This is a genomic window from Streptomyces graminofaciens (assembly GCF_030294945.1).
In the GTDB taxonomy this organism is placed as follows: domain Bacteria; phylum Actinomycetota; class Actinomycetes; order Streptomycetales; family Streptomycetaceae; genus Streptomyces; species Streptomyces graminofaciens.
In genome coordinates this window covers 3,670,985-3,901,670 of the sequence record NZ_AP018448.1, presented here as the reverse complement: position 1 = coordinate 3,901,670, position 230,686 = coordinate 3,670,985, and the positions used below count along the sequence as shown (strand labels likewise).

The following is a 230,686-nucleotide window of genomic DNA, read 5'->3' as shown; positions in this document are numbered from 1 at the left end:
GCTGTTCTTCCCGTACCTGATCAACGGGGTGGCGATCGGCTTCGTCTTCCTCTATTTCTTCCAGGACGGCGGCACCCTGGACTCGGTCCTCGCCCTCTTCGGCCACGAGTCGGACCGCGCCTGGCTGGGCACGTCGAACTCGGCGAACATCTCCCTCGCCGGGGTGTCGGTCTGGCGCTACACGGGCCTGAACTTCGTCCTGTTCCTGGGCGCGATCCAGTCGATCCCGGGGGAGTTGTACGAGGCCGCCGAACTCGACGGCGCGAACCGCTGGCACCAGTTCCGCTACATCATCGCGCCCGGCATCCGACCGGTCCTGAGTCTGAGCGTGATCCTCTCGATCTCGGGCTCCCTCTCGGTCTTCGAGATCCCGTACATCATGACCGGCGGCGCCACCGGCACCGAGACCTTCGTGATCCAGACGGTGAAGCTGGCGTTCCAGTTCAACAAGATGGGCCTCGCCTCGGCCGCCGCGGTCGTCCTGCTGCTGATCATCCTGGCAGTGACCTGGGTACAGCGCCGACTGGTCCCGGACGACAGGGTGGACCTCGTATGACACCGACGTCCCCGACTCCGGTCGTACGCCGCCGAGTCGCCCGCACGCTGACGTACGCCTCCCTGGTCGGCGCGTCGGTCGTCGTCCTGCTCCCGCTCCTGGTGGTCTTTCTGACGTCGCTCAAGACGGAAGAACAGATGGCGGACGACAGCGGAGCCCTGTCCCTCCCCGACAACCTCTTCAACTTCGAGAACTACGTGACGGCCTTCCGCGACGGCGAGATGCTCACCGCCTTCGCCAACACGGCCTTCATCCTCGTCTTCGCCATCGCCGGAACGGTCCTGATCGGCTCGATGGCGGCCTACGCCATCGACCGCTTCACGTTCCGCTTCCGGAAACTCGTGGTGGCTCTCTTCCTGGTCGCCACCCTGGTCCCCGGCGTGACGACCCAGGTGGCGACCTTCCAGATCGTCGACAGCTTCGGCATGTTCGACAGCCTCTGGGCCCCGATCGCGCTCTACATGGGCACCGACATCGTCTCGATCTACATCTTCCTGCAGTTCGTGAGGTCGATTCCGGTCTCCCTGGACGAGTCGGCCCGCCTGGACGGCGCCAACGCCCTCACCATCTACCGGAAGATCATCTTCCCGCTGCTGAAGCCCGCGATCGCGACGGTCGTCATCGTGAAGGGGATCACCGTCTACAACGACTTCTACATCCCCTTCCTCTACATGCCCTCCGACGACCTTGGCGTGATCTCGACATCCCTGTTCCGCTTCAAGGGCCCCTTCGGCGCCCACTGGGAGACGATCTCGGCAGGAGCGGTCCTGGTCATCCTGCCGACCCTGATCGTCTTCCTCCTCCTGCAGAGGTTCATCTACAACGGCTTCATGAGGGGGGCGACGAAGTAGCCAAGGGGCGCGGGGGCGCCCCCCAAGGTCAGGCACCTCTACGGCGACTGGGCACCCTTGGCCTTGGTGGACAGCGCCCCCACCAACACCGGAGTCACCTGCTCCACCTGCCAGGGCCGAGCACCGTACCCGGCCAGCGCGCCGGAGATCGACTCGGCGTCAGCCGTGACCGGCGGCTCCCAGCAGAGCCGCCGCACGGTATCGGGGGTGATCAGGTTCTCCTGAGGCATGTTGAGCTGCTCGGCGAGCGCGCTCACGGCGGCCCGCGCCGCGGACAGCCGAGCAGCCGCAGCCGGATCCTTGTCGGCCCAAGCCTTCGGCGGCGGAGGCCCCGTGACGGGCTGCCCCTGCGCGGGAAGCGCGGAGTCGGGCAACGCCTTGGCCCGATCGACGGCCGCCTGCCACTGCTCCAGCTGCCGCCGCCCCATCCGATGCCCGAACCCGTTCAGCGCGGCGAGGGCATGCACATTGGCCGGCAGAGCCAACGACGCCTCGACGATCGCCGTGTCACTGAGCACCTTGCCCGGCGAGACGTCCCGCCGCCGAGCGATCCGGTCCCGGGCCTCCCACAGCTCCCGTACGACGCCCATCTGCCGACGCCGCCGTACCTTGTGCATCCCGGACGTACGACGCCAGGGATCCTTACGGGGCTCCGGCGGCGGCGCCGAGGCGATCGCGTCGAACTCCTGCCGGGCCCACTCCAGCTTGCCCTGCCGCTCCAGCTCCTTCTCCAGGGCGTCCCGCAGATCGACGAGAAGCTCCACGTCGAGGGCGGCGTAGCGCAGCCACGGCTCGGGGAGCGGGCGGGTGGACCAGTCGACGGCGGAGTGGCCCTTCTCGAGGACGTAGCCGAGGACGCTCTCGACCATCGCGCCGAGGCCGACGCGGGGGAACCCGGCGAGCCGGCCGGCCAGCTCGGTGTCGAAGATGACGGTCGGGACCATGTCTATCTCGCGCAGACAGGGCAGGTCCTGGGTGGCCGCGTGGAGCACCCACTCCGCTCCGGAGAGCGCCTCTCCGAGGCCGGAGAGATCCGGGCAGGCGACGGGGTCGATGAGCGCGGTGCCCGCGCCCTCGCGGCGCAGCTGCACCAGATAGGCGCGCTGGCCGTAGCGGTATCCGGACGCGCGTTCGGCGTCGACGGCGACGGGGCCGGAGCCGGCGGCGAAGGCGGCGATCACCTCGGCGAGCGCGGCCTCGTCGGCGATCACGGGCGGAATACCGTCTCGCGGCTCCAGCAAAGGGATCGGCGCCCCCGCTTCAGAAGATCCGCCGTCGTCCGGAGGGGCGCCTCCGGTGGTTCGCAGGGTGCTGTCTGCTGCGGTCTCTTGGGCGTCGGTCACCTGTCAAGGGTATCTGTGTATGGACATGGCCCGCCGACGGAACGTTCCGCCGGGAGGCCTTGCAGGGGCGTAAACCGGTCACGTGTCACACGTGTCAGTGAATGTTTCCGGCGAAACGGGAAAAGCCGGGCATCGGCGAACGATCCCGGCCTTTCCCGAACCCGGTGTCACGGTTGTCACCCGTGCCGGGCGCCACGACTGGTCGCGGCTCTCAGTGGATGATCGGTCAGTGGATGATCCCCGTCCGCAGGGCCACCGCGACCATTCCGGCGCGGTCGCCGGTGCCGAGCTTGCGGGCGATCCGGGCGAGGTGGCTCTTGACGGTCAGGGCGGACAGGCCCATCGAGACACCGATCGCCTTGTTGGACTGCCCTTCGGCGACCAGTCGCAGTACCTCGACCTCACGGCCCGACAGTTCCCGGTAGCCGCCCGGGTGGCTCGGGGCACCCGGGGGGCGGCGGTGCATACGGGCGGCGCCGAGGGGAGCGGCGCCGGGACGGCTCGGCAGGCCGATGTTGGTGCGGGTGCCGGTGACGACGTAACCCTTCACACCGCCCGCGAGGGCGTTGCGTACGGCGCCGATGTCGTCGGCTGCGGACAGGGCGAGCCCGTTGGGCCAGCCGGCGGCGCGGGTCTCGGAGAGCAGGGTGAGGCCGGAGCCGTCGGGGAGGTGGACGTCGGCGACGCAGATGTCACGGGGGTTGCCGACACGGGGACGGGCCTCCGCGATGGACGAGGCTTCGATGACGTCACGGACACCGAGAACCCATAGATGGCGGGTGACGGTGGATCGGACGCGTGGATCGGCCACGACCACCATCGCCGTCGGTTTGTTCGGACGGTAGGCGACCAGGCTTGCGGGCTGCTCGAGGAGAACGGACACCAGGCCTCCTGGGTGCGGGGCGGCTTTCTAGGACACAGTCGTCTTCGGCATCAAACCCCTGCTCCTTTAGAGAATGATCACGATTTGGTGAGTAACAATACGTGCAATTCGGACACGCCTTCGATCATCCGATGACCGAACGGTGTCGATTCGCGTCAATACGCGGCCGAAAGTGGCCGTATCGACAAAGAGATGGTGATGACCGGCGCGCCCTCCATGGGCGCGGGGCTGTGTCGATCGTGCGGCTCCGCCGCGTGGGCGCGAGCAACCGCGGCGGACCGGCACACGAAGAAGGACCGCGGCCCCAACGGCGCGCGGTCCTTCGAGAAAGAACGAACTCAGCGGGACTGAGGCCCCCGACGCTGCGGCAACGTCACCACGGACGCGTCCCCACCCGCCCCGGCGGCCGGCGGCAGCCCCGCCACCTGCGCCAACAGATCGCACCACGCCGCCAGATGCGCGGCGGTGTCCGGCACCCCGCCCAAAGCCTCGCGCGGGGTCCAGGACGCGCGGATCTCGATCTGGGAGGCGGCCGGCCGCGTACTGAGCCCGCCGAAGTAGTGCGAACTCGCGCGCGTGACCGTGCCGCTCGGCTCCCCGTACGACAGACCCCGGGCCTGCAGCGCGCCGGTCAGCCAGGACCAGCACACCTCGGGCAGCAGCGGATCCGCGGCCATCTCGGGCTCCAGCTCGGCCCGTACGAGGGTCACCAGGCGGAACGAGCCCTGCCAGGCGTCGTGCCCATCCGGATCGTGCAGAAGGACGAGCCGGCCGTCGGCCAGATCCTCGTCGCCCTCGACGACCGCCGCCTCCAGGGCGTACGCGTAGGGCGCCAGACGCTGCGGCGGCCTGGTCGGCTCGATCTCGATCTCCGGCCGCAGCCGCGTGACCCTCAACGCGTCGACGGCTGTCCGGAAGGGCAGTGGAGCCGTCTCCATCGCATCGCGCTCCCCCTCCTTCGCGTCGTCCTTTTCGCCAGCGCCGTCCGACAGTCGTCCCTGAGCCGCAGCCATGCGGGGAAGATTAAGGGGAACGGAGCCTTCGCGCAGGGAGGGACACCCGTGCGCTCGGTCACGGTCGCATCGCGCTGAGCGAACGTACGGCCCCCTCGGGCGAGCTGTCCGGAGTTGTCCACAACCCGGGCCGTCGCTGTCAGGCAGGCGTGCGAGACTTTGCGTCGTGAGTGCCATCGCCAGCCCCTCGGGCCACCAGCCGACCGCCACGTACGACTCCGCGTTCCTGAAGGCGTGCCGGCGCGAACCCGTGCCGCACACGCCGGTGTGGTTCATGCGGCAGGCCGGACGGTCGCTGCCCGAGTACCTCAAGGTGCGCGAGGGCATCCCGATGCTGGAGTCGTGCATGCGGCCCGAGCTGGTCACGGAGATCACCCTCCAGCCGGTCCGGCGGCACAACGTGGACGCGGCGATCTACTTCAGCGACATCGTGGTCCCGCTCAAGGCCATCGGCATCGACCTGGACATCAAGCCCGGCGTCGGCCCGGTCGTCGAGAACCCGATCCGCAGCCGCGCCGACCTGGCCCAGCTGCGCGATCTGACCCCCGAGGACGTCTCCTACGTCACCGAGGCGATCAGGCTGCTCACCGCCGAGCTCGGCGGGACCCCGCTCATCGGCTTCGCCGGCGCCCCCTTCACCCTCGCGAGCTACCTCGTCGAGGGCGGCCCGTCCCGTACGTACGAGAACGCCAAGGCGATGATGTACGGCGACCCCGAGCTCTGGGCCGACCTGCTCGACCGCCTCGCCGAGATCACGGCCGCGTTCCTGAAGGTGCAGATCGAGGCGGGCGCGAGCGCCGTCCAGCTCTTCGACTCCTGGGCCGGCGCGCTGGCCCCGGCGGACTACCGCCGCTCGGTGCTGCCCGCCTCCGCGAAGGTCTTCCGGGCGGTCGAGTCGTACGGCGTCCCGCGCATCCACTTCGGCGTCGGCACCGGTGAGCTGCTGGGCCTCATGGGCGAGGCGGGCGCGGACGTCGTCGGCGTCGACTGGCGCGTCCCCCTCGACGAGGCCGCCCGACGCGTCGGCCCCGGCAAGGCGCTCCAGGGCAACCTCGACCCGACCGTCCTGTTCGCCGGCACGGCGGCCGTCGAGGCCAAGACCCGCGAGGTGCTGGACTCGGCCACCGGCCTGGAGGGCCATGTCTTCAACCTCGGCCACGGCGTCATGCCGTCCACGAACCCGGACGCGCTGACCCGCCTCGTGGAGTACGTGCACACGCAGACCGCGCGCTAGGGCGTGTTTCGAAAGTCCCGTCTGCCCCGCGACGCCTGGCACGGCGCCTCGCCGCGTTGTCGGGGTCGTCCGCGTACGCCCAGTACGCGGACGACCCTCCGCCTTGCGACGCACCGCACCGGACGCCGCGGGCCCCGCCCTCCGGGCGGACGACGCTACTTTCGAAACACGCCCTAGGGCCTGTCCGGGTCCGGGGGCCCGTCCGGCGGATCACGCCGCGGGTCTGGTACGCACATCTGCCGCGTCGTCGGTGGATCCGGCCGGTCCTGTGAACGCTCGTGTGCGGGCGTCCGTATGTCTCCTCAACCGCGGATCTACGTGAGGAACAGGCGATGAACGACCGAGTTACTCCTCCGATGCATGCCACGCCCGACGGTGAGGCGGAGATCGCTCTGGTGATCCGGCTGCCCTGGGAGGACGTCGCGGCGCTCGGCCAGGAGGCCGGGCGGCTGGCGGCACGGATGCAGCGGCCGGTGACGTTGGACGAGGCCGTCAGCCACCGGCTGCGGTCGGCTCGTCCTGCGGCCGCGCACGCGAAGCCGGCCGCGGCGCAGCCGGCCGCGGTCACCTCGGGTGTGACCTCGGCGGCGTCCGTGTCGTCGTTGCCTTCCAGGCCGCCGGCGGAGCAGGCGCGGCAGGTCATCGACCGCATCAACGGGTCAGCCGTCTAGCGGAGTCCCGCCGCAAGGGGTCCGTGATCGGCCGGCCGCGGGTGCTTCGCGGCTGGTCGCGCGGTTCCCCGCGCCCCTTACGGGGGCGCAACCCCTGCTACGAGGCGCTCGACCTCACTGCCGTCGCCGCCTTTCTCGCCGCCACCAGGATCGGGTCCCATACCGGCGAGAAAGGCGGGGCGTAGCCCAGGTCCAGGACGGTCATCTGTTCCACCGTCATGCCCGCGGTGAGGGCCACGGCCGCGATGTCTACACGCTTGCCCGCGCCTTCGCGGCCCACGATCTGGACACCCAGCAACCGGCCCGTGCGGCGTTCGGCGAGCATCTTGACCGTCATGGGCGCGGCGCCGGGGTAGTAACCGGCGCGGCTCGTCGACTCGATGGTGACCGTGACGTACTGCAGGCCCGCACGCCGGGCGTCCTTCTCACGGAGGCCGGTGCGGGCGATCTCCAGGTCGCAGACCTTGCTGACGGCCGTGCCGACGACACCGGGGAAAGTGGCGTAGCCGCCGCCGACGTTGGAGCCGATGACCTGGCCGTGCTTGTTGGCGTGGGTGCCGAGCGGGATGTGGCGTTCGCGGCCGGTGACCAGGTCGAGGACCTCCACGCAGTCGCCGCCCGCCCAGATGTCGTCGTGGCCGCGCACCCGCATGGAGAGGTCGGTGAGCAGGCCGCCGTGGTCGCCGACGGGCAGTCCCGCCGCCTTCGCCAACTCGGTCTCCGGGCGTACGCCGATGCCCAGGACCACCACGTCCGCCGGGTACTCGGCGTCGTCCGTGGCCACCGCGCGGACCCGGCCGTCGTCGCCGGTGAGCACCTTGGTGACCTCGGCGTCGTCGACCATCGTGATGCCCATGCCCGCCATGGCCCGGTGCACCAGGCGGCCCATGTCGGGGTCGAGCGTGGACATGGGCTCCTTGCCGCGGTTGACGACCGTGACCTCGTACCCCCTGTTGATGAGGGCCTCGGCCATCTCCACGCCGATGTAGCCCGCGCCGACGACCACCGCGCGGCGGCCCTTCGTGGTGGACAGTGTGTCGAGGAGGGCCTGGCCGTCGTCGAGGGTCTGCACACCGTGCACGCCCGGCGCGTCGACACCGGGGAGCACGGGGCGGATCGGGCGGGCGCCGGTCGCGATCACCAGCTTGTCGTACGACGTCCAGGACTCGGCCCCGGACTCGACGTCCCGCACGCGTACGCGTGCCCCCTCGACATCGATCTCGACGACCTCGGTACGCATCCGCAGATCGATGTCCCGGGCCCGGTGCTCCTCGGGCGTACGGGCGATGAGCCGGTCCCGCTCGGGGACGTCGCCGCCCACCCAGTAGGGGATGCCGCACGCGGAGAAGGACGAGAAATGGCCGCGCTCGAACGCCACGATCTCCAGCTCGTCGGGCCCCCGCAGCCGGCGTGCCTGCGACGCGGCGGACATGCCCGCCGCGTCGCCGCCTATGACCACCAGGCGTTCCCGTGCACCCTCAGGACGTTCAGTACGGCTCATGTTCATGGGAACACGCTACGGGCGCCTGGAATTTCAGTCCCGCTCCTCCGCGGCCGCCGCCACCTCCGGGCTCGTCCTGCGGGGGCGCACGAAGCGCAGCCACAGGGCCAGCAGGAGCGCCGCTGCCGCCGCGAACGGGAGGATCGCGGCGAGGCCGAGGCCCAGCCAGCGGAACAGAGTGACGAAGGCGCCCCAGCCGCCCTCCAGCGCGTCCACGAAGCCCGGGTCGTCGTCGTGCTTCTCCGCCTTCTTCACCGGGGTCTCGGACAGCGACAGCGTGATGGTGGCGAGGCTCGTGCGGTCCTTCAGGGACTCCTGCTGGGCGAGCAGGGACTCCAGATCCGACTGACGGGTGCTCAACTCGCCCTCCAGGGTGACCACATCACTGAGCTTGGTCGCCCGCTCCATCAGCTCCCGGATCCGTGCCACACTCGCCCGCTGTGTCTTGATGCGGCTGTTCACGTCGACGACCTGGTCGGTGACGTCCTCGGCCTTGGCCTTGCGTTCGATCAGCTTGCCGGTGCCTTCCAGTTCGGCGAGGACCTCGTCGTACTTCTCGGTGGGCACCCGCAGCACGACGCGGGTCCGCTCGCGGCCCTTGCCGTCGCGGGTCGTGGTCTCGCTGCCGACGAAGCCACCCGCGTTCTCGGTGCTGGTGCGGGCCTCGTCCAGCGCCTTCGGCACGTCCTTGACCTGCACGGTCAGGGAAGCGGTGCGGATGATGTGGCTCGGGGTGATCTTGACCGGCGCGTCCTCCCTGACGGTCGAGTCGGCGGCGCCACTGCCCGCGCCGTCCTGCTGCTCGGCAGGGGCGGCCTTGGAGTCGGAGAGCGAGCCGTCCGAGCTGGATTCGTCGCCGCCCGCGCTGCAGCCGGTGATCGTCAGGGCGGCCGCGATGAACAGGGCGGCCAGGGCCCCTGCGGGCCGGCGGGATCGTCGTACGTGGGTTTCGGCCATTGCGGGTCCCCCCGAGGGTCGTCGTGACTGACTGGCTGACTCACTCACTGACTCAGTGATGCTCCTTCGACGCCGGAGCGGGGCCGAACGTTGGCCGATTCCGGTCCCGAAGCGGTCACGGTCAGGACTCGGCGAGGGCACATGCCGCCGAGGTCACTGGCAGTGGTGTCTGAGAAGGTGGACGCATGAGCGGATCACGTACGGACGCGGGGCACGTCGTCGTCATCGGAGCCGGGATCGCGGGGCTGGCCGCGGCCCACCGGGTGCTGGACCGAGGCGCGAGAGTCACCGTCCTGGAGGCCTCGGAGCGGGTCGGCGGCAAGCTGCTGCCCGGTGAGATCGCGGGCGCGCGGGTCGACTTCGGCGCCGAGTCGATGCTGGCCCGCCGCCCCGAGGCGATCGCCCTCGCGAGAGAGGTCGGGCTCACCGACCGCCTCCAGCCGCCCGCGACCGCCGCGGCCTCGCTGTGGACCAGGGGTGCCCTGCGCCCCATGCCCAAGGGCCACGTCATGGGCGTCCCCGGCACCGCCTCCGCCCTCTCCGGCGTCCTCTCCGACGAGGGCCTCGCCCGCATCGAGCGCGACGCCGAACTGCCGCGCACCGAGGTCGGCGACGACGTGGCGGTGGGGGAGTACGTGGCGGCGAGGCTCGGCCGCGAGGTCGTCGACCGCCTGGTGGAGCCCCTGCTGGGCGGGGTCTACGCGGGCGACGCGTACCGCATCTCGATGCGCTCGGCGGTCCCCCAGCTCTTCCAGGCCGCCCAGACCCACACCTCCCTGACGGAGGCCGTGCGCGAGATCCAGGCCCGCGCTGCCGCCGCCCAGCAGACGGGCCCCGTCTTCATGGGCATCGAGGGCGGCGTGGGCCAACTGCCGCTCTCGGTCGCGGAGTCGGTGCGCGGGCGCGGCGCCGAGATCCTCACCCGGACCGCCGTCACGGAGCTGCGCCGCGAGGCGCCCGGCGGCTGGCGGATCACCGCCGGGGACCGGGTGCTGCACGCGGACGCCGTCGTCGTGGCCGCCCCCGCCCCCGTCGCCGCCGGGCTGCTGCGCCCCGAGGCCCCCGAGGCCGCCGCCGAGCTGGCGACCGTCGAGTACGCCTCCATGGCCCTCGTCACCCTGGCCTACCGCCGAGCCGACCTCACCCTCCCCGAGGGCAGCGGCTTCCTGGTGCCGCCGGTGGACGGCCGCACGATCAAGGCGTCCACGTTCTCCTCCCAGAAGTGGGGCTGGATCGCGGACGAGAACCCCGACCTGCTGGTCCTGCGCACCTCGGTCGGCCGGCACGGCGAGACGGAGATCCTCCGGCGCGACGACGCCCACCTCGTGGACGTGTCGCGACACGACCTCCGGGCCGCCACCGGCCTGTCCGCCGAACCCCTCGAAACCCGCGTCACCCGCTGGCACGAGGGCCTGCCCCAGTACCCCGTCGGCCACCACGCGCGCGTGGCCCGTGTCCGCGAGCACATCGCCAAGCTGCCCGGCCTCGCCGTCTGCGGCGCGGCGTACGACGGTGTCGGCATCCCGGCCTGCATCGCGAGCGCGTACGCGGCCGTCGACCAGATCGGCGGCGACCTGAGCGCCGCCCGCGAGCTCACCGCCAACCCGGTGCAAAGTCTGCACGGCGGAGCAGGAGAATAAGAACCATGAGTGACGACGCCCCCACCACCGAGGCCGGCCGGATCCCGAACAAGGGCAAGCTGGCCAAGGACCTCAACGAGGTCATCCGCTACACCCTGTGGTCGGTCTTCAAGCTGAAGGACGTACTGCCGGAGGACCGCACCGGATACGCCGACGAGGTCCAGGAGCTGTTCGACCAGCTCGCCGCCAAGGACGTGACGATCCGCGGCACGTACGACGTGTCGGGTCTGCGCGCCGACGCCGACCTCATGATCTGGTGGCACGCCGAGACCGCCGACCAGCTCCAGGAGGCGTACAACCTGTTCCGCCGTACGAAGCTGGGCCGCGCCCTCACGCCGGTCTGGTCGAACATGGCGCTGCACCGCCCCGCCGAGTTCAACCGCTCGCACATCCCGGCGTTCCTCGCCGACGAGACGCCCCGCGACTACGTCAGCGTCTACCCCTTCGTGCGCTCCTACGACTGGTACCTGCTGCCCGACGAGGACCGCCGCCGCATGCTCGCCGACCACGGCAAGATGGCCCGCGGCTACCCGGACGTGCGCGCCAACACGGTCGCCTCGTTCTCCCTCGGCGACTACGAGTGGATGCTCGCCTTCGAGGCCGACGAGCTGTACCGCATCGTCGACCTCATGCGCCATCTGCGCGCCTCCGAGGCCCGTATGCACGTCCGCGAGGAGGTGCCGTTCTACACGGGCCGCCGGAAGTCGGTCGCGGAGCTGGTGGCGGGCCTGGCGTAGGCCCTACTTCGCGGCGCTCGGTTCGGGGTCCGGGTGCGGAGCACAGCCCACGCTCCGCCCCGGCACCCGCCCTTCCAGCAGGTACGCCTCCAGGTGGGCGTTCACGCACTTGTTGGGCCCGCCCCCGACGCCGTGGTTCCCGGAATCCCGCTCGGTCACGAGCGCCGACCCCCACAGCCGCCGGTGCAGTTCGAGCGCTCCGTCGTACGGGGTCGCCCCGTCCCGCTCGGCGGCGAGGATCAGCGTGGGCGGCAGTTCACCGGGCTCGGTGCGTACGTCCAGCGGCCGCTGGCGCGGCCCCGACCAGTACGCGCACGGCAGGTTCGTCCACACGTTGTCCCAGGTCTCGAAGGGCGCGATGCGCGCCAGCCGCGTGTTGTCGCGGTCCCAGACCCTCCACTCCGTCGGCCAGGGAGCGTCGTTGCACTCGACGGCCGTGTAGACCGCGTTGCTGTTCTCCTGCTCGACGGCGGCCCCCGGGTGCGGACCGGCGAGCTGCACCAGAGGCTTCGCGTCACCCTTCAGATACGCGGACAGGGCCAGCGCGCGCTGCGGCCAGTACTCGTCGTAGTACGCGGCCTGCAGAAACGCGCCCTGCAACTGCCCCGGCCCCACCGTGCCGCCCGCCGGCTCACGGGCCAGCCGCGCCGCCACCCGCTCATAGCTCGCCAGCACCTTCTCCGGTGTGTCCCCCAGCCCGTACACGGCGTCGTGCTTGGAGACCCAGGTCCGGAAGTCCGCCCAGCGCCCCTCGAACGCGGCCGACTGGTCGAGGTTGTTCCGGTACCAGATCTGCTCCGTGTCCGGATTCACCACCGAGTCGAAGACCATGCGCCGCACATGCGACGGGAACAGCGCCGCGTACAGCGCCCCGAAGTACGTGCCGTACGACGCCCCCATGAACGTCAGCCGTCGCTCACCGAGCGCGGCGCGCAGCACGTCGAGGTCGCGGGCGTTGTTGAGCGAGTGGTAGTGCCGCAGCGCGCTGCCGCCCCTCTTGGCACACCCCCGCGCGTACGCCTTGGCCCGCGCGATCCGCTCCTTCTTGTACGACTCCGAGGGGTGCGCGGGTGCCTGTGAGGGCCCCCGGTGGAGGCGCTTCGGGTCCTGGCAGAACAGCGGCGCCGAACGCCCCACCCCACGCGGTTCGTACCCGACGAGGTCGTACGCGGCGGCGATGCGCTTCCACTCCGGCACGAACCCGATGACCGGGAAGTACAGCCCCGAGGCACCGGGTCCGCCGGGGTTGAAGACCAGGGCGCCCTGCCGCGCGACCTTCTGCTTGCCGACGCCCTTGCCGGTGGCCTTGACGCGGCTGACGGTCAGCGAGATCTGCTTCCCGAAGGGCCGGGAGTAGTCGAGCGGCACCTTCACCTTCCCGCACCTGAGATTCCCGGGAAGAACGTCGTCGGCACACTTCCCGAACCGAATCCCCGCGTCAGCAGCCCGCTCGGCGGCGACCACGGCTCCTTGCACCTCGGTGACGACGCCTGTCTCACCCCCGGCGGACCCGGCGGAGAGCCCGGCCAGGAGCACGGCTCCGACAGCTCCGTAGAGAACGACAGCTCGCATCAGGCACCCCTTCGAAGCACGGCGGCGACAAAGGGGATGTTTCGTGCAGAATGGGGTGATGTAAAGAACCCCGGCCCAGTGTCGCGCCTCTTGAGGGGCGCGAGGCTGTATCGATCCGCGGCTCGGCCGCGTGGGCGCGACCAGCCGCGAAGCACCGCAGCCGACCAACGGCCGAGCCCCCCATGGCGCTACCGATACCCGAACGCCGCCCGAAGCTCATCCGACTCGACCGCCCGCACCCCCCGCAGGGCAACCATGGCGAGACATTGATGATCACCACAGCCCCGCCCGACCCCCGCACTCCGCAGCAACCGCTTCCCCGCCGCCGACGCCCACACCGTGCCCGGCACCTCGACCCGTGCCACCAGGAGACAGCTCACCGTGAGTACGAAGGGCAACGCGAACCAGAGGGCCACCAGCCCACCCTGGTCCTGCGCCCCCAAGGGCATCACCAAGGCGAGGGCGCCCAGTACGGACACGGCCACAGAGGCGCCCCCCACCTGCCGAACCGCATCCGAAACGCCCGCCCGCGCCCCGTCCGGCACGGCCAGCCCCGCCGCCACGAGCCGATCGGCGAGCCGCCGTACGGCCTCGGCGGCGGCCGCCGTCTGCCGCACCGGCGCTATCAAGGACTGCCCGTCGGGCCCTATCGCGCCGATCACCGAGCGTTCCATCTCGTCCCGCCCGTCCGGGTCCACGACGGTCGCCCAGCCGGTGTGCGCGAGGAGGAGGCGCCGCTGGCGGGCCATGGAGACGAGGGTCAGATCGGCGACGCGCGCGGGCCCGCCGGAGAGGAACGCGGCCTCGTACAGGGTCAGTTGACGACCGGAGGACGGGACACCGTCGGTGTCGGCCTCGGCGGAGGCCGCACGCATCGAGGCCAGACACAGCCGGATGCAGGAGACACCCGCGACGGCCCAGGCGAGGAGCAGGAAGAGGACCCAGAGCATGGTCGTGTTCTATGCGACGGGTGTGCCGTTCCCCACCGGATGTTCGCCATCCGGACGGAAAGTGATCGGTAGATTCCGTTCCGGTACGGAAGATGGTCGGAAACGACGTGCCGGGGAACAGTCGGCGCCTAATTCTCCTCCGGCCCCCGAGCCGCCGGCGGCAGCGAGAACGACGGCGACGGTGTCACCGGCATCGGCGAGCCCGGGTCGTCCGACGGGCCGGGCGGGGCCGGGGAGTTGGTGATGGGCGGCGCGCTCGCCGACGCGGCGTCGCGGGCGATCGCGTCGTAGTCGACGAGCCCGGTGGCCTCCAGGACCTTGATGTGGTCGAGGACGGTGGTGTTGGCGTCGTCGGCGAGATCCCGGACCAGTGAGTTGCGGGTGGTGGCGCGGACCTGGGCGACGACGGAGAAGACCTTGCCGTGGGCCAGGCGCAGGATGTTGGCGAACTGGCGGTCGTACTCCTCGCCCTGAGCCGTGTTCAGGGTCTGCAGCCAGGCCTTCTGCTGGTCGCTCGGCTGGTTGGGCAGGGGCAGGTTGAGGCGCGCGGCGACATTCCGGACGCGGGCGTCGAGGAAGGTGTGGCCCTCGATGAGATGCTCCCCGGCCGTACGGACGGCCTCGGTGGTGCCCTTCACCTCGGCCTGCTGGCCGGCGGGCAGCTCCCACAGCCCCGCGAGCCGCACCTTGGTGATGAACTCCCGGTCCAGGCCGGACAGCGCGCCGTACTGCGTCGTCACCGTGGACGCGTTGAGCGTGTCGACGCCGGTGCCGGACCGGTCCGCGTACGACCAGATCGGGAAGATGAGCGCGATGAGCGTCGCCGTCAGCCCGGCGACGATGAGCCCTGTCCCGCTGAACAGTCCTCTGCTGCGGTTGTCGGATCGCATGGTGCCTCCTGCTTGCGGCACCGCACGCCGATGTGCTTCGGGTGCGGACTCGCCTTCAGGTTGGCATGTTACTCGCCGGTGTAGGGCAACTGCCGTACACGGAGGAAGGGTTGATGAGGGGACAAAGTGGGCGGGAGGGGGTGCTCGAAGTGCTGGACAGAGGCCGTGAAATGCCTGTGAATCGGGCGTGAAGCTCGTGTGTGGGGAACGGTTCTGTTAATCGCAGCACATCTGGGCGCGTGGACCGCCGTGACGTACGGCGCTCAACGGCGCAGCAGGACCCTGCGGGTGGCGCGGGCCAGGCGGGCCGTCGGGCGCTGGGAGCGCGGGGCCGGACCTGAGCGCTCCAGCCACCACTCGCGCAGCGCCCGCCGCGCGTCGGCGTCGTCCAGGCTCTGCTCCAGCAGCACGTGCTCGGCGAAGGAGAGGGCGTCGCGCCGGTAGCCGCCGGTCATGGGGTGGCCCTGCGCGTACGTTAGGAAGGCCGGGCGGTACGACTTCCCGAGGATCTCCTGCAACTCCGGCGCGATCTTCGCCACGACGTCCGACCGCTTGGCGGCGAGGGCCCGCGCCTGAACGCCCAGCCGGACCCGGTCGAACCCCTCGGGCACCGGTGTCCCGGCGACGAGCGCCGACAGCAGCGAAGCCTGCGCGAGCCCGAGCCGCTGCCGGACGGCGGGCTCGGTGTCGGCCACGACCACCGCCTCCTCGACCGGCCCGGCGCCCGACGAACCCCGTGTCTCCGTCGCTGCTCCGGGCGCCTCCGTCGCCCCCCGTACCTCCGCGCTCTCCAGCACCCCCCGGATCGCCCCCAACTCCCGCTCCAGCTCCTCCGGCTCGGGGAAGTTCTCGTCGCGCTCCAGGAGCACGCCGGGCGGGCTGACCCGGGAGGCGAGGTCGGCGAGCACGTCGAGTACCTGCTGCGGGACGGGGTGGGCGTGGCTGTCGTGCCAGACGCCGTCTCGCTCGAAGCCGCCCGCGACATGGACGTACGCGATGGCCTCGACCGGCAGCTCGTCGAGCGCCTTCGCGGGGTCCTCGCCCCGGTTGACGTGGTTGGTGTGGAGGTTCGCCACGTCGATGAGGAGCCGGACGCCGGTACGGTCGACCAGGTCGTACAGGAACTGGCCCTCCGTCATCTCCTCACCCGGCCAGTTGATGAGCGCGGCGATGTTCTCCAGGGCCAGCGGGACCGGCAGGGCGTCCTGGGCGATGCGGACGTTCTCGCACAGCACGTCCAGCGCGTCCCGGGTGCGCGGGACCGGCAGCAGATGCCCGGCCTCCAGGAGCGGGGACGCGGTGAGCGCGCCCCCCGCCCGTACGAACGCGATGTGCTCGGTGACGAGGGGAGCCCCGAGGGCCTCCGCGCGCTCGGCCAGGGACCGCAGCCGCTCCTCGTCGGGGCGGTCGGCGCCGCCGAGGCCGAGCGAGACGCCGTGCGGGACGACCGTGACACCGCGCTCGCGCAGCCGCGTCAACGACTCGGGGATGTGCCCCGGGCAGACGTTCTCGGCGACGACCTCGACCCAGTCGACACCGGTGCGCCCGGCCGGTCCGGCCCCCGCCGACGCGGCCATGCGCTCGACGGCCTCGGCGATCTCCGGCCGCCAGCCGATCCCCGTGCCCAGCCGCACCATCGACTGCGTGGACTGCTTCGTCTGCTTCGTCTGCATCATCGTCCCCCTCCTCGGTCACGCCGGTCGCGGCTGCACCAGGACCCTGTGCGTCATCTCCTCGCGCGGACCAGTGCCGGCGTGACGGTGTCATGGCCCAGGGATCGGGGGCCGAACCCCGCCGGAGGGACGTTCAGAGCAACATTTGAGGTTCCCGCGCCACCGGCGGCTACTGGATCGTCGGCTCGCCCTGCTCCTTGTTGAGCTCGTCGGGATCCGGGCGGCCGGTGTTGACCACGCCGGGTGCCGTCGGGGACGGCGTCGACTTGGTGTCGGGGTTGGTGCTCGGCTCCACGGGAGGCGCGGAGGGGGCCAGCTGGCCGGGCTGGGGCGGCGGCGGGCCGGTCGGGCTGGCGGTCGCGCCGACGGAGTTGTTGGCGATGTCCTCGAAGTCGATCTCGCCGGTCCCCTCCAGGATCGTGATGTGGTCGAGGACGGTCTGGTTGGCGTCCGAGGCCAGCTGGCGCACCAGTGTGTTGCGCGTGGTGTTCCGGACGGTGGCGATGGCCGGGAAGATCTTGCCGTGCGCTGCCCGCAGGAGGTTCGCCCAGGTCTTGTTGTACTCCGCCTCGGTCTTGGCGGCGGTCATCTCGTTCAGCCAGCCCTGCTGCTGTTCGTTCGGCTGGTTCGGCAGTTCGACGCCGAGCTTCGCCGCGATGATCCGGACCCGCTTGTCGAGGTCGGTGTGGCCGACGATCAGGTGCTCCGCGGCCTCCTTGACGGTGGCGCTGGAAGCCCGCTCCAGGGCCTGCTGACCTGCGGGAAGCTCCCACAGACCGGCCAGCCGCACGCGCACGATCAAGTCTCTGTCGGCGGCGGTCAGCGGTCCCCACTGGGTGGTCACGGTGTCGCCGGTCACCGTGGCCGCGTTCGCCGCGTCATTGCGGTGGGGGTACGAGTAGAAGACGGGGTAGGCGACTGCGGTGATGGTGCCGGCGATCGCCAGGGCGACAAGGATAGAGCCCTTTGAGCGTCGCAAATGAGCCTCCGGGAGGAAACCAACTGGATGTTGGGGACTGACTGGTGCGGGGGTGCGCCGCTACGGGCGCCTCGGATCAGATCGTGCCGTTGGCGATGGCGTCGAAGTCGATCTCGCCGGTCTTCTCCAGCATCGTGATGTGGTCGAGCACGGTCTGGTTGGTGTCCGAGGCGAGCTGGCGGACCAGGGTGTTCTGGGTGCCGTTACGGACCGTCCCGATGGCCGGGAAGATCTTGCCGTGCGCCGAGCGCAGCAGATTGGCCCACGTACGGTCGTACTGGTCGTCCGAGGCGTTCGTCATCTGCTGGAGGAAGCCCTGCTGCTGTTCGTTCGGCTGGTTCGGCAGCTCGACACCCAGCTGGTCGGCCACGGTGCGCACCCGCTGGTCGAGGTCCTTGTGACCGACGATCAGGTGGTCCGCGGCCTCCTTGACGGACGCGCTCTTCGACCGCTGCATGGCCATCTCGGCGGCGGGCAGTTCCCACAGCCCCGCGAGTCGTACGCGGATGATCAGGTCACGGTCGGACGCGGTCAGTGGACCCCACTTGGTGTTCACCGTCCCCGCCGCCATGTTCGCCTGTCCGGTGCCCGACCGGTCGGCGTACGACCATACGGGGAACGACAGCGCCCCGACAGTGACGACGAGTGCCAGACTGGCGATGACCGAACCGTTGATGCGCCGCAAATGTGCCTCCCGGGTGAAGCCAACTGGTCGTTGGGACTGTTGCTTGGCCAGTGCAGGGAAGTACGCAGGGGAAGCCGGGGTTGTTCAACGGCTCGGCACAGCAGTCGAAAAGCTTGGCGAATCCGCGACCATCGCATGGAGGATCCGTGACCGGCCGACGCTGACCGGGCGGGAGGCAGTGCCACAGACTGGTAACCGGTTTAAGCGGTTACGGGGGCGCCCGCCCACCTGTACGGCGGCGAGAAGGTCAGGTTCGCAACAGGCCCTGGAGGGCCTCAGCGGGTGCGGCGCAGCTCCGGGTGGTCCGCGACGACCGTGCAGGAGCCCGGGGCGATCTCCGTGAAGCCCGCGTCGCGTACGACCGGCAGGCCGGAGGTGGTGAGGGCCTGCCAGTGGTCGGGGGCGGCGGTGCGGACGGTGAGAGGGAAACCGGCCTCGCGCCAGGCGGTTCGGGCCTCGTCGGACAGCTCCCACCAGGCCAGCTGGGCGCCGTGGCCCGCCTGGGCCATGGCCTTGCCGGCGGACATGTCGAGGTCGGGGCTCATCCAGATGACGGGGGCGGAGAGGTCCGGGGCGACCGGCGGCTCGGGGTCGTCGAGGTCCGTGCCGGAGACCTGGAGGCGGGCCAGGTCCTTGGGCCAGCCGTCCAGCGGCACGGGCGGGAAGACACGTACCTCCGCCGACTTGCCCGTCACCGTGATGCCCGGCAGCGCCTCGGCCCGCCGCCACTCCGCGCCCCGGGCCCGCCGGACCACCTTGCGGATCCGGGCGTCCTGCCAGTCCCGCATGGCCTCGGCCCACTCGCCCTCACCCAACGACCGCTCGTCGGCCAGCATCACCAGCACCGCGCGCGCCGCCGTCTCCAGCGCGTCCGTACGAGCCGGGGGAGCGGCCTTCTCGATCCTCGCGACCAGCGGCAGCACGAACTGCGGCGCCTCGTCGCGGGCCGTCCGCTCATGCCGGAAAGGGCTGTCCTGGGTGTTCGGGTCGTGGTGGCCACCGGTGCTCATCCGTCCAGTCTGCCAGGCCGAAGATCCCTTCCTTCCCGGGCGCCGGTCACGGACGAGCGGCGGCTGTACGAAGATGGGGCCCATGGAACGCGAGTTACTGCTGAGCCTCGAAGGCGTCGGCCGCCGCTACGGGCTCCGCGGGCCCTGGGTCCTGCGCGGTGTCGACCTGGCGATCGCGCCCGGCGCGCTGATCCGGATCGAGGGCGCGAACGGCACGGGCAAGTCGACACTGTTGCGTCTGCTCGCCGGGATCGACGCCCCGTCGGAGGGCCGGGCCGTGGGCCGCCCCCGCACGGCGTACGTACCCGAACGCTTCCCGGCCGCGCTGCCGTTCACCGCCGCCGAGTACCTCACCCATCTCGGCGCCGTGCACGGCCTGGACCGCGACGCAGCCGCCGACGCAGCCGACGAGTGGCTGGAGCGGTTCGGGGCCGCCGAGTACGCCAATACACCGATGGCCGAGCTGTCCAAGGGCAGCAGCCAGAAGGTCGCGGTGGCCCAAGCGCTGCTGGCGGAACCGGAGTTGCTGGTCCTCGACGAGGCCTGGACCGGCCTGGACGCCGTAGCCCGCGAGGAACTGGAGCGCGTGGTCGTCGAGCGCACGGCCGCCGGGGCCGCCGCCGTGTTCGTCGACCACGACCCCCGCCGTCTGTCCGGGGTGCCGGACGCGACGTACGCGGTGGTCGGGGGCGCGCTCAGACTCCGTACCAACAGGGCGAGTTCGGAAGCGGGGGCCGACGTCCCTTCCGTGGTCGTGGAGGCGCGTGGGCCGTCCGGAGTGGGCCAAGTGCCCGAGGAAACGGAGAAGTTCGCGACGAGCGTCGAGGAAACGGCCTCCGGCACGCATCGGTTCGCCGTCCCGGAGGCGCGGTCCGACGCGCTGCTCAGGGCGCTGCTGGGAGCGAAGCCGCCATGGCACGTGGTGAGCGTGACACCGGAGGGGACAGCGGAAACAGAGACAGCGGAAACAGAGACAGCGGAAACAGAGACAGCGGAAACAGAGACAGCAGCGGCCGAGGCGGCAGTGACCGAGGCGGCAGTGACCGAGACAGAAGAACTGGAGGTCGAAAGCTCCCGATGACCGCTCTCCTCCGCTACCAGGCCTCCCTCCTCCTCCGCTCCCAGCGCTGGCTCCCGCCCGTCATCCTGTACGCCGCCTTCCTGGCTGTCGGCGTACAGAGCGGACAGCCGGTGCTCGACTCGCTCGGTTACTCGGCCGCCGCGCTGCTGCCCGTCTCCGCCTGGCTGGTACGGATCTGTGCCACCAACGAGCCACCGGCGGCACGGAGCTGTACGGGGGCCGCGGCCGGACCTGGCCGGGCACATCTGGCCTGCGTCCTGGTCGCGCTCTCGGCGTCCGCGCTCCTCGGCGCGGGGGCCACCCTGCTCGTCACGATCATCAGCGACTGGACGAGCACGGATCACCAGACCCGGATCTCGGCGGTCCCGGCGGGCCTCGCCGGCCTCCTCGCCGCCCTCGCCTGCGCCCTGCTCGGCACGGCCGTGGGCGCCCTGACGAACTGGCCCCTGCTGCGCTCGCCGGGCAAGGCGGTCCCCGCGCTGCTCCTGGGCGCGCTGCTGGCCCTGGTGGTCGCGGGCTCCCCGGCCAGGGCGGCGATCACCGCCCTGGTGGACGGCTCACAACGCGGAACCGTCCCGGTCCCGGTCCTGCCCCTGGCGGCAGCCGCCCTGCTCACAGCCGCCGCCACCGCGGGAGCCTGTGCCCTCACGACCCGCCGCTCATCCTGAGCAGGCGGACCGCTGGGCCTCCTGCCACTCGCACACCGGGCACAAAGTGATCCCCTTGTACGACTCCGGGTACTCGGTGGGCTTCCGGCACAGCACGCACTCGGCGAAGGGCTGCCCGTCGGCGGCGGGCGGCTCCGCCGAGGCCGAGGCCGAGGCCGACGGTTCGGTGGCGCAGTACTCGCTCATACATCCAGCGTAAATCGCCGCGACAGCTCCCGGCCTACTGCGCCGCCGCCTCCACCAGCTCCGACACCTTCACCAAGCGGAAACCCCGTTTCCGCAGCTCAGGCACGATGATCCGGACCGCCCGCTCGGTGACCGGCGCGGCGCTGCTCGTGCAGTGCATGACGACGACAGACCCCGGCCGCACCCCCTCCACCACCTCCCGGGCCACCGCGTCCGCGTCCGTCGCGAACGTGTCCCCGCTCGCCACGTCCCACTGCACCGCCGTCACCCCGGCCGCGCCCAGCGCCCGCAGCGCACGCCGGTCGTAGCAGCCGCCGGGGAACCGGAAGTACGGCATCGGGTCCCGTACGCCAGCCTTGCGGAACGCGCGGTACGCCCGCTCGACATCGGATGCGATCCGTCCCGCCTTCATGGTCCGCAGGCCGTGGCAGTCGTCGGTGAAGGCGTGGTGGCCGTACGAGTGGTTGGCGACCTCGAAGAGCGGGTCCTTGCCGATGTTCCGGGCCTGGATCGGGTACTCCTCCGCCCACCGCCCCGTCATGAACACGGTGGCCGGAACCCTCAGCCGCCGGAGCGTGGCGATCAGCTCGGGATTGTCGAAACGTTCGCCCGCGGCGGCCCTGGCCCCCTGGTCGGCGGTCATGTCCGCGTCGAAGGTGAGCGCGACGCTCTTGTCCGTGCGGCTACGGGGGCCGTGCTCGAACACCGGGGTGAGCCCGGCCGGGCCGGGGGCGAGCGTGGGCGGTCGCGAAGCGGCGGGGGCCGACGTCGTCGCCGTCGGCCGCGGCCTGGGCTGCTGGGTGCCACAGGCGGCGAGGGTGGCCAGCAGGCAGAGGGTGGTGACTCTTCGGACAGGAGTGATCACCGGACGAACGTAAACGGGCGGGGTGTGCGGATTGTCGGTTCAGCTGCCCGTTTCAGCTGGAGTCCGGCACGAAGTCACCCGCCTGGGCGACACCTGGGCACTGCTGTGGTGACCGCCTTTGCCTCCAGCTCGACCGAGGCGACGGTATGCGTACATACACGCGTCAGGCGAGAACGGCGGCGTCAGGCGAGAACGGCGGCGTCGGGGGAGAACTGCTGGTCGTCGGCGGCCAGGCGATAGCCGATGCCGCGCACGGTGGTGATGAGCGTGCGCTGGGAGTCGGCGAGCTTGCGGCGCAGATTGCAGATGTACGCCTCGACGATGTTGGACTCGCCGTTGAAGTCGTGGTGCCAGACACGGTCGAGGATCTCGCCCTTGGGGACGACCTGCCCCGCGTGCTCGACCAGGACCTGGAGGATGTCGAACTCCGTCGCGGTGAGGGTGACTTCGTGCCCGTGCAGCAGGACGCGACGACTGGCCGCAAGGACATGCAGTCCTGGCGCGGGAGCCTGTCGGGGCGTCGGCGGGGCCGGGTCCGAGGCCGAGCGCCGGGTGAGCAACACCTCTACACGCAGGGTCAGTTCGGCGGCGGAGCAGCCGTCGAGGGTGTAGTCGTCGGCCAGACTCAGATCCGTCGCCCGGCACGGGCCGCCGGTGAGGAAGAGGATGCCGGGCCGCACGGGCTGGGCGCGCAGCGTACGCGCGAGGGCCATGGCGTCCCAGGGGGACCTGGGCGAGGTGACGCCCAGCAGGACGACGTCCGGCCGGTACGCGTGGATCTGCCGCAGCGGCGAGACGCCCGGCCCCAAGCGGGGCGCGATGACATGCAGCCCCTTCGAGCGTAACTGCCGGTACAGCAGCATCGCCCGGGAGAGCTTCTCGTGGGCGACGAAGACCCGGGTGGTCCCGTCGCTGCTGGACACCGAGGTGGGGGGTGTGCCCATGTGGTTCACCGGTTCATGTCGAGCGGGCGTCCACGGACGCCACCGTAAACGCAGACTACGCACAGTGAAGCCCGGACTGATCAAAAGGACGTCGGAGAATTATCCGGAAGCGGACAGAAAAATCTACGCGGGGAGCACGGGCCAGGGCCTTGCGGGCCGGTCACCGGGGCCGCCGCTCACGCCGCTCACGCCGCTCACGCCGCGAACCAAGGCACTCGGCAGGTGTGCGGGGCCATGCCCTCCGGGCAGAGCGTTCTGATCAGCGTCTTGCGTATCGCCCGCCAGGTCCGCAGGGAGCATGCCAAGCGGACGCGCAGTTCCACCAGTTCGCGGGTGCCGGGGTTCCGGCCGGGGTTCTCGTAGCCCCACTGGTCGGCGAGGATGTCGTACATCTCGGTGGTCGGCATGCCGCCGGGGAGGGTGTGGGCGACGGCGGTGTCGATGATCCGGGCGCTTCGGGGAGTCGTCGCGTCGGCGACGAGCTGTCTGACCCAGGTCAGCCCTTCCTCGTCGGCGTACAGGCCGAACGTCAGGGTGCGCGTGTTCATCGTCTCGGGCTTTCTCGGGCTTTCTCGGTCGGCAGGTGGCTGCGGGGCCGACACCGGTCGGCTGGGATCGGTGTCGGCCCCGCACTCGAGGGTGTCGGAGGTCAGGCTGTCGTCAGCGGCGCCAGGGGCCCGTCACCGCGAACGTCGTTCCCGGGGTGTAGCAGTTGACGTACATCGTCCTGCCGTCGGGCGAGAAGGTCACGCCCGCGAACTCGCCCCACTCCGGCTCGGTGTCGGTGCCGATGTTCTGGGCGTTGCGGGCCATGGCGTAGACCTCGCCCTGGCGGGTGACGCCGTAGACGTGCTGGGCGCCGTTGCCGTCCTCGCAGACCATCAGGCCGCCGCTGGGGGCGAGGCAGATGTTGTCGGGGGACTCGCCGGGGAGCTGGATGTCGGTGTCGGGGCCGAACACGATGACCAGGGTGAGGGTGCGCTTCGCGGGGTCGTAGCGCCAGATCTGGCCGTAGTGGTCGGCCGCCGAGCCCTCCGCGCTGTGGGCGAAGGAGGAGACGAAGTACACGCAGCGGCCGCCCCAGTAGCAGCCCTCCAGCTTCTGCGCGTGCGTGATGCCCTTCGGGCCGAAGTCCTGGAGGCGGATGGGGGTCTGGGCGGCGAGCGGGTCCGGGACGTCCACCCATTCGACGCCGCTGAACGAGGCGCCCGTCTCCTGGATGGAGGACAGGTCCGGTACGCCGGGTACGCGCATCGCCTGGAGCCTGCCGCCCGCGCGGAGCGAACCGAGGCCGCCCTTCGGTTTGGCGGGAAGGAAGCGGTAGAAGAGGCCGAATGGCTTGAGGAAGGCGTCCTCGGTCTCGTAGACGATGCCGGTGTGCGGGTCCACCGCGATCGCCTCGTGCTGGAAGCGGCCCATCGCGGTGAGAGGGACGGCGCCCGAGCGGTGCGGGTCGGCAGGGTCGACCTCGAAGATGAAACCGTGGTCCTTGGTGTAGCCGTTGGTGCCGGCCTTGTCCTCGTTCTCCTCGCAGGTCAGCCATGTGCCCCAAGGGGTGGGCCCGCCCGCGCAGTTGACGGCCGTACCGGCGATGGCGACCCGCTCCGAGAGCACGTGGTTGCGGGAGTCCAGCGTCAGGGCCGTACAGCCGCCCTTGCCGGCCGGATCGTACGTCAGGCCCTCGATGGTGGGGACCGGGATACGGGCGCTGTGGCGGTTCTCGTGGTTGCGGACCAGGTGGACGCGGCCGTGTCTACCGGTGAAGGCGGACATGCCGTCGTGGTTGGTGGGGACCTGGCCCTCGCCGGAGCGGAGCTGGTCTCCCTCGCGGGAGAGGACCTTGTAGTGGAAACCTTCCGGCAGGTCGAGCAGGCCGTTCGGGTCGGGGACGAGCGGGCCGTACCCGCAGTGGCCGAGGGCGCTCTGTGCGGCGGCCGTGCCCTCGAAGAGTTCGGAGAGGGCTCCGGTGAAGGCGATGCCCGCTCCCAGGGCACCGGAACGGGCGATGACTTGACGACGTGTCACTGACACGGGGCAACCTTCCTGTTGGCGGACAGGATGTGATTCGCCTGTGTGTATCACGCGGTCACGGCGCCGGGAACCACGCGCGTAGAAGGTGATGGGGGCATCACTCGGTCGGCCTTGGTGGGGCGGGTGGGGTGTCGGGTGGCTGAAGGGGTGCCTTTTCGGGCTGCTGGTGGGGGGTGGAGGGCTGTTGGTGGGGAGCGAGGGGCTGGTGGTGGGGAGCAGCGGGGGGCTGGTCGCCTTGGGCCCGTTCCAGGAACCTCAGCAGCTCCACCGGGAAGGGCAGCACGAGCGTGGAGTTCTTCTCGGCGGCGACCGCCACCACGGTCTGCAGCAGGCGCAGTTGGAGCGCGGCGGGCTGCTCGGACATCTCCTTCGCCGCCTCGGCGAGCTTCTTCGAGGCCTGCAACTCGGCGTCGGCGTTGATGATCCGGGCCCGGCGCTCCCGGTCGGCCTCGGCCTGCCGGGCCATGGACCGCTTCATCGTCTCCGGCAGGGACACGTCCTTGATCTCGACCCGGTCGACCTGGACGCCCCAGCCGACGGCCGGGCTGTCGATCATCAGCTCCAGGCCCTGGTTGAGCTTCTCGCGGTTGGACAGCAGGTCGTCCAGGTCGCTCTTGCCGATGATCGAGCGGAGGGAGGTCTGGGCCATCTGGGAGACCGCGAACTTGTAGTCCTCGACCGTGACGAGCGCGTTCGCCGCGTCGACGACCTTGAAGTACACGACCGCGTCGACACGCACGGTCACGTTGTCCCGGGTGATGCCCTCCTGCGCGGGCACCGGCATCGTCACGATCTGCATGTTCACCTTGCGGAGACGATCGACGCCCGGCACGACCAGGGTGAAGCCGGGGGTGCGCGGCTCGCCCAGCAGGCGCCCGAGTCGGAACACGACTCCGCGCTCGTACTGCTTGACGACCCGTGCCGCCGCGGCGACGTACACGGCCCCGGCGGCACCGACCGCCACAGCCGCCGCCAGCAGTTCCTGGATCATGACGACCACCTTTCGAGCCGCCCCGTATCACCGCGAATACCACGATATGTCGGGGGTGGGGGCTGAGGCGACCGTCGATTCCGTAGGGGTAGGCCATGGGGCCACGCCTAGCCGCCCAGCGGCCGGTCCGGTGCCAGGGCGGCCGGGACGCGGTTGGTGATCGTCTCCGCCGTGTTGTTCTGGAACACCCAGCCGTAGATGTCGCCGGTGAGCACCGCGCCGGGGGCGGTGGACCAGGACGGGTTCCCGTACGGGGACTCCTCGTGGAGGCCGCGTTCGGCGTCGTAGGCGTGCAGCACGGGCTGCGGGATCTCGGGGGTGAAGCCGTTGCGGGGCTCGCGCAGATCCAGCGGGTCCATGACGTGTTCGCGCAGGAACTGCTCCAGCGGGGTGCCGGTGATCTTCTCCAACAAGGCGATGCCGAGGAGGACGAAGTCGGCGTGCGAACAGCTCCAGTTGATGCCCGGCCGGTACCGCAGGGCGTGACGGAGGGGGTGGCGGAGGGGGTGGGCGACGAGTTCGCGCGGGGTCCACTGCCGGAACGGGTGGGCGTACAGCTCCGTCAGGAAGGCCGCCCCGGTCACCGCCTTCCGGCCGCCGGTCGTGACCCGGACCAGGACTTCCTTGAGGTCGAGCCCCCGGCGGGCCTCGCGCACGACGTCCATGACCTGGTGCGCCTCGCCCCGCGGCTTGCCCGGGATGCTCGTACAGCGCTGTTCGTGGCGCGGGACGGAGGTGGGCGCGGGCATGGCCGTGGCCGTGGCCGTCGTCTGGAGGCTCGCGATGAGGAGGGCGGCGGCGCACAGGGAGGCCGTACGGGTACGCGTCATGACGGCACCATCCGGGGAGCCGTCGGTACGGGTGCGGGCAACACTCCGCCGGGCGGCGGCACGAGACCCGTACGGGCCTACGCGTGTACGCCGCCGCGTCTGGGCGCTGGCGCCCGCGGCTGTTGCTGGGCGGGGGTAGGTCGCGCGCGGCCCGGCGCCTACGGGGTGCCGCTCTTTGCGGGTCGGGTGCCCGCAGTCAGGGGCGGACGGGGTGCCGCCCCAGCGGCATGGCCGGCTGCGGCTGCGGCTGAGGCGGACCGTGCGTCGCCCCAGCCGCAGCCGCTTGGCCGGCCTGCGGCTGGGGCGGTGGTGGGCTCAGATCTCGGTCAGAGCGTTCCCGACGTCACCTTCACCGGTTCCGTTCCCGTCGCGCTGTGTCGTTCCGCCCAGGATTCGAGGGCGGTGCGGCAGGCGTGGTCGAGGTGGTGGAGGCCGGAGAGGTGGAGTTCGACGGGGCGGTCCTGGGGGAGCGACTCCAGACTGTCCAGGATCTTCGGCAGGCGGAGGAACGTGGCGTTCCCGGAGAGGTACGCCTGCACCGGGCCCGCGCCCTTGTCGATGACCTCCAGCTTGATGTGCGAGGCCTCCCACGCCGTCTTGGCGACGGAGAGGGCCAGACCGATCAGCACGCCCTCGAACATGTTGACCACGACGATCGCCACGGCCGTGGCGACGAGGATCAGCGCCTCGCCCCGGTGCGCCCGCCACAGCGAGACGACCTCACGGAACGGGATCAGCTTCCAGCCCGCGTGGACGAGGATGCCGGCCAGGGCGGGCAGCGGGATGAGGGCGAGAGCGCCGGGCAGCAGCGCCGCGAAGAGCAGCAGCCAGACGCCGTGCAGGACCCGGGACGCCTTCGTCTTCGCGCCCGCCTGGAGGTTCGCCGAGCTGCGTACGATCACCGCGGTCATCGGCAGCGCGCCCAGCAGCCCGCACACCGTGTTGCCCGCGCCCTGCGCCATCAGCTCCTTGTCGTACTCGGTACGCGGACCGTCGTGCAGCCGGTCCACCGCCGCCGCGCTGAACAGGCTCTCGGCGGAGGCGATGAGGGTGAAGGCGAGGATCGTGCCCAGCATGGCGGGGCTAGCCAGCTCGCCGAAGGCGTCCAGGCCCGGCGGCTGGATCGCGTCCAGCAGGCCCTTCACCTCCACATCGGCCACCGGCAGGCTGAACGCCAGAGAGACGACCGTGGCCAGGACGACCGCGGCGAGCGCGCCCGGCACCGCCTGGACCTTCTTCGGCAGCCGCTTCCACAGCACGAGTACGGCCACCGTGCCCGCGCCGAGCCCGAGGGAGGCGAGGGCGGCCGTGGAGCCCAGGGCGTCGACGAAGGCGCCGGGCAGGCCCGCGATCTTGTCCAGGCCGGAGGCCGGAGCCTTCAGCCCGGCGGCCGCGTACAGCTGGCCCGCGATGATCACGAGCCCGATACCAGCCAGCATGCCCTCGACCACGGACACGGATATCGCCCGGAACCAGCGTCCCAACTTCAGGGCGCCCATGGCGAGTTGCAGCAGACCGGCGGCCAGCACGATCACGCCGAGCGCGGGCAGCCCGAACTCGCGCACCGCCTCGAAGACCAGCACGGTCAGACCCGCCGCCGGGCCCGACACCTGAAGGCTGCTGCCGGGCATCAGGCCGGCGACGATGCCGCCCACTATGCCGGTGACCAGGCCCAGTTCGGCCGGCACCCCGGAGGCGACGGCCACGCCCACGCACAGCGGCAGGGCGACCAGGAACACGACGAGCGAAGCGGCGAAATCCTGCCGCAGATGAGGGAACCTGGTCCGGACGGAGGGGGTGGGGCTCGCGGAAGTCATCTTGGACATCCCGCCGCTCACAGCGTCTCGAACTGGTCGGTCTCCGCGCGGTGTTCGCGCACGGAGCCGGTGTGGACCTCGTAGTACCAGCCGCGCAGGCGCAGTTCACCCGCGGCCAGACGCTTCTCCACGCAGGGGTAGGAGCGCAGGCGCAGGAGCTGGCTGAGGACATGGCTCTGGACGCCCTCGGCCACCGTCGGGTCCTCGACCGTCCCTTGGGGGCGTGGAGTCGAACTGGTCAGCCAGTCCCGTACGGCCGGGACGGCGTCGAGGTCGTCGCCGCGCACCAGCGCGCCCACGGCGCCGCAGTGCGAGTGGCCGCAGACCACGATGTCCTTGACGCCGAGGACCTCCACGGCGTACTCGATGGTCGCCGTCTCGCCGGTGGGGCGGTCGGAGGTGTACGGCGGAACGATGTTGCCCGCGGTGCGCAGCTCGAAGAGCTCGCCGGGGCGGGCGCCCGTGATCAGTGCGGGGACGACCCGGGAATCCGAGCAGGTGATGAACAGGACCTCGGGGGACTGGCCTTCGGCCAGCCTGGCGAACTCCTCAGGGCGCTGTCCGAACGTACGGGCGTTGTCGATGAGGGGCTGCATGATGTGGTGACTCCTCCTGGCGCGCCGCAGCGGCGCGTCGGGTTGCACGACAGTGCACGACAGTGTGTGTGGGGGGGGGAAGGTGCTCCGGTCCGCTCAGCAGCGGAAGACCTGGAGCGCGGCCGGGGTATGGGCCGCGAGGGATCTCGACGTCCGGTGATGCCGGGCCGAGGGCCGTTCCGGTTCGCTCGCGGCCGCTGGGTTCTCCCCCAGCAGCGGGCGCGCGGGCTCGCCGGGAACGGTGTGGGCGACGGCGCGATGGCGGTCGCGGGTGCGCAGGGGACCGGTCGGGTCCTCCGAGTGGTCGCACTTGCGGTACGTGACTACCGTGTCACGCACCGGCTTGGCCTTGAGTGCCTTTCCGGGCTCTGCCTTGGCCATGACATTGCGGAGTGTGTGCGCGGCTGCGAAGGAAGCCGTGGGAGCGAAGAGCTGCAGCGCGAGCAGGACGGCGGCCAGGGCTGAAACGGCCGTTCGGATCGTCGTACGTCGCAACACAAGCCTCCCCCCTGGCGGTTCGCGGCCAATGACATGGAACCGGCAGTTGCTCGGTTTGGTCAACCGATGGTCAACCACTGGTCAAGAAACACGTTAACCCTGCAATGTTGTTTGCAGGGTTAACTTAACGTTTCGAGCTGAAGAGAGCCTGAAAAGCGAGGGCGGCTTGGCTTGAACAAGCCCTTGACCTGTGAGGTTTCGCGGGGTTAGTGCTCCACGAGTTGCTTCGCGTCGCGGGCGAGCGCGGTGAGGCGGGAGATCGCGCGGAAGTACTTCTTGCGGTAGCCGCCGTTCAGCATCTCCTCGCTGAACAGCTTGTCGAAGGGCAGCCCGGCGGCGAGCACGGGCACCTCGCGGTCGTACAGCCGGTCGGCGAGCACGACGAGCCGCAGCGCGGTCGACTGGTCCGGGACCGGCTGCACATCGGTCAGGCACACGGCCGTCAGGTCGTCCGTGAGGGCGCCGTACCGGCTGGGGTGGACCCGGGCGAGGTGGTCCAGCAACTGCGGGAAGTCGTCGAGCGAGGCGCCCGGCGTGGCGTACGCGGCCTTCGTGACCCTCTCGTCGGAGTACGGCGCCGGGGCCTCGGGCAGCCCGCGGTGGCGGTAGTCCTCGCCGTCGATGCGCAGGGCGCGGAAGTGGGCGGACAGGCCCTGGATCTCACGCAGGAAGTCGGCCGCCGCGAACCGGCCCTCACCGAGCTTGCCCGGCAGGGTGTTCGAGGTGGCGGCCAGCGCCACGCCCGCGTCGACGAGCTTGCCGAGCAGGGTGGAGACGAGGACGGTGTCGCCCGGGTCGTCCAGCTCGAACTCGTCGATGCACAGCAGCCGGTGACCGGACAGCGTCTGGACCGTCTTCTGGAAGCCGAGCGCGCCGACCAGGTTGGTCAGCTCCACGAAGGTGCCGAAGGCCTTGAGCGCGGGCTCGGCCGGGGTCGCGTGCCAGAGGGAGGCCAGCAGATGGGTCTTGCCGACGCCGTAACCGCCGTCCAGATAGACACCGCGCGGGCCTGCCGGGGTCTGCCGGGAGGCCTTGCCGAAGCCGAAGAACCGGCGCCTTCTGGCCGCCGAGGCGGCGTGCGCCCCGCCGAGCCCCGCGGCGAAACCGCTCAGGACGCGGACGGCCTCGGTCTGGCTGGGCTGGTTCGGGTCCGGTATGTACGTATCGAAGCGGACCGAGTCGAAACGCGGCGGCGGCACCATCTCGGCGACGAGCCGGTCGGCGGGCACATGCGGCTCACGGGCGCAGAGGGAGAGCGGGGCCGCATGAGGTATGGGGCCGATTCCGGACATGGTGGCTGAGGACGATGACACGGTTACCCAGTCTAAAGGTCGTGCCACACTGCACGACATGCGACGCCTGTTCCCTGTGACCGATCGAACACCGTCCGGCGGAGGCATGGAGGCCGTCCCCGACCTCGCGGACCGTGAGTGGAGCCTCGCCGAGCTGGCGTCGGCGTACGCCTATCCCGAGCCCCGGGCCGCCTCCGACGGCCCCATTCCCTGGCTGCGCGCCAACATGGTGTCCACGCTCGACGGGGCCGCCCAGCACGACGGGCGTTCCCAGCCCATCTCCGGCGCCGCCGACATGCGGATCTTCGGCACGCTGCGGGGGCTCGCGGATGTGATCGTGGTCGGTGCGGAAACGGTACGGCAGGAGGGGTACCGCCCGGCGCGCGCGCGTGAGGCCTTCGCCGAGGCGCGCGAGGCGGCCGGGCAGGCCCCCGTGCCCGCCGTCGCGGTGGTGACCGCGAGCCTGGACCTGGACTTCTCGGCACCCCTCTTCACCGAGCCCCTCGTCCCCACCCTCGTCCTGACCGGCGCCGCCGCGCTCCCCGCCCGGCTCGCCGCCGCCGAGAAGGCCGGTGCCCAGGTGCTGATCGCCGGAGAGGGTGCCGCCGTGGATCCCGCCCGGGCCGTACGCGCCCTCGCCGACCGGGGCCTGACCCGGCTGCTCAGCGAGGGCGGGCCACGGCTGCTCGGTCAGCTGGTGGCGGCCGGGGTGCTGGACGAGCTGTGTCTGACGGTGTCGCCGATGCTCACGGCCGGGGACGCGCAACGGATCGCGGGAGGGCCCTCGGTGGCCGTGCCCCGGCGGTTCGAGCTGGTGTCGCTCCTGGAGGAGGCCGGCTTTCTGTTCAGTCGCTACCGTCGTACCTGAAGTCGTACAGACGTACAGACGTACGGGCTGTCGGGGCAGGCGTACCGGCCGCCGCGCACGGGCGGCCAAACGGCCTCCGCACACGCGTACCGGCCGTCGTGCGTGCATACCGTCGTACGTGTAAACGGGCGGAATCTACCGTTCCGTTTCGCTTTCGCTGGGCACACTAGAACCCTGAGGAGTGAGGGCCCGATCGGTCCTCCGAGGAGAAGGGCGCCTGAGGTGTCGTTCACGAGCGTGTTGATGATCGAGAAGGCCCTGACGTCCGCGGACGTGGAGTTCGTCACCACCCTGCACGGCGACGAGCCGGTCTCCTTCCATGTGCTGCTCCAGCCCCGCGGTGACCAGGCGGACCGCCTGCTGCGGGCCATCGACGACCTCGCTCTCGGCGAGCCGGCCGCGGCGGCGCGCGAGGGGGAGACACCGGAGGGGGAGCAGGCGAGGGACGCCGGGGCGCAGGCTCTGGAGGTGTCCCTCCAGGCGCTGCGCGTGGCGGGCGGCGAGGCCGACGGGCGGCTGATCGAGGACCACCCGCTGGACGCGCTCAGGGCCCTGGTCGAGGAGGTCGGGGCGGACGAGGTCCTCGTCCTGACCGACCCGCACTACGTGGAGGAGTTCTTCCACCGGGACTGGGCGTCGAGGGCGCGGCACAAGGTGGGGGTGCCGGTGCTGAAGCTGTTCTCGCACAGCCGGGTGTAGGCACCCGCGCCGACCGTTGCTAATAGGGTGGTGCGCTGAACCTCGCCGTACCAGTACTTGGGAGACGCACATGGCCCCCGGCCTTCCTACCGCCATGGACCGACCGCACTTCATCGGGATCGGCGGCGCCGGGATGTCGGGGATCGCGAAGATCCTCGCCCAGCGCGGGGCCGAGGTCGCGGGAAGCGACGCCAAGGAGTCCGAGACGGCGGGCGCGCTGCGGGCGCTGGGCGCGACCGTGCACATCGGGCACGCGGCGGAGCACCTCGCGGACGACGCCACCTGCGTGGTCGTGTCGTCGGCGATCCGCGCCGACAACCCCGAGCTGGCCCGCGCCGCCGAGCTGGGCATCCCGGTCGTCCACCGTTCGGACGCGCTCGCCCGGCTGATGGACGGTCTGCGTCCGATCGCGGTCGCCGGCACCCACGGCAAGACCACGACGACGTCCATGCTGGCGGTGTCGCTGTCCGAACTGGGCCTGAACCCCTCGTACGCCATCGGCGGCGACCTCGACGCGCCCGGCTCGAACGCGCTGCACGGCGACGGCGAGATCTTCGTCGCCGAGGCGGACGAGAGCGACCGCAGCTTCCACAAGTACGCGCCCGAGGTCGCCATCGTCCTCAACGTCGAGCTGGACCACCACGCCAACTACGCCTCGATCGACGAGATCTACGAGTCCTTCGAGACGTTCGCCGGGAAGATCGTCCCCGGCGGCACGCTGGTCATCAACGCCGACCACGAGGGCGCCCGCGAGCTGACGAGCCGTATCGAGGGCGTGCGGGTGGTCACGTACGGCGATGCCGCCGACGCCGACGTACGCGTCCTGTCCGTCGTCCCCCAGGGCCTGAAGAGCGAGGTCACGGTCCTGCTGGACGGCACGGAACTGACCTTCGCCGTCTCCGTCCCCGGCCGCCACTACGCCCACAACGCGGTAGCCGCGCTCGCGGCGGGCGTCGCGCTCGGCATCCCGGCGGCCGAACTGGCGCCGGCGCTGGCCGCGTACACCGGGGTGAAGCGGCGCCTCCAGCTCAAGGGTGAGACGGCGGGCGTGCAGGTCATCGACTCGTACGCGCACCACCCGACGGAGATGACGGCGGACCTGGAGGCGATGCGGGCGGCGGCCGGCGACGCCCGCATCCTGGTCCTCTTCCAGCCGCACCTCTTCTCCCGCACCCAGGAGCTGGGCAAGGAGATGGGTGAGGCGCTGGCGCTGGCGGACGCGTCGGTGGTCCTGGACATCTACCCGGCCCGCGAGGACCCGATCCCGGGGGTGACGAGCGAGCTGATCATCGGCGCGGCGCGGGGGGCGGGCGCGGACGTCACGGCCGTCCACGACAAGTCCGAGGCGCCCGCGACGATCGCGGGAATGGCGAAGCCCGGTGATCTCGTTCTCACCATGGGCGCGGGTGACGTCACCGACCTGGGCCCGCTGATCCTGGACCGCCTGGCGCAGAGTTGAGGGGCTGAGTTTCATGTCGTACGACGTAGAGAAGCCGGACGAGCAGTGGCGGGCGGAGCTGACGCCGGCCGAGTACGCGGTCCTGCGCCAGGCCGGCACGGAGCCCGCCTTCGTCGGTGAGTACACCGACACCAAGACCAAGGGTGTCTACTCCTGCCGTGCCTGCGGCGCCGAACTCTTCACCTCCACCACGAAGTTCGAGTCCCACTGCGGCTGGCCGTCCTTCTACGACCCCAAGGACAGCGAAGCGGTGGAACTGATCGAGGACCGCTCGCACGGCATGCTCCGCACGGAGGTGCGCTGCGCACGCTGCGGCTCGCATCTCGGGCATGTGTTCGAGGGTGAGGGGTATCCGACGCCGACGGATCAGCGGTACTGCATCAACAGCATTTCGTTGCGGTTGGCGGCGGAGCAGGGCTGAGGCTCAGCGGATGTTCTGGAAGCGGGCCCCTGCGAGCAGCGCCGTCACGCTCAGCAGGGAGACCGCCAGGAGGTAGTACGCCGGGGAGACCTGGGAGCCGGTCGAGGTGACCAGGGCCGCGGCGATCGTCGGGGTGAAGCCGCCGAAGAGGGCGACCGTGGTGTTGTAGCTGAAGGAGAGGCCGGTCGCCCGGGCGGTGGTGGGGAACGCGTCGGACATCACCGAGGGCAGGGCGCCGAAGTACGCCGCCTTGAGCAGGCCGAGGAGCGTCATGCAGAGGGTGAGCGTCAGGAACGAGGGGGACGCCGTGAGCCAGTGGAAGAGGGGGACGGCCGCGGCGCCGATCAGCAGGGCCGACGGGAGCATGATGCGCAGCCGGCCGTAGCGGTCGGCCAGCAGGCCCACGACCGGGGTGCCGAAGGTCAGGATGGCGCCGGTGATGAACAGGGCCACGTAGGACAGGGAGTCGTCCAGGCCCAGTTCCTTGATGCCGAAGGTCGGCAGGTACTGGAGGATGAAGTTCAGTGCCGTCGACACGATCAGGACGCCGCCCGCGATCAGCAGGCCCCGCCAGTGGTCGCGGAAGACCGTGCGGACTGGGGACTTGGGGGCCGGTTCCGTTGTCAGCGCGGGGGACTCCCCCACGTATCTGCGGACGAAGTAGCCCACCGGGCCGATCAGCAGGCCGAACACGAACGGCACCCGCCAGCCCCATGACGTCATCTGGTCCTCCGACAGCACGGCCGTGAGGCCGGCCGCGAAGCCCGCCGCCAGCAGTGTGGACAGGCCCTGGCTCGCGAACTGGAAGCTGCCGAAGAAGCCCTTGCGGCCCGCGTTCTGCTCGACCAGGAACGACGTGGCCGCGCCGAACTCACCGCCTGCCGCGAAGCCCTGGAGGAGGCGGGCGATGACGATGCCGAGCGGCGCGGCCAGGCCGAGGGTGGTGTAGCCCGGCATGAACGCCATCAGCAGGGTGCCCACCACCATCAGGCGGATGGAGAGCATGAGGGCCTTCTTGCGGCCCTGGCGGTCCGCGTACGCGCCGAGCAGCAGGCCGCCGATGGGGCGGATCAGGTACGTCACGCCGAACACCGCGTATGTCTGGACCAGTTGGACGCCCGGGTCGTCGGCCGGGAAGAAGGTGCGGCCGATGTAGGTGGCGAGGAGGGCGTAGAGGAGGAGATCGAACCATTCGAGGGCGTTGCCGATGGTGGCTGCGGCGATGGCTCGTCTGGTGGCGGGGGGTGTGGGGGGTGTGGCGTGTGCGAGGGGTTCGGTGGGGAGGAGGGGGACGAGGGCGGGTGGGGGTGCTGGACCGTCATGGGGGCTTCCCTTCGCGGTGTGACGAGCGGGGCTCGGAGCGGGGACGGGGGAGGTCGCGAGTCCCGGCGCTCACGGGGTGCCGCTGCGCCCCTCCGTGCCGCCCTCAGCGGCACGATTGCCCGGCGCGGAGTCAGTGGTGCGGGAGTCGGTGGCCATCACACGGTGGCCCGAGAGGTCGCTCGGATTGGTAACCGCTTTAAGCGGTTACCAATCCGAGCGACCGGCGGCGACTCAGGCCACCCCGACCGGTGCGGGAGTCAGAGGCGTCGGGCTCGGCGGGGGAGTGGGACTCGGCCCAGTTGGGGGCGGCCGGGGAGGGGATGGGTCGGGGTGGGGTTGCCCAGGGTGTGGAAGAGGGTGGTCGCCAGGGTCAGGCCCTCTCGGGCTGTTGCCGCGAGGAGGTGTTCGTCGGGGGCGTGTTGCAGACAGCCCGGGTAGGAGTGGGGGAGCCAGAGGGCCGGTAGGGCGAGGGTGTCCGTGAAGACGGCGTGGGGGAGTGAGCCGCCGATGTTGGGCAGGACGGTCACCGGGCCCGGGGACACCTGTTCCAGCGCGGACTTCGCCCAGGTCACCCAGGGGTCGTCGAGCGGTGTGCGGGCGGCGGGGAAGTGGCCGACGACGGTCGCCTCGACCATGGGGTAGCCGTGGCGGACGAGGTGCTCGGTGAGGATCTCGCCGGCCCGGCTCACGTCCGTGCCCGCCACGTACCGGAGTTGGAGGACCGCCCGGGCCCGGCCGGGGATCGCGTTGACCGGACGGTCGACGTCGGCCGCGCCCAGCGAGAGCACCTCCAGCGTGTTCCAGGCGTAGAGGCGTTCGGCGGCGGTGAGCGTGAGGTCGCCCCAGTCCTCGTCCGGGGTCGGGTCGCCTGGGCTCGCGGCGACCGTGATGCCGGTGAGCGACTGCCGTACGGCGTCCGGGATCTCGGGCGGCAACAGCTCCGGTACGCGGATCCGGCCCTGGCCGTCGACGAGGGTGGTGATCGCCCCGGCCAGGGTGGTCGCCGGGTTGCGCAGGATGCCGCCCCAGTTGCCCGAGTGGTAGGAGTCGGGGCGCAGGTTCACGTCCAGGGCGAGCTGGACGCCGCCGCGGGCACCGAGGAAGAGCGTCGGGGTGGCCGCGTCGACGCGCGGGCCGTCCGAGGCGATCAGTACATCCGCCCGCAGTTCGGCGCGGTGTGCGGCGGCGAACTCCGCGAGGCCCGGGGAGCCGATCTCCTCGCCCGTCTCGAACAGGAAGGTCAGGTTGAAGCCGAGCCTGCCCTGCTCGGCGAGGAGCAGCCGCAGGGCGGCGAGATTGACCAGGTGCTGGCCCTTGTTGTCGGCCGCGCCGCGCCCGTACCAGCGCTCACCGTCGGCGGTCGTGTCGGCGGTCAGCGTCCACGGGTCGCGGCCCTCGCTCCACCGGCCCGCCTGCCCGTCGACGACATCGGCGTGGCCGTAGCAGAGGAGGGTGGGCAGGGCCGGGGACTCGACGCGGCGGCCCACGAGGAAGGGGCCGCCGCGCGGGTCGGGGTTGTCGTACGTCCGTACCGAGCAGCCGAGGCCGACGAGGGCAGGGGTCAGAATCTCGTCGAGGTATGCCTTGACGGCAACGCCGCCCTCGGGGCGGGTGCTCTCGGTGGGATACGCCACCATGGCGGCCAGCTCGGCGAAGAAGGCGCCCGAGTCGACGAACTCCTCGGCCTTGCGGCGCAGTTGCGCGGGGATCACGGCGGAGTCTCTCCAGGGTGTCGCAACGGATCAGGGCGTGGGCGAAGCGTGATCGGACACGGCGAGGGGAGGGGGCGGAGGAGGGAGAAAGGGTGTTGGCTCAGCAGCGTAGGGGTGATTCCGGACGGCGACCATTGCCGTTTTCGGGCCCCGGTGTTCTCATTTCGGCAAACCTGGACGTGGTGGTGGGAGGGGGACTTGTGCAGCTCGTGCCGGTGAGCCTCGCGTACTTCCTGGAGGTCGCGCGGACCGGGTCGGTGAGTGAGGCGGCCCAGGTGCTGAACGTCGCCCCGTCCGCGATCAGCCGACAGATCGCCAAGCTGGAGGCGGGCATCGGTGTACCGCTCTTCGTCCGGCATCCGCGCGGGATGACCGTGACGGACGCGGGTTCACGGCTGCTCGGGCACGCCCGCCGCAGCGAGGTCGAAACGGCCGCGCTCGTCGAGGAGTTGCGTACGGGGCGGGGCGCCGATGTGCGCACTGTCGCCGTCGCCTGCTCGGAGGGGTTCGCGCGGCGGGTCGTACCGGGTGCGATGGCCGCGTTCCGGCGGGCGTACCCGGACGTCACGTTCCGGCTCGACATCGTGCCCCGGCAGGAGGCGACCCGGCGGGTGGCCGAGGGGATCGTCGATGTGGCCGCCACCTATGCGATGGGCCCGCAGCACGACGTACGGGTCGAGTGCGCGGTCGTCATCCCGGTCGCCGCGATCGTGCCCGTGGGCCACGAACTGGCGGACCGACGACGGATCACACTGGCGGAGCTGTGCGCCCACCCGCTGGCGCTCGGCTCGGCCGGCACCAGCCAGCGGGAACTCTTCGACATCGGCGCGCAGTTGGAGGGCCTCACGGTCCGCCCGGCCCTGGTGTGCGACGCGCTCGCCCCGCAGTACGAGTTCGTACGGTCCGGGGGTGGCATCGCCCTGGTCGGCGATCTCGGAGACCTGGACGAGGGCGCGGCCACGGAGGGCGTCGCCTACGTCCACGTCGACCATCCGGTGTTCCGGCAGCGCGAGGCCCAGGTGCAGACGATGCTCGGGCGACGGCTGCCGTGGGCGGCGGCGCAGTTCACGGAGTTGTTGGTGGGGAGGTTGCGACCGCCGCACACTGCCGTGGGGCAGTAGAGGCGGGTCGGGTTGTCCCCGTCTCCGGCTCCGTCGGCGTGGAGAAGCATGTACACGGCGGCCCAGCCCATGGGGCACTCGTCGAGCAGTTCGTTCAGGACTGGGCGTCACCTTAGGGGGAGGCACTGACATCGGTACCCGCCGTCCAAATGTGATCGTCTCGACCCGCCATGGGTGAATACTGATGTTGGTCGAACCAATCTCCGACACGGGGGGATGTGCTCAGTGAACTCGGTGCGAGGGACGAGCCGTTGGGATGAGGGCGGCGCCGGTGGCCCGGAGAGCTCGCGCGGGCGGCACGTGGTGGTCGTCGGGGGCAGTCTCGCGGGGCTGCTCGCGGCGCATGTCCTCGCCGGGCACGCCGACCGGGTGACCGTCGTCGAACGGGATCGATACCCGGAGGGTGCCGGACCGGCACCCCGGCCGGGCGTACCGCAGAGCCGCCACCCGCACGTACTGCTGGAGGGCGGGCAACTCGCCCTCGAAGCACTGCTGCCCGGGTTCATGGAGGAGCTGCGGGAGGCGGGCGCGCCGCGTGTCGGCATGCCGGAGGACATGGTGCAGTGGCAGAGCGGACGCTGGTTCCGGCGGCTGCCCGCGTCGACGTACCTACACACCGGGTCGCGTGCGCAGATGGAGAGCCTGATACGGGGGCGGGTGCTCGCCAACCCCGCCGTCACCGTGATCGAGGGGACCGACGTCGTCGGCCTGCTCGGCGACGCCACGCGCGTACGGGGCGTACTGCTGCGGGAGCGCGGAGCCGGAGCCGGAGCCGGAGCCGGAGCCGGCGGGGACGGCATCCGGGCCGAGCAGCGTGAACTCGTCGCCGATCTCGTCGTCGACGCCTCCGGACGCGGCACGAAGGCCCCGCGCTGGCTCGCCGCGATCGGCGCGGACGCCCCGCACGAGGAGACCATCGACACCGGCCTCGCCTACGCCTCCCGCGTCTACCGCGACACGAACGGCACCCTCGGCAGCGAGCGCTCCGCCGCCGACACCCTCGGCTTCTACGTCGTCCCCAACCCCGACCAGCCCTACGGCGTCGTCGTCCTGCCCCTGGAGGACGGCACCCATCTCGCCACCTTCTCGGGGCTGCGGGGCGAGGAACCGCCCACGAACGAGGCGGAGTTCGAGGCGTACGCCAAGCGGATGCCGCACCCGCTCGTGCACCAGTGGCTGCGCGCTGCCGAACCCCTCTCGCCGGTCTCCGGCTTCCGGCGGACCGCGAACGTACGGCGCCGCTACGACCTGCCCGGCCGCCGCCCCGCCGGGTTCCTGGCGACCGGCGACGCCCTGTGCACCTTCAACCCGATCTACGGGCAGGGCATGGCCGTCGCCGCGATGAGCGCCGTCGCCCTGCGTGACGCCCTCGCCGACCCGCGCCGTACGCCCACCACCCGCAGGGTGCAGTCCGCGCTGCTCGCCGCTTCCCGCCAGGCGTGGGACATCTCGGCCGGGGCGGACAAGAAGATGCCGGGCGCGATCGGCAACGCGGTCGAGGCAAAGGCCGCGGACCGGGTCGCCGGGTGGTATCTGCGCCGGGTACAGGAGCGCACCCCGGGCGACCCCGTCGTGGGCCGGGCCTTCCGCTCCGCCCTGACCCTCACCGCACCGATCGGCGTCCTGTTCGCCCCGGCCGTGGCCCGCGCGGTCCTCTTCGCCCCGGTCAGGCCGACGCCTGCGGAGCCGCCGATGACGCGGGAGGCGGTCGGCGACTGAAAAGAGGCGTCAGGCGTCGGCCGCCGTCCCCCTTGACGCTGATGGAAAGCGCTTGCCACACTCGCGGCCCACCCTCCCCCCACAGGAGAAACCACCATGGGACGCATTGCCCCAACTCCCCCCACAAGCAAGCCGATCATCCCTGGAGCCCACCGGAGGTCCCTCGCGGCCGCCATCGGCGCCACCGCCCTGCTGGCCGGCGCCCTCTCGCTGGGCGCCCCCGCGCCCGCGAGCGCCGCGGCCTGCGGTGAGGGCTCGTACCAGGCCGAGGCCGTACTGAACGGCAGCACCTGGACCGCCCGGCGCGGCGGCACCGTCACCTACACCGGCACCGATATGCGCACCGCGATGCAGACGGCCGTCAACAGCCTGACGTCGGGCCGGACTTCGAAGGAACGGGTCGTCGTGCGCGGCTCGGGCTCCATCGCGGCCGGGGCCCGGGTCTCGCTGCCCAGTTACACCGTGCTCGACGCCTGCGGCACGATCAATGTCACCGGCACGGGCAGTGGCGACCAGGCCCCGGTCTACTCCCGCGGCACCCGTGACATAGAGGTCCAGCACCTCAACCTCACCGGCACCCCGCTCTACGGGATCTTCCTGCGCAACGTCCAGAACGTCGTCCTCGGCCAGCTCGACATGCGGCTCTCGCGCGGCCTCGGCGTCCGCGTCGACAACCGGGGCGACACCAGCCAGTGGACGCGGAACGTCCGTATCGACAACGTGTACGTCTCCGGCGCGAGCAGTCACGCGGTCGAGACGTACGGCGTCGACGGCCTCACCATCGGGACGGTCACGGCCCGTAACGTCGGCGAGTCGGGGCTGCTGCTCAACCAGACCGTCAACGCCACCGTCACCAAGGTCGACGCGGACGGCGCGGGCGCCGGCACCGGATACGCGGCCTTCCGCATGGCCAACCGCAACGGCCGGGTCGGCAGCTCCTACCCGACCAACATCCGCGTGGGCGAGGTCGTCGCGCGCGGCGGCGGACGCGGCGTCTTCTGTGTCTCCGAGAGCGGTGGCGCGGTCATCGACAGGATCACCCTCTCCAACACGGGCAACAACGCGATCCTGATCGAGAACTGCTACAACGTGAACCTCGCCGCCCAGAGCGGCACGGTCACCGGCGGTGGCGAGATCCGTCTCGCGGCCCGCTCCGAATTCCCGAACAACCGGGACATCACCGTCCAGAACCTCACGGTGACCAACTCGGCCATCCGGGAGAGCCCGTGCGGAGAGAACACCACCTTCCGCGGCAACCGGTTGGTCAACAGCACCGAGAACGTGTGTTGAGCCGTAGTCGTACCTGATCCAAGAGCCCAAGAGCCCAAGAGCCCAAGAGCCCAAGAGCCCAAGAGCCCAAGAGCCCAAGAGCCCAAGAGCGCAAGAGCGCATGAGTACGTAAGTGCATAGGTACGTGAGTGCATGAGGACACCCGGTAGCTGAAAAGCCGCCGGGTGCCCTCTGCGGTCGCGCGCCCGAGGGCGGCCGTAGCGCCCGTTCCGGGCGGTCGTGACGCCTCTCCCGTCCCACCCTCACCAACCCGCGCGGGGGATCTTGACGACGGTGATGTTACCGGTAACACTTCCATGGTCCCAGCCATGACGAGGTGGAGTCCGGGTGTCCGACATACCGACCGCGCAACAGGCGAACCAGGCTCAACTGGTCGCGGAGGCAAGGGTGTTCAGCCCCACCGCCGTGGTCGCCTCATGCGCGGGCTTCGTCCTCATCGGCGCGCTGCAGGCGTTGTACGGACCCGCGATCCCGGCGTTCCGCGAGGAGTACGCCCTGTCGCCGTCGGCCGCCGGGCTGGGGCTGAGCGCGCACTTCGTCGGCGGTGTCGCCGGAGTGCTGCTCTTCGACCGGCTGTACGGCCGCCTCGGCAACCGGCAGATCCTCGGCACCTCGTATCTGCTGATGGCCGTCGGCGCGGCGGGCTTCGCCCTCGCCCCGAACTGGCCCGTCGGCCTCGCCGCCGCGCTGCTCGCCGGGCTCGGCTTCGGCGGTATCGACTACGGCCTCAACCAGCTCTTCGCCGTCGGCTTCGGCCACCGCTCCACCGCGATGCTCAACATCCTCAACGCGCACTTCGGCATCGGCGCGATCCTCGGCCCCGCCCTGGTCGCGGCGGTCGGCGCCGAGCACTACCCGGCGCTCTTCCTGGCCTTCGCCGCCGCCAACCTGCCCCTGCTGCTGTGCCTGCGTGGCGTACGCGACCGGGCACCCCGGCCGGCCGGCGGCGCGGCCTCCGTGGAGACCGGCGGGACGGCGCTGTCCCGCAGCCTCGGCTCGGTGCTCGCCGTGTTCGTCACGCTCTACGTCCTGCACGTCGGCATCGAGGCCGGCGTCGGCGGCTGGGAGCCGACGCACCTGGAGACGGTCGGGTACGGCGCCGGGGCCGCCGCCACCGCCACGTCCGTGTACTGGCTGATGATGACCGTCGGCCGCTTCCTGGCCGCCCCGATCGCCCTGCGCTTCTCGCCGCAGACGATCATCACCGTCTCGTGCGCGGGCATGACGGTCTGCCTGCTGCTCGCCTCGGTGCCCTGGCTCGCCCCGTACGCCTACGCCGGTGTCGGCCTGTTCATCGCACCGATCTTCCCCACCGGCCTGCCCTGGCTGAACGCCGCCGCGCCCCGGGCCCGCCGGGCCGGAGCGCTCGTCATCGCCGCGTCCATGGTCGGGGGAGTGGCGGCGGGCCCGGCGCTCGGCAAAGCCATCGAGTGGTCCGGCGTCCGCGCCGTACCGCTGCTGCTCTGCGCGATCTCCGCACTGTGCCTGCTCGCCACCCTGTGGCTGACCAGGGCGACGCGCACCGCCCCCGACTTCCCGTCCGCATGAACCAGTTGTCCTGTCCCCTCCAGTCCCCCCTCTCCCCCCGAGCCGAAGGGAAGCACCCTTGCGTACGCCTGCTCTGACCACGTCGTCCGACGGTTTCCTGCTCCACGACGAGCCGTTCCGGATCATCTCCGGTGCCATGCACTACTTCCGCATCCACCCCGATCTGTGGGCCGACCGGTTGCGCAAGGCCCGCCTGATGGGTCTGAACACCGTGGAGACCTACGTCCCCTGGAACCTCCACCAGCCCGACCCCGAGGGCCCCCTCGTCCTTGACGGCCTCCTCGACCTGCCCCGCTACCTGGACCTCGCCAAGGCCGAGGGCCTGCACGTCCTGCTGCGCCCCGGCCCGTACATCTGCGCCGAGTGGGACGGCGGCGGCCTGCCAGCCTGGCTCACCTCGGACCCGGACATCCGGCTGCGCACCAGCGACCCCCGCTTCACGGACGCCTTCGACCGCTACCTCGACATCCTCCTGCCCCCGCTGCTGCCGCACATGGCGGCCGCCGGCGGGTCGATCATCGCCGTACAGGTGGAGAACGAGTACGGGGCGTACGGCGACGACACCGCGTACCTCAAGCATGTGGAGCAGGCGCTGCGCTCGCGCGGTGTCGAGGAGCTGCTGTTCACCTGCGACCAGGCGGCGTCGCCGAAGCACCTGGCCGCCGGAAGCCTGCCCGGGGTGCTGTCCACCGCGACCTTCGGCGGGAAGGTCGAGGAGTCGCTGCGGAAGTTGCGGGAGCATCAGCCGGAAGGGCCGCTGATGTGCTCGGAGTTCTGGATCGGCTGGTTCGACCACTGGGGCGGGCCGCACCACGCGCGCAGCGCCGAGGACGCCGCCGCCGACCTCGACCGGCTGCTCTCCGCAGGTGCCTCCGTCAACATCTACATGTTCCACGGCGGCACCAACTTCGCCTTCACCAACGGCGCCAACCACCACCACACCTACGCCCCGACCATCACCTCCTACGACTACGACGCCGCGCTCACCGAGTCCGGCGACCCCGGCCCGAAGTACCACGCCTTCCGCGAGGTCATCGCTCGCCACGCGGCCGTGCCGGAGGAGGCGGCCCCGGCACCCTCGCCCAAACTCCCGCTCACCACGGTCGAGTTGGACCGACGGGCGCCCTTGTTGCCGCACGCCGAAACCCTCGGTGAACCGGTCGTGAAGGCCGAGAACCCGCTCACCATGGACGAGTTGGGCCAGCACTCCGGCTACGCCCTCTACCGCACCACCCTCCCCGAGGCCGGCGACGGGCTGCTGCACTTCTCCGGCGGTGTCGGCGACCGCGCCCAGGTCTTCGTGGACGGCGCCCCCGTCGGCGTACTGGAACGCGAACGCCGCGAGGAGTCACTGCCGGTCCGCGTCCCGCACGCCGGGGCCACGCTGGACGTCCTCGTCGAGAACATGGGCGGCGTCAACTACGGGCCCCGCATCGGCTCCCCCAAGGGCCTGCTCGGCCCGGTCACCTTCAACGGCACCGCCCTGCACGGCTGGGACTGCCACCGGCTGCCGCTGGCCGGCGACCTCGACGCCGTGCCCTTCGCCCCGGCGGACACGACCCCGATCACCGTGCCGGCCTTCCACCACGGCACCTTCGAGGTCGAGACCCCCGCCGACACCTTCCTGGCCCTGCCCGGCTGGACCAAGGGCCAGGCCTGGATCAACGGTTTCCACCTCGGCCGCTACTGGAGCCGGGGTCCACAGCAGACCCTGTACGTGCCCGGCCCCGTGCTGCGCCCCGGCACCAACGAGCTGGTCCTCCTTGAGCTGCACGCGACCACCGCGCCCCGCGCCCGGCTCACCGACACACCGGACCTCGGCCCGGTGAACCCCTGATGCCCGGCCTCCACCTCCGCGTGCCCCCGCCCGCCGCGCCACCCCTGCGCGGTCGTCTCCCCTTCGCCGACGCACCCGGGGCGAAGGACCCCATCGAGGTCAACAGCCGTTGGCTCACACGCGGCGGGCGGCCGTGGTTCCCGGTCTCCGGCGAGTTCCACTACTCCCGCTACCCCGCCGGGGAGTGGGAGGAGGAGCTGCTGAAGATGAAGGCGGGCGGGGTGACGGTCGTCGCCGCGTACGTCATCTGGATCCACCACGAGGAGGTGGAGGGCCGCCTCCGCTTCGACGGCGACCGCGACCTGCGCCGCTTCGCCTCGCTGTGCGCCCGCCACGGCCTGGACTTCATCCCCCGCATCGGCCCCTGGGTGCACGCCGAGGTCCGTAACGGCGGCCTGCCCGACTGGGTCCTCGCCCGCACGGCCGCGACCCGCACGGATGATCCGGCCTATCTGGAGCCCGTACGTGCCTGGTACGCGGCGATCGCCGAGCAGCTGCGCGGTCTCGACCGGGCGAACGGCGGCCCGATCGTCGCGATCCAGATCGAGAACGAGCTGTACGACGGTCCGGGCCACCTCCTGACCCTGAAGCGGATGGCACAGGAGGTCGGACTGTCCGCGCCGCTGTGGACGTCGACGGCCTGGGGCGGCGTCCGGCTCCCGCCCGACGAACTGCTTCCGCTGTACGGCGGCTACCCGGAGGCCTTCTGGACCGAGGCGGACGGCGGCTGGCCCGACACCTGCCGCAAACACTTCTTCTTCACCCACCAGCGCGACGACGAGGGCATCGGCGCGGACCTCCGCCCGACGGCCGTGGGCGGCGGCGAGCCCGGGACGCCGACGGGCCGATTCCCTTGGCTGACTTGCGAGTTGGGGGGTGGCATGGCGGTCGCTTACCACCGTCGGCCGCGTGTCGAGGCGGCCGACATCGGGGCGCTCGGCCTCACGAAGATCGGCTGCGGGTCGGTCTGGCAGGGCTTCTACATGTTCCACGGCGGGACGAACCCGGAAGGGGAGACGACGACCCTTCAGGAGTCCCATGCCACCGGCTACCCGAACGACCTGCCCGTCCTCACCTACGACTTCCAGGCCCCGCTCGGCGAGTACGGCCAGTACCGGCCCTCGTACGACGAACTCCGCCTCCAGCACCTGATGCTGGCGGACTTCGGCGAGCGGATCGCGCCCATGGATTCGGTGCTGCCGGCGCGGCGGCCGACGGGGCAGGACGACCGGGAGACGCTGCGGTGGGCGGTACGCGGGGACGGTACCTCGGGATTTCTCTTCGTCAACAACCACCAGCCGCACGAGGCGTTGCCGTCCCACGAGGACGTGTCGTTCGAGGTGGAGTTCGCGGCGGCCCCGACCCTGACGCTGCCGAGTGCGCCCGTGACCGTACCCCAAGATGCCTATTTCTGTTGGCCGTTGCGGCTGGACATGGGTGGGCTGCGGGTGGACTGGGCGACCGCGCAGCCCATGTGTGTGATCGAGGACGACGGTGGTGACGGTCGTCGTACGGTGCTGGTGCTGGCGGCGACGGAGGGGGTCGAGCCTGAACTCGCCCTGGACGCCGGGACGGTGAGCGCGGTGCGTGCCCCCACGGGGGTGGACGTCTCCGCCGGGGACCGTGTCCTGGTCACGGGGCTGAGGCCCGGCACGGACGCGCTCGTGGAGGTGGACACCGTCGACGGGGGCCGTGTGGCCGTGCTGGTCCTGGACGCGGCGACCGCCCGTACCGCCTATCGGGGACGGGCGTGGGGAGCGGAGCGGTTGGTGCTCTGCGGGGGTGGGGTCGTCTTCGACGAGCCCACGGAGGAGATGCGGGTACGGGGCTCGGCGACCGGGGTGTCGTTCGCGGTGCTGCCCGCGCCGGAGGTGGTGCCGGTGGTGGCCGGGGGGACGGTGAAGGAGACGGCGGACGGGGTGTTCGCCCGGTACACGGTTGTGGACCAGGAGGGCGGGGAGGGCGGCGGCGCGCTTCCGGTCGAGCTGGTGCGGGGGCCCGGTGAGGCGCCGCCGACGGTGACCGGTGTGCTGGGGCGGGCGAGTGTTCCGGCGGATTCGTCCTTCGACAGGGCGGCCGCGGAGTATCGCGTGGACGTACCGGAGGGGCTGCCGCCCGGGGCTCTGCTGCGGGTGCGGTGGAGCGGCGATGTGGCGCGGGCGTATGTGGGGGAGCGGCTTGTCGCGGATCAGTTCTACTCGGGGCGGGTGTGGGAGATCGGGGTGGATCGGTTGCCCGTCGGGGGGTTGCGGATCCGGGTGCTGCCGTTGGCCGCCGGGGCGGCGGTGTATGTGCCGGGGTGGACGGGGGAGGGGGAGATTTCGGCGGAGGTGGTGGGGGTGGAGTGGCAGGTGGATCGTTGGTGGGGGGTTCGGTCGGGCGGCCGATGACCAAGGGGGGCGCAGCCCCCGGCTGGAGATGGGGCGGGTAGGGGCGGCGGGGGCGAGACACAACACACACCCGGAGCCGCCCCCACCCCTCCCCCTATCCTGTGGGCCAACCACGCCGCACACGCCCCCCCGCACGACCTCGAAGGAAGCAGACGACATGCCCCGACGTGCCCCGGACGGCACCGCGGCCGACAGAGCCGGTGCGGCCACCGGCGCGACCGGCACCGGCACCCGCAGCCGGCGCAACTTCGCGGGATCACGCCCGGTGATGGACGACGTCGCCCGCCTGGCCGGAGTCTCCAAGCAGACCGTCTCCCGGGTGCTCAACGACAATCCGGCGGTCCGGGCCGAGACCCGCGCGGCCGTGCTGGAGGCGATGCGGACCCTCGGCTACCGCCCCAGCCGCAGCGCCCGCTCCCTGGCCAGCGGCCGTACCCGGATGCTGGGGGTCATCTCCTTCGACGCGGCCAGATATGGTCCCGCCTCCACCCTGACCGCCATCAACACCGCCGCCCAGGAGGCCGGCTACCTCGTCAGCTCCATCGCCCTCGACACCGCCGACCGGGACACCGTCGTCCAGGCCGTCGACCGGCTGTCGGCCGAGGGCGCGGACGGCGTGATCGCCATCGCCCCGCAGCGCCCGGTGGCCACCGCCCTCGCCCAGGCCCACCTCGACACCCCACTGGTCATGCTGGACAACGGGCTGGGGGACGACACCCCCGTCGTCTCGTCGGACTTCCACGCCGGGGCCCGGCTGGCCACCGGGCATCTGCTCCGGCACGGCCACGCGACCGTCTGGCACATCGCCGGTCCGGGCGGCTGGACCTCGGCCGACCGGCGGGCCGCCAGTTGGCGGGAGACCCTGGAAGAGGCGGGAGCGGTGGTCCATGAGCCGCTCGTCGGGGACTGGAGTGCCGACTCCGGATACGCCCTCGGCCGGGAGCTGGCCGCGAACGCCGACGTCACGGCCGTGTTCGTCTCCAACGACCAGATGGCCCTCGGGCTGCTGCGCGCCCTGCACGAGGCGGGTCGCAGGGTCCCCGACGATGTCAGCGTGGTCGGCTACGACGACATCCCGGAGGCCGCCCATCTGCTGCCGCCGCTGACCACCATCCGTACCGACTTCTCCGAGATCGGCATCCGGTCCCTGCGGCTGCTCCTCACCCAGCTCGATGGTGATGACACGAACGGCGCCACGGAGATCGAGCCCGTCGTCCCCGTCGAGCTCATCGTCCGCGACAGCACAGGCCCGGCACCGGGACGCTGAACGCGCCGCGGCACCGGGCCGGCACCCTCACCCGGTCCCCGGGAGACCGTCACGGCTTGCGGGCCACCGCCCCGTACATCGCGATGTCCTCGTCGCGGATGCCCTGCTCGCCCGTGCCGTCCGGGAGCCACTTGTGGACCTGGACGATGCCGGGCTCGATCAGCTCCAGGCCCTCGAAGAACTCGTGGGCCTCGTCGATCGTGCGCAGCCGCATCGGCATGTCCCGGGCCGCGTACTCGCGGGCGACCCGGCCGACCTCCGTCGGCGCGAACTCGGCGGTGCCGATGGTCATCGCCAGATAGCTGCCGGACGGGAGCGGTTCGAGGAGGCGGCGGACGATACCGACCGCGTCGTCCTCGTCCAGGACGAAATGGACGATCGCGATCACCGTGAGCGCGACCGGCTTGCTCAGGTCGAGGGTCTCCAGGAATTCGGCCGAGCCGAGGACCGTCTCCGGGTCCTGGAAGTCGGCCTCGATGTACGCCGTGCGCCCCTCGGGGGTGCTCGACAGCAGCCCCTGGGAGAGCGTGAGGACGATCGGGTCGTTGTCCACGTAGACGACCCGGGACTCGGGCGCCACAGACTGGGCGATCTCGTGGAGGTTGGGGGAGGTGGGGATACCGGTGCCGATGTCGAGGAACTGGCGCATGCCCGCCTCCTCGGCGAGCCAGCGCACGGCCCGGTTCATCCAGTCGCGGTTGGCACGCATGTGGATCGGCAGCGCCGGCCACTCGTGCGCCATCGCGTCACCGGCCTCCTTGTCGGCCGGGTAGTAGTCCTTGCCGCCGAGGATGTAGTCGTAGATGCGCGCGGAATGCGCGTGCTCGGTGTCGATCCGGTCGGCCGGCCATCCGTTGTCGGGCAACGTCGCCCCTCCCATCAAGTCGTCTGTTCCAGGTGTCCAGGTGCACGGTCGGGCATAACAGGGGATTCGCAGAAGTCACAGCAGCAGCAGGGTCGTTCACGGCAGGGGCGTTCAGAGGAGGAAGTCGGCCTCGCCCGCCTTCACACCCGTCAGGAAGCTCGTCATCTCGCGCGGGGTGAAGACCAGCGCCGGGCCGTCGGGGTCCGTCGACTGGCGTACGGCGACCCGGCCGTCGGCGAGCCGCATCACCTCCACGCAGGCCCCGCCCGCGTCGTCGCTCCACGGCCGCAGCCAGTTCTGCGTACCGAGGTCGCGGGCCGGCATGCCGTTGCGGATGTCCGGTGTGCCTGTCCGGAAGTCCGGGGTGCTTGTGCGGAAGTCCGGTGTTCCCTTTGATCCCTTGGGTATGTGGTGGTGCACTTCAGAGCTCCTTGCGTATCGCACCGAGCAGAGCCTCGGTCTTTCCGGCGGGCGCCGACTGCGCGCCCAACCGGTCCAGGGCCTCGCGGTAGACGACGACGTCGTCGCCCTTGTCGAGGTACACGGCGCCCACCAGACCGTTGAGATACACGATGTCCGGCAACTCGCGTGCCCTGAACCGGAAGAGATGGAACGCGCCGGCCCGCATCGCGGGATGCGGCCCGTTGCGGAACGGCATCAGCTGGACCGTCACATGCGGCAGCCGGTTCAGCGCGATCAGATGGTCGATCTGGGCGCGCATCACGTCCGGCCCGCCGACCGGCCATCTGAGCACCGTCTCGTCCATCACCACCCACAGCCGCGGCGGCTGCTCACGGGTCAGCAGCTCCTGGCGCCGCATGCGCAGCGCCACCATCCGCCCGGTCGCCTCGGCGGAGGCATGTGGATTGCCCGCGCTCAGCAGGGCGCGCGCGTACTCCTCGGTCTGCATCAGTCCGTGCACGAACTGCGGCTCGTACGCCCGGATCTGCAGCGCCGCCTGCTCCAGACTGAGATACGCGGCGAACCAGTCCGGCAGTACGTCGCGGTAGGTGTGCCACCAGCCGCGCTTGTTGGCCTCCCGGACGGACTTCAGGAAGGTCTCGATCTCCTGCTGGTCCTGTACGCCGTAGATCTGGAGCAGTTTCTCGACGTCCGGGAGGCGGAGCCGGGCGACCTTGGCGGCCTCCATCCGGCGGATCGTGGAGTGGCTCACCCCGATCGCCTCGCCCGCCTGCTCGAAGGTCAGCCCGGCGCCGGTGCGCAGTTCCTCCAGCTGTCTGCCGAGGATCATGCGCAGCACGGAGGGCGCGCCGCCCCAGTCGGTCTCCGCGGTCACGCCCACACCTCCAACCGCTCACCTGTTCGGCCGTGTTGAGATCGCAGTCTCGCACGATCTTCGGGGGACGGGAGAAAGCATGGGCCCGATGAATTGCAAATTTCAACTTGCTGGTTGCGAGGTGTTGTTCGCGGGTGCCACAGTGGACGTACCGTCACGGCTTCGGTGAACGCTGGGGCTGCGCGGCCAGGTTGGGGGAGATCGTGGCCGCAACTCAGCGCTGTGCGCCGCGAATTGCTCAAGACTCGCGGCGGATGGCGCGACGGCCGTGGCACCGGCACCACCTGGTGCGAAGAGCCCACGAAAGGCATACGGCGATGGCGCCGCCAACCCCCCTCCCCCATACATCGGACCGATCCACACCTGACCCGTACCAACCGCACAGAGCCGGTGTGTTCGGACTGCCCGCGGCACCCGCCTCGGTCGGCGAGGCGCGCCGGACGGCGCGCGAGCTGCTCGACGAGTGGGGTGTCCACCCCGAGACCTGCGAGGACGCCGTCCTGGTGATCTCCGAACTCGTCACCAACGCGCTCACCCATACGGCGAGCGAGTGGATCGTGTGCCGGCTGCGCGTCACCGGGGAGGGACTTCACATCGAGGTCGAGGACCAGAACAGCGGGCGAGTCCTGCCCGCACGGCGTCGACCGGGACCCGACGACCAGAACGGGCGTGGGCTCATGCTGGTCGGCGTGCTCAGCAGCGACTGGGGGGTCAGAGACACCCCACAACGGTCCGGTCGCGTCGTCTGGGCAGAACTGCCGTCGGAGGGCCGGGAAACCGCCGAGACCGACCCTCCGACGGCTCCGTACGCCCTGCCCACCCCGACGAACGGGGCGGGCGTACGCCTGGTGGACCCCTCCTGGACCTGATCGCCGACCTACGCTCGCCTCCCGCGGGCGGCCCGTGCCGGCGATTCGCACCGCACTCCGAGAGCACGCACCGGACGCCTTGACCGATCCGTACGACTGGGACGGCGTCAACCCGTACCACGAGCCCTTCGCGTACGCCGCCGACCCGCTCTTCCGTCCGCCGCTCGGCTGACGGGCCCGTAGGGGACCATGCGCGGGCCCGCCGCGCGGGGCCGCGTCGAGGCGGTCGTCGCCACCGCCGGGGACGCCCTCGCATCGGGCCATCTCTTCGGCCGGCCGACCGGCGAACCGCCGCACAGATGCGGTCTGTGCGACGCGATCGCCGGCGCGTACGCCCGCACCGTGCCCTCGGCGCGCGCCGACCACGCCGTCAGCCGCACCGAACTTCTCATCCACGCGGCGTAGTTGGCGTCCTGAGAGGCGTCAGAAGGATCCGCCCGCCGAGGCCAGCCGCTGCTGGGCCTGATCGCGTGCCGCCTCCAGCACGGCCAGGAGCACGTTCTTGCTGGAGTGCCGCTCGCGCACATCGCAGAGGACCACCGGCGTCGACGGGTCAAGGTCGAGGGCCTGGCGGACCTGCTCTGCGCTGGCCTCCCGGCGGCCGTCGAAGCAGTTCACGCCCACGGCGAAGGGGATGTCACGGGACTCGAAGAAGTCGATCGAGGCGAACGACGCGTCCAGCCGCCGGGTGTCCGCGAGGACGACCGCCCCCAGGGCACCGGTGGACAGGTCGTCCCACATGAACCAGAAGCGGTCCTGGCCCGGCGTACCGAAGAGATAGAGCACCAGTTCGGGGGAGATGGTGATACGCCCGAAGTCCATGGCGACCGTGGTCGAGGTCTTCTTCTCGACACCCGCCAGGTCGTCCACGCCCACGCTCGCCGTGGTGATGCGTTCCTCGGTCTCCAGGGGGTCGACTTCGCTCACCGAGCCCACCATCGTGGTCTTGCCGACGCCGAAACCGCCCGCGATGAGGATCTTCAAGGCGGTGGGAAGGATCGGCTCAGAGCTGACGGATACCATCCATCACCCTTTCGATGAGATCCACGCTCGGCTGCTCGGTCAGTGCGGGCGGGGACTGGACAATGATCAGCTCGGCGTTGAGGAGGTCACCACAGAGCACCTTCACCACACTCACAGGCAGATCCAGAGTCCCGGCGATCTCGGCCACCGCGACGGCGCGGTCGCGGCAGAGCGCGAGGATCGCCATGGCCTCCGGCTCTAAATGGTCCTGGTCGGACTCGTGGATGAACCGCGAGACGACCAGGGTGATCAGCGTGAAGTGATGCTGACTGTGGCGGGTGCGGCCACCTGTGATGGCGTACGGCCGGACATGGCGTCCGGCCTGCTCATCGTCGAGCCACCGCGGTTCACGCATCCTGCGAGTAACCGGACGGGGCCTCCACGCGAGGTGCGGCACTCAGGTACTTGCCGACCTGCTTGACCAGGGTCCCCATCTCGAACGCCATCATGCCGACGTCGACCTCCTCGGAGGCGATGGCGGCGAGCCGCGCGCCCCGGCCGGCGGCGGTGACGAAGAGGAACGCCCGTTCCATCTGGATGACGGTCTGCTGGACCTCGCCGCCGTGGAAGTGGCGTGCCACGCCCCGGGCAAGGCTGTGCATGCCCGAGCCGACCGCGGACAGGTGCTCCGCGTCGTCCCGGCGGATGTCCCGCGACTTGCCGATGAGGAGGCCGTCCCCGGACAGCACGACGGCGCAGCGGATCTCCGGTATCCGCTCCACGAGTCCGTCCAGGAGCCAGTCCAGTTGGGGACCGGGTTGTACCTGCTCAGTCATTCCTGATTGTTCCTCACAGTAAGTCGGCGCCAGGGGAGTGCGCCGGGCAGATGGCGCCCATGGGGGGTTGCGTCGAAGCATTGGGCGCTGGGAGAGCGCTCCTCAGAGGGCGCCCGGGTCGTGCGGTGGTGCCGGCCGGTGGTCGGTTCCGTTCGGCTCGCCCGACTCGTCGAGACGGGCCCGCTTCAGCCCCTGCTGGATGGCCATCATGGCGCGGGCGGACGCGTCCGGGGAGAGACCGCCCTCCCCGGGGCCTTCGCCCACGCCGTCCGCGGCCTCCTTGCGGAGCTGCTGTGCGAGGCTCGCCCCCCGGGTCCGCTGGGGCAGGACCTGCGGCGTGGCCAGGGATTCGGAGGCCTCCCGGCCCGCCGACGGGGGCCGTGGCGAGGCGGGCGCCGGACGCCCGTTCCCACCAGCCGAGTCGGGACGGGCCCCGTACCCCCCTCCCGCACCGGGCACGGCGCCACCGCCGAACCCGTCCCGGGCACCGCGCGCGTCCCCGGCGGAGAACCCGTCACCGGCACGCGTCGTGCCGGCGCCACCGTCGTACCCGGCACGCGTCGTGCCGGCGCCACCGTCGTACCCGGCACGCGTCGTACCGGCTCCGCCGCCGTACCCGCCGCCCGTCGTCGTACCGCCCGCGTCGCCGTACCCGCCGACCGTGCCACCGGCACCCGGCTCCGCGTGGCCGCGCACACCACCGGTCATGTGGTGTGCGGGGTGCTCCTGGGAGGGCGGGGGCGACGAAGCGGGTGACGGCGTCCAGGAGGCCGAACCGGAGGCACCGGCGGCCGGGTTGTCCACCGGGGGCAACAGGCCCGCGCCCCCGTAGTCCGGGAACCCGCTGTAGTCCGGCACCCGGGTGTGCGTCAGCACGTCCCCGGCGGCACCGCCGAGCGTGTGGTCGGCCGCGCCGGAGGAGACCGTGGCGCCGACGCCCGCGAGAACGCCGGAGATCTCGGGCTCGGACACCTCGGAGACGCTCCGGCCCGGCGCCGTGCCGAGCCCGGGGCGCTCGCCCGAACCCGTGGAGACCATCAGGTTGGACGCGGCGGCGGCCGCGGTCAGCTGGTCGAGGACCGGGGAGTCGATCTCTTCCAGCAGGTCGCCCGGCAGCAGCACCACGACGAGCGTGCCGCCGTACACCGACTCGCGCAGCTCCACCTTGATGTTGTTGCGCTCGGCGAGCCGCGCCACCACGAAGTGGCCGAGGCGCGGGTCCTCGCCGAGGGCCGTCATGTCGACCTTCGGCGGATGGGCGAGCAGGTGGTTCGCCTTGTGCCGCAGCTCCTCCGGGACACCGAGGCCGTGGTCCTCGACATGGATGGCGAGACCCTTGGCGACCTTGGTGGCGCTGACGGTCACCTGGGTGTCCGGCGGCGAGAAGCTCGTGCCGTTCTCGATCAGCTCGGCGAGCAGATGGGTCACGTCCGAGACGGCCCGGCCGGTCAGCGCGAGCCGCCGGTCGGCGGGCTGGTTCTTGATCTTGACCCGGGTGTACGCCTCGGTCTCCGCGACCGCGCTGCGCATCACGTCGGTGATGGAGACCGGCGCGGTCATCCGGCGGGTGGGCGGCGAACCGGAGAGGATCACCAGGTTCTCCGCGTGCCGGCGCACACGGGTGGCGAGGTGGTCGACCTTGAAGATGTCCTTCAGCAGGTCGGAGTCCTCGTGCTTGCGCTCCAGGTCGTCCAGGAGCGAGATGAGGCGGTGGATCAGGATCTGCGTACGCCGGATGAGCTGCGCGAAGACCTTCTCCGAACCTTCACGGCCGAGGCTCTGCCGTACGGCCGTCTCGGCGGCCACCCGGCCCAGGGTGTCGATGGCCGTGGCGAGCCGCTCCATCTCGTCGGCCGCGGAGTGCCGCTGCGGGGCGAGCGGCTGTGGGTCGATCCGCTCGCCGCGCTCTATTCGGGACAGCAGCTGCGGCAGCCAGACACCGGACAACTCCTCGGCACGCTGCTGGAGTTCGGCGATCCGGCCCAGTGCCGAGCGTCGGCCGCGCACGGCGAGCAGTGCCCCGGTCAGCAGCGCGACGAGCGTGGCGGCCGAGCCGAGCAGGGTGGCCACCAGCAGATCGTCGGCGCGCTCCGAACCGGCGTCGGCGTGCCCCCGGACGACCTCCGCGCCCAGCGCCTGCAGATCGCCCACGACCAGCGCGCTCGCGGCCGGCCATGACGGGGCCTGCCGGGGCAGGTCGGTGCCCTCGCCGTTGGCCATGGCGTCCTCGACGACGCCGATGGAGGTCCACTGCGCGCTGTCGGTGATCTCCCCGTAGGAGGCGGCACCGCCCGCGGGCAGGTCACGCACGCCCAGCGCGGCCCGGATCGACTGCTGGACCGCCAGGTACTGGGCGAACTGGGTGCGGGCCTGCGCGGTGATCCTGCGCGAGGGCAGTGCGCCGGAGATCAGCGCGTCCTCGCGGGAGAGCATCTCGGTGAGCCGGACGACCGCCGAGGTGGCCTCCGCACCGTGGACCAGGTCGGCGTCGTCGCTGCGGACGGCCGTGGTGAACAGGTCCATCCCGCTGGAGACGGCCCCGGTGAAGTACTGGAACGCGTCGGCGGCGTTCAGTTCGCGGTCGTCGATCGCCTTGCGTCGCTCCGCGAGGTTGTCCAGCGCCTCGTCGAGCTTCTCGGCGCGGCTCTGAAGCGTGCCGGTGTCCAGCGCGGACATGGACGCCTTGCGATACGACGTGACGGCGGAGTCCGTCTTCTCGCGGGCCGCCTCCAGCTTCGTACGGTCGGAGTCCGTACGGCTCGTCTGCCAGACGGCGGTGAGCCGACGCTCCTCCTGGAGCCGGGACAGCAGGGTCTGCGTGGGGGCGGCGACGGAGGTGGCGCGGTCCGTCTCGGCCCCCAGCCGGATCTGCTCGTCCACGAGCCCGGCCGCCGTGTAACCCCAGATCCCTGTGGCGAGGACCGCGGGCACGACGAACGGCACGACGAACGAGTACCGGAGGGATGTGCGCGAGGCGGACCTGTGTCGTGTCCGCCGGTCGCGGGAGCCTGGCATCTGATTCCTCGTACGACAGCGAAAATCTGATGGCGATTAGGGGTGGAGCGGTTTGCCCGACATCTCCCCCTGTGCGCCGACTTGACACGCCGTCGGCAAATGTCAGCGGCCGAATGGAACCGTATCAGGCCCATCGGCAGACCGTCAGCATCCGCTTGACCACAACTACCTGCACAAGCTCTGCAATTGACGAAGATCACAAAAGGGCCAGCAACTTGGGGGTGTACAGGGCGCTGGCTGTGCCTATTCCGGCGACCGTGTCGAAATAGATCGAGGTGAGTTCGGAGTCCTGCCGTACCGCCCGCAACAGGGACAATCGCTGTTCGTGCGGATCCAGTCGGGCCACCGAGAGTGTCGCCTCGTAGCCCGGGACCAGGGTCGCGTCCCGCTCCTCGCCGTAGGACGTAAGGGCCTTGTCCAGGTCCGCGGGATCGCCGCCCAGCCGCTCGCCCGCATGTTTCACAAGGCATTCCGCTTGCAGGAAGGCGTCGCTGATTCCACGGGCGGTGATCGAGTCCTTGTGGTGCCCCGCGTCGCCGACGAGCGCCCACCCGGGGCCCGCCGCCCGCCGGAAGAAGTTCTGCTGGTCGCCCGTCCCGCGCAGCCGCTCCACCGGCTCCCGGCCGTCGATCCGCCCGTACAGGCTCGGCGCGGTGGTGCGGATCTGCTCCAGGTACGCGGCGTGCGCGTCGGCGCGGATCTCGTCGAAGCGGGACTGCGGGAAGTACGCGAGCACGAGCGTCGCCTCGTCGTTGGTGGCCACGGCGGCGACCCAGGACCCCGCCCGCTCGTACAGCTCAAGGGTCGCCGGTACGCCCGTGTAGTAGGCGTAGTACGCGCAGGTCAGCCGCTCGTTCAGGATCGTGTACGGCGCCTCGGCCAGCTCGGCGACGGTGGAGCGCATCCCGTCCGCGCCGATCACCAGACGCGCCCGCTCCGTGAACCCGCCACCCCCGCTGTACTTGCCCCTGACCCCGACGACCCGCCCCTCCTCGTCGTACAGCAACCCCGTGACCTGGCATTTCTCCCGGTACTCGACACCGGCCGCGATCGCCGCCTCGACCAGGACCGGGTCCAGGACCCGGCGCCGGGGCGCGTACCCGGCGCGCTGGCCCTCCACGCCCCGGGCGAGCCCCTCCAGCCGGATGTCGGCGACCTCGTACGACACCGGGTCCAGCGGTGGGCAGCCGGTGGCGAGCACGGTGTCGAGCAGGCCCCAGCGGGCGAGGGCGGCCACGCCCGGCTGGTGGATGAGGTGGGTGGACAGGACGTCAGAACCGAAGGCCCCCTTGTCGAGCAGGAGGACGCGATGGCCGGCGCGGGCCAGCAGCATGGCGGTCGGGGCTCCGGCGCAGCGCGCCCCTACCACTATGGCGTCGAACATGTGGGTGCCTCACTACGGATATGGGTGTCGGGCGGGCGAGCGGCGTGCGGCGCCCCGTGCGGTGGGTGCCGTAGGGCATGGGAAAACCCCCGAGGGGCGCGTGGGGTCGCCCACAGGGTGCGCGCTCGTGCTCCGCCGGGCGGCGGGCTTCGCGGCAGCGTGTGGGGGGATCCAACGGCTTCGGGGGTTCATTTCGGGGGAGGGTGGTGGAGGGTGTCGGGGCGCGCGGCGGTGGGGAGCGCCGGAGCGCGGGGCGGACGGGGCGGGGCGGGGTCGAGGGATGGACGGACCGGGGAGCGAGAAACGTCGGTTTCATCGCTCCCCATGAGGGACAGGATGGGGATCCTAGGCGGACGTGAAGGTTCCGGGGAGAGCGAGGAGATGTCTATCGCATCGGGGAGGGCTCAGCGCGGGCGGGTGAGTTCGGTGAGCAGAGCCCGCCGGTCGATCTTTCCGTTGGCGCCGAGCGGCAGTTGACCGAGTGCGGTGATGCGGCGCGGCAGCATGTACGGCGGCAGCCGGTCGCCGAGCCCCGCGAACAGCCGGTCGGGGTCGCAGTCGGTGCCGCTGACGACGGCCTCCAGCTCCGGTTCGCCGTCTTCGGCGGGTACCGCGAGCACGACGGCCTCGCGGACCCCGTCCTGCTCGCGCAGCCGGGCCTCGATCTCCCCGAGTTCGATCCGGTGGCCGCGGATCTTCACCTGGTGGTCGGTGCGCCCCAGATGGACCAGACAGCCGTCCAGGAGGGCGACGCGGTCGCCGGTGCGGTACCAGTGCGCGTCGGTGGGCCGGGTGGCACTGTCGTCGATCCCCACGAACCGGCCGGCGTTGTTGTCCGGATCCAGATAGCCGGGGAAGCGCTGCGGGCCGCGTACGCACAGCTCTCCGGTGTCGGCCTCCCCGCCCTCCTCGTCGAGCAGCAGGAAGTCCAGCGTGGGGAAGCAACTGCCGATCGGGGCCGTGCCGTTGGGGGTCTCGGGCCAGTCGGCGGGGTTCGCCGGGAAGCGGTAGCCGGTGCAGGAGATGGTCAACTCGGTCGGCCCGTACAGCACTTCGAGGTCGCTGTTCGGGGCCGCCTCCTGCCACTCGCGGGCCGCCGCCAGGGTCAGTGGTTCGCCGCCGAAGACCGTCCATCTCAGCGTGGGCATGCTGCCGGGCTTCAGGGTGCCCAGGCGCGAGGCGAAGCTGATCAGCGAGGGCACCGAGAACCAGTGGGTGAGCCCGAGCTTGTTGACGGTCTTCACCGGCGACAGCAGCTGGCTGCGGGCCGGTACGACCAGCGTGGCCCCGCCCGCCCAGGCGACGAACAGATCGTGCACCGAGGCGTCGAAGGTCAGCTCGAAGGTCTGGGACATCCGGCTGCCGGGCCCGATGCCGTACCGGGGCGTGATGTACGCGAGGTTGGCGGAGACGTTCCGGTGCGTGATCGGCACGCCCTTGGGGGCGCCGGTCGAGCCGGAGGTGAAGATGATGTACGCCAGATCGTCGGCGTCGGCCCGGGGCCACTCGGCGTCGGGCCGGGGTTCGGCGGCGATCTCCGCCAACTCCGCCTCTCCGAGGATGAGCCGAGGCACCCCGAGATCCGCCCCCGGGGCGTCGGCCAGCACCAGCTCCAGCCCCGCCGTCCGAACGATCTCCGCCGTGCGGGCGGCCGGATGCTCCGGGTTGAGGGTGACGACGGTCGCCCCGGCCCGCAGGATCGCCAGATACCCGGCGTACGCGGCCACCGACCGGCTCGCCAGCAGCCCCACCCTCTTCGGCGGGGCTCCCCCACCCGCCGCAGAGAGCAGCCGTACCGCGATCCCCTCGGCCAGCCCCCGCAACTCCCCGTAGGCGAGCCGCTCCTCCCCGACCTCCAACGCCACGCAGTCCCCGAACTCCTCGGCGGCTCGGGCGAACCAGGCGTAGAGGGTTTGGGGGGTGGGTGCATGGCCTGGCGGCTCGGTCGTACCCGGGGCCGAGGTCCGGTCGGGTGGCTCCCCATGGGCCGCTTCCTCGGTTCCGGGTCCGGCCGATGCCGGGCGGCCGGGTGGCTCCGGGTGGGCTGCTCGTGCGGTTCCGGGTCTGGTCGGTGGCCGACGGGGCGGTGTCCGGTCGAGCTGCTGGGCCCCGGTTGCCGGGTCGGTCGCGTCGTCGGTGCCGTGTGCGGGCGGTGTCGGGCCGGGCGGTTGTCTGGCCGTCGTCTCCTCGGTCGTGCGCGTGGTCGATGCCGGGCCGGGTGGCTCCCGGTGGCCCGTTCCCTCGGCGTCGGTTGTGGCATGGCCGGGGGTGCTCGGGGCGGCGGCCGCGTCCGGCGCCCGAGGGGCGGGGTCCTCGCCGGTGCCGTACTGCTCTCTCATCGGGTCGCGTCCTCCAACTCCCGCGTCCACGCGCGTAGTTCGCCAACGGTACGAAGGCGGCCGAACTCCTCCGGATCGACCTCCTGGCCCGACCGCTTGGTCAGCTCCACGACGATGCGGAGCCTGGCGAGGGAGTCGATGCCGATCTCGGTGAGCGTGGAGCCGTCGTCGAAGCCGGTGCGGGCGTGCTCGCGCAGCACCCAGGACGACAGGTCCGCCTCGCCGACACCCTCGCCCGAGGCGTTCTCGCCGGGCCAGTACCGCTTCGTCTGCCACGGATAGTGGGGGAGCGGTACGAAGTGGGCCCCACCCCTTCGGAACTCCTTGAACTCCTGCTCCCAGTCCACGTTCTCACCGGCGCGGTAGCGCTCGGCGACCTCGGAGTCCCCGCCCGCGCCCGGCGCCCCGGTGAGCGCGGCGACCAGCTCCTCGTGCGAGGCGCCGACCACGGCCGTCCGGTGCTTGTGGTGCTGGCGGCGCAGGGCCGCGCTGAAGCAGATGTCCCGCACCGAGTACGCGGCCCCCGCGCCCTCGCCGCCCAGGTACTCGGCGTACGAACGGACCAGCGCGTCCAGCGCGGCGGGCGTACGGGCGGAGAGCGGGAGTACGTACGTCGTGCTCGACAGCACCGCCTTCAGCCGCTCCTTGAAGCTCTCCTTGACGACCTCGGCCTGGCGGATCACCACATGGGCGTTGAGGGCGGAGGAACCCTGACCGGAAATGCCCATGACAGCCGGACGGCCGAGGTCGGGGAGGGCCCGGAGCTTGCCGGGTATCTCCAGCGGCAGCTTGTCCCAGGCGACCTCGGGGTTGGGGGTGGCGACATGCAGGCTGGCCGGGACCTGACCGTGCTCCAGGCACAGCACCGTCTTGATCATCCCGGCGAGCCCGCCCGCGGCCTCCGCGTGCCCGATGTTGCTCTTCACCGAGCCGACCAGCAGCGGCCGGTCCGCCGGACGCCCCTCGCCCAGCACCTCGCCGAGCGCGGTGAGCTCCAGGGGGTCCAGCGCGGGGGAGCCGGAGCCGTGCGCCTCGACGTAGTCCACGTCGGCGGGGTCCAGCCCGGCGTCCTCGTACGCCCAGCGCAGTACCTCCAGCTGGCCGGTGAGCGAGGGATTGAGCACCGACTCGCTGGTGCGGCCGTCGTTGCCGACCGCGCTGCCCTGGATGACCGCGCGGATGCGGTCCCCGTCCGCGAGCGCGTCGGTGAGCCGCTTCAGCACGACGACGGCGACGGCGTCGCTGGGCGCGTGTCCGTCGGCGCTCGCGTCACCGAACTTGCTGCGCCCGTCGGAGGCCATGCCGCCGGCCGCGGTCATCACCTGCCCTTCGTCCGGGCGGAGTTTGAGGTTCACCCCGGCGACCACGGCCAGTGGACTCTCCCCGGCACGCAGGCTCTGTACCGCGCTGTGCACGGCCGTCAGCGAGGACGAGCACGCCGTGTCGACGACGACGCTGGGACCACGGAGGTCGAAGAAGTGGGACAGCCGGGCGGAGAGCAGGGAGCGGAAGTTCTGCAACTGCGCGGCCGACGCCCCCTCGGGCCCCTGACGCAGCGCCAGCTCGAGGTAGTCCGCACGCGTGTTGCCCACATAGACCCCGGCGCGGCTGCCGGCCAGCACGTCCGGCCGCTGGCCCGCGTCCTCCAGTGCCTCCCAGGCCGTCATCAGCAACAGTCGCTGCTGCGGGTCGAGTTCGACGGCCTCGGTGGGGGACAGGCCGAAGAACTCGGCGTCGAACTCGGCGACCTCGACATACCCGGCGCGGCGGCTGGCCAGCTTGCCGGGCCCTGGGTGGGGGTCGTGCAGCGCGTCCACGTCGTAACGTTCGGGCGGCGTCTCGCTGGTGGCGTCCACACCGTCGCGCAGCAGGGACCACAGTTCGTCGGTCCCGGAGGCCCCCGGTAGCCGGCAGGCCATGCCGATCACTGCCACGGACCGTGCGTCCATGTCCGACTTCTTCAACGGACCTCTCCTTCGCTGCTTCGTCGATGTGCCTGCGTGATGGCGCGCTTGACGTCCGCGCGGCGCCGGGATCCCCGGGGCGGGCGGATGCTGAACAATTTTCAGGTTCACGAGTGGTGTAAGAGTCTGAAGTGGCCCCCCGGACGTCCTCGTACCGGGGTCCCCCCACTGGATCAACCGGGCAGGGCGCCCTCATCCACGGCCCTGTGATCGCCAGGACCAGGGAGCCCATGGCCGAACCCCGGCCGGGAGCCGGCCACGGACTCGGACACAGGCTCTAACCGGAACGGGGTGATCCCGCACCGGATGCTGTACTTCGGCGCTGTGCGCTCAGTGGATCTTGGCGTGAAAACGTCTCGGGCGGAAGGGTGTTCCAGCCCACATGTGAGACAGGGCGCTCGCAACCCGAACCGCACTCGCCCCACCGCTCTGCACCCTCTCGTTCAGCCGGAATCGCACGCGTGACCGTCGAGAACCGGACCACCGCACGATTGTCGTACGCAAAATCGTTTCCGCTCGATTGTCGTTCAAGGATTGGCGGGAAGTGATCGCCGGAGGTTGAAACCTGGAAATATTTGGACAGTCTCGGAGATTGGGCATCCGGGTGGGGCGTCGGAGGCGGGACTGTCATGCGAGGCCAGGTGAGGTGTCTCTGCCCAAATGAGCCTAGGTGGACACGCGTTGACAGGGGGGTCGGACGAGGCAGAATTTAACGACCGCGGTGAACCGCGGAGTCCGAGATTCTGCTTTGATCTGCCTCATGGATCCCTCGACCTCATCCGACCAGTCACTGCGCGCGGCCGAGCAGCGCAGACTACGGCTGCAGGTGCTCGGCCTCAACAGCGTCGAGGCGGAGGCCACGTTCGACCGGGTCGCCCGGCTCGCGGCCACCTTCACGCGCTCGCCTCTGGCGATGGTGAACTTCATCAACGACGAGCGGCAGATGTTCCGTGGTATGTACGTGCCCACGTCGTCGCCCGACGACAAGGTGGGCCCGGACAGCGGTGCCATCGCCTTCGACCTGAGCGAACTCTCCCGCGAGGCGCCGGCCGACTACGGCTTCTGCCCGCACGCGGTGGCCCAGGGGTCCCAGCTGGCCCTGGACGACGTCTTCGACTACCCGCGCTTCAAGGGAAACCCGCTCGTCAACGACCTGGGAGTGCGCTCGTACCTGGGCACTCCGCTGCGCGACAACACGGGCATGATCCTCGGCACCCTGTGTGTGGCCGACATGAAGCCCCGGACCTGGGACCGTCAGATACGCGAGGGCATGCAGGAGCTCTCCGAGACGCTGCTGGCGGACTTCAAACTGCGCGACAGCCTTCTCGCCCAGCAGCAGGAGCTGTTCGCCGTGTTCGACGGCGCGCCCTTCCCCATCATGCTCACCGAGGGCGCCAGCCATCTGCTGCGCTACGCCAACGGCAAGCAGGGCCAGTCCTTCGGCATGGTCCCGCAGTTCAGCCCGGGCCGCCTCGCTCTGCCGCATCTGGAGGCCATCGGCGTCTTCAACGCCATGGACGAGGCCTTCCACAGCGGTCGCGCGGCCACGCTCGCCCGGGTGCGGCTCGGCACCTACGACTTCCCCCAGCCGCAGGAGTTCGACTTCCTGTGCACGCCCGTGCGCACGTCGCCCGGCGCCCCGATCAGCGGGGTGCTGACCGTGGCCATGAACGTCACCGGCCAGGCCTATGCCGGCGCCGAACAGCAGGCCTTCGCCAGCAACGTCCAGGAGCGCTTCGAGCGGCTGGGCACGAGCGGGTTCCCGGGGCAGCACATGTGAGGTCATAAGGCGGGCAGAGCAGAACTCAGCTGATTCCAGGCCGACACGCGAAGCATCTCGGCCAATTTCGGGATGCCCACAATCGGGGCAATACGGTGCCCGGGCGAGCCGCTCCGTGAGCTTCGTGTCCCCGCTGTGTGTCCGGTCCACGCCGGTCAGCGCATGCTCTGCCGCATCTCCCGGGGGCTCACCCCATAGCGTCGGCGGAAGGCCGTACTGAGGGAGCTCGCGGAGGAGAAGCCGGAGGCGTACGCCAGGTCGGTGATCGTCATGTGCACGCAGTCGGCGCACAGCAGCCGGTCACGCACCAGCCGCAGCCGCTCCTCGCGGATCAGCTCGCGCGGGGTGGTGCCCGCGCGTTGCAGGGCGAGCTGTATCTGGCGCAGCGACCAGCCGAGGGCGCGGGCCATCGTCGTACCCGTGAGGTCCGGGTCGGCCGCGTGCTCGCGCGCGTAGCGGCGCACCATCGTCTCGACCTCGCCGAGCTGCCCGGGGACCTCGGGTCGGTCGTCCCCGACGGCGAGCATGCACACCAGCTCCACGATGCGGTCGGAGACGGCGTTGAACTGGGGGTCGGTGAGGTGCTCCCGCTCCTCGTGCAGATCGTTCAGCATCGAGCCCACGATCCGGCCGAGCCCCCGGGTCAGGTCGAGCCCGGCGGCCACCGGCGACCTCGCGTTCAGCCGCTCGTTCACCTCGCGGGCCGGGATGGTGAGGATGTACGCGTCGATGGCGTCGCTCTGCAGGCACTGGAACGGCGAGGCGAAGGTGACCAGCGCCCCGGTGCCCGGCGTCAGCCGGGCCTCCTCACCGGCCTGGCGCAGCACGATCTCCCCGCCCACCGGCAGGAGTAAGCGGTAGTCCTCGTCCGGGTCCTGGCGCGCATGGTGCGGGGTACGGGTGTACTCGACCTGGTCCGACTCGTACCTGACGAGCTGGTAGGTGTCCGTGCGCTGACGGACCGTCCTGCCGAGGAAGTTCTCCGTGCGCGCGTATCTGTAGCCCATCCGGGACTGGTACGTGCCCATCTGATCACTCCAGAAGTCGGCACGCTCGCGCGGGGCCAACTCCTCGGTGGTCAACGCGTCCACGACATAGCTTCCCGCGGGCAACGACTTCCCTCCCCTGCGACGGACCCCGACGGTTTCCTCACGGTCTCTTACGAACCGTGCGCGAAAACCCCTCAACTCAGGAACGACACAGACCAGTTGCTGCACGGTCGTCGTCGGAGGGCACACCCTAGCGCGGCAAGCGATTGCAGTGCGGGGCGGCCTGTGCGAATGCATATGCCCCGGGCAATCTCGCGAGGCGTGCCCGCGCACAGCGAATGTCCATTGCCGAGTCGGAGCGACGCCAGGGCCCGGCCCGTTCCGCCGCGGACCCTGGCCGCCCTCCCGGTGAGGCCCGGTCCTTCAGGGGCGCGGGGATCTGCGCGACCAGCCCCCCACGCACCCGCGGATCCCTACGACCTCTACCGTCAGCCCCTGCGCACCGGCAGGCGACGATGGCCGTTGGAGATGAACGACTCCACGTACCCCAACTCCTCGCCCGTTGCGGCAAGTTCGAGTGAAGGGAAGCGCGCGAAGAGAGCCGGAAGCGCGATCCGGGCCTCCATACGACCCAGCGGAGCGCCCAGGCAGTGGTGCACCCCGTACCCGAACGCCAGATGTTCCTTGTCCACACGGGTGACGTCGAAGACGTCCGCGTCCTTCCCGTGCCGCTCAGGATCGCGCCCGGCGGCGGCGTACGCGGCCAGGATCGCCTCACCCTCGCCGATCACCACCCCCTCGGGCCCGCCGAACTCGCCGAGGTCGAGGTCCTCCACCGCGTACCGCAGCGGCAGACTCGCCACCGGCGCCTCCACCCGCAGCGTCTCCTCCACCACGTCGTCCCAGCCCGCCCGGCCCTCCCGGACATGCGCGAGCTGCTCGGGGTGGGTCAGCAGGGCGTGCACCGCCTGGTCGAGGAGGTTGACCGTGGTCTCGTGCCCGGCGCTGATCATCAGCACCAGCGTGTCGAGCAGTTCCTGCTCGCGGAGCCGGGTGTCGCCCTCCTCGTCCCGGGCCGAGATCAGCCCGGTGGTGAGGTCGTCACCCGGTGACTCCCGCTTCGCGGCGACGAGTTCGCCCAGCACGCCGTACAACCGCCCGTAGGCGGCCGTCATCTCGCCGGGATCGGCGGACGTGTCGAAGAGCCTGTCCACGAGCTCCCGCAGCTCCGCCCTGCGGTCCTCGGGCACGCCGAACAACTCGCTGATCACCTGGATCGGCAGCGGGTAGCAGAACTCCTCCCGCAGATCGACCGTCTCACCGCGCCCGAAGGCCGCCTCGATCCGGTCGAGCAGCTCCTTGGTGATCTCCTCGATCCGCGGCTGCAGCGCGGCCGTGCGGCGCGCGGTGAACGCCTTGGCGACCAGGGTCCGCAGCCGCTTGTGGTCCGCGCCGTACGCGGTGAACATGTTGCTCACCGCGACCCAGGTGAACAGCGGCCACTCCGGGGTGATCTCCCCGGCGATGAACCGCGGCCAGTGCTGCTTGGCGTCCTTCGACACCCGAGGATCGGTCAGCAGCCGCTTCAGCAGCTCCGGGCTGCTCACCGCCCAGGCCTCCACCGCGCCCGGGCCCGGCAGGACGACACGGGTCGCCGGACCCGCCTCACGGATACGCGCGGCCTCACCGTGGATGTCACGGCCGGTCGCGTCGATGACTAAGGGGTTTGGGTTGCCCATCGGGCCCTCCCTGGCACTCGTAACGGTAAGCAGTCCAACAGCACAACGAACAGCACAACGAACAGCACAACGTGGAAGCCCGGTAACGCTACGTCCCGGTAGTGTCGTTGGGCGAGATCGCGTGCCGCGCGTTGCGTACGAGCGCAACTTCCCTGCGCGTATCCGCAAGTCGGGCGGAGGGGCCCCTTCTAGGATCGGGCCCACCCCCCTCAAGAGCCGGTGAGTGCCATGACAGTCAGCAACAGGGCCCCGCGCTGGATGTGTTCCTACAGCCCCGAAGTGCGTACCGTACCGGCCGGCCGCTGGTGGAACGCCGTACGTGTGCCACTGGCCCTCGGTACCCCGGCGTTGCTGTCCTTGGGGGACGACACCGGTGCCGTGATCAAGGACGGCTACGGCAAGATCCTCTACTGGCTGATACCGCCGGGTGACGCGGGCGACTGGCGACTGCCCGACGTCCAGGTCCTCGGCCCGGGCAGCCATGTGGCGGTCCCGCCCCTGCGCCGTACGTCCGGCCCCGGGCTCTACTGGCGCGTCCCGCTCTCCCGGGACCGCTACTGGACCGACTCCGAACTCCTGCGCCAGGCCCTCAGCGCGGCAGCCGTGGCCTCGGCTCTGTGAACGCCTGACTCCTCCGGACGCCGGACACCTCTGGCCCCGGCACGCTCCGAACCCCTCGGGCCCGGCCTGCGTACTACGACGCGGCACGCACTCCGCCCCGGCCGAGGCTGAGCCCGGCCGGGGCGGTCGTCGTCCACGTGCGTACGGCACGCACGTACCTGCGTACGGCGCGGAACGGTCGTACCCGTGACGGTACGGCCGGCCGTGTGCCCAGCCGCGTACTTCTAGGCGGGCAGTTCGTACGACTGGTGCTTCTGCTCCTGCTGCTGCTCCGCCCGCTCACGGGCGCGGTCCTTGCGGTTGCGCCGGGGTTCCTGGTCCGGGAGCCAGCCGAAGGTCAGCGTGCTGCCGATGGCGCCCATCAGGAGGCCGATGACGAAGCCGCCCAGGTTGGACGTCAGCCAGGTGCCCAGCGAGAGCAGGATGCCGATGACCGAGTAGAACAGCCGCTGGGCGGGGTTGAACAGGATCAGCAGACCGCAGGTCAGCATCAGCGTGGGCAGGAGGTAGCCCGCCAGCCCCTGCATGCCGATGTGCAGGATGACCGGCAGCGGCGCCTTCATGGTCACCAGGATCTCGGCGCCACCCAGGGTGAGCAGCAGCCCGCCCGCGAAGGGCCTGTGACCCCGCCACTCCCGGAAGCGACTCATCGCGGGCAACCGTCGCTGTCGAACCGCATGTGCAGGTCGGGGAGCTTGAAGACGGCGGCCGTGGCGGCGTAGTTGTGCTGGTAGAGATCGGTGATGGTGACCTTTTTCGCCTGCTGGCCGTAGACACCCTCCGGGCCCTGCTGGTCGACCATGTTGAAGGTGCTGGAGTCGCGGCCGATCTCGATGTCGTTGAACGAGGCGTCGCCCTTGATCTCGTCGGAGTCGATCGCCAGGTTCTTCACGCTCACCGGGGTGCCCTCGCCGCCGGCGGTGAGGACGAGCTGGATGCCGCCGAGGTCCACGCTCTGGCAGAGCGAGGTCAGCTCACCCTTCTTCACCACCGAGGTGACGACCAGCACCTGCCCGCCGGTGTCGCCCTCGTTGGGGCTGTTCTCGATCATGTGGTCCAGCGCGCCGAACTGGGCGAAGCCCTCGCCCTCCAGCTTGTCGGCGGTGACCACGAACGGCATGCCGGAGATCGCGAACTGGACGCCCAGGGCGCCCTGCGCGGTCGCGATCATGAGGCCGGCGGCGATCGCCGTGGCCGGCACCGCCATCACGGCGGCGCGCTTGAGACGAACCCGCCCGCGTCTTTCCGACACTTGGGGACCTTCGGGTCTTTCGTTGGTGGACGCCGCGGCGTCCGAGGACGAGGCCATGTGTGCTCCCTGGACTTTCCTGTCATTGCAGATGGGGCTTCTACGGCGCGTTGTCCTGGCGCGGACAGCGGTTGCGACGCAAGGCCGAGCACCCCCGTCGGGTGCGAGGACTGATCGCTACGTCGCAGTAGCCATTCGGAAGTTACCGGGGGTTACATTCAAGGGTCAAGGCACGTGTGGGCAAAGGATGTTGGATGTGGGTCACTTGTGAAACATGAACATCTCTCACCTTTGGTTTTACCGTCCCCAGCCGCTGATTCCGCCTGCTCCCCGGCCCGCACCGGTGTTCCGGTGATCGCTCAACTTCCTTTCAATGCCTTGACGTTGACGCTCACTCAGGTCTACAACTCATCCGGGTTTCACCCGTGGATCCGTGGCGCCGGATCCTTCGCGCAGCGCCCGTCACCGTCCCGAGCTCCCTGACGTCCGACCCGTCCTTCGACCCGTCGTGCGACGCGGAGTGGTGGCATTCCCGAAACGCGCTGCGCGGTACTTCCGCGGTACCGGCACGGTCGCCTTCCCCTCCACTGGGCCGTGCCGGAAGCCCGCGTTGTCGCTGTCGGCCCGTGACGTACGGAGAAGGCGTCACGGTCCGGCGGCGTCCCCGCACGGCATGGCCGTGTCCCCGCACGGCTTTCGCTGTGATCCCGCAGCTCACTTCCTGAGAAGAGGCACCCCCATGCGTACGCGATCCCTGCTTGCCCTGGCCGGAACCACCGCAGCCCTCCTGGTGTCGGCCGTCAGCCCGGCGTCCGCCGCCGACACCGTCCTGACCACCGGCGGCCTCGCCGGTGACGCCGTCGTGCAGGGCGACGTGCTGAGCGCGTCCCTCGCGTCCGGCACCGCCGCCACGTTCCGTTCCAGCGCGACCGGCACGAGCGGTGTCTCCTGTGCCGCGTCGACCTTCGTCGCGTCGGTCGAGGACAACCCGGCGGCGCCCGGCACGGCCACCGAGTCGGTCACGGCCCACACCTTCGGCAACTGCACCAGCAACGTGGTCGGCGTCCTCGGCGTCACCGGCGTCACGGTCAACAACCTGCCGTACACCACCACCGTGACCTCGGAGGGCGTGGTCACCGTCACGCCGGCGGCCGACTCGGTCCTGCAGACCACCGTCGTCCTGCGCACCCTGCTGGGCACCATCAACTGCGTCTACCAGGCGTCCAGCATCTCCGGCACCGCGAGCAACACCGACAACAGCATCAACTTCACCAACCAGGCCTTCACGAAGACCTCCGGCTCGTCCCTGTGCTTCGCCACCGGCTACTTCACGGCGAAGTACGCACCGGTCGCCGACACCACCCAGGGCGGCGCGACGGTCTTCGTCAACTAGGGCCTGCCCGGCGGGGTACGCCGCGGACTCCCGCGCCCACCTCAGTGGGAGCGGGAGCGGCGCCCCCGTCGGCGAAGGGCCAGGGCGGTACCCGCGGTGAGCACCAGGGCCGCGGCGCCGCCCGCCAGCAGAGGTACGGACAGCCCGGTGCCGTCGGACGTCGACGCCACCGGGCTGCCCGGCACGGTCGCCCGGGCGCCGTCGGCTTGGGTGCCGACGGTGGACGCGGTGGCCCCGTCGGCGGACGGGGTCTTCGTGGCCGGTGCCGTCCCGGACGAGCCCTCCGCCGAGGAGGATCCCTCGACGGAGGACTCGCCCGAACTCTTCTTGGCGTCACCGGAGTCGTCCTGCGAGCCGTTCCCCGAACCGGCCTGCGAGTCGCCCTGCGCGTCACCCTGCTTCGCGGCCGGGAACACCACGTCCGAGCACGAGTAGTACGTGTCGACCGTGCTGGTGTTCTGCCAGATCGTGTAGAGCACGTGATGCCCCGACCGGTCCGACGGAAGCTTCGCCGAGAAGTGGTACGAGCCGTTCTCCAGCGGCGGGTCCGTGACCGTCGCGAACGGCTTGTCCGCCAGATCGGACCACTTCAGCGGCTCGGCCGGGTCGTACCCCGGCTTCGTCAGATAGAGCTTGAAGCTCCCGGTGTGCGGGATCGTCGAGCGGTACGTCAGTTCGAGCGTGGCGCCCGGCTTCAGCCGCGTCGAGGGCCAGTCGCCACGGGCCAGGTCCAGCCCCTTGTAGGCCGCGAGCCCGCCGCTGCACAGCTGTCCGTCGGGGACCACCTGCCGGTCGCGGCCGTTCACCCCGGCGACCCGGAGGTTGTCCCACGCGGTGAAGGGGGCGCCGTTCGCGGCGACCGCCGCCTTGCACGCGGCCGACTTCGCCGGGCTCCCGCCCTCGGGCGAGCAGGCCGACACCCGGCTCACCGGATCCGTCGGCGCCCCGTGCGACCACGCCGGGGCGGCGGCCGTCAGCAGCAGAGGGGCCGCGAGGGCGACGGTCGCGACCGTCGCCGCGGCTCGATGCGCGGAGAAGGTGCGGTGTGCGGACAAGCGGTCCATCCGAAACGTCCGATCCATCCGGTGAGACACGGCCTAGCGGTGCACCGAGTCGTACGGGGCGGGGGAGAGCCGCGTTCAATGGCGCAAGGTGCTGTCGTAGGTGGTGGGGAGAGCCGCGTTCAATGGCGCAAGGTGCTGTCGTAGGTGGTGGGGAGAGCCGCGTTCAATGGCGTACGGCGCTGTCGTGCGGGGTGGGGAGCGCCATGCTCTCTGGCGTACGGCGCCGGCGAGGGAGCCCCGGCGGACCCCGGCACACGAACCCCTCTTCCTTCGTTCGACCGGCCGAATCCAGCCACTCGCCCCCCGGTAGCAGCTCCTCCGCAATCCGGGCGAAGGGGAACATGCGGGGCCGACTCCCCTGTGTCGTGGGGGAGTTCCCTCACCGATCGAGGGTTTTCCCCGTATCCCCATGACCAGCGCTTTGCCTAATGTGCTGGCACAGCCGAACCACAGGTAACCCCTGGTGAGCGGCTTGCGCCTGGCCGGCCTTCGCGCCATCCCTTTCTGGACCCCCCCGCCGCTTCGACGACGAAGCGTTTCACCGCCGCTCCTCCCCTGACATGAGCAGGCCACGAAAGGCAAGCCCTTGCGTATCTCCCCTTCTCGTACCGCCGGACGGAAGCTGATATCCGTCGCCGCGGTCTCCGTCGCCCTGGTGGCGGGCATGACCACCTCCGTCGCCGTCGCCGAGACCCCGACCGCCAAGGCCGACACCGCCCCCGCTCTCGCCGGTGTTACCGAGGCCGCCCCCGGCACGCCCGCCGAGCGCCTGATCGTCGGCTACAAGTCCGGCGCCGCCGAGGCCAAGTCGAACAAGGCCGCCTCCGCCGACGCCGAGGCCAAGGGCGAGAAGGCCGGGGAGAACCTGGACTTCCAGCGCAGGCTCGGCACCGGTGCCGCCCTCGTCGACTTGGGCGAGAAGGTCACCAAGACGGACGTCGCCGACGTCATCGCCCAGTACAAGGCCGACCCGCAGGTCGCCTACGTCGTGCCGGACCGCCTGAACAAGCCGAAGGCCGACCCGAACGACACCGAGTACAGCAAGCAGTGGGACCTGTTCGAGTCCACCGCGGGCATGCGCGTGCCGGGTGCCTGGGACGTCGCCACCGGCAGCGGTGTGACGGTCGCCGTCATCGACACCGGCTACGTCACCCACAGCGACCTCGCCGCGAACATCGTCGGTGGCTACGACTTCATCGCCGACACCGCGGTCTCCGTCGACGGCAACGGTCGTGACAGCAACCCGGCCGACCCGGGCGACTGGTACAACGCCAACGACTGCGGTTCCGGCATCCCGGCCAGCGACTCCTCGTGGCACGGCACGCACGTCGCCGGCACCATCGCCGCGGTCACCAACAACAGCAAGGGCATCGCGGGTATCGCGTACGGCGCGAAGATCTCGCCCCTGCGCGTCCTCGGCAAGTGCGGCGGCTACGACTCCGACATCATCGACGCCATCACCTGGGCGTCCGGTGGCAGCGTCTCCGGCGTCCCGGCCAACACCAACGTCGCCAAGGTCATCAACATGAGCCTCGGCGGCGACGGCGCCTGCACCTCCGCGACTCAGAGCGCCATCACCGCCGCCGTGAACCGCGGTACGACCGTCGTCGTGGCCGCGGGCAACGAGAACGACAACGTGGCCAACCACTCGCCGGGCAACTGCAACAACGTCATCTCCGTTGCGGCGACCAACCGCTCCGGCGCCAGGGCCTCGTACTCCAACTTCGGTTCCCTCGTCGACATCGCGGCTCCCGGAGGCCAGACCAGCACCGGCACCGCGAACGGCATCCTGTCCACGCTGAACGCGGGCGCGAAGACGCCGACCTCGGAGTCGTACGACTACTACCAGGGCACCAGCATGGCCACCCCGCACATCGCGGGCCTGGTCGCGCTGATGAAGTCGGCGAACTCCTCGCTGACCCCGGCCCAGATCGAGTCGGCCATCAAGTCCAACGCCCGTGCGCTGCCCGGCTCCTGCTCCGGCGGCTGCGGCGCGGGCCTCGCGGACGCGGCCAAGACGGTGCAGGCGGTGAGCGGCTCCGGCGGCTCCACGGGGGGCACCACCTTCACCAACACCACGGCCGTCTCCATCCCGGACAACGGCTCGGCGATCGAGTCCTCGATCTCCGTCACCGGCCGCTCCGGCAACGCGCCCTCGACCCTCCAGGTCGGCGTGGACATCACCCACACCTACCGCGGTGACCTGGTCCTGGACCTGGTGGCCCCCGACGGCTCGACCTACCGTCTGAAGGCCTCCAGCTCCTCGGACTCCGCCGACAACGTGAACACCACGTACTCGGTGAACGCGTCCAGCGAGACCGCGAACGGCACCTGGAAGCTCCGCGTCCAGGACGTCGCCGCCTCGGACACGGGCACCCTCAACAGCTGGAAGCTGACCTTCTGATCCGGTCCCACCGGTGACGAACTGAAGGCAGTCCCACCGACCGCCACCCCCCACTGCCGGCGGCCGGCCGATGCGAGCGTGCATCGGCCGGCCGTTAGCGTATGCGCATGTCTACACAGAAGGCCGAGGGGCCGGTAGCGGTGATATGCCCGGGTTGCGGCGGCGCGGCGGCTCGAACGGTGGCGGAGACCTGCGCCGACCCGGAGTCCCGGAGCTCGGGGCTGACCGACCGGCTCGCGAGGTCACCGGGCGCGGCGTCACGATCCGACAGCGTGACGCACTTCGTCGAGGGCATGGTGCTGACCTTCATCGGCGCGGCCCTCGCCTACGAGGGCGTCCGCAGCGACAAACCCCTCTACACGATCGGCGGCTCCCTGCTGGCGATCCTGTTGTTCGTCGGCACGATCGTCGTGATCCGCGGCGAGGCACGCGACCGTTCCCTCACCTCGGCGGGCAAGGCCCGCACCGACCGGCTGTGGCGGACGGCGTCCTACTGCCCGTCCTGCGCGTCGGTGTTCTTCCCCGGCGGCAGCCCATGGCAGGGTCTGCTGACGCCGGAGCAGTTCAAGAAGTACATCTGGACCGAGGCCGGCTTCGCCGAGCAGCTGGAGGAGAAGGACAAGGACGTGGCCCTGCCTCCCGGGCTGCCCGCCATCGGTCCCGGAGGAACCCCCGACCATGTCTGACGCACCCGTGATCCGCGGCACCGACCCGCACTCCTTCCCGCACAGCGTGCTCGCCGAACGACACCCCGCCCTCATCCGCAAGGTCCAGGGCGCCTTCCCCTACGGCCCCGAACAGCGCCGCGCGCTGGAGGAGCTGCTGAAGAGCGCGGTCGACGGCGTCGTCGAACCGCCGGACGACGACGAGTGGTGGGACACCTGGGACGTACGGCGGTACGCCGGCCGCTCCTGGTTCGACCTCCCCTTCCTCGCCGCCGAGAGCTGCTTCTACCGCCGACTCCTCCACGCGGTCGGCTACTTCCGCCCCGGCCCCTGGCAGGGCGTCGACCCGTTCCGCCCCTTCAAACTCGCCGAACTCGACACCCCCGAGGCGGCCGCCGAACTGACCGCCCTCGACGCCCTCGCGGAACAGCCGCCGCGCGAGCAGCTGAGGGCCCTGCTGCACGGCTCGCTCTGGGGCAACCGCGCGGACCTCGGCTTCCGCATCCAGTCCGCCGAGGAGACGGAAACCGCCTCCCAACTCGTCGCGGACGACACCGAGCAGCTCACCTCACTGCTCCTCGGCGCCGATGTCCTCTGCCTGGTCGCCGACAACGCGGGCCGCGAACTGATCCCCGACCTCCTCCTCATCGACCACCTCCTCGCCCACGGCCTGATCGACCGCGCCGTACTGCACCTCAAGCCGTACCCGTACTTCGTCTCCGACGCCACGACCGCCGACACCCTCGATGCCGTACGTCACCTGGTCGCGGCCGAGGCCGCCGCCGGGCACCGCCTGTGGTCCGCCCTGTCCGACGGCCGCCTCGCCCTGCGCGCCCACCCCTTCTCCTGCGCCCCCCTGCCCTACGCGGACATGCCGGACGACCTCCGCGAGGAGTTCGCGTCGGCCGACCTGACCGTGCTGAAGGGCGACCTCAACTACCGCCGCCTGGTGGGCGACCGCCTCCGGCCGCCCACCACACCCTTCGCCTCGACGACGGCGTACTTCCCCGGCCCGGTGGCCGCCCTGCGCACCCTCAAGTCCGACGTGATCGTGGGCCTGGCCGAGAAGACCGAGGACGCCCTGGTGAAGGCGGAGGGCCGACGCTGGCGCACGAGTGGAACCCACGCGCTGATCCAGGTGAGGCCCTGACGGGCCGCGCCCCGTGAGGGGCGCGGGGAACCGCGCGAGCAACGACCCGGATTCACGCGATGGTGTGATCATGTGTGCCTCGACGGATGCCCGCCGAAGCCCCCGGGTAGGGCCCGGCCATGACGCAGCCGTTCGAACTCCCGCACTTCTACATGCCATATCCCGCACGCCTCAACCCCCACCTCGAAGAGGCCAGGACCCACTCCACCCGGTGGGCCCGCGAGATGGGCATGCTGGAGGGCTCCGGAGTCTGGGACCAGAAGGACCTGGAGGCGCACGACTACGGCCTGCTGTGCGCCTACACCCACCCCGACTGCGACGGCCCGGCCCTCTCCCTCATCACCGACTGGTACGTGTGGGTCTTCTTCTTCGACGACCACTTCCTGGAGCTGTTCAAGCGAACCCAGGACCGCGCCGCGGGCAAGGCCCACCTCGACCGCCTCCCGCTCTTCATGCCGCTGGACCTCTCGACGCCCGTACCGGAGCCGCAGAACCCGGTGGAGGCGGGCCTCGCCGACCTCTGGGCGCGCACGGTGCCGTCGATGTCGGACGACTGGCGCCGGCGTTTCGCGGTGGCCACCGAGCACCTCCTCAACGAGTCCCTCTGGGAGCTGGCCAACATCAACGAGGGCCGGATCGCCAACCCGGTCGAGTACATCGAGATGCGCAGGAAGGTGGGCGGCGCCCCCTGGTCCGCCGGTCTGGTCGAGTACGCGACCGCGGAGGTCCCGGCGTCCGTCGCCGAGTCGAGGCCGCTGCGCGTACTGATGGAGACGTTCTCGGACGCCGTCCATCTGCGCAACGACCTGTTCTCGTACCAGCGGGAGGTCGAGGACGAGGGCGAGAACAGCAATGGCGTACTCGTCCTGGAGACCTTCTTCGGCTGCGGCACCCAGCAGGCGGCCGAGACGGTCAACGACATCCTGACCTCGCGCCTGCACCAGTTCGAGCACACGGCGCTCACCGAAGTGCCCACGCTGGCCCTGGAGCACGGCCTCAGCCCGGCCGAGCTCGCGGCCGTCGCCGCGTACACGAAGGGGCTCCAGGACTGGCAGTCCGGGGGCCACGAGTGGCACATGCGGTCGAGCCGCTACATGAACGAGGGCGCCGCCTCCGCACGCGGCCCGCTCGACCTCGGCGGCGCGGTACTCTCCGGCCCGGCGCTGGTGGGCAGGCCCGGGTTCGGCACGTCCGCCGCGCACGTGGGGGCCATGTTCGCGGCCGCCGCGGCCGAGCGACTGCGCTCCCACACCCACCGCCCTTACCAGAAGGTCGGCCCCTCGCAACTTCCCGACTTCTACATGCCGTTCGAGGTCCAGCTGAGCCCGCACCTGGACGGCGCCCGCCACCGCCTCACCGGCTGGATGCACACCGTCGGCATGCTCAGCGAGGGCGTCTGGGACGAGGCGAAGCTCGCCGCCGCCGACCTCCCGCTCTGCTCCGCCGGCCTCGACCCGGACGCGACACCCGAGGCCCTCGACCTCAGCTCCCAGTGGCTGGCCTGGGGCACCTACGGCGACGACTACTACCCCCTCGTCTTCGGCCACCGCCGCGACCTGGCCGCCGCCAAACTGATCACGTCACGGCTGTCGGACTGCATGCCGCTCGACGGCGAGGAGGTCCCCGTCCCGCTCAACGCCATGGAGCGCGGACTGATCGATCTCTGGGCGCGCACGACGGCGGGGATGACCCCCGCCGAACGGCGCCCCCTGAAGGACTCGGTCGACAAGATGACCGAGAGCTGGGTGTGGGAGCTGGTCAACCAGCTCCAGCACCGCGTCCCCGACCCGGTCGACTACCTGGAGATGCGCCGCGCCACCTTCGGCTCCGACATGACCCTCAGCATGTGCCGGATGGGCCACGGCCCGAAGATCCCGCCGGAGGTCTACCGCAGCGGCCCGGTCCGCTCACTGGAGAACGCGGCCATCGACTACGCGTGCCTCATCAACGACGTCTTCTCGTACCAGAAGGAGATCGAGTACGAGGGCGAGGTCCACAACGCGATCCTTGTCGTGCAGAACTTCTTCGGCTGCGACTACCCGACCGCGCTCGGCGTGATCCACGACCTGATGACCCAGCGCATGCGCCAGTTCGAGCACGTCATCGCCAATGAACTGCCGGTGGTCTACGACGACTTCGAGTTGTCGGAGGAGGCGCGCGCGATCATGCGGGGGTACGTCCTCGACCTGCAGAACTGGATGGCGGGCATCCTCCACTGGCACCGCACGGTGGACCGCTACAAGGCCGAGTACCTGGCCGGCCGCACCCACGGCTTCCTGCCCGACCGGATCCCCGCCCAGCCCTTCGGCCGCTCCCTGACCCCGATGGGCACCCGGCCATGACCGACACCATCGAGAGGGCCATCGAGAGGGCCGGCTGGACGACCGGCGAGGAGGCCGAACCAGGCCGTGACGGCGCCGCCCCCGACAAGAACGTCGCCGCCCTGCCCGCCTGGTCGCTGACCCATGTCCACGGCGCAGGTCACGGCGCAGGTCACGGGGGTCACACGGGCTGACGTGCCGCCCGGGTCGCGTGCTCGACCGCGGCCCGGGCCAGCGCCCGGACCACGGCGTGCGGGCGGCTGCCGTCGCCGGACAGCTCGGGCTGGAAGAGCGTGGCCAGGAAGAAGGGATGGCCGGGCAGCTCGGCGATCCGCACGTGCCCGTCCTCGTCGTGCCCCGAGAAGCGCAGCCCGTGCGCGCGCAGGGTGTCCAGGTGCCGGGTCGGGCCGTACGCGCAGAAGTACCGCTCGACCGTCCGCTCGGCGCCCGTCACCGACTGTGCCAGCGAACCGGGCTCGATGACGACCGCCGCCTCGTGGCCGACCAGGGAGCAGGCGAGCGGCTCGATCAGGAAGTCCTCGGCGTCGGGGTCGTTCTCGGCGTGCGCGACCTGAGCCAGACCGCACACATGGCGGGCGTATTCCAGGAGCGCGTGCTGGAAACCACCGCACGTGCCGAGGAACGGGATGCCCTCCTCGCGGGCGGTGCGGATCGCGGCGAGGACACCGGCCTCGCTGCGGTACGGGCTGCCGGGCAGCACCCACACCGCGTCGAAGCCGCGCACGGCCGCCGGGTCGGCCGCGGCGTCCTCGGAGGGGATCCAGTAGGCATCCAGCACGAGCCGGTCCCGCTCGGCGAGCGCCTCCAGGAGGAGCGGGACCCGGCTGTGGGAGACGACGTCGGGGGAGCGGTCGCCGACGAGGGCGAGACGGGCGGTCCGGGCCGCCCCGGCGGGCTGGCTTGAGTTCTTCGTCATGCCGTCATCCTGGGCGCGGGCCCAGGTTCACGTCCAACGATGATTTCTGCACTATCGATAAGGGATGCTGATGGAGTGGGGGATGCTGGTCGCCATGGATCCGCATCTGCTGCGTACGTACGTCACCGTGGCCCGGCTCGCGTCCTTCTCGGAGGCGGCGCGCGAGCTGGGCTACACCCAGTCCGCGGTGTCCCAGCACATCGCCGCCCTGGAACAGGACCTGGGCGCCGCACTCCTGACCCGCCGCCCGGTCACGCCCACCACCGCCGGCGAACGGCTGCTGGAGCACGCGGGCCCCCTGCTGCTGCGGCTCGACGCGGCCCGCGCGGACGTCGTACGGATGGCGTCGGCGCCCGAGCACGGGCTGACGCTCGCGGCGACACCGACGGCGCTCGGCCCCCGCGTGCTCGCCGCGCTGCCCGCGGCCGGTGTGACACTGCGGGCGCTGGCCCGCGACGACATCCCCGTGGCCGTCGCCACCGGCGCGGCGGACCTCGGCCTGGTCGACGGTCTGGCCGCGCCCAGCGATCCGCTGCGGCTGCCCGACGTGGCACCGCTGAACACCTGCGGCGTCGGCGAGGAACCCGTCTGCGTCCTGCTCCCCGAAGGCCATCCGCTCGCCCGGCGCCCCGGACTCCGGCTCGCCGATCTCGTCGACGCCCGCTGGCTGGACGCCCCAGGCGCGGGCCTCCCGCTGGACCGTCTACGCGCCACGAGCGGTACCGGCGCCGTCCGCACCGCCCTGCGCTACGAGGGCACCGACCTGCGCACGCTCACCACCCTCGCCGCCGCCGGGCACGGTCTGACCGTACTGCCGCGCGGTTTCGCCACGGGCGTCCCGGGCGTGGCGGCCGTCCCGCTCGTGGAACCACGCGTCGTGCACCGCACCGAGCTGCTGTCCGGCGGCGCGCTGCGCGGAGCGGCGGCGGTGCTGGCACGGCAGCTGACCGCCGCCGGGCCCGAGGGCGCGTGATCCCTTGACGGGGTGTCAGTCTCACTCTTTCGTGGCTCGTCGCGCCGTCGTGCGCCGGGTAGCTGTCCTGCCGGAGGCGAACCGTAGGCCTCCCGGCGGAGGCGAACCATGAAACAGACCGCGTTGCGACCCAAGCCCAAGCCCAAGCCCGGCCAGGATCCCAAGCCCGGCCAGGAGCCGGAGCCCGGCGGTCGCCCGCCCAGCACCTCCCGGCGCCCGCACGCCGCACCTCGCCGGGCCCGGCAGCGGCTGACGGCCCTGCTGTTCGCCCTGTCGGTCGGCGCGATCCTGGTCCTGTCGGGCGTCGGACTCGGCACCATGGGCGCCACCGTGATCGCCATGAGCAAGTCGGCGGAGCTGCGCGCACGGCCCCAGGCCGCGCCGAGCGTCTCCAAGTCGCCGCTGAGTAGGGGGAGTTCGGGCCCGGAGGCCACCAGGCCGTTCCGGGCGGACACCCGGCCGGTCGGCCGGCCCGCCCTCGGCGTCGAGGTCGTCGACGCCCCCGGAGGCGGGGGCGCGCTCGTCGTGGGCGTCCATGTCCCCGGCCCCGGCTACACGGCCGGGTTGGTTCGCGGCGATGCCGTCCTCGCCCTCGACGGCACCCGCGTCGGCTCGGCCGCCGATCTCGCCCGGGTCGTGGCCGCGGCGCGTCCGGGCAGAGCGGTCGCACTCGCCGTACGACACGCGAACGGCTCGCGGCAGCGGCTGACCGCGATCCCGGGCGTCGTCCTCTGAAGCAAGACCTCTGAAGCAAGGCCCCTGAACCAAGACCAGACCTCTGAACCAAGACGCCACCAAGCCCCCTACGGGACCACCCTGAAGTGACTCGTCAGCCGCCCCTCGTCGTCCAGCACATGGAACGCCAGCCCGGGCGGTGCCTCACGGTCCGCGACCTGCTCGCCCTCCCAGGGCAGCCGCAGCGTCCACGTCACCCCGGGCCCGACGGCCAGCGGGCGCCCGGCGAACGTGGTCGCGGCGGGGGTGTGCGCATGCCCGGTGATCAGCCCCGCGATCTCCGGCCTGCGCTCCAGCAGAGCGGCGAGCGCGGCGGGCCGGCCCAGTCGGTAGGCGTCCGGCAGGGGGTGGTGCAGCGCCACCGGCGGGTGGTGGAAGGCGAGCAGCACCGGCAGTTCGCCACCCAGCTCGTCGAGCGTCTCCTCGATCCAGGCGTACGTGCCCGCGTCCAGCTCGCCCTCGTCCCGCCCCGGAACGCTGGAGTCACACATCAGTACGGCCGCGTCGTCGAAGACCTGCGCGCTGTTGACGGGCCCCTCGGCCGCCGGTACCCCGAGCAGCGCCTTGCGGTAGGGCCCCCGGCTGTCGTGGTTGCCCGGGCAGGTGAGCACCGGGAAGGGCGCCCCCGCCCCGCGCAGCCCGAGAAGGCGCGCCGCCTCCTCGTACTCGGCCTCCGTGCCGTGGTCCGCGATGTCCCCGGTCACCAGCAGCGCGTCCACCGGCCCCGGCAGCCCCCACAGCAGATCCCGCACCCGCTCCGCCCGCCGCGTCGCCCGCTCGGTGCCGTCCAGATGCAGATCGCTGATGTGCGCGAGTACGAGCATCGACGTACGCCTCCTCTTCGCCGTTCGCGTGACGGGAATGACCGTGACGCGGATGAATGGATGGAGAGCATCTAACCATTAGTGGTAATGGTTGTGGATGAATGAGCCATTAACCCCGCCGAAAGGCGTTGGCGGTGCACGCACACGCGGGCGACCATGGCCGGATGCTGAGCACCCTCCTCGCCTTCCTCGGCGCCTGCACCCTGATCGCCGCCTCGCCCGGCCCCAGCACCGTGCTGATCATCAAGGAGTCCCTGCGCAGCAGGCGCTCCGGCTTCCTGACGGTCCTCGGCAACGAGACGGGCGTCTTCGTCTGGGGCCTCGTCGCCGCGTTCGGCCTCACCGCGCTGCTCGCCGCGTCGGAGCTGGCGTACGACGTCATGCGGATCGTCGGCGCGGTGGTGCTGGTCGTCTTCGGAGTACAGACTCTGTGGCAGGCGCGCCGTGCCGACGGGCAGCCGGAGGGCATGGACGAGGCGGTCGGGAAGAGCGGCTGGGCCTCGTACCGGGGCGGGCTGCTGCTCAACCTCGCCAACCCCAAGGCGGCGATCTTCGCCATGTCGTTCCTGCCGCAGTTCGTGCCCGAGGGCGCGCCCCATCTGCCCACCATGGTCGGCCTCGCCGCGCTGTGGGCGGTCTTCGAGATCGGCTACTACGGCCTGTACGTGTGGTTCGTCGGCCGGATGAAGGCGGTGCTCTCCCGGGCCGGGGTGCGCCGACGTCTGGAGCAGGTCTCCGGGGGCGTCCTGCTGCTCCTCGGCGCGCGCCTCGCCCTGGAGAGCTGACGTCGCTTCTCCTTTGTCTCTGACGCCACGGCACAATCGGCTCGCGTGCGCTGCGGCGGAGGGGCAGGATGCTCCCCGTGGGGCCGGGCAGGCCTCGACTTCTGGGGAACTCCGAGCACACGGAGGCATGGATGACCGGCACGACCGGCGACGGGACCGCACCCTTCACAGCCGACGACTACCGGGCCCGGATGCTGCGCGCGGCGCGAGCCGCCGCGGAGGCCGGGCTCGACGGGGTCCTGGTGGCGCCCGGCCCCGATCTGGTGTGGCTGACGGGCCACCGGCCCCCGGAGACCGAGCGGCTCACGATGCTGGTGCTGCGCGACGGCGAGGACCCGGTGCTGGTCGTGCCCGCCCTGGAGGCGCCGGACGCCGAGGAGTCGCCCGGCGGCCCCGCCCTCACCCTGCGCGACTGGACCGACGGCAAGGACCCGTACGAGGCGGCCGTCCCCCTCCTCGGCCGGCAGGGTCGCTACGGCGTCAGCGACAACGCCTGGGCGATGCACCTCCTCGGCCTGCAGAAGCGGCTGCCGGACACGGCGTACGTGTCCCTGACCGAGGCCCTGCCCATGCTGCGGGCCGTCAAGGACGCGGCGGAACTGGAGCGGATGGCGGCGGCCGGCGCGGCCGCCGACCGCGCGTACGAGGAGATCCGGCAGGTCCCCTTCGCCGGGCGCAGGGAGACGGAGGTCGCCGCCGATCTCGCCGGGCTGCTGCGGCGGTTCGGGCACTCCCAGGTCGACTTCACCATCGTCGCCTCCGGCCCCAACGGCGCCAACCCGCACCACGAGGCGGGCGAGCGCGTCATCGAGCGCGGCGACATGGTCGTCCTCGACTTCGGCGGCCTCAAGGACGGCTACGGCTCCGACACCTCCCGCACGGTCCACGTCGGCGAACCGGACGCCGAGGAGCGCGAGGTGCACGACATCGTGCGCGCCGCCCAGGAGGCGGGCTTCCGCGCGGTCCGGCCGGGCGCCGCCTGCCAGGACGTCGACCGGGCCGCCCGCGCCGTCATCACCGAGGCCGGGTACGGCGACCGGTTCATCCACCGCACCGGGCACGGCATCGGCGTCACCACGCACGAACCGCCGTACATGGTCGAGGGCGAGGAACTGCCCCTCGTGCCCGGGATGTGCTTCTCCGTCGAGCCCGGCATCTATCTCCCCGGACGCTTCGGCGTACGCATCGAGGACATCGTGACGGTCACCGAGGACGGCGGCCGCCGCCTCAACGACACACCGCGCACCATGGCGATAGTGGACTGACCGACCACACAGGAGCCCACAGCCCGCATTTCGAACTCCGGACGACAACGGCGCGACCATGACCCAGGCACCGACACCCACCGCGGACACCGTCCGCCAACTGGTCCGTTCCCTCCTGAAGAACGGCGACTCGAAACGCGGCGCGGGACCGGAGGTACAGCCCGTCGCCGAGGGCGGCACGCACTCCACCTGGTGGGTCGGCAGCCGTCATGTGCTGCGCCTCGCCCAGGACCGGGACACCGCCGTACGCCGACGGCGCGAGCTGCGGCTGCGCGACCTGGTCCGCCCGCACCTCGGCGTCGCCGTCCCGGTGAGCGTGGCGCAGGGCGACTGGTCGGGCGGCCTCGCCTACACCCTCGACACCAGGCTGTCCGGCGGCACCGCCGAGGAGCACGAAGTGTCGGCGGTGGGCGAGGCCGACCTCGCGGCACTGCTCACCGGCCTGCGCGAGGTGCCGCTGCGGCAGGCCGAGACGCTCGGTGTGCCACGGCTGGCCCCGCGCTCCCTGGAGGCGCTGCGCACGGCCGCCGGGCGGGCCGCCCGGCACCTCGGCGAGGCCGACGAGTTCGTGCCCGCCCGGCTCGGCCAGCTCAGCGCGGCGACAGCGGGCCAACTCGTCGCGTCCCCCCCTGTCCTCGTCCACCACGGCCTCACCGGCGAGCACCTGGTGGTGAGCGCCGACGGCCGGGTACGCGGGGTGCTCGGCTGGACCGACACGGCGATCGGCGACCCGGCCGAGGACATCGCGGGCCTCGCCGCCGCGGTCGGCTCGCCGGCCGCCGTGCGCGCCGCCACCCTCGCCGGGTACGGCGCCCGCCCCTGCCTACGAGGCCTCTGGCTGGCCCGCTGCGACACGGTCGTCCACCTCTCCGAGGGGCTCCAGGGCCGCGGTGACGCTCCGCTTCCGGTGCTGCGGGACCGCCTGCGGCGGAGCTGGGAGCCGATTCTCCTTGAGCGGGTGACGGACATTCGGGACGAAGACGCGTGAGCGCCCTGCGGGGCGGGGTCGCCTCATGGCTCGGAGGCGCGAGTCGTGGGGCGACTGCGGTGGGACGTGGCTGATCGCGCGGTTCCCCGCGCCCCTTACGGGGCGCGACCACGCTGCCTCGCTCCGAGGGCCCAGCCACAGCCAACCGAGTGCTCACCCCACCGTCAGCACCACACAGGACTCCCCGGGCACACTCACCACCCCGTCCACCCCCGGCACCCCCACCGGCTCCCACGCCGCCAGTACCCGCGCCCGTGGCACCCCGAGCGGAATCGAGGCCGGCTCCTTGCCGAGGTTCACGGCCACCCGTACGTCACCCCGCCGGAAGGCGAACCACCGGCCGCCCTCGTCGTACGCGACCTTGATGTCCTCGAGGTCCGGGTCCGTGAGGTCGGGCTGGGTGTGGCGCAGCGCGATGAGGTCGCGGTACCAGGCCAGCACGCGCGCGTGGGGCTCCCGCTCCGGCTCGGACCAGTCCAGGCAGGACCGGTCACGCGTCGCCGGGTCCTGCGGGTCCGGCACGTCCTCCTCCGCCCACCCGTGCGCCGCGAACTCCCGCCGCCTTCCCCGCCGTACCGCCTCCGCCAGTTCCGGATCGGTGTGGTCGGTGAAGAACTGCCAGGGCGTGGACGCCGCCCACTCCTCGCCCATGAAGAGCATCGGCGTGAACGGCCCGGTCAGCACCAGTGCCGCCGCACAGGCCAGCAGCCCGGGGGAGAGGGACGCGGCAAGCCGGTCGCCCTGGGCACGGTTGCCGATCTGGTCGTGGGTCTGGGCGTAGCCCAGCAGCCGGTGCGCCGGGACGCGCGTACGGTCCAGGGGCCGGCCGTGACCGCGGCCCCGGAACGACGAGTACGTACCGTCGTGGAAGAAGCCGCCCGTCAGGGTCTTCGCGAGACCGGACAGCCCGGCCCGCGCGAAGTCCTCGTAGTAGCCATGTGCCTCGCCCGTCAGGGTCGTGCGCAGCGTGTGGTGGAAGTCGTCGTTCCACTGCGCGTGCAGCCCGAGGCCGCCCTCCTCGCGCGCAGTGATGAGACGGGGGTCGTTGAGGTCGGACTCCGCGATCAGGAACAACGGGCGCTCAACCTCGGCCCCGAGCGCGTCCACGGCCGTCGACAGCTCCTCCAGGAAGTGGCACGCGCGCGTGTCCCGCAGCGCGTGCACCGCGTCCAGCCGCAGCCCGTCGAGCCGGTAGTCCCGCAGCCACGCCAGCGCGCTGCCCAGGAAGTACGCCCGCACCTCGTCCGAGCCGGGCGCGTCCAGGTTCACGGCGGCGCCCCAGGGCGTGTGGTGGGTCTCCGTGAAGTACGGGCCGAAGGCAGGGAGGTAGTTGCCGGACGGGCCAAGGTGGTTGTGGACCACGTCGAGCACGACCCCGAGGCCCAGCTCGTGCGCCGCGTCCACGAACCGCTTCAGCGCCTCGGGACCGCCGTACGGCTCGTGCACGGCCCACAGCGAGACACCCTCGTACCCCCAGCCGTGCACGCCCGGGAACGGGCACAGCGGCATCAACTGCACGTGGGTGACGCCCAGTTCGACGAGATGCGCGAGCCGCCCGGCGGCCGCGTCCAGCGTGCCCTCGGGCGTGTACGTGCCCACGTGGAGCTCGTACAGCACCGCGCCCGGCAGCCCGCGCCCCGCCCACGGCACCCGCCACGCGTACCGCTCGTGGTCCACGACCGCGCTCGGCCCGTCCGGGCCGTCCGGCTGGCGGCGCGAGCGCGGATCGGGCAGCACGGAGCCGTCGTCCACCGAGAACCCGTAGCGCGTGCCGTCCGTCGCCTCGGCCTCGCCCGTCCACCAACCCGAACGCGCCGGATCGCGCGCCAGCGCGTACGGGGTGCCCGCGCAATGCAGTGTCACGCGCTCGGCCAGCGGTGCCCATACCTCGAAGTGCATGGAACGGTTCTCCCTCGGCTGCCGATCGTGGTCATGAGATGGCCCGTACCATCGTCCTGCAAAAGGGATCAATTCGCTCTCGGATCGGCGCTTTTGCCGTGCGCGTCGCACCGGCCGACGTCCGGGCCGCCCGTCGTACTGTCCGCAGACGGTCACCGTTTCCGGGTCTTCTGGACACTCCGGCCCGGCTGACCGACAATCACCAGCGTGACGTCGTCTTTCGAGTTCCACACCTACCCCGCGCGGCTGTCCGACGCGGAGCGCGACCGCGCGCTGAAGGCTCTCAGTGACGGCGTCGCGCTGGGCCGGCTGTCGCACGACACGTTCGTCCGGCGCATGGAACTGGCGCTCACCGCCCGCCGCTCCGACGAACTCGCGGCGCTCATCGCCGATCTGCCCACCGAGAAGCGCTGGACCCGGCTGGTGCTCGGCACCGTCGGGGCGGTCTCCGGCTTCGGGGTGAAGCTGCGCCGGGCCTGGCAGGCCGAGCGGCTCCCCAGGCTCCAGCTGCCGCACCCGGCGAGCGGCCACTCCCTGCGCATCGGCCGCGACCCCGCGAGCGGACTCAGACTCACCCACGAGACGGTCTCCCGCGTCCACGCCGAACTCACCCGGCAGGGCGGCATGTGGATCCTGCGCGACCTCGGCTCCACCAACGGCACCACCGTCAACGGTCGGCGCGTGATCGGCGCGGCCGTCGTCCGCGACGGGGACCAGGTGAGTTTCGGCCGCATGGCGTTCCGTCTCGCCTCGGAGTGAGCCGCGGCGAAGCCACCGCAAAGCTCTGGCCTGGGATTTACGCAGCGAGTTTCTCAACTCGCCTTCGGTTCCGAGGTGTTGACGTACCTTCTCGGCCATGACTGACTGTGCGTACACCATGCACACCAGGTGAACCGACGACGCCGCATCGTGGAGGTGTGCCCCCTGCCGCCACTCCTCCGCTACCCGACCGTGGACGAGCTGGCCGCCCGAGCCGCCGCACTCGTCGCCCGACATCCCCACCACGCCCGGCTCCGCCGCGTCGGCACCTCACGGGCCGGCACCCCGATGTGGCTGCTCTCCGTCGGCCACGGCAGCCGCCACGCGCTGATAGTCGCCGGCCCGCACGCCAACGAACCCGTGGGCGGCGCCACCGTCCTCCGCCTCGCCGAACGGGCCCTGGCCGACCCCCGCCACGGCGAGGACGCCGACGCCACCTGGAACCTGCTGCTCTGCCTCGACCCCGACGGCTCCCGCCACAACGAGGGCTGGCTGTCCGGCCCGTACACCCTCGGTCACTACTTCCGGCACTTCTTCCGCCCGGGCTTCCTCGAACAGCCCGAATGGCTGCCCGACGGCGCCGACGGGGCCGCCCTGCCGGAGACCCGCACCCTGCTCGACCTCCAGGACGAACTGCGGCCCTTCTTCCAGTGCTCGCTGCACGGTGTCGACGTCGGCGGTGCCTTCGTCGAGCTCACCCGCGATCTGCCCGGCCTCGCCGACGACGTCGCCCGCACCGCCGCCCGCCTCGGCATACCCCGCGAACTCGGCCCGTACGACACCCTGTACTGGCCCCGCCTCGGCCCCGCCGTCTACCGCATCCCGCCCCCGCGCCCGGGCGACCTGGCCGCCGCCATCACCGAGGCCGCCGTCGAGTCGACCTGGTACCACCCGCACGACTACGGCACGGTGACCGCCGTCGTCGAGGCCCCCATGTGGGGCGTGACGGCCGTGGAGGACGCCTCCCCGCCCGCCGACGCCGACGCCGTACTGCGTGTCGTCAGCCGTACGCTGCGCCGCGACACCCGGCTGCTGGAGTCCATCCTCGCGCGCGTGCGCCCCAGGGCGGGCGGCGACCCGGACGCGGCCCGCCTGCTGGCCCCGGTCGACGACTATTTACTGGTCGGCCCCGGCCTCGCCGACTCCTGGGACCCCGACGTCCACGACGGCGACACCCGCTCCCTGCCCCCGCTCGACATCGCCCGGCTGACCGCCCTCGCCCTCTCGGCCCGCCGCGTCGCACTGCGCACGGCCGGGCTGCTGCACCAACTCGTCACCCACACCGGGCGGGATCCGGCGGACGCGCTGCCCGAGCTCGACCGGCTCATCGACGAGTGGTGCGCCGACTACCGCGACGGCTACCGCGCACGCTGGATCCCCGTCGTGCGCCAGGCGGAGTACCAGTCGCGCGTCGTCCGCACCGCGTTCGAGCTGGCGGCCGGGCGCCACCGCCCGTGCGCGGACTCCCGTTCGAGTGAGCCGGAGTGGAGTTCGGAGGCCGCCGTGCCGTTGCATCGGGAATGACGGTGTCCACGGTGGGTCGTTCGGCCGCGGGACGGTGGGGGCTGGTCGCGCAGTTCCCCAAGCCCTGAAAGGCCAGGGCGCAGCCCGGTCTTTCCAGGGGCGCCGGGAACCGCGCGAGCAACCACGACGACCCCGCACTCGCCAAATCACCCGCACCCCCCGAGCTCTCATGCGCAGTCGGGGTCGAAGGGGCGGCAGCCCCTGGGGGATGGGACGGGTAGGGGCGGCGGGGGCGAGAAAAGCCACCCGGACCGACCGTCACGTCCCCCCGACCCGCTCCAGCAACACCACCGGCAAACCCCCGAAGAGCTCCTCCACCCGCACCCACCCCTCGAACTCCCGCCCCTCCGCGAGCACATCACCCCACCGCCCCACCGGCAGAGCCAACCCCGTATCCCCCCACCCCCCCGCCTCCACCAATCGCAACGACAACCGAGTGACCGCGGTGATCACCTCCCCGGAGCGCACAAAGGCCACACAGTGCCCTGCCCCGACCCCCTCGGCCACCAACGGCGCATACGTCGCCGACTCCCCGAACACATCCGGACGCCGCCGCCGCAGCCCCAGCGCCGCCGCCGTGATCCGCGCCTTCTCCGAGCCCCGCCCGACCGGCACGAAGGGCGCCCGATTGTCCGGGTCCACCAACGCCAGATACTCGTCCTCCGTGCCCTGGTACACATCCGGCACCCCCGGCATCGTCAACTGCACAAGAGCCGCACCGAGCGCATTCGCCCGCACATGCGGCTCCAGAGCGCCCCGCAGCCCCTCCGTCACCCGCACGCCGACCGCCGGCCCCCGCGCGACGAACTCACCCACCGCCTCCTCGTACGCCGGGTTCCGCTCCGTCCAGGAGGTGTGCAGCCCCGCCTCCCGCACATGCTTGAGCAGCGCATCCCGAAGCCGCTCTCCGGCCGCAGGTCCCAGCCCGAACGCCGTCTGCCAGGCGGCCCACGCCACCTGCGCGTCCGGCACCCCCGCATCCGCACCCTCCCGGGTCACCTCGGCCAGAGCGTCCGCCCACCGCTCCGGGCACTGCGCGAGCACCGAGATCGCCGCCCGCACATCGGCGCTGCGCTTGGTGTCGTGCGTCGACAGCACCGTCCCCGTCGCCGGCCAGTCGCGCTGCACGCGCGCGCAGTACGCGTGGAAGTCGTCGGGCGACACGGCCGGGCTCCCTGGGTTCCCGCCCACCTCGTTGGCCGACAGCAGCGGCACATACCGGTAGAACGCGGTGTCCTCCACCGACTTCGCCCGCAGCGCCGACGAGGTCTGGGCGAACCGCGCCCGGAACTCCACCTGCTCCGGCCCGTCCCCGAACCGCCCCAGCACCAGATCCCGCACGGTGTCCACGGCCCGCGCCTCCTCGGGCACCGCGAACGCCGTCCGCGCCTCGGCGGCCGCCTCCTCGGTGACGACGAGGGAGGCGTCCTGGGAGGCGTACGGCCGGTACACCTCCAGGCGTACGAGCAGCTCGCCCAGCGCGGTGCGCAGCGCCCACGGCGCGTGGTCGCGCAGCGCGAGCTCCGGGGAGCCGTCGCACAGCCGGCGCGCGACCCGCGTCAGCCGGTCGACCTCGGTGGCCAGCTCATGCGTGAGCACCCGGTACGCGGCCCGCCGTACCGTCGCCTCCCAGTGGCCGCCCCGGTCGGGCTGCGCGTCCGTGAACCGGCGGTACTGCCCGAGGAGTTCGCCCGCCCCCGCCGGATCGATGAACAGCCCGTCGATGTGCCGCAGCGCGTCGTACCCGGTGGTGCCCGCGACGGGCCAGGCCGCCGGCAGCGGCTCACCCTCCGCCAGGATCTTCTCGACGACCGTCCAGCGCCCCTCGGTCGCCTCGTGCAGCCGCCGCAGGTAGGCGTCGGGATCGGCGAGCCCGTCGGGATGGTCGATGCGCAGCCCCTGCACGACGCCCTCGTCGAGCAGCTGAAGAATCTTGGCGTGCGTCGCGTCGAACACCTCCGGCTCCTCCACGCGTACCCCGATCAGCTCGGAGATGCTGAAGAACCGCCGATAGTTCAACTCGGTACGGGCCAGCCGCCACCAGGTCAGGCGGTACCACTGCGCGTCCAGCAGCTGCGGCAGCGGCAGCTTCTCGGTGCCTTCCCGGAGCGGGAACACATGGTCGTAGTACCGCAGCTCACTCCCCTCGACCACGAACCGCCCGACCTCGTCCCCGAGGGGCCCGCCGAGCACCGGCAGCAGCACCCGCCCGCCCCCCGCGTCCCAGTCGATGTCGAACCACCGCGCGTACGGCGACCCGGGCCCCGCCCGCAGCACCTCCCACAGGGCACGGTTGTGCCGCGGAGCCATCGCCATGTGGTTCGGCACGATGTCCACGACCAGCCCGACCCCCCGCGCCCGCGCCGCCCGCGCCAGCGCACGCAAGCCTTCCTCACCCCCCAGTTCGTCCCGCACCCGCGCGTGATCGACGACGTCGTATCCGTGCGCGGACCCGGGCACGGCCTCCAGCACGGGGGAGAGATGGAGGTGCGAGACCCCGAGGGAGGCGAGGTACGGGACGGCCGCCTCCGCGGCGGAGAAGGGGAAGGAGGGCTGAAGCTGAAGCCGATAGGTGGCGGTAGGCACCGGTTCGGTGGGCTCAGGTGTCATGGAGACGTACGTACCCGCCCAGCGGCGCTCCGAGTGCCTGGACACGCAAGGCGGCGCCATCGCTTTCAGGGGCGCGGGGCCGTGCCGATGTGTGGCTCCGCCGCGGGGGCGCGATCAGCCACGTACCTCCCGCAGTCGGCACATCACCGCAGCCCCCACGGCGAGCAGCTCAGAGCTCACACAGGCCGCTGCAGCACGACCAGACTCCGGTCCACCAAAGTCATCCGCTCCCCGGCCCCCACCTTCGGACCGTCCTCCGGCACCGCGTCCTCCCGGGCCGTATCCACCACCACCTGCCACAACCGCCCATGATTGACCGGCACCACGAACTCCAACTCCTTCGCCGACGCGTTCACCATCAGCAGGAAGGAGTCGTCGGTGATCCGCTCCCCCCGAGGGCCCGGCTCGGAGATCGCGTTCCCGTTGAGAAAGACGGACAGCGCACCGGCCTGCGCCGAATCCCAGTCCCGCTGGGTCATCTCCCGCCCCTGCGGTGTGAACCAGGCGATGTCGGACAGCTCGTCATGCGTCCCCTCCACCGGCCGCCCGTGGAAGAAGCGCCGCCGCCGGAAGACCGGATGGTCCTTCCGCAGCCACACCATCGCCCGCGTGAAGTCCCACAGCTCGTGCCCTTCCTCGCCCTCCTGGGGCCACGGCACCCACGACACCTCGTTGTCCTGGCAGTACGCGTTGTTGTTGCCGCGTTGTGTGCGCGCGAACTCGTCGCCGTGGCTGAGCATCGGCACGCCCTGGGACAGCATCAGCGTGGCGATGAAATTCCGCATCTGGCGGACGCGCAGCGCCCGGATCTCCGGGTCGTCGGTGTCGCCCTCGGCACCGCAGTTCCAGGACCGGTTGTGGCTCTCGCCGTCGCGGTTGTCCTCGCCGTTGGCGTGGTTGTGCTTGTCGTTGTAGGCGACGAGGTCGTGCATCGTGAAGCCGTCGTGGCAGGTCACGAAGTTGATGGAGGCCAGCGGGCGGCGCCCGTCGTCCTGGTAGAGGTCGGAGGAACCGGTCAGCCGGGACGCGAACTCGGCGAGCGTACGCGGCTCACCCCGCCACAGGTCCCGTACCGTGTCGCGGTACATGCCGTTCCACTCGGTCCACAGCGGCGGGAAGTTGCCCACCTGGTAGCCGCCCTCGCCGACGTCCCAGGGCTCGGCGATCAGCTTCACCTGGGAGACCACCGGGTCCTGCTGGACCAGGTCGAAGAACGACGACAGCCGGTCCACCTCGTGGAACTGCCGGGCCAGGGTCGCCGCGAGGTCGAAGCGGAAGCCGTCGACGTGCATCTCCGTGACCCAGTAGCGCAGCGAGTCCATGATCAGCTGGAGCACGTGCGGGGACCGCATGAGCAGGGAGTTGCCGGTGCCGGTCGTGTCCATGTAGTAACGGCGATCGCCCGTGAGCCGGTAGTACGACGGATTGTCGATGCCCCGGAAGGACAGCGTGGGCCCCAGGTGGTTGCCCTCCGCCGTGTGGTTGTAGACGACGTCCAGGATGACCTCGATGCCGGCCTCGTGCAGCGCCCGGACCGCCGACTTGAACTCCAGCACCTGCTGTCCCCGGTCGCCCCAGGAGGCGTACGCGTTGTGCGGGGCGAAGAAGCCGATGGTGTTGTACCCCCAGTAGTTGGCGAGGCCCATGTCCACCAGACGGTGGTCGTTCACGAACTGGTGTACGGGCATCAGCTCCAGCGCGGTGACGCCCAGCGAGGTCAGATGGTCGATGATCGCGGGGTGGGCGAGCGCCGCGTACGTACCGCGCAGCTCCTCGGGAAGCGCCGGGTGGCGCATCGTCAGGCCCTTCACATGGGCCTCGTAGATCACCGTGTGGTGGTACTCGGTGCGCGGCCGCCGGTCGTCGCCCCAGTCGAAGTAGGGGTTCACGACCACCGAGCTCATGGTGTGCGGCGCCGAGTCCAGGTCGTTGCGTCTCTCGGGCGAGCCGAAGTGATAGCCGTACACCTCCTCGCCCCACTTCACCGAGCCGCTGATCGCACGCGCGTACGGATCGAGGAGCAGCTTCGCGGAGTTGCAGCGCAGTCCGCGCTCCGGTGCGTACGGGCCGTGCACGCGGAAGCCGTACCGCTGCCCCGGCATCACCCCGGGCAGATACGCGTGCCGTACGAACGCGTCCGTCTCGCGCAGCTCCACCGCTGTCTCCGAGCCGTCGTCGTGCAGCAGACAGAGCTCGATGCGGTGCGCGGCCTCCGAGAAGACCGCGAAGTTGGTACCGGCGCCGTCGTACGTGGCGCCGAGCGGATACGCCTGTCCAGGCCAGACCTGCATGGATACGACTCTTCCAGTTGTGGTGCGCCGCCGGGGCCGACTCCGAGGGGGAGTCTCCCCCAAAGTGAGGGAACCACCTAGCCCATGGCGATCGGTCGACAGGCCGTTCGAACGGTCTGAGGGGGTCGGCGACGCCCACTGGTTATGAATCCGCTCACGCCCGGCGGCCCCGTTTGGCGGAACCGTCGTGTGCTGCAAGGGGGTTGAGAAACGACCTGTCCATCCGGCTGCACCGCCACCCGCTCGCGGAGTACCCTTCCTTGATCGTTGAGTAGGGCTCGGCTCGGGGGAGCGGAAGGCGGTGCGTGGGTGGGCTCGGGAGGGCTGGAGTTGCCTCCTGGTGACGCGGGTGATGCGGGTCACGAGGGGAACTCCACAGATGTCCCACCCGGCGCGGTGTCCCTGGCACGGCCGATGGAGCGGGGATCCATCGGCCCGGAACTGGACTGGAACGCCGACGCCTGGCTCGAAGTGCGTACGCGCGCCCAGCGGGCCGGCCGGGCCTACATCTGGCTGAACCTCGTGGAGCAGCGGCTGCGCGCCGTGGTGGCCGCCGTACTGCGTCCCATCTACGAACCCGTCCACGGCGACGACTGGGTGGTCGCCGCCGCCGGACCCGCCGGCCAGGAGTGGGTGCAGCGCGCCGTCGCGGTACGCGAGGTCAGCCGCCGCAAGGGCTATCTGCTCGACCCGGCCGACGACAACACCCTCAGCTTCCTCACTCTGCCCCAGCTGCGTGAACTGATGGTGCAGCACTGGCCCTGCTTCGAGCCGTACGTCGACGAGCGGCGCGACGTGGAGCTGGCCCTGGACGAGCTGGAGGTCACCCGGAACGTCGTCTCCCGCAACCGGGCCCTGTCCGAGGCCGTCCTCGCCCAGGCCGAGCGCGCCTCGGCGAAGCTGCTGGAGATCCTCGGCGCGGGCAGCGACGTGCCCTCCGCCCGCCGGCTGCCCGTCGACGCGGTCGAGGACCTGGTCGGCGAACGGTACGCGGACGTCGTGGGCGTCCACCCCGACCGGGTCCGGCTGCTGCGCCAGTTCCCCGCCGAGGACCTCTTCGGTGGGGCCCGCCGCCTGGACGTCATCGGCATAGGACTGAACCTGCTGGTGCAGAACTTCTCGGGGCGACGGCTGGTGCGGCTCGCCGAGTCGGGGTGCCGGGTCCGGCTGCTGTTCCTCAACCCGGCGTCCAGCGCGGTGAAGCGACGTGAGCGCGAACTCGGCATCAAGCGGGGTGAGTTGAGCCGCGCCGTGGAGATGAACATCCTGCATATGCGCCGGGTGCGCGCCCAGCTGCGCGACCCCGGCGCCTTCGAGATCCAGGTCTTCGACGAGACGCCCCGCTTCACGGCCTACCTGGTGGACGGCGACGGCTCGGACGGCATAGCGGTCGTCCAGACCTATCTGCGCCGGACACGCGGCATGGAGGCCCCGGTGCTGGTGCTGCGCGGCGGCAGCCGGGTGCTCAAGGCGGACGAGAACGGCGAAACGGGCCTTTTCGATACGTATCGCGAGGAGTTCGAGGTGGCTTGGGCGGATTCGCGGCCGGTGTCGTGAACCACCTCCGAGCAGACAAGCGGAATGCGGCCCTCGGATTGTCAGTGGTACATGGGATGGTGGAGGCAACTGGGGGAAAGCACCACCAAGAAGGGGGGCCAGCATGGGTTGGCACCGACAGCTGCTGATCGGCTTCGACCTGGAGACGACCGGGACGGACCCGCGCGAGTCGCGCATCGTCACCGGCGCGGTGATAGAGGTCAAGGACGGGGAGCCGCTCGGCCGCAGGGAGTGGCTGGCCGATCCGGGCGTGGAGATCCCGGCCGACGCGGTCGCTGTGCACGGCATCACGAACGCCCGCGCTACCGCCGAGGGCAGTCCGGCCGACCAGGTCGCCGACGAGATCGCGGACGTCCTCGTCTCGTACTGGAAGACCGGCGTCCCGGTGGTGGCGTACAACGCGGCCTTCGACCTCACCCTGCTCTCGGCGGAGTTGCGCCGTCATTCCCTGCCGTCCCTGCGTGAACGCCTCGGCGACCTGGACCCCGCTCCGGTCATCGACCCGTACACGATCGACCGCTCCGTCGACCGCTACCGCCGGGGCAAGCGCAACCTGGAAGCGGTCTGCGCCGAGTACGGCGTCGCCCTCGACTCGGCCCACGACGCCACGGCCGACGCCCTGGCCGCGGCCCGCCTCGCCCGCGCGATAGCCCACCGCCACCCCAAGGTCGCGGCCCTCGGCCCGGCGGACCTGCACCGCCGCCAGATCGAGTGGTACGCCGAGTGGGCGGCGGACTTCCAAAACTTCCTCCGCCGCAAGGGCGACGAAACAGCGGTGGTGGACGGCTCGTGGCCCCTGCGGGAACTGGCGGACAAGACGGTCTGAGCGCTGACCGGGCTCTGGCTCGGCCTGCGGCTGACCCTGCTCTGGCTCGGCTCGCGAGCAGGCGTATCGCGGGGAAGCCGACCGTCGTAGCTGCGGGCTGTCCGTCGCGGAGCGGGGCAGACGGCCTGCCCGTCTCAGCTGCGGGCAGTCGTGCCGCCAGGGCGGCACGGGTGGGCGCGGCGGCACCCCGTGAGCGCCGGGCCACGTGACCCCGCTGTTCAGGGCAGCGAGCGGTGCCTGATCCGGGCCTGGTGCGGAGCGGCAGGGCTCAGAACGGATACCACCGCACCGCCTCGTCCCCGTCCCGCAGCGAAGCCACCCTCCGCTCGAACTCGGCCCGCGCCTTCGGGTTGCTCGGCGCATGCTGTGCCACCCACGCACAACTAGCCGTCTCCCGAGCCCCACGCAGCACCGAGCAACCCTCCCACTCCCGCACGTCCCACCCGTACGCACCCACGAACGCCTCGTACTCCGCACCCGGCAACCCGTACCGGTCACGGGACAGAGCCATCACCACCAGGTCGTGCTCGCGCAGGTCGAAGGAGAAGGTCTCCAGGTCGACCAGCACGGGACCGTCCGGCCCGATGTGCACATTGCGGGGCAGCGCGTCCCCGTGGATCGGCCCCGGCGGCAGCTGCGGGACGAGCGCGGCCGCGGCCGCCGCGAAGCCGTCGCGCCGCTCCCGCAGACAGTCCGCGTCGGCCGGGTCGATCGCGTCACCGGCGAGCCGCAGCCAGCGTTCCACACCGCCCAGCAACTCGCGGGGCGGCAGTTCGAAACCGGGGGAGGGCAGGGCATGGACCAGCCGCAGCAGTTCGGCCAAATCACGGGGCCCGGCGGGGCGTACGGAATCGGGGAGCCGGTGCCACACCGTCACCGGGTGTCCCTCCACCAGCAGCGCCTCGGACTCGGCCGCGCGCACCGCGGGTACGCCCGCCTCGGCCAGCCAGGCGGCGATCCGCAGTTCACGGCGCGCCCGGTCGAGGAGTTCGGCGTCGCGCCCCACCCTGACCACCAGGTCACCGGCGGCGAACACCGCGTTCTCGCCCAACGCGAGCAGCCGCGCGCCCTCGGCCGCACCGGGCAGCACGCCCGCCGCGGCCAGTACGTCCCGCGCCCGTGCCTCGTCCATCCATCGCCTCCGCGTCCGTGCCGCCGACACTCCCCACCGGGACGTCGTGTTCACGCCATACGTCGGCCAGTCTCGCATTCGCACAGGTCGGGGGAGGTGCGCGGTGCCTTGACGGCCCCGCACGCCCTCAGGACCATGACGGAGGCCGCGCGGTCGACCGCACCCGTACAAGAGCCTCCTGATCATCCCTAGCCACTCGAACTTCCACATAAGGAGCCGATGGCATGACATGGGCGACCGGAACCGGAACCGGAACCGGAACCGGGAGCGGGACCGGTACCGCGACGGCGAAGCGTCCGCGGCCGGAGAGGCGGCGTGCCGCGGGGGCGGACCGGGAGCGGCGCCTCGTCGATCACGGCGCCTGGTTCCTGGTGCTGCCGGCGCTCATCCCGATCCTGGCCCTGAGCGTCGGACCCCTGCTGTACGGGATCGCGCTGGCGTTCACCGACGCACAGGCGGGGCGGACGGAGCCCACGCAGTGGATCGGCGCGCTCAACTTCCGGGATCTGCTGCACGACACGCTGTTCTGGGAGTCGTTCCGGATCGGCCTGCTGTGGGCGGTCGGGGTGACCGTGCCCCAGTTCCTGCTCGCGCTGGGCCTCGCCGTCCTCCTCGACCAGCGATTACGGCTGCGCTGGCTGGCACGAGCCCTCGCCATCGTCCCGTGGGCGATGCCCGAGGTGGTCGTCGGCATCATGTGGCGGCTGGTCTACAACCCGGACGCGGGCATCCTCAACGAGAGCCTGCGCGATCTGGGCCTCGGCGACGGCCGGGACTGGCTGAGCGGACTGGCCACCGCCCTGCCCGCGGTCATCGTGGTCGGTGTCTGGGCGGGCATGCCCCAGACCACGGTCGCCCTGCTCGCCGGTCTGCAGAACACCCCGCGCGAGCTGCACGAGGCGGCGGCGATGGACGGCGCCGGCGCCTGGCGCCGCTTCCGTACGGTCACCTGGCCCGCCCTCAGGCCGATCGCCCTCGCGATCACGGCGCTCAACCTGATCTGGAACTTCAACTCCTTCGCCCTGGTCTACGTCCTGACGAACGGAGGCCCGGGCGGCCGTACGCGCCTGCCCATGCTCTTCGCCTACGAGGAGGCCTTCCGCTACGGGCAGTTCGGGTACGCGGCGGCGATGGGGTGTGTGATGGTCGCGCTGATCTCGGTGATCCTCGCGTTCCATCTGGTCGGCCGGCTGAGGCGGGGTGAGGACGCGTGAGGACAAGCGGAGCGGCCCGGATCGGCCAGTACACGGCCCTCCTCGGATATCTCGTCTTCCTTGCCTTCCCCCTCCTCTGGCTGATCTCCATCGCCTTCAAACCGCCCCGTGAGCTGGGCAGTCCGCATCCGACCTGGATCCCTGAGAACCCGACCCTCGACAACTTCCGGCAGGCCTTCGACGAGCAGCCGCTGCTCGACGCCGCGCTCAACTCGCTGGTCGCGGCGCTCGGCGCGGCCGTCGTGGCCGTACTGATCGCCACCCCGATGGCGTACGTCATGGCCAGGCGCCGCACACTGCTCTCCCGGGCGGCGACGGGCTGGGTGGTGGTCAGCCAGGCGTTCCCGTTCGTGCTGGTGATCATCCCGCTGTTCCTGGTGCTGAAGAACCTCCGCCTGATCGACTCCGTGCCCGGCCTGATCATGGTGTACGTGGTGTGGGCGCTGCCGTTCGCGCTGTGGATGCTCGTCGGGTACGTAAGGGCCGTGCCGACCGAGTTGGAAGAGGCGGCGGCGGTCGACGGGGCGGGGAGGGTGCGGACGCTGGTGTCGGTGATCGCGCCGCTGCTGGCGCCGGGCATCGTGGCGACGGCACTGTTCGCGTTCATCACGGCCTGGAACGAGTTCTTCTTCGCGCTCGTGCTGCTCAAGACGCCGGAGAAACAGACGCTGCCGGTCGTCCTCACCCACTTCATCGGCGCGGAGGGCGTGGCGGACCTCGGCCCGCTGGCGGCTGCGGCCTTCCTCGCCACACTCCCCTCGCTGGTCGTCTTCGCGATCATCCAGAAACGGATCACGGGCGGCATGCTCGCCGGGGCGGTGAAAAGCTGATGCGCGCACGCTGGCTGACGGCCTTGGTGCTGTGCCTCCTGATGAGCGCCTGTACGGGCGACGGCGGCGGATCCGACGACGACCGCGGCCGTATCACCCTCCGCTTCCAGTCCCTGGCCTGGCAGGACGAGTCCGTCGCGGTCAACAAGGAGCTGGTGAAGGAGTGGAACGCCACTCACCCGGACGTCGAGGTCGAGTACGTACAGGGGAGTTGGGACAGCGTTCACGACCAGCTGCTCACCTCCTTCGAGGGCGGTGAGGCGCCGGACATCATCCACGACGCCTCGGACGACCTCGCGGACTTCGCGTACGGCGGGTACCTCGCCGATCTGCGCGAGCTGCTGCCCGAGCGGCTGAAGTCGGACATCCCGCAGCGGAGTTGGGAGACGACGACGTTCGGGGACGGGGTGTTCGGGGTGCCGTTCCTCCAGGAGCCGAGGGTCCTGATCGCCAACGCGAAATGGCTGCGGGAGTCCGGTGTGCGCGTCCCGACCACCGAGAAGCCGTGGACCTGGGAGGAGTTCCGGGAGGTCGCCGAGGAGTTGAGCGGCGACGGCACGTACGGGGTCGCCTGGCCGCTGAAGGAGCCGGTGTCGGCGACGCTCAACCTGTCGTTGTCGGCGGGCGGTCAGCTGTTCCACCGGGGTGCGGACGGCAAGGTCGAGGTGCGCTTCGAGGACGCCGACGCGGTGGTGCCGGAGACCGTGCGCGCCGAGGTGAACACCGACCGGAGCGCGCCGGGCACGACGCTCGGCAGCGGGGGCTCGGACACGCTGCCCGGTTTCTTCGGCGGCAAGTACGCGATGGTGCCGCTCGGCTTCTCGTACCGTCAGCAGATAGTCCAGCAGGCGCCCAAGGGTTTCGACTGGCAGGTGCTGCCCGCGCCGGCGGGGGCGGAGGGGCTCACCCAGGGGGTCAGCCCGCAGACGCTCTCCATCGCGGAGGACAGCGCGCACAAGGAGGAGGCCGCCGAGTTCATCGACTTCCTGCTCCGGCCCGCGAACATGGTCCGCCTCGCCCTCGGCGACTGGATGCTGCCGACCGGCACGGAGGCGTTGAAGGACCCCGCGCTGCGTACGGCCGATTACGACTGGGCGACCGGCACGGCCCTCGCCGAACACCTTCGCTCGGCGCCGGCGCAGTCCGTACGCGGCTATCCGGAGTGGAAGGACAAGGTCGCCACGCCCGCCTTTCAGGAGTTCTACAGCGGGGCGATCGGTCTGGCGGAGTTGCGGGAGCGGTTGGTGGGGGACGGGAATCTGGTGTTGGCGCGGTATCAGCGGTGAGAGGTGGGCGCGGCGCAGGGTGTGCGGGGGCGAAATTATTGGACGATACGTATCGTCTCGTTTAGCGTGGGGCGCATGACCACCCACCCTCCCCACATCGCCATGTTCTCCATCGCCGTCCACGGCCATGTGAACCCGAGCCTCGAAGTGATCCGGGAACTGGTCGCCCGGGGGTACCGGGTCAGCTACGCCATCCCGCCGGCCTTCGTCGAGAAGGTCGCCGAGGCCGGCGCCGAGCCGAAGATCTGGCACTCGACGCTGCCCGGCCCCGACGGCGACCCCGAGGCCTGGGGTACCACCCTCCTCGACAACGTCGAGCCCTTCCTCGACGACGCGATCCAGGCCCTGCCGCAGCTGATCAAGGCGTACGAGGGCGACGAGCCGGATCTCGTGATCCACGACATCGCCTCCTACCCGGCCCGCGTCCTCGCCCACCGCTGGGGCGTCAAAGCCATCTCGCTCTCCCCGAACCTCGTCGCCTGGGACGGCTATGAGGAAGAGGTCGGCGAACCGATGTGGGCCGAGCCGAAGAAGACCGAGCGCGGCCAGGCGTACTACGCCCGCTTCCAGGCCTGGCTGGACGAGAACGGGGTGGGCGCGGACCCGGACTCCTTCGTCGGCCGCCCCGCCCGCTCCCTCGTCCTCATCCCCAAGGCGCTCCAGCCGAACGCCGACCGGGTCGACGAGGCCGTGCACACCTTCGTCGGCGCCTGCCAGGGCGACCGCGCGGCGCAGGGGGAGTGGCGGCGGCCCGCCGGCGCCGAGAAGGTGCTGCTCGTGTCGCTCGGCTCGGCCTTCACCAAGCACCCCGCCTTCTACCGCGAGTGCGTCAAGGCCTTCGGCGACCTGCCGGGCTGGCACACCGTGCTCCAGGTCGGCAAGCACGTCGACCCGGCGGAGCTGGGGCCGCTCCCGGACAGCATCGAAGTGCGGGACTGGGTACCGCAGCTGGCGATCCTCAGGCAGGCCGACGCCTTCGTCACGCACGCGGGTGCCGGCGGCAGCCAGGAGGGCCTCGCCACCGCCACCCCGATGGTCGCCGTACCGCAGGCGGTCGACCAGTTCGGCAACGCCGACATGCTCCAATCGCTCGGTGTCGCCCGCCACGTACCCATGGAGGAGGCGGACGCGCGGACACTGCGCGAGGCGGTCCTCGCCCTCGTCGGGGATCCCGAGGTGGCCCGAAGGCTCGATTCGATCCGGCGGGAGATGGCCGGGGAGGGTGGCACCCGACGCGCGGCGGATCTGATCGAGGCGGAGCTCTCTACGGTGAAGCGTGAGGAAAGCGAGTAAACCGAGGCAAGCGGGACGGTTGCACTCTGATCGTGAAGTCCCGGCATATTTTGGGTAACGGCGAGATCACTTAGTAACGCTCGGGTAACGCCCGCCCCTCGGGGCAGAGTCGTCGACTCAGGTACATGGTTCGACCGTTACCCCCTTTCAAAGGTTGTGCTCGGCGCTTCTTGTACCTCGGATGAACGACTTCCAAGCTGGGCCTGAACTCCCATCGAACGCCAGGAAGTTGACCCCATGCGCCGAGACATACCCGACCTCGCAGAGGTGCGCCGCATCACGCAGAAGAAGCGCGATGCCTGGTGGACCGTGCTGCTCGTGGACCCGGTGGCCACACCGCTCGTGCGGCTCACCGCGAAGTACACGAGGATCACGCCCAACCAGCTGACCTGGGGTGCCTTTGTGCTGGGCCTGGTCTCGGCGGCCTTTTTCGCGCTGGGTGACTGGCGCTGGCTGGTCGCCGGAGCCGTCGTCTACCACCTGAGCTTCATCCTCGACTGCATGGACGGCAAGGTCGCCCGGCTCACCGGTCAGGGCTCCGTGTTCGGGGCCTGGCTGGACTTCGTGTTCGACCGCATCCGGGTGGCGGCCTGTGCGGTGGCCCTGATGGCCGGTCAGTACCACCGCACGGGTGACACCCTCTACATCTGGCTCGCCGCCGCCGTCATCGGGCTGGACACCCTCCGGTACATCAACTCCCTGGAGATCTTCAAGATCCGCCACTCCATGCGGAAGCAGATCAAGGCCCGGGTGAGGGCGGCCCGCCGTGCCGAGAACGCGCGCGAACTCGCCTTCATGGAAGACCTGCTGCGCGACAACCCCGAGGCCGACATCGAGCAGGACCTGGAGAAGGCCGCCGCTGTCAGCCCCGATCACCTCGACCGCCCCGGGTACTCCGAGAACTCCGAAGGTCCTGAGAACCCCGACGGAACGGCCACGGAAGACGCCGCCGATACGCCGAAGGCCCAGGTCGTCGACCTGCACCAGGAGTTCCGCCAGAAGTTCCCCGCCTATCTGCGCGCCCGCTCCTTCCTCCTGCGCCACCGCATCCGCCCGCATCTGATCAGCGGCATCGAGTTCCAGATGGGCGTCTTCATGATCGGCCCGTTCCTCGACACGGTGATCGAGGCGACCGTCGTCTCCGGCGCCATGCTCCTCGTCTTCGAACTCGCCATCATCTACAAACTGTTGCTGTCGACCCGGGACTTCACCCGCACCATCGACTCCTTCGACCGCGACGACGTGACCAAGGCGGCCTGAGGGCCGTCCACGCGGGACAGCAGTGTGGCCGGGGTGCGCGCGCACCCCGGCCACCCGCGTGCTCACCAGAGCCCGGCTCAGACCCGTACGGTCTCCTCCGTACGACCCTCATGAGGCAGCGGCTCCGGCTCCGGCGACTCGTCGTGGGTGAGGTCCGGCAGGCGGTTCAGCCACTTCGGCAGGTACCAGTTGCGCTCGCCGAGCAGGGCCATCACCGCCGGGAGGAGTACACCCCGGATGATGGTCGCGTCGATGAGGACCGCGGCCGCGAGGCCCACGCCCATCTGCTTCATGGACTGCATGGACAGCGTCCCGAAGATCGCGAACACGGCGACCATGATGACGGCGGCGCTGGTGACGACCCCGGCCGTGGTGACCACACCGTGCTGGATCGCGTCCTTCGTCGTACGACCCCGCAGCCGCGCCTCACGGATCCGCGAGACCACGAACACGTGGTAGTCCATCGACAGCCCGAACAGGATGACGAAGAGGAACAGCGGCAGCCAGGTGATGATGGCGCCGACGCCCTCCGCGCCCACCAGCGAGGCGCCCCAGCCGTGCTGGAAGACCGCGACGAGGATGCCGTACGCGGCGCCGACCGACAGCAGGTTCAGCACGATCGACGTGACCGCGATGGTCAGGGAGCGGAACGACAGCAGCATCAGCAGGAAGGCGAAGACCACGACGAAGGCGAAGACCGGGGTCACCGAGCCGACGAGCTGGTCGTTGAAGTCCTTCGAGCCCGCGACCTGCCCGGTGATCGGCGCCTCGACGCCCTCGACCCTGCCGAGCGTGGCCGGCCGTACCTCGTCGCGCAGCTTGTCCAGGCTCGCCCCGGCCCTGTCCAGGTCGGAGCCGCCCACCAGCGGCACATACACGAACGCCACGTTCTGCGCGTCGTGCACCTTGATCTCGACCGGGCCGCGCGAGGCGCCCGAACTGATCGCCTCCGCACGGAAGTCGGCGAGGGCGCCCTTGACCTCGGCGGAGTCGATGTCCTTCGCCTTCACGATCACCTCGGCCGGCTCGGAGCCGCCCGGGAAGGCCTCGTTGACCCGGTCGTACGTCTGCACGATCGGCAGCGAGTCGCCGAACTCCTGGTCCAGGGTGAGGTTCTGCGTCTTCATGCCGAGCGCGGGCGCCGCGATCGCCAGCAGCACACCACAGGCGACGACGAGGGAGACCGCGGGCCTGGCGAGCACGACCCGCAGGACACCGGTCCAGAACCGGCTTTCCCCGCCCGCGGTACGGCCGTTGCCGTTCTTGCGGCGCTTGTCGGGGTGCAGGAACGGTATCCGCCCCTTCTCCACGCGCTTGCCCAACAGCGACAGCAGCGCGGGCAGCACGGTCACCGAGCCGACCATCGCGACCGCCACGACCATCAGCGAGGCCAGGCCCATCGCCTCGAACTCGGCGAGCCCGGTGAAGAGCATGCCCGCCATCGCCACGCACACGGTCACACCGGAGACGATGATCGCCCGGCCGCTGGTCGCGGCGGCGATCCGCAGCGCCGTCTCGGCGTCCCGGCCCGCGGCCCGCTCCTCGCGCTCCCGGCGCAGATAGAACAGGCAGTAGTCGACACCGACGGCCAGCCCCACCAGCAGCATCACCGAGTTGGCCGCGTCGGTCATCGGGACCAGATGGCTGACGATGCCCATCAGGCCCATCGTCGCCGCGATCGCGGTGATCGACAGCGCCACCGGCAGCAGCGCCGCCACCACCGCGCCGAACGCGATCAGCAGAATGCCGAGGGCCACCGGTACGGCGGAGAACTCGGCCGTCTGGAAGTCGTCCCCGAAGGCGTCGTCGAACGTCTTGTTCATGCTGGCGCCGCCGATCTCCTCGATCCGCAGCGTCTTGTGGTCGTCCCGCACCCCCTCGACGGCCTTGAGCACCGGCTCGATCCGCTCACCGGCGGTCTCCGCGTCGCCCTTCACATCGAACTGCACAAGAGCGCTGCGACCGTCCTTGGAGATGGTCTTCGTCACGTACGGCGAGGTGACGTCCTTGACCTCGCCGGTGCCGTCGACCGCCTCGACGACCGCGTCCACGGCGGCCCGGAACTCGGGGTCCGTGGCCGTGAGCCCCTTGTTCTTCGCCTGGACGAGGACGGTCTCGCTCGCCGGTTCCTCGATCCCGGCCTCCTCGATGATGTGGGCGGCCGTACTGGTCTCGCCCTTCAGCTGGTCGCTGTCCTTGACGTCGGCCCGGCCCACCGCCGAGCCGATCCCCATGGCGAGGACGACGAACAGCACCCACACGCCGACGGCCGCCCATCGGTGCCGGGCACTCCAGCCGCCGGCCCGGGCGGCGATTCCCCGCACCCGTACGTCTCCGTTCCCCATGACGGGCAAGCCCCCTCGTGAGCGGTGGCGACCCCCTGCCGCCACCTTTCGTTTCGAAGGTATGAGCTGGATAAACTCATCTCATCGTGCTGCCCGGTGAGCCTCGGACCTCCGGAATCATCCCCTCGGAGGCCACGGTCTCGGCATCAGGGAGGACAGCGACCCCCTACACGTATCCGCATCCCTCGGGGCCACGACTCAGGGTGCGCGGCCGCCATCAGCGACGGAGCCGCCTTATCGTGACCCCATGACGACGTACGCGGCGCTCCTGCGCGGCATCAATGTGGGCGGCAAGAAGAAGGTGCCGATGGCCGAACTCCGGGCCCTGCTGGAGGGCCTGGGGTACGCGGGGGTGGCCACGTATCTCCAGAGCGGCAACGCGGTCTTCACCACCGACCCGGGTGACGAGGAGTCCCTCGCCACCGGCATCACCGCCGCCATCGAGAAGCACCTCGGCTTCACGGTGGATGTCCTGGTCCGCGACCACGCCTACCTGGAGGCCGTACGAGAGGCCTGCCCCTTCCCGGCGGTGGAGCTGGAGGGCAAGCAGCTGCACGTCACGTACTTCTCGCACCCGGTGACCGCCGACCGCTTCGAGTCGATCGACCGACAGGCGTTCCTGCCCGAGGAGTTCAGACTCGGCGACCGCGCGCTGTACCTGTACGCCACGGAGGGCCTGGGCCGCTCGAAACTGGCGGAGACACTGTCGAAGCCACGCCTGACGAAGGGCTTGATCGCGACGACGCGCAACTGGAACACGGTGGTCAAGCTGGCGGAGATGACGAGGGCTACCGGATAGGGCCGCCTTCAAGGGCTGTCGCGTTTGTTCAAGAGGACCGGGCGAGCTGTCCCTAGCGTGAGGTGCATGAAGAACCACGACATGCATCCGTACATGGCCGAATGCGCCGCCGAGGCGGCCCGTGTCGCACGGGGCGTCACGGCGGCGCAGCTCCCTCTGCCCACGCACTGCCCAGGCTGGGACATCCGCACCCTGGTCAACCACTGGGTCCTCTACACCTCGCACGGCCTGGAGCACCGCGCCCTGCGCAAGCCCCTCCCCGAGGAGCTGACCGAGCGGGACTTCACCGCCGACCCGGACTGGGCCGAGGCGTACGCCGCCCAGCTGGACCGGGCGGTCGCGGCCTGGGCCGACCCGGCGATGTGGGAGGGCGAGATCGACCTCGGCATGGGTCCGCTGCCGGCCGCCGACCTCGCCGGGATGATCATCAAGGAGACGGCGGTGCACGGCTGGGACGTCGCCACCGTCACCGGCCAGGAGTTCCGCGTCTCCGAGGACGCCGCCCGGCTGATCCTCGACGTGGTCGCGACCCACGGCGACCTCTACCGCCAGTACGACGGCTTCGCCGACCCCGTACCCGTCCCCGCCGACGCGCCCGTCTTCGACCGAGCCCTGGCGTCGAGCGGCCGGAACCCGAGGCAGCAGGCCGTCAGCAAAGTGGACCACTGAAAACTCCAGGATTGGATCAGCCACCTGAACCAATCGGCGACTACGGTCGACACCATGACCAGCACCGCCGCAGCCTCCGCCCCCAACCGCGTCGACTTCTACTTCGACCCCGCCTGCCCCTTCGCCTGGATCACCTCCCGGTGGCTGCTGGAGGTCGAACGCGAGCGCCCGCTCGACCTCCGCTTCCACCCGATGAGCCTGTACCTGCACAACATCGGCAACGAACTCCCCGACTGGTAGCGGGAGTTGGTGGACAGGTCGATCGGCCCGGTGCGGGTCGCGGTGGCCGCCGCCGAGCGGCACGGCGAGAAGGTCCTGCGTGACCTCTACACGGCCTTCGGTACCCGCATCCACGAGCGGAAGGCCGAGTTCGGCGAGGACTTCGACGCGGTGATCGCCGACTCCCTCACCGAACTCGGCCTCCCGGCCGACCTCGCGCCGCCGCGCACGATCCGGCGTACGACGAGGCCGTGCGCCGGACCCACGAGGCCGGGGCCGAACCGGAGTCGGGCGGATACGTGGGCACGCCCACCGTCCACGTCGACGGCACGGTGTGGTTCGGCCCCGTACTGCGGGCCGTTCGCGAGGACCCCGGGCGGCCGAACTCTTCGACAGCTTCCGGGTGCTGGCCGGCCACCCCGACTTCTTCGAGCTCAAGCGGACCAGGACCGGGGCGCTGAGCTTCGACTAGTTGATGCAGGCCATCCAGGCCGGGTAGCTGGCGCTGGGACCCACGTACAGGGCCGCGCAGGCGTGGCCGTTCTTCTTGGTCGCCTTGGTGACCTCGATGTAGGAGTCACGCTTGACCGTGGGGTACTTGTCGTTGTGCCAGGTCTTCTGGTTGGTGACCGTCAGCCGGGCCTTGAAGGAGCTCTTGTTGTAGCTCTTGACCGAGGCGACGAACTGGTTCGTCTTCGCGCCCGCGTTGCCCTTGGTGCGGTAGGTGATGCAGACCTTCACGTTGTGCCGCTCGTCGCACTTCTGCGTCTTGAGCTTCTTCGCCGCGGCGGCCTGCGTGGTGACGGCCGTGGTGGTCGAGGCGCTCGCCGCAGTGGCCGTGCCGGCCAGGACGGGCGTGGCCGAGGCGATCAGGGCCGCCGTGATCAGGCCCGTCGTCGCAGTGGTCTTCAGTCGCACAGTTCTTTCCTCCCGTTGGGTGGTGCACTTGAATGCTTTCGCGTAATCAGGTGCGCTACAAGGGAGTTGAGGTGTATCTGGGGCAAATGTGGCCTAAGATGCAGTGTCCAGAAGGGCAAGTCCGGACGCGGCCGGACGCCACGCGCGCAGCGCGGCCGTGTACCGGTGCAGCAGCAGTGCGGCCAGTTCGGGGGAGGGGCCGAGGACCTCGGCCAGGACGTCCGCGCCGGCCTCGGCCGCGCCCGTGGCGATACGGTCCGGCAGCCGGCCGGGAGCGATGACGTACGGCGCCACGGCCACCCGTTCGCAGCCGAGCGCCCGCAGCTCCCGTACCGCGTCCTCCGTGCGGGGAAGGGACGCGGAGGCGAACGCGGGTCGCACGGCGCACCAACCGGTGTGCCGCCACTCCCGCGCGATTGCTGCGATCACCGCGATCGCCTCCGGGTCCGTGGACCCCGCCGAGGCCAGCACGACCCCGGTCGAGGACTTGTCGGCGGGGCTCAGCCCCGCCTCGTACAGCCGGCGTTCGAGCGCCATCAGCAGCAGCGGCGACGGGCCGAGCACCTCCGTCTGCCGGATGCGCAGCTGCGGCGGCGCGTCACGCAGGACCGCCGGGATGTCCGCCTTGGCGTGGAAGGCCCGGGTCAGGAGCAGGGGGAGGGCCACGACGTCGCGTACGCCCTCCGCCGCCAGCTTTTCCAGCACGCCTTGCACGGACGGGACGTTGAAGTCCAGAAAGCCCGTCTCCACGCGCAGCCCCGGTCGCATCGCCCGCACCCGACGCACCAGGGCGTGCACGGTGGCGGCGTGCCGCGGGTCGCGGCTGCCGTGGGCGATGACGAGGAGTACGGGGCTGCGCATGGGGAGACGGGCTCTTTCGGATCTCTCGGCTCTGTTGCTTGTCAGGTTGTCCCTACTGGGTTTCCGGCCTTCTCTCAGTTCTTCACGAGGAGGCCGCGGCCGCGCAGGATCCGCCGCTCCAGGGGGCTGAAGATCAGCAGGTCGATGGCGACACCGACGAAGAGGATCAGGATGATCGCCTCGAAGACCACGGCCATCGAGTTCGCGTTACGGCCGACCTCCAGCAGGGCGCCGAGGCCCAGACCCAGGTCGGGCGAGGAGGCGATGATCTCCGCCGCCATCAGCGAGCGCCAGGAGAACGCCCAGCCCTGCTTCAGACCCGCCAGATAGCCCGGCAGCGCGGCCGGCATCACGATGTGCCAGGCACCCTTCAGCCCCGTCGCGCCCATCGTGCGGCCCGCCCGCAGGAACAGCGGCGGCACCTGGTCGATGCCGGAGACGAGACCGTTGGCGATGGACGGGACCGCGCCGAGCAGGATCACCGCGTACATCATCGAGTTGTTCAGGCCCAGCCAGAGCACGGCCGGCGGCACCCACGCCACCGACGGCAGCGACTGCAGACCGGACAGGATCGGGCCGATCGCCGCGCGCACGAACTTCACCCGGGCCACCAGCAGACCCAGCGGCGTACCGATGGCGATCGCCAGCAGGAAGCCGAGCAGACCGCGCGAGATGCTCGTCCAGACGTACTCGAGGAGCTTGCCCTCGAGCCAGGCCTCCTTGAACTCGTTGCCCACGTCGGCGGGCGACGGCAGCTTGGTGAGGTCGGTGACGATCTTCAGCGAGATCAGCGCCTGCCAGACCACCAGCACCACGAGGATGGCGATGATCGGCGGCAGGATCTTGGTGCGGGCGGTGACCCGGAACGGAGTGGCGCCCGTGACCCCGATCTCCAGGGCGTCCAGACCGGCCTCGAGACCGACGATCGTGTGGTTGCCCGCGGCCCGCGCCTCGGAGGTGTCCGTGAGGCCCGTCGTCTTCGTGTCACTGCTGGCCATGACGGCGGATCTCCTCACGCAGTTTCTCGGTGATCTCGATGGACAGTTCGGCCACGGGCGCGTCCTCGATACGGCGCGGCTGCGGGATGTCCACCCGCCACTCCTGGGCGATGCGACCCGGACGGGAGGACAGCAGGATGACCCGCTGCGCGAGCCGTACGGCTTCCCGCACGTTGTGCGTGACGAACAGGACCGACAGACCCGTCTCCTCCCAGATCCGGGTCAGCTCGTCGTGCAGTACGTCGCGGGTGATCGCGTCGAGCGCCGCGAACGGCTCGTCCATCAGCAGGAGACGGCTCTCCTGGGCCAGGGCGCGCGCCAGCGCGACACGCTGGCGCATACCACCGGACAGCTCGTGCACACGCTTGCCGTACGAGCCGTTCAGCCGAACGAGTTCGAGCAGTTCCTCGGCGCGGTCGCGCCGGTCGTTCTTCGGTACTCCCCCCAGCTTCAGGGCGAGTTCGATGTTCTTGCCCGCGGTCAGCCACGGGAACAGGGCGTGCTCCTGGAACATCAGAGCGGGGCGCCCGTCGGTCGTGATGCTGCCCTGGGACGGGGCGTCGAGCCCCGCCACCAGGTTCAGCAGCGTCGACTTGCCACAGCCCGAGGCCCCCAGGAGGGTGACGAACTCGCCCGGCGCGACATCGAGGGTGATGTCGTCCAGGACGAGTTGCTGCCCGGTCGGCCCGGCGAAGGACTTCGATACGTGCTCGATACGGGCGGCGTGCTCCACTGCCTCGGCGTTGTCGGCCTTGGCGAGGGTGGTGGCCATGGTCGTCACCTCCTGGGGACTCGTCGGTCTACCGGGTTACTTGACGCCGAGACCGGCGTCGTCGACCTCGGACTCGCCCTCGGACTTGAGGACCTTGTTGAGGATCGTCAGGTCGTAGATGCCGTCGAGCTTCGGGTCCTCCAGCAGACCGGCCTTCACCGCGTGCTCCGCCTCGGTGTTGAGGGTGGCGGCCAGCGGGTCGTTGGTGAACTGGATCGACTTCCACGCCGGGTCGAGGACGTCGGCCGGCAGTTCCTTGCCGGAGTCCACCTTGAGGCGCGCGTTGGCCGCTGCCTTCGCCTTGGCCGGGTCGGAGTTGATGAAGGCGTTCGTCTTGACCGCGCCGCGCAGCACGGCCTCGACGACCTTCGGGTGCTCCTTCAGGAAGTCCTGCCGCACGATGATGTTCGTGATCACGAACTTCTTGTCCGGCCACAGGTCGGCCTCGTCCAGCAGCACCTTGGCGCCCTCGGCGACGAGCTTGGACGCGGTCGGCTCCGGCACCCAGGCGCCGTCGATGGAGCCGGACTTGTAGGCGTCAGGGGTGATCTTGTTGTCCGTACGGACCACGGAGACGTCGCCCTTGCCGCTCTCGGCGTCGACCTTCCAGCCCTGCTCGGCGATCCAGTTGAGGAACGCCACGTCCTGGGTGTTGCCGAGCTGCGGGGTCGCGATCTTCTTGCCCTTGACGTCCTTCAGGGACTTGATCTTGTCCGGGTTGACGACGAGCTTCACACCGCCGGAGGCCGAACCGCCGATGATGCGCAGGTTCTTGCCGGCGGACTTGGTGTAGCCGTTGATCGCGGGGGAGGGGCCGATCCAGCCGATGTCGATCGACTTCGAGTTGAGCGCCTCGATCTCGGAGGGCCCGGCGTTGAAGGTCGTGTACTTGGCCTCGGTGGCGCCGAGTTCCTTCTGGAAGATGCCCTCCTGGTTGCCGACCAGGGCGGTGGCGTGGGTCAGGTTGCCGAAGTAGCCGATCTTGACCGTGTCGAGGCCTTCGATCTTCTTGGCGCCGGCGGCGACCTTGGGGGCGTCGTCGTCCTTGGCCTCGGAACCGTAGCCGCAAGCGGCCAGGGCGAGCAGCGGGAGTGCGGTGATGGCCGCGAGGGAGCGCCGGAAGGCGGCGGAGCGGTTGGCAGGCACGGGAGGTGTTCCTCTCGTTGGCCCGGCGGTCACGGCCTTTCGGGGCGTGGCCGGGGGGTCAGGAAAACGGTCTTCGTCGCAGCCGGGACGTCGGGTGGGGGGACGGGGCGCGCAAGCAGTGCGCGTACGTCATCGCACACATCGCGCGACTCCGCCCTGCCCGCTGCCGAGGGCGCCGCTGCCGACCCGGCCGCCCTCCTTCGCGAACGTCGCGTAGTAATCCACGGGGGTCATGTCAGAAGTCCCACCCGTCGTCCTCGGACTCGTCCTTGACGGGCTCCGGGGAGGCGAACGACTCGCCGACCATGCCGGCGGTCAGCGTCGTGCCGTCCGCCGGGTCGATCAGGATGAACGAGCCGGTGCGGCGGGAGTCGGCGTACGAGTCGACCGGCAGCGCCTCGGCGGTGCGGATCTTGACCCGGCCGATGTCGTTCGCGACGAGCTGTCCCGGGTGCGGGTGCAGGGACAGGTCGTCGAGCGTCAGGCGGGACGGGATGTCCTTGACGATCGCCTTGACCGTGCGGGTGCCGTGCTTGAGGAGCACCCGGTGGCCCACCGTCAGCGGCTGGTCCGCCACATGGCAGACGGTCGCCTCGATGTCCTGCGTGGTCGCCGGCGCGTCCTTGCTGGGCACGATCAGGTCGCCGCGCGAGATGTCGATGTCGTCCTCGAGGAGGAGGGTCACCGACTGCGGGGTGTAGGCCACCTCGACCGGCTTGCCGAGCAGGTCGATGCCCGTGACCTTCGTCGCTCGGCCCGACGGCAGCACGGTCACCGGGTCGCCGACGCGGAACGTACCGGCCGCGATCTGCCCCGCGTACCCCCGGTAGTCCGGGTGTTCGGCGGTCTGCGGACGGACCACGTACTGCACGGGGAGGCGGGCGTGGCAGTGCGCCAGGTCGTGGCTGACCGGCACGGACTCCAGGTGCTCCAGGAAGGTCGGGCCGCCGTACCAGTCCATGTTGGCCGACGGCTCCACCACGTTGTCGCCGGCCAGCGCCGAGATCGGGATGGAGGTGATCTCCGGGACGCCCAGCTCGGACGCGTACGCCGTGAACTCCTCGGCGATCGCGGCGAAGACCTTCTCCTCGTACCCGACGAGGTCCATCTTGTTGACGGCGAGGACCACGTGCGGGACGCGCAGCAGCGCGGCGATCGCGGCGTGCCGGCGGGTCTGCTCGACGACGCCGTTGCGGGCGTCGACCAGGATCACCGTCAGCTCGGCCGTGGAGGCACCCGTCACCATGTTGCGGGTGTACTGCACGTGGCCGGGCGTGTCGGCGAGGATGAACCGGCGCCGGACCGTGGCGAAGTAGCGGTACGCCACGTCGATCGTGATGCCCTGCTCCCGCTCGGCCCGCAGACCGTCCGTCAGCAGCGCGAGGTCGGGACCTTCCTGCCCCCGCGAGGCCGACACGCGCTCCACGGCCTCCAGCTGGTCGGTGAGGACCGACTTGGAGTCGTGCAGCAGCCGCCCGACGAGCGTGGACTTGCCGTCGTCGACGGAACCGGCGGTGGCGAACCGCAGCAGGGTCGTGGCCGAGAGCTCCTCGGCGGTGATCGTGCTCATGCTTAGAAGTACCCCTCGCGCTTACGGTCTTCCATCGCGGCCTCGGACATCTTGTCGTCGGCGCGGGTCGCGCCGCGCTCGGTCAGCCGGGAGGCGGCGATCTCGGCGATCACGGCGTCCAGCGTCGTGGCCTCCGAGTCGACGGCACCGGTGCAGGACATGTCACCCACGGTCCGGTAGCGGATGAGGCGCTTCTCGACGGTCTCGCCGTCCTTCGGCCCGCCCCACTCGCCGGCGGTCAGCCACATCCCGGCCCGCTGGAACACATCACGCTCGTGCGCGAAGTAGATCTCCGGCAGTTCGATGCCCTCGCGGGCGATGTACTGCCACACGTCCAGCTCGGTCCAGTTGGACAGCGGGAAGACGCGGACGTGCTCACCGGGCGCGTGGCGGCCGTTGTACAGGTTCCACAGCTCGGGGCGCTGGCGGCGAGGGTCCCACTGCGAGAACTCGTCCCGCAGCGAGAACACCCGCTCCTTGGCGCGCGCCTTCTCCTCGTCGCGACGGCCACCACCGAAGACGGCGTCGAACTTCTCCGCCTGGATCTTCTCGGTGAGCGGCACGGTCTGCAGGGGGTTGCGGGTGCCGTCCGGACGCTCCTTCAGCACACCCCGGTCGATGTAGTCCTGCACGGAGGCCACATGCAGCCGCAGGTTGTGCTGGGCCACCGTACGGTCGCGGTACTCGATGACCTCGGGGAAGTTGTGCCCGGTGTCCACGTGCAGCAGCGTGAAGGGGACCGCCGCCGGGGCGAACGCCTTCAGGGCCAGGTGCAGCATGACGATGGAGTCCTTGCCACCGGAGAAGAGGATGACCGGCCGCTCGAACTCACCCGCCACCTCGCGGAAGATGTGCACGGCCTCGGACTCGAGGGCGTCCAGGTGGGACAGGGTGTACGGGGTGCCGGTCTCCTCGGAGACGGCCGCGACGGTCGTCGTCATGCCAGACCCCTCTCGGTGAGCAGCTGGTGGACCAGGGCCGCGGACTCCGCCACGGTCTGGTCCTGCGATTCGATGCGAAGGTCCGGCGAGGCGGGCGCCTCGTACGGGTCGTCGACACCGGTCAGCCCCGAGATCTCCCCCGCGGCCTGCTTGGCGTAGAGCCCCTTCACATCGCGTACGGAGCACACCTCGACCGGCGTGGCCACATGCACCTCGACATACGCGGCGCCGCTCGCCTGGTGGCGCTTGCGGACGGCCTCGCGGCTGTCGGCGTAGGGCGCGATGACGGGCACGAGGGCCTTGACGCCGTTACGGGCCAGCAGGTCGGCGAGGAAGCCGATGCGCTGCACGTTGGTGTGCCGGTCGGCGCGGCTGAAGCCGAGGTCCGCGGTGAGGAACTCGCGGATCTCGTCGCCGTCGAGGACCTCGACGAGGTGGCCCTCCGCACGCAGTCGGCCCGCGAGCTCGTAGGCGATGGTGGTCTTGCCGGCACTCGGCAGACCCGTGAGCCAGACGGTGGCTCCGGTGGCTCCGGTCGTCACTTGGTTCTCCTGGTTCTTCACAGGAACGGGGTCGTTGCTCTTCGTGGGCACGGTCGCGGTCACAGGTGCAGCCCGCACTCGGTCTTGCCGCTGCCCGCCCAGCGGCCGGCGCGCGCGTCCTCGCCCTCGGCGACCCGCCGGGTGCAGGGGGCGCAGCCGACGGAGGCATACCCGTCCATGAGCAGCGGGTTGGTGAGCACGCCGTGCTCGGCGACGTACGCGTCCACGTCGTCCTGTGTCCAACGGGCGATCGGTGAGATCTTGACCTTGCCGCGCTTCTCGTCCCAGCCGACGACGGGGGTGTTCGCCCGGGTCGGGGACTCGTCGCGGCGCAGGCCCGTCGCCCACGCGTCGAAGCGGGTCAAACCCTCTTCGAGCGGCTTGACCTTGCGCAGGAAGCAGCACAGGTCCGGGTCGCGGTCGTGCAGCTTGGGACCGTACTCGGCGTCCTGCTCGGCGACCGTCTGACGCGGGGTGATCGTGATGACGTTGACGTCCATCACGGCCTCGACCGCGTCCCGGGTGCCGATGGTCTCCGGGAAGTGGTAGCCGGTGTCGAGGAACACGACGTCCACGCCGGGCCTGGCCCGGGAGGCGAGGTGCGCGACCACGGCGTCCTCCATGGAGGAGGTCACGCAGAAACGCTTGCCGAAGGTGTCCACGGCCCACTGGAGGATCTCCAGGGCCGAGGCGTCTTCGAGGTCACGGCCGGCCTGCTCGGCGAGCGCCTTGAGTTCGGCGCGCTTCACCGCTTCCGGGCCGGTCGCGTCCTCCAAGGACGCGGATGTATCGGAATCCGCCTGAACGGTCGTCATATCTGATCCCCTCCGCTGTCGGCTCGCTGAAGCCCCCGGGCCAGCAGCCCGAGGAACTTCAACTGGAAGGCTCGATTGCAGGCTCCGCATTCCCACGCGCCATGTCCCTCTTCGTTCGGGCGCAGGTCCTCGTCACCGCAGTAGGGGCAGTGGAAGGGGGCGGCTCGCTCGCTCACGAAAGGGCCTCCTCGGTGGCGCGCCCGGCCCAGGTCGCGAACCGCTCGCCGTCCTCGCGCTCCGCCTCGAACCGCTTGAGGACGCGCTCGACGTAGTCGGGCAGCTCCTCGGCGGTCACCTTCAGACCGCGCACCTTGCGGCCGAACCCGGCCTCCAGGCCCAGCGCACCGCCCAGGTGCACCTGGTAGCCCTCGACCTGCTCGCCCTGGTCGTTGAGGACGAGCTGGCCCTTGAGACCGATGTCCGCCACCTGGATACGCGCGCAGGCGTTCGGGCAGCCGTTGATGTTGATGGTGATCGGCTCGTCGAAGTCCGGGATACGGCGCTCCAGCTCGTCGATCAGCGAGGCGCCGCGCGCCTTGGTCTCGACGATGGCGAGCTTGCAGTACTCGATGCCGGTGCAGGCCATGGTGCCGCGCCGGAACGGGGACGGCTTGACCGTGAGGTCCAGCGCCTCCAGGCCGGAGACGAGGGAGTCGATCTGGTCCTCGGTGACATCGAGCACGATCATCTTCTGCTCGGCGGTGGTACGGACCCGCCCGGACCCGTGTGCCTCGGCGAGCTCGGCGATCTTCGTGAGGGTGGTGCCGTCCACGCGGCCGACGCGCGGGGCGAACCCGACGTAGTACCGGCCGTCGTTCTGCTGGTGGACACCCACGTGGTCGCGCCAGCGCTGCACGGGCTGGTCCGGCGCGGGGCCGTCGACGAGCTTCCGCTTCAGGTACTCGTCCTCCAGCACCTGGCGGAACTTCTCGACGCCCCAGTCGGCGAGCAGGAACTTCAGACGGGCGCGGGTGCGCAGCCGCCGGTAGCCGTAGTCACGGAAGATCGAGATGACGCCCTCGTAGACGTCCGGGACCTCGTCCAGCGGGACCCAGGCGCCGAGCCGCTGCCCGATCTTGGGGTTGGTGGACAGACCGCCGCCGACCCAGACGTCGAAGCCGGGGCCGTGCTCGGGGTGGCGGACACCGACGAAGGCGACGTCGTTGATCTCGTGCGCCACGTCGAGCAGCGGCGAGCCGGAGATCGCGGACTTGAACTTGCGGGGCAGGTTCGAGAAGTCCTTGTTGCCCACGATCCGGCGCTGGATCTCCTCGATGGCCGGGGTGCCGTCGATGATCTCGTCCGAGGCGATCCCGGCGACGGGCGAACCGAGGACGACACGGGGCGTGTCACCGCAGGCCTCGGTCGTGGACAGCCCCACGGCCTCGAGCCGGTCCCAGATCTCGGGCACGTCCTCGATGCGGATCCAGTGGTACTGGACGTTCTGCCGGTCGGTCAGGTCGGCCGTGCCCCGGGCGAACTCCTGCGAGATCTCACCGATCACCCGCAACTGCCGCGTGGTCAGTCGGCCGCCGTCGATGCGCACGCGCAGCATGAAGTAGCTGTCGTCCAGCTCCTCCGGCTCCAGGATCGCGGTCTTGCCGCCGTCGATCCCGGGCTTGCGCTGGGTGTACAGCCCCCACCAGCGCATACGTCCACGCAGGTCGTTGGGGTCGATCGAGTCGAAGCCGCGCTTCGAGTAGATCGTCTCAATGCGTGTCCGCACATTGAGACCGTCGTCGTCCTTCTTGAACTGCTCGTTGCCGTTGAGCGGGGTGTGGTGACCCGCGGCCCACTGTCCTTCGCCACGGTGACGGCTCACCTTGCGGCGGGGCGTGGCGGAGTTCTGCGGGGTGGCGGCCATGGTTGTTACGTCCTTCGGGACAGGCGGGAACGCGGCTCAGACCTGCGCTTTTGGGCGCGTTACGGCATGCGTGCCGGGCATGCGCGTCATTGCGCAGGCGAGGCGGTGAGGGGAAAGCGGCGGTGCTGGGGCTGACTCAGCTCGCCGGACAGATGGCGCTGGACATGCGGCCGAGGTCGACGTGCCGCCGACTCACCAAGGCAATTCCAGTTCCAGACATGACGGAAGCGTGTCATGGCTCTTTAGACTCAGTCCACCTTCATCCGCATGATGGACAGGGTTGTCTCGAATGGCGAGACAGTGTGATGTGGGTCATGGTGGTGGGGATGAAGGGGGGAGTGACGGACCGCCTACGCCCCCGGCCAGGGCCCGGGTGCCTGGACGTCGGCCTCCTCCTCCACCTTGGTGTCGAAGAGTTTGTACCCGCGCCGCTGATAGTTGGCCATCGCGTGTTCGCCGTCCCGGCTGCAGGTATGCAGCCAGACCCGCTTGGTGGGCGGCAGTTGCGGCCACCGCTCGGCGAGGTCCCAGGCGCGGGCGGTTCCGTACGACAGCAGGTGCCCGCCGATGCGCCGCCCCCGGAAGGCGGGGATCAGCCCGAAGTAGACGATCTCCACGACCCCGTCGTCCTGTGGCTCCAGCTCCACGTACCCCGCGGGCGTCCCCCGGTCGTATGCGACCCAGGTCTCCACGCCCGGACGGCTCAGGTGCTCCTGCCAACGGGCGTACGACCACGACAGCCGGTCGATCCAGAGGATGTCGCCGCCGACGGAGGCGTACAGGAAGCGGCTGAACTCGGGGGAGGGCACCTCGGCGCGGGCGATCCGGACCTCGTCGCCGTCCGGGGCGGCGGCGGGGAGGAGGTCGCTCGGGGAGGTCTGCTCCAGGGACCAGGTGGTGACAGGGCTGCTGCTCATGGGGCCCAGGGAATCACGGGGGTGGGGCGGGCTCCAAGGTCGGGCCCGCCCCGGGACTGCCGGATCACCGGATCACTGGTTGAGGGTGTCGCCGATCGCGGACCACCGCACCGCGTACAGCACCCGCTCCGGGATCGCGTCGGTGAGTGTCCACAGCTCGCGGGTCTCGGGCCAGTAGGAGAGGGCGGAGGTGTGCAGCCCCCAACAGCTGTACGACTCTTCGTCCGACGCCTCTCCCGGCGCATCGTCCGGGCCGGCGGTGGTGCACTTGGCGGCCTTGGCGCCGTCCTCGTCCTGACGCCAGAGAGTGCCGGGCGCGTCGGGGTCGGCGGGGGCCTGGCCCACGTACCAGTCGCCGTCGTGGGACAGCACGCCCTGCACGCCGCCGGCCTTCGTCCTGTACGCCTCGCTGGGGTCGACGACGCCCCGGGAGTCGGCGGCGAGGGGGCCGGCGCGGTGGTCGGCCCCGGGGGCGAGGTCGTAGCGCCAGATACGGGTGGGTTCCTCACGGTCGGGACCGGACGACTCGCTCGCGACCAGGCTGTGCGGGGTGGAGGTCCGGTCGAGGGACAGGGAGGAGAGACAGGGGACGCCGTCGCCGTCCCGGGAGTCACACGTGCCACCCGAGCCACGCGTGCCGCTGGGCAGGCTGTAGGAGCCGACGGCCGGCAGCACGTACCGGTAGTGATGGGCGGACCAGCCCTCGTCGACCTTCCCGATGGCGTCGCTGTCGGTGACACCGGCGCGGAGGATGAGGTCGAGGTCGAAGACGTAGAGCGCGTTGTCGTGCTGGCCCGCGGCCCGTGCCGTGACGATCAGCTTGTCCTGGTACCAGACCATGCCGCCGAGACCGGACCGGACGGCGCTGAAGTCCTTGCCGCCGTCCTCGGGCGCGACGAGGAGGACGTAGCGGTAGATGAGATTGCCGGGGTCGTCGGCGTCGACGAAGGCGATACGGGCCAGCCCGTCGTCTTCGCTGTTGTGATCCTCGGTGTCGCTGTTGTCATGGGTCCAGCCGGCCAGGACGACCCGGTCGTCGCCCCACTGCCCGTCGCTGTCGGCATCACCGGAAGTGGTGACGGACTGCGGATCCCACTTCTCGTTCACGGCGTCGGCCGCGTCCCAGCAGTACGCCCGGCTCGCCCTCGGCTCGACGGGCAGCGCGGCCGTCTCGGGCGCCTCGCACTCCGTTCGGTTCCGCATGGTGTGGTTCGCGCTCCGCAACACCTCGTGGACGCCGACGCTGCCGCCCATCCGTGTGGTGAGGGTGTCGAGTGTGGCCTGGCCGGTGAGGTTCTCCCGCAGGCGGAGGTCGTGCAGCTCGTCGGTCGAGGTGATGGAGTCCAGCGGGCCCGGGGTGTCGCCCCCCACGGCCTGGGAGGTGCTGATCAGTGTGGCCGCCGCGGTGAGCGCCAGCGCGGTACCCGCCAGGGACGCGCGCAGCGCACGGCCCCTTCTGCGTCGACGGTGCCTGCCGCGGTGCTTCATACCAACCTCCCGTGGACGGCCAACTGCCTCTCATGATCAGAACGTTGACGGAGGAGCAGGTGGGGTGGCCTGGGATGGATGCTACGTCAGTGGACCCCGGGCCGGGCCCCGGACCGGGGAAATGCAGGGAGAACCCTCAATGTGGGGAGTGTCCGTTTCAGCGGGGGATGAGGGGGAGGGCGGCGCGGATGGACTCGGCGGGGTCGCAGGTGGGGACGCCGAGCTGGGTCAGCCAGTCGTGGGCCTGGTGGATCGGGATGTGCATGGACTGTGCTTTCCTGACCAGGGATTGGAAGTCCATCTCCTGCGAAATCGACAGGCGCCGGTTCGGGCTCTCCATGAGCAGTTGTTGTGCGCTTGCGAGAGACAGTCCTTGCGGCAGGTCCGAACACGACGACTCGACTCCGTGGGCGGCGAGCCGGGCCGCGATCTCCCTCGGATGCATCAGCAGGTCCTGCGCGGCATGGATCAGACGGGCGAACGGCATGACGTCGTGTGTGGTTACACCGTCCCAGGACAGCGCGCCGTCCGCGGTGAACAGTTCGTGGTCCAGGTCGGTCATAGGGTCCGGTGCGCGCAGTGGCACACGGATGCCGTACTCCTCCAGTCGTGCGATGAGGTAGGGGAGGGAAAAGGTCCTGGCTGCCTGGAACAGATGTTTGTACGCGACGGGGCGTCCGGGGCGCATCGGAGGAACGGCGGAACCGAACAAGTCTGACTCGTGCCTCTGCCCTGTGAACAGGAGCCGGTCCCTGGCGTCGACCACCTCGGGGATCGGCGTGGTGGTGAAACCGAGACGTACATACACGTCCATGGCCTCGGCCGGGGTGATCAGCCATCGGTGGGACGCCAGCAGAATGTGTCCGGGTGGTACCGGCAGAGCATACGAGAGCCAGGGCGGACGTTCGTCCAGATCTTCGCTCAGCAGTTGGAGGAGCTCTGTCGTGGGCGAAGGCGGCAGGTCGGTCCATTCCGTGCACAATCCGCATCTTGTGAGACGTTCGCGCAAGTCCGCGATGCCGACACCGAGTTGCTCGGCCGTGCTGACCAACTGCCCGGGGTGGACCCGGGCCTCCGGTGAGAACCAATCCGGTTCGAACTGGAACAGATACGAGGACAGCACTTCGTCCCGGGCGACCTTGACGGCGGTCGAGTACACCGCTTCCGGAACCTCCGTACCCGCGCGGCGTAGATCCGAGACCACGGCCGTGACACTCACCCTCGCTTCGGTGGCCTGGGACACCAGGCCCGACACGGTGATGTCCCGGGTGCCACGGAAGCCGGGCGACCGCTCCATTTCGCCGACCACCGCTATCACCTGCGCGGGGCGTACGGGCCTGTCCGGGAAGACGTCGGGCGGCAGGTCGATCAGCCTCAGCCGGGCCGCGCGCAACGCCGTGTCGCGTGGAGTCCTCATGAGGTCCGCGGCGACGGCGACCACATCCAAGGGATCTCCGTCGTAAGCCCCTTTGATGCCCACCCTCGATTCCAGCAGTGCCTCATCGGAAGGAAGAGCCGGAAGCACGGTGTCGAAGGCATCGAGGTCGGGGCACAGAGCGGTGAGCTCGGCCAGCGCTCCGGGCAGCCCATGGGCGAGGAGGCGCCAGAGATAGAGGTAATCGGGGAGCTGGGCTTGAGGGCGGCCGTGTGCTCCTTGGAGGAGTGACCTGTCTGCCGGAAGACAGCCGATTCGTGCGGCATTGGCCTTCACAGGCATGTCGCGGAACCGGGTGCCGCCGCCGATGCACTCGCCCGTGACGAGGTCGGCGAGCACACGACTCTTGCTCGCCACGCCGCACAGCCAGCTGAAGCTGAGCGGTCCGTTACCGGCCGACACCAGGTGACCCACCGCGTCCCGGAGGATATCGTGCACTGTGCCGCGGAGATCGTCGAGCACCTGAGACCGGTCCGCCGACAGTCGCTCCGGTGAGAAGGCGCCGGACAGATTGACTACCACTCCGCTCAATCCCGACCCTTCCGACGAGAACACGCCCCCGCGAACCGTCGGCTGTACGACGAGCCCGTCGACGAGGAGACCGCCGCCGTCACCGCACCAGATCACCTGTGCCCCAGCGGGAGCGTCGGGCCATGGCAGTTGTCCGCCGGTCGCATCGATGCCGAAGCGTTCGCCACGGGGCTGCCTGCGGTCGATCAGCACACGTGGCACCCACTCGGCGGACTCGCTCCCGTGCCGAGCTGTCGTACGGAACTCCGCGATCCCCAAAAGCCGTTGCAGCACATGAGGACTCGACCACGCCGCCCCATCCTCGCCGTCGAGCTCCTCCTTGTGGTCGCGCAGATACAGCCGTACGACAGACCCCGGCTCACTTCCTCGCTCCGCCACCCGCACAATCCGAAACAGATGCCCCGGCCCGAAGATCGACGCCTCCAACACCGGCCCCGGCGTCCCATCCATCCCCATCCGGCACGTAGTAACCCGGATCTCATCCGCCAGCATGAAATAGCTCAGCACGCCGATCCCGAAGCGGCTGTTCGGATAAAGCGTCACCGGCGGATCGAGGCGAGCCCACTGCGCCCGCTCCTCCTTGAAGTCCGGCTGTTCGGCGAAGCGCGCGCCCGCGTTCGAGAACACGCCCCGAAGCTCCGCCTCCCCCATCCCGATGCCGTTGTCGCGGCACTCCACGTACTCGCGGCCGTCCTCGTCCACGGCCTGCTCGAAGACGATCTCGCCCTCGTACGTGTACGACGCCGCCGTGTGCGTCCGGTCCAGGTACTCCGTGCGCGCCCGCCGGTACCGGCACGCGTCCAGCGCGTTCTGGTACAGCTCTCGCACCGCCAGGTCACGGTCCTTGTAGAGCTGGACACCCATCAGCAGGTCCCGGATGCGGCGTTCGTCGAGGCGGAAGCTCGCCCAGCCCATGAAGGCCCCGTCCGACGGGCACACCCCGTCCGCCGAGAGGCGGCTCGGGAGCACCGGCATCGGTTGGTTCACCCGTTCCCGTGCCGTCCGGCTCACCGCGTGCAGCGTCTCGTCGGCCCGCACCACATACGCCCGCAGCCCCTCGATCACCGCCTCGTGCGCGCACTCCGCCCGCAGGACCGGCAGCTCCGCCGAACCACCCCAGCTCGACCCTTCCAGCGCGGACCGCAGCTCGGCCAGGTCCACCGCATGCGGAATCCCCAGGTGCTCCGCCACGATGTCCGGCAGCGCGGTCATCTCCACCGACACCGTGTACGCCAACGCCGTCAGCAGCACCAGCCGCTGGTCACGGACCCGCTGGTGGCCGGGGCCGCGCAGGCGGTCGTCCGCTAGGAGCGTGTCCAGGTACTCCGGGTTGCAGACGTCCGGGCCGCGCCGTAGCCCGTGCAGCAGGCGGCTCAGCCGGCGCGGATCCAGGGCCTCGCCCAGAGCCGTGGCCGGTTCGCCGAGCGCCTCCAGGAGTTCCGCCACGGGGTCCTCACCCGAATAACCTTGCACCAGCCAGCGATGGAACAGCCACCACCCGATCGCCGCCTCCGACTCCCGCCGCAGCAGCGCCCGTTGGACCAGCAGCCCGTATCCGTCCGTGAAAGCCTCGAAGCCCGCCCGCTCCGAACCGTGCGGGGCGGCCTCCTGCGGGTCCAGTTTCCAGGGCTGGACAGCCAGCCGCCGCACGGCCGTCCGCAGCGCGTGCACCCGGTACAGGTACGGCGTCAGGATCAGCAGTGCTGCCTCCGCCGGGTAGAGGTCCAGGCCCGGGGTCTCGCCCGGTTCGCCCAGCAGCCACTCCACCCGGTCCGCGAAGCGGGTCGCGAACTCCGGCTCCTGCCACGGGTCTTCGCGCAGTGAGCCCTCCGCCTCGTCGCGCAGTGATGCCAGCCGCCCCGCCACCGACGCCGCCAGCTCCCGGTACTCGCCGACACCCCGGCTCGACGGCACGTGCTGCCAGACGCTCGACGAGCGCGCCCGCCCGGCCCACGCGTCCTCCTCGCCACGGGCCGCCTCGGCCACCGGCCCCATCACCAACTGACCGATCGAGTGGGCCTGGATGAGAGGACCCGCCACCGACCCACCGCTCACCACATTGCCCGCGCCGGGCCCCTGCTCCATGCCGCTCCCGTTCTCCACCCGTCACTTACCTTTGAGCCCGCTCCACCCACGCCTGCCCGCCCGCCGCCGCCCGCGCCCGTACCACCCCCGGCGCCACCGAGTGCGGCAGCAGGTCCAACGGGGCCTCCGGGAGGAGGACTTCGACCTCCGCGCCCTCGGTGAAACGGTACGGCCGATGATCCAGGAACGCGCCGAGGTAGCGGCGTACGCGGGACATCTCGGCGCGGACCGTGACCGTGCGGGCGGGGTCGCCGAACATGTCGTCGGCCAGGGTCGAGGCGCTGCGGCCGTCGCGGTGGAGGGCGAGGAGGTAGAGCAACTCGGCGTGACGGGGGGTGAGTTCATGGGTCCAGGAACCCGTCTGGCCGGAGACGGTCACGGTCCAGCGGCGTGGGTGGGAGACGTCGAGGAGGATGTGCGGGGCGGTGAGGGGCGGTTCGGGGTCGCCCGTGGGGTGTATCAGCCAGCCGCCGGGGAGCGGCTCGACCGAGCAGAGGCCCAGGGCCGGGAGCCAGCAGCGCCCGGGGGCCAGGGATTTGGGGAGGGCCAGTCGGTTGGTGTACGGCATTCCCGTCACCGCGGCCGTCCAGCCGTTCTTGTCCACCGCGACCGCCCGGCCGTCCATGCGGGCCAGCACCGGCGCCGCCACCGCGCGCAGTTGTTCCAGCGAGGTGAGGTGGAGGTCGCGCAGCCGGGCCTGGGCGAGTTTGGCGACCGAGTCGACGAGCGCGAGCGTGCAGGGGTGAAGGGTCTCCAGGGGGCCGCTGACGTCGACCACGCCGAGGAGGCTGCCGTCGCGCGGGTCGGTGATCGGGGCGCCGGTGCAGGTCCAGGAGTGCAGGGCGCGTACGAAGTGCTCGGAGGAGTACACCTGCACCGGGCGGCGGGAGACCAGCGGGGTGCCTATGCCGTTCGTGCCGACCGTCTCCTCCCGCCAGTCCGCGCCGACGCCCAGGCCCTGCCCGTCGGCCTTGCGGAGCACCGAGGCGCTGCCCTCGCGCCACAGCACCCGGCCGTCGGCGTCCGCGACCAGCATGATGTGCTGCGCCGTGTCCGCCAGGGACAGCAGGCCTTCGCGCAGGACGGGCAGCGTGTGGCGGAGCCTGGACGTCTGGCGGCGGCGCTCGACCTCGTCGCGGCTGAGCAGATCGGTACGGAAGTCGTGGTCGGGGTCGATGCCGTTGTGGAGCATGCGGCCCCAGGACTCGCGGATCGCGGGGCGGGGAGCGAGTTTCGCGCGCCCTCCGCCGAGGGTGGAGGCGCGCATCTCGTCGAGCACCCGCGCCGCCCGGGCGGCGTCCGTGGCGGTGAGCCGCGTGACTTCCATCGGCGAGTGCGGCACTCGTTCCTCCCGGCAGGACCGTCCGTCCCTCGACCCGTGGCCGAGGAAAGTCCGGAACTGCGTGACCGGCGTTGACTGCGGGGTTCATAGTCTGCCGCTCATTCGGCCACGGAGGGACACACTCCGGCCACAGAGCGCTGACGAGTTGCAACCCCCTGCAACTCTGGCGGACCGCTCCACGCTGCTTGAAACTTGTTCAACGTCGCCCTGTGCGACTTGTGCGCTCCCGTACGTCAGGGGCCAGAAATGCGGGGGTGGTGCCGTGTCGGCGCAGCACCACCCCCGCGCGCAGCACCCCGCGCGCCGCACCACCCGCCGCACCACCCGCCGGACCAGCCCCCGCCGGGGCCGGCCCCGGTCAGCTCACCGGTCGCGCCCGTTCCACCACGGCGGCCAGATCCAGACTGTGCGGCAGTGTCCCGAAAGCCGTGCCCCAGTCGCCGCCCAGCCGTGAGGCGCAGAACGCGTCGGCGACCTCCGGCGGCGCGTACCGGACCAGCAGCGCGCCCTGCAGGACGAGGGCGAGGCGCTCCACGAGCCGGCGGGCGCGGGCCTCGACGCCGTCCAGGTCGGCGAGTTCCGTCAGCAGGTCCTTGATGGCCCCGTCGAGGCGGTGGTCGGCGCCGCGCGCCCGGCCCACCTCACGCAAGTACGCGTCCAGCGCCTGCGGTTCACGCTGCAGGGCCCGCAGCACGTCGAGCGCCTGGACGTTCCCGGCGCCCTCCCAGATCGAGTTGAGCGGCGACTCGCGCAGCAGCCGGGGCATGCCCGACTCCTCGACATAGCCGTTGCCGCCGAGGCACTCCAGGGCCTCGGCCACCGTCGGCGTGCAGCGCTTGGTCAGCCAGTACTTGGCGGTAGGCACCGCCAGCCGCAAAAACGAGCGTTCGTTCTCGTTGCCCGCCTCCGCCGCGTCGTACGCCGCCGCCAGCCGCATAGCCAGCGTCGTGGCCGCCTCCGACTCCAGCGCGAGATCGGCGAGCACGTTGCGCATCAGCGGTTTGTCGATCAGCCGCCCGCCGAACGCCTCCCGGTATGTGCAGTGGTGCACGGCCTGCGCCACCGCCTGCCGCATCAGTGAGGCCGCGCCCAGCGCGCAGTCCACCCGCGTCACGGCCACCATCTCGATGATCGTGCGCACGCCCCGGCCCTCGTCCCCGACGCGGCGCGCCCACGTCCCGTCGAACTCCACCTCGGAGGAGGCGTTCGACCGGTTGCCCAGCTTGTCCTTCAGCCGCTGGATCCGGAACACGTTCCGCGTGCCGTCCGCCAGCACCCGCGGCACCAGGAAACAGGTCAGCCCGCCCGGTGCCTGCGCCAGCACCAGGAACCCGTCCGACATGGGCGCCGAACAGAACCACTTGTGCCCCGTCAGCTCGTACGTCCCGTCCTCGGCGAGCGGCCGCGCCACCGTCGCGTTCGCCCGTACGTCGCTGCCGCCCTGCTTCTCCGTCATGCCCATACCGAAGATCACCCCGGCCTTCAGGGCGGCGGGACGCAGCTCGCGGTCGTAGATCGTGGACGTGAGCCGCGGCTCCCACTCGGCGGCGAGCACCGGGTCGGAACGCAGCGCGGGCACGGCCGCATGGGTCATCGACAGGGGGCAGCCGTTGCCCGCCTCCACCTGCGTCCACACGATGAACCCGGCGGCACGCCGCACATGCCCGCCGGGCCGCGCCCAGGCCGCCGTCAGCCCCGCCGAGACGCCCTTGCCGAGCAGCCGGTGCCACGACGGATGGAACTCGACCTCGTCGATCCGGTGGCCGTAGCGGTCGTGCGTCCGCAGCTTCGGCGGGTTCTCGTTGGCGAGGGCGCCCCACTCCTGCACCTGGGAGGAGCCGGCCGAGCGGCCGAGACCCGACAGCTCCCCGCGCGCCTCGTCGAGCAGATCTGGGGCCAGATGCCGGTCAACGGCCTCCGTCAGGACCCGGTCGGCGGTGAACACGTCATAGCCGACCAGGGGCGGAGCCTGGTTGGTCACTTCATGGGTGCTGGCTGCCATGCCAGGAACGTACCCTCCGGTACGGCGGGGGGCACACGCACCGCCGGGCCCCGTCCGGAAAAGGCGCACGGGCATGCCGGGCGGAAGCCGGATCGTGGCCGGGCCGCGGTACCAGGAGGTGAGGGCGGCTCGCCTGGCCGGATACCTTTAGGGCGTGCAGCCAGCAAGCCACTCACCCGAACGACCCGAGAGCCCCCACGGGCGTCTCCACCGCGCGCGTGCCCTCTACCGGAACGTCTCCAAGCGCAGGACCGCCTGGCTGCTGCTGAAGGACACCGTCAACTCCTGCATCGAGTACCGCATCCTGGGTCTCGCCGCGGAAGCCGCGTTCTTCACCCTGCTCTCCGTCCCGCCGCTGCTGCTCAGCCTGATCGGCCTGCTCGGCTACGTCGACGACTGGACCGGCGCGGACACCATCGCCAGCCTGGAGCTCAACCTCCTGGAGGCCTCGCGCACCGTCCTGTCCGACAAGGGCGTCACCGAGATCGCCCAGCCGATCCTGGACGACGTGATGAAGGGCGGCCGCCCCGACGTCATCTCCATAGGCTTCCTGATCGCCCTGTGGTCCGGCTCCCGCGCGGTGAACGTCTTCATCGACACCATCACCGTCATGTACGGCCTCGACGGCGTCCGGGGCATCGTCAGGACCCGTCTGATGGCGTTCCTGCTGTTCGTCGTGGCCCTGCTGATCGGCTCGGTCGCGCTGCCGCTGATGGTCGCCGGGCCCGACGCGGTCGTACGGATCGTGCCGTGGTCGACGACCGTGGTCCAGGTCCTGTACTGGCCGGTGGTGATCGTCCTGTCCATCGTCTTCCTCACGACGCTCTACCACGTGTCGGTCCCGGTCCGCTCCCCGTGGGTCGAGGACGTCCCCGGCTCCCTGGTCGCCCTCGGCATGTGGGTGCTCGGCAGCTTCCTGCTGCGGATCTACCTCAGCAAGACGGTCGAGGGAGCGACGATCTACGGCTCCCTCGCCGCGGCCGTGGCCGTACTGCTCTGGATCGGCGTCTCCGCCTTCGCCGTCCTGGTCGGCGCGGCCGTCAACGCCGCCATCGACCGCGTCTGGCCGGCCGCCGCCACGGCGGCCGCCCGCGCCGCCAACGAACGCCTCCGCGAGGAGCAGGCCGCCGAGTACGTCGCCCGGGCGGCCGCCGCCCGCTCCTACGACCCCGAAGACCCGGACATGCCGTCGGAGTTTCCGGAGCGCTGGTCACGCTTCCTGCCGCCGGAGGATGTCACGTCGAGGCTTCGGTCCCCTGCGAAGAGTACGAACAAGCAGGACGACGCCTGATCCTGGTTGCCGGGTGCGGGGTCGTATGTGGTTGCTCGCGCCCACGCGGCGGAGCCGCCCATCGATACGGCCCCGCGCCCTGAAGAGCTGGTGCGTACCCTGGTTCGCATGTACTCGGAGCGGCCCTCCCGGCTGACCGGCGCGGTCGTGTGGAGCACGACCCCCTCCGCCCCCGGCCCCGAGCGCGTCCTCCCCGACGGGTGCATGGACCTCCTCTGGCACGACGGGCGGCTGCTGGTCGCCGGGCCCGACACCCGGGCGTACGTCACCGGAGGCGGCCGGTGGTACGGCATCCGGTTCTACCCGGGCACCGCGCCCGCCCTCCTCGGCGTTCCCGCGCACGAGCTGCGGGATCGGCGGGTCGAGCTGGGTGATCTGTGGTCGGCCTCGCGTGTACGGCGGCTCACCGCGCAGGTGAACGCGGCCCGTGACCCGGCCGTCGGTCTCGAAGAACTGGCCCTGGCGCGGTTCGCCGATGTCGGTGGCCCCGATCCGTCGCTACGACGTGTCGTGGCCGCCCTCGGCGCCGGGCGCCCGGTGGCCGTGGTCGCCGATGAGCTCGGGATGGGGGCGCGGCAGTTGCACCGCCGGTCGCTCGTCGCGTTCGGGTACGGGCCGAAGACCCTGGCTCGTGTTCTGCGGCTGCAGCGCGCGCTCGCGCTCGCCCGGGCCGCCGTGCCGTTCGCGGAGAGCGCGGCCAGGGCCGGATACGCCGACCAGGCCCATCTCGCACGTGACGTACGGGAGTTGGCGGGGCTGCCGCTCCGCGAGCTACTCGGCCGTGGTGGCTGACGGCAGCGGTGCGAACAGGTCGACCCCGTTGCCGTCCGGGTCGTTGATCACGGCGTATCTCTGCCCCCACACCGCGTCCCACGGCTTCAGTTCGCCGCGGTACCCGGCGGCCACCAGCTCCTCGTACACCGCGTCGACCTCGGCGGGGCTGTCGCAGAGCAGGGCCAGGCCCGCGCCCCCGCCGGTGCCCGGGCGGTACTCGGGGTGGAAGGAGCGGACCGTCTCCTCGGTGTCGAGCAGCAGGCGCAGACCGCCGGGCAGCGGGGCCTCGGCGTGCCGCTGCCGCTCGGAACCCTCGGGAAAAGCGAATCCGAGACGGCGGTAGAAGGCGACGGAGGCGGCCATGTCGGAGGTCACCAGGCCGATGGCGTCGAGTCGTGGAGTCATACGGTCACCGTAGGCGGGCAGCCGTCGGCCGGTCTTGAAGGAATCGGACACCGCTGGCGGACACCACCGTCGTCACCGCCGTCGGCCGTAGCCCTCGCCTCACGGACGTCCCGCCGCCGTAAGTACCGGAACGGTCGCTGAGGCTCACCTGTGGAACAACTGTGCGGCAGGATGAGGGGATGATCCGTTCCGCTCGTACTCTGCTGCCCCTGGCGATCCTGCCGTTGCTGCTGACGGCCTGCGGTACCGAGAGGGTCGTGGTCGCGGAGCGGGAGCCGCCGCCCGTGCTCGACCGGGTCGAACTCGACGCCCGCGCCCGGAGGATGGGTATCGCGCCGGAGCTCATCTACGCCACCGAGTCGCCCGGCTTCGGTCTGGCCCGGCAGTCCGTCGGGGTGTACGGCGGCGACGGCTTCTCCGCCGCCTACTGGTCCCGGGACCGTGGCGCCCAGCTGTTGCTCCTCGTCGACCGGGGCACGATGACGGCCGACAGTTGCCCGGAGCAGCCGATCGGGCAGGGCGCGGGCGGGGCGGCGAAGGTGACCTGCGAGCGGGACGGCGAGCTCTGGTACCGGACCTCGGCGGGGGAGCACGAGTACGCCGTACCGGAGGACGGCCATGTGGTCCGGATCAGCGCGGGCACCGCCCTGGTCGACCGTGACGTCCTGCGGGCCGCCGCCCGTGCCGCGCACCGCCCGGCCGACGCCGAGCTGGCCTTCCTCCTGCCGCACATGCCCCCGCCGCCGCCCGGGGAGCCGATCGAGCGCGGCGATCTGCCGTCGCACGGGGACGGGGCGCCGAACAACGACGTGGGGGCGTCGGGCTGAGGCCCCGGGGCGGCCGTCCGCCCGATTCGCATCGAAATTTTCGGTCCCCGAAGTTCGTCGGGGGCGGCCCGGCACGGAAATAGGCTCGGATCATGTCTTCACCCTCTTCCGCGCGCGTGCTCGTGTACTCCCGCACCACCGGCTACCGCCACGACTCCATACCGGCCGGCGTCGCCGCCGTACGCACCCTCGGCTTCGCCGTGGACGCCACCGAGGACCCGGCGGCCTTCGAGGGCCCCCTCGACGCGTACGCGGCGGTCGTCTTCCTCTCCACCAGCGGCGATGTGCTCACCGACGCGGGGAAGGACCGGCTGAGGGCCTATGTCGAGGACGGCGGCGGGTTCGTCGGCGTGCACGCGGCGGCCTGCACCGAGTACGACTGGCCGTACTACGGCGAACTGCTCGGCGCCCGCTTCTCCCGTCACCCCGCGTACCAGCCGGGCAAGGCGGTGATCGAGGACCGGGATCATCCGGCGACCCGGCATCTGCCGAACGTCTGGGAGTTCACCGACGAGTGGTACGACTTCCGGGCCAACCCGCGCGGCGCGGTGCGCGTGCTCGCCACCGCCGACGAGTCCTCGTACGAGGGCGGGGAGATGGGCGAGGACCATCCGCTGGTGTGGTGCAAGGAGCAGGGCCCGGGCCGGGTCTTCTACACGGCCCTCGGGCACGCGGCAGAGGCCTACGAGGACCCGGAGTTCCTGGAACACCTGCGGGGCGGGATCAGCTGGGCGGCTGCCCGCCCCGAGGGCGTGCGCGGTTAGGGCGTGAGCTGTCAGGGCGTCGGCGTCGAGCCGAACGCCGTCATGAAGCGGTCGCGGAACTTGTCCATCCGCCACTCCGGGGCGTCGGTGGCGGGCTTGAGGCCGTCCGTCCAGCCCCAGTCGGCGATCTTCTCCAGGACCTTCGGGTCCTGGGCGACGATCGACACCGGCACATCGTGGTTGGGCTTCTCGCCGGTGACCGTCTTGTTGGGCTGGTGGTCGCCGAGGAAGATCAGGACGGTGTCCTTGCCGCCGTACTTCTTGACGTAGTCGACGAGGCTCGTCACCGAGTACTGGATGGACTTGCGGTACTCGTCGCGCACGTCCGACGCGTTCTTCCAGACCTCCTTGGGGTCCTTGCCCTCCGCCTTCTGCTGGGCGTGGTAGATCGAGCCGTCACCGATCTGGTCCTCGGGGATCGTGCTCGGGATGGGCGCCCAGGGGTTGTGGCTGGAGGTCAGGATGATCTCCGCCATCATCGGCTTGCGGCCCTTCTTGCCGTGCTCCAGCTGCTCGAACGCCTTCAGCGTGTACTGGTCGGGCATGGTCGACCAGCTGAACTTCGGACCCTTGTAGCCCAGTTCGTCGGAGTCGTAAATGTGGTCCAGGCCGAAGAACTTGCCCTCCGGCCAGGCCATCTGGGTGCCCGGCACGATACCGACCGTGCGCCAGTCGCCGGTGCGGCGGAACGCCTCCGTGAGGGTGAGGCGGTCGCTCACGACGAGGTTGTTGTACCGCGACTGGTTCTTGATCCACAGCCCGGACAGGAACGTGGAGTGGCCGAGCCAGCTGCCGGCGCCCGTGATCGGGGAGCGCAGCCAGCCGCTCTGGGAGGCGAACCCGGCGTCCTTCAGCTCCTGGGTCTTCTGGGCCAGCGTCTCACCCAGCGGCTCGCCCATCTGCGGGTCCTCGATCGCGGAGCGGCCGTAGCTCTCGATGAACGTGATGAAGACGTCCTTGCCGCGCAGATCGGTCAGCAGCTGGTCGGGCGGGGTGTCGGCGAAGGCGTCGACCGCCGACTGCTTCGCGAAGGCCTCACCGTCCCGCAGCCCCTGGCGCACCGACTCGACGCGGTTCTCGACGATGGTCGCGGCGCTGTGCGAGGCGATCGGCACACCGCCGGACTCCAGGGTCAGGGTCGAGCAGGTGATCCACGCCGTGCCGAGGACGAGGAGCGTACGGCTCGCGGTGTGGCGGTTGCGGACCATCAGCCGGCTGATCCGCACCAGCGCCAGGGTCATCAGGACGGGCAGGGCCAGCACGAGCAGGATGACGCCGACGGTGGCCACCATGGCCGTCGTGTTGCCGAGCGAGTCCTTCATGAACGACTGGGCGTTGTCCAGCAGGATCCAGTCGAGCACGAGGTCGAAGGGCCGGTCGAGGGTCCAGCGCGAGCCCATGTCCAGGATTTTGACGACGACCAGCAGCCCGAGCAGCACCCCCATGACCACCGTCGCCGCACGCCGCGCCTTCGGCGGGAGCGCCAGCAGCAGCGCGGCCCCGAGGATGCCCTCGGCGGGGAGCCGCAGGAAACGGTCGAACGTGATCTTGCTGAGGTCGCCCGGGACCAGCAGCGCGAACAACACCAGGGCGACAGCGATCCCGGTGACCGTCCAGGCCAGGGTGCGCGCGGCGGTGGGGTGCTTGGCACGCCAGCCGGAGGGGGTGGTGGGGGTGGGGTCGGGGTCAGGGGCGGGGGAGGGGGCGGATCCGGGTTCGGCCGCGGCTTCGGTCTCTGCTTGGGCCTCAGCCACTGCCTCTGCCTCTGCCTCTGCCTCAGCCCCGGCTTCGGCTTCGGTCTCAACTTCGGTCGCGGCCCTTTCCGAGGCGGAGTCACCAGTGGCAGGGGCATCAGAGGCAGCCTCGTCAGAGGTCGGCTCGGCCTCGGCTTCGGCCTCGTCCTTGTCGGTCGTGACCTGCGCCTGCGCCTGCTCCTGCGCCTGCTCTTGCGCCTCGTCCTTCGGCTCCGGAGGGGAGCCCTCCTCCGGGGTGGCGGCGTCGTCCGATGCCGGAAGCTGCGGAGAGCGTATGTGCGACAACCCGAAGGTCCTTCCCTGTGGAGCATGTGGAGCTCAGTGCCGTTGGAACCGCAGTCTCACCAGCGCGGCCGTCATTATGCGTACGGTCTCGTGTCGCCCGCCGTTCACCCGTTTTCCGGCCCTTGGCAACCACTTGACCGAACCGCGACGCTTCAGCTCCACACCCTCCCACCCCTGGCTCAAGCGGAGCTCGGCGGCCCCGTGCTCGCCCGTTCCACCAGTCGCGTCGACAACTCCGTGCGGATGCCCTCCGGTTGTTCGCCGTCCATCATCCGCACCAGTAAACGCATGGCCGTCGAGGCCATCTCCGACAGCGGCTGGCGGACGGTGGTCAGGCCCGGGGTCGCCCAGCGGGCCTCCGGGAGGTCGTCGAAACCGACCACGCTGATGTCGTCCGGAATCCTCAGCCCTCGCTCGGCCAGCGCCTCGTACACACCGAGCGCCATCTTGTCCGAGCAGACGAAGACCGCGGTCGGCGGCTCCGGCAGGTCGAGCAGTTGGAGCATCCGCCGATGAGCGGTCACCTCGACGAAGTTGCCGTGCCGGACGTACTCGGGGCGGTACGCGACGCCCGCGGCGGTCAGCGCCGAGCGGTACCCGGCGACGCGCGCGCTGCTGCACATCTTGCGCCGGTACCCGGCGATCACCGCGATCCGTTCGTGCCCGAGGGCCAGCAGATGCTCGGTGGCTGCCAGCCCGCCCTGCCAGTTGGCCGCGCCCACCGACACCACGCCCGGCGGCGGTTCGAGCACCGGATCGATCAGTACGAAGGGGATGCGGTGCTGGGCGAGCCAGGTGTACTGGGAGGGGCTCAGCTCGGCCAGGTTGAACAGCGCACCCGCCGAGCCGCGAGCCGTCAGCTTGTCGAACCAGCCGCGCTCGGGCCGCGCGCCCCGTGTCCGGGTCAGCCCCGCCGAGACGACCACCTCCAGGCCCGCGTCGTGCGCCGCCTGCTCCACGCCGTGCAGCACCGCGCCCGACCAGGAGGTGTCCAGCGAGTGCACCACCAGGTCGACCATGCGCGGCGGTTTCGACGCCTCGAACCGGGGCCTGCGCACATAGCCGAGCCGGTCCAACGCCTCGGTGACCCGGCGCCTGGTCTCGGGGGCGACGTCCTCGCGTCCGTTGACGACCTTCGAGGCCGTGGGTACGGAGACCCCGGCCTCGCGCGCCACCACCGCCAGCGTCGGCCCGGCCGTCGCGCTCCCGCCACGCACCATCGCGACTCCACTCCTTGGGCCCCGTCCCGAGGGCCGGCGAAATTTTCGAACTGCTTCGCTTGCGCGACGGAGACACCACCGCATAGCAAGCGCTTCCTAGCAAGCGCTTCCTAAGGTAAACCCCAACTCCACACGGCGTGAAGAAGCGGGAACCGGCCGGACGAGCCGAACGGCACTTGCGACCGCACTTGCGAAATGCCGGGCGGTGGGGCTGGGCATGCCGCTTCGGGCCGGTCGGGGTGCAACGGCCGCCCGCGTACGGCTGGTGACGTACGGCCGGGCCGCGATGGGCGGGCGCACGGCATGTGGGCGGCCCACGACGGGCGCGGTCGTCCCGGACGTACGGCAACCGGCGTTCGTGAAGGCACGGCAACCGGCGTCCGTGAACGCACGGCAACTGCGTACATGGCCGCGTTGCTCGGCGCACGGAACCGCTCCGACGGGGCGCGGGACGCGCTCGGCCGGGCGGCGGTCCTGATCCGAAGGGCAGGCGTACCGCACAGGGGCGGGCGGCGACGGGCGGCGACGGTCGGCGGTACGGCCGGTCGGCGACGGATGGCCACACGGCTGGACCCCCACGAGCGAGCGCACGGTGGCGCGGCCGGCACACGACCGGCCCCGTACGCCACCGGCCCCGTACGCCACCGGCGCCGCGTGACACCAGTGCCCCGCATGTCACCGGCCCCGTACGTCACCGGCCCCGTACGTCACCGGCCCCGCATGTCACCGGTCGTGCGGGCCACGCCGGGCCGGGCCAGTCCGGCGACACCGCGTACGGCCGTACCGCGCCCGACGGTCGTAGGCCACACGGCCCGGCACGTCACCGGCCGTACCCAGCGGCGCCCGGCCACGCAAGTCCCAGCGCCCAGTCACGCAGGTCCCGGACCCGGGCATCCCCGGCCCGGACACCTCACCCGGGCATCCCCAGCCCGGACACCTCACCCGGGCATCCCCAGCCCGGACACCTCAGCCGGGCATGCAACCGAGCCGGAAGCCGCCGAAGTCCGCCGTGAACTCCGCGGCGACCAGGTCCTGTGCGTGGATGCCCGCGAAGGCCCCCGTGAAGCGGAGCTTCGAGCCGTGGTCGTCGGAGAGCCTGCTGAAGTCCAGAGGCGGGCCCACAGGCGTGCGCACCCCCTCGCGGACGTACCAGAAGCGGGCCTCGGCGCCTTCGACGCTCGCTCCGAGGACGACCGGGACCCCTGCCTCGACGTCCACGACCGCCACCTGCCGGGCACCCTCCTCGTCGTGTTCGAGGAGGCTCAGTACCGTCCGGCCCTCGCCCCGCCACTGCTGGCCGCGCTGTGGCTCGCCCTCCGGTTCGGCCCAGGTCAGGTCGAGGCTGAGGTACGACGCGGTGTTGTACCGCAGGGTCAGTCCGGCGGACTCGCCGAAGGTGCGCGGGCGGGCCTCGACCGTGACCTCGACCTCCGCCCGGTGCTCGGTGATCCGCTGGGCCAGCAGGCTCTGGTCCCACAGGGACTCGGGGCCCTGGCGGCCGCGCAGCCGGATCCAGCCGGGGCGGGCGGCGGTGTCGGCCCAGGAGGGGTCGGGCGCCGCGCGCAGGGTGCTCCACGGCCAGGTCAGGGCGCCCTCGGCGTGTACGGCACCCCCGTCCCGTACGGGCGAGGGCCGGTCGGCGGGATCGGCGACCGTCGGTACCTCCACCTCGACCGCAGGGTGCCAGCCGCCCTGGCGCAGTCGGGGCCAGCCGTCCGTGTCCCAGACCACCGCCTGCACGGCCGTCTCCCGGCCCAGTGGGCAGCGCATGCCGTGCTCGGTGTGCAGCGGGCGGGCGGCGAGATGGCTCAGGAACCACTCGCCGGTCGGCGTCTGGACCAGTTCGGCGTGCCCGGCCTTCTGCAGGAGGACCTTCGGGTCGTCCCTCGTCGTCAGCAGGGGCAGTTGGTCCAGCTCGTACGGACCGGTGAGGGAATGGCTGCGGGCCACCCGCGCGCCGTGCTCGAAACCCGTGCCGCCCTCCGCCAGGACCAAGTAGTACCAGCCGTCGCGGACCAGCAGCTTCGGGCCCTCGATGAGGCGGTCGTGCTGGAGGAGGAGATGGGTCTCGCCGAGTGGGCGGAGGGTCTCGCGGTCCAGTTCCGTCAGGACGATCCCGGCGAAGCGGTTGCCGCCGGGGCGGTGGTCGCTCTGCATGTTGAGCAGCCACAGCCGGCCCTTGTGGTGGAAGAGGGCGGGGTCGAAGCCGTGACTCGCGACCCGGCGCGGGGCCGTCCACTCGCCGTCGACATGGGTCGCCGTCGAGATGTACGTGTCCAGGTCGAAGTGGCGGCTGCCGACCGAGCGGACGATCGCGTAGACCACCCAGAAACGTTCCCCGTCCCAGCTCAGGGAGGGGGCCCAGATGCCGCCCGAGTCGGGTGTCCCGGCCAGCGAGTCGCCGGGGGCCGCGCCGCTGACATGGCCGGCGTACTCCCAGTGCGCGAGGTCGCGCGAGCGGTGGACCGGGATCGTCGGGAACCACTCGAACGAACTGGTCGCCACGTAGTACCACTCATCGACCCTGATCAGGGAGGGGTCGGGGGCGAAGCCGCGGATGACGGGGTTGGCGGCCACGGTCACGAGCGCGGGCTCCTGGTGCTGTCGGATCGGTGGCGGTCACTTCAGGGCCCCCATCGTCACGCCCGTCCGCCAGTAGCGGCGCATCGCCGTCATGATGATGGCCAGCGGGACGATGGAGAGCAGGGCGCCGGTCAGGACGAGACTGGTGAGGTCGATGCCGGACTCCGCGCGTTTGCCGGACCAGTTGTACAGGCCCAGGTTGAGCGTCCAGTTCTCCTGGCCGCGCAGGACGGTGAGGGGGAGGAAGAAGGCGTTCCAGGTGTTGACGAAGGCGAGGAGGAAGACCGTGGCGCCGCCCGTCGTCATCATCCGCAGCACGATACTGAAGAAGATCCGCAGCTCACCGGCGCCGTCGATGCGGGCCGCCTCCAGCAGTTCGAAGGGGATCGTCGCCTCGGTGTAGACCTTCGCCAGATACACGCTGAAGGGGTTGATCAGGCAGGGGATCAGCATCGCCCAGGGCGTGTCGACCAGGCCGATCTCCGAGAACATCAGGTACAGCGGGAGCGTGAGCAGGGCGATCGGGATGAGGAACGAGCCCACCACGCACGCGAACACCACACCCCGGCCGGGGAAGTCGAAGCGGGCGAGGCCGTAGCCGGTCGCGAGGGCGATCAGTGTGCTGCCGAGGGACCCGACACCTGCGTACAGGAACGAGTTGGCGGTCCAGCGCAGGAAGACGCCGTCCTCGTAGGTGAACAACTGATGCAGGTTGTCCCAGAGGTGCATGCCGGAGAACCACAGGCCGTTGCTCTGGTAGAGCCCCACCCGGTCCTTGGTGGCGGCGACGATCAGCCACCACACGGGGAACAGGCTGTAGACGCCGGCCAGGATCAGGCCGAGCAGGATGAAGCGCTGGCCGCCGCGCCCGCGTGAGGCGGCGTCCGGGCTGGTGATCCGTCGTACGGGAGGCACGCCGGACCTCCCGGATTTCCGGCTTTTCCCGGACTTCCTGGGGGAGTCGGTGGTCGTGGTGGCCATCAGTCGACCTCCTTCGCGGTCAGCCGGTAGAAGAGGAAGGAGGAGACGCCGAGGATCAGGGCGAGGAGCACCGACAGGGCGGCGGCGTAGTGGTAGTTGCCCGCGTTGAACGCCTGGTTGTAGATGATCATGATCGGTGTGAAGCTGTCGTCGACGGTCTCCGGGGTGATGTTCCGGAACAGCGCCGGCTCGTTGAAGATCTGCAGCATCTGGATGATCGACAGCAGACCGGTCAGGACCAGGGCGCCACGGACGAACGGGATCTTGATGCTCAGCGCGATACGGGCCTCGGAGGCGCCGTCGAGGCGGGCGGCCTCGAACAGCTCGCGCGGGACGCCCTGGAGCGCCGAGTAGATGATCACCATGTTGTAGCCGATGCCGTGCCAGGTCAGCAGGTTGCCGATGGACGGCCACACCATCGAGGGCGAGAAGAAGTTCCAGTCGAACCCGAAGAGGTCGCCGATCGGGGTCAGCGGGCCCACCTCGGGGCTGTAGAGGTTGATCCAGACGATCGCCGCGACGACACCCGGGATCATGTACGGGATCAGCAGCACGATCCGGAAGCGGTTCGCCGCCTTCGAGGTGAGCGCGTCCAGGAACAGCGCCAGGACGAGGCTGACCAGCAGCATGAACGGGATCTGCACGCAGGCGAACAGCACCACCCGCAGGATCGAGCCCATGAACGCCGAGTCGGTCAGCCCGAGCTGGTAGTTGTCGAGCCCGGTGAACTCCCGGGTCGCGCCGCCGAGGCCGAGCCCGGACTGCTTCTCCTGGAACAGCGACTCGTAGACGGCGTACCCGATGGGCACCAGATAGATGAAGACGAAGCCGAGCTGGAAGGGCACCGTGAAGGCGGCACCCTTCCAGCGCTGGGAGCGAACCATGGGGACTCGCCTCAGCCCTTGACGTTGATGCCGCGCGACTTCAGGTCCTTGACCGTCCACTCCTGCATGTGCGCCAGCAGGTCGGTGACCGTCTGCTTCTTGCTGACGACCTTGCCCCACTGGCTCTGCAGCTCGGTGAACATCGCGGTCCAGTTCGGGCCGTAGACCCAGTCGGTGGTGACGGTGCCCAGGCTGTCCGTGACGACCTTCTTGGCCGGCTCGTAGTTGTCGCCGAGCAGCTTCTCGGAAATCGCCTCGGCGACGTAGGACTCGCTGTCGGCCAGGCCCGGCATCACGCCGCTGCCGGTCTCCGGGCTCGCCATGGACTTGACCGCGCCGGAGTCCGTGGACAGCCAGAGCGCCGCCTCGGCCGCCTGCTTCTTGTACTTGCACTGCTCGGTGACCAGGTTCATGCCGCCGCTCTGGTTCGTGCCGGCGGGCGTCTTCGCCGCCTCACCCTTGTACGTCGGCCACGGCGACAGCGCCCACTTGCCGAAGGAGTCGGTGAAGTTCTGCACCATGCCGGACATCTGCCAGGTGGAGATCTGGCGGGTGACCGTGCCGCCCTTGTCGTAGTTGCGCTGCACGGCGGCGTAGTCGGCGAAGGAGAGCTTGGAGTTCAGGTCGTTGTCGATGATCCCCTGGATCACCTTGGCCGCCTTCAGGCTGCCCTCGTCCTGGAAGTCCACCTTCCAGGAGTCGCCGTCGATCGCGTACCAGTGCGCCCCGGCCTGCATCGCGAGCACCTCCAGGGTGCTCGGGTCCTCACCGGCGTAGTTGGTGATGTGGATGCCGTGCTTCTTCAGGACCTTGCCCGCGGCGATGAAGTCGTCCCAGGTCTGCGGCGCCTTCAGGCCGTACTTCTTGAAGACGTCGGTGCGGTAGATGGTGAAGGCGGGCGCCGAGCTGGTGGGTACGCCGTAGACCTTGCCCTGGACCTGGACACCGGCCCACGCGCCGGCGTTGAACTTGTCCTTGCTCGACCCGACGTACTCCGTGATGTCGGCGAGCGCGCCCTGCGAGACCCATGTCGTCACATACTCGGCGGTGTTCTGCACCAGACAGGGAGCGTTGCCCGCCTTCACCGCGTTGCTGAGCTGCTTCTGCATGGTCAGCTGGTCGGTGACCTTGGTGTACTTCAGCTGGACGTCCTTGTGGGCGGAGTTGAACGCCTTGACCAGGTTCTCCTGGCCGTTGGCCCAGCCCCAGAAGGGGAGGGTGACCGGACCGGAGGCCGAGGAGTCGCCGTCGTCGCCGGAGCCGCCGCACGCGGAGAGCAGACCTGTGAGCGCCAGACCCGTGACGGCGATACGGGCGAACCTTCTCCGGGGGCTGAGGGAGTTCATCGTTCGGTCATCCTTCGAGACGTGGAGATCGCGGGAAGAGGGGGAGCGGGGGGCGGCTCGGTGGAGCGACAGCGAGCGAGGCGAAGCCGTCAGCTCGTGTGTCGGAACCTCTGCGGAAGGTGTAGTAAACGGTTGCTGTGAAACGTAGGTTGCCATGAGCGGGTCGCGCAAGGGTGCGGCGGCAAAATGTTTCGGGGGATTGTCTGGGGGATTGCCGGGAGGCGGTGAGCGGCCTGCTGATCAGGTGATTGACGGCGCAGGTCAGGGGTGTGTGGAGTGCGGCGGAGGTCGTCCGGAGGGGGTGGTTCACGCGGAAGCGGGGGAGCGGAAAACGGTTACGCAACGATGATCGTCAGCAGGGTTCGCACCACGCCCCGGGTCCACCCGACAGCCGGTTCCGACATCTGCTCCTGTCGCAGGCCGCAGCTCATCACGTCGTTCACCCTGTAACGCTTTTCGCGCCTCGCGCCAAGAACAAGTGAAACCTTGAAGGGCCCCAAGAACCTCCGGCAACGAGGACCGGCGAGCCCCCGACGAGAAGGAGACGCCTGTGGAGGACGCGGAGCGGTTACAGGGTGGGCCCGCCGAGGCGGTACGCGACCCGCAGCTCTTCGAGGAGTTCTATCGGCGGCACGTGGACGCGGTCATGCGTTTCGTGGCCCGGCGGGTCGACGACCCGCACACCGCGGCCGACCTGACCGCCGAGATCTTCCTCGCCGTCCTCGACTCGGCCCGCTCCTACCGGCCGCGCCTCGGCAGCGAGACGGCCTGGCTGTACGGCATCGCACGCAACATCGTGTCGTCGGAGCGCCGCCGAGTCGCCCGGGAGACGGAACACAATCTGCGGATCTCCGGGCGACGGTTGCTGGAGGCCGACGACATCGCCCGTATCGAGGACCAGATCGACGCGGAGAGCCCCGGGCGGCGCGCCCTGGCCGCGCTGGCGAGGCTTCCCGAAGGCGAGCGGGCCGTCATGGAACTGATCGCGGTGGACCAGCTCACGGTCACCGAGGCGGCGGCCTCGCTGGGCATCCGCCAGGTCACCGCCCGGGTGCGACTGCACCGGGCGCGCAAGACCCTGCGGGAGGAGACGGACGCCAGGGCCGCGGAAAAGAAACCCGCGGCCGTACAGGCCGGTTACACCGGAGCGGGGACGCCGGACGCATCACTGCTGCACGTCGCGAGGGGAGAAGCATGAGCGCGGGGAGGTTCGAGGACCGGTTGCTGGACGGGCTGAAGAGGGAGATCGAGCTGCGCGAGGCGGAGGCCGAGGCGGCCGGCGCCGGATCGGGCGAGGGCCGGGCGAAGGCTTCCGTACGCGGTCTGTCCGCTCTGCTCACTCCACGACGGATCGCCGTCGTCGCGACGGCCTGTGCGGCGGCCTGGCTGGCCGCGGTGGCCGTGCCCGGCGCACCGGCCGACTCGAAGGCGTACGCGGTGGAGCGCAACGGCGACGGCAGCGTCCGGCTCACCGGCAAAGGCCAGGACATCGGTGTGGCGGACCAGCGTGAACTGGCGAAGGAGGTCCGCCCGTGGGGCATTGAGGTGACCATCGACGTGCTCGCTCCCGGCTACGTCTGCGACCGGAGCGAGGTCACCTCCGCGTTACCGGCGGTCGATGAGCAGGGCAACGTCGTACCCATCATCCCGATGGAGGCGCGCTGGGACGTCACCCTGCGCCGGGGCAATGTGCTTGCTTTCGAGAACACCAGGGGCGACTCCCGGCCGCGAGCGGTCGAGTTCTACAAGACCAAGAGCGAGGCCGAGCCCTGCGTTCCGAGGAAGGTCACCCTGCCGGACGACTGAGGGCGCGCCGGAGCCCGGCACGACGACACCTGTATCGCCCGCGGCCTCACCGCAGAGGACTGGACCCACCCGATGAAACCCCCACCCCTCGTACACGCATCCCTGATGTGGTCACTCTCCGCACGTAAGTCATTACCCATGGCATCCGCCCTGGCTGGTCCGTCGCGGATGGGTTGGCTGGACGCGTTGCGCGGCATCGCGGCACTCGTCGTGGTGTTCGACCACTCGTCGTACACCTTCATGGCGGAATTTCGGCGCGAGCTGATGCCGCACTTCAACACCAGCCGGTACGGCATCATGGTGTTCTTCCTGGTGAGCGGCTACATCATCCCCGCGTCACTGGAACGCCGGGGCTGCGTCCGGACGTTCTGGATCGGGCGGATCTTCCGCGTCCACCCGCTGTGGGCGGCCGTCGTCACCATGGTCCTCGCCCTCGATCTGTGGGGTGTCGCGGAGCGTCGTGACTTCGAGGGGCAGAGCGTCGGAGCAGTGGCCGTCGCCCACGTCACCATGCTGCAGGAGCTGCTGGGGACGCCCAGTCTCCTGCTCGTCCTGTGGACGCTCTCGTACGAGATGGCCTTCTACCTGCTGGTCGTCGCTCTCTTCACGGTCCGCCTCCACCAGCGGTCGGCAGCGGTCGCCGTCACCCTCGCCGTGCTCGCCGCCGTGAGCGTGACGATAGGGGTCGTGCTGCCGGCCTCCGCACTCTCGGGCAGGGTCGGGACCGGCACGCTGATCGCATCGGCCTCGGTCGCCATGGTGGTCGCCATCTGCTGTGCGAGCTCCACGTCGCCCGCACTCCGGGTGTTCGGCGGCCTGTCGGGCGGCGTGCTGGCGCTCGTCCTGGTCCCGCTCAACGGCACGGTCCCCATGTGGGAGGGCCTGGTGATCCTCGCCGTGATGTTCCTCGGCACCGCCGTCCACCGGGCCGAACACCGTCAGATCACGTGGTGGCATGCGGCGGGCACAGCCGTCGTCGTGGTCGCCTGCGCCGTGGCTAGCGCGTACCGGTACGGCGACGGGGACCATTTCACACGGCGCGGCTGGATCGTGGCCTTCCTGCTGGCCGTGCTCACCTTCGGTGCCGGGATGGCGGCGCGCCGTCGGCACATGCCTCGCGGACTGACCGGGCTGGGAACGATCAGCTACTCGGTCTACCTGGTGCACCCGGTGCTGCTGACGGTGATCGACGGCTCGATCGGCCGGTGGCGGCGGGACGACCTCGTGCTCGAAGTGGCCTTCTTCGCCGTGCTGCTGCCCTTGTGCCTGCTCACCCACCGTTACATCGAAGCGCCGGGCCATGCGTGGGGCCGCAAGCTGGCCCGCCGTGTTCAGCCACCATGACGCGTGCCCGTACCACGGCCGGCCCTCCCCGCGGCGAACGCCGACTCATCTGTCTCCGGGGGGCGCGCCCGCGGTACAGCTCAGGCCACCCGAGCCAGATCCGTATGACGCACCTCGTGAGCCGGCGCCAGTCCCGCGCCCAGGCGTTCCAGTTCCTCCACGACCGTGGCGCCGAGGCGTTCCAGCTCGTTGCCGAGGGAGCCCGCGATGTGCGGGGTGAGGAAGACGTTGGGCAGGTTGTAGAGGGGGGAACCGATCGGCAGGGGCTCGGGCTCGGTGACGTCCAGGATCGCGGTCAGGCGGCCCGAGAGCAGCTCGTCGGTGAGCGCCCCGGGGTCGACCAGCGCCCCGCGCGAGGTGTTGATCAGTACGCCGCCGTCCTTGATGAGGGCGAGTCGGCCGCGGTCGAGCATGCGGTACGTCTCCGGGATGTCCGGGGCGTGCAGGCTCACGATGTCGCTGCCGCGCAACAGGTCCTCCAGGCCCGTCGACCGGGCGCCCAGCTCGGCGGCTACGGCGGCGTCGACGTACGGGTCGTAGAGGGAAACGTCCAGGTCGAAGGGGCGCAGCAGCTCCAGCAGGCGCCGGCCCACGCGGGAGGCGCCGATGATCCCGACCCGGCGGCCCACGTTGCCGGTGGTCGCGGTCTCGGCGGGGGAGGGGTAGGTGTGCGTCTGCCGGAAACGCTCGCGGTGGGCGAAGACGTCCTTCCCGGCGAGCAGGATCATCGCCAGGGTGTACTCCGCGACCGGCAGCGCGTTGCCGGCCACCGCGCTGGAGACCGTGACCCCCCGCTGCCACAGGGCCTCGCCGACCAGCGTGCGCACGGAACCTGCGGCGTGCAGCACGGTACGCAGCCGGGGTGCCGCCGCCAGCACCTCCGCGTCGAGATGCGGGCAGCCCCAGCCGGTGATCAGGACCTCGGCATCGGCCAGCGCCGAGGCGGCGGCGGGTTCGGCGAAGTCCGTGACGACGAGCGCGGGGTCGAGCTCGGCCACCTGCCGCAGCCGCGCCATCAGCGACGGCGGGAACAACAGGGGCAGATGCACCGGATCCATGGCGAACACGGCTCGCGGCGGCTGGGCGCTGGGCATGACTCTCCTGGAGCGATGAGGGGCAGGGCTGGGGCTGTCGTCGAATTCCCGTCTGCCGCACGGCGCCATGCACGCCCTCTCGCCGCACCGGGCGACGACAGGCCTTGGGGCTCGACGAGGCAAACGATTTAAGAAAACGTCTTCTACCGTAGGGCTGTCGTGGAGGGCTGGTCAATCGTCGGACAAGCGGTTCCCGGGCTGAGCGGCGGCCATCCGCGATCTCCCCGGTCGAAGTGCGTGCCGAGCGGAACCTTCGTGCTCGTACGGGGTCATTCGTCTCCCGTTCCCCTGTGTTCGGCCGCTGAACAGGGAATTTACCGATTCCGCGCCCCCACTGGCCGGCTACCGCCGGGTGTGTTTCCCGCGCAGGGGAAGTTGTGCGGAGTTTTCGAAAACTCGCCGACACCCTTGACGCCGTTTGAGGACAGGAACAAGCTCTGCCCCGTTACGCGATAGAAACCGGTTGTTGCCGCCAGCGGTGGCCGGTTGTCGCTTGTTGCCGCAGAAGGTGAGGCGTCGATGCAGACCCATGCCGGTGCTCCCCCGAGCCGCCGCCGATTCCTCGCCCTCTCCCCGGAGCCGATCGAGCGGGGGCAGCAGGACATCGGCGTCCGGATGTCACGGCCGGGCCGCCGCGCGAGCCGGAGGAGGCCGCGATCGTCGGCTACTGCGGCTACGCGACGATCTTCCGGCGGGTCTTCCTGCCGCGGTCCCGGCCGGTGCTGTCCGCGAGCTTCGTGATCGCCTTCACCTGCACCTGGACCTGACCTGGGGCGACTGCATCGCACCCCGACTTCTGCTCTCCACGAAGCAGCGCCACCCCCGAGTCCCGCCTCCCATAAGGAACGTGCTCATGAACGACGCCCAGGGCTCCGGCCTGTCCCGGCGCACCCTCCTCCAGGCCGCGGGCGCGACCGCCGCCGCGTACTCCCTGATCGGCGCCACGGCCGGCACCGCGAGAGCCGACGGCACCCCCGAAGTCGCCGACAAGCTGGTGGTGTACCCCATCCCGAGCGGGGTCCCGACCAACACGAGCTTCGCCGTCAAGGCCCGTACGCCGGGCGGCGAGTGGCAGACCGTGCCCGTCTACCGAGCCCGGGCGAAGCAGATCAACGCGGACACGGGCAGCGGTCCCGTCTTCAACTCCTCCGTCGCCACCTTCGACTTCAAGGGCACCGTCGAGGTCGCCGTCACCTCGTCCAAGGGCGCCATCGGCACCGCGCGGATACGCCCCCTGTCGTACGACACGGAGTTCACCGTCGACGGCGCCACCGTGAGCTTCACCCTCACCGAGCCGCGCAACCTCTCCCTGGAGATCGACGGCGAGAAGTTCGACAACCTCCAACTGCACGCCAACCCGATCGAGACGAAGTGCCCCGACCCGGACGACCCGGACGTCATCTACTTCGGCCCAGGCCTGCACAAGACCACCGACAACGTGGTGAAGGTGCCCAGCGGCAAGACGGTCTACCTGGCCGGTGGGGCGGTGCTGACGTCCCGGATCGAGTTCCATGACGTGCAGAACGCCCGGCTGATCGGCCGCGGCGTCCTCTACAACTCGCCGAGCGGTGTCCTCGTCGAGTACTCGAAGAACATCGAGATCGACGGCATCCTCGTGCTCAACCCGACCAGCGGCTACTCCGTCACCGTCGGCCAGTCCCAGCAGGTCACCGTACGCAACCTGCACTCCTACAGCCACGGCCAGTGGGGCGACGGCATCGACGTCTTCTCCAGCGAGGACGTGCTGATCGACGGCGTCTGGATGCGCAACTCCGACGACTGCATCGCCATCTACGCCCACCGCTGGGAGTACTACGGCGACTGCCGCAACATCACCGTCCGCGACTCCACCCTCTGGGCGGACGTCGCGCACCCCATCAACGTCGGCACGCACGGCAACACCGACAAGCCGGAGACCATCGAGAACCTCGTCTTCAGCAACATCGACATCCTCGACCACCGCGAACCGCAGATGGACTACCAGGGCTGCATCGCGCTCAACCCGGGCGACAGCAATCTGCTGAAGAACGTCCGAGCCCAGGACATCCGGGTCGAGGACTTCCGCTGGGGCCAGCTGATCAACATGCGGGTCATGTACAACAAGAGCTACAACACCTCCGTCGGACGGGGCATCGACGGGGTCTTCATCCGGAACCTGACGTACACGGGGACGCACGCCAACCCGTCCGTCATGGTCGGCTTCGACGCGGACCACGCCATCCAGAACGTCACGTTCCAGAACCTGGTCATCAACGGCAAGTTCATCGGCAACGGGATGAAGAAGCCCGGCTGGTACAAGTTCACGGACATGATGCCGGCGTATGCCAACGAGCACGTACTGAACACCCGGTTCCTGAACTCGACCGAGGCCACGGCCGACGCGGCGCCCGAGATCACCAGCCCGGACAAGGTCACGGCCACCAAGCACCAGGTCTTCAATCACCTGATCACGGCCAGCGGGCTGCCGACGAGGTTCGACGCCGAGGGGCTGCCGAAGGGCCTGGTCATCGACACCGAAACCGGTCTCGTCTCCGGGTCCGCCAGGGACCACGTCGGCTCCTTCACGGTCACTATCTCGGCCACCAACAGCGTGGGCACCGCGAAGCAGGACGTCACGCTCACCGTCGCGCACGCGTGACCCCTCACCACGGAAACAACCAGGAGACACCCGTGCTTCCCCTCAGCCGACGGTCGTTCCTCGGCGCGGCGGGCTTCACGGCCGTGGCCGGAGCCGGACTGCTGTCCGCCTCCACCACGGCCGCCCGGGCCCAGGCCGCCGCCGAAGCGGCGTTCACCTTCCGACACCCCGGCCTCCTCCACTCCGAAGGGGACCTCGACCGCATGAAGGCCGCGGTCGCCGCCAAGAAGGCGCCGATCCACGACGGCTATCTGGCCCTCGCCGCCCACGCCCGCTCGAAGTCCACGTACACGATCCAGAACACCGGCCAGATCACCTCCTGGGGCCGCGGCCCCACCAACTTCCAGAACCAGGCCGTCGCCGACTCGGCCGCCGCCTACCAGAACGCCCTGATGTGGTGCGCGACGGGCAACCGGGCCCACGCGGACAAGGCCCGGGACATCCTCAACGCCTGGTCGGCGTCCCTGACGACGATCACGGGCGCCGACGGCCCGCTCGGAGCGGGTCTCCAGGCCTTCAAGTTCGTCAACGCCGCCGAGTTGCTCCGCCACACCGGCTACGACGGATGGGCGGACCCGGACATCGCCCGCTGCGAGCGCTCCTTCCTGGACGTCTGGTATCCGGCGGTCTCCGGATACATGCTCTACGCCAACGGCAACTGGGACCTGACGTCCATTCAGACCATCCTGGCCATCGGCGTGTTCGGCGAGGAGCCCACCCTCTTCGAGGACGCCCTGCGCTTCGCGGCGGCCGGCGCCGGCAACGGCAGTGTCCCGGGTCGTGTCGTCACCGCCTCCGGCCAGGGCCAGGAGTCCGGCCGCGACCAGGGCCACGAACAGCTCGCGGTCGGCCTGATGGGCGACGCCGCCCAGGTCGCCTGGAACCAGGGCGTCGACCTCTGGGGCTACGACGACCACCGCGTCCTTGCCAACGCCGAGTACGCCGCCCGCTACAACCTCGGCAACGACGTCCCCTTCACCCCCGACCTCGACCGCACCGGCAAGTACCTCAAGACCACCGTCTCCGACAAGGTCCGCGGCACCCTTCCCCCGGCCTACGAGATGTACTACGCCCACTACGCGGGCGTCCGCGGCCTCGATGCCCCGTACACCGAGGCGGCCGTCTTCCGCGGCACGGGCGGCGCCCGCGTCGTCGAGGGCAGCAACGACGACCTGCCCAGCTGGGGCACCTTCACCTTCGCCGACACCGAGGCACCCGCGCCGACCGCGCCCACGGCACCGGCCGGCGTCACCGCGACGGGCGAGGACAGGACCGTCACCGTGGCCTGGCTGCCGTCCGCGTGGGCCGCTTCGTACACGGTCCGGCGCTCCACCCGCCCCGAGGGCCCGTACGAGGAGGTCGCCACCGGCGTCGAGAAGCCGACGTACACGGACACCGGCGTACGCCCCGGTCGGACGTACTACTACAAGGTCGCGGCCATCAACTCCCTCGGCAGCAGCGCCGATTCGGGGGTCGTCGCAATCGCCGCCGGGCTCCCCGAGCCCTGGTCGAGCCGTGACATCGGGGACGTGCGGCTCCCGGGTTCCGCAGCCTTCGACGGCGAGCGGTTCGTGCTGACGGCGAGCGGTACGGCGGACACGTACCGGACGGCCCATGTGCCGCTGCGCGGAGACGGCACGGTCACGGCACGCATCGTGTGGCCGCTGAGCTCCCAGTACTCCAAGATCGGTGTCACCCTCAGGGCCGCCCTCGACGCCGACGCCGCGCACGCCTCGATGCTGATCCAGGGGCTGCCGCTGCACACATGGAGCGGGGTCTGGACGGTTCGGGAGGAGGCCGGGGCGTCGGTCTCCGCGACCGGCAGCACGCCCGTCCCGCCCGCCCAGCAGCGGGCGATCACCGTCGACGCGGCCTTCCCGATCTCGGACCTGGGCAAGCTGCCGGAGTCGGCGACCCCGCTTGAGGCGCCGTACGTCGAGGGCGCGGGCGACGGCTACCGCCTGCGGGCGCCGTACTGGGTGCGAGTCACCCGCAAGGGCCGCCGCTGCACCGGCGCCATCTCGCCGGACGGCGTCCACTGGACCGAAGTCGGCACCACCGAGGTCGAGTTGGGCCGCACGGCCTACGCCGGGCTCGTCCTCACCTCCTGCCTGGGCGTCGACGAGGAGTACGCCGAGACCGGCACCGGCGCCTTCGACCACGTGAGCGTGGTGTCCGCGTCCCGGGGCGAGGTCTGGTGCGCGCCCCGCCCGACGCGCAGGGCCACCGATCTACGGGCGAGGGCCGGTGCCGACGCGGTCGAGCTGGCCTGGACCGACCCGGACCTCTCCGCCCGCTACAAGGTGCTCCGGTCCACCGACGCCGACGGCCGTTATGAGACGATCGCGACCGGAATCGGCCCGATCGGCTTCGGCACCCGCATCCGGTACGCGGACGCCACCGGCACCCCCGGCACGACGTACCACTACGCCGTCGCGAAGACGAACAGCGGCGGACGCGGCCCGCTGTCGGAGCCGGCCGCCGCCGAGATGCCGACGCCCACCGCACCCCGTCCCACCTCGTCCGAAGCGGTGTTCGCGAACAAGGGCGTGCCGTTGCGGCATCTGCTGCGCGCCTCGCACGAGCCCGTACGGTTCACCGCGACCGGCCTCCCCGACGGCCTGCGCATCGACGAGCGCACCGGCCTGATCTCCGGAACCCCCACCCGGACCGGCGAGTTCACCGTCACCACCACCGCGGGCAACGCGGCGGGCGACACCACCGGCACCCTCACCCTCGCCGTGGGCACACCCCCGCCCACCCCCTGGACGTACGGCGACCTGGGCGACCCCGTCCTCGACGACCGCGTCTTCGGCACCCTGGGCGTGGTCGCGATCCGCACCCCCGGCAGCACCGCGTACGAGGAGGACGGGACCTTCGTCGTCCGGGGCGCCGGAGTCGACCTCACCGTCAACAACCAGGGGATGACAGGGCAGTTCGTACGGCAAACCGTCAACGGCGACTGCGAGATCACCGCCCGTCTCGACTCCCGTACCGGCGCCACCGCCGACCGGGTGGGCCTGCTGATGGCGAAGTCCCTGTCGCCGTTCGACCAGGCCGCCGGGGTGATCGTCACCGGCGGGACCACTGCTCAGCTGATGCTCCGCAAGACGGTGGCGGGAGCATCCGCCTTCTCGGGCACCACGACCGTCCAACCGCCCCTGCTGCTGCGGCTGAAGCGGACCGGGACCGTCTTCGCCGCAGCGGTGTCCACAGACGGTGGTGTCACCTTCACCCCCCTCGCCGAGGGAGAGATCCCCGGCTTCGGTGACGCCCCCTACCACGTGGGCCTGGTGGTCTGCTCCCGCAGCCAACCGGTCCTCGGCACCGCGCGATTCAGCGAGGTGAGCATCACCCCCACATAGATCTCCATTGGATCGGAGACGCACGAATGAGCCGCACCTCCCCCCACGAGACGCCCCAAGATGGCTTCACAAGCGGCAAGTTGAGCCGCCGCGGTCTCCTGCAGACCGCCGGCGGTCTCACCGCCGCGCTCGCCCTGGGCTCAGCCTCCGCCGCCCCCACGGCGGAGGCCGCCCCGGCCACCTTCACCCACCCGGGCATGCTGCACGCCTACGGCGAACTCAACCGCGCCAAGGTGCGGGTCGCCGCCGGCACCGACCCCTGGCTCTCCGGCTGGAACCGGCTGACCGCCAACTCCCACTCCGCGAGCACCTGGACCCCCAACCCGCAGACCACGATCATCCGCGGCGGCACCGGCGAGAACTACGGCATCCTCTACAACGACCTCCACGCCGCCTACCAGAACGCACTCCGCTGGAAGATCGCCGGCACCACCGCCAACGGCGACACGGCGGTCCGAATCCTCAACGCCTGGTCGGCCACCCTGACCGGCGTCACCGGCAACGCCGACCGGTTCCTGGCCGCCGGGATCTACGGCTACCAGTTCGCCAACGCCGCCGAACTCATGCGCGGCTACAGCGGGTTCGACCTCGGCCGGTTCAAGACGATGATGCTCGACGTCTTCTACCCGCTCAACAACCAGTTCCTGAACAACCACAACGACGCCTGCATCACCAACTACTGGGCCAACTGGGACCTGTGCAACATGAACTCGATCCTCGCGATCGGGATCCTGTGCGACGACGGCGCCAAGTACGACCAGGCCGTCAACTACTTCAAGACCGGCGCCGGCAACGGCTCCATCGCCCACGCCGTCCCCTACCTCCACACCGACTCCGCCGGCTACGCCCTCGGCCAGTGGCAGGAGTCCGGCCGCGACCAGGGGCACAGCATGATGGGCATGGGCCAGATGGGAGCCTTCTGCGAGATGGCCTGGTCCCAGGGCGACGACCTGTACGGCTACGACGGCAACCGGTTCATGAAGGCCGCGCAGTACGTCGCCAAGTACAACCTGGGCAACGACGTGCCCTTCACCGCTTACACCTGGGGCAGCGGCCAGAACTGCTCCCGCCAGACCCACACCGCGATCTCCTCCGTGAGCAGGGGCCAGGTCAGGCCCGTCTGGGACCTCATCTACTACCACTACGGCCGCCGCCGGGGCCTGGACGTCCCGTACATCAAGGCCATGGCCGAGCGCGTCCGGCCCGAGGGCGGCGGCGGTGACTACGGCTCCACCAGCGGCGGCTTCGACCAGTTGGGATTCGGCACGCTGCTGTACGCGAAATAGCCGATCCGCGGTGACCTGCGCGGGAATATCCGGAGGTGGTGCCATGCTCTGACGTGAACGACGGTTCACGAGCCGGTGTGAGGAGCTGGTGGGCGGATGACGGCAGACCGAACAGGACCCGTGGTCCGGACGCCCCACGGCGACGTACGCGGCACCTATGAGGACGGGGCCGGATACGGGAAGATCGCGGTCTTCCGCGGCGTTCCGTACGCCGCCCCGCCCTTCGGCCCTCACCGGTTCCGCCCGCCCGTGCCGCCCGAGCCCTGGGCGGGCGTGCGGGACGCCGTCGCCTTCGGGCCCACGCCTCCGAAGCCGCCGTACTCGCAGGCGTTCGCCCGCTATCTGTCGGACCCCGTCGTGCCGGGGGACGACTGCCTCAATCTCAATGTGTGGACGCCGGAGCCGGGCCGAGGGGCCCGGCTCCCGGTGCTGGTCTGGATCCACGGCGGTGCGCTGACCCGGGGTTCGTCGGCGGTCCCCGTCTACGGCGGCGGCGCCTTCGCCCGCGACGGCGTGGTGCTGGTGTCGCTCAACTACCGGCTGGGCGTGGAGGGTTACGGCCTCTTCCCGGACGCCCCGGCCAACAACGGACTGCGCGACCAGCTGGCCGCGCTGGAGTGGGTGCGGGACTCCATCGCCGAGTTCGGCGGCGACCCGGACCGCGTCACGGTGTTCGGGCAGTCCGCGGGCGCCATCAGCATCGGCGCGCTGCTGGCCGCCCCGCGCGCCCGGGGCCTGTTCCGCCGGGCCGTGCTGCAGAGCGGCCCGCCCGAAGCCTTCGACCGTGACAAGGTCCGGCGCATGGTCCGCCGGATGGCCGCCCGACTGAAGGTCCCCGCCACCGCCGAGGCCTTCGCCGCCGTCGACCGCGCCGCGCTCGCGGAGGCCCAGGCCGAGGCCGGCAAGCTCAGCAGCCCGGTCCTGGGCGGCCCCGCCTTCGGCCTGGTCGTCGACGGAGACCTGGTCCCCACCGACCCCCTGGCCGCCCTGACCGGCCAGGGCGCGTCCCGTGACGTCGACCTCCTCCTGGGCTGGACCCGCGACGAACACCGCCTCTGGCTGGTCCCCGGCGGCCTCCTCGAACGCGTCGACCGCCTCGGCTCCGTCGCCCTGGCCGGTGCCCGCGCCCGCTGCCGCTGCGGCCCCGAGGTCCCGCGCGGCTACCGCGACCTCCACCCCGACAAGAGCACCGCCGACCTGGTCGGCCGGCTCGTCACCGACCACCTCCTGCGCGTCCCCCTGCACCGCCTGGCCGACGCCCGCCTCGGCCACGCCCCCTCCTACGTCTACGAGTTCGCCTGGCCCTCCCGCCTCCCCGGCCTCGGCTCCTGCCACGCCCTCGAACTCGGCTTCGTCTTCGACACCGGCGCCACCGAGGCCTCCGCGAAACTCGCGGGCGAGGAGGCACCCCGCGAACTGGCCACCACCATGCACACGGCATGGGTGCGCTTCGCGACGGACGGCGACCCCGGCTGGCAGCCCTGGGACGCCACCCACCCCGTACGGATCTTCGACGAGGGCGAGGACGGGGGTGGGGACGGGGACGGGGACGGGGTCGTCCACGGCCCGTACGACCGCGAGCTGGCCCTGTGGGACGCGGACGCCCGGAGGCCGCCGATCACCCCGGCGTCCTCCGGCGTGCCCAGACGGGGCACGGCAGCACCGCTGGCGGCGGTACGCCGCTTCAGACGAGCTCCCTAGGGCCTGTCGCCCTAGGGCGTGTTTCGAAAGTCCCGTCTGCCCCGCGAGGCCTGGCACGGCACCTCGCCGCGTTGTCGGGGTCGTCCGCGTACGCCCAGTACGCGGACGACCCTCCGCCTTGCGATGCACCGCACCAGACGCCGCGGGCCCCGCCCTCCGGGCGGACGACGCCACTTTCGAAACACGCCTTAGGCCCCCTGACCTCGGCGCGGCACATCCCAGCGGGCCAGTTCCCGCAGCCAGGTCGCCGCCGTGGTGTCGGACGGTGCCCGCCAGTCGCCGCGCGGCGAGAGGGAACCACCGGCCAGGACCTTCGGCCCGTTGGGCATGGCCGAGCGCTTGAACTGCGAGAACCCGAAGAAGCGGCGGCAGAAGTACTCCAGCCAGTGCCAGATCTCCGGCAGGTCGTACGCCGTCCGCTCGGCCTCCGGGAACCCCGGCGGCCAGGCGCCCGCGTCCTGCTCGCGCCAGGCGTGCCAGGCCAGGAAGGCGATCTTCGACGGCCGGAAGCCGTGGCGCAGGATGTGGAAGAGCGTGAAGTCGTGCAGCGCGTACGGGCCGATCTTGGACTCCGTGGACTGCAGCTCCTCGCCCGGCACCAGCTCCGGGCTGATCTCCGTGTCGAGGATCGCGGCCAGTGTCTCGTTGGTCTCGTCACCGAACTGGCCACTGCTGATGACCCAGCGGATCAGATGCTGGATGAGGGTCTTCGGCACGCCGGAGTTCACGTTGTAGTGGCTCATCTGGTCGCCGACGCCGTAGGTGCACCAGCCGAGGGCCAGCTCGGACAGGTCGCCGGTGCCGAGCACGATGCCGCCGCGCTGGTTGGCCAGCCGGAACAGGTAGTCCGTGCGCAGCCCGGCCTGTACGTTCTCGAACGTCACGTCGTACAGCGGCTCGCCGGACGAGAACGGGTGGCCGATCTCCTGGAGCATGAGCCGTGCCGTCGGCGAGATGTCCAGCTCGGCCGCGGTCACGCCGAGCGAGCGCATCAGCGCGTGGGCGTTGCCCTTGGTGTGCTCGCCGGTCGCGAAACCCGGCAGGGTGAAGGCGAGGATGTCGCTGCGGGGGCGGCCCGCGCGGTCCATGGCCCGGGCGGCGACGATCAGCGCGTGCGTGGAGTCGAGGCCGCCGGAGACACCGATGACGATCTTCGGGCCGCCGATCGACGCCAGCCGCTGCTGGAGCCCCGCGACCTGGATGTTGTAGGCCTCGTAGCAGTCCTGGGCGAGGCGCTCGGGGTCGGCCGGCACGAACGGGAACCGCTCGACCCGGCGGCGCAGCCCGAGATCCACGGCCGTCGGCGGGTCCAGCCGGAACGGGATTTCCCGGAAGTCACCGGTACGCCCCGCGTGGGTGCGGCGGTTGTCGTCGAAGGTGCCCATCCGGTGGCGGGCCTGCCGCAGCAGATCGAGGTCGATGTCGGCCACCGCGTACTGCTCGCCCTGCGGGAACCGGTCGGTCTCGGCCAGCAGCACACCGTCCTCGTAGATCATGGTCTGGCCGTCCCAGGACAGGTCGGTGGTCGACTCGCCCAGACCGGCCGCCGCGTAGACGTACGCGGCGAGGCAGCGGGCGGACGACGAGCGGCACAGCAGCTTGCGGTCCTCGGCCCGGCCGACCGTGATCGGGCTGCCCGAGAGGTTGGCGAGGACGGTCGCCCCGGCCAGCGCGGCCTCCGCGCTCGGGGGCACCGGCACCCACATGTCCTCGCAGATCTCGGCGTGCAGCACCAGACCGGGCACGTCCTCGGCGGCGAACAGCAGATCCGTGCCGAACGGGACGCTCTCGCCGCCGACGCGGATCGTGCCGCCGCGCTCGTCGTCGCCCGAGGCGATCTGCCGACGCTCGTAGAACTCGCGGTAGTTCGGCGGATACGACTTGGGCGTGACGCCGAGGATCCGGCCGCGGTGCACGACCACCGCGCAGTTGTAGATCCGGTGGCGGTGGCGCAGCGGGGCGCCCACGACGAGCACCGTCAGCAGATCGGCGGACCCCGCCACCACGGCCTGGAGCGCCGTCTCGACCTCGTCGAGCAGCGCGTCCTGCAGCAGCAGGTCCTCGATCGAGTACCCGGAGAGGCAGAGCTCGGGGAACACGGCGACGGCGACCCCCTCCTCCGCGCAGCGGCGCCCCTGGCTCAGAACCGCCTCGGCGTTGGCCTGCGGCTCGGCGATGGCCGCGTGGCCGGTACACGCGGCGACCCGTGCGAAGCCGTGCTGATAGATCGACGAGAAGTTCACCGTGCGAAGTGCCCCTTTCCGGCAGCTCCTGTGACCGAGCGGCTGAATGCGTCGGCCGGTACCTATGAGTATGAGCCGGTGAGATCAGCGGACGCGGACCGGCCACTCGACTCGAAGCGGCGCACGTGGGGCGGAAAGGGCCCGGTGCTCAGCCCAGCGTCTCCGCGATCCCCGAGATCCCCTCCGGCCCCACCCGGCAGCACCCCCCGATCAACCGAGCCCCGCCCGCCCGCCACCCCTCCACCTGCTCAGCGGCGAACGTCGACCGCCCGGCCCAGACCCGAGCCTCCGCATCCCAGACCTCCCCGCTGTTCGGGTAGACCACGACCGGCTTGCCCGTCACTCGCGCCGCGACCTCGACCGCCCCGTCCACATCCTCCGGCGCGCAGCAGTTCACCCCGACCGCGACGACCTCGTCCACCCCGGTCACCAGCCCGAACGCCTCCTCCAGTGACTGCCCGGCCCGCGTCCGCCCCCCGGCCACCGTGTACGACAGCCACACCGGCACCCCGAGCCCCCGAACCGCCCGCAGCAACGCCTCAGCCTCGTCGGTGTCCGGAATCGTCTCCAGGGCCAGGACATCGGGCCCGGCGGCGGCCAGCACCTCCAGCCGCGGCCGGTGGAACTGCTCCAGTTCCTCGACGCTCAACCCGTACCGCCCCCGGTACTCGGAACCGTCCGCGAGCATCGCCCCGTACGGCCCCACCGAAGCGGCCACCCACATCGGACGCGCGACCCCCTTCGCCCGCGCCCGAGCCGCCGCGTCCCGTGCCAGCTCAACGCTCATGCCGAGGAGTTCGGCAGCCCGGGCGGAGTCGATCCCGCGCTTGGCGAAGCCTTCGAACGTGGCCTGGTAGCTGGAGGTGATCGCCACGTTCGCGCCCGCCTCGAAGTAGGCGAGATGGGCCTCGGTGATCGCCTCGGGCCGTTCCGCGAGCAGCCGCGCGGACCACAGTTCGTCGCTCAGGTCGTGCCCGGCGGACTCCAGCTGGTTGGACATCCCGCCGTCGAGGACGAGCGCACCGGCGGCGAGGGCATCGGCGAGGGAGATGAGGGTGGTGTCGCTGGTCATACCGACGACGGTAGTCGACGTCCGGAGTGGACCCGCCGTCGAGTGTGACCAGTGCATGAACAGATCGCCCACCATGTGAAACACCGGGATACGATCTCGGCCACCTCCCCACCTCCACCTGCCCACCTCCACCTCCCCACCTCCACCTGCCCGCCCCGCCAGCCCCACGGGAACCGCCATGACCGCCACCAGCACCCCCGAGGCCACCGAGCCCGAGCCGACCCCGGCCGCCGAGTCCCCCGGCGAGGGCAAGGACGCCTCTCCCGGCCGCAAGTTCGGCCTCGCCGCCGCCACCGCCCTCGTCATGGGCAACATCATCGGCGGCGGCATCTTCACCCTCCCCGCAGCCGTCGCCCCGTACGGCACGGTGAGCCTGCTCGCCTTCGTCATCCTCTCCGTGGCCGCCGTGCTGCTGGCCCTGCTCTTCGGCAGGCTGGCGAAGCGCAGTCCCGTCACCGGCGGCCTGTACGTCTACCCGCGCGACGCCTTCGGGCCCTTCGCGGGCTTCCTGTCGGCCTGGTCGTACTGGACGATGTGCTGGGTCAGCATCGCCGCGCTCGCCGTCGGTGTCGTCGGCTACGTAGATGTGCTGATACCCCTGGGCGACAGCAAGGCGGTCCTGGCGCTCGTGGCCCTGGCGGCCCTGTGGCTGCCGGCCGCCGCGAACTTCGCGGGCACCCGCTATGTCGGGGCCGTGCAGATCGTCTCCACGGTCCTGAAGTTCGTACCGCTGCTGCTGGTCGCCACCATCGGTCTCTTCTTCATCGACACCGACAACTACGGCGCCTTCAACTCCTCCGGCGAGAGCGTCCCCGGCGCGATCGCCGCCTCCGCCGCGCTCCTCCTCTACAGCTTCCTCGGTGTCGAGTCGGCCGCCGTCAGCGCGGGCGAGGTCCGCGACCCCGAGCGCAATGTGGGCCGCGCCAGCGTCCTCGGCACGCTCGCCTCCGCCGTCGTCTACATCCTCGGCACGGTCGCCGTCTTCGGTCTGGTCCCGCACAAGGAGCTCGTCGAGTCGGGGGCGCCCTTCGCCGACGCCGTGAACTCGATCGCCGGCGGCAGCTGGGGCGGCACGGTGATCTCGCTGGTCGCCGTCGCCTCGATCGTCGGCTGCCTCAACGGCTGGATCCTGCTGAGCGCCCAGATGCCGTACGCCGCCGCCCGCGACGGCCTCTTCCCGAAGCGGTTCGCCCAGGTGGGCAAGGGCGGGGTCCCCGGCTTCGGTGTCCTCGCCACCGCGGTCCTCGGCACGGTCCTCATCGTCGTGAACTACGCCGACAACCCGGACACCGCCTTCCGCGTCCTGGTCCTCGTCACCACGTTCACCGGCTGCGTCCCGTACCTGCTGTCGGCCGCCGCCCAGCTGTACTGGCTGGCTCGCGGCACCCGCGAGCGTGTCCGCCCCGCCGGGCTGGTCCGTGACCTGATCGTCGCCGCCCTCTCCTTCGGCTTCTCCTTCTGGCTGATCGCCGGCGCGGGCTACGCGGCCGTCTACCAGGGCGTGCTGTTCCTCTTCGCCGGCATCCCGGTGTACGTGTGGCTGCGCGGACGGCAGGAGAGCTCCGAGGAGACCCCCGCCCCTGCGGAGACCGCCGCCACCGTCTAGGGCGTGTTTCGAAAGTGGCGTCGTCCGCCCGGAGGGCGGGGCCCGCGGCGTCTGGTGCGGTGCATCGCAAGGCGGAGGGTCGTCCGCGTACTGGGTGTACGCGGACGATCCCGACAACGCGGCGAGGTGCCGTGCCAGGCGTCGCGGGGCAGACGGGACTTTCGAAACACGCCCTAGCCGTACGACACGGGTGGGCGGTCGCCGACCCCCGTACGACGACCGCCCACCCGTTTCCCGCCGACGCTCACCCGGCGGCAGCGTGCCGCCCGCCCCGCCGCCGGCCGCCCCGGCGCCGCCTGGTCACCGGCACCAGCAGTCCTCCGAGCAGCCCGGCCGCCAGCGCGTACGGCCACCAGCCGAGCCGGCTGTCGGCCGAGGCGGCGGTGTTCTGCGTACGGGTGACCTGGTGGTCGGAGCCGGAGCCCGCGGCGGCCTTCGCGGTCGGTGACGCGCTCGCCCCCACCGCCGTCAGCACGACGTCGTTGCCGTCGCCGCCCTTGTAGCTGATCCGGTACGTGGTGTCGGCCAGCTTCGCCTTCGCGCCCTCGCGCAGCCCGCTGAACGCACCGGCGTTCTTGCCCTTGCCCTTGTGGTCGATCACGGTGACCTTCTCGCCGGGCCCGCCGACGGCGGCCAGGGCCGCGAAGTCCAGCTCCCCGGCCAGCTTCACCGCCCCGCTCACCTTCAACGGCTGCTCGCGCAGCACGAGTTCGCCCCGCTCGGTCTGGGTGTAGCCGCCGGTCACCGTGAGCCCGGCCACGATCACGCCCTCGTTGGTCACCGCGCCCTTGACCGTGCCCTTGCCGGACAGCGACTTGGTCACCCGCAGCCCTGCCGTGCCCACATCGAGCTTCGCCCCGGCCGTGGTGAGCCGGATGGTCCTGCTGTGCGCCAGAGTCGCCCCCGAGCGCAGCGCGAGCGTGCCCTTGGTGACGGTCGTCCTGCCCGTGTACGTCACCCCACCGCCCGTCAGTGTCGTCGTCGCGGTGCCCGACTGGGTGAGCGAGCCGCTGCCGCCGATCTTCGACAGTGTCACGGGGGTCGAGACGTTCCGCACGACCAGCGAGCCGTTGTCGACCACCTTGTACAGGTCGCCCTTGGTGTACAGCCCGCCGTCGCCGCCCTTCTTCCCGCTGCCCAGCCGCAGCACGGCGTTCTTCTCGATCGTCGTCGAGCCGTTGTAGAACTGCGTGGCGGCGAAGGTGACGTCGTTGCCCTTCGTCCCCTTGACGACGATGTCCCCGGCGCCGGGCGCGGACAACGTGTCGTGGAACCGGCCGCCGCCGATGGGGGCGCCCAGGGTCACCGGCCCGTTGTAGTCGAAGGTCAACAGGGAGCGGGACCGGGCCGCGAGCAGGTTGATGTAGACCGTCTTGGCGGTCCCCGGCATGAAGATCTTGTTGGTCGTCCCGTCGCCCCACTGGACGTTGGCGCCCTTGATGTTGGTGCCGCGCTTGTTGACGTTCTTCCGTGCGGGCGTCCAGTTCAGGGCGGGGTCGCTGAGCGAGGGGTTGCTGTCGCCGCCCCGGTCCGTCCAGCTGTACTGGCCGGTGAGGATCACCTTGCTGCCCGGCCGCGACTGGACGTTGATGTCGCTGCCGTACTCGCGCTGGTAGAAGTCCATGCCCTGGGTGACGGTCTGGCCCAGCGGGGTGTCCACGGTCCAGGTGCCCTGGTTGAGGACCTTGCGCACGCGCGGCAGCGAGGTCGCGAACTCCGGCCGCCCGGCGTTCACCTGCGTGCCGTTGTCGATGACCCCGGTGAAGGGATGGGTGCCGGACAGGTCCCAGGTGCCCCAGAGGAACCTCGGCTGGGTGACCAGGCCGGAGCCGCTGATCGTGCCCAGGTTGTAGTCGACGTTCTTCAGGGACAGCCGCAGGGTGCCGTCGACCCGGATGTTGTTCTGGTTGAGCCGGAACGCCGGGGTGTTGTACGGGTAGTGGCCGATGACTCCGGTCGAACCGCTGTCGCCGTACTGAAGGGTCGCGCCCTTCGCCACGGTCACGGCCGGCGGGTCCGGGTTGGTCACGGTGACGTACGGGTGGTTGCCGCCCAGGGTCTTCACGCTCTGCCGCTGCCGGGACTTCGGCAGGGTGAAGTCGCTGTTCCTGGTGAGGACCAGCGTGCCGGTGCCGCGCACGGTGAGCGTGCCGGTGCCGCTCAACACGCCGTCGTACGTGGTCGTCCCGGACGGCACGGTCACCACCGTGTCCCCGGCGAGCGTGACGTTCCGGCCCGCCAGTACGTCGGCGGTCACGTCCCGGGTTCCGGCGGCGTGGGCTGTGGGGGAGCCGAGCATGACGGCGACCGCCGTCAGGGCTCCGGCGGCCGCTGCTGTCTTGTGGGTATGGCTGCGCACGTCGTCGGAGACGGTTCGGGGCTCTCCTCGATAACAAAAACTTCGCGTCGTTCCTGTGAGCTTGTGTTCGTCTCGCCCGACCCGTTGACCTCGACGTAACACACCCTTACCTTTCAGCCGTTCGGAATGACTGATCTTGTGCGAAATGTCGAACGATTCTGTTTTCTTTTGTGTCCCCCCACATGCAGCAACCTGCAGAGAGGCAGACCGCATGAGCCGCGAGTACGACCTCCCCGACGCCCCCGATCGACGGCTGCTCCTGAAGGGCGCCCTGGCCGCGGGCGCCCTCACCGCGCTGCCCGCCACCACCGCCCACGCGGCGGCGCGCCCGCCGGCCGTCCCGTACGTCAACCCGCTGGTCCGCAACCGTGCCGACCCGCACATCCACCGCCACCACGACGGCTTCTACTACTTCACGGCGACCGCGCCCGAGTACGACCGGATCATCCTGCGCAGGTCCCGCACCCTGCGCGGGCTCTCGACGGCCGCCGAGTCCGTGCTCTGGCGCAAGCACGAGACCGGTGTCATGGGCGCGCACATCTGGGCGCCGGAGATCCACCACATCGACGGCAAGTGGTACATCTACTTCGCCTCCGCGCCCGCCGAGGACATCTGGGCGATCCGCATCTGGGTCCTGGAGAACTCCCACCCCAACCCGTTCAAGGGCACCTGGGTCGAGCGCGGACAGCTCAAGACCGCCTGGGAGACCTTCTCCCTGGACGCCACCACCTTCACCCACCGCGGCAGCCGCTACCTCGCCTGGGCGCAGCACGAGCCCGGCATGGACAACAACACGGCCGTCTGGCTGTCGAGGATGGCCGATCCGGTGACCCTGACCGGTCCTCAGATCAGGCTCACCACACCGGATCTGGACTGGGAGCGCATCGGCTTCCGGGTCAACGAGGGCCCGTCCGTCATCAAGCGCAACGGCCGGCTCTTCATGTCGTACTCCGCGAGCGCGACCGACTTCAACTACTGCATGGGCCTGCTCACCATCGACGCGGACGCCGACCTGATGGACGCCGCGAACTGGTCGAAGTCCCCGACGCCGGTGTTCACCAGCAACGACACCACCAAGCAGTACGGCCCGGGCCACAACAGCTTCACCGTCGCCGAGGACGGTCGCACCGACGTCCTCGTCTACCACGCCCGGCAGTACAAGGACATCGTCGGCGACCCGCTGAACGACCCCAACAGGCACACCCGTATCCAGCGCCTCGGCTGGAAGCCCGACGGCACCCCCGACTTCGGCATCCCCGTCGCCGACACACTGAAGGAGAGCTGAGATGAGACGTGCGTACGCGATCCTCGTAGCGCTCTGTCTGGCGCTGACCGGGGCCCTCGTGACCGCGGGCCCGGCACAGGCGGCCGCGCAGACGATCACCAACGGCACCCAGTTCACGGACAGTTCGGGCAACGCCCTGCACGCCCACGGCGGCGGGGTGATCAAGGTCGGCTCGTACTACTACTGGTTCGGCGAGAACCGGAACTCCGACAACACCTTCAAGTACGTGTCGGCCTACCGCTCCACGGACCTGAAGAACTGGGAGTTCCGCAACAACGTCCTGACCCAGGCCACCGACCCCGAGCTGGCGTCCGCCAACATCGAGCGGCCGAAGGTCATGTACAACGCCTCCACCGGCAAGTTCGTCATGTGGATGCACAAGGAGAACGGCAGCGACTACAGCGAGGCCCGCGCCGCCGTCGCCGTCTCCGACACCGTCGACGGCAACTACACCTGGAAGGGCAGCTTCCGTCCGCTCGGCACCCACATGTCCCGTGACATCACGGTCTTCGTGGACACCGACGGCACCGGCTACATGATCTCGGCGGCGCGCGAGAACTACGACCTCCAGATCTACCGGCTCACCGCCGACTACACCGGCATCGACAGCCTCGTCGCCGACCCCTGGCACGGCGGCCACCGCGAGGCCCCGGCCCTGTTCAAGCGGGGCGGCGTCTACTTCATGCTGACCTCGGGCGCGACCGGCTGGAACCCCAACCAGCAGCAGTACGCCACCGCCACCAGCATCGCTGGCCCCTGGACGGCGATGACCAACGTCGGCGACTCGACGACGTACGGCTCGCAGACCGCGTACGTCCTGCCCGTGCAGGGCACGTCGACCACCTCGTACCTCTACATGGGCGACCGCTGGGGCAACGCCTTCGGCGGCAAGGTCAACGACTCCCGTTACGTCTGGCTGCCGCTGACCTTCCCGACCTCGACCACGATGTCCATGTCCTGGTCCCCGGAGGTCACCGTCGACACCGCGACCGGCACGATCGGCGGCACCAGCGCCACGTACAACACGCTGATAGCCCGGCACTCCTCCAAGTGCGCCGATGTCACGAGTCAGTCGCTGTGGGCGGGTGCCCAGATCAAGCAGTACACCTGCAACAGCGGCAACAACCAGAAGTACTGGTTCAAGTCCGTCGGCAGCGGCTACTACCAGCTGATGACCCGTCACAGCTCCCTGTGCGTCCAGGAGAACGCCAACACGGTGACCCAGGAGAACTGCTCCTCCTCGGCGACCAACCAGCAGTGGTCCCTCACCACCACCGGCTCCTACGTCAACGTCAAGTCCCGCGCGACCGGCGAGTGCCTGGACGTGAACGGCGCGTCCACCGCCGACGGTGCCGCGATCATCACGTACACGTGCAACAGCGGTACGAACCAGCAGTGGACGCGCGGAACCTGACGACAGCTCAGCTGAGGAGGTCGATCGCGTCGATCGACGTCCCCGCGCTGAGATAGGAGGTCGACCCCGACCCGCTCACCACGTTGATCTTCAGCACGTTGTACTGACTCGTGTCCGTCTGCCAGGCGGACGCCGGGACGCTGTAGGTGAACGTGTGGTTGTTGCCCCGGTAGGACCCGTTCGTCAGTGAGCGCGTGTCCGGCTGGGTGGGCGGGGAGGGGATGGCCGAGGTCCAGGTGTCGTTGACGACGACCTGGGGCCGGCCGTTGGCGTAGGCCGTCGTCACACCGATCCGCAGGGTGTGCGCGGCGGCGGCCTGGGCCGCGGTCAGCTTGAAGTAGACGAGGAGACCACTGTTCACGTCCTTCCAGATGTAGCAGGGGAAGGCCGAGGTCTCGGTGCCGCTGCCGATGACCACATTGCCGGTCCAGGCGGCGGCCCGGGAGTCCGACGGATGCGCGTACGTCATCAGATCGGCGTTCTTGAAGCCGCTCGGTGTGCCGTTCCAGTCGTTGATCCGCCAGATCACGCCCGCGTTGGACGGATCGTTCGTCGACGGGATCGCGAACGAGTTCAGAGTGGTCGTCCCACCCGCCGTGACCGTCACCGAGGTCGTGTACACGGCCAGCTCGGACTTGTAGACCGTGAGCGTGTACGTCCCCGGCAGGATGCCGGCGATGGAGAAGTAGCCGTCGGAGGAACGGGCCGAACCCCAGTACTGCGCAGCCGAGTTGGCGAGCCCGACCGTGTACGCGTACGACGTGTTCCGCCCGGTGATGCCGACGCCCGCCACCCGGCCCCGGCCGCTCGCGGCCGTGTACCCGGAGAGGCCGAGCGAGTCCGCCCACGAGGTGGTCAGCGTGCCCGGGAACAGCGACGAGGAGGGCGCGCCGCCGTCGGTGAAGGCGATGACGTACGGGCCCTGGAGGCCGAAGCGCTGGGCCTCGGTCTGGTTCTGGCCGTAGTACAGGATCTCGTACAGACCGCCGCCGTCCGCGCTCTGGTGGCGCAGCAGCGAGCGGTAGAAGGGGCCGCCGGAGGCCTTCTCGTGGTTGGAGCGCACGACGTACAGGCCGACGCTGCCGGTCGTCCAGCCGACGTAGTTGTAGTCGATCACCCGGAGCTTGGAGTAGTGCTTCGAGCGGGTCTGGCCGTCGGACTTCGCGAAGACGTCCGAGGCCTCGATCGTGGTCGGCGCGTAGGTGTACGAGTCGGGCTCGTCGTTGAGGAACAGGCCCTTCTTGACGCGCACGATGTAACGGGTCGCGCTGACCGAGGTGTCGGCCTTGTTGGTCCACAGGTAGACGTTGTTCTCGCCGCTGCGGGCCGCGTAGTAGTGCTTCAGCGTGCCGTAGGTGACGGAGACCAGGATCGTCGAACCGGACTGCGCGATGGTGACGGTCGAGCTGCCGAGGCCGGACTCGATGTGCGAGTTCTTGCCGTCGTAGCCCTGGTACTCCGTGCCCCGGTAGACCAGCGAGGTCAGGTCGCCGTTGGACTTGCTGATCTTGAAGACCAGGCTGGCGCCGGTGTCGATCACGTAGTTCGAGCCGTCGTCCGTGTAGCCGAAGGACGCGGCCCGCGCGGTTCCGGCCAGCGGTCCGGCGAGGGCGGCTCCGGCGGCGCTCGCGGTCGCGCCGATGACGAAGCCGCGGCGGCCGAGCGGTCTGTCGGTGGATGAGGACATGTGGGGGTTCCTCCTTGGGAGATGCCATGAGGTGTGGGGGATGGCGGTGATTCGGAAGAGTGACAGTTGAATCGATTTCGCGAAAGGGCTTTCGGTGCGGGGAAGTTGGCAACTTTGTGAAATCGGTCCGACATCTAGAAAGCGCTTGCCGGAAGGGGTACGGTCCAGCCGCCGGGTCTTGTCATCCCTCGGAGGAACCTCAATGAGACGTTTCACTCTCGCCGCGCTGGCGGCGGCGACCCTGGGCACCGTCCTGACGGCCGTACCGGCCCAGGCGGCCGGGGCGCACCATGGCCGTCCCGCCCCGCTGGGCCTGGAGAACTGCGCGGCGAACGCCTGCCACTTCGACGTCCCGCCCGGCACGTACGACGTGAGGGTCCGCCTCGGCGGCGAGGCGGCGGCGAGTACTCGTGTCACCGGCGAGACCCGGCGCACCCTCCTCCCCGAGACGGCCACGGCGGCCGGTGAACCGGTCTCCCGCAGCTTCACCGTCGACGTCCGCACCCCCGAGGGCGAGCCGACCGGCGCCGACGGCACCCCCGGCCTCGACCTCGTCATCGGCGGCTCGGCACCCGCGTTGGCCGACATCAGCGTGACCCCGGCCCGACGCGCCCGGCAGATCTTCCTCGTCGGCGACTCCACGGTCTGCGACCAGCCCGGCGACCCGTACTCCGGCTGGGGCCAGCAGCTCCCGCAGTACCTCCGCAAGGGCGTGTCCGTCGCCAACTACGCCGACTCCGGCGAGAGCACGGTCTCGTACCTCGCCGACTCCCGCCTCTGGGCCACCGTCCAGCCGAAGATCCGCCGGGGCGACCTGGTCCTGATCCAGCTGGCCCACAACGACAAGCAGACCGACGAGGCCACCTACCGGGCGAACCTGGAGACGCTGGTCGCGGGGGTCCGGGAGAAGGGCGGGCGGCCGGTGCTGGTGACCCCGATCGTGCGCCGCTGGTTCAACGCGGACGGCACGCTGAACAACGGCACCGCGCTGCTGGTCAACGGCCTCGGCGTCGACCACCCTGCGGTGACCCGCTCGGTCGCCGCCGCGCACGACGTGCCCCTGATCGATCTCACCGCCAGGACCAAGGCGCTGGTCGAGTCACTGGGCACCGAGGGTTCCAAGGCGCTGTACCTCTACAACGAGAAGCGCGACAACACCCATACGTCGGTGCACGGGGCGACCGTCTACGCCGGTCTGGTTCGCGACGAACTCGTCGCGCAGGGTCTGGTGCGGGAGGGGAAGGTAAGGGTGGGATGAGCTCCTGGGGCGCCTTGTCCGGAACCAGGGCGTCCCAGGGTTGTGCGCGGGAGGGGGGCGTTGGCGGGTGCGGGTTCGTCGTGGCTGCTCGCGCAGTTCCCCGCGCCCCTGAAAAGCCGGGGCTGCGTCCTGTGCTTTTCAGGCCCGCGGGGCCTGTGCTTCCAAGGGGCGCGGGGAACTGCGCGACCAGCCCCCACCCACCCGCAGCCGACAAGCCCACCCAGCCACCCCGGACAACCAACCCACCCGCACACACCCCACGTCAGAAAGCGCACCGCATGCCCTCCCAGCCCCACGAGGACCGCACCCTCAGCCCGTACACCGGCTACACCCGCGCCCACTGGGAGGCGGCGGCCGACGCGCTGCTGACCGCCGTGGAGCCGTACGCCACCGCCGACGGCGCCCTGTACCACCTGCCAGGCGACCGCACGAGCTGGTCCGGCGGGCTCTCCGACGGCCTGGAGGGCTACGCCCGTACGCTCCTGCTGGCGGCCTTCCGCAAGGACGAGAAGGCACTCGGCCGTTACGCCGACGGACTCGCGGCCGGCGTCGCGGGCGTCTGGCCCCGTATCGAGGACCGCAGCCAGCCCCTCGTGGAGGCCGCGTCCATCGCCTTCGCCCTCCGCCTGACCCGCCCGCTGCTCTGGGACCGCCTCGACGACGCCGTACGCCGGCGCGCGGCGGCCTGGCTCGGCGACGCGCTCACCGCCGAACCCTGGCCCTGCAACTGGGAGCTGTTCCCGGTCACGGTCGGCGGCTTCCTCGAAGAGATCGGTCACGAGCCCGAGCTGGCCCGCCGCGTCATCGACCAGCGGCTCGACCGCATCGAGCAGTGGTACGTCGGCGACGGCTGGTACACCGACGGCGACGGCCGCAAGTTCGACTACTACAACGGCTGGGCGATGCACCTCTACCCGGTGCTGCACGCCTGGCTCGCGAACGACGAACGCCTGCTGGACCTCTACGGCGGCCGCCTGGAGACCCACCTCACCGACTACGCCCGCCTCTTCGGCGGCGACGGCGCCCCCCTGCACCAGGGCCGCTCCCTCACGTACCGTTTCGCGACGACGGTCCCGCTGTGGCTGGGCGCGTTGACGGGCCGTACCCCGCTCTCCCCGGGTGAGACCCGACGCCTGGCCTCCGGCGCCCTGAAGTACTTCCTCGACCGGGGCGCGGTCGACGACCGGGGCCTGCTGTCGCTGGGCTGGCACGGCCCCGACCCAGCCGTCCTGCAAGGCTATTCGGGCCCGGCCTCGCCCTACTGGGCCAGCAAGGGCTTCCTCGGCCTGCTGCTGCCGCCGGACCACGAGGTGTGGACCGCGACGGAGGAAGCGGGACCGGCGGAGCGCGAGGACGAGGTCCACCCGGTCGGACCGCCCAACTGGCTGCTGCAGTCGACGAGTTCGGACGGCGTGGTCCGTCTCCACAACCACGGCAGCGAGGACGTCCGCTACGACCCCTTCTACACCCGGCTGGCGTACTCCACGGTGACGGCACCCTTGCCCCTGGCCGAGCCTTCGCAGGCGTACGACAACAGCGTGAGCGTCGGGGGAGACGCGAGCCGTACGGGCATCGAGCCGCTGGGCGTCGGGGACGGCTGGGTCGCGTCCCGGCACGCGGTCGGCGAGGGCGGTGTCCAGGTCACCAGTCTGGTGGTGGCCCGGGGAGCGGCGGAGGTCCGGGCGAATCTGGTGGCGGGCGCGGCGCCCGGGACGCCGGTGCGGGTCACGGGCTGGCCGGAGACGGAGGGCCTGAACGCCGAACTCCTCCCCGTACACGGCCTGTTGGGCGACGACGACGCAGCCGGGCCCGGTCTCGCGGGTGAGACGGACCCGAAGACGACCGGAACCCTCTTCGTGGCCCTCGCCCGTCTCACCGCAGCGCAGAACCCCCCGCCCCTCCCGGAGCTGGTGTCCGTGGAGTTGCGGGGGGCGTACGAGCTGTCCGTGACCTGGGCCGACGGCGAGCGGGCTCAGTTCACCTTCACGGCGTCAGACGAGCGATCTTCAACGTCTTCGTGGTCGGTGACGCGCTGTTGAGGGCGCTCGAGTAGGACGGGGTCACCGGGGCGTACGCCCAGGTCAGGGTCCCGTCCTTGAGGACCGCGATGTCACCGGAGATACGGGCCTTGACGACCTTGTCGGCGCCCTGGAGCTTGCCGTTCCAGTCGACCAGGCGGAAGTGGGTGCCCGTGAAGGTGCCGGTGCACGTGCCGCTCGCGCACTTGGCGTTCTTCAGGGACTCCCAGGAGACGAGGAGCCGGTCCTTGCCGTACGGGGCGACGCGTACGTTGACGTGCTCGGTGCCCTTGGCGGAGGTGAGGTAGACCGGCTTGCCGGAGGGCGTCTTGCGGTTCTTGAGGAACGCGAGGGCGACCTGGTGGGTGCTGGTCTTCGGCTTGACCGTCCAGCCGCGACCGCTGGAGTCCTCCGGGTTCTTCTTCGCGGAGGCGGCGCCGCGCGAGGCGAAGGCGGTGGCGTAGCGGCCGGTCGAGGACTTCACGATGTCGCCGGTGCGGCCGGCGAAGGTGCCGCCGCAGTAGCCGGCCCAGCACTGCTCGCGCTGGACGACGGGAGCGTTGTCCGGGGCGGCGATGCCGGTGGAGACGAACAGGCCCGAGCGCCAGTCGTCGAAGCAGAGGGAGGTGAAGTCGCCGGTCTTCTCGGCGCGCAGGGCTATGCCCTCGTTGTGGGAGCAGCCCCAGCCCCAGCCGCCGCTGAGCTTCTTGCCCTTGGGGTTGACGTAGGCCAGCTTGTCGCCGAAGTGGCCGTCGGCGAAGCCGCCCGCGCCATGCACGACGAAGTAGGCGCCGTACTTCTTGCCGTTCCAGGCGAGCTGCCCGTCGAGCGTCGGGGAGGTGTCGTTCGAGGAGGTGCCGGTGAGCTTGGTCCGCCAGGACTGCTTGCCGTTCTGGTAGCGGATCAGCGCGGCGGCGGTGTCCTTCCACTTGTTGCTGTCGGCGACCCGGGTCAGCAGCGCGAACCCGTCGTTGTGCGCGACGAGACCACCGACCTCCTTCGTTCCCTTGACGACCGTGTCGGCGCCCGAGCGCTTCCCGGCCGAGGTCAGCGGGGTGACGTGGATGCCGTCCGAGGCGGGCCAGGCGACCCGCAGGGTGCCGTCCGGCGCCACGGCCGTCGCCGTCCGCGTCCATTCCCGGCTGTTGTTGTAGCCCGCCGAGAGATAGCCGAACTTGGCGGGCAGGCTGACGGTCGTGTTGGTGACGGTGAGATCACCGGCCGAGCCGCTTGTGGGGGCGGCCCCGGCAGTCGCGTACCAGGCGCCCGCCAGCACGGAGGCCGCCACGAGCGAGCCCACGACGGGCTTGCGCAGGACACGGCGGCGGCGGTGCGCGGGCGAGGTGGAGGGGGTGGGTGTTGCGGATGTCATGCGCTGTGGTTGCCGCCGCCGGGCGGAAGGTTGCCGCCGGGCCGAAAAAATGTTCGCGGCCTGCGTCTGCCCCCTGACCTGCTACGGCTCCCCGAGAACCGACACCAGCCGTCCGGCGAACTCGACGGGATGCTGAACCGTGCCGAGGTGCCCGCCGGGAAACTCGACGAATCGGCCGTCCAGCCGATCCGCGGCGGCCCGGGCCGTACGGTGCAACAGCTGCCCGCGTGACTCGGCACCGGCGGCGACGGTGAGACCGGTGGACGCGCGACCTCCGGACAGCGGACCAGGCTTCGGCTCGTACGCCGTGAACGGCAGGAGAACACGAGAGAGAAAGAGAGCCATGGGAGTGGTCAGTTCCTCGGTGGGTGTGAGCGCTTGCCCCACCTCGCGGCCATCCGCTTCGCGTTCCTCCAGTACGGCGGCCAGCCGGGCCCCCGCCGCCTGGATCCCCGCACGGCGATAGGCGTCGTACACCTCCCGGAACCGGGCCTGCTGCCGGGCCCCGTCGGCCAGTACGGCCACGCACGGCGGCTCGTGCGCCACCACGTGCCGCAGTCGTGCCGGGTGCCGGGCGGCCAGGTCGAGGGCGGCGACGGCGCCGGAGCTGGTGCCGAAGACATGGGCGGCCTCACCGTCACCGAGCACCCGCTCCAGCACCCGGGCCGCGCCATCGCTCCAGGCCTCGACCCGCTGCTCCTCGACGGGCGTTCCGAGGCGTCCGTGAGCGAGGCCGAGCGGGTCGTAGGTGACGACGGTGAAGCGCCCGGCGAGGGCTTCCGTCATCGGTCCGAGCCCCATCGGGTGCCCGGCACCGCCGGGCATGATCAGCAGCACCGGCCCCTCGCCGCACACGTCGTAGCCGAACGCGGGCGTCATGCGTCGTCGCCGTCCTTGTCGTCGCGAGGCCAGTGGGTGAGTGCCATGTGGAGCGCGTCGACGGACTTGTCCCACGACCGCCGCACCTCGCGGGGCGCGCCGAAGCCGCCCGCGGCCTCCAGGACGCAGTAGCCGTGGAAGGTGCTGCGCAGCAGGCGTACGGCGTCGGTGAGGTCGGGTTCGTCGAGGCCGTACGCGCGGAGCATGCCGTAGGTGATCTCGGCGGTGCGGCGCAGGGCGGGGGAGTCGACCACGAGGGCCTGGTCGATACGGATCTGGGTGGCCGCGTACCGCCCCGGATGCCGCAGCGCGTACTCCCGGTAGGCACCGGCGAAGGCGGTCAGCGCGTCCTTGCCGGCCCGCCCGGCGACGGCCGCCGCGATGGCGTCGATCATCTCGCCGCCGGCCAGGAACGCGAGCCTCGTCCGCAGGTCCTGGAGGCTTTTGACGTGTGAGTACAGGCTCGCGTCCTTCACCCCGAAGTGCCGCGCCAACGCGGACAGGGTGACGTTCTCGAACCCGACCTCGTCCGCGAGCACGGCCGCCGCCTCGACGACCCGCTCGGCCGTGAGCCCGGCTCTGGGCATGGGCCATCACCCGCTTCCCCTCGACACTGAACCTAGGATACCTAGGTTAGAGCCTAGGGTGGGAAGGTACCGGAGTCGGGTGCGGGTGAGTGGGGAAGCGCGCGAACAACCGCACACCACCCGCACCCGTCGAATCACGTGCCGCTGCCGACCGGTTCAGCTGATCGGCGCGTACAGAACCCCCAGCTTGTCGATCTCGCCGCCCGCGCGGCCCGTGAAGCCGGCGATCTGCCAGCCGGAGGGGGCCGTGAACGTCTTCGTGTCGGAGGTGGCAGTGCCGGAGGTGAGGGTGCGGCCCTTGTCCGTGGTGAAGGCGGCGGAGAAGACGCGGGTGCGGCCGTCCTTCTGGCCCTGCGTCAGCCTCACCGAGGTCAGGTGCTCGCCGGCGGCGAGGGTGAGGGACGTGGCCGTGCCGCCCGTGCCGCCGTGGGTCAGGGCCCTGCCGCCGTCGTGCGTGAGCGACACCGCGTCCAGGCGTGAGCCGCCGCGCAGCGTGAGGGTGCGGGGCGACACCGTGGACGGCAGGTTGTCCGCGTCGTTGAACGCCGTGCCGTGCGGGCCGCCGAAGAAGTCACTGGCCCGCAGCTTGGAGTTGAGCGTCCAGGAGAAGTCGACCGTGTGCGGGAAGTGGTCGGAGAGGTTGCCGCTCGCGGAGTCCAGGAACTTCGCCCACTCGTTGTTGTAGCGGGTGGCGGAGAGTCTCACCAGGTCGCTGCCCCGGTAGAGGACCTTGTCCACGACCTCGCAGGTGTTCGGCGGCGCCGACGTGGGGCAGACCAGCGCGTCCGCGCCCTGTGTGGGGGCGCTGCCACCGCGGATCAGCTGGACCCAGGCGTCGGTCAGGCCGTTCTCGTCGGCCAGCGTGCGGATGTTGTCGCCGGAGCGGGTGTAGCGGGTGTTGGTGTCGCCCATGACGATCACCGCGTTGCCCGCCGAGTTCGCCTGGACGAAGTCCGAGAGCTGCTCGACGTTGGCGCGCCGCGCGGCCAGCGCGTCGTCCGAGTCGTCGGCGTTGGTGTGCACGTTGTAGAGGTCCACGAAGACGCCCTCGGCGAGCCGCACCCGCGCCAGCGAGAAGCCCTTCGGGGTCAGGCAGTTGGTGCCGGTGCAGCGGTTCCACTTCACCCGCTCGAAGTCCTCGAAGGCGTAGTCCGAGAGGGTGTTGAGACCGTCACCGAACGGCACACCACCACTGGTCGCCGTGCGGTACGCGTGGTTGTCGCCCGCGTACAGCGCCGCGTGGTAGTTGAAGTCCTCCTGCACATTGACGATGTCGTACGCCCCGAGACGCGGCGAGATCAGCGGCGTGTTGGTCGCCGGATGGCCGGAGCTGAGCCCTTCCGGGAGGCCCGCGACGTTGTACGTCAGCACGTTGAAGGTGCCCGAGGCGGCCGCCGCCGCAGGGGTCGAGCCGGTGGTGACGAGGCCGGTGAGGGCCAGTGCGCCTGCGGCCAGGGCGCCGAGAAGTCTTCTCATGATGAGGGCGTCTCCGGTTGGGGGAAGGGAGAAGAGGGAGCAGAACTTGAATATTGCTCAAGTTCGGTGGCGAACAGTGTGACGTGAATGGTCAGCCGGGGAAACAGTGGGAACAGAGGGAGTTGGTGGCTGTGGGCGGTGCCCGGCTGTCGCGGGTGGGCGGAGACGCGAAGCGGCGCCCCGGTGAGGACACCGGGACGCCGCACAGAGGGGTCCGGAGGGTCAGCCCCCGGGCCCGCTCACCGCGCTCAGCGAGTCGCCGAGAACACGAACGAGAACTCCGCAGGACGAGCGAGCAGGTGGTACTGGGGCAGCGCGCCCGGTCCGCACGACTGCGAACCGATCCCCATCTGCCCGTGGTCGAGGTTGACCCACACCGTGTCCCCGGCCTCAAGGTCCGTCAGATGCTCGGCGGCGTCCAGCTGTTCGCTTGTCCAGCGCCGGGCGGTGAACCAGAACTCCGGGTCGCCGTCGATCCGCAGCCCACCCAGCTCCGCCCAGCGGACGTCGGGCCGGGCGCCGTTCTCCTGCGGCCGGACGTACGGGGTCTGCAGCTCGTCCACGGAGGCGTGCCAACGGCCCAGCATCGAGGCCGACTTGGTGTCCGGGTAGCCCTCGCCGGGGCCGCCGCCGTACCACTGCACGGCGTCGGCGGAGGAGAGCCCGAAGCGGATGCCGAGCCGGGGGAGCGGCACGGTCCAGTCGCCGTCCGGCGTCACTGACACGGTCAGCTTCAGTCGCGTCCCGTCCGAGGTCCACCGGTACACGGTGTTCAGGCCGATCTCCCAGGCGGCCGGCGCCACCCGGGTCCGCACCGTCAGCGCGTCCTCGCCCGCCTCGACGGCGTCCAGCCGGTGCCGCATGCGGTGGAGGCCGTACTTGCGCCACAGCAGGCCGTAGCGCAGATCGGGCTGCCAGGCGGCCCCCGCGTCGTTGTCGGTCGGCGCCCGCCACACGTCCAGACGCAGCCCGGTCACATCGACACCGCCGATGGTCTTCAGCGCGCCCGTGCGGACATCGAAGGAGGCCGGACCGAGGGTGATCAGCTTCTCGCTCGCCGTCGGCCGGTCGCTCGGCGCGACGGACGGCAACGGGCGCTCCAGGACCGGAAGTTGGGCCCACGCCACCTGGTGGCCCTTCCGGCCCCACCCCGTGTCCTCGGCCAGCAGCGCCCGTACGGTCCACTGGGCCTCGCCGCCCGAACCGCCCGCCGGCGGCTGCGGCAGCTTCACCTCGGCCGACTCGCCGGCTGCCAGCGCGGGCACCGCCAGCGGACCGGACTCGACCGTCTCACCGTCGACCTGGTACGACCACTCGAAGGCGAGGGAGGACAGATCGGCGAAGTCGTGGGCGTTGCGTACCCGTACCGTTCCCGCCACGCCGTCGCCCTCGATACGGACCGGCTCGATGACCTTCTTGAACTCGACCAGGCCGGGGGAGGGCCTGCGGTCCGGGAAGACCAGGCCGTCGCAGACGAAGTTCCCGTCGTGCAGCTCCTCACCGAAGTCGCCGCCGTACGCGAAGCCCAGCTCCGCGTGGGTGACGCCGTGGTCGATCCACTCCCAGATGAAGCCGCCCTGGATGCGGTCGTGCGCCTCGAAGAGCCGCTGGTAGTCGGCGAGTCCGCCCGGGCCGTTGCCCATGGCGTGCCCGTACTCGCACTGGATGAAGGGCAGACCCCGGCGCTTCTGCGTGCCGCCGTCCAGGCCCTGGCCGATGCGCTCGGTCTCGGCGTGGTCGGCGTACATCCGGGAGTAGACGTCCGTGTCCCGGCAGTCCCAGTCGCCCTCGTAGTGCACCAGGCGGGAGCCGTCGCGGCCGTGGATCCACTCGGCCATGGCGGTGAGGCCGCGGCCGGTGCCGCACTCGTTGCCCAGCGACCACATCACGACCGAGGGGTGGTTCTTGTCGCGCTCGACCATGCGGGCCGCGCGGTCCAGGAGGGCCGGGGTCCAGCGCTCGTCGTCGACGGGGTTGTCCCGCCAGTTCTGCTCGGTGAAGCCGTGCGTCTCCAGGTCGCACTCGTCGATGACCCACAGGCCGTACTCGTCGCACAGGTCGAGGAAGGCGGGGTGCGGCGGGTAGTGCGAGGTGCGCACGGCGTTGAGGTTGTGCCGCTTCATCAGCAGCACGTCCTCGCGCATGGTTTCCAGGTCGAGGGCGCGGCCCCGCTCCGGGTGCCATTCGTGCCGGTTGACGCCCTTGAAGAGGATCGCCCTGCCGTTGACCTTGATCAGGCCGTCCTCCAGCACGACCGTACGGAAGCCGATGCGCAGCGGGACGCGCTCGCCCTCCGTGACCAGCTCACCGTCGTACAACCGGGGGGTCTCGGCGGTCCACGGCTCCACGGCGACCGTCACCGGCTCGCCCGTCGCGACATCGATGTCCAGGGCGGGCACGGTGACCCGGCCGTCGACGTCGGAGTCGACGCGCAGGGTCCCGAGGCCGCCCACATGGTCGTAGGAGGCGTGCACGAAGAAGTCGAGGACGCTGCCCGCCGGGCGGTGCAGCAGGGTGACGTCCCGGAAGATGCCGGGCAGCCACCACTGGTCCTGGTCCTCCAGGTACGAGCCCGCCGACCACTGGTGCACCCGGACGGCCAGCACATTGCCGCTCGGCTTCAGCAGATGGCCGACCGCGAACTCGTGCGGCAGCCGGGAGCCCTTGAACTCACCGATGTCCGTGCCGTTCAACCACACCCGGGCGCAGGACTCCACACCGTCGAAACGCAGCACCGCCCCGCCCTCGGAGAGAGCGGGCCACCCCTCCGGGAGGTCGAAGAACCGCAGGTGGTCGCCGGTCGGGTTCTCCGTCGGCACCCTCGGCGGATCCACCGGGAAGGGGTACAGGTGGTTGGTGTAGATCGGCGCCCCGAAGGCCCCGTCGCCCTGCAGCACCCAGTGGCCCGGGACGGCCACCTCGGCCCAGCCGTCCGCGTCGAAGCCGGGCTCGGCGAACGAGTCGTCCTCGGCGTCCACGGTCGGCGACAGCCGGAACCGCCAACTGCCGTTCAGTGAGAGGGACCGGGCGTCGGAGGACGCGTACCAGGCGCGGGGCGGGAGAGCCCCGCTGCCCGGCGACACGTCCTCGACGTAGTCGACTGAGGTGGAGGTGGTGCGGAAAGACATCGGTCTCCTTGCTGTTTCCTAGCCCTTGATCCCAGTCTGCGCGATGCCCTGCACCAGCCAGCGCTGGAGGAAGAGGAACACGAACACCAGGGGCAGGATCGAGATGGCCGTGGCCATGAAGATCAGGTGGTAGGTGACGCTCTGGCCGGTCATGTAGTTCGAGAGCGCGACCTGGACGGTCCACGCGCTCGGGTCCTGACCGATGACCAGGGGCCACAGGAAGGAGTTCCACCCGCTGATGAACGTGATCGTCGCGATCGCGGCGAAGAAGTTCAGCGAGTTGGGTACGACGACCCGCCAGTACGCGCCCATGTAACCGAGCCCGTCCACCCGCGCCGCCTCCTCCAGCTCCTTGGGGAACCCCAGGAAGTACTGCCGGAACAGGAAGCAGGTGAAACCACTGAAGAGCCCCGGAATGATGAGACCCCGGTAGGTGTCCACCCAGCCGAGCGAGGAGACCAGGACGAAGCTGGGCACGAAGGTCACCGCGGTGGGGACCATCAGGGTCACGAGGACGGCGTAGAAGACCTTGTTGGCGTGCTTGAACGGGATGCGGGCCAGGCCGTATCCAGCCAGCGAGCAGACCAGCAGTGTGCCCGCGGTGTGCAGGACGCCGACGACCGCCGAGTTCCACAGCGAGCGCGCGAAGTCGACCGTCGGGTCGTCGAACGGCTTGCTGATGTTGCCCCACTGGATGTCGGTGGGGAACCACTGCCACTCCTCGCCCGTGATCTCGGGGTCGGTGGACAGCGCGTTGCGGACGATCAGATAGAAGGGGATGAGGAAGAGCAGGGCGGCGACGCCGGTGGCGATGTAGAGACCGGTCGAGCCGATCACGCCGCCGCGCCGGACGCGACGCGGCTTGGCCGACACGTCGACCTGGTCCGCCGGAGGTGTCGTGGTGGTGGTCACTTGGACTCCTCACCCCTTCCGAATCCCATGATCTTGCCCTGGAGCAGGGTGACGAGGCAGATCAGCACGGTGAGGATCAGCGCGCCCGCGCTGCCCGCGCCGTAGTCCTGGCTGTCGCCGAGCGCCTTGTAGTACAGCTCCATCAGCGGTGGCCGGCCCCAGGTGGTCTTCGACAGCAGGTTGAAGAACTCGTCGAACGCCTGATAGGCGGCCACGAGCAGCAGCAGGATCACGGCGGTGGAGGTCGCCCGCAGCTGGGGCAGGGTGATGTGCCAGAACGTCTGCCAGCCGGGCTTCGCGCCGTCGATCGCGGCGGCCTCGTACAGCTCCTGCGGGATGTTCTGCAGGGCCGCGATGAACAGGATCATGTAGAAGCCGGCCTGGAGCCACAGCCGGACGCTCACGATGACCAGCCAGTACCACGGCGGGTCGGGGCTGGCGAGCCACGGGGTGTTGTCGATGCCGAAGAGGCCCAGGAAGGTGTTCGCCATGCCGAAGCGGACACCGTTGAAGATGGACATCTTCCAGACCAGCGAGGCGGCGACATAGCTGACCGCCGTCGGCAGGAAGAAGACCGAGCGGAAGAACGCCCGCATGAACCGCAGCCGGTTCACCATCAGCGCGAGGCCCAGCGAGGCCGCCCAGGTGGTCGGCACGATGATCACGGCGAAGACGGTGAAGGTGACGAGGGACCCCATGAAGTCCTCGTCCGTCAGCATGTTCACGTAGTTGTCGAACCCGACGAACGTGCTGGGCGTGACCGTGAAGCGCGCTTCGAAGAACGAGAGCCACAGGCTCCAGAGGATCGGCACATAGACGAAGATCAGCAGGCCGATGAGGAACGGCCCGGTGAAGAGCCAGAAGTTGAAGGTGGGGGAGCCCCGCAGCCCCCGCCGCGGCTTGGCCGGAGTGGCCTTCGCCGGGGCGGGGCTGGAGACGCCGTCCTTGGTGATGGTCGACATGTCGTGATTACCTGTCCGGCCGGTCTAGCCGAAGAGCTTCTTCAGCTCGCGGTTGACCTTCTTGTCGGCCTTCGTGAGCTCCTTGTCCGGGTCGTTGCCCTTGCGGACGGAGTTGGCCATCACGTCCTCCAGGGCGGTGATGCTCGCCTGGGTCCAGCCGATGTTGTCGAAGTTGCCGTACTCGTTGAAGAGCTTGACGCCCTCAGCCGGCAGACCCGACTTCAGCTTGTCGGCGGTCTCGGCGATCGACTTGCGCGGCGGGATGTGGAAGCCGTAGGAGAGCGCCCAGTCCTCCTGGTCCTTCTTCTGGTCGATCCACAGCCACTTCACGTATTCCTTGGTCTCGTCGACGTTCTTGCCCTTGGCGTTGACGAACATCGACCAGCCGCCGTTGTAGACCGAGAGCTTGCCCGCGTCGCCGACCTTCGGGAACGGGAAGATGCCGAGGTCGTCACCGAGCGCCTCCTGCATCTGCGGCATCGCCCACATACCGCACCACTGCATGGCGGTCAGGCCCTGGTTGAGCGAGGCCGGGTCCCAGAAGTCGGTCGGGGCGTCGAGCAGCAGGTCACCGCTGGTGAACAGCTTGCGGAGCTGCTTGAGGCCGTCGGCGACCGCGTCCGTGTGGTAGGCGATCTGGTTCTTGTCGTCGAGGTGCTGGGCACCGGCCGACCAGATCAGCGGGCTGATGATCGCGTGCAGGGTGTTGCCGAGGTAGGCGCCCTTGACCTTGTCCGTGGTCAGCTTGGCGGCGGCCTCGATCAGCTCCTCGAGGGTCTGCGGGACCTCGACGCCGGCCTTCTCGAACAGCGACTTGCGGTAGAAGAAGAACTGCGGGTCGTCGATCATCCGGATGCCGTATATCTTCCCGTCGACCGTGTGCGACTGGATGTCGGCCGGGTTGAAGTCGTCCTTGACCGGGTTGATCAGGTCGCTCAGGTCGGCGACCTGACCGCTCTCGATCATCTGCAGCTGCGGGTGGAACTCGAAGCAGTCGGGGGCCTTGTCCGTGAGCAGCGAGGCGAACAGCTTGCTCTCGAAGTTGGAGCCGGTGATCCACTGCGTGGTCACGTTGGCTTCCTTGTAGCCCTTCGCGTACCGCTTGATGGCCTGCTCGGTGCCGGCCTCGCCGTACGCGTGGAAGTACTGCGTGAGGCTCTTGCCCGAACCGGACGAGCCGCCTCTGCCGTTGTTGCCGCCGCACGCGGCCAGACCGCCGGCGGCGGCCAGGCCCATGGCGGCCCGCAGTACGTTGCGGCGGTCCCAGTTGCTGTTGCTCATTGCCGACATGCTGACGTCCTTGTCTCGAGTACGGCTCTCGGCGCTGCGCCTCGTGATGGCTCTGCGGCTCAGTGCCCGTTGGCTCAAATGGGCTTGCGGTGCGGGACGTTAACCTTCGGCTAAGGCTTCGGCAAGGGGTTGGACGAAGTCTGTTCGAAGCGTTGTATTCGGTTCGGGGTCCCGAACGTCCTTGCGGTGCAAAGGGGTTGACGTGGGGGGAGAGGGCCGCCGGGGTCAGGGTCCGGCGGCCCTCGGCTCATGGGGTGGTCACCGCGACCCGCTGGTACGGGTCGGCGCGCGTCCCTTCCGAGGTCATGAAGGGGGTGCGCTGCGGCTCCTCACGGGGGTGCTCCTTGCCGGTGTGGTGCGTTTCGCCGACCCGCTCCGCTGCCCGACCGACTGGAGCGCGCCTTCGAGCGCGAACGTCGCCGCGCCCAGGCACGCCGGGTCGGTGGGGATCAGGGAGAGGACGATCTCGGTGGCGGCCATCGGCCGTGGCAGCGCGTGCCGGGCGACGGCCTCGCGCACCTCGGCGACCAGGGGTTCGCCGAGGGCGGCCGCGACCCAGCTGCTGAGCACGACCACCTCGGGGTTGAACAGATTGACCAGGTCGGCGATGCCCGCGCCCAGATAACGGGCCGTGTCCCGCACCACCTTGAGCGCCACCGGGTCCTGCCGGGCCACCGCCTGGGCGAGCGCCGCGATGGTGGCCGTCTGGTCCTCGGGGTGCAGCAGCGTGCTGCGCGGGCTCAGCTCCCGGAGATTCAGCATGATCCCGGGAGCGCCCACATACGTCTCCACGCACCCGTGGTTGCCGCAGTGGCACAGCCGGCCGTCCAGGACGATCGTCGTATGGCCCCACTCGCCGGCGCTGTTGCTCACGCCCCGGTGCAGGCCACCGCCCAGCACCAGCCCGGCGCCCACGCCGGTCCCGAGGTTGACCACCACGGCGTCCCCGCGCCCGCGCGCGGCACCGAACCACAACTCGGCCACCGCGACCGCGCGCAGCGGGTTGTCCAGGTACAGCGGGTAGGCGATGTGCTCGGTGAGCAGGTCGAGCAGCGGCACGTCGTGCCAGTCCCAGTTGGGCGCGTACTCCGAGATGCCGGTCGCGCGGTCCACCTGTCCCGGCACGCTCACCCCGACGCCGAGCACGCGCGCGCCCTCGATACCGGCCTGGGCCACCACCGAGCCGACGGCGGCGGCGACATGCCCGACCATCTGCTCCGGAAGGCTCTCGCCGGGCCGTACGTCCTCCTCGGCGCGGGCCAGCACGTTCAGCGCGAGGTCGAACAGCTCGACATGGACGTACGTCTCCGCGATGTCGACGCCGATCAACGCGCCCCCCGACGCGTTGACGGCCACGAGCCCCCGGGGGCGCCCCCCCGCCGAATCCTCGAACCCGACCTCGGTGATCATGCGGAGGTCGAGCAGCTCACCGACGAGCGTGGCGACCGTGGCCAGGCTGAGCCCGGTGGCCGCCGCCAACTCCTGCCGGGAGGTGGGAGATTTGGCGATGATCTGGCGCAGCACCTCGTAACGGTTCGCTGTGCGAATGTCGCGAGACGTGCGCTTCACCGACGACATGATCCCCTCGATCCCTCCAGGCCATGGCGAGGCCTAGTTGCCCCGGCGCGGCGCAAGGCTATGACCCGCGAGGACTTTCGACAAGGGGTTAGGAAAGGGGGTTTACGAAGTCTCCCGGTGCGCGACACCCCATGGCTGGAGATCGCCGGAACGACGCGAGCCAGGTGAGAGCCTCGCACACCGGTCGCCGTCAGACGTCGAGGACATTCCGCACGAACGCGTTGCGGAACTTCCCCACCGGATCCAGCTCGTCCGCCAGCGCCCGGAAATCACCCAGCCGGGGGTACAGCCCCCGCAGCTCGGCCGCCGGAACCGTGAACACCTTCCCCCAGTGCGGCCGCGCCCCGAACGGCGCGAGCGCCGCCTCGACCCGCCCCACCACCGGCAGCACGGCCGCCGTGTCCGCGACCCAGGTGAAGTGCAGCGCGACGGTGTCCCGCCCATGGGAAGGGCTCAGCCACTGCTCATCGGCGGCCACCGTACGCACCTCGCAGATCTGCAGCACGGGCGCGACCGCCTCCCGGATGCCGGCCAGCGCGTGCAGCGACTCGGCCGCGTACGACCTCGGCAGCAGATACTCCGACTGCAACTCGTCCCCGCTGCTCGGCGTGAACTCGGCCCGGAAGTGCGGCAGCCGCTCGTGCCAGGGCCCCGGCTCCCCGAACTGCCGGGTGCAGTTCTCCGCGGGCATCCCCGGCACCGGATGCATCGCCTCGGTCGCGGGCGCCGCCCACGGGAAGTCGGTGGCCGCCCGGTCGGTACGCCGCTTCACCCAGGCCTGGTCGAAGCCGGAGTCGAGCCAGCGGGTGAAGAGGCTCACGCTGTACGCGGAGGCCGACACGGCGGCGAAGTCCAGCCCGGCGAGCGGGAGCCGGCCGAAGACCTGCTGGCTCACCTCGAAGGCCGGCTCCAGGTCGAGGGTGAGAGCCGTGACCACCCCGAGGGCGCCCAGCGAGGTCACCGCTCCGCCGAAGCGGGCGTCGCCGCGGGCCAGGGTGAGCGTGGAGCCGTCGGCCGTGATCAGCTCGACCTCGCGCACGGCTGCCGCGAGCGAGCCGTTGCCGTCGCCCGAGCCGTGGGTGCCGGTGGCGACCGAGCCCGCCACGGAGATGTGCGGCAGCGAGGCCATGTTGTGCAGGGCGAGACCGTGGGCGTGCACCGCGCGGGCCAGCTCCGCGTACCGGACACCGCCCCCCACCCGGACCGTACGGGCCGCCGGGTCCACCTCGATCGTCGGCGGCAGCGCGGTCAGGGAGAGGAGCACGCCCTCGGGGCCCGGCTCGGCGATCTCGTTGAACGAGTGCCCGCTGCCCAGCACGCGCACCCGCTCGCTGCCCGCGACCAGGGCCCGCAGCGCATCCACCGAGTGCGGCCGGTGCAGCTCCTTGGCGGTGTACGTGATGTTCCGGGCCCAGTTGGTCAGGGTCTCGGTCGTCATGCCTGATGTCCCTCCGCGATGAGCGAGTAGTCCGTGTGCGAGCCCCCATCCTCCCTGCCGCCGCCCCGTCCATTGACCCCCTCGGACGCGCCCACCTACCGTAGAGACCGGTTGCTATATCTGACTCGACGAGCCGGAAGGCCCCTTCCTTGCCCGAGCGTCCCGTGGCCCTGTTCGCGATGACCGCCGAGAACATCCCCCAGGTCTTTCCGCCGGAAGTGCTGACGCGACTGCGGGACGCCGTAGAAATCGATCCCAGCACGGTGGCCGAGGACTTCTCCGATCCCGGGGTCAGGGAGGCGCTCGCCGAGGCCGAGATCCTGGTCACCGGCTGGGGCTGCCCGCGGATCGACGCGGCGGTTCTCGACGCCGCGCCCAAGCTGCGCGCGATCCTGCACGCGGCGGGCTCGGTCAAGGGCTTCACGACCCCCGCGATCTGGGAGCGCGGCATAGCCGTCTCCTCGGCGGCGACGGCCAACGCCGTGCCGGTCGCCGAGTACACGCTCGCGATGATCCTCCTGGCGGGCAAGGACGTCCTCGCCCACCGGGACCGCATGCGCGCCGCACGCACCTCGCCCGGCTGGGGGATCGTCCCCGGCATCGGCAACCACGGCCGCCGCGTCGGTGTCGTCGGCGCATCCCGCATCGGCCGCAAACTCATCGAACTCCTGCGCCCCTTCGACCTGCGGGTCAGCCTCACCGACCCGTATGTCGACGAGACGGGCGCCGCCGCCCTCGGCGTCCCGCTGCTGCCGCTCGACGACCTCCTGGCGACCTCCGAGATCGTCACCGTGCACGCCCCGGACACCCCCGAGACCCACCATCTGATCGGCCGCCGCGAACTCGCCCGGATGCCCGACGGGGCCGTCCTCGTCAACACCGCGCGCGGTGCCCTCGTCGACCACGACGCCCTCATCGCCGAACTGAGCACCGGCCGGCTGACCGCGATCCTCGACGTCACCGACCCCGAGCCGCTCCCCGCCGACTCCCCGCTCTGGGACCTGCCGAACGCCTATGTCACCCCGCACCTGGCGGGCTCCCAGGGCAACGAGATGGCCCGCCTCGGTCTCGCGGTCACGGAGGAGGCCGAACGGCTGGCCGCCGGAGGCCGGTTGGAGCACGGCATCCCTCTCTCGGCCCTGGAACACACGGCATGACCACCGCCTTCCGCGCGGAGGCGGTGGACCCCGGAGCCCCCACGCCTGACTTCTGGTCCGTGCGCGCCTCGGCACGGGCCGCCGGGGTTCGCCCCCCTCGCCGAACTCGGCCTCGGCTTCGGCGAGTCGGCCCGTTTCCCGGACGCCGCGACGCGCCCTGCTCCGGGGGTGCCGCTGCGTCAGACCGGGAGCGGAGTGAGAGGGCGTCCCGGGATCCCGGGATCTCGTAAGGTGACCCGCACGAACCTGGGGGAGGGGGACCGGACAGTGCCGAAGAGGACAGGCCCCGGGGCGGGTGGAGACGCCTCGACCGTACGGGACGTCGCCGCACGGGCCGGGGTCTCCGCGTCGACCGTCTCCCGCGTGCTCGGCGGCACCTATCCGGTCGCCGCCGCCACCCGAGCCAGGGTGCTCAGGGCCATGCGCGAGCTGGACTACGTGGTCAACGCGCACGCCCGCGCCCTCGGCGGTGCCACCAACAAGACCGTCGCGTTCGTCGTCGACGACGTCACCGGCCCGTTCTACGCGCACATCGCCCGCGGGGTCGAGGAGCAGGCCGCCGCCGAGGGCCGGCTGTGCATGCTGTGCACCACGCACGGCGACCCGCAGCGGGTGCTGGCCGTCGTGGAGACCATGCGCGAGCAGCGCGCCGACGCGGTGATCGTGGTCGGCGGCGCCTGGGACGACAAGGCCTACCACCAGCGCATGACCCACTTCGCGCACGCCCTGGACCGGGCGGGCTCCCGGCTCGTGCTTGTCGGCAGGCCACCGCTCGGCCCCGGCGTCCCGGCCACCGTCGTCGACTACGACAACGAGGGCGGCGCCTTCGCCATGACCACCCACCTGCTCTCCGGCGGCCACCGCCGCATCGCCTACCTGGGCCGCATCTCAGGCCTGTCCACCAGCTCCCAGCGGATCCGCGGCTTCACCCGCGCCCATGAACTCCTCGGTCTCGCCCCGGACCCCGAGCTGATCATGGACGGCGCGTTCACCCGCTCGTACGGTTACCGGGCGGCCCATGCGCTCCTCGCGTCCGGGCGGGAGTTCACGGCGGTGTTCGCCGCCACCGACATGATCGCGGCGGGTGTGGTCCAGGCGCTGCGCGAGGCCGGTCGCCGGATCCCCGACGACATCGCCGTCGCGGGCTACGACGACATCCCGCTCGCCAAGGACGTCCACCCGGCGCTCACCACGGTCAACGTGCCACAGGAGGAACTGGGCCGCTCCGCCGTCCGCCTCGCCCTGCACCGCACGGAACTCGCCGACAGCCAGCATCTGGTGCTGGGCACACACGTGGTGCTACGGGACTCGACGCGACGTCCGGGCGACTGACGATCCCTTCCGGCTGCGGCCCGGTGGGTGAGCGGCCGCCAACCACCGCACCGACCCGCACCCACCCTCTCTCCCGGGCGAAAACGCCGCTCAGGGGACCCGCCCCCGTCCCCGCCCCGTCGGAGGCATACCGTGAGGAGTCGTACACACACGGACCTGAGTGACGTCGGGAGCGAGGAGAACGGGATGGGCAGCCGCACCGAGCTGGTCGAGGATCTGATGGAGCGGTTCCCGCACGTACCGCGGGAAGCCGTCTTCAAGGAGGACCTGCTCAGAGGCGGTGTGGCCTTCGACGCCTCCGCCCTGAGCGACAACGAGAAGGGCGAGGTCAAGCCCAAGTCGTACTTCATCTTCTCCTTCGACCACGGCACCCTCCCGGAACTCGGCGAGGCCGCCCTCCGCCGCCCGCCGGAGGAGATCATCCTCACCGGCGGGCCGTACGACCTGCGGCGGACCGTCGTGTCCGTACGCGTCAATCCGTCCTCGCCGTATCGCGTGGCGGCCGACGCCGACGGGCTGCTCGGGCTCTATCTCGACGGCAGGCGCATCGCCGATGTCGGGGTGCCGCCCATGCCGGAGTACTACCGGCACACGCTCTCCAACGGGAAGTCCGTGATGGAGGTGGCCCCCACCATTCAGTGGGGTTACCTCATCTACCTCACCGTTTTCCGGGTCTGCCAGTATTTCGGCGCCAAGGAGGAGTGCCAGTACTGCGACATCAACCACAACTGGCGCCAGCACAAGGCGGCCGGCAGGCCCTACACGGGCGTGAAGGACGTCGAGGAGGTCCTCGAGGCGCTGGAGATCATCGACCGGTACGACACCGCGAAGACGTCGACCGCGTACACCCTCACCGGCGGCGCCATCACCAAGACGGTCGCCGGGCGGGACGAGGCCGACTTCTACGGGCACTACGCCAAGGCCATCGAGGAGAAGTTCCCCGACCGGTGGATCGGGAAGGTCGTCGCGCAGGCGCTGCCGAAGGACGACGTACAGCGCTTCCACGACTACGGCGTGAAGATCTACCACCCGAACTACGAGGTCTGGGACCGGCGGCTCTTCGAGCTGTACTGCCCGGGCAAGGAGCGCTACGTCGGCCGCGACGAGTGGCACAAGCGCATCCTGGACTCGGCGGAGATCTTCGGCGCGCGGAACGTGATTCCCAACTTCGTGGCCGGCGTGGAGATGGCCGAGCCCTTCGGGTTCACCACGGTCGACGAGGCCATCGCCTCCACCACCGAGGGTCTGCGCTTCTTCATGTCGCACGGCATCACGCCCCGCTTCACCACCTGGTGCCCGGAGCCCACCACCCCGCTCGGCAAGGCCAACCCGCAGGGCGCGCCGCTGGAGTACCACATCCGGTTGCTGGAGGCGTACCGCGCGACGATGGACGACTTCGGGCTCTCCTCGCCCCCCGGCTACGGCCCGCCCGGACCCGGCCGCGCGGTCTTCTCCGTCAGCTCCTTCATGGACAGCCTTCCGGCCGTCGAGGAGGCCACGGAGGGGGTCGCCGTCAAGTAACTCCTGTGACGGTTGAGAAGATTGGGCTCGGCCTCCGTACAACTCAACAGCGTGACCGGTGGTAACCGCATTTGAAGACGCAGCTTGTCAGTTGTGTGGGAACCGTGAAATCCTCGGGGCAACCGCAAGGTGGTCCCCCCAACTTCCTTGTTTTAGACGGCAGTTGGCCTTTCTTGTGGACTTCCCCCCTCGCTCTTGGATGCAGGAGACCCATGCCCGACCTGCCGAAGCCCCAGGACGCCACCGAGGCCGCGCTGTTCTCGGAGTGCTGGGACGCGGTCCTCTCGTACGCCGATCTGTGCACGGCGGGTTCCATCGCGGCCACCCAGCTGGCCACCGAGGCGTTCACGCACGGTATCCACGAGGCGCGCACCCTGGACGACGGGACGGGCTATGAGCGCGGCGCCGGGCGCCGCGCCCAGCGGCTGCCCCGGATCCCCTTCCTGCTGACCTGGGTGCGGACCAGCGCCGCGGCCTGGGAGACCGGTGGCCAGGGCCACCGGCTCGACCCCGACCTGCGGCTCTGGCTCAACTCCGACAGGGCCGCGCGCTACGTCGGACCGCCGCTGCACCGTCCGCTCGCCCTGCGCGCCCTGAAGGACCTGCAGGAACCCGACGCGGCGCTGCTGTGGCTCTCCGAGGTCGAGTCGTTGCCGCTCACCTCGGTGGCCCGCCGCCTCGGACTCGACCCGGCGTCCGCCCGTGCCGAACTCGACCAGGTGCGGGTCCTGTTCCGGGACCGCTGCCTGCGCAGCCAGGCCGACACGCCCATGGACGCCGACTGCCGCAGCTACGCACGACTGCTCGACGCGGTCACGCGCTCGCCCGGCACCGACACCCCCGAGGACCTCTCGCGACACCTCGCCACCTGCGTGGAGTGCGCCGAGGCCGCGTCCTGCCTCGGGCTGCACGGCGGCGGACTGCCCGCCGCGCTCGCCGGCGGCGTCATCGGCTGGGGCGGCCTCGCCTATCTGGAGCGTCGCCGCCGGGCCGCCGACGCGGGCCTGAGCCCCGGGCGCGCGGACGCCACGGGCACCGACCGCGGCCTCTCGCCGGGCCGTGAGCCGGGGCCGCGCTTCGGCCGCACCGGGCTGCTGGCCGGCGTCGGCCTCGTCTCGGTGCTGGCGCTCGCCGTCTCCCTCATGCCGTTCGGCGGCGACAGCGACGACGCCGTCGCCGGGGACAACGCCGACCGCTCGTCGGCCGTGACCCAGCGGGACTCGTCGTTCCCGCAGACGCAGCCCTCCTCCGGCGTCTCGTCCGACCTGCAGAGCACCTCACGGCCCCAGGTGGACGGCGGCGGCACCGAGGAGGAGGCCAACCAGGAACCCCAGGGCGACTCCTCGACGCGCGCCCAGTCGCACGAGCCCGTCGACACCACGGGGCCCTCCTCGGCCACCTGCCACGTCCGCTACGACCTCGTCAACGAATGGCCCGGCGGCTTCCAGGCCACCGTCACGGTCACCACCACCAAGGCCCTCGACAGCTGGCGCATCGGCTGGACCTTCGCGGACGGCCAGCGCGTGACACAGATGTGGGACGGCTCCTTCGACCAGGACGGCTCCCGGGTCACGGCCACCGCCGCCGACTACAACAAGCTCGTCTCCGTCGGCGGCACCTTCGGCATCGGATTCCTCGGCGCGTGGGACGGCGGCGACAACCCGTCCCCGACCGACTTCACGGTCAACGGGCGGGACTGCAAGAAGGCGAGCTGAGCGGGGGGTATTTAATCGGTTGAGGAAGGCGGACCCCCGCCCTAAGCTGGGACGAGTTGATGCGACGGCCGCTGTGGCCGTCGCCGACGACGAGTGAGACAGGAGGTGTTGACCGATGGCTGTCATTGCGATGGGCGCTGCCCTCATCCAGGAATCCATCCAGTCCACCTCCGTGGCCACCGGCTGACACCCGAACCCATCGCCGCGCTCGTACGCGGAAACACGCCGTGCCCGCACGGCGCGCCGGGGCCACCCCTGTGAAGGGTCTCCCTTGACTTCCTCCGCTTCATCCCTGCCGTCCTCCTCCCTGCCGTCTTCCTCCCTCTCCTCCGCGCTCGCTCCCTACGGCTGGGACGACGCCTGGGCGGACGCCTTCGCCCCGTACGACTCCGAAGGGCTGATCGCGGGGAGGGTCGTCCGGGTCGACCGCGGGCAGTGCGACGTCGTCACCGCCGACGGCCTCCTGCGTGCCGACACCGCGTTCGTCACCCCCCACGACCCGATGCGGGTCGTATGCACCGGCGACTGGGTCGCCGTCGAACCCGCGGGCGACCCCCGCTACGTCCGTACGTATCTGCCGCGCCGCAGCGCCTTCGTGCGCTCCACCTCCTCCAAGCGGGCCGAGGGGCAGATCCTCGCCGCGAACGTCGACCACGCCGTGGTCGCCGTCTCCCTTGCCGTGGAACTCGACCTCGGCCGGGTCGAACGGTTCCTGGCGCTGGCCTGGGAGTCCGGGGCACAGCCGGTGGTCGTGCTCACCAAGGCCGACCTCGTGCCGGACGCCGTCACGCTCGCGTACCTCGTGCAGGACGTGGAGACGGTCGCGCCCGGGGTGCCGGTCCTGACCGTCAGCTCCACGCTCGGCGAGGGCGTCGACGTCCTCGCCGCCGTGCTGGCCGGGAGCACCTCCGTACTGCTCGGACAGTCCGGCGCCGGCAAGTCGACCCTCGCCAACGCGCTGCTCGGCGAGGACGTCATGACCGTCCAGGCCACGCGTGACGCGGACGGCAAGGGCCGGCACACCACGACCACGCGCAATCTGCTGGCCCTCCCCGGCGGCGGTGTCCTGATCGACACACCAGGGCTGCGGGGCGTCGGCCTCTGGGACGCCGAGAGCGGGGTCGGGCAGGTCTTCTCCGAGATCGAGGCGCTCGCGCAGAACTGCCGGTTCCAGGACTGCGCCCATGTGGCCGAGCCGGGGTGCGCGGTGCTCGAAGCGGTGGAGTCCGGGGAACTGCCCGAGCGGCGCCTGGAGAGCTATCGGAAGCTGCTGCGCGAGAACCAGCGGATCGTCGCGAAGAGCGACGCACGGCTGCGGGCCGAGATCCGCCGGGAGTGGAAGCGGAAGGGGGCGGAGGGGAAGGCGGCGATGGAGGCGAAGCGGGGGCGTTGGGCGTAGTCGTTCGACTGCGGGCCGGTGGGGGCAGCGGCGGACTCCATGTCCGAAACCCGCCAGCCCCCACCCCCTCCCATCCCCGAGACTGGAACCCATGGAGGACGGAGACACCAGGTACGAGGCGGTGCGGAGCAGGGACGGCCGGTTCGACGGGGAGTTCTTCTTCGCCGTCCGGACGACCGGGATCTACTGCCGGCCCAGCTGCCCGGCGGTGACGCCGAAGCGACACAACGTCCGCTTCTACGCGAGCGCCGCCGCCGCACAGCACGCCGGCTTCCGCGCCTGCCGCCGCTGCCGCCCCGACGCCGTACCCGGCTCGGCCGAGTGGAACGTCCGCGCGGACGTCGTCGGCCGGGCCATGCGGCTCATCGGCGACGGCGTCGTCGACCGGGAGGGCGTCGCGGGCCTCGCCCTACGGCTGGGCTACAGCGCCCGCCAGGTCCAGCGGCAGCTCACCGCCGAGGTCGGCGCCGGCCCCGTCGCGCTCGCCAGGGCGCAGCGGGCGCACACCGCGCGTGTCCTGCTCCAGACCACGCGGCTGCCCGTCACGGAGATCGCGTTCGCGGCCGGGTTCGCCAGCGTGCGCCAGTTCAACGACACGATCCGGACCGTGTACGACGCCTCCCCCACCGGTCTGCGGGCCGCCGCACCCCGCCGGGACACCCCGGGCACCCCCGCCACGGGCATCCCCCTGCGGCTCGCGTACCGGGGGCCGTACCAGTCCACCGCCCTCTTCGAGACCCTCGCCGCCGAGACGGTCACCGGGATCGAGGAGATGACCGGCCCACCCGGGCGCCGCGTCTACCGGCGCACCCTGCGGCTGCCGTACGGCACCGGGATCGCCGCCGTCGACGAACGCCCTGGGGGCCAAGGGGGCGGCGGTTGGCTCGACGCCCGGCTCCGGCTCACCGATCCCCGTGACCTCACCACCGCCGTACAGCGGCTGCGCCGGCTCCTCGACCTCGACGCCGACCCGTACGCCGTGGACGAGCGTCTCGGCGCCGATCCCCGGCTCGCCCCGCTCGTCGCCGCCCGCCCCGGCCTGCGCTCGCCCGGCGCGGCCGACCCCGAGGAGTTCGCCGTACGCGCCCTCGTGGGACGGGGAGAGGCCGAGCGGCTCGTACAGGCTCACGGGAAGAGGCTGGACGCGCCCTGCGGGACGCTCACGCATCTCTTCCCCGAGCCGTCCGCCCTCGCGGACGCCGACGGGTCCCTCGGCGCGCTCGCCACCGCCCTCGCCGACGGCAGCCCCCGCCTCGACGTGGGTGCCGACCGCGACGAGGCGGAGCGGGCACTGCTCGGACTGCCGGGCATGGACGCCCGTACCGCCGCCGTGATCCGCGCCCGAGCGCTCGGCGACCCGGACGTGGCACCTCCGGGCGAGGACGTCCCGGACACCTGGCGGCCCTGGCGCTCCTACGCCCTTCAACACCTCAGGACCACACATAGGGAGCGGTACAGCCGTGAGCGGTGAACAGCGTACGTACGTCCGGTACACGACCGTCGACAGTCCCGTCGGCAGGCTCCTCCTCACCGCCGACGAGTTCGGCGTCCTCACCTCCGTCTCCGTGCCGGAGCAGAAGGGCGGTCGGGTGCCGCTGCCCGAATGGCGGCGTGATCAGGGCCCCTTCCGGGCGGCCGAGGAACAGCTCGCCGCTTACTTCGCCGGTGAACTGACGGAATTCAGGCTGGAGTTGAGGGGAGAGGGGAGTGAGTTCCGGGAGCGGGTGTGGGACGCGCTCGACGACGTGCCGTACGGCGCGACGACCACGTACGGGGCCATCGCGGCCCGTATCGGGGCTTCCCGGGCCGCCGTCCGGGCGGTCGGCGGCGCGATCGGCGCCAACCCGCTGCTCATCGTCCGCCCCTGCCACCGGGTGATCGGCGCGGACGGCTCCCTGACCGGTTACGCGGGCGGCCTGGACCGCAAGCGCCGGTTGCTCACGCTGGAGGGCGTGCTGGAGGGCGTGCTGGAGGGGACGGGCACGGGCGGGATCGTACGACCGTTCGGGTGACGGGGGGTGCGTGGGGCGGACAGGGTTTCATCAACAGGCCCTAGTCCCAGATCACCGCCCCCACCCACGCGCCCGCTATCAGCATGCACGCCAACAGCTCCGCCAGGACGCTGGAGCCGCCGGAGCGCATCGCCGTGCGGACCGAAGCCATGGCCTCGCCGTGGCGGCCGAGGCGGAGGCGCTCGGAGAGATAGATGCCGCCGATGTAGCCGGGTATCGCGCCGATCACCGGGACGACGACGAAGCCGAGCAGGGCGCCGAGGCCGGCGTACACCGCTGTTCGGGGGGTGGTGCCGCTCTGCTGGAGCCGTCGGGGAGGCAGGCCCCAGCGGATCGCCGTGGACAGGAGCAGGACCGCGGTGGCGCCGACGAGCACCCACCAGGCCACCGGCTTCGGCTCCTCCAGTGCCCACCACATGACCCCGGCCCACACGAGCCAGGACCCCGGTACCCCGGGCACCAGCACTCCGCACAGGCCGAGCAGAATCACCACGCCGACCAGCAGGAGTTCCCACGCTCCCATCTGCCCAGAGTGCCGGAGCCAACGAGAACGCGCAGGTCAGGGTTGCGGCCGAGGGAGGTCGAAACGCTGCCTGTTGCGGCACTAGTCGCGGGTGATCCAGTTCAGCCCGTACGCGTGCCAGCCCAGCTGGAGCCGGGTGGTCACCCCGGCCAGCTCCATCAGCCGCCGCACCCGGCGCTGCACGGTCCGCAGGCCCAGGTCGAGCTGTTTGGCGACGCTCGCGTCCGTCATGCCGGCCAGCAGGAGGGAGAGGATCTCCAGGTCGACGGCGTCGGGGCCGTCCGGTACGTCCTCGGTGACCCGGTCGGCGCCGAGCCGCAACGGCAGGGCCTGCCGCCACGCCGTCTCGAACAGATCGGACAGCAGCTCCAGCAGCCCGCTCGCGTGGACGACTAGCGCGGCCGGTTCCGCGGTGTGCACGCTGAGCGGGACCATGGCCAGCGACCGGTCGGCGATCACCAGCTTCGTCGGCACCTTGTCCACCACCCGCACCTGCTCGCCCCGGCCCAGCGCGGACGCCAGCTCGGCTATCGCCGTGGGCTCGTCCAGGACACCCCGCTCGACGACGACCCGGTAGCCGACGCCCCGGCCGGTGGCCTGCTCCTCGGCGTGGTTGTTCTCCGTGCCGGAGACCGCGATCGGGTCCCCCGCGACCAGCGCCCGCACCTCCTCGGCGGCGCCGAGCTGGAGCTGCAGAAACCGCTGGGCGATCGCGGCCGCGCCGATCACCACCTCGACCAGGTCGTGCGCGGCGGGCCCGGCGACGGACGTCCGGTACTCCTCGGCGAGGATCGCCGCCGCCAGCTCGGCCTTCTCCAGCTCGTGCCGCTGCTGGGTGAGCAGCGCGCCGAGCGCCACCCCCGGCGGCGCGGCCACCCAGCGGCCCGGCCGCGCGGAGGACTGGGCCGCCAGACCCTGCCGCTCCAGCCGACGCAGGGCCAGCTCGGTGTCGTACTCGCCGAGGGAGAGACGCCGGGCCAGATCCGGTACGTCGGCCACGCCCACGGACACCAGGGCCCGGTACGCCGACTCGTGGGTCTCGTCCAGACCGATCGCTCCCAGCATGCGGTGACGCCCTTCCCCTGGTGCCATCCGGTGGTGGGCACATCATCGCCGTACCACCCGCACCATGACGAAGCCGGGGTCACAGCTCAATCCCAGGAACATGGCTCACACTCGCCTCGAACGGCCGACGCGCACCGCGCCGAGGCCACCGGGTGCCGTCGGGCGGTTCTCCTGTGGGGGGTGGGCCGCCCGACGGTTCTCCTCGCATCCGCCTGGCGGTTCTCCTCGCACGGGAGGACCCGCCCGCCCCCTGGCACCCCTCCTCCTCTGAACCCCCATGTCTCGCACCGGAGTTCGAGATGTAGTCCGACACGCCGTCGGACCGTCGATCCGCCGACCGGATTTTCCGGATGCCCCGTTTTCATACGGCCTCTGAGGTGGACAATTAGGGGCATGAGCCAGCAGGGGGAGAGGCCGACCGGTCAAGAGGACGACTGGTGGCGGCAGTTGTACGACGACACCAAGGGGGACACGGGCCCCGCGGTCGCGGCCGATTCCCTCGACGACCGCTTCGCCTCGGCAGCGGGCACGGTGGGGAAGCGCGCGGTTCCGACGGAGCCGGTCGAGGACCGGGTGCCCCCGCAGGCCACCCCGCCCGACCCCGGCGACCAGGTGCCCCGACAGGACTCACCCGGCGACCCACGTCATCCCGCCCCCTCCGACTCCCCGCCCGACGGCGCCCTCCGCCGCAGCGGCCTGACGCCTCAGCCGGCGCCCTGGGAGCCCAGGGCCGGGGCACCGGGGGCCGGCGTACCCACGCCGAGGTCTGCGGCGGACCCGGCCCGACCGGACATGCGACCACCGGCGGGGGCGCCCCCTGCGGCAGGGCCCTCCGGGCCGGCTGGGCCGACCGGGCCACAGCCACCGTCGGGCCCCTGGCCACGGTTCTCGCCAGCACCCTCGCCCGCCTCATCGGACGGCGCTGCCGCACCGTCGCCGAGGGCGTCGTCGGGGGCGCCTTCGACGTCCGAGCCGCCGCGTGACGCGGACCGGCCGAGGAGACCGGAGCCGCGTCAACCCCTGTCCTCCGGCCCTTCCGCTTCACCGTCCTCGCCGTCGTCATCGTCCTCGCGGTCGTCGGCGGGCTCGCCGTCGTCAGCGGGCTCGGAGGGCTCGGCGGGCTCGGTCCCGTCGTCCTCGGTCCCGCACTCCTCCGGCCGGTCGTCGGAGGAGCCGTCGGCCCCCGAGTCCCCGCGCGGTGAGGGCCGGTCGGAGCGGTCGCAGTCGAGCCCGCCTCCGTCCTCGGCGCCCGCCTCGTCACCGTCGGCCCCCAGGTCCCCGCGTGACGAGGCTTGGCCGAAGCGGCCGCAGTCGAGCCCGCCCTTGCCGTCCCGGCCTTCCGTACCGCCTTCCACAGACCCGACCAGCTCGCCGTCCGACGCACCCCCGGCATCCACACCCCCGGCATCAGCACCACCCCGCGCCACGAACCGTCCCTCCGCCGCCGAACCCCCTTCGGCCACGCCTCGGCCGTCCATCCCTTGGGCGCGTCAGGCTGATGCCGTGCCACCGCCGGCCAGTCGCTCCGCGGCGCCGGGTGAGCCCGTGTCCACGAGCGCCGACGGTGCCGAGCCGTCCGACGCCCGTCCGCCCACCCAGCTCGACCTCCCCACCCTCCAGGCGCAGGAGGTCACCCTCGTCACGGGTACGCAGCCGGTGCACGTCGACTACGTCGGGTCCGGGCCGCCCACCTACGCGGCCGAGCCCACCGCGCTGCCGGTCGCGGATCCGGACGATCTCGGGGATCTGGTGGCGGACACCGTGCTGGACGGAGCGCGCTACGGGGCCGGCACACTGCGGGCCGCCTCGGTGCGCGGCGACTCGGCGCGCTACCGGGGCGAGCCGCGCCGGGACTCCCTGCTCACCGCCCGGTTCGGCGTGGGCGAGCAGGCCGTCGTGCTCGTCGCCATGGCGACCGGCGCCCGTGCCACCCCGGGCGCGCACCGCGCGGCGGCCGAGGCGTGCCGGTGGATCGGGCGGGCCGTCGGACGCAGCCACTCCCGGTTGGTGGAGGACATCAGGGCCGCCCGGCGCGGCGACCTCAAGTCGGGCCTGCACCGGCTCACCGACCGCAGTCTCGGCAAACTGCGGGCCAGCGCCGTCGAGCAGGGCCTCGACCCGGAGGAGTACACGGCGAGCCTGCGCTGTCTGCTGCTCCCGGCCGACCCCGGGTGCCGTACGCGCGTCTTCTTCGGAGTGGGCGCCGGTGGTCTGTTCCGGCTGCGGGACGGGGAGTGGCAGGACATCGAGCCCCGGGTCGCCGAGACCAGGGGCGCCCCGGTGGTCGGCTTCGGCTCGCTGCCGCACGAGACCCCCGACGGCGACCGCCTCACGATGGACCTCGGCATCACCACACCCCCGAGCCCGTACGAACCGGCCCCGGCGCCGCCCCGCGAACCCTTCCGGTTCCGGGCCTCCGTGGCCCGCCCCGAGGACGTCCTCCTGCTGTGCACCGGCGGTCTCGCCGAGCCACTGCGTGGTGAACCCGCGCTCGCCGAGCATCTGGCGGAGCGCTGGGCGGACGCCGAGCCACCCGGCCTCGCCGCTTTCCTCGCCGACACCCAGGTCCGGGTCAAGGGGTACGCGGACGACCGTACGGCCGCCGCCGTGTGGGAGGCGTGACGCGGCGCGCCCCGCGGCCGACCCGTCGCGTCTGTCCACATGTTGGCCTGTACCAGCGCTGGGTTCCGGCCAATGAACATCATCGGCTGCGGCGGCCGGAATCGGGCCGGGACCGCTCGTGTCCCGCGCGGTCGAGGCACGGTGGCGTAGGGCCGTATCGGCAGGCGTACATGGGCAGTTGGGGCCAGCAGGCACGGTCCGCGGGCAATCCACGGGTGGGGCGGTGTGGCGTCGGTTCGTCGGCGTGTGTGGTGGTTTCGCGGGGTGGCAAGCGCTCTCGGAAGGTGCCGACAGCTGGCTTGACCCGGTGCGTTTGAAAGCGTACGGAGGGTCGTTGACGATTCGACATGAGTGCCGCGTTCCGGACGGGGCATGGTTCCTCGTGTACGTGTTCGATCAGGAGGGGAATCGTCATCGGCACGCGGGCGGGGGTCATGAAGAGGCATGCACGAGGAGGCGGTCCCACGGCGATCGGGGCCTTCTCGGCGGAAGCGGCGGAGGAAACGACGGGTAAACCGACGGAAGAGGCCGATGCCGGAGAGCTCAGGCGCAAACTGGGGCGGGCGGATCTGCGGGCGGTGCCCGAGGCCCGTAGGGCCCTGCGGGAGCTGTTACGGCAGTGGGGGCGGCCGGGGAGATCGGAGATAGCGGAACTGCTCACGAGCGAGCTGGTCACCAACGCGCTCATCCACACCGACCACGACGCCGTACTGACGGCGACCGTCTCACCGCGCGGACTCCATGTGGAGGTCCGGGACTTCGTGGGACGCAGGCCCAGGCCGAGGGTGTCGAACGCTGACGACGCCACCCACGGGCGGGGCCTTCTGCTTGTGCAGTCCCTGGCCGACGCCTGGGGCGTACGGGCCCACGGGGTGGGCAAGTCGGTGTGGTTCGACCTGGACGGCGGGCTGACGTAGCCGACCGAAGAGCGGTCGCCGCGGTCGACGACCACAGGTGAACCCGTAGGTGGACACGCACATGGACACGCACATGGACAGGGGCGCGGCTCCATTGCCGCGCCCCTGTCCAATGAGGTGCTCCCGATCAGGTGCTCCGGAGGTCCGGGCGCCGTGGCCGGTGCTCCAGGATCAGCCGAACAGCTGCTACGAGATCAGCCGAAACAGCTGCTCCGAGGTCAGCCGAACTGCTGCTCCAGGTCCTTGAGCTTGCGCTCGAGGGAGTCGAGTCGCGGCAGGGCCATGGTGTCGTCCTCCGCGGTCAGGTCGACGGTGAGCGACTTGTCAGCGCCGTTGCGCACGGGCTGCAGTGAGGGACGGGTACGCACGGGCAGTTCCGGCGACGATATGGCAGGCTCCGAGACGGCCTGGGCGGGGACGCGCTCCACGGTCGTGTCCATCTGACGGCTGCCGCCGCCACCGCCGCCACCGCCGGGCAGACCGCGGCCGTGGCCACGGCTGATCGCCTTGAGGTGGGCGCGCTCCAGGCGCTCCTGCTCGCGCTTGCGCGAGCGGTTCTCCTGCTTGATGCGCTTGTCCTCACGTACCTCGTCCACGGCCTCGTCCAGGCTGCGCACACCCTCGAGGAGCATCAGCGACCAGGCCTTGTACGTCTCACGCGGGGCCCGCAGCCAGCGGACGACACGAATCTGCGGCAGCGGGCGCGGAACCAGGCCCTGCTCACGCAGCGCGGCACGGCGGGTCTGCTTCAGCGCGCGGTCGAAGAGTACTGCGGCGGACATGGACATGCCCGCGAAGAACTGCGGGGCGCCGTCGTGGCCGAGGCCCCTGGGCGCGTGCACCCAGTTGAACCAGGCGGCCGCACCGGCGAACGTCCACACGAGTATGCGGGAGCCGAGGGCCGCGTCACCGTGGCTGGCCTCGCGCACCGCGAGCACGGAGCAGAACATGGCGGCGCCGTCCAGGCCGAACGGAACCAGGTACTGCCACCCGTTGGTGAGTCCCAGGTTCTGTTCGCCGAAGCCGACCAGGCCGCGGAAGGAGAGCGCGGCCGCGACCGCGGCACAGCAGAAGAGGAGAATGTAGGAGGCCGTGCCGTAGAGGGCTTCCTTGCGCCGTCGGCGCTCCTCACTGCGTTCCCACGAATCCTCGGTCTTGGCGTGCTCCCCGGAGCGCTTGCCGCGCGCGAGCACCGCAATCGCCGCCAGCATCCCCAGGAGCAGTACGGCGCCCGGAAGCAGCCAGTTCAGCGATATGTCGGTCAGTCTCATCAGGGGTCCCTTGCATTGGGATAGGGCGTAACGCCCGCCATAGTGGCCCAATCCTCACGGCCCTCAGGGGGTTTCGGGGCAAGAGACCGCCAAGGAAGTGCAAGAACTGGCGCAAGGCGGCATTCTGCTCGAACTGCCGCGCGAGGGACGGGAGTTGAGTGCGAGTGAGATTACCCGTTCGAGTGGTTCAACGGAAAGTTCCTGCGGCAAGTGAGGAAGTTGTGAACCACCTGTAATCAACTGACGATCTCAATCGGAGTCGATCTTACGGCACATGCCGCGGGCCAACTCAGGGGGGTGCCCGAGAGGGGCCGTCAAGCCGCGGCGGTGGCCGTCAACTTGGCGATCCGGTCCGCGTCGCAGGTCCGAGGGCAGGTGATGCAGGTGTCTTCCGGGGCCAGTGTGTAGAACATGCAGCAACTCGCCCGGTCCCGGGTGGGAAGCGACCGCCCTCCCGGCCCGGCCAGTTCACGGAAGCCGGCCGCGCCGACGTACGGCCGCGTCGAGCCCGGCAGCAGCAGCTCCAGCTCGCGTCGGCACCGCTCCTGCTCGCCCGGGTCGAGGAGTTCGGCGATGTACCAGATGCCCTCGACGACCTCGTCGGTCGCCATCCCCCACAGAGCGCGCCCGCGCCGCCGCATCCGCGGACCGAAACCGCCGAGCACGGGCTCTATGTGCTCGGCGAACGCCGCCCGCACCTCGGCCCGCAGTGCCTCCTCGTCCGGGACCACCCGGGCGCCGGGCTCTCCGGCCGCCGGATCGCCCGGCAGACAGCTGAACGTTCCCGCACGCACGGCCAGACGGCTCTGCTCACGCTGGAACGCCACGTGCTCCGCCGGGAACCGGGGCACCCGGCGCTGCAGGAACCAGGGCACGGTGAACAGCAGACAGGCGTACCAGGAATAGCGGTGCAGTCCGAAGGCCGCGACGACGTCCGGGCGCCCCTTCTGTCCGTGGTCCCGCTCAATCTGTGCCTCGTCCCAGGCGAGGAACGCGTCCAGCTCGGCGCCGCCGGCCGCGAGCCCGGCCGCCGAGACCCAGCCGTCGCCCTCCGGCAGGGGGTCGGTGGGGGAGAATTCCGTCACGCTCATCACCGGCAGGGCCTCGGTCAGCCGTGCGTACGCGGCCGTGACGGGTGACGTGCGCGAACTGGGTGCCGGTGCCGGTGCTGAGAGGGGCATGCGGAGACCGCCGTTTCACCATCGCTGCCAGGTAAGGCTTACCTTACCCGAGGTGGTCGAGGTTTGAACTGAGGTCATGTGCGCCTATGGTGCTTTACGACCGGTAACAACCCCAGTAGTGATTTAGCGCCCCCATGTACCACTCAGCTCGGAGGAGGACCCGTGCCCGACCAGGCCGGACCGCGTACGCGCCCCGCCTTCGCCGCGAGCACTCCGGACCCCCGCCGGGCCACCCGCACGGATCCCCTGCGAGTGCCCGCGCAGCCCGGGGTGGCGGACGTGGACCGGGAACGGGGCATCGCGGCGGACGGCGGTACCAGGTCGCGGGACGACGCGGCCCGGGGTGAGCACACCCACAGCGAGACCCCCATTCCCCTTCCTCCGCCCCGGATCGAGGAGCCGCCCGTTCCGGCCCGAGGGCCCGGCCGCCCGGTCGTGCAGCGGGCCTCCGTGCGCGGGCAGATCCTCGACGCGCTGCGCGCCGCCCTCGCCGCCGGGGAGCTGACGCCCGGCGAGGTGTACTCGGCGCCCGCGCTCGGCGAACAGTTCGGGGTCTCGGCGACCCCGGTGCGCGAGGCGATGCAGCAACTCGCCATAGAGGGCGCCGTCGAGGTCGTGCCCAACCGCGGCTTCCGCGTCGTCCGGCGTGGCGCCCGCGAGCTGGCCGAACTGGCGGAGGTGCGGGCGCTGCTCCAGGTGCCGGTGATCCTGCGGCTGGCCCGTACGCTGCCGGCCGACAGCTGGGCCGAACTGCGGCCGCTCGCCGAGGAGACGGCCCGCGCGGCCTCCTCCGGCTGCCGGGCGACGTACGCCGGGGCTGACCGCGCCTTCCACCGGGGGCTGCTCGGACTCGCCGGCAACGAACAGCTCGTCCAGCTCTCGGACGACCTGCACCGGCGTACGCAACTGCCGTTGCCCACCGCCCCGATGACCGGCCCGCGCACCGAACTGCTGGCCGACGCCGCCGAACACATCGCCCTGCTGGACGCGTTGGTGGCGGGCGACCTGGACGCGGTGGAGTGCCTGGTGGAGCGGCACTTCGGGGCGACGGCGGTCTAGGGCCCTTCGTGAAAGTCCCGTCGTCCGGGTGGACGACGGGAATCGGACGACTGGGCCTGGCCCGTGGGAATGCCGACGCCTGCTCAGGCCGTGGCCGCCGGTGGGGTCAACTGCCGTGCCAGCCAGGTCGGTACGCCGCCCAGTAGGCGGAACAGACGCCTGGCCTCCTCGCGGAGGCGGGATGCCTCCGGTTCCGTCTCGGTGTCGGCGAGGGACACCAGGGCGGGGGCCGTGCCGACCAGGTAGCCCAGCTCCTCGCGGATGCGCAGGGACTCGGCGAAGCCGTGCCGGGCCTCGGCCAACTCGCCGTCGCGCAGGGCGAGTCCGGCCAGATGCCGCCAGGTGAACGAGAGCAGCAGCTGATCGCCGTGGGCGGTGGCGCCCGCGTGGGCACGGCGGTACGCGGCACGCGCGGCCTGCGGCGAGCGGGCGAGGTTCTCCGCGAGGACACCCCGGCGGAAGTCGAGCAGGGCCCGGCCCCGGGCGCCCGGCGGGATGAGCGCCGCCGCCCGGCCGAGCGCGGCCCGCGCCTCGTCGGAGCGGTCCCGTACGCCGAGCAGCGTGGCCGCGTACGCCAGTTGCCCGCGCTCGCAGGCCGCCGCGCCCCGCTCCTCGTCGCTCTGGGCCTGCGCCTCGGCGGTACGCAGCGCGTCCTCCGCCTCCGCCCAGCCCTGCTCGGTGTACAGGCAGCGCTCGACGAGCAGCGCGGTCCGTTGCAGCGAGGCCTGTGGAGTGGTGGGCTGGATCAGCGCGGCCGCGTCGACCCAGCAGGCCCGCGAGCGCAGCCGCCATACCGCGGTCTGGAGTGGATCGTCGCCGGCGGTCGTTCCGTAACCAGACATGGCGGTATGCGCCACGTTGTCCTCCCCGAGCACACCGTTGAGCTTTGAGTGGTGGCGGCATCTCAGCACGAATCCCGGGGCCCGGCCAGGGGGTGGGTGAAAGTATTCACAAAGTCATGGGGTGCGGGCGGCGCTCAGGGAGGGCCGCCCACCACCCCGTGAACTCAACTCATGCGCAACGCCAGGAAGAAGTCCAGCTTGTCCTCCAGGCGGGAGAGGTCACGGCTTGTCAACTGTTCGATCCGGCCGACCCGGTAGCGCAGTGTGTTGACGTGCAGGTGGAGCCGGGCGGCGCAGCGCGTCCAGGAGCCGTCGCACTCCAGGAACGCCTCCAGGGTCGGGATCAGCTCGGCGCGGTGGCGGCGGTCGTAGTCCCTCAGGGGGTCGAGGAGGCGGGCCGTGAAGGCGCGGCGCACGTCGTCGGGGACGAAGGGCAGGAGCAGGACGTGCGAGGCCAGTTCCTGGTGGCCGGCCGCGCACACCCGGCCCGGACGCGCCGCCGCCACCCGGCGTGCGTGCCGGGCCTCCTCCAGCGCCCCGTGCAGACCCTCCGCCGAGTGCACGGCCGCGCTGACGCCCAGCGTGAGCCGTCCGTCGCCGTCCAGGCCCGCCGTCAGCGGGTCCCGTACGGTCGTGAGGAGCGTGTCGGCGTGGATGCCGGCCTCGGAGCCGTCGTGCTCGGTGGAGACCGCCGGGAGCGGGACGAGCGCGATGGCCTCCTCACCCGTGTGAGCCACGGCGATCCGGTCCGAGTGCTCGGGGCCGGTGGAGTGGGGGTCCACCAGGATCTCCTCCAGGAGCGCCTGGGCGACCGGGCCGCCGTCCAGGTCGTCGCCGTCCCATTCCACCCGGGCCACGACCACCTGCCAGTGCGGGGCCGCCCCGAGGCCGGGCAGCAGCACCGGCGCGGCGACCCGCAGCCGGGCCGCGATCTCGGCGGGGGCCGCGCCCGCCTGCACCAGCTCCAGAACCTCCTGGGCGAGTCGGCGCCGTACCGTACGGGCCGCGTCGCGGCGGTCCCGCTCGACGGCGATCAGCTGGGTGACGCCGTACAGCAGGTCGAGGCGCTCGGCGGGCCAGTCCCCGGCGTCGGCCTCGACCGCGAGCAGCCAGTCGGACAGCAGCGTCTCGCGTACGTCATGGGTGGCGCCGACGGGCGCGCGGCCCGCGCCGCTGATGGGGAAGAGGGAGTACGTGGTGGTGCCGACGAGCACGCGGTGCGGTCCGCGGCGGCCCGTGCGCGTCGCCGCCAGGTGGTCGCCCGCCAGGCGTGCGCACAGCTCGGGCGGCAGGTCGGGCCCGGCGACCTTGGGGCCCGCGATCAGGCGGCCGGTGGGGGAGAGCACCCAGGCCCTGATGTCCAGATCGGTGCCGAGGAGGTCCAGGACCACGTCCGGGCCGCCGCCCGCCGGGCCGGAGATCATCATCCGGCGGTGGCGGTCCACCACGGCCGCCAGGTCTCCGGCGCGCTCGCCGGAGACCTGCCGAACGACGTGCTCGGTGATCGTCGCGAAGGCCACCGACTCGTTGACGGCGAACAGCGGCAGCCGGTGCCGGGCGCAGGCGACGACCAGGTCCTGAGGGATGTCGCCCAGCTCGGCCTCGCCGGCGGCGAGCGCCGCGACCCCGGCGCCCACCAGGATCCGTACGAAGGGTTCGGAGTCGGCGGCGTCCCGGCGCCAGGCCAGGCCCGTGAGCACCAGCTCGCCCCCGGAGAGGTAGCGGCTCGGGTCCCGGAGGTCGGTGGTCATCACACCACGTACGGTGCGGTCCAGCTCGTCCTCGCCGCCGAGCAGCCGCAGACCCAGCGCGTCGGTGTCCAGCAGTGCGCGCAGGCGCATTCTCGTCGCCGCCGTTCTTGTGTCGTCGTGTCTCGAAAACAACGTTCGGTTCGCCCAGGAAGCGTGCACGTGACTTCCGGAGGAGGGTGGTCGGGGAAGCCGGGGCCCCGCGTGTGTGCTGGATGTTTCCAGCCGAAAACGAAGAGGTTGCTGATGGCCTCCGTTCATACGAATCTACAAGATGCGCCCCTTGGCCAGCCAACTCCTTCATGTTTTCCGTGACTGACCCGGGCGGAGGAGGGCGCTGTGTACTGAAGCTCGAGCCACCTGAACAGCCCTTGAACCGAGCCGGGCCCGCCGCACACGATCTGGCTCAAACAGAACGACCACAAGACGAAGAAGAGAGCCGGTCTCATGGACTTCCTTCGCCCCGCCAGCTGGGAGGAGGCGCTCGCCGCGAAGGCCGAGCACCCCACCGCTGTGCCGATCGCCGGCGGCACCGATGTGATGGTCGAGATCAACTTCGACCACCGTCGGCCCGAGTATCTGCTCGACCTCACCCGCATCGGCGATCTCTACGAGTGGGAGGTCGGCGAGGACACGGTTCGACTGGGCGCGTCCGTCCCCTACACCCGGATCATGGAGAGCCTCCGTCCCGAGCTGCCCGGCCTCGCCCTGGCCTCGCACACGGTCGCCTCCCCGCAGATCCGCAACCGCGGCGGCGTCGGCGGAAACCTCGGCACCGCCTCCCCGGCCGGCGACGCCCACCCGGCCCTCCTCGCGGCGGGCGCCCAGGTCGAGGCCGAGTCCGTACGGGGCTCCCGGCTCATCCCCATCGACGACTTCTACACCGGCGTCAAGCGCAACGCCCTCGCCCCGGACGAGCTGATCCGCGCCGTGCACATCGACAAGGCCGACGGACCGCAGCAGTTCTCGAAGGTCGGCACGCGCAACGCCATGGTCATCGCCGTGTGCGCCTTCGGGCTCGCCCTGCACCCGTCGTCGCGGACCGTCCGTACCGGCATCGGCTCGGCCGCGCCGACCCCCGTCCGGGCCAAGGCCGCCGAGGAGTTCCTGAACGCGGCGCTCGACGAGGGCGGCTTCTGGGACAACGGCAGGATCATCACCCCGTCGGTCGCCAAGCAGTTCGCCGAGCTGTGCTCCGCCGCCTGCAACCCGATCGACGACGTCCGGGGCACCGCGAGCTACCGCCGCCACGCCGTCGGCGTCATGGCCCGCCGCACGCTGATGTGGACCTGGGAGTCGTACCGCGGCACCGCCGCCGCCACGGAGGGAGTCGCGTAATGCGCGTCAATTTCACGGTCAACGGCCGTCCGCAGGAAGCCGACGACGTGTGGGAGGGCGAGTCCCTGCTGTACGTGCTGAGGGAGCGGCTCGGACTCCCCGGTTCCAAGAACGCGTGCGAGCAGGGCGAGTGCGGCTCGTGCACCGTCCGCCTGGACGGCGTACCGGTGTGTTCGTGTCTGGTCGCGGCCGGGCAGGCGGAGGGGCGCGAGGTCGTCACGGTCGAGGGGCTGGCGGACTTCGCCAAGCAGCGGGCCGAGGGATGCGGGACGGGCGCCTGCGGGGCGTCGGGGACTTCGCTCGACGATGCCAAGCACTGGCAGGCCAAGGGCACCGACTCGCAGACCGGCGAAGGCGGGGAACTCTCCCCGATCCAGCAGGCGTTCATCGACGCCGGTGCCGTGCAGTGCGGCTTCTGCACGCCCGGGCTGCTGGTCGCCGCCGACGAGATGCTGGAGCGCACCCCGAACCCGAGCGACGCGGACATCCGCGAGGCGCTCTCGGGCAACCTGTGCCGCTGCACCGGCTACGAGAAGATCATGGACGCGGTCCGCCTCGCGGCCGCCCGGCAGTCCGAAGGGGTCTGATCATGGGAACCACCGGCCTGCCCACCAACATCACCCAGGGCTCGCGCACCAAGGGCGGCGTCGGCGAGTCCACGCTCCGCCCGGACGGCACCCTCAAGGTCACCGGCGAGTTCGCGTACTCGTCCGACATGTGGCACGAGGACATGCTCTGGGGCCAGATCCTCCGCTCGACGGTCGCCCACGCCGAAATCGTCTCCATCGACACGGCCGAGGCCCTCGCCACGCCCGGTGTCTACGCCGTCATGACGTACGACGACCTGCCGACCGACGTGAGGCACTACGGCCTGGAGATCCAGGACACCCCGGTCCTCGCCCACGGCAAGGTCCGCCACCACGGCGAGCCCGTCGCGATCGTCGCCGCCGACCACCCGGAGACCGCGCGCCGAGCCGCCGCCAAGATCAAGGTGGAGTACCGGGAGCTGCCGGTCATCACCGACGAGGCCGCCGCGACCGCGCCGGACGCGGTCCTCGTGCACGAGGACCGCACCGACCACCACTTCGGCCATGTCCCGCACCCGAACATCGTCCACCGCCAGCCGATCCTCCGCGGCGACGTGGCGGCGGCCCGGGAGCGCGCGGACTTCGTCGTCGAGGGCGAGTACGTCTTCGGCATGCAGGACCAGGCGTTCCTCGGCCCCGAGTCCGGGCTCGCGGTTCCGGCGGAGGACGGCGGCGTCGACCTCTACATCGCCACGCAGTGGCTGCACGCCGACCTGCGCCAGATCGCACCCGTCCTCGGCCTGGCGGAGGACAAGGTCCGGATGACGCTGTCGGGCGTGGGCGGCGCCTTCGGCGGGCGCGAGGACCTCTCGATGCAGATCCACGCCTGTCTGCTCGCGCTGCGCACGGGCAAGCCGGTCAAGATCGTCTACAACCGTTTCGAGTCCTTCTTCGGACACGTCCACCGCCACCCGGCGAAGCTGTACTACGAGCACGGGGCGACGAAGGACGGCAAGCTCACCCACGTGAAGTGCCGGATCGTCCTCGACGGCGGCGCCTACGCCTCCTCCTCACCTGCCGTCGTGGGCAACGCGGCCTCCCTCGGCGCGGGCCCGTACGTCATCGACAACGTCGACATCGAGGCCATCGCCCTCTACACCAACAACCCGCCCTGCGGCGCCATGCGCGGCTTCGGCGCGGTCCAGGCGTGCTTCGCCTACGAGGCCCAGATGGACAAGCTGGCCGACGCGGTGGGTATGGACCGGGTCGAGTTCCGCCAGGCCAACGCCATGTCGCAGGGCGCGATCATGCCGACCGGGCAGGTCGTCGACTCCCCGGCGCCGGTCGCCGAACTCCTGCGCCGAGTCAAGGCGATGCCGCTGCCGCCGGAGCAGCAGTGGCTCGCGGCGGGTGAGGAGGCGGACGTACGGCAACTGCCGGGCGGTCTGTCCAACACCACGCACGGCGAGGGCGTCGTACGCGGCGTCGGCTACGCGGTCGGCATCAAGAACGTCGGCTTCTCCGAGGGCTTCGACGACTACTCGACCGCCCGTGTCCGCATGGAGGTCGTGGGCGGCGAGCCCGTCGCCACCGTCCACACGGCCATGGCGGAGGTCGGCCAGGGCGGTGTCACCGTCCACGCGCAGATCGCCCGCACCGAACTGGGCGTCACCCAGGTGACGATCGTCCCGGCGGACACCCAGGTGGGCTCGGCCGGTTCGACGTCGGCCTCCCGGCAGACGTACGTCACCGGCGGCGCCGTCAAGAACTCCTGCGAGCTGGTCCGCGAGAAGGTCCTGGAGATGGGCCGGCGCCGGTTCGGCTCGTACCACCCCGCGTGGGCCACGGCCGAACTGCTCCTGGAGGGCGGCAAGGTCGTCACCGACGCCGGGGAGGTCCTCGCCGACCTGGTGGACGTGCTGGGCGACGAGTCGGTCGAGATCGAGGCGGAGTGGCGGCACCGGCCGACGGAGCCCTTCGACCTCCGTACCGGGCAGGGCTTCGGGCACGTCCAGTACAGCTTCGCCGCACACCGGGCGGTCGTCGAGGTCGACACCGAGCTGGGCCTGGTCAAGGTCATCGAACTGGCCTGCGCCCAGGACGTCGGCAAGGCCCTCAACCCGCTGTCCGTGGTGGGCCAGATCCAGGGCGGCACGACCCAGGGCCTCGGCATCGCGGTCATGGAGGAGATCGTCGTCGACCCGAAGACCGCGAAGGTCCGCAACCCCTCCTTCACCGACTACCTCATCCCCACGATCCTCGACACGCCGACCATCCCCGTCGACGTGCTCGAACTGGCCGACGACCACGCGCCGTACGGGCTGCGCGGCGTCGGCGAGGCCCCGACCCTGTCATCGACTCCGGCCGTCCTGGCGGCGATCCGGAACGCGACGGGGTTGGAGCTGAACAGGACGCCGGTACGCCCGGAACACCTGACGGGTACGGCGTAGTCGGTCGGGCCGCTCAAGAGCTCTGGGGGTTCGGTTCGTCGGTGGGTGCGGGTGGGTGGGGTTTCTGGCGCAGTCCCATCCCCCGCGCCCCTGAAAAGCACGGGGCGCGGCCCCTGCTCTTCAGGGGCGCGGGGAACTGCGCGACCAGCCCCCACCCACCCGCACACGCCGACGAACCTTCAAAACACCCCCTGGACCCCAGCTGCCGAGTACCGTCCGCACAACCGCGATTGAGGAGACCGAGACATGCTGGACATCGCCGAAGAGCTGCACCGGTGGGTCGAGCAGGGACGCGACTTCGCCGTGGCCACCGTGGTGGCCGTCGGCGGCAGCGCACCCCGCCAGCCCGGCGCCGCCCTCGCGGTGGACGCCGACGGCACGGCGATCGGCTCGGTCTCCGGCGGTTGCGTGGAGGGGGCGGTCTACGACCTGTGCCGGCAGGCGTTGGAGGACGGGGAGCCGGTCCTCGAACGCTTCGGGTACAGCGACGAGGACGCCTTCGCCGTGGGCCTGACCTGCGGCGGGATCATCGACATCGTCGTGACGCCGGTGCGGGTCGGCGACCCCGTCCGTCCGCTCGTGGCGGCCGCGCTCGCCGCCGCCGCGAGCGGGGAGGCGGCGGCCGTCGCCCGGATAGTCTCCGGCCCGGCGGAACTGCGGGGCCGGGCCCTGCTGGTCCGCCCCGCCGGCCAGTACGACGGCGGCTTCGGCGCCCACCCCGAACTGGACCGCACGGTCGCCGCCGAGGCCCGGGCCTTCCTGGACGCCGGACGCACCGGCACCCTGGAGATCGGAGAGCAGGGCTCTCGTTGCGGAGCACCGCTCACGGTTCTGGTCGAGTCCTCGGTCCCCCCGCCCCGGATGATCGTGTTCGGCGCGATCGACTTCGCCTCCGCGCTCGTCCGCGTAGGCAAGTTCCTCGGCTACCACGTGACCGTCTGCGACGCCCGCCCCGTCTTCGCGACCCGCACGCGCTTCCCGGACGCGGACGAGATCGTCGTCGAGTGGCCGCACACATACCTGGAGCGGACGGACGTGGACGCCCGGACCGTCCTGTGCGTCCTCACCCACGACGCCAAGTTCGACGTACCGCTGCTCCGGCTCGCCCTGCGGCTCCCGGTCGCCTACGTCGGCGCCATGGGCTCACGCCGCACCCACCTCGACCGCAACGACAGGCTGCGCGAGGTCGGCGTCACCGAGCTGGAGCTGGCCCGGCTGCGCTCACCCATCGGCCTCGACCTCGGGGCTCGCACGCCGGAGGAGACGGCCCTGTCCATCGCCGCCGAGATCGTCGCCAACCGACGCGGTGGCAGCGGGGTCTCGCTGACCGGGGCGCACACGCCGATCCACCACGACGGCACCCCGTCCGTGACGGAGCTGCCGAGCCTCAAGGTCTCCTGACCCGCGAGCGCCGACGGCCCGTCGGTACGCCCGCCCCGGCCGCCTCGCCCGCCGCGAGCAGCGGGACCAGCGGGGCGTGGGCCCACGGCAGGACCTTGTCGACGGCTGCCGGTACGGCGTTCCGGGCGCTCAAAGCGCCGTGCGGTGAGCGGGCTCCCTCACATAGGTCAGACCTCCGATCACCGGTCAGTGACCGTGCTCTCATGGCACGTCGGCCACAATGCCGGGACCATGGTGCTCCTCACCAGGCAGGCCGAAGGGATCGGGAATGCTCCAAAAGGTACTGGTCGCCAACCGTGGCGAGATCGCGATCCGCGCGTTCCGCGCCGGCTATGAAGTGGGCGCGCGGACCGTCGCCGTCTTCCCCCACGAGGACCGCAACTCGCTGCACCGGCTCAAGGCCGACGAGGCCTACGAGATCGGCGAACCGGGGCACCCCGTGCGGGCCTATCTCTCCGTCGAGGAGATCATGCGCGCCGCCCGGCTGGCGGGCGCCGACGCCGTCTATCCGGGCTACGGGTTCCTCTCCGAGAACCCCGAGCTGGCCCGGGCCTGTGAGGAGGCGGGCATCACGTTCGTCGGGCCCAGCGCCCACATCCTCGAACTGACCGGCAACAAGGCGCGCGCGGTGGCCGCCGCCCGCGCCGCCGGCGTACCGGTCCTCGGCTCCTCCGAGCCCTCCACCGAAGTCGACGAACTGGTCCGCGCCGCCGACGACATCGGCTTCCCCGTGTTCGTCAAGGCGGTCGCCGGCGGCGGCGGACGCGGTATGCGCCGCGTCGAGGACCCCGCCGCGCTGCGCGAGTCCATCGAGGCGGCGTCCCGCGAGGCCGCCTCCGCCTTCGGCGACCCCACCGTCTTCCTGGAGAAGGCCGTCGTCGAGCCCCGCCACATCGAGGTGCAGATCCTCGCCGACGGCCACGGCAACGTCATCCACCTCTTCGAACGCGACTGTTCGGTGCAGCGCCGCCACCAGAAGGTCATCGAACTGGCCCCGGCACCGAACCTCGACCCGGCCCTGCGCGACCGGATCTGCGCGGACGCCGTACGGTTCGCCCGGGAGATCGGCTACCGCAACGCGGGCACCGTCGAGTTCCTCCTCGACCGCGACGGCAACCACGTCTTCATCGAGATGAACCCCCGTATCCAGGTCGAGCACACGGTCACCGAGGAGGTCACCGACGTCGACCTCGTGCAGTCCCAGCTCCGCATCGCCGCCGGGGCCACCCTCGCCGACCTCGGGCTCTCCCAGGAGACCGTGACGCTGCGCGGCGCCGCGCTCCAGTGCCGTATCACCACCGAGGACCCCGCCAACGGCTTCCGCCCGGACACCGGCCGCATCAGCGCCTACCGCTCACCCGGCGGCTCCGGCATCCGTCTCGACGGCGGCACCACCCACGCCGGTACGGAGATCAGCGCCCACTTCGACTCCATGCTGGTCAAACTGACCTGCCGGGGCCGGGACTTCACCACCGCCGTCAACCGGGCCCGGCGTGCGGTCGCCGAGTTCCGCATCCGGGGCGTCGCCACGAACATCCCGTTTTTGCAGGCCGTCCTCGACGACCCGGACTTCCAGGCCGGCAACGTCACCACGTCGTTCATCGAGCAGCGCCCGCACCTGCTCACCTCCCGCCACTCCGCCGACCGGGGCACCAAGCTGCTCACCTATCTGGCCGACGTGACGGTCAACAAGCCGAACGGCCCGCGCCCCGACCTGATCGACCCGTCCACCAAGCTGCCTAGGCCCACCGCCGCCGAACCCCCGGCCGGCTCGAAGCAGAAGCTCGTCGAACTCGGCCCGGACGGCTTCGCCCGCTGGCTGCGCGAGTCGCCGACCATCGGCGTCACCGACACCACCTTCCGGGACGCCCACCAGTCGCTGCTCGCCACCCGGGTCCGTACGAAGGACATGCTCGCCGTCGCCCCCGTGGTCGCCCGGACCCTGCCGCAGCTGCTCTCCCTGGAGTGCTGGGGCGGCGCCACCTACGACGTCGCCCTCCGCTTCCTCGCCGAGGACCCCTGGGAGCGACTGGCCGCCTTCCGGGCCGCCGCGCCCAACATCTGCCTCCAGATGCTGCTGCGCGGCCGCAACACCGTCGGGTACACGCCGTACCCGACCGAGGTGACCGACGCCTTCGTCCAGGAGGCCACCGAGACCGGCATCGACATCTTCCGGATCTTCGACGCGCTCAACGACGTGGGCCAGATGCGGCCCGCCATCGACGCCGTACGAGCCACCGGAACGGCCGTCGCCGAGGTCGCCCTCTGCTACACCTCCGATCTCTCCAACCCCGCCGAGCAGCTCTACACGCTCGACTACTACCTCCGGCTGGCCGAGCAGATCGTCGAGGCGGGCGCCCACGTGCTGGCCGTCAAGGACATGGCGGGACTGCTGCGCGCCCCGGCCGCCACGAAACTCGTCTCCGCCCTGCGCCGCGAGTTCGACCTGCCGGTGCACATCCACACCCACGACACGGCGGGCGGCCAGCTCGCCACCTACCTCGCCGCGGTCCAGGCCGGCGCCGACGCCGTCGACGGTGCCGTGGCGTCCATGGCGGGCACCACCTCGCAGCCGTCGCTGTCGGCCATCGTGGCCGCGACCGACTACTCCGACCGGCCCACCGGCCTCGACCTGCGGGCCGTCGGCGACCTGGAGCCCTACTGGGAGAGCGTCCGCCGGATCTACGCGCCCTTCGAGGCGGGCCTCGCCTCACCCACCGGCCGCGTCTACGACCACGAGATCCCCGGCGGCCAGCTCTCCAACCTCCGCACCCAGGCCGTCGCGCTCGGCCTCGGCGACCGCTTCGAGGACATCGAGGCCATGTACACCGCCGCCGACCGCATCCTCGGCCACCTGGTGAAGGTCACCCCCTCCTCCAAGGTGGTCGGCGACCTCGCCCTGCACCTCGTCGGCGCCGGAGTGACACCTGCCGACTTCGAGGCCACGCCCGACCGGTTCGACATCCCCGACTCCGTCATCGGGTTCCTGCGCGGTGAGCTGGGCACCCCGCCCGGCGGCTGGCCCGAGCCGTTCCGCAGCAAGGCCCTCCAGGGCCGCGCCGACGCCAAGCCCGTCCAGGACCTCACCGCCGAGGACCGCACGGGCCTGGAGAAGGACCGGCGCACCACCCTCAACCGGCTGCTGTTCCCCGGCCCGACCCGCGAGTTCGAGACCCACCGCCAGACCTACGGCGACACCAGCGTCCTCGACAGCAAGGACTTCTTCTACGGCCTCGGCCCGGGCAAGGAGTACGCCGTCGACCTGGAGCCCGGCGTGCGGCTCCTCATCGGCCTGGAGGCCGTCGGCGAGGCGGACGAACGCGGTATGCGCACCGTGATGTCCACCCTGAACGGCCAGCTCCGCCCCATCCAGATCCGCGACAAGGCCGCCTCCTCCGACCTCCCCGTCACCGAGAAGGCCGACCGCTCCAACCCCGGCCATGTCGCCGCCCCGTTCGCCGGCGTGGTCACCCTCGCGGTCGCCGAGGGCGACGAGGTCGCGGCCGGCGCCACGGTCGCCACCATCGAGGCCATGAAGATGGAGGCCACGATCACCGTCCCGAAGGCCGGACGGGTGTCCCGCCTGGCCATCAACAAGATCCAGCAGGTGGAGGGCGGCGACCTGCTCGTCGAGATCGTCTGACCTTCCTGCGGGCGGCACGCCACATCCGGTGGACCGCAACCCGGTCCACCGGAACGGTGCCGCCCGCATCTTCCGCACGGCCCCCGCCGACGCGGCCTGTCCCCACCCGGCTGGTCCGGAGGCCGGGACGCAGGTGCCGGGCGGCGAGGCGGACGGGTCAAGTCGATGCTCACCAGGGACAGGTCCGCCTCGCCCCGCTTCGCGGCTTCCGCGATCAGGCCCTCCACTAGGGCGTGTTTCGAACGTCCCGTCTGCCCCGCGGCGCCTGGCACGGCACCTCGCCGCGTTGTCGGGGTCGTCCGCGTACACCCAGTACGCGGACAACCCTCCGCCTTGCGACGCACCGCACCAGACGCCGCGGGCCCCGCCCTCCGGGCGGACGACACCACTTCGAAACACGCCCTAGTCGTCACCCCCGACGGCCCAGCCGATGCCGGAACTTGTACGGTGTTCGAAGGCGCGGCACAGACGAACGACCGAACGCCAAAGGCACATCGGGAGCGGGCAGTTGAGCGGGACGACAACCGAAGAGGGCACGGCCCCGGGAACCGACAACGGCGCCGGCGGTTCGGGTACGGCCACGGACGTCGGCCGCGCCAAGGGCAAGCGGCACCCCCTCCCCGTCTGGGCCACCACCGCGCTGGGCCTTTTGCTCCTCGCCCAGGTGGTGTTCGTCTGCGGAGCCCTGGTGAGCCTGTGGCCGGTGGTCCTCGCCACCGTCGAGCCCGGCACCGAACTCACCGCCACGGCGGTGTGGTCGCCCTTCGGGCTCGGGGACTGGGCGCTGACCGCCGACACGGCCATGCTGCTCGCGGTGATCGTGTGCAGCGCGCTCGGCAGCTTCGTCCACGCGGCCACGTCGTTCGCGACATACGTCGGCAACCGGCGGCTGTACGCGAGCTGGCTGTGGTGGTACCTGCTGCGCGCCGGCATCGGGGTGGCCCTGGCCCTGCTCGTCCATCTGCTGCTGCGCGGCGGCCTGTTCGCCGGGAGCTCCGGCGCGGGCGCGACCAACCCGTACGGCTTCTCCGGCATCGCCGGGCTGTGCGGACTGTTCTCCAAGCAGGCCACCGACAAGCTCCGCGAGATCTGCGACACCCTGCTCAGCACCACGGGCGACGGCGACAGCGAACGCCGCGACAAGCTGGCCGCCGCCCAGAACGGGGACCCGGGCACGGTCTGACCGGGCCCCGGGGCTCACTCGGGCTTGCGCACCAGCAGATAGCCCTGCGGCGTCTTCTCGTAGGGCCCTTCCGCCTGCCGCACCAGCCGGGCCACCTCGACGAACCCGCTCTCCGTCAGCAGCGCGGCGACCCGGTCCGGCGGGAAGCGGTGGACGTCGAGGTCCAGGTCGTGGCCGTACGCGTGGGACAGACGGTAGGACTCGTCACCGGCCTTGAACGCCATGGCCAGCTGCCCGCCGGGAGCGAGCACCCGGTGGAACTCCCGGAAGAACACGGGCAGTTCGGTGAGTGGTGTGTGCACCGTGGAGTACCAGGAGACGGCACCGGCGAGCGACCCGTCCGGCAGGTCGAGCCCCGTCATCGTGCCGACCTCGAACCGCAGGTGCGGATGGACCCGACGGGCCACCGCCACCATCTCCGGCGACAGATCGATCCCGAAGACGTCCAGACCGAGCGCCGCCAGATGTACGGTGATCCGCCCCGGCCCGCACCCCAGATCCGCGACCGCGCCGCCTCCGCCGTCCCGCACCTGCTCGGCGAACACCCCGAGCACCGCCCGGTCGAAGGGGCTCTTCGCCAACTCGTCCTTCAGCAGTGTGTGGTAGTCGGCGGCGACCGTGTCGTAGGACGCCCGTGTCGTGTGCGGTCGATAGGTCGTGGTCATGGTCGGAGACGATAGGCGGGGGGTCCGACAACCCGGTCCGGAACGCGTCAGCGGACGGCCAGCAGGCCGTCCATCGCCCGGCCGAACATCCGCCGGGCCAGCCACCCCAGCGGGCGGTCGCAGATGGCCGGCAGCCGGCGCACCCGCAGGTCCTCGCGCCACACCACACAGGAGGTGCCGCCGTCGGCCCCGTACGGACGCACCTCGATCTCGGCCCAGCCGGTGACGAACGCGCCGCGCTTGGCCAGACGGCACAGGCCCGGTGCCGTGTCCGTCGGTGGCCGCCAGTCGACCACCTCCATCGGGTCGTCGAAGGAGAGGGAGCCGAGGCCGCTGCGGGCCACGAAGAGTGTGCCCTCGTGGTTCGGGGGAGGGGTGCGCACGGTGATCCGGGTCAGGGGGACCACGTCGGCGTGGCGGGGCCAGTCGGTCAGGCGGTGCCAGGCCAGGCCGACGGGGAGCGGGACGACGCGCTCCAGAGAGAAGAGAACCATGTGCTCATTCTTCGCAAGATGCGAGATAAGGGGCGAAGGGTAAAATCTTGAAGAGTCAGGTGGTAATGGGGCCTGCCCCGCTACCATTCCTCTCAGAGGGGGCGAGCAACGCTGCCGCCCCACGGGGGAGTTGGTCATCGTGCCACTGCAGAGCTATGGCGTGCTCGTCGCACGCGCCGTCGACACCCGTCGCGAACCCCGCGACGACACACCTCACTACCAGATTCATCTGACGGACGACCAGGGGACGCACTACCGCGCCTCGGTGAACGTGAAATCGCAGGAGCGGCCCTCCGAGCTGCTCTACCTCGTCGACGAGGACTTCGGGCACCCCGTCGTCACCCGTCTGGACGGCCTCGGCAGCGGCTGGAACGCGCTGCCCCCGGGCCCCGGCGGCCCCAACCTCGACTTCGTGCGGGGCAACCTCTTCGACCCGGCGAAGATGCGCACCCTCCCGCCCCACAAGGAGGGCGCGGACAACGACCTCGCGGACATCTTCGACCACTATGTGAACCGCGCGGTCGCCGACCCCACGGCCAGGCTGTACCTCTTCGGCGAGCGCTTCGGCCCCGAACCGGGCATCAAGGACAAGGTCTTCGGCTTCCTGCCGGGCAACGGCGTGCACGACATCCATATGAACCAGGGCAACGTCGGCAGGTTCAAGAAGGACGACGGTGTCTGGCAGGACGGCGGACTGCTGATCCACTTCCCTGACACGGACCGCTGGGTCGGCGTCTTCCTCGCCTTCCAGAGCCAGGCATGGCACACCGACGACACCACCGGCCACACCCTGCCGGGCGGCGAGCCCCGCCCCGAGCAGCCGGGCGAGCAGCCCGTGCGGATCGTGGCGGCCCTGGTCAACCCCAGGGGCCCGGCCCCCGAGCGGGAGACGGTCACCCTCGTCAACGCCTCGCCCGACCCGGTCGATCTCACCGGCTGGCGCATCCTCGACACCCTCGGCAACGCCGCCCCCGTGACCCAGGGCCCGCTCGCCGCCGGGGCCAGCCTCCTCGTCCCGCTGTCCAACGGCGCCCAACTCGGCAACAGCGGCGGCCGCATCACCCTCGTGGACGCGGGCGGGCTGAAGGTCGACGGCGTCTCGTACACCGCGCAGCAGGCGGCCCGCGAAGCCTGGACGGTCGTCTTCTGACCAGCCGATGACCGCCGGTCCGAGCGGCCGACGAGCGGCGCCGGTGGGTCCCCCCGGAAAAACGGGGCGGCATCCACCGGCGCCGAAAACGGTCTACCGCCACCACACCGCCGTACGGCACCATGAGCGCGACCCTCCGCAGCCCATGGCCGAAAGGTGTCCGCGTGGACCGTCAACTGCACGGCAGGCTCGACGAGTTGCAGCGGAACCCGTATCCGCACTACACCCGCGCCCGCACCGCGGAGGGCCTCACCTTCGTCCCCGAGCTGGACTCCTGGCTCGTGGCACGGGACGCCGACGTACGGGAGGTGCTCAGGCGCCCGGAGGACTTCTCCTCGGCCAACGCACTACGGCCGGACGTCATGCCCGCGCCCGCCGCGCTGGCCGTCCTCGGCGGCGGCTTCGGCGGCCACCCCGTCGTCGTCACCGCCGACGGCGCCCACCACCAGGAGCTGCGCGCCCCCATCGTGCGGGGCCTGTCGCCCGCCCGGGTCGCCGCCGTCCTGCCGTACGCCGCCGAACGGGCCGCCGAACTGGTCGACACCTTCGCCGACGACGGCCGTGTCGACCTGATGTCCGCCTACGCGGCCCGGCTCCCCGGAGACGTCATCGGGCGGATCGTAGGGCTCGACCCGGAAGACGTACCTGCCCTCGTGCACGGCGGCCACCGCGCCGAGGAGCTGCTGTTCCGGCCCCTGGAGGAGAGCGAACAGATCGCCGCCGCCGAGGAGGTGGTCGCCATGCAGCGCCTCCTCGACGCGTTCGTCCGCACCCGCCACGCCGACCCGCGCGAGGACCTCGGCACCGAACTCATCTCCGCCGTCGCCGTACCCGAGACCGAGCTGACCCTCGACCAGCGCCACCAACTCGTCGGCCATCTGCAGAACCTGCTCATCGCGGGTCATCTGACGACGACCGCCCTCATCGGCACCACCGTCCTGCACCTCCTGCGCCACCCATGGCAGTGGGAGCTGCTGTGCGCCGAGCCCGAGCGCATCCCGGCCGCCATCGAGGAGGCCGCCCGCCATGACACCGCACTGCAAGGCTTCCGCCGGGTCACCACCCGCCCGGTCACCCTCGCCGGCACCGAACTCCCGGCCGGCGCGGCCCTGTTGATAGCCTTCGGCGCCGCGAACCGCGACCCGGCCCGGCATGCCCGCCCCGACGAGTTCGACATCACCCGCACCCCGGTCCGCCATCTCGCCTTCGGCTTCGGCGTCCACACCTGCCCCGGCTCCCAGCTCGCCCGCGAACAACTCCGCATCACCCTGGAGCAGTTGACCAGCCGCCTGCCGGGCCTGCGCCTCGCCGAGGGGACGAAGGTGACGATGCGTCCGACCCTGATCCACCGCTCACCGGAACGCCTGGAACTGACCTGGTGATGCGCCGAACGCGGGATGCCGTACGGGATGTGGAGGGCCACGGCCCCGCCGCGCGGGCGGCTTGAAGCATCAAGTCATGTCGCGATCGATCGTCTGGTCGGCCCCGTAGAGTGGGCGGCATGGAGACACCGCAGCGGTCGCGGCTGACCGACGACGAGATGGAGACCTGGCACGCGCTGGCCGGCGTGATGATCAGGCTCCCGAGCGCGCTCGACGCGCAGCTGCAGCGGGACTCGGGCGTCAGTCATGTGGAGTACCTGGTGATGGCCATGCTGTCCCAGACGGAAGGCCGCACCCTGCGCATGAGCGAGTTGGCCGGCTACACGGGGTCGTCGCTGTCACGCCTGTCCCACCTGGTCAAACGGCTGGAGAAGAGCGACTGGGTGCGTCGTACGCCGGACCCGGAGGACGGGCGCTACACCCTCGCCATCCTCACCGACGCCGGTTACGCCAAGGTCGTCGAGAGCGCCCCGGGGCACGCCGACGCCGTACGGCGCTATGTGTTCGACGTGCTCACCAAGACCCAGCAGCGGCAGCTGAGGGACATCGGGCGGCGCATCTGGCAGTCCGTCGCCCCGGAGGACAACTGCCTGCCGCCGCCGAACTGATCCCGGCCGCCCTGCCGCTGCGGGGGCGTCAGTTGCGGACGAGCAACTGGAAGTCGAAGGAGTAGCGCGAGGCCCGGTAGATGTGGCTGCCGTACTCGACCGGGCGGCCGGTGTCGTCGTACGCCGTGCGCTGCATCGTGAGTACGGCGGCGCCCTCCGGCTCTTCGAGGCGCTCGGCCTCCTCGGCCGTGGCGACCCGGGCGCCGACCGTCTGACGGGCGCTGTGCAGGGTGATCCCGGCGCTGCGCAGCAGGCGGTACAGGCCGGTCGCCTCCAGCCGCTCGGTGTCCAGGTCCAGCAGGCCCGTCGGGACGTAGTTGGCGAGGAACGCCACCGGCTGGCCGTGCGTGAGACGCAGCCGCTCGATGAGGTGCACCTCGGCGCCCTCCGCGACGCCCAGGGCGGCCGCCACCTCGGCGGAGGCGGACCGCACCTCGCTCAACAGCACCCGAGTCGTGGGGTGCTGCCCGGCCGCCTCCAGGTCGTCGTAGAGGCTGCTCAGCTCCAGGGGGCGCTTGACCTGACTGTGCACCACCTGCGTGCCCACGCCCCGGCGCCGTACGAGCAGGCCCTTGTCGACGAGCGACTGGATGGCCTGGCGGACGGTCGGGCGGGACAGGCCCAGGCGGCCCGCCAGCTCGATCTCGTTGCCCAGCAGGCTGCCCGGGCCGAGCGCGCCGTGCTCGATCGCGGCCTCCAGCTGCCGGGCAAGCTGGTAGTACAGCGGGACCGGGCTGCTCCGGTCGACGCTGAGGTCGAGACTCTCCGTACTCCCCGCGGTCGCGCTCGTCACGCTCTGAGGGTATCCGTCCGTCCGGATGACAGGAACCCCTGTCATTGCATTGTCCTTACAAGCGCCCCAGAGCCACCGTGGTGGTCAGAGGTGGCGGCGCTGCCCGGCCACCTCCCGCTCGTACGTCTCGCGGGCTTCGACGGCTGCCGGGCGGGAGGCGGTCTCGGCTACCGGCACGTCCCACCAGGCCTCGGCCGGGGGAGCCGTCGGCGTCGGGTCCGTCTCGATGTACACGCAGGTCGGGCGGTCCGAGGCGCGGGCCGCGGCCAGGGCGTCGCGCAGCTCCCGTACGGTCTTGGCGCGGATGACGTCCATGCCGAGGCTCGCGGCGTTCGCGGCGAGGTCCACCGGGAGCGGGGCACCGGTGAAGGTGCCGTCGGCGGCGCGGTAGCGGTAGGCGGTGCCGAAGCGCTCGGCGCCCACCGACTCGGACAGGCCGCCGATGGAGGCGTACCCGTGGTTCTGGATCAGGACCAGGTTGACGGGCAGGCCCTCCTGGACGGCCGTCACGATCTCCGTCGGCATCATCAGATACGTGCCGTCGCCGACCAGCGACCAGACCGCCGTGCCGGGCGCGGCCTGCTGGACGCCGATCGCGGCCGGGATCTCGTAGCCCATGCAGGAGTAGCCGTACTCCAGGTGGTACTGGCGGGGGCTGCGGGCCCGCCACAGCTTGTGCAGATCCCCGGGGAGCGAACCGGCCGCGTTGATGACCACGTCCTCGTCGCCCACGACCACGTCCAGCGCGCCCAGCACCTGGGTCTGCGTCGGTACGGCGTTCTCGTCGGCCGGGGTGTAGGCGGCGTCGACGATCCGCTCCCAGCGCTCCTTGCCGACGCGGTACTCGGCCTCGTACGACTCGCTCACGCGGTGATCGGTGAGTGCGTCCCTGAGCGCTTCCAGGCCCGCTCGCGCGTCGCACACCACCGTCCGGGCCGCCAGCTTGTGGGCGTCGAACGCGGCGATGTTGAGGTTGAGGAAGCGGACGTCGGGGGCCTGGAAGAGGGTGTTGGAGGCGGTGGTGAAGTCGGTGTAGCGGGTGCCGACGCCGATGATCAGGTCCGCGGTGCGGGCGAGGTCGTCGCAGACCGCGGTGCCGGTGTGGCCGATGCCGCCGAGGTCGGCCGGGTGGTCGTACCGCAGCGATCCCTTGCCCGCCTGGGTGGAGGCGACCGGGATGCCGGTGGCGTCGACCAGCGACTTCAGCGCCTCCTCGGCCTCGCTGTGGTGGACGCCACCGCCCGCGACGATCAGCGGCCTCCCGGCGCTGCGGACGGCTCGTACGGCCTCGGCCAGCTCGACCGGGTCGGGGGCGGGCCGGCGTACGTTCCACACGCGGTCGGCGAAGAACTCCTCCGGCCAGTCGTACGCCTCCGCCTGCACGTCCTGCGGCAGGGCGAGGGTGACGGCGCCGGTCTCGACCGGGTCGGCGAGGACCCGCATGGCGTTCAGGGCGGCCGGGATCAGCGCCTCCGGGCGGGTGATCCGGTCGAAGTAGCGGGAGACCGGGCGCAGGGTGTCATTGACCGACACATCCGCCTCGGTGGGGTGCTCCAGCTGCTGGAGCAGCGGGTCGGCGGTGCGGGTCGCGAAGTAGTCGCCCGGGAGGAGGAGTACGGGCAGGCGGTTGATCGTGGCCAGCGCGGCGCCCGTGACCAGGTTGGTGGCGCCGGGGCCGATGGAGGTGGTGACCGCCTGCGCGGAGAGGCGGTTCAGCTGCCGGGCGTGGCCGACGGCCGCGTGCACCATGGACTGCTCGTTGCGGCCCTGGTGGAACGGCATCGTCTCCTCGCCGGCCTCCAGCAGGGCCTGGCCGATGCCCGCCACGTTGCCGTGGCCGAAGATCCCCCAGGTCCCGGCGATCAGCCGATGGCGTACGCCGTCGCGCTCTGTGTACTGGGCTGACAGGAACCGCACCAGCGCCTGGGCAACGGTCAGGCGGTGGGTGGAGGGGCTCATCGGGACCTCGTGGGGTGGTGAGAAGGGGTTCGTTGTGTTTGGGGTTCGGGGAGTTCTGGAGGTTCTGGGGGATCGGGGGTCTGGGATTTCGTGGGGTGGGAGGGAAGAGGAGAGGCGGGTGCGGGAAAGGTGCTTTTCCGCCTTGTCAAGACATACCCCGGAACCTTGTCACGACATGCCCCGGATCACAGCAGGCCGACCGCCGTGTCCACCGCCGTCTCCACACTGCCGTCGGCCGGGTAGAGCAGGGAGCGGCCCACGACCAGGCCCTGGACGGTGGGCAGTCGCAGCGCCTTGCGCCACTTCTCGTAGGCGCCGTCCTGGTCCTTGCCGACCTCGCCACCGAGCAGGACGGCGGGCAGGGTCGAGGTCTCCATGACCTCGGCCATGGCGTCGGGGTCGTCGGTGACCGGCAGTTTCAGCCAGGTGTAGGCGGAGGTGCCGCCGAGGCCGGAGGCGATGGCGATGGAACGGGTGACGGCCTCGGGGCTCAGGTCGTTGCGGACCTTGCCGTCGACGCGGCTGGAGAGAAACGGCTCGACGAACAGCGGCAGCCGGCGTGCCGCCATGTCGTCGACGGCTCTGGCCGTGGAGTACAGGGTGGTCAGGGAGCCGGGGTCGGAGTAGTCGATGCGGACGAGCAGTTTTCCGGCGTCGAAGCGGAGGCGTTCGATGTCCTCGGGGCGGTGGCCGGTGAAGCGGTCGTCCATCTCGAAGGAGGCGCCGGCGAGGCCGCCGCGGTTGAGGGAGCCCATGACGACCTTGTTCTCCAGGACGCCGAGGAGCAGAAGGTCCTCGAGGATGTCGGCGGTGGCGAGGACGCCGTCGACACCGGGGCGGGAGAGGGCGATGCAGAGGCGTTCGAGGAGGTCGGCCCGGTTGGCCATCGCGAGGCGGTGGTCGCCGACGCCGAGGGCGCCGCGGGCGGGGTGGTCGGCGGCGACGATCATCAGGCGGCCGGTGTCGCCGATGAGGGTGCGGCGGGTGCGGCGGGCTGCCGCCTCGGGGATGGCCTCCGGGTGGTGGGCGCGGAGTGTGGGGAGCTCGGGGATGGTGGTGGGCATGTGGGGGCTCCTGTGGTCTTCGTCGCGGGCGCGTGTGGGTGGTGCGGTGTCGTTTTTCGCCCCCGCCGCCCCTACCCGTCCCATCCCCCAGGGGCGGCTGCCCCTTCGACCCCGTCTGCCGCGCGGGAGAGCTCGGGTGGCCTGGGTGGGTTGGCGGGTGTGGGTTCGTCGTGGTTGCTCGCGCGGGATGGTCAGCCGCTGTGGAGCAGGGAGTCGACCTCTGCCTCCGTCGGCATCGCCGAGGAGCAGGCCAGGCGGGAGGCGACTATGGCCCCGGCGGCGTTGGCGTACCGCATGGTCTGTTCCAGGGGCCAGTCGCGGAGCAGCCCGTGGCAGAGGGAGCCCCCGAACGCGTCACCCGCGCCGAGGCCGTTGACGACCTCCACCGGCACCGGCGGCACCTCGGCGACCGTGCCGTCCCGGTGGACGGCGAGCACACCCTTGGGACCCTGTTTGACCACGGCCAGTTCCACCCCGGCCGCCAGCAGCGCCTCGGCGCAGGCCATCGGTTCGCGTACGCCCGTGGCCACCTCGCACTCGTCCACGTTGCCGACCGCGACGGTGGCGTGCCGGAGGGCCTCGGCGTAGTACGGACGGGCGCTCTCGGGGTCCGCCCAGAACATCGGACGCCAGTCGAGGTCGAAGACGGTGATGCCGGACCTGTCGCGGGCCTTGAGCGCGGCGAGTGTGGCCGAGCGGCTCGGCTCCTCGCTCAGGCCGGTGCCGGTGATCCAGAAGATGCGGGCCGCGCGGATGGCGAAGAAGTCCAGCTCGTCGGTGTGGATCTCCAGGTCGGGGGCCTTGGGCCGCCGGTAGAAGTAGAGCGGGAAGTCGTCCGGCGGGAAGATCTCGCAGAAAGTGATCGGTGTGGGGTACGCGTCGACGGGGGTGACGAAGCGGTCGTCCACACCGAAGTCCTTCAGGGCCTCGTGGAGGTAGCTGCCGAAGGGGTCGGCGCCGGTCCGGGTGATCACGGCGGTGGAGTTGCCGAGCCGGGCGGCCGCCACCGCGACGTTCGCGGCCGAACCGCCGAGGAACTTTCCGAACGACTCGACCCGCGCCAGCGGTACGCCGGTCTGCAGGGGGTAGAGGTCGACGCCGATGCGTCCCATGGTGATGAGATCGAAGGCGCCGACAGGCTCGGGGCGCGCGGACTCGGGCTGGGGCATGCGCGTCGCTCCTCAGGGTGGGGATGCGGGTCGCCGGCCGCCGGGGCTGTGGGGATGCGGGCGCCCGGGTCCGGATGTATCCCAGGTGTATGGCCCATAGTGAGTCCATGTCAAGAGTTTGTACTGACATTCGGACCTGCTCGTGAAATGATGTCTTAACAAAGTATTGACAGGCGGGTGTGCCAGGGGTTTGTATCCCGTCCCAACGAAGCAGCCAAATAGCTCTACCGGCACAATGATCCGGACTTCACACGTCCGGGCCCGCGCGGGCTTTTCGCCCGACGCTGTCCCGTTCCCTTTCCCCCTGTCGCACAGTGAGGTGCAGGAAAGATGGACCGCACGTTCCACCCCCGCTCACGCAGAATCGCGCCCATGGTCGCCGTGGCCGCCGCATCCGCTCTGCTGATAGCCGGATGCTCCAGCAGCTCCGGAGGCAAGGAGTCCGAGGAGAGCGGGGCAGCCGCCTCTGCGGGCAAGGCGAACACCCCCCGGATGACCGTCGCCCTGGTCACCCACCAGGCGCCCGGCGACACCTTCTGGGACATCGTCCGCAAGGGCGCCCAGGCGGCGGCCGACAAGGACAACATCAAGCTCGTCTACTCGGCCGACCCGAACGCGGGCAACCAGGCCAACCTCGTGCAGAACGCGATCGACCAGAAGGTCGACGGCATCGCCATCACCCTCGCCAAGCCGGACGCCATGAAGGACGTAGTGGCCAAGGCGAAGGCCGCCGGCATCCCCGTGGTCGGCCTCAACTCCGGTCTGAGCGACTGGCAGTCCCTCGGTCTGATGTCCTTCTTCGGCCAGGACGAGAGCGTGGCGGGCGAGGCGTTCGGCAAGAGGCTGAACGAAGTCGGCGCCAAGAAGGCCGTCTGTGTCGTGCAGGAGCAGGGCAACGTCGGCCTCACCCAGCGCTGCGACGGTGTGAAGAAGACCTTCAAGGGCGACACCGAGGTCCTCAACGTCAACGGCACCGACATGCCGTCCGTGAAGGCGACGATCACCGCCAAGCTCAAGCAGGACACCGCGATCGACTACGTCGTCGCGCTCGGCGCCCCGTACGCCCTGACCGCGGTCCAGTCGGTCGGGGACGCGGGCAGCAAGGCGAAGGTCGCCACGTTCGACCTGAACAAGGAGCTGACCGACTCGATCAAGAAGGGTGACATCCAGTTCGCGGTGGACCAGCAGCCGTATCTGCAGGGCTACCTGGCCGTGGACTCGCTGTGGCTCTACAAGAACAACGGCAACTACAGCGGCGGCGGCGAGGAAGCGGTGCTCACCGGCCCCGCCTTCGTCGACAAGGACAACGTCGACGCCATCGCCAAGTTCGCCGCGAAGGGCACCCGGTGATCTGAGATGACCCAAGCAACGGCACCGGCGGCGAGCTCCTCGCCGCCGGCTCCGCCGGCCGCCGCGCAGAAGGACGGCCGGACCGTGCAGCGCTCCGTCTGGCGCCGTCTGCTGGCCCGCCCCGAGGTCGGCGCGCTCATCGCCGCGATCGGCGTGTACGTCTTCTTCTTCTCGGTGGCCCCCTCCTTCCGTGAGGCAGGCTCGCTGGCGACGGTCCTCTACCAGGCCTCCGTCATGGGCATCATGGCGATCCCGGTGGCCCTGCTGATGATCGGCGGGGAGTTCGACCTGTCCGCCGGTGTCGCGGTCACCACCTCCGCGCTCACCGCGGCGATCCTGAGCTTCCAGCTGACGGTGAACGTGTGGACCGGCGTGTTCGTCGCGCTGATCGTGTCGTTGGCGGTCGGCGCGTTCAACGGCTGGCTGCTGATCAAGACCGGCCTGCCGAGCTTCCTGGTCACCCTGGGCTCGTTCCTGATCCTCCAGGGCTCCAACCTGGCCGTCACGAAGATCTTCACCGGCAACGTGGCGAGCGACTCCATCAGCGACATGGACGGCTTCGACCAGGCCAAGAGCGTCTTCGCCTCCGAAGTGTCCATCGGCGGCGTCGACTTCAAGGTCACCGTCTTCTACTGGCTGGCGTTCGCCGCGATCGCGACCTGGCTGCTGCTGCGCACCAGGTTCGGCAACTGGATCTTCGCCGTCGGCGGGAACAAGGACTCCGCCCGCGCGGTCGGTGTCCCGGTGAACTTCACGAAGATCGCCTTGTTCATGGGCGTCGGGGCCGGTGCCTGGTTCGTGGGCATGCACCTGCTGTTCTCGTTCAACACCGTGCAGTCCGGCGAGGGTGTGGGCAACGAGTTCCTGTACATCATCGCGGCGGTGATCGGCGGGTGTCTGCTGACCGGCGGCTACGGCTCGGCGGTCGGCCCGGTGATCGGTGCCTTCATCTTCGGCATGGTCTCCCAGGGCATCGTCTACGCGAACTGGAACCCCGACTGGTTCAAGGCCTTCCTCGGCGTGATGCTCCTGATCGCCGCCCTCGTCAACTTGTGGGTCCGCCACCAGGCCACCCGGAGGTGAACCGCCCCATGACCGACAGCAACGCATCCTCACCCGAGACGGCCACCGGCAACGACACCGGCCCCGGCAACGACACCAACCCTGTGAACGACGCGGCGCCCGCTTCGGGCAAGCCGGTCGTCGAACTGCGGGGCGCGGGCAAGGCGTACGGCAACATTCGCGCCCTGCACGGCGTGGACCTGAGCGTCCGCCCCGGCGAGGTCACCTGCGTCCTGGGTGACAACGGCGCCGGCAAGTCCACCCTCATCAAGATCATCTCCGGCCTGCATCAGCACACCGAGGGCGAGTTCCTCGTCGACGGCACCCCGGTCCGCTTCAACACCCCTCGCGAGGCCCTCGACTCGGGTATCGCCACCGTCTACCAGGACCTGGCCACCGTCCCCCTGATGCCGGTGTGGCGCAACTTCTTCCTCGGCTCCGAACTCACCAAGGGCCCCTGGCCCGTCCGCCGCCTCGACATCGAGACGATGAAGAAGACCGCGGACACCGAACTGCGCAACATGGGCATCGTCCTGGACGACCTCGACCAGCCCATCGGCACCCTCTCCGGCGGCCAGCGCCAGTGCGTCGCCATCGCCCGCGCCGTCCACTTCGGCGCCCGCGTCCTCATCCTCGACGAACCCACCGCCGCCCTCGGCGTCAAACAGTCCGGTGTCGTGCTGAAGTACATCGCCGCTGCCCGCGACCGCGGCCTCGGCGTCATCTTCATCACCCACAACCCCCACCACGCCTACATGGTCGGCGACCACTTCAGCGTCCTGCGCCTGGGCACGATGGAGCTGAGCGCCGCCCGCGACCAGGTCAGCCTCGAAGAACTCACCAACCACATGGCCGGCGGCACCGAACTCGCCGCGCTCAAACACGAACTGGCCCAGGTACGCGGCGTGGACGTCGAAGAACTCCCCGAAGAGGAAGACCTCACCGCCCCCGTCGCAGCCACAACCGACAAAGCCTCCTGACACGGTGGACAGGCAGACGAGGTAGACGAAGCAGACGCAGGGTCGCGGCCGTCCGATCGCCGGACGGCCCCGACGACGATGACGGCCGCTTCATCCGGACCCCGGTCCGCGATGAGGACGGCCGTTCGTCGTGAACCGACGGCCGTTCGTCATGACCCGACGGCCGAACGGCGAGGAGCAATGGCCGACCGACCAGCAAGGACCGAAGGGGGAACAGCATGACGCAGCGCGGAACGCTCGGAGTCGCCGTCATCGGGACCGGCCGCATGGGCGCGGACCATGTACGCAGGCTCGACCAGGTCATCAGCGGGGCGCGGGTGGCCGCCGTCGTGGACATCGACACCGAGCGGGCCGAGCGGCTCGCCGACGGCATCGACGGCTGCACCGCTTACCCAGACCCGGCCGCAGCCATGGCCGCGGCCGACGTGGACGCCGTACTCATCGCCTCGCCCGGCCCCGCCCACGAGGCGGCCCTGCTCACCGCCTTCGCACACGACCTGCCCGTCCTGTGCGAGAAGCCGCTCACCCCCGACTCGGCCTCCGCCCTGCGGGTCCTCGCGGCGGAGCGGCAACTGGGCCGGCGCCGCGTCCAGGTCGGCTTCATGCGGCGCTACGACGCCGAGTACATGAAGCTCAAGGCCCTGCTGGACAGCGGGCAGTTGGGCCGCCCGCTGATGCTGCACAACCGGCACCGCAACGCCTCAAGCCCGCCCGGCTTCACCACCGCCAACCTCGTCAACGACTCCGTGGCGCACGAGATCGACGTGACCCGCTGGCTGCTCGGCCAGGAGATCACGGCGGTGACGGTGCTGCGCCCGAGGCCGACCGAGAACGCGCCGGAGGGGCTGGCCGACCCCCAGCTCGTCCTCTTCGAGACGGACGGCGGGGCGATCGTGGACGTCGAGATCTACCTTTGATCTTGCGCTTCACGTGCCCCGTTCACGGGGGACGTGAAGCGCAGCCCGATGCTGCTCTGGCCTTGGTTTTGGGCACGGATCTGCGCTGTTGGCCTCAGCTAGATCACACGGGGCGCTGCTGGTTTTCGATGTACTGGCGTACGACGGTCAGCGATGCCCCGCCGCAGCTGCCGGCGAAGTACGAGCCGGACCAGAAATGGCCGCCCCACAGATACCGGCGGACATGTGCGTCGTACTCCTTGCTCAGGTACCGGGAGGAGACACCCTTCAGGGAGTTGACCAGCTTGGAGAGCTGGACCTTGGGTGGGTAGTGCACCAGCAGATGGACGTGGTCCTCTTCGCCGTTGAACTGCTTCAGCTCGGCCTGGAAGTCCTGGCAGACCTCTCGCATGATCTCCTCGCACCTGGTCAGCATCTCGCCTGTGAACGCCTTTTGCCGGTACTTGGTGAGGAACACCAAGTGGACATGCAGGCTGTGAATGACGTGACGACCCGTTCTAACATCAGGATTTGGATTCCATCGTGGTGACATGAACCAAATGGTAGAGTGATCGTGTGAGTACGGAACGTGTTCAGGAGAAGCGGCAGTTCGGGCACCGTGCCCGGCTGGCGCTGGCACCTGCGCAGATCCGGCTCATGGACGACCAGGCGCATGCGGCCCGCACCATGTGGAACTGCCTGCATGACTGGTGGTCGATGCTCCCCAAGGACAAGCGTTCCCTGGCCGTGGCCGACATCGCGATCCGCCAGGCCCGCAAGGAGATCGACTGGCTCGGCGTGCTCCCTGCCCAAGCCGCGCAGGCCGTGCTGAAGACGTACTTCCAGGCCTGGCGGAACTACTGGGACGGTCGCGCCGGCGCCCCGAACTTCAAGGCCCGCCTCCGCACGGTGATGTCCGTGGACATCCCGCAGGGCCGGGACCTGAACATCACCCGTGTGCACCGCCGCTGGGGAATGGTTAACATCCCCAAGATCGGCCGCGTTCGCTTCCGCTGGACGAAGGACCTCCCGGTCGGCAAGCACGCCACCACCGGCAACCGTGTCACCGGGGCCCGGCTGGTCAAGGACGCTCTCGGCTGGCACATCGCCTTCCGCGTCCAGGCCCTCGAAGTCGAGCCGGAGCCACACACCGGTCCGCAGGTCGGTATCGACGCCGGGGTGAACCTGCCCCTCGCCCTCTCGGACGGCAACCACCGCGACCATGGCCGCCCGTCCCGTCTCCTTGACGGGACGGCCGACCGTGACAAGTGGCTGAACCCGCAGGAGAAGGCCAAGCTGCTGGGCCTTGAACGACGCGCCGCCCAGCGTAAGCAGCACCGAGGGCGCGGGGAGAAGGCCTCCCGCCGCTTGCGGCACACCTACGACCAGATCAAGCAGCTCCGCGCAAAAGCCACGCGCCGCGCCGTTGACTGGCAGCACAAGACCACCACCAGCATTGCCACGCAGTACGGCACCATCGTGGTCGAACAGCTCAACATTAAGAACATGGTCAAGTCCGCCAAGGGCACCACCGAGGAACCCGGCCAGAACGTCGCCCAGAAGTCCGGCTTGAACCGCTCCATCAGCCAAGAGGCATGGGGCCGCACCGTGACGATGCTGACGTACAAGACCGCCCGTCAGGGCGGCGCCCTGCACAAGGTTCCTGCCCCCGGCACCTCCCTACGCTGCTCAGCATGTGGTTTCACCACACCGGGCAGCCGCGAGGACCAGGCCACGTTCGTGTGCAAGAACCTCGACTGCGGATGGTCCGGCAATGCAGACTGGAACGCAGCCCGGAACGTCTTGCATCTGTACCGGATGGGCCATGCGCTCACCCCGGCTGCCGGGAGGGCAGTCGTCAGGCGTCCCTGTGGCGTCAAGCCCGCCACCGCAAGGTAGGCAGGAATCTCCCTCGATTACGAGGAAGAGCACTTCAAGTCAACTGCGGCTTCGGCTACCAGGTCATGGCCGAGGCGGTCTGCGAACGCGGCACCGCCCGCGTCGGCGAACAACAGGGCCTCGCCACCGACATGGCGGGTCGCTGGGGCGGCACCATCGTCCAAGGCTACCTGTACCGCTTCGCCGACGCGTACGACCGCGAAGCCAGACCCGGGACGACACCACCCGCCACGGCGAGATCACCGGCCCCAGCAGGTGGGACGGCTACGCGGCGGCAGCCGTTGCGGAGGCGGGCATCCGGGCGCAGACGGGGGCGGCCAGGGCGAGGTGATGCTGATCGAGAGGCCCGCGCTGTACCGCTGACGAGGGCCAACCCTTGGCACCAGCGTTCATTCATATGCTCCGATGGCTCCCGAGCACCGACCGCCGTGTACCAGCCCGCCGTGGCTCCAGTGGGTGTCGACCGGTGGGTGAATAGCTCCGCGACGACTCGGCCCCGCGATCTGCTGTACGGCGAGAGCGTCCTCTGGCGGACTGCGGCCTGTGTCTCACGGCCTCCAGTACCTCAGCCGCAGGTCCGCGGGCGACTGTTCGTGCAACGCTGACCCAGGGGCCTTTCGGAGAGTCAACTTCGCTTTAATTCCTGCGAGTTGATCTATCCAGAGATGATCTTACGAACGGCTCTCGTCGCCGCGAGAGTTGAGAGGGCGGTATGAGGCCTGATGTCCGATTCTTCCTTTCGTGTGGGACAAGCGGGCAGGTCGCGGCGGCGAAGGACGGTTATGGCCGTGGCTGGGTGAACAAGCCTGGCTCGGTCTCGACCGGGATCCCGCGGTCGGTCAACCGCTTGAGCTTCAGGCGGATGTTGTTGATGTTGTTGGGCGCGACCGTGCGTGACATCTCTTCCTCTGGACCCTCAAGGTCCAGTGTCCAAGGTGTCCACGCTCAGGGGGAAAGGCCCACCACCCCCACACCTGACAACCGCCGAGTGATGGGATTCGGACTTGCCCCGAAGTGCTCCCGGGCAAGACCGTATCCAGATGTGCCGGATCAGCTTTGTGCCAGATCGCAAGCAAGCTGAGCGTGTCGGTTCCTGACGCCGATTTCAGTGAGCAGCTGGTGACACATCGACCAATATATAATTTCGTCCCCAGATGCACCTACTCTGCATGCTCGCCTGGAATCCGGCCCTATCCGGTAGCCTCGATCAGTCAGGTACTGCACGCAGTCGCTTGCATTGGCTTGCGCCGGAGCCGCCATCACCACCGTCCCGGCAACAATCGCGGTCGTCGCGAGACATGAGGCGGAGGCTCTTGCAAGCAGCATTCTCATGTTGGTCATGAAATGGCGCCTTTCGTTTCCAGACATTTCTTTCATCTCCACCCTCACGGTGGTGTGAGTTACTCGCAAAGCTACCCTGCAATAGATCAACTTCCGGCATGCAAACGGAAGTTGGCTTAAATGATCCGGTCAGCGGTGCATGGACGGCTACCCGGATTCAGCAACCGGACAGACCGAGATCTGGGGGCTGGACGGTAAGGTCGCTGCGCAGATCGATTACCGAGGCGAGGTGTCCCGGGCGAGGATCCGAACCATGCTGGTGAGCAGACAGGACGCGACGCAGTCAGCGCCGCTCGGACCTGGCAGCTCTAGTTCTTGATCGTCATGGCGGTGTCATGTGGTCGTGGCGGCGGTGACGTTGTTCCAGCGCCGGTGGCAGGCTTGCGCGATGGCCTGGTGACGGCGTCGCCAGGCGGACCAGTTCAGGACATGGCCGATGTCGTGGCGGAGGGAGGCAGGGCCGTTGCCCGCAGGATGGTCAGCAGCTCGCGTGCGCTGACCGGGACGAGGCTGACAGCAGTGGCGGTCGTCGCGGCGCGGGCGCGGGTGACAGCCAGGACGGCGGCGGCCAGGATGCCGATCAGGCTCCAGCGCATCCAGGAGTTCCAGCAGGTCGTCTGGCCCTGGTCGAGTCCGGTGGCGCCCTTGGCCAGCTGAAAGTCCTCCTCGACCCGCCATCTGGTGCAGATGATGTGTATGAGGCCGACGAGGGTGACGGGTCGGGTGGAGTGACAGCGGTAGAAGGAGAGTTCGCCTGAAGCGGTGTCGGCGCACGACCAGGACGGATGTCCCGTCGTCCTCGGTGTCGGGGGTGTCGTCGCTCTGGATGTCGGTCCAGGTCCAGTCGTAGTGGCGGTTGCCCTTCAGGCCGCGACCGGTGAGCATCCGCACCCACGCCCGCCGGGGCAGCCGTGCAGCCAGGGTGGTCGCGGTGAAGCGGCCACCCGGGGTGGTACCTGGTGATCGACGCGGACCGACAGGGCGTCGAAACTAAGCCGGCGAGCACTGCGGCGCAGTTCGCGCCCGCCGTAGACCTCGTCGCCGGCGAACCAGCGTGCACGCAGGCCCAGCTGTCGGGCTCGGGTGAGCATGGCGACGGCGAGCTCGGACTGGTGGCGAAGCCCACGCCGTCGGGGACGTGGGTTATATGCATATGTCCGGGGTGGAGTATGGCCCACGTTTCGAGCCTCGTGTCGGTCCCGGGGAGGATAGTCCATCTCTTCGTGGCCGGCTCCTTCACGCTGGCCCAATTGGCCCTCGTGCCACCGGAGATGGGGCTCGGGTGGGACGAGACGGTGTACGTC

At 70.8% G+C, this 230,686-nt stretch carries 185 protein-coding genes and 4 pseudogenes (2 of these 189 cut by a window edge); 88 read left to right on the top strand and 101 right to left on the bottom strand.

Going from position 1 to position 230,686, the window contains the following annotated elements; all coding sequences use genetic code 11:
* Together SGFS_RS16705 and SGFS_RS16700 are read left to right on the top strand one after the other, a co-directional pair.
* A protein-coding gene (locus tag SGFS_RS16705; RefSeq protein WP_286251119.1) for a carbohydrate ABC transporter permease crosses the window boundary here: on the top strand, positions 1-556 show its 3' portion. Its footprint begins 413 nt before the window's first position; only the last 556 of its 969 coding nucleotides appear in the window; its start codon lies beyond the left edge, outside the window; its stop codon occupies positions 554-556.
* Positions 553-1,407 carry a carbohydrate ABC transporter permease gene (locus SGFS_RS16700; protein WP_286251118.1) on the top strand — a complete coding sequence of 285 codons (855 nt, stop codon included), beginning with the start codon at positions 553-555 and terminating at the stop codon, positions 1,405-1,407. Before SGFS_RS16705 ends, SGFS_RS16700 begins: the two co-directional genes overlap by 4 nt.
* 38 nt (positions 1,408-1,445) lie before the next feature.
* On the opposite strand, the gene SGFS_RS16695 is transcribed toward SGFS_RS16700, so the two are convergent.
* The 3 genes from SGFS_RS16695 to SGFS_RS16685 all read right to left on the bottom strand — a co-directional run bounded on the left by SGFS_RS16695 (position 1,446) and on the right by SGFS_RS16685 (position 4,646).
* Entirely contained in the window at positions 1,446-2,750 is a 1,305-nt protein-coding gene (locus SGFS_RS16695) for an HRDC domain-containing protein (protein ID WP_286251117.1), read from the bottom strand.
* 226 nt (positions 2,751-2,976) lie between these two features.
* The gene (locus tag SGFS_RS16690; RefSeq protein WP_286251116.1) at positions 2,977-3,633 is read right to left on the bottom strand and encodes a response regulator transcription factor; all 657 of its coding nucleotides are present in this window, start codon (positions 3,631-3,633) and stop codon (positions 2,977-2,979) included.
* 338 nt (positions 3,634-3,971) lie between these two features.
* On the bottom strand, positions 3,972-4,646 hold the full coding sequence (locus SGFS_RS16685) for a DUF3000 domain-containing protein (protein ID WP_286251114.1): 675 nt from the start codon (positions 4,644-4,646) through the stop codon (positions 3,972-3,974).
* A 166-nt stretch (positions 4,647-4,812) separates the two neighbouring features.
* Here SGFS_RS16685 and hemE point away from each other — a divergent pair, with 166 nt between their 5' ends.
* Positions 4,813-5,880 carry a uroporphyrinogen decarboxylase gene (gene hemE / locus SGFS_RS16680; RefSeq protein WP_286251113.1) on the top strand — a complete coding sequence of 356 codons (1,068 nt, stop codon included), beginning with the start codon at positions 4,813-4,815 and terminating at the stop codon, positions 5,878-5,880.
* A gap of 332 nt (positions 5,881-6,212) precedes the next feature.
* On the top strand, positions 6,213-6,551 hold the full coding sequence (locus tag SGFS_RS16675) for a hypothetical protein (RefSeq protein WP_286251112.1): 339 nt from the start codon (positions 6,213-6,215) through the stop codon (positions 6,549-6,551).
* A 97-nt stretch (positions 6,552-6,648) separates the two neighbouring features.
* Here SGFS_RS16675 and SGFS_RS16670 read toward each other — a convergent pair whose 3' ends face one another.
* Together SGFS_RS16670 and SGFS_RS16665 are read right to left on the bottom strand one after the other, a co-directional pair.
* On the bottom strand, positions 6,649-8,058 hold the full coding sequence (locus tag SGFS_RS16670) for an FAD-dependent oxidoreductase (RefSeq protein ID WP_286251111.1): 1,410 nt from the start codon (positions 8,056-8,058) through the stop codon (positions 6,649-6,651).
* A 27-nt stretch (positions 8,059-8,085) separates the two neighbouring features.
* Positions 8,086-9,009, bottom strand: coding sequence for a DUF4349 domain-containing protein (locus tag SGFS_RS16665; protein ID WP_286251109.1), 924 nt, complete (start codon positions 9,007-9,009; stop codon positions 8,086-8,088).
* A 185-nt stretch (positions 9,010-9,194) separates the two neighbouring features.
* Between SGFS_RS16665 and hemG the strand changes: the two genes are divergently transcribed.
* Both hemG and hemQ read left to right on the top strand, forming a co-directional pair.
* Positions 9,195-10,649 (top strand): protoporphyrinogen oxidase, encoded by a 1,455-nt coding sequence (gene hemG / locus SGFS_RS16660; protein WP_286251108.1) that lies wholly within the window; start codon positions 9,195-9,197, stop codon positions 10,647-10,649.
* A 5-nt stretch (positions 10,650-10,654) separates the two neighbouring features.
* Complete coding sequence (gene hemQ / locus SGFS_RS16655) at positions 10,655-11,386, top strand: hydrogen peroxide-dependent heme synthase (RefSeq protein ID WP_286251106.1); 732 nt, start codon at positions 10,655-10,657, stop codon at positions 11,384-11,386.
* A gap of 3 nt (positions 11,387-11,389) precedes the next feature.
* On the opposite strand, the gene SGFS_RS16650 is transcribed toward hemQ, so the two are convergent.
* From SGFS_RS16650 to SGFS_RS16620, 7 genes are all read right to left on the bottom strand, one after another.
* Positions 11,390-12,958, bottom strand: coding sequence for an alpha/beta hydrolase (locus SGFS_RS16650; protein ID WP_286251103.1), 1,569 nt, complete (start codon positions 12,956-12,958; stop codon positions 11,390-11,392).
* A 188-nt stretch (positions 12,959-13,146) separates the two neighbouring features.
* Positions 13,147-13,908, bottom strand: coding sequence for a TIGR04222 domain-containing membrane protein (locus tag SGFS_RS16645; protein WP_286251101.1), 762 nt, complete (start codon positions 13,906-13,908; stop codon positions 13,147-13,149).
* Positions 13,909-14,036: 128 nt separating this feature from the next.
* Positions 14,037-14,798: a DUF4142 domain-containing protein gene (locus SGFS_RS16640; RefSeq protein WP_286251100.1), complete on the bottom strand. Its 762-nt coding sequence runs from the start codon at positions 14,796-14,798 to the stop codon at positions 14,037-14,039.
* 263 nt (positions 14,799-15,061) lie between these two features.
* A complete protein-coding gene (locus SGFS_RS16635; RefSeq protein ID WP_286259954.1) occupies positions 15,062-16,435 on the bottom strand; it encodes an MbnB/TglH/ChrH family RiPP precursor modification enzyme in 1,374 nt (457 codons plus the stop codon).
* Between the two features lie 205 nt (positions 16,436-16,640).
* A complete protein-coding gene (locus tag SGFS_RS16630) occupies positions 16,641-17,450 on the bottom strand; it encodes a DUF4142 domain-containing protein (RefSeq protein ID WP_286251096.1) in 810 nt (269 codons plus the stop codon).
* 76 nt (positions 17,451-17,526) lie between these two features.
* On the bottom strand, positions 17,527-18,135 hold the full coding sequence (locus SGFS_RS16625; RefSeq protein WP_286251094.1) for a DUF4142 domain-containing protein: 609 nt from the start codon (positions 18,133-18,135) through the stop codon (positions 17,527-17,529).
* A gap of 275 nt (positions 18,136-18,410) precedes the next feature.
* The gene (locus SGFS_RS16620; protein ID WP_286251092.1) at positions 18,411-19,145 is read right to left on the bottom strand and encodes a peptidyl-tRNA hydrolase; all 735 of its coding nucleotides are present in this window, start codon (positions 19,143-19,145) and stop codon (positions 18,411-18,413) included.
* An 82-nt stretch (positions 19,146-19,227) separates the two neighbouring features.
* Here SGFS_RS16620 and SGFS_RS16615 point away from each other — a divergent pair, with 82 nt between their 5' ends.
* Together SGFS_RS16615 and SGFS_RS16610 are read left to right on the top strand one after the other, a co-directional pair.
* Complete coding sequence (locus SGFS_RS16615) at positions 19,228-20,226, top strand: ABC transporter ATP-binding protein (protein WP_286251091.1); 999 nt, start codon at positions 19,228-19,230, stop codon at positions 20,224-20,226.
* Positions 20,223-20,894 (top strand): ABC transporter, encoded by a 672-nt coding sequence (locus tag SGFS_RS16610; RefSeq protein WP_286251090.1) that lies wholly within the window; start codon positions 20,223-20,225, stop codon positions 20,892-20,894. The genes SGFS_RS16615 and SGFS_RS16610 overlap by 4 nt, the downstream gene beginning before the upstream one ends.
* Here SGFS_RS16610 and SGFS_RS16605 read toward each other — a convergent pair.
* The 11 genes from SGFS_RS16605 to zapE all read right to left on the bottom strand — a co-directional run bounded on the left by SGFS_RS16605 (position 20,886) and on the right by zapE (position 30,944).
* A complete protein-coding gene (locus SGFS_RS16605; protein WP_286251089.1) occupies positions 20,886-21,080 on the bottom strand; it encodes a hypothetical protein in 195 nt (64 codons plus the stop codon). The two genes, SGFS_RS16610 and SGFS_RS16605, sit on opposite strands and share 9 nt — an antisense overlap.
* Before the next feature lie 34 nt (positions 21,081-21,114).
* Positions 21,115-21,945 carry a polysaccharide deacetylase family protein gene (locus SGFS_RS16600; RefSeq protein ID WP_286251088.1) on the bottom strand — a complete coding sequence of 277 codons (831 nt, stop codon included), beginning with the start codon at positions 21,943-21,945 and terminating at the stop codon, positions 21,115-21,117.
* A gap of 182 nt (positions 21,946-22,127) precedes the next feature.
* A complete protein-coding gene (locus SGFS_RS16595) occupies positions 22,128-22,889 on the bottom strand; it encodes a winged helix-turn-helix transcriptional regulator (RefSeq protein WP_286251087.1) in 762 nt (253 codons plus the stop codon).
* A 194-nt stretch (positions 22,890-23,083) separates the two neighbouring features.
* Positions 23,084-23,437, bottom strand: coding sequence for a hypothetical protein (locus SGFS_RS16590; protein ID WP_286251085.1), 354 nt, complete (start codon positions 23,435-23,437; stop codon positions 23,084-23,086).
* A gap of 112 nt (positions 23,438-23,549) precedes the next feature.
* Positions 23,550-24,914: a PhoX family protein gene (locus SGFS_RS16585; protein WP_286251083.1), complete on the bottom strand. Its 1,365-nt coding sequence runs from the start codon at positions 24,912-24,914 to the stop codon at positions 23,550-23,552.
* A gap of 103 nt (positions 24,915-25,017) precedes the next feature.
* A complete protein-coding gene (locus SGFS_RS16580) occupies positions 25,018-25,911 on the bottom strand; it encodes a slipin family protein (RefSeq protein ID WP_286251081.1) in 894 nt (297 codons plus the stop codon).
* 107 nt (positions 25,912-26,018) lie between these two features.
* Positions 26,019-26,741 carry a serine hydrolase domain-containing protein gene (locus SGFS_RS16575; protein ID WP_286251080.1) on the bottom strand — a complete coding sequence of 241 codons (723 nt, stop codon included), beginning with the start codon at positions 26,739-26,741 and terminating at the stop codon, positions 26,019-26,021.
* 326 nt (positions 26,742-27,067) lie between these two features.
* Positions 27,068-28,558: a SulP family inorganic anion transporter gene (locus tag SGFS_RS16570; protein WP_286251079.1), complete on the bottom strand. Its 1,491-nt coding sequence runs from the start codon at positions 28,556-28,558 to the stop codon at positions 27,068-27,070.
* Positions 28,559-28,575: 17 nt separating this feature from the next.
* Entirely contained in the window at positions 28,576-29,154 is a 579-nt protein-coding gene (locus SGFS_RS16565; RefSeq protein ID WP_286251078.1) for a carbonic anhydrase, read from the bottom strand.
* A gap of 96 nt (positions 29,155-29,250) precedes the next feature.
* Positions 29,251-29,652 (bottom strand): hypothetical protein, encoded by a 402-nt coding sequence (locus SGFS_RS16560; protein WP_286251077.1) that lies wholly within the window; start codon positions 29,650-29,652, stop codon positions 29,251-29,253.
* Between the two features lie 206 nt (positions 29,653-29,858).
* On the bottom strand, positions 29,859-30,944 hold the full coding sequence (zapE, locus tag SGFS_RS16555; protein ID WP_286259953.1) for a cell division protein ZapE: 1,086 nt from the start codon (positions 30,942-30,944) through the stop codon (positions 29,859-29,861).
* A 58-nt stretch (positions 30,945-31,002) separates the two neighbouring features.
* Between zapE and SGFS_RS16550 the strand changes: the two genes are divergently transcribed.
* The 4 genes from SGFS_RS16550 to msrB all read left to right on the top strand — a co-directional run bounded on the left by SGFS_RS16550 (position 31,003) and on the right by msrB (position 34,391).
* Positions 31,003-31,812 carry a pyrimidine reductase family protein gene (locus SGFS_RS16550; protein WP_286251076.1) on the top strand — a complete coding sequence of 270 codons (810 nt, stop codon included), beginning with the start codon at positions 31,003-31,005 and terminating at the stop codon, positions 31,810-31,812.
* A 243-nt stretch (positions 31,813-32,055) separates the two neighbouring features.
* Positions 32,056-32,511, top strand: coding sequence for an indole-3-glycerol phosphate synthase (locus tag SGFS_RS16545; RefSeq protein WP_286259952.1), 456 nt, complete (start codon positions 32,056-32,058; stop codon positions 32,509-32,511).
* A gap of 70 nt (positions 32,512-32,581) precedes the next feature.
* Complete coding sequence (gene murC / locus SGFS_RS16540) at positions 32,582-33,970, top strand: UDP-N-acetylmuramate--L-alanine ligase (RefSeq protein WP_286251075.1); 1,389 nt, start codon at positions 32,582-32,584, stop codon at positions 33,968-33,970.
* Between the two features lie 13 nt (positions 33,971-33,983).
* Positions 33,984-34,391, top strand: a complete 408-nt coding sequence (msrB, locus tag SGFS_RS16535) for a peptide-methionine (R)-S-oxide reductase MsrB (protein ID WP_286251074.1) — start codon at positions 33,984-33,986, stop codon at positions 34,389-34,391.
* Between the two features lie 3 nt (positions 34,392-34,394).
* Here the strand turns inward: msrB and SGFS_RS16530 are convergent, their stop codons facing one another.
* Positions 34,395-35,600, bottom strand: coding sequence for an MFS transporter (locus SGFS_RS16530; protein ID WP_286259951.1), 1,206 nt, complete (start codon positions 35,598-35,600; stop codon positions 34,395-34,397).
* 371 nt (positions 35,601-35,971) lie between these two features.
* Positions 35,972-37,426 (bottom strand): M20 family metallopeptidase, encoded by a 1,455-nt coding sequence (locus SGFS_RS16525; RefSeq protein WP_286251072.1) that lies wholly within the window; start codon positions 37,424-37,426, stop codon positions 35,972-35,974.
* 200 nt (positions 37,427-37,626) lie between these two features.
* Here SGFS_RS16525 and SGFS_RS16520 point away from each other — a divergent pair, with 200 nt between their 5' ends.
* From SGFS_RS16520 to SGFS_RS16490, 7 genes are all read left to right on the top strand, one after another.
* On the top strand, positions 37,627-38,547 hold the full coding sequence (locus tag SGFS_RS16520) for a LysR family transcriptional regulator (protein WP_286251071.1): 921 nt from the start codon (positions 37,627-37,629) through the stop codon (positions 38,545-38,547).
* A gap of 216 nt (positions 38,548-38,763) precedes the next feature.
* Complete coding sequence (locus SGFS_RS16515) at positions 38,764-40,266, top strand: FAD-dependent oxidoreductase (protein WP_286251070.1); 1,503 nt, start codon at positions 38,764-38,766, stop codon at positions 40,264-40,266.
* A gap of 96 nt (positions 40,267-40,362) precedes the next feature.
* Positions 40,363-41,556 (top strand): hypothetical protein, encoded by a 1,194-nt coding sequence (locus tag SGFS_RS16510; protein WP_286251068.1) that lies wholly within the window; start codon positions 40,363-40,365, stop codon positions 41,554-41,556.
* A gap of 327 nt (positions 41,557-41,883) precedes the next feature.
* Positions 41,884-43,104: an MFS transporter gene (locus SGFS_RS16505; protein ID WP_286251067.1), complete on the top strand. Its 1,221-nt coding sequence runs from the start codon at positions 41,884-41,886 to the stop codon at positions 43,102-43,104.
* A 58-nt stretch (positions 43,105-43,162) separates the two neighbouring features.
* Entirely contained in the window at positions 43,163-44,941 is a 1,779-nt protein-coding gene (locus tag SGFS_RS16500) for a glycoside hydrolase family 35 protein (protein WP_286251066.1), read from the top strand.
* Positions 44,941-47,331 carry a beta-galactosidase gene (locus tag SGFS_RS16495; protein ID WP_286251065.1) on the top strand — a complete coding sequence of 797 codons (2,391 nt, stop codon included), beginning with the start codon at positions 44,941-44,943 and terminating at the stop codon, positions 47,329-47,331. Before SGFS_RS16500 ends, SGFS_RS16495 begins: the two co-directional genes overlap by 1 nt.
* A 157-nt stretch (positions 47,332-47,488) precedes the next feature.
* Positions 47,489-48,598 (top strand): LacI family DNA-binding transcriptional regulator, encoded by a 1,110-nt coding sequence (locus tag SGFS_RS16490; protein WP_286251064.1) that lies wholly within the window; start codon positions 47,489-47,491, stop codon positions 48,596-48,598.
* 49 nt (positions 48,599-48,647) lie between these two features.
* On the opposite strand, the gene SGFS_RS16485 is transcribed toward SGFS_RS16490, so the two are convergent.
* The 3 genes from SGFS_RS16485 to SGFS_RS16475 all read right to left on the bottom strand — a co-directional run bounded on the left by SGFS_RS16485 (position 48,648) and on the right by SGFS_RS16475 (position 50,760).
* On the bottom strand, positions 48,648-49,463 hold the full coding sequence (locus tag SGFS_RS16485; RefSeq protein WP_286251063.1) for an SAM-dependent methyltransferase: 816 nt from the start codon (positions 49,461-49,463) through the stop codon (positions 48,648-48,650).
* A gap of 111 nt (positions 49,464-49,574) precedes the next feature.
* Entirely contained in the window at positions 49,575-49,883 is a 309-nt protein-coding gene (locus tag SGFS_RS16480) for a DUF397 domain-containing protein (protein ID WP_434027229.1), read from the bottom strand.
* Between the two features lies 1 nt (position 49,884).
* On the bottom strand, positions 49,885-50,760 hold the full coding sequence (locus SGFS_RS16475; protein WP_286251062.1) for a helix-turn-helix domain-containing protein: 876 nt from the start codon (positions 50,758-50,760) through the stop codon (positions 49,885-49,887).
* Positions 50,761-51,152: 392 nt separating this feature from the next.
* Between SGFS_RS16475 and SGFS_RS16470 the strand changes: the two genes are divergently transcribed.
* Both SGFS_RS16470 and SGFS_RS16465 read left to right on the top strand, forming a co-directional pair.
* Entirely contained in the window at positions 51,153-51,629 is a 477-nt protein-coding gene (locus SGFS_RS16470) for an ATP-binding protein (protein ID WP_286251061.1), read from the top strand.
* A gap of 189 nt (positions 51,630-51,818) precedes the next feature.
* Positions 51,819-52,034 (top strand): hypothetical protein, encoded by a 216-nt coding sequence (locus SGFS_RS16465; protein WP_434027226.1) that lies wholly within the window; start codon positions 51,819-51,821, stop codon positions 52,032-52,034.
* 18 nt (positions 52,035-52,052) lie between these two features.
* On the opposite strand, the gene SGFS_RS16460 is transcribed toward SGFS_RS16465, so the two are convergent.
* From SGFS_RS16460 to SGFS_RS16430, 7 genes are all read right to left on the bottom strand, one after another.
* Positions 52,053-52,652 (bottom strand): GTP-binding protein, encoded by a 600-nt coding sequence (locus SGFS_RS16460; RefSeq protein ID WP_286251060.1) that lies wholly within the window; start codon positions 52,650-52,652, stop codon positions 52,053-52,055.
* Positions 52,633-53,007: a DUF742 domain-containing protein gene (locus SGFS_RS16455; RefSeq protein ID WP_286251058.1), complete on the bottom strand. Its 375-nt coding sequence runs from the start codon at positions 53,005-53,007 to the stop codon at positions 52,633-52,635. The genes SGFS_RS16460 and SGFS_RS16455 overlap by 20 nt, the downstream gene beginning before the upstream one ends.
* Positions 53,000-53,428: a roadblock/LC7 domain-containing protein gene (locus SGFS_RS16450; RefSeq protein WP_286251056.1), complete on the bottom strand. Its 429-nt coding sequence runs from the start codon at positions 53,426-53,428 to the stop codon at positions 53,000-53,002. The genes SGFS_RS16455 and SGFS_RS16450 overlap by 8 nt, the downstream gene beginning before the upstream one ends.
* Before the next feature lie 102 nt (positions 53,429-53,530).
* Positions 53,531-56,371, bottom strand: a complete 2,841-nt coding sequence (locus SGFS_RS16445) for a sensor histidine kinase (protein ID WP_286251055.1) — start codon at positions 56,369-56,371, stop codon at positions 53,531-53,533.
* A gap of 268 nt (positions 56,372-56,639) precedes the next feature.
* Positions 56,640-57,827 carry an NAD(P)/FAD-dependent oxidoreductase gene (locus tag SGFS_RS16440; protein WP_286251054.1) on the bottom strand — a complete coding sequence of 396 codons (1,188 nt, stop codon included), beginning with the start codon at positions 57,825-57,827 and terminating at the stop codon, positions 56,640-56,642.
* Positions 57,828-58,231: 404 nt separating this feature from the next.
* Entirely contained in the window at positions 58,232-60,166 is a 1,935-nt protein-coding gene (locus SGFS_RS16435) for an amino acid adenylation domain-containing protein (protein WP_286251053.1), read from the bottom strand.
* Positions 60,163-62,130, bottom strand: a complete 1,968-nt coding sequence (locus SGFS_RS16430; RefSeq protein WP_286251052.1) for a type I polyketide synthase — start codon at positions 62,128-62,130, stop codon at positions 60,163-60,165. Before SGFS_RS16430 ends, SGFS_RS16435 begins: the two co-directional genes overlap by 4 nt.
* Before the next feature lie 760 nt (positions 62,131-62,890).
* Here SGFS_RS16430 and SGFS_RS16425 point away from each other — a divergent pair.
* A complete protein-coding gene (locus SGFS_RS16425) occupies positions 62,891-63,910 on the top strand; it encodes a GAF domain-containing protein (RefSeq protein ID WP_286251050.1) in 1,020 nt (339 codons plus the stop codon).
* Between the two features lie 155 nt (positions 63,911-64,065).
* Here SGFS_RS16425 and SGFS_RS16420 read toward each other — a convergent pair whose 3' ends face one another.
* Positions 64,066-65,022 carry a helix-turn-helix domain-containing protein gene (locus SGFS_RS16420; protein ID WP_286251049.1) on the bottom strand — a complete coding sequence of 319 codons (957 nt, stop codon included), beginning with the start codon at positions 65,020-65,022 and terminating at the stop codon, positions 64,066-64,068.
* Positions 65,023-65,387: 365 nt separating this feature from the next.
* Positions 65,388-66,638, bottom strand: a complete 1,251-nt coding sequence (locus tag SGFS_RS16415) for a cytochrome P450 family protein (RefSeq protein WP_286251048.1) — start codon at positions 66,636-66,638, stop codon at positions 65,388-65,390.
* Between the two features lie 279 nt (positions 66,639-66,917).
* Here SGFS_RS16415 and SGFS_RS16410 point away from each other — a divergent pair, with 279 nt between their 5' ends.
* Entirely contained in the window at positions 66,918-67,259 is a 342-nt protein-coding gene (locus SGFS_RS16410; RefSeq protein ID WP_286251045.1) for a hypothetical protein, read from the top strand.
* A 224-nt stretch (positions 67,260-67,483) separates the two neighbouring features.
* On the opposite strand, the gene SGFS_RS16405 is transcribed toward SGFS_RS16410, so the two are convergent.
* Both SGFS_RS16405 and SGFS_RS16400 read right to left on the bottom strand, forming a co-directional pair.
* Positions 67,484-67,909, bottom strand: coding sequence for a DUF6114 domain-containing protein (locus SGFS_RS16405; protein WP_286251044.1), 426 nt, complete (start codon positions 67,907-67,909; stop codon positions 67,484-67,486).
* Positions 67,906-68,568 carry a DUF6230 family protein gene (locus SGFS_RS16400; RefSeq protein WP_286251043.1) on the bottom strand — a complete coding sequence of 221 codons (663 nt, stop codon included), beginning with the start codon at positions 68,566-68,568 and terminating at the stop codon, positions 67,906-67,908. Before SGFS_RS16400 ends, SGFS_RS16405 begins: the two co-directional genes overlap by 4 nt.
* 679 nt (positions 68,569-69,247) lie before the next feature.
* Between SGFS_RS16400 and SGFS_RS16395 the strand changes: the two genes are divergently transcribed.
* Positions 69,248-69,901: a Tat pathway signal sequence domain protein gene (locus SGFS_RS16395; RefSeq protein WP_286251041.1), complete on the top strand. Its 654-nt coding sequence runs from the start codon at positions 69,248-69,250 to the stop codon at positions 69,899-69,901.
* Between the two features lie 41 nt (positions 69,902-69,942).
* Here SGFS_RS16395 and SGFS_RS16390 read toward each other — a convergent pair whose 3' ends face one another.
* Positions 69,943-70,965, bottom strand: coding sequence for a lytic polysaccharide monooxygenase (locus tag SGFS_RS16390; RefSeq protein ID WP_286251040.1), 1,023 nt, complete (start codon positions 70,963-70,965; stop codon positions 69,943-69,945).
* 586 nt (positions 70,966-71,551) lie between these two features.
* On the opposite strand from SGFS_RS16390, the gene SGFS_RS16385 reads away from it, so the two are divergent.
* From SGFS_RS16385 to SGFS_RS16365, 5 genes are all read left to right on the top strand, one after another.
* The gene (locus SGFS_RS16385) at positions 71,552-73,369 is read left to right on the top strand and encodes a S8 family peptidase (RefSeq protein ID WP_286251039.1); all 1,818 of its coding nucleotides are present in this window, start codon (positions 71,552-71,554) and stop codon (positions 73,367-73,369) included.
* A 107-nt stretch (positions 73,370-73,476) separates the two neighbouring features.
* Complete coding sequence (locus SGFS_RS16380) at positions 73,477-74,055, top strand: hypothetical protein (protein WP_350284001.1); 579 nt, start codon at positions 73,477-73,479, stop codon at positions 74,053-74,055.
* Positions 74,048-75,184, top strand: coding sequence for a damage-control phosphatase ARMT1 family protein (locus tag SGFS_RS16375; protein ID WP_286251037.1), 1,137 nt, complete (start codon positions 74,048-74,050; stop codon positions 75,182-75,184). The genes SGFS_RS16380 and SGFS_RS16375 overlap by 8 nt, the downstream gene beginning before the upstream one ends.
* 119 nt (positions 75,185-75,303) lie before the next feature.
* Complete coding sequence (cyc2, locus tag SGFS_RS16370) at positions 75,304-77,526, top strand: germacradienol/geosmin synthase Cyc2 (protein WP_286251036.1); 2,223 nt, start codon at positions 75,304-75,306, stop codon at positions 77,524-77,526.
* Positions 77,523-77,699 carry a hypothetical protein gene (locus SGFS_RS16365; RefSeq protein ID WP_286251035.1) on the top strand — a complete coding sequence of 59 codons (177 nt, stop codon included), beginning with the start codon at positions 77,523-77,525 and terminating at the stop codon, positions 77,697-77,699. The genes cyc2 and SGFS_RS16365 overlap by 4 nt, the downstream gene beginning before the upstream one ends.
* Here SGFS_RS16365 and SGFS_RS16360 read toward each other — a convergent pair.
* Positions 77,687-78,442: a CTP synthase C-terminal region-related (seleno)protein gene (locus SGFS_RS16360; protein WP_286251034.1), complete on the bottom strand. Its 756-nt coding sequence runs from the start codon at positions 78,440-78,442 to the stop codon at positions 77,687-77,689. The two genes, SGFS_RS16365 and SGFS_RS16360, sit on opposite strands and share 13 nt — an antisense overlap.
* A 94-nt stretch (positions 78,443-78,536) precedes the next feature.
* Here SGFS_RS16360 and SGFS_RS16355 point away from each other — a divergent pair, with 94 nt between their 5' ends.
* Together SGFS_RS16355 and SGFS_RS16350 are read left to right on the top strand one after the other, a co-directional pair.
* Positions 78,537-79,415 carry a LysR family transcriptional regulator gene (locus SGFS_RS16355; protein ID WP_286259949.1) on the top strand — a complete coding sequence of 293 codons (879 nt, stop codon included), beginning with the start codon at positions 78,537-78,539 and terminating at the stop codon, positions 79,413-79,415.
* A 108-nt stretch (positions 79,416-79,523) separates the two neighbouring features.
* Positions 79,524-80,150, top strand: a complete 627-nt coding sequence (locus SGFS_RS16350; RefSeq protein ID WP_286251033.1) for a PDZ domain-containing protein — start codon at positions 79,524-79,526, stop codon at positions 80,148-80,150.
* 68 nt (positions 80,151-80,218) lie between these two features.
* Here the strand turns inward: SGFS_RS16350 and SGFS_RS16345 are convergent, their stop codons facing one another.
* Positions 80,219-80,974 (bottom strand): phosphodiesterase, encoded by a 756-nt coding sequence (locus SGFS_RS16345; RefSeq protein WP_286251031.1) that lies wholly within the window; start codon positions 80,972-80,974, stop codon positions 80,219-80,221.
* Positions 80,975-81,138: 164 nt separating this feature from the next.
* Between SGFS_RS16345 and SGFS_RS16340 the strand changes: the two genes are divergently transcribed.
* From SGFS_RS16340 to SGFS_RS16330, 3 genes are all read left to right on the top strand, one after another.
* Entirely contained in the window at positions 81,139-81,759 is a 621-nt protein-coding gene (locus tag SGFS_RS16340; RefSeq protein WP_286251029.1) for a LysE family translocator, read from the top strand.
* Between the two features lie 131 nt (positions 81,760-81,890).
* The gene (locus SGFS_RS16335) at positions 81,891-83,024 is read left to right on the top strand and encodes an aminopeptidase P family protein (RefSeq protein ID WP_286251027.1); all 1,134 of its coding nucleotides are present in this window, start codon (positions 81,891-81,893) and stop codon (positions 83,022-83,024) included.
* 58 nt (positions 83,025-83,082) lie between these two features.
* Positions 83,083-84,012: an aminoglycoside phosphotransferase family protein gene (locus tag SGFS_RS16330; RefSeq protein ID WP_286251026.1), complete on the top strand. Its 930-nt coding sequence runs from the start codon at positions 83,083-83,085 to the stop codon at positions 84,010-84,012.
* Positions 84,013-84,165: 153 nt separating this feature from the next.
* On the opposite strand, the gene treZ is transcribed toward SGFS_RS16330, so the two are convergent.
* Entirely contained in the window at positions 84,166-85,911 is a 1,746-nt protein-coding gene (gene treZ / locus SGFS_RS16325) for a malto-oligosyltrehalose trehalohydrolase (protein WP_286251023.1), read from the bottom strand.
* A 207-nt stretch (positions 85,912-86,118) separates the two neighbouring features.
* Here treZ and SGFS_RS16320 point away from each other — a divergent pair, with 207 nt between their 5' ends.
* Both SGFS_RS16320 and SGFS_RS16315 read left to right on the top strand, forming a co-directional pair.
* Positions 86,119-86,670 carry a DUF1707 and FHA domain-containing protein gene (locus tag SGFS_RS16320; RefSeq protein ID WP_286251021.1) on the top strand — a complete coding sequence of 184 codons (552 nt, stop codon included), beginning with the start codon at positions 86,119-86,121 and terminating at the stop codon, positions 86,668-86,670.
* Positions 86,671-86,862: 192 nt separating this feature from the next.
* On the top strand, positions 86,863-88,194 hold the full coding sequence (locus tag SGFS_RS16315) for a M14 family zinc carboxypeptidase (protein ID WP_434028202.1): 1,332 nt from the start codon (positions 86,863-86,865) through the stop codon (positions 88,192-88,194).
* A gap of 258 nt (positions 88,195-88,452) precedes the next feature.
* Here SGFS_RS16315 and treY read toward each other — a convergent pair whose 3' ends face one another.
* Both treY and glgX read right to left on the bottom strand, forming a co-directional pair.
* Positions 88,453-90,804, bottom strand: coding sequence for a malto-oligosyltrehalose synthase (gene treY, locus SGFS_RS16310; RefSeq protein ID WP_286251019.1), 2,352 nt, complete (start codon positions 90,802-90,804; stop codon positions 88,453-88,455).
* Positions 90,805-90,980: 176 nt separating this feature from the next.
* Entirely contained in the window at positions 90,981-93,095 is a 2,115-nt protein-coding gene (gene glgX / locus SGFS_RS16305; protein WP_286251018.1) for a glycogen debranching protein GlgX, read from the bottom strand.
* Between the two features lie 309 nt (positions 93,096-93,404).
* Here glgX and SGFS_RS16300 point away from each other — a divergent pair, with 309 nt between their 5' ends.
* Together SGFS_RS16300 and SGFS_RS16295 are read left to right on the top strand one after the other, a co-directional pair.
* The gene (locus SGFS_RS16300) at positions 93,405-94,652 is read left to right on the top strand and encodes an SAV2148 family HEPN domain-containing protein (RefSeq protein ID WP_286251017.1); all 1,248 of its coding nucleotides are present in this window, start codon (positions 93,405-93,407) and stop codon (positions 94,650-94,652) included.
* A 103-nt stretch (positions 94,653-94,755) separates the two neighbouring features.
* Entirely contained in the window at positions 94,756-95,478 is a 723-nt protein-coding gene (locus tag SGFS_RS16295) for a 3'-5' exonuclease (RefSeq protein WP_286251016.1), read from the top strand.
* Between the two features lie 268 nt (positions 95,479-95,746).
* Here the strand turns inward: SGFS_RS16295 and SGFS_RS16290 are convergent, their stop codons facing one another.
* The gene (locus tag SGFS_RS16290) at positions 95,747-96,610 is read right to left on the bottom strand and encodes a phosphotransferase enzyme family protein (RefSeq protein ID WP_286251015.1); all 864 of its coding nucleotides are present in this window, start codon (positions 96,608-96,610) and stop codon (positions 95,747-95,749) included.
* A 224-nt stretch (positions 96,611-96,834) separates the two neighbouring features.
* Here SGFS_RS16290 and SGFS_RS16285 point away from each other — a divergent pair, with 224 nt between their 5' ends.
* The 5 genes from SGFS_RS16285 to SGFS_RS16265 all read left to right on the top strand — a co-directional run bounded on the left by SGFS_RS16285 (position 96,835) and on the right by SGFS_RS16265 (position 102,493).
* Entirely contained in the window at positions 96,835-97,824 is a 990-nt protein-coding gene (locus SGFS_RS16285) for a carbohydrate ABC transporter permease (protein ID WP_286251014.1), read from the top strand.
* Positions 97,821-98,654, top strand: coding sequence for a carbohydrate ABC transporter permease (locus SGFS_RS16280; RefSeq protein ID WP_286251013.1), 834 nt, complete (start codon positions 97,821-97,823; stop codon positions 98,652-98,654). The genes SGFS_RS16285 and SGFS_RS16280 overlap by 4 nt, the downstream gene beginning before the upstream one ends.
* The gene (locus SGFS_RS16275; RefSeq protein ID WP_286251012.1) at positions 98,654-99,940 is read left to right on the top strand and encodes an ABC transporter substrate-binding protein; all 1,287 of its coding nucleotides are present in this window, start codon (positions 98,654-98,656) and stop codon (positions 99,938-99,940) included. The genes SGFS_RS16280 and SGFS_RS16275 overlap by 1 nt, the downstream gene beginning before the upstream one ends.
* A gap of 75 nt (positions 99,941-100,015) precedes the next feature.
* Positions 100,016-101,233 carry a macrolide-inactivating glycosyltransferase gene (gene mgt, locus SGFS_RS16270; RefSeq protein WP_286251011.1) on the top strand — a complete coding sequence of 406 codons (1,218 nt, stop codon included), beginning with the start codon at positions 100,016-100,018 and terminating at the stop codon, positions 101,231-101,233.
* Between the two features lie 237 nt (positions 101,234-101,470).
* Entirely contained in the window at positions 101,471-102,493 is a 1,023-nt protein-coding gene (locus tag SGFS_RS16265) for a CDP-alcohol phosphatidyltransferase family protein (RefSeq protein ID WP_286251010.1), read from the top strand.
* A 77-nt stretch (positions 102,494-102,570) separates the two neighbouring features.
* On the opposite strand, the gene SGFS_RS16260 is transcribed toward SGFS_RS16265, so the two are convergent.
* On the bottom strand, positions 102,571-104,838 hold the full coding sequence (locus SGFS_RS16260; RefSeq protein ID WP_286251008.1) for an MMPL family transporter: 2,268 nt from the start codon (positions 104,836-104,838) through the stop codon (positions 102,571-102,573).
* A gap of 247 nt (positions 104,839-105,085) precedes the next feature.
* Here SGFS_RS16260 and SGFS_RS16255 point away from each other — a divergent pair, with 247 nt between their 5' ends.
* The 3 genes and pseudogenes from SGFS_RS16255 (at position 105,086) to SGFS_RS16245 (ending at position 106,997) form a co-directional block, all read left to right on the top strand.
* Positions 105,086-105,637, top strand: a complete 552-nt coding sequence (locus tag SGFS_RS16255; RefSeq protein WP_286251007.1) for a DUF1697 domain-containing protein — start codon at positions 105,086-105,088, stop codon at positions 105,635-105,637.
* 66 nt (positions 105,638-105,703) lie between these two features.
* On the top strand, positions 105,704-106,306 hold the full coding sequence (locus SGFS_RS16250; protein WP_286251005.1) for a TIGR03086 family metal-binding protein: 603 nt from the start codon (positions 105,704-105,706) through the stop codon (positions 106,304-106,306).
* Positions 106,307-106,360: 54 nt separating this feature from the next.
* Positions 106,361-106,997 (top strand): annotated as a pseudogene (locus SGFS_RS16245) (mycothiol-dependent nitroreductase Rv2466c family protein).
* Here the strand turns inward: SGFS_RS16245 and SGFS_RS16240 are convergent.
* The 17 genes from SGFS_RS16240 to SGFS_RS16165 form a co-directional block, all read right to left on the bottom strand.
* The gene (locus tag SGFS_RS16240; RefSeq protein ID WP_286251004.1) at positions 106,994-107,443 is read right to left on the bottom strand and encodes a hypothetical protein; all 450 of its coding nucleotides are present in this window, start codon (positions 107,441-107,443) and stop codon (positions 106,994-106,996) included. The pseudogene SGFS_RS16245 and the gene SGFS_RS16240 overlap by 4 nt on opposite strands.
* A gap of 93 nt (positions 107,444-107,536) precedes the next feature.
* Entirely contained in the window at positions 107,537-108,304 is a 768-nt protein-coding gene (locus SGFS_RS16235; protein ID WP_286251003.1) for a sirohydrochlorin chelatase, read from the bottom strand.
* A 74-nt stretch (positions 108,305-108,378) separates the two neighbouring features.
* Positions 108,379-109,302: an ABC transporter permease gene (locus tag SGFS_RS16230; protein ID WP_286251002.1), complete on the bottom strand. Its 924-nt coding sequence runs from the start codon at positions 109,300-109,302 to the stop codon at positions 108,379-108,381.
* Positions 109,289-110,074 (bottom strand): ABC transporter ATP-binding protein, encoded by a 786-nt coding sequence (locus tag SGFS_RS16225; protein WP_286251001.1) that lies wholly within the window; start codon positions 110,072-110,074, stop codon positions 109,289-109,291. The genes SGFS_RS16230 and SGFS_RS16225 overlap by 14 nt, the downstream gene beginning before the upstream one ends.
* A gap of 36 nt (positions 110,075-110,110) precedes the next feature.
* Positions 110,111-111,220 (bottom strand): aliphatic sulfonate ABC transporter substrate-binding protein, encoded by a 1,110-nt coding sequence (locus SGFS_RS16220; RefSeq protein WP_286251000.1) that lies wholly within the window; start codon positions 111,218-111,220, stop codon positions 110,111-110,113.
* A gap of 235 nt (positions 111,221-111,455) precedes the next feature.
* Entirely contained in the window at positions 111,456-112,790 is a 1,335-nt protein-coding gene (locus SGFS_RS16215; protein ID WP_286250998.1) for a sulfate adenylyltransferase subunit 1, read from the bottom strand.
* Between the two features lie 2 nt (positions 112,791-112,792).
* A complete protein-coding gene (gene cysD, locus SGFS_RS16210) occupies positions 112,793-113,731 on the bottom strand; it encodes a sulfate adenylyltransferase subunit CysD (protein ID WP_286250996.1) in 939 nt (312 codons plus the stop codon).
* Entirely contained in the window at positions 113,728-114,294 is a 567-nt protein-coding gene (cysC, locus tag SGFS_RS16205) for an adenylyl-sulfate kinase (RefSeq protein ID WP_286259947.1), read from the bottom strand. The genes cysD and cysC overlap by 4 nt, the downstream gene beginning before the upstream one ends.
* Before the next feature lie 38 nt (positions 114,295-114,332).
* Entirely contained in the window at positions 114,333-115,088 is a 756-nt protein-coding gene (locus SGFS_RS16200; protein ID WP_286250994.1) for a phosphoadenylyl-sulfate reductase, read from the bottom strand.
* Complete coding sequence (locus SGFS_RS16195) at positions 115,085-115,264, bottom strand: hypothetical protein (protein WP_286250992.1); 180 nt, start codon at positions 115,262-115,264, stop codon at positions 115,085-115,087. Before SGFS_RS16195 ends, SGFS_RS16200 begins: the two co-directional genes overlap by 4 nt.
* On the bottom strand, positions 115,261-116,952 hold the full coding sequence (locus SGFS_RS16190; RefSeq protein WP_286250990.1) for a nitrite/sulfite reductase: 1,692 nt from the start codon (positions 116,950-116,952) through the stop codon (positions 115,261-115,263). The genes SGFS_RS16195 and SGFS_RS16190 overlap by 4 nt, the downstream gene beginning before the upstream one ends.
* A 136-nt stretch (positions 116,953-117,088) precedes the next feature.
* On the bottom strand, positions 117,089-117,172 hold the full coding sequence (locus SGFS_RS51420) for a putative leader peptide (protein ID WP_309486338.1): 84 nt from the start codon (positions 117,170-117,172) through the stop codon (positions 117,089-117,091).
* A 130-nt stretch (positions 117,173-117,302) separates the two neighbouring features.
* A complete protein-coding gene (locus tag SGFS_RS16185) occupies positions 117,303-117,869 on the bottom strand; it encodes a GNAT family N-acetyltransferase (protein WP_286250988.1) in 567 nt (188 codons plus the stop codon).
* A 72-nt stretch (positions 117,870-117,941) separates the two neighbouring features.
* On the bottom strand, positions 117,942-119,357 hold the full coding sequence (locus SGFS_RS16180; RefSeq protein WP_286250987.1) for a hypothetical protein: 1,416 nt from the start codon (positions 119,355-119,357) through the stop codon (positions 117,942-117,944).
* A gap of 157 nt (positions 119,358-119,514) precedes the next feature.
* Entirely contained in the window at positions 119,515-123,426 is a 3,912-nt protein-coding gene (locus SGFS_RS16175) for a wHTH domain-containing protein (RefSeq protein WP_286250985.1), read from the bottom strand.
* A gap of 7 nt (positions 123,427-123,433) precedes the next feature.
* Positions 123,434-124,735 (bottom strand): helix-turn-helix domain-containing protein, encoded by a 1,302-nt coding sequence (locus tag SGFS_RS16170; protein WP_286250983.1) that lies wholly within the window; start codon positions 124,733-124,735, stop codon positions 123,434-123,436.
* A 373-nt stretch (positions 124,736-125,108) separates the two neighbouring features.
* Complete coding sequence (locus SGFS_RS16165) at positions 125,109-126,752, bottom strand: acyl-CoA dehydrogenase family protein (RefSeq protein WP_286250982.1); 1,644 nt, start codon at positions 126,750-126,752, stop codon at positions 125,109-125,111.
* Positions 126,753-126,906: 154 nt separating this feature from the next.
* On the opposite strand from SGFS_RS16165, the gene SGFS_RS16160 reads away from it, so the two are divergent.
* On the top strand, positions 126,907-128,043 hold the full coding sequence (locus SGFS_RS16160; RefSeq protein ID WP_286250981.1) for a YihY/virulence factor BrkB family protein: 1,137 nt from the start codon (positions 126,907-126,909) through the stop codon (positions 128,041-128,043).
* 108 nt (positions 128,044-128,151) lie between these two features.
* Positions 128,152-128,835, top strand: a complete 684-nt coding sequence (locus SGFS_RS16155) for a DUF6597 domain-containing transcriptional factor (RefSeq protein WP_286250980.1) — start codon at positions 128,152-128,154, stop codon at positions 128,833-128,835.
* Here SGFS_RS16155 and SGFS_RS16150 read toward each other — a convergent pair.
* On the bottom strand, positions 128,815-129,222 hold the full coding sequence (locus SGFS_RS16150) for a VOC family protein (RefSeq protein WP_286250978.1): 408 nt from the start codon (positions 129,220-129,222) through the stop codon (positions 128,815-128,817). The genes SGFS_RS16155 and SGFS_RS16150 overlap by 21 nt on opposite strands.
* Before the next feature lie 179 nt (positions 129,223-129,401).
* Here SGFS_RS16150 and SGFS_RS16145 point away from each other — a divergent pair, with 179 nt between their 5' ends.
* Positions 129,402-130,049, top strand: coding sequence for a hypothetical protein (locus SGFS_RS16145; RefSeq protein ID WP_286250977.1), 648 nt, complete (start codon positions 129,402-129,404; stop codon positions 130,047-130,049).
* 92 nt (positions 130,050-130,141) lie between these two features.
* Positions 130,142-130,813, top strand: a complete 672-nt coding sequence (locus tag SGFS_RS16140) for a ThuA domain-containing protein (RefSeq protein WP_286250975.1) — start codon at positions 130,142-130,144, stop codon at positions 130,811-130,813.
* 11 nt (positions 130,814-130,824) lie between these two features.
* Here the strand turns inward: SGFS_RS16140 and SGFS_RS16135 are convergent, their stop codons facing one another.
* The 6 genes from SGFS_RS16135 to SGFS_RS16110 all read right to left on the bottom strand — a co-directional run bounded on the left by SGFS_RS16135 (position 130,825) and on the right by SGFS_RS16110 (position 139,866).
* On the bottom strand, positions 130,825-132,852 hold the full coding sequence (locus SGFS_RS16135) for an alkaline phosphatase family protein (protein WP_286250973.1): 2,028 nt from the start codon (positions 132,850-132,852) through the stop codon (positions 130,825-130,827).
* A 179-nt stretch (positions 132,853-133,031) separates the two neighbouring features.
* A complete protein-coding gene (locus SGFS_RS16130) occupies positions 133,032-134,072 on the bottom strand; it encodes a LacI family DNA-binding transcriptional regulator (RefSeq protein ID WP_286250972.1) in 1,041 nt (346 codons plus the stop codon).
* A 966-nt stretch (positions 134,073-135,038) separates the two neighbouring features.
* Entirely contained in the window at positions 135,039-136,655 is a 1,617-nt protein-coding gene (locus tag SGFS_RS16125) for a family 43 glycosylhydrolase (RefSeq protein WP_286250970.1), read from the bottom strand.
* Between the two features lie 36 nt (positions 136,656-136,691).
* A complete protein-coding gene (locus tag SGFS_RS16120; RefSeq protein WP_286250969.1) occupies positions 136,692-137,636 on the bottom strand; it encodes a carbohydrate ABC transporter permease in 945 nt (314 codons plus the stop codon).
* Entirely contained in the window at positions 137,636-138,520 is an 885-nt protein-coding gene (locus tag SGFS_RS16115) for a carbohydrate ABC transporter permease (protein ID WP_286250968.1), read from the bottom strand. Before SGFS_RS16115 ends, SGFS_RS16120 begins: the two co-directional genes overlap by 1 nt.
* A gap of 11 nt (positions 138,521-138,531) precedes the next feature.
* Complete coding sequence (locus tag SGFS_RS16110; protein ID WP_286250967.1) at positions 138,532-139,866, bottom strand: ABC transporter substrate-binding protein; 1,335 nt, start codon at positions 139,864-139,866, stop codon at positions 138,532-138,534.
* A gap of 550 nt (positions 139,867-140,416) precedes the next feature.
* Between SGFS_RS16110 and SGFS_RS16105 the strand changes: the two genes are divergently transcribed.
* From SGFS_RS16105 to SGFS_RS16095, 3 genes are all read left to right on the top strand, one after another.
* The gene (locus SGFS_RS16105; RefSeq protein WP_286250966.1) at positions 140,417-141,064 is read left to right on the top strand and encodes an RNA polymerase sigma factor; all 648 of its coding nucleotides are present in this window, start codon (positions 140,417-140,419) and stop codon (positions 141,062-141,064) included.
* On the top strand, positions 141,061-141,672 hold the full coding sequence (locus SGFS_RS16100) for a hypothetical protein (protein WP_286250965.1): 612 nt from the start codon (positions 141,061-141,063) through the stop codon (positions 141,670-141,672). The genes SGFS_RS16105 and SGFS_RS16100 overlap by 4 nt, the downstream gene beginning before the upstream one ends.
* 138 nt (positions 141,673-141,810) lie before the next feature.
* Positions 141,811-143,016: an acyltransferase family protein gene (locus tag SGFS_RS16095; RefSeq protein ID WP_286250964.1), complete on the top strand. Its 1,206-nt coding sequence runs from the start codon at positions 141,811-141,813 to the stop codon at positions 143,014-143,016.
* Between the two features lie 80 nt (positions 143,017-143,096).
* Here the strand turns inward: SGFS_RS16095 and SGFS_RS16090 are convergent, their stop codons facing one another.
* Positions 143,097-144,110, bottom strand: coding sequence for a hydroxyacid dehydrogenase (locus tag SGFS_RS16090; protein WP_286250963.1), 1,014 nt, complete (start codon positions 144,108-144,110; stop codon positions 143,097-143,099).
* 853 nt (positions 144,111-144,963) lie between these two features.
* On the opposite strand from SGFS_RS16090, the gene SGFS_RS16080 reads away from it, so the two are divergent.
* The 4 genes from SGFS_RS16080 (at position 144,964) to SGFS_RS16065 (ending at position 153,100) form a co-directional block, all read left to right on the top strand.
* A complete protein-coding gene (locus SGFS_RS16080) occupies positions 144,964-146,748 on the top strand; it encodes a glycosyl hydrolase family 28 protein (RefSeq protein ID WP_286250962.1) in 1,785 nt (594 codons plus the stop codon).
* A 32-nt stretch (positions 146,749-146,780) separates the two neighbouring features.
* On the top strand, positions 146,781-150,113 hold the full coding sequence (locus tag SGFS_RS16075; protein ID WP_286250960.1) for an alginate lyase family protein: 3,333 nt from the start codon (positions 146,781-146,783) through the stop codon (positions 150,111-150,113).
* 26 nt (positions 150,114-150,139) lie between these two features.
* Complete coding sequence (locus SGFS_RS16070; RefSeq protein WP_286250958.1) at positions 150,140-151,399, top strand: alginate lyase family protein; 1,260 nt, start codon at positions 150,140-150,142, stop codon at positions 151,397-151,399.
* 96 nt (positions 151,400-151,495) lie between these two features.
* Positions 151,496-153,100 (top strand): carboxylesterase/lipase family protein, encoded by a 1,605-nt coding sequence (locus SGFS_RS16065; RefSeq protein ID WP_286250957.1) that lies wholly within the window; start codon positions 151,496-151,498, stop codon positions 153,098-153,100.
* 188 nt (positions 153,101-153,288) lie between these two features.
* Here SGFS_RS16065 and SGFS_RS16060 read toward each other — a convergent pair whose 3' ends face one another.
* Positions 153,289-155,343, bottom strand: a complete 2,055-nt coding sequence (locus tag SGFS_RS16060; RefSeq protein ID WP_286250955.1) for an NAD(+) synthase — start codon at positions 155,341-155,343, stop codon at positions 153,289-153,291.
* Between the two features lie 148 nt (positions 155,344-155,491).
* Positions 155,492-156,415, bottom strand: a complete 924-nt coding sequence (gene mmuM, locus SGFS_RS16055) for a homocysteine S-methyltransferase (protein ID WP_286250953.1) — start codon at positions 156,413-156,415, stop codon at positions 155,492-155,494.
* A 178-nt stretch (positions 156,416-156,593) separates the two neighbouring features.
* Here mmuM and SGFS_RS16050 point away from each other — a divergent pair, with 178 nt between their 5' ends.
* Complete coding sequence (locus tag SGFS_RS16050; RefSeq protein ID WP_286250950.1) at positions 156,594-158,021, top strand: amino acid permease; 1,428 nt, start codon at positions 156,594-156,596, stop codon at positions 158,019-158,021.
* A gap of 244 nt (positions 158,022-158,265) precedes the next feature.
* Here SGFS_RS16050 and SGFS_RS16045 read toward each other — a convergent pair whose 3' ends face one another.
* The gene (locus tag SGFS_RS16045; RefSeq protein ID WP_286250949.1) at positions 158,266-160,380 is read right to left on the bottom strand and encodes an autotransporter; all 2,115 of its coding nucleotides are present in this window, start codon (positions 160,378-160,380) and stop codon (positions 158,266-158,268) included.
* 211 nt (positions 160,381-160,591) lie between these two features.
* Between SGFS_RS16045 and SGFS_RS16040 the strand changes: the two genes are divergently transcribed.
* The gene (locus tag SGFS_RS16040; RefSeq protein WP_286250948.1) at positions 160,592-161,665 is read left to right on the top strand and encodes a glycoside hydrolase family 43 protein; all 1,074 of its coding nucleotides are present in this window, start codon (positions 160,592-160,594) and stop codon (positions 161,663-161,665) included.
* 1 nt (position 161,666) lies between these two features.
* The gene (locus SGFS_RS16035) at positions 161,667-163,079 is read left to right on the top strand and encodes an RICIN domain-containing protein (protein WP_286250947.1); all 1,413 of its coding nucleotides are present in this window, start codon (positions 161,667-161,669) and stop codon (positions 163,077-163,079) included.
* A gap of 7 nt (positions 163,080-163,086) precedes the next feature.
* On the opposite strand, the gene SGFS_RS16030 is transcribed toward SGFS_RS16035, so the two are convergent.
* The gene (locus SGFS_RS16030) at positions 163,087-164,766 is read right to left on the bottom strand and encodes a rhamnogalacturonan lyase B N-terminal domain-containing protein (protein WP_286250944.1); all 1,680 of its coding nucleotides are present in this window, start codon (positions 164,764-164,766) and stop codon (positions 163,087-163,089) included.
* 202 nt (positions 164,767-164,968) lie between these two features.
* On the opposite strand from SGFS_RS16030, the gene SGFS_RS16025 reads away from it, so the two are divergent.
* Both SGFS_RS16025 and SGFS_RS16020 read left to right on the top strand, forming a co-directional pair.
* The gene (locus SGFS_RS16025) at positions 164,969-166,024 is read left to right on the top strand and encodes a rhamnogalacturonan acetylesterase (protein ID WP_286250943.1); all 1,056 of its coding nucleotides are present in this window, start codon (positions 164,969-164,971) and stop codon (positions 166,022-166,024) included.
* Positions 166,025-166,302: 278 nt separating this feature from the next.
* Positions 166,303-168,063: a DUF2264 domain-containing protein gene (locus SGFS_RS16020; RefSeq protein ID WP_286250942.1), complete on the top strand. Its 1,761-nt coding sequence runs from the start codon at positions 166,303-166,305 to the stop codon at positions 168,061-168,063.
* Here SGFS_RS16020 and SGFS_RS16015 read toward each other — a convergent pair.
* The 10 genes from SGFS_RS16015 to SGFS_RS15970 form a co-directional block, all read right to left on the bottom strand.
* Positions 168,008-169,414 carry a hypothetical protein gene (locus SGFS_RS16015; RefSeq protein WP_286250941.1) on the bottom strand — a complete coding sequence of 469 codons (1,407 nt, stop codon included), beginning with the start codon at positions 169,412-169,414 and terminating at the stop codon, positions 168,008-168,010. The two genes, SGFS_RS16020 and SGFS_RS16015, sit on opposite strands and share 56 nt — an antisense overlap.
* Positions 169,415-169,495: 81 nt before the next feature.
* The gene (locus tag SGFS_RS16010; RefSeq protein ID WP_286250939.1) at positions 169,496-170,293 is read right to left on the bottom strand and encodes an alpha/beta fold hydrolase; all 798 of its coding nucleotides are present in this window, start codon (positions 170,291-170,293) and stop codon (positions 169,496-169,498) included.
* Positions 170,290-170,880, bottom strand: a complete 591-nt coding sequence (locus SGFS_RS16005) for a TetR/AcrR family transcriptional regulator (protein ID WP_286250937.1) — start codon at positions 170,878-170,880, stop codon at positions 170,290-170,292. The genes SGFS_RS16010 and SGFS_RS16005 overlap by 4 nt, the downstream gene beginning before the upstream one ends.
* 156 nt (positions 170,881-171,036) lie before the next feature.
* On the bottom strand, positions 171,037-172,356 hold the full coding sequence (locus SGFS_RS16000) for a jacalin-like lectin (RefSeq protein ID WP_286250935.1): 1,320 nt from the start codon (positions 172,354-172,356) through the stop codon (positions 171,037-171,039).
* 248 nt (positions 172,357-172,604) lie between these two features.
* Positions 172,605-175,484: a glycoside hydrolase family 2 TIM barrel-domain containing protein gene (locus tag SGFS_RS15995; protein WP_286250933.1), complete on the bottom strand. Its 2,880-nt coding sequence runs from the start codon at positions 175,482-175,484 to the stop codon at positions 172,605-172,607.
* A gap of 18 nt (positions 175,485-175,502) precedes the next feature.
* A complete protein-coding gene (locus SGFS_RS15990) occupies positions 175,503-176,396 on the bottom strand; it encodes a carbohydrate ABC transporter permease (protein WP_286250931.1) in 894 nt (297 codons plus the stop codon).
* Positions 176,393-177,358, bottom strand: coding sequence for a carbohydrate ABC transporter permease (locus SGFS_RS15985; protein ID WP_286250930.1), 966 nt, complete (start codon positions 177,356-177,358; stop codon positions 176,393-176,395). Before SGFS_RS15985 ends, SGFS_RS15990 begins: the two co-directional genes overlap by 4 nt.
* 24 nt (positions 177,359-177,382) lie before the next feature.
* On the bottom strand, positions 177,383-178,648 hold the full coding sequence (locus SGFS_RS15980; protein WP_286250928.1) for an ABC transporter substrate-binding protein: 1,266 nt from the start codon (positions 178,646-178,648) through the stop codon (positions 177,383-177,385).
* A gap of 303 nt (positions 178,649-178,951) precedes the next feature.
* A complete protein-coding gene (locus SGFS_RS15975) occupies positions 178,952-180,226 on the bottom strand; it encodes an ROK family transcriptional regulator (RefSeq protein WP_286250927.1) in 1,275 nt (424 codons plus the stop codon).
* A 190-nt stretch (positions 180,227-180,416) separates the two neighbouring features.
* Positions 180,417-181,664, bottom strand: a complete 1,248-nt coding sequence (locus SGFS_RS15970; protein WP_286250926.1) for an FAD-binding protein — start codon at positions 181,662-181,664, stop codon at positions 180,417-180,419.
* A 149-nt stretch (positions 181,665-181,813) separates the two neighbouring features.
* On the opposite strand from SGFS_RS15970, the gene SGFS_RS15965 reads away from it, so the two are divergent.
* The 7 genes from SGFS_RS15965 (at position 181,814) to SGFS_RS15935 (ending at position 190,800) form a co-directional block, all read left to right on the top strand.
* The gene (locus SGFS_RS15965) at positions 181,814-182,821 is read left to right on the top strand and encodes a hydroxyacid dehydrogenase (RefSeq protein WP_286250925.1); all 1,008 of its coding nucleotides are present in this window, start codon (positions 181,814-181,816) and stop codon (positions 182,819-182,821) included.
* A gap of 267 nt (positions 182,822-183,088) precedes the next feature.
* On the top strand, positions 183,089-184,153 hold the full coding sequence (locus SGFS_RS15960; protein WP_286250924.1) for a LacI family DNA-binding transcriptional regulator: 1,065 nt from the start codon (positions 183,089-183,091) through the stop codon (positions 184,151-184,153).
* A gap of 186 nt (positions 184,154-184,339) precedes the next feature.
* Complete coding sequence (locus SGFS_RS15955; protein ID WP_286250922.1) at positions 184,340-185,674, top strand: radical SAM protein; 1,335 nt, start codon at positions 184,340-184,342, stop codon at positions 185,672-185,674.
* A gap of 212 nt (positions 185,675-185,886) precedes the next feature.
* Complete coding sequence (locus SGFS_RS15950; protein WP_286250921.1) at positions 185,887-187,389, top strand: cellulose binding domain-containing protein; 1,503 nt, start codon at positions 185,887-185,889, stop codon at positions 187,387-187,389.
* A 271-nt stretch (positions 187,390-187,660) separates the two neighbouring features.
* Positions 187,661-188,788 carry a ribosome small subunit-dependent GTPase A gene (gene rsgA, locus SGFS_RS15945; RefSeq protein ID WP_434027182.1) on the top strand — a complete coding sequence of 376 codons (1,128 nt, stop codon included), beginning with the start codon at positions 187,661-187,663 and terminating at the stop codon, positions 188,786-188,788.
* Between the two features lie 91 nt (positions 188,789-188,879).
* On the top strand, positions 188,880-190,259 hold the full coding sequence (locus SGFS_RS15940; protein WP_286250919.1) for a DNA-3-methyladenine glycosylase 2 family protein: 1,380 nt from the start codon (positions 188,880-188,882) through the stop codon (positions 190,257-190,259).
* Entirely contained in the window at positions 190,249-190,800 is a 552-nt protein-coding gene (locus tag SGFS_RS15935; RefSeq protein ID WP_286250916.1) for a methylated-DNA--[protein]-cysteine S-methyltransferase, read from the top strand. The genes SGFS_RS15940 and SGFS_RS15935 overlap by 11 nt, the downstream gene beginning before the upstream one ends.
* 40 nt (positions 190,801-190,840) lie before the next feature.
* Here SGFS_RS15935 and SGFS_RS15930 read toward each other — a convergent pair whose 3' ends face one another.
* Together SGFS_RS15930 and SGFS_RS15925 are read right to left on the bottom strand one after the other, a co-directional pair.
* Positions 190,841-191,323 (bottom strand): DUF456 domain-containing protein, encoded by a 483-nt coding sequence (locus SGFS_RS15930; protein WP_286250915.1) that lies wholly within the window; start codon positions 191,321-191,323, stop codon positions 190,841-190,843.
* Between the two features lie 81 nt (positions 191,324-191,404).
* Positions 191,405-192,388, bottom strand: a complete 984-nt coding sequence (locus tag SGFS_RS15925) for a helix-turn-helix transcriptional regulator (RefSeq protein WP_286250914.1) — start codon at positions 192,386-192,388, stop codon at positions 191,405-191,407.
* Between the two features lie 1,020 nt (positions 192,389-193,408).
* Between SGFS_RS15925 and SGFS_RS15920 the strand changes: the two genes are divergently transcribed.
* Positions 193,409-195,010 carry a protein phosphatase 2C domain-containing protein gene (locus tag SGFS_RS15920; RefSeq protein ID WP_434028201.1) on the top strand — a complete coding sequence of 534 codons (1,602 nt, stop codon included), beginning with the start codon at positions 193,409-193,411 and terminating at the stop codon, positions 195,008-195,010.
* A 434-nt stretch (positions 195,011-195,444) separates the two neighbouring features.
* Entirely contained in the window at positions 195,445-195,927 is a 483-nt protein-coding gene (locus SGFS_RS15915; RefSeq protein ID WP_286250912.1) for an ATP-binding protein, read from the top strand.
* Between the two features lie 218 nt (positions 195,928-196,145).
* Here SGFS_RS15915 and SGFS_RS15910 read toward each other — a convergent pair whose 3' ends face one another.
* Positions 196,146-197,198 (bottom strand): DUF2637 domain-containing protein, encoded by a 1,053-nt coding sequence (locus SGFS_RS15910; protein WP_286250911.1) that lies wholly within the window; start codon positions 197,196-197,198, stop codon positions 196,146-196,148.
* A gap of 314 nt (positions 197,199-197,512) precedes the next feature.
* Positions 197,513-198,379 (bottom strand): (2Fe-2S)-binding protein, encoded by an 867-nt coding sequence (locus SGFS_RS15905; RefSeq protein WP_286250910.1) that lies wholly within the window; start codon positions 198,377-198,379, stop codon positions 197,513-197,515.
* A gap of 162 nt (positions 198,380-198,541) precedes the next feature.
* On the opposite strand from SGFS_RS15905, the gene SGFS_RS15900 reads away from it, so the two are divergent.
* Complete coding sequence (locus tag SGFS_RS15900; RefSeq protein WP_434027177.1) at positions 198,542-199,438, top strand: GntR family transcriptional regulator; 897 nt, start codon at positions 198,542-198,544, stop codon at positions 199,436-199,438.
* Between the two features lie 83 nt (positions 199,439-199,521).
* On the opposite strand, the gene SGFS_RS15895 is transcribed toward SGFS_RS15900, so the two are convergent.
* Positions 199,522-200,295: a hypothetical protein gene (locus SGFS_RS15895; RefSeq protein WP_286250909.1), complete on the bottom strand. Its 774-nt coding sequence runs from the start codon at positions 200,293-200,295 to the stop codon at positions 199,522-199,524.
* Positions 200,296-200,444: 149 nt separating this feature from the next.
* The gene (locus tag SGFS_RS15890; RefSeq protein WP_286250907.1) at positions 200,445-202,121 is read right to left on the bottom strand and encodes a PucR family transcriptional regulator; all 1,677 of its coding nucleotides are present in this window, start codon (positions 202,119-202,121) and stop codon (positions 200,445-200,447) included.
* Between the two features lie 354 nt (positions 202,122-202,475).
* Here SGFS_RS15890 and SGFS_RS15885 point away from each other — a divergent pair, with 354 nt between their 5' ends.
* The 4 genes from SGFS_RS15885 to SGFS_RS15870 all read left to right on the top strand — a co-directional run bounded on the left by SGFS_RS15885 (position 202,476) and on the right by SGFS_RS15870 (position 207,744).
* On the top strand, positions 202,476-203,366 hold the full coding sequence (locus SGFS_RS15885) for an FAD binding domain-containing protein (protein WP_286250905.1): 891 nt from the start codon (positions 202,476-202,478) through the stop codon (positions 203,364-203,366).
* A complete protein-coding gene (locus SGFS_RS15880) occupies positions 203,366-203,953 on the top strand; it encodes a (2Fe-2S)-binding protein (RefSeq protein ID WP_286250904.1) in 588 nt (195 codons plus the stop codon). The genes SGFS_RS15885 and SGFS_RS15880 overlap by 1 nt, the downstream gene beginning before the upstream one ends.
* 2 nt (positions 203,954-203,955) lie before the next feature.
* Entirely contained in the window at positions 203,956-206,343 is a 2,388-nt protein-coding gene (locus SGFS_RS15875) for a xanthine dehydrogenase family protein molybdopterin-binding subunit (protein WP_286250902.1), read from the top strand.
* A 246-nt stretch (positions 206,344-206,589) separates the two neighbouring features.
* Positions 206,590-207,744, top strand: coding sequence for an XdhC family protein (locus SGFS_RS15870; protein ID WP_286250900.1), 1,155 nt, complete (start codon positions 206,590-206,592; stop codon positions 207,742-207,744).
* Here SGFS_RS15870 and SGFS_RS15865 read toward each other — a convergent pair.
* Positions 207,731-207,877: a hypothetical protein gene (locus SGFS_RS15865; protein WP_286250899.1), complete on the bottom strand. Its 147-nt coding sequence runs from the start codon at positions 207,875-207,877 to the stop codon at positions 207,731-207,733. The genes SGFS_RS15870 and SGFS_RS15865 overlap by 14 nt on opposite strands.
* 135 nt (positions 207,878-208,012) lie before the next feature.
* Between SGFS_RS15865 and SGFS_RS15860 the strand changes: the two genes are divergently transcribed.
* Both SGFS_RS15860 and SGFS_RS15855 read left to right on the top strand, forming a co-directional pair.
* On the top strand, positions 208,013-211,387 hold the full coding sequence (locus tag SGFS_RS15860) for a pyruvate carboxylase (protein WP_286250898.1): 3,375 nt from the start codon (positions 208,013-208,015) through the stop codon (positions 211,385-211,387).
* Positions 211,388-211,895: 508 nt separating this feature from the next.
* Positions 211,896-212,570, top strand: a complete 675-nt coding sequence (locus tag SGFS_RS15855) for a hypothetical protein (RefSeq protein ID WP_286250897.1) — start codon at positions 211,896-211,898, stop codon at positions 212,568-212,570.
* 14 nt (positions 212,571-212,584) lie between these two features.
* Here the strand turns inward: SGFS_RS15855 and SGFS_RS15850 are convergent, their stop codons facing one another.
* Together SGFS_RS15850 and SGFS_RS15845 are read right to left on the bottom strand one after the other, a co-directional pair.
* Positions 212,585-213,235, bottom strand: a complete 651-nt coding sequence (locus SGFS_RS15850) for a class I SAM-dependent DNA methyltransferase (RefSeq protein WP_286250895.1) — start codon at positions 213,233-213,235, stop codon at positions 212,585-212,587.
* A 47-nt stretch (positions 213,236-213,282) separates the two neighbouring features.
* A complete protein-coding gene (locus SGFS_RS15845) occupies positions 213,283-213,729 on the bottom strand; it encodes an SRPBCC family protein (protein WP_286250892.1) in 447 nt (148 codons plus the stop codon).
* A 139-nt stretch (positions 213,730-213,868) separates the two neighbouring features.
* On the opposite strand from SGFS_RS15845, the gene SGFS_RS15840 reads away from it, so the two are divergent.
* The 3 genes from SGFS_RS15840 to SGFS_RS15830 all read left to right on the top strand — a co-directional run bounded on the left by SGFS_RS15840 (position 213,869) and on the right by SGFS_RS15830 (position 216,869).
* The gene (locus SGFS_RS15840; RefSeq protein ID WP_286250891.1) at positions 213,869-214,879 is read left to right on the top strand and encodes a DUF2278 family protein; all 1,011 of its coding nucleotides are present in this window, start codon (positions 213,869-213,871) and stop codon (positions 214,877-214,879) included.
* A 164-nt stretch (positions 214,880-215,043) separates the two neighbouring features.
* Positions 215,044-216,261: a cytochrome P450 gene (locus tag SGFS_RS15835; RefSeq protein ID WP_286250890.1), complete on the top strand. Its 1,218-nt coding sequence runs from the start codon at positions 215,044-215,046 to the stop codon at positions 216,259-216,261.
* 119 nt (positions 216,262-216,380) lie between these two features.
* A complete protein-coding gene (locus SGFS_RS15830; protein ID WP_286250889.1) occupies positions 216,381-216,869 on the top strand; it encodes a MarR family winged helix-turn-helix transcriptional regulator in 489 nt (162 codons plus the stop codon).
* Between the two features lie 28 nt (positions 216,870-216,897).
* Here the strand turns inward: SGFS_RS15830 and SGFS_RS15825 are convergent, their stop codons facing one another.
* The 4 genes from SGFS_RS15825 to iolC all read right to left on the bottom strand — a co-directional run bounded on the left by SGFS_RS15825 (position 216,898) and on the right by iolC (position 221,854).
* A complete protein-coding gene (locus SGFS_RS15825) occupies positions 216,898-217,662 on the bottom strand; it encodes a GntR family transcriptional regulator (protein WP_286250888.1) in 765 nt (254 codons plus the stop codon).
* 84 nt (positions 217,663-217,746) lie between these two features.
* Positions 217,747-219,621 carry a 3D-(3,5/4)-trihydroxycyclohexane-1,2-dione acylhydrolase (decyclizing) gene (iolD, locus tag SGFS_RS15820; RefSeq protein ID WP_286250886.1) on the bottom strand — a complete coding sequence of 625 codons (1,875 nt, stop codon included), beginning with the start codon at positions 219,619-219,621 and terminating at the stop codon, positions 217,747-217,749.
* Between the two features lie 185 nt (positions 219,622-219,806).
* Complete coding sequence (locus SGFS_RS15815; protein ID WP_286250884.1) at positions 219,807-220,685, bottom strand: Cgl0159 family (beta/alpha)8-fold protein; 879 nt, start codon at positions 220,683-220,685, stop codon at positions 219,807-219,809.
* A 191-nt stretch (positions 220,686-220,876) separates the two neighbouring features.
* Positions 220,877-221,854, bottom strand: coding sequence for a 5-dehydro-2-deoxygluconokinase (gene iolC / locus SGFS_RS15810; protein WP_286250882.1), 978 nt, complete (start codon positions 221,852-221,854; stop codon positions 220,877-220,879).
* Positions 221,855-222,184: 330 nt separating this feature from the next.
* Here iolC and SGFS_RS15805 point away from each other — a divergent pair, with 330 nt between their 5' ends.
* From SGFS_RS15805 to SGFS_RS15790, 4 genes and pseudogenes are all read left to right on the top strand, one after another.
* On the top strand, positions 222,185-223,204 hold the full coding sequence (locus SGFS_RS15805) for a sugar ABC transporter substrate-binding protein (RefSeq protein WP_286250880.1): 1,020 nt from the start codon (positions 222,185-222,187) through the stop codon (positions 223,202-223,204).
* Positions 223,205-223,210: 6 nt separating this feature from the next.
* A complete protein-coding gene (locus SGFS_RS15800; protein ID WP_286250879.1) occupies positions 223,211-224,287 on the top strand; it encodes an ABC transporter permease in 1,077 nt (358 codons plus the stop codon).
* An 8-nt stretch (positions 224,288-224,295) separates the two neighbouring features.
* Complete coding sequence (locus SGFS_RS15795) at positions 224,296-225,246, top strand: ATP-binding cassette domain-containing protein (protein WP_286250877.1); 951 nt, start codon at positions 224,296-224,298, stop codon at positions 225,244-225,246.
* Between the two features lie 218 nt (positions 225,247-225,464).
* Positions 225,465-226,160: pseudogene (locus SGFS_RS15790) on the top strand (Gfo/Idh/MocA family protein); the annotation flags it as partial.
* 106 nt (positions 226,161-226,266) lie between these two features.
* On the opposite strand, the gene tnpA reads toward SGFS_RS15790, so the two are convergent.
* Positions 226,267-226,695: an IS200/IS605 family transposase gene (gene tnpA, locus SGFS_RS15785; protein WP_286250875.1), complete on the bottom strand. Its 429-nt coding sequence runs from the start codon at positions 226,693-226,695 to the stop codon at positions 226,267-226,269.
* A 104-nt stretch (positions 226,696-226,799) separates the two neighbouring features.
* Between tnpA and SGFS_RS15780 the strand changes: the two genes are divergently transcribed.
* Both SGFS_RS15780 and SGFS_RS15775 read left to right on the top strand, forming a co-directional pair.
* Positions 226,800-228,041, top strand: coding sequence for an RNA-guided endonuclease InsQ/TnpB family protein (locus SGFS_RS15780; RefSeq protein WP_434028200.1), 1,242 nt, complete (start codon positions 226,800-226,802; stop codon positions 228,039-228,041).
* A 38-nt stretch (positions 228,042-228,079) separates the two neighbouring features.
* A pseudogene (locus SGFS_RS15775) lies at positions 228,080-228,404 on the top strand (inositol 2-dehydrogenase); the annotation flags it as partial.
* Positions 228,405-229,804: 1,400 nt separating this feature from the next.
* Here SGFS_RS15775 and SGFS_RS15770 read toward each other — a convergent pair.
* Positions 229,805-229,978 (bottom strand): hypothetical protein, encoded by a 174-nt coding sequence (locus SGFS_RS15770; protein WP_286250871.1) that lies wholly within the window; start codon positions 229,976-229,978, stop codon positions 229,805-229,807.
* A 573-nt stretch (positions 229,979-230,551) separates the two neighbouring features.
* Here SGFS_RS15770 and SGFS_RS15765 point away from each other — a divergent pair.
* Positions 230,552-230,686 (top strand): annotated as a pseudogene (locus SGFS_RS15765) (hypothetical protein) (it continues 1,386 nt past the right edge of the window).

Coding starts and splice junctions, on each gene's coding strand:
- SGFS_RS16095 (WP_286250964.1), top strand. CDS start 141,811: ATGGCATCCGCCCTGGCTGGTCCGTCGCGGATGGGTTGGCTGGACGCG.
- SGFS_RS16490 (WP_286251064.1), top strand. CDS start 47,489: ATGCCCCGACGTGCCCCGGACGGCACCGCGGCCGACAGAGCCGGTGCG.
- SGFS_RS16670 (WP_286251111.1), bottom strand. CDS start 8,058: ATGAACATGAGCCGTACTGAACGTCCTGAGGGTGCACGGGAACGCCTG.
- SGFS_RS16130 (WP_286250972.1), bottom strand. CDS start 134,072: ATGGTGCGTGGCGGGAGCGCGACGGCCGGGCCGACGCTGGCGGTGGTG.
- SGFS_RS16015 (WP_286250941.1), bottom strand. CDS start 169,414: ATGACATCCGCAACACCCACCCCCTCCACCTCGCCCGCGCACCGCCGC.
- SGFS_RS16285 (WP_286251014.1), top strand. CDS start 96,835: ATGACATGGGCGACCGGAACCGGAACCGGAACCGGAACCGGGAGCGGG.
- SGFS_RS16050 (WP_286250950.1), top strand. CDS start 156,594: ATGACCGCCACCAGCACCCCCGAGGCCACCGAGCCCGAGCCGACCCCG.
- SGFS_RS16640 (WP_286251100.1), bottom strand. CDS start 14,798: ATGCGATCCGACAACCGCAGCAGAGGACTGTTCAGCGGGACAGGGCTC.
- SGFS_RS16070 (WP_286250958.1), top strand. CDS start 150,140: ATGAGCCGCACCTCCCCCCACGAGACGCCCCAAGATGGCTTCACAAGC.
- SGFS_RS16365 (WP_286251035.1), top strand. CDS start 77,523: ATGACCGACACCATCGAGAGGGCCATCGAGAGGGCCGGCTGGACGACC.
- SGFS_RS16405 (WP_286251044.1), bottom strand. CDS start 67,909: ATGAGTCGCTTCCGGGAGTGGCGGGGTCACAGGCCCTTCGCGGGCGGG.
- SGFS_RS16230 (WP_286251002.1), bottom strand. CDS start 109,302: ATGGCCAGCAGTGACACGAAGACGACGGGCCTCACGGACACCTCCGAG.
- SGFS_RS16295 (WP_286251016.1), top strand. CDS start 94,756: ATGGGTTGGCACCGACAGCTGCTGATCGGCTTCGACCTGGAGACGACC.
- SGFS_RS16150 (WP_286250978.1), bottom strand. CDS start 129,222: ATGACTCCACGACTCGACGCCATCGGCCTGGTGACCTCCGACATGGCC.
- SGFS_RS16035 (WP_286250947.1), top strand. CDS start 161,667: ATGAGACGTGCGTACGCGATCCTCGTAGCGCTCTGTCTGGCGCTGACC.
- SGFS_RS16345 (WP_286251031.1), bottom strand. CDS start 80,974: ATGCTCGTACTCGCGCACATCAGCGATCTGCATCTGGACGGCACCGAG.
- SGFS_RS16550 (WP_286251076.1), top strand. CDS start 31,003: ATGCGACGCCTGTTCCCTGTGACCGATCGAACACCGTCCGGCGGAGGC.
- SGFS_RS16450 (WP_286251056.1), bottom strand. CDS start 53,428: ATGACTGAGCAGGTACAACCCGGTCCCCAACTGGACTGGCTCCTGGAC.
- SGFS_RS16575 (WP_286251080.1), bottom strand. CDS start 26,741: ATGACGCGTACCCGTACGGCCTCCCTGTGCGCCGCCGCCCTCCTCATC.
- SGFS_RS51420 (WP_309486338.1), bottom strand. CDS start 117,172: ATGTCTGGAACTGGAATTGCCTTGGTGAGTCGGCGGCACGTCGACCTC.
- SGFS_RS15910 (WP_286250911.1), bottom strand. CDS start 197,198: ATGAGACTGACCGACATATCGCTGAACTGGCTGCTTCCGGGCGCCGTA.
- glgX (WP_286251018.1), bottom strand. CDS start 93,095: ATGCAGGTCTGGCCTGGACAGGCGTATCCGCTCGGCGCCACGTACGAC.
- SGFS_RS16335 (WP_286251027.1), top strand. CDS start 81,891: ATGACCGGCACGACCGGCGACGGGACCGCACCCTTCACAGCCGACGAC.
- SGFS_RS15980 (WP_286250928.1), bottom strand. CDS start 178,648: ATGTCGGCAATGAGCAACAGCAACTGGGACCGCCGCAACGTACTGCGG.
- SGFS_RS16100 (WP_286250965.1), top strand. CDS start 141,061: ATGAGCGCGGGGAGGTTCGAGGACCGGTTGCTGGACGGGCTGAAGAGG.
- SGFS_RS16185 (WP_286250988.1), bottom strand. CDS start 117,869: ATGAGCAGCAGCCCTGTCACCACCTGGTCCCTGGAGCAGACCTCCCCG.
- SGFS_RS16290 (WP_286251015.1), bottom strand. CDS start 96,610: ATGGACGAGGCACGGGCGCGGGACGTACTGGCCGCGGCGGGCGTGCTG.
- SGFS_RS15970 (WP_286250926.1), bottom strand. CDS start 181,664: ATGACGACCGAGACCCTGACCAACTGGGCCCGGAACATCACGTACACC.
- SGFS_RS16650 (WP_286251103.1), bottom strand. CDS start 12,958: ATGCGAGCTGTCGTTCTCTACGGAGCTGTCGGAGCCGTGCTCCTGGCC.
- SGFS_RS16275 (WP_286251012.1), top strand. CDS start 98,654: ATGCGCGCACGCTGGCTGACGGCCTTGGTGCTGTGCCTCCTGATGAGC.
- SGFS_RS16025 (WP_286250943.1), top strand. CDS start 164,969: ATGAGACGTTTCACTCTCGCCGCGCTGGCGGCGGCGACCCTGGGCACC.
- hemQ (WP_286251106.1), top strand. CDS start 10,655: ATGAGTGACGACGCCCCCACCACCGAGGCCGGCCGGATCCCGAACAAG.
- SGFS_RS16545 (WP_286259952.1), top strand. CDS start 32,056: ATGATCGAGAAGGCCCTGACGTCCGCGGACGTGGAGTTCGTCACCACC.
- cyc2 (WP_286251036.1), top strand. CDS start 75,304: ATGACGCAGCCGTTCGAACTCCCGCACTTCTACATGCCATATCCCGCA.
- SGFS_RS16065 (WP_286250957.1), top strand. CDS start 151,496: ATGACGGCAGACCGAACAGGACCCGTGGTCCGGACGCCCCACGGCGAC.
- SGFS_RS15780 (WP_434028200.1), top strand. CDS start 226,800: ATGGACGACCAGGCGCATGCGGCCCGCACCATGTGGAACTGCCTGCAT.
- treY (WP_286251019.1), bottom strand. CDS start 90,804: ATGACACCTGAGCCCACCGAACCGGTGCCTACCGCCACCTATCGGCTT.
- SGFS_RS16440 (WP_286251054.1), bottom strand. CDS start 57,827: ATGTTCGACGCCATAGTGGTAGGGGCGCGCTGCGCCGGAGCCCCGACC.
- SGFS_RS16360 (WP_286251034.1), bottom strand. CDS start 78,442: ATGACGAAGAACTCAAGCCAGCCCGCCGGGGCGGCCCGGACCGCCCGT.
- SGFS_RS16005 (WP_286250937.1), bottom strand. CDS start 170,880: ATGCCCAGAGCCGGGCTCACGGCCGAGCGGGTCGTCGAGGCGGCGGCC.
- SGFS_RS15815 (WP_286250884.1), bottom strand. CDS start 220,685: ATGCCCACCACCATCCCCGAGCTCCCCACACTCCGCGCCCACCACCCG.
- SGFS_RS16580 (WP_286251081.1), bottom strand. CDS start 25,911: ATGATCCAGGAACTGCTGGCGGCGGCTGTGGCGGTCGGTGCCGCCGGG.
- SGFS_RS16620 (WP_286251092.1), bottom strand. CDS start 19,145: ATGAGCACCGGTGGCCACCACGACCCGAACACCCAGGACAGCCCTTTC.
- SGFS_RS15940 (WP_286250919.1), top strand. CDS start 188,880: ATGGAGGACGGAGACACCAGGTACGAGGCGGTGCGGAGCAGGGACGGC.
- SGFS_RS16340 (WP_286251029.1), top strand. CDS start 81,139: ATGCTGAGCACCCTCCTCGCCTTCCTCGGCGCCTGCACCCTGATCGCC.
- SGFS_RS15975 (WP_286250927.1), bottom strand. CDS start 180,226: ATGTCGTCGGTGAAGCGCACGTCTCGCGACATTCGCACAGCGAACCGT.
- SGFS_RS16350 (WP_286251033.1), top strand. CDS start 79,524: ATGAAACAGACCGCGTTGCGACCCAAGCCCAAGCCCAAGCCCGGCCAG.
- SGFS_RS16215 (WP_286250998.1), bottom strand. CDS start 112,790: ATGAGCACGATCACCGCCGAGGAGCTCTCGGCCACGACCCTGCTGCGG.
- SGFS_RS15985 (WP_286250930.1), bottom strand. CDS start 177,358: ATGTCGACCATCACCAAGGACGGCGTCTCCAGCCCCGCCCCGGCGAAG.
- SGFS_RS16400 (WP_286251043.1), bottom strand. CDS start 68,568: ATGGCCTCGTCCTCGGACGCCGCGGCGTCCACCAACGAAAGACCCGAA.
- cysD (WP_286250996.1), bottom strand. CDS start 113,731: ATGACGACGACCGTCGCGGCCGTCTCCGAGGAGACCGGCACCCCGTAC.
- iolC (WP_286250882.1), bottom strand. CDS start 221,854: ATGCCCCAGCCCGAGTCCGCGCGCCCCGAGCCTGTCGGCGCCTTCGAT.
- SGFS_RS16250 (WP_286251005.1), top strand. CDS start 105,704: ATGAAGAACCACGACATGCATCCGTACATGGCCGAATGCGCCGCCGAG.
- SGFS_RS16390 (WP_286251040.1), bottom strand. CDS start 70,965: ATGGACCGCTTGTCCGCACACCGCACCTTCTCCGCGCATCGAGCCGCG.
- SGFS_RS15800 (WP_286250879.1), top strand. CDS start 223,211: ATGACCCAAGCAACGGCACCGGCGGCGAGCTCCTCGCCGCCGGCTCCG.
- iolD (WP_286250886.1), bottom strand. CDS start 219,621: ATGAGCCCCTCCACCCACCGCCTGACCGTTGCCCAGGCGCTGGTGCGG.
- SGFS_RS15925 (WP_286250914.1), bottom strand. CDS start 192,388: ATGCTGGGAGCGATCGGTCTGGACGAGACCCACGAGTCGGCGTACCGG.
- SGFS_RS16110 (WP_286250967.1), bottom strand. CDS start 139,866: ATGAACTCCCTCAGCCCCCGGAGAAGGTTCGCCCGTATCGCCGTCACG.
- SGFS_RS16675 (WP_286251112.1), top strand. CDS start 6,213: ATGAACGACCGAGTTACTCCTCCGATGCATGCCACGCCCGACGGTGAG.
- SGFS_RS15950 (WP_286250921.1), top strand. CDS start 185,887: ATGCCCGACCTGCCGAAGCCCCAGGACGCCACCGAGGCCGCGCTGTTC.
- SGFS_RS16425 (WP_286251050.1), top strand. CDS start 62,891: ATGGATCCCTCGACCTCATCCGACCAGTCACTGCGCGCGGCCGAGCAG.
- SGFS_RS16200 (WP_286250994.1), bottom strand. CDS start 115,088: ATGACGACCGTTCAGGCGGATTCCGATACATCCGCGTCCTTGGAGGAC.
- SGFS_RS16265 (WP_286251010.1), top strand. CDS start 101,471: ATGCGCCGAGACATACCCGACCTCGCAGAGGTGCGCCGCATCACGCAG.
- SGFS_RS16145 (WP_286250977.1), top strand. CDS start 129,402: ATGATCCGTTCCGCTCGTACTCTGCTGCCCCTGGCGATCCTGCCGTTG.
- SGFS_RS16255 (WP_286251007.1), top strand. CDS start 105,086: ATGACGACGTACGCGGCGCTCCTGCGCGGCATCAATGTGGGCGGCAAG.
- SGFS_RS16510 (WP_286251068.1), top strand. CDS start 40,363: ATGGGACGCATTGCCCCAACTCCCCCCACAAGCAAGCCGATCATCCCT.
- SGFS_RS16030 (WP_286250944.1), bottom strand. CDS start 164,766: ATGTCCTCATCCACCGACAGACCGCTCGGCCGCCGCGGCTTCGTCATC.
- SGFS_RS16565 (WP_286251078.1), bottom strand. CDS start 29,154: ATGCAGCCCCTCATCGACAACGCCCGTACGTTCGGACAGCGCCCTGAG.
- mmuM (WP_286250953.1), bottom strand. CDS start 156,415: ATGACCAGCGACACCACCCTCATCTCCCTCGCCGATGCCCTCGCCGCC.
- hemG (WP_286251108.1), top strand. CDS start 9,195: ATGAGCGGATCACGTACGGACGCGGGGCACGTCGTCGTCATCGGAGCC.
- SGFS_RS16260 (WP_286251008.1), bottom strand. CDS start 104,838: ATGGGGAACGGAGACGTACGGGTGCGGGGAATCGCCGCCCGGGCCGGC.
- SGFS_RS16140 (WP_286250975.1), top strand. CDS start 130,142: ATGTCTTCACCCTCTTCCGCGCGCGTGCTCGTGTACTCCCGCACCACC.
- SGFS_RS16515 (WP_286251070.1), top strand. CDS start 38,764: ATGTGCTCAGTGAACTCGGTGCGAGGGACGAGCCGTTGGGATGAGGGC.
- SGFS_RS16590 (WP_286251085.1), bottom strand. CDS start 23,437: ATGAACACGCGCACCCTGACGTTCGGCCTGTACGCCGACGAGGAAGGG.
- SGFS_RS15905 (WP_286250910.1), bottom strand. CDS start 198,379: ATGCCCCTCTCAGCACCGGCACCGGCACCCAGTTCGCGCACGTCACCC.
- SGFS_RS16090 (WP_286250963.1), bottom strand. CDS start 144,110: ATGCCCAGCGCCCAGCCGCCGCGAGCCGTGTTCGCCATGGATCCGGTG.
- SGFS_RS16615 (WP_286251091.1), top strand. CDS start 19,228: ATGGAACGCGAGTTACTGCTGAGCCTCGAAGGCGTCGGCCGCCGCTAC.
- SGFS_RS16605 (WP_286251089.1), bottom strand. CDS start 21,080: ATGAGCGAGTACTGCGCCACCGAACCGTCGGCCTCGGCCTCGGCCTCG.
- SGFS_RS15870 (WP_286250900.1), top strand. CDS start 206,590: ATGCTGGACATCGCCGAAGAGCTGCACCGGTGGGTCGAGCAGGGACGC.
- msrB (WP_286251074.1), top strand. CDS start 33,984: ATGTCGTACGACGTAGAGAAGCCGGACGAGCAGTGGCGGGCGGAGCTG.
- tnpA (WP_286250875.1), bottom strand. CDS start 226,695: ATGTCACCACGATGGAATCCAAATCCTGATGTTAGAACGGGTCGTCAC.
- SGFS_RS16460 (WP_286251060.1), bottom strand. CDS start 52,652: ATGGTATCCGTCAGCTCTGAGCCGATCCTTCCCACCGCCTTGAAGATC.
- SGFS_RS16120 (WP_286250969.1), bottom strand. CDS start 137,636: ATGGCCACCACGACCACCGACTCCCCCAGGAAGTCCGGGAAAAGCCGG.
- SGFS_RS16355 (WP_286259949.1), top strand. CDS start 78,537: ATGGATCCGCATCTGCTGCGTACGTACGTCACCGTGGCCCGGCTCGCG.
- SGFS_RS16595 (WP_286251087.1), bottom strand. CDS start 22,889: ATGGGCACACCCCCCACCTCGGTGTCCAGCAGCGACGGGACCACCCGG.
- SGFS_RS16455 (WP_286251058.1), bottom strand. CDS start 53,007: ATGCGTGAACCGCGGTGGCTCGACGATGAGCAGGCCGGACGCCATGTC.
- SGFS_RS15795 (WP_286250877.1), top strand. CDS start 224,296: ATGACCGACAGCAACGCATCCTCACCCGAGACGGCCACCGGCAACGAC.
- SGFS_RS16155 (WP_286250980.1), top strand. CDS start 128,152: ATGTACTCGGAGCGGCCCTCCCGGCTGACCGGCGCGGTCGTGTGGAGC.
- SGFS_RS15850 (WP_286250895.1), bottom strand. CDS start 213,235: ATGACCACGACCTATCGACCGCACACGACACGGGCGTCCTACGACACG.
- SGFS_RS16235 (WP_286251003.1), bottom strand. CDS start 108,304: ATGCGCAGCCCCGTACTCCTCGTCATCGCCCACGGCAGCCGCGACCCG.
- SGFS_RS16170 (WP_286250983.1), bottom strand. CDS start 124,735: ATGGAAGTCACGCGGCTCACCGCCACGGACGCCGCCCGGGCGGCGCGG.
- SGFS_RS15880 (WP_286250904.1), top strand. CDS start 203,366: ATGCGCGTCAATTTCACGGTCAACGGCCGTCCGCAGGAAGCCGACGAC.
- SGFS_RS15885 (WP_286250905.1), top strand. CDS start 202,476: ATGGACTTCCTTCGCCCCGCCAGCTGGGAGGAGGCGCTCGCCGCGAAG.
- SGFS_RS16020 (WP_286250942.1), top strand. CDS start 166,303: ATGCCCTCCCAGCCCCACGAGGACCGCACCCTCAGCCCGTACACCGGC.
- SGFS_RS16000 (WP_286250935.1), bottom strand. CDS start 172,356: ATGAGAAGACTTCTCGGCGCCCTGGCCGCAGGCGCACTGGCCCTCACC.
- SGFS_RS15915 (WP_286250912.1), top strand. CDS start 195,445: ATGAAGAGGCATGCACGAGGAGGCGGTCCCACGGCGATCGGGGCCTTC.
- SGFS_RS15955 (WP_286250922.1), top strand. CDS start 184,340: ATGGGCAGCCGCACCGAGCTGGTCGAGGATCTGATGGAGCGGTTCCCG.
- SGFS_RS16465 (WP_434027226.1), top strand. CDS start 51,819: ATGCGCGGGCCCGCCGCGCGGGGCCGCGTCGAGGCGGTCGTCGCCACC.
- SGFS_RS16645 (WP_286251101.1), bottom strand. CDS start 13,908: ATGCTCTGGGTCCTCTTCCTGCTCCTCGCCTGGGCCGTCGCGGGTGTC.
- SGFS_RS15805 (WP_286250880.1), top strand. CDS start 222,185: ATGGACCGCACGTTCCACCCCCGCTCACGCAGAATCGCGCCCATGGTC.
- SGFS_RS16115 (WP_286250968.1), bottom strand. CDS start 138,520: ATGGTTCGCTCCCAGCGCTGGAAGGGTGCCGCCTTCACGGTGCCCTTC.
- SGFS_RS16395 (WP_286251041.1), top strand. CDS start 69,248: ATGCGTACGCGATCCCTGCTTGCCCTGGCCGGAACCACCGCAGCCCTC.
- SGFS_RS16375 (WP_286251037.1), top strand. CDS start 74,048: ATGTCTGACGCACCCGTGATCCGCGGCACCGACCCGCACTCCTTCCCG.
- SGFS_RS15930 (WP_286250915.1), bottom strand. CDS start 191,323: ATGGGAGCGTGGGAACTCCTGCTGGTCGGCGTGGTGATTCTGCTCGGC.
- SGFS_RS16570 (WP_286251079.1), bottom strand. CDS start 28,558: ATGACTTCCGCGAGCCCCACCCCCTCCGTCCGGACCAGGTTCCCTCAT.
- SGFS_RS15875 (WP_286250902.1), top strand. CDS start 203,956: ATGGGAACCACCGGCCTGCCCACCAACATCACCCAGGGCTCGCGCACC.
- SGFS_RS16330 (WP_286251026.1), top strand. CDS start 83,083: ATGACCCAGGCACCGACACCCACCGCGGACACCGTCCGCCAACTGGTC.
- SGFS_RS16225 (WP_286251001.1), bottom strand. CDS start 110,074: ATGGCCACCACCCTCGCCAAGGCCGACAACGCCGAGGCAGTGGAGCAC.
- SGFS_RS15770 (WP_286250871.1), bottom strand. CDS start 229,978: ATGCGCTGGAGCCTGATCGGCATCCTGGCCGCCGCCGTCCTGGCTGTC.
- SGFS_RS16190 (WP_286250990.1), bottom strand. CDS start 116,952: ATGGCCGCCACCCCGCAGAACTCCGCCACGCCCCGCCGCAAGGTGAGC.
- treZ (WP_286251023.1), bottom strand. CDS start 85,911: ATGCACTTCGAGGTATGGGCACCGCTGGCCGAGCGCGTGACACTGCAT.
- SGFS_RS15860 (WP_286250898.1), top strand. CDS start 208,013: ATGCTCCAAAAGGTACTGGTCGCCAACCGTGGCGAGATCGCGATCCGC.
- mgt (WP_286251011.1), top strand. CDS start 100,016: ATGACCACCCACCCTCCCCACATCGCCATGTTCTCCATCGCCGTCCAC.
- SGFS_RS16165 (WP_286250982.1), bottom strand. CDS start 126,752: ATGGCAGCCAGCACCCATGAAGTGACCAACCAGGCTCCGCCCCTGGTC.
- SGFS_RS16380 (WP_350284001.1), top strand. CDS start 73,477: ATGTCTACACAGAAGGCCGAGGGGCCGGTAGCGGTGATATGCCCGGGT.
- SGFS_RS16635 (WP_286259954.1), bottom strand. CDS start 16,435: ATGGTGCGGCTGGGCACGGGGATCGGCTGGCGGCCGGAGATCGCCGAG.
- SGFS_RS15995 (WP_286250933.1), bottom strand. CDS start 175,484: ATGTCTTTCCGCACCACCTCCACCTCAGTCGACTACGTCGAGGACGTG.
- SGFS_RS16040 (WP_286250948.1), top strand. CDS start 160,592: ATGAGCCGCGAGTACGACCTCCCCGACGCCCCCGATCGACGGCTGCTC.
- SGFS_RS16415 (WP_286251048.1), bottom strand. CDS start 66,638: ATGGGCAACCCAAACCCCTTAGTCATCGACGCGACCGGCCGTGACATC.
- SGFS_RS16685 (WP_286251114.1), bottom strand. CDS start 4,646: ATGGCTGCGGCTCAGGGACGACTGTCGGACGGCGCTGGCGAAAAGGAC.
- SGFS_RS16495 (WP_286251065.1), top strand. CDS start 44,941: ATGCCCGGCCTCCACCTCCGCGTGCCCCCGCCCGCCGCGCCACCCCTG.
- SGFS_RS16610 (WP_286251090.1), top strand. CDS start 20,223: ATGACCGCTCTCCTCCGCTACCAGGCCTCCCTCCTCCTCCGCTCCCAG.
- SGFS_RS16180 (WP_286250987.1), bottom strand. CDS start 119,357: ATGAAGCACCGCGGCAGGCACCGTCGACGCAGAAGGGGCCGTGCGCTG.
- SGFS_RS15830 (WP_286250889.1), top strand. CDS start 216,381: ATGGAGACACCGCAGCGGTCGCGGCTGACCGACGACGAGATGGAGACC.
- SGFS_RS16700 (WP_286251118.1), top strand. CDS start 553: ATGACACCGACGTCCCCGACTCCGGTCGTACGCCGCCGAGTCGCCCGC.
- SGFS_RS15890 (WP_286250907.1), bottom strand. CDS start 202,121: ATGCGCCTGCGCGCACTGCTGGACACCGACGCGCTGGGTCTGCGGCTG.
- SGFS_RS16080 (WP_286250962.1), top strand. CDS start 144,964: ATGAACGACGCCCAGGGCTCCGGCCTGTCCCGGCGCACCCTCCTCCAG.
- zapE (WP_286259953.1), bottom strand. CDS start 30,944: ATGTCCGGAATCGGCCCCATACCTCATGCGGCCCCGCTCTCCCTCTGC.
- SGFS_RS16010 (WP_286250939.1), bottom strand. CDS start 170,293: ATGACGCCCGCGTTCGGCTACGACGTGTGCGGCGAGGGGCCGGTGCTG.
- SGFS_RS16435 (WP_286251053.1), bottom strand. CDS start 60,166: ATGAGAGAGCAGTACGGCACCGGCGAGGACCCCGCCCCTCGGGCGCCG.
- murC (WP_286251075.1), top strand. CDS start 32,582: ATGGCCCCCGGCCTTCCTACCGCCATGGACCGACCGCACTTCATCGGG.
- SGFS_RS15845 (WP_286250892.1), bottom strand. CDS start 213,729: ATGGTTCTCTTCTCTCTGGAGCGCGTCGTCCCGCTCCCCGTCGGCCTG.
- SGFS_RS16665 (WP_286251109.1), bottom strand. CDS start 9,009: ATGGCCGAAACCCACGTACGACGATCCCGCCGGCCCGCAGGGGCCCTG.